Raw genomic sequence first — 224,281 nt, 5'->3', positions numbered from 1 at the left:
AGCTCCGGTGCGGCGCTGTCGGAACGCATCAGGCGGCAAAGCACCCACGCCGTGACGGCCAACCCGAGCCACGTGGACAAGGCGATGACGACGAGCAGCTGCAAGCCATGGCGCGAGACCACGTGCAAGTGAGTGATGACGCCCACGCCGACGGGCACGAACAGGAGCGACAGGTGCGCGAGCAGCACATTGGCCGCCGCGGACACGGGCTCGCGCACCGCAGGCCAGCGCAGGAAGACGAGGAGCAAGAGCAGACCGATCACCGGCCCGGGCACCGACCACGAGAAGGCGCGCCCGACCGCCTCCCCGGCCGCCTGGAACAGCAGCAGCCAGGCCAGCCCGCGCAGGGCATTCACGGGGAGCTCCGGTGCGCCGTCATCACGCCATTGTGCCGCGCAAACGCCGCTGCCTCAGCGCGACCGCCGGGCCCCGGCTCAACCGCGCCGTGCAGCGAGTTCGGGAATGCGTCCGAGCGCGTAGTCAGCGCTCGCCTGTCGGATGGCGTTGCGATCACCATCGAAGCGGCAGGTCTCGCTGAAGACCCGGGGTCCCCCTCCCGCCTGACCGGGCTCGAAGGCCCAGGCGTAGCACTGGGTGCCGGCGGGGATGTCCGGATCCGTGCCATCCGTCACCCCGGTGTTGGCCACGGCGACGTTGGCCGGGCTCAGGCGCAGAGCGCCGAGGGCCATCTCGCGGGCCACTTCTTCACTCGTCAGGTTGCAGCGATCGATGGTGTCCTTGCTCACGCCCAGGCAGCGCTGCTTGGCCTCCGGCGAGTAGGTGACGAAGGCGCAATCGAGCAGTTGGCCGGCGCCCTTGACGTCGGCCAGGGTGGCGGCGATGAGGCCGGCGGTGCAGGACTCCGCGGTGACCAGCGTCAGCCCGTGCTGCCGCATGAACTCGGCCACCTCGTCCACCGTGGGCGTGCCCGCCACGACGACCTCATCGGTAGGCGAGGAGCACGGCGTCGCAGAGGCGTGCGCCGATGGAAGTGAGTTGGAGCGCGCCGCCGTGCCACTGGAGCCAACCCTTGCGCACGAGTTTGGCGACGAGGTTCTCGTCGACCAGGTCGGCACGGCGGCGACTCAGGGCGTCGACGGTATCCAGAAGTTCGGCACAGAGTTCCTGGTCCACAGCGTCCTGGTCGGCAAGTTCAACAGTGGAGAGGGTGGCGTTCATCGGGAGCGTCCTTGTGCGATGGCAGAGGGTGTTGGGGTTGGCATAAGCGTAGGGGCGGCGTGAACCCCCCGGCATCGGCCGCGGGCCTGCGAGGAAGTAGGACGACGCCTGATCGCGATGTCTGCGGCAATGGGGAGCCGTTCAGCGGGTCATGGCGCGAAAATTGCCGCGAATGGCGCGGCTTCAGGCACCATGTGGGGAGGCTGCCGTCACCGCGCTTCCAAGGGGATGCGGGTGGGCCGCCATTGCTCGAGGGCGGCTCGTGGGCAACACGACCTTTGATTTCGGCGAACTATTCACCCTTTGCGCTCGGCCCGTGATCGCCGAAAGCGCCCGCCGTGGGCTTACCTTCTACTTCGACTATCCCGGCCCGCCAAGCCGGATTGCCTGCGACGCCCATGCCGTGCAGCGCTCGCTGCATCGATTGCTCTCGGCGGCGACCCACCTGCTTGAGGAGGGCGTCGTGATCTTCACGGCTGAAGCGGTCCCGACCTCCGACCCGGCTCACGTCGAACTCCGCCTTGACGCGGCCGTCTCGGGAACCCAGCGCGAGGAGGTGCTCATCCGCGCCCTGCTCGCCCAGCTCGATCTGCATCCCCCGGGTGAGGACGGCGCCGTCTTGGATGAGGTGCGCGCGCAGGGCTGCTGCCCGGTGACTGGAGCGGACGTCGTCTACCGGGGCGTCCCAAGCGCCGGTGCCATTTTCTCGATGACCCTGCGCTGCCCCGGCGAAGTCGAGCCCGAACGCCTTCCCGAGGGCCATGGCAGCGAGGCCCTCGTGCTCCAGGACGCCGAGTTCCCCGCGAATGGCTTGGCGCGGCGCCTGCAGCGCCTGGGCTGGGACGTGCATCTCTTCCATGAACCGGAGGCCGTCGAGGCGCACCTCTCGCAAGCCCACTGCCCGTTCACGCTCGTCATCGTGCTGGAGACACTCGACCACACGCGCACCCATCGCAACCTCGACGCCATCACCACCCTGGCCGCGGCCCGGTCCGAGGCGCGCTTCATCCGCGCGGTGCATGCCGGTTCACCCTTGCTGGAGGACGCCTCGGCCGGGCCCTGGGAGGTGAGGGTCGTGCCGTTCCTGCCGTCCGAACTGTGGGACCTGACCCTGGAGGCCTCACGGGACAGCGGTTTCGAGGCGTCGCCCTCCTCCCGACCGACGCCGCTCGACACGTCACATCGCCCGTTCGTGCTGGTGGTGGACGACGACGAGGTCAACTGTGTCATTGCCGCTGGCCTGCTGCGGATGATCGGCTACGACGCGAGCGCGGTGGCTTCAGGCCCCGAGGCGATCGAAGCCTGCCGCCGCCGTTCGCCCGACCTCGTGCTGATGGACATCCACATGCCCGGCATGAACGGCTACGAAGCCGCGGCGGAACTGAAGCGCCTGCAGCAGCTCGGGGCGATCCGGCACTTTCCCATCGTGGCCGCCACCGCGGGCGAGACGCGGCAGAAGTCGATGGACCAGGGGCTCGAAGGCCACCTGACCAAGCCGCTGATGGTCAGTGAGCTGAAGGGCCAACTGAACCGGGTGCTCAAGGGTTTGGCCGTCGGGCTCTGAATCCGGAGCCCGTCCCTCAACGAATGGGCGGCAGCAGGCGATGCAGGTGTTCGGCCCCGACGGGCTTCGTGAGGACGAAATCGATGCCGGCGTCTTCGGCGCGGGTACGGTCGCTCTCTTCCGAGCTGCCGGTGATGGCGATCAGCACCAGCTCCGGGCCGATGTCCTGGCGCAGCCGGCGGGTGACCTCGATGCCGTCGATCCCCGGCAGACCGAAGTCGACCAGCACGCAGGCCGGCCCGAAATCGCGCACCTCGGCCAGGGCCTGCTCGCCCGTGCCGACGGCACGCACGGTGTAGCCGTCGTCCGAAAGCAGTTGTTCGTAGGTTTCACGCGCATCGGCATCGTCCTCGACGATGAGGATTCGGACATCTTCGCCCATGGCAGCCTCCCATCGCGCCGCGCCGGCAGTGCGTCCGCCGGCCTGTCTTGTGTTGTGCAACGGCCGGATTATCGGGCATTCGGCGCAGACCCATCCCCCACGTTCATGCCCCTTGCATTTCCGGGCCGGCCGGCCGACCGGGCAACGGCAGGCGGACCGTGAATTCGGAACCCTTGCCGCGCCCTTCGCTGCGCACTTCCACGCTGCCGTGATGGGCCGCGGCCAGGTCCTTCACCAGTGCGAGGCCCACGCCGTAGCCGCCTTCAGCGTCGTCCGGTGACTCCTGCGTGAACAGGTCGAAGATCACGGGCAGCAGTTCGGGCGGGATGCCGATGCCCGTGTCCTCGACCCGCACGACCACGTCCTGGTCCTCCGTCGTGCACTTGAGCCAGATGGTGCCGCCTTCCGGCGTGTACTTCACGGCGTTGTCGAGCAGGTTGAAGATGATCTGGTGCAGGCGCTCCGGATCGGCGAGGATGGTAAGCGGACCGTCGGGGATGAGCGCCGTCAGCGATTGACGCCGACGCTGGGCATGCGGCCGCACGGCCTCCACGGCCAGGGACAGCACGCTCCCGAGCTCCACCGCACGCTGCCGCAGGTTGAGCTTGCCCGCGTCGATGCGGGCCACGTCTGCGAGGTCGTCGACCAACCGCTGCAGCACACCGCCTTGCCGCTGGATCACCGACACCGCCAGGCGTGCCACGGCCGGGTCGGTCGAGCGCTCGATGACGGTGGCGGCGTTGTCGATCGGCCCCAGCGTATTGCGCATCTCGTGCATGACGCGGGCGAAGATCGCGTCGCGGTCGGCGAGGCGCCGTGACTGTGCCGAAAGCCGGTTTCGCAGCGTGTCGATCTGGCTGCGCAGGTCGGTCCGATCGCGCATCACCTTGGCAAAGCCCAGCAAGGACTCGCCCTCGCGCAGCGGTGTCACGACCCCCGAGACCCACATGCGCAGCCCATCCTTGCGCACGTGCCACCGATCGTCCTCGGATCGCCCGGCGCTGATCGCGACGCGTCGCTCGAACGCAGGCAGATCAGCGGCTCTGTCCTCCTCCGTGAAGAGAAAGGAGATCGGCCGGCCCACCACCTCCGCTTCGGTGTAGCCGAAGAGGGCCTCGGCGGCACCGCGCCAGGCGAGTACCACGCCGTCCGGGTCGAGCAGAACAAAGGCATGGTCGAGGCTCTGCGACACGAGGCGCAGGAACAACGCGTCCACGGCGTTCGCTGCGCTGGTCATCGCGATGGCCCGCTTGCCCTGGCAGACGCACCATGCGCACCGCCGGTCGGGTCGGCCAGCTGGAAGGCGCGGCCCGTCTGCCAGGCATCGGCCGCCGGGTCGGTGGGCGGCGTCGGGATGTCGCTCCGCGAGGTGCGCTTCTGCGCGCTGCTGAGGCCGAAGCGGCGGTCTCTGTCGGCCACCCGGGCCGGGTCAAGCTGTCCGTCCGCAGTGAACCCCATCATCAACTGCGGCACGCCAAGCGGCAGGGGCGCATGCGCGTCCGTGTGCCAGGTGTGCCAGGTCTTGCCGTAGGTGCGCACCAGCTTCTCCATCAGTTCGTGCTCGGCCAGCTCCGGAATGCCGGGGGCAATCAATTGGCCGGACTTCACCTCGTGCACGTGGCTGTGCCACAGGGCCTTCTCGGCCTCGGGCAGGCCCTCGAACAGCTTGGCGGTGATGATGTACTCGACCCCCATCAGCTTGGCCGATGCGGTATTGCCGTCGTAGATGACGCACTGGATGACGTCCTCGTTGACCGTGGCGCAGTAGTGGTGCGCCTCCATCTGCCCGGCCATGTTGCCGCTGTAGAAATGGAAGCCGTCGAGGTAGGCGTTCAGCGCCTCGATCGGCGGGCGATCCTGGAGTGCTGCAGCGCCCGCGTCCAGCGCCCGCGTCTTCACTGACTGCTCCGCCCCCGGAGCGGTGACATTGGACGGCGAGTCGCGATCGCCGCAAGCAGCCAGCAAAGTTGTCACGATGAGAGCGGGCAAGACGGGGCACATTCGATGCATCAAGGGTCTCCATGGCGCGGGACAACCCGTTTGGAGCATTTCGTGTTCCCGCAGGCATGTGCGTTGCCTGCGCGCCGGCATGCGTTTCCACCACCCTTCCTCTCGTCGGGGCGCCCTCCAGGAGCTGGCGCGATGAGCCCGCCGGACGCCACCGCGGCTGTCCTGCAGCAGTTGCTGATGTGGGTCGTGCTGCCCGGTTGGCTCGCCTCCGGGGTGGCCGACTGGTATTGCCACAAGGTCGAACGCATCGAGCACAGCGCCGGCCTTGCGGAATCGCTGCTGCACCTGGCCATGCTGGGCGAGCTCGGTCTCGGCGTGCTGGCCGCTGCGGCGCTCGACATCAATGCCGCGGTGCTGTGGCTGCTGTTCGTGCTGTGCGTGCTGCACGAGGTGACGATGCTGGTCGATCTGGTCTATGCGTCCCGCCGGCGCCGGATCCCGGTGGCCGAGCAATGGGTGCACGGGGTCCAGCAGGCCGCCCCCTGGTTCGCCTGGCTGCTGCTCGCGGCCATCCACCACCCGCAGGCCCTCGCAGCGATCGGCCTGGGTGATGCGACGCCGGACTGGCAGTGGCAGCTCAAGACGCCCCCGCTGCCGGCCGCCACCTGGGCCGTCATCGCGACCGGCGGCATCGTGCTCGTCGGCTGCTTCACCGGCGAGGCGTGGCGGGGATGGCGGGATCGCCGCTCGTCGGCACGTGCCTTGCCGTGAACTTGCATCCTCAACTCACACGAAAGCACGCCATGGAAAGCCGCGTTCGTTTCCTCGGTCACCCGGTCCACCAGATGCTCGTCGTCTTCCCGGCCGGGCTGCTCACGACTTCGGTCGTCTTCGACATCATCCACCTGGCCACCGACAACCCGACCATGGCCGTCGTCGCCTTCTATCTGGTCGTGGCGGGCGTGCTGGCGGGCGCCCTCGCCGCGCCCTTCGGCCTCATCGACTGGATGGCGATTCCACGCAATACCCGGGCCCGCTCCATCGGGGCCATGCATGGGGCCGGGAACGCCGTGGCGCTCGCACTCTTCATCGGCAGCGCCCTCCTGCGCATGGACGCCCCTCAAGCCCCGACGCTGCTGCCGCAACTCCTGGCCTTCGTGGCAGCCGGCATGATGCTGGTCACCGCCTGGCTGGGCGGTGAGCTGGTCGACCGCCTCGGCATCGGCATCTCGGACGAGGTGGGCGTCAATGCCCCGAGCAGCCTGAAGGCTCGCCACCCTGTGGCAGCGCGCGCACGTTGATCCTGCGTTGACCCACAGGACGCCGAGCCGGCTCACACCGGCTTGGCCACCATCAGGTAGAACACCACGACAAGGGCGAAGAAGGCAGGAATGCCCAGCGCCACCCAGACGCCGAAGTACTGCCAGAAGCGTGGCGGCAACGGACGGCCGGCCGCGACGGCCTCGCGGGCCATGTCGCGCATGCGCAGCTGGATCCAGACCACCGGCAACCAGCAGGCGCCGGCCAGCAGGTAGAGGGCGTAGGTGATCATCAGCCAGCGGGATGTGAGCGGAATGCCGGCGAGGTGGGTCAGGTACCAGCCGCTCAGGGGCTGGAAGATGATGGTGCTGGTGGTGAACCACAGGTCCGCCTGCACCACGTGGCCCACCACCATGGCGGCCGCCGGCGCCATCGGCGGCTCGCGCCTTGCGGTCAGGCAGGCGCGCAGCATGTAGAAGGCGGAGCCGATGCCGGTGCCGAACAGGATGGTCGACGACAGGATGTGCAGCGTCTTGACGATCATGTATTCCATCGTGAGTCCTCGAAGGCCCAGAGCAGCAGGATGGCGGCCAGCATGGGCAGGTTTTTCAGGATCGGGCCGAACGGGTGCAGCCAGAACTCGGGCAGCCGCCAGGTGATGAGGACGGTGTAGCCGAGGATGAGGGCGATCTGTGCGGCCCACAGCAGCGGCACGCGGCGCAACGCCAGGACGGCGACGCCCAGCAGCAAGTCGAAGGCGGCGGCGCCGTAGAGCAGCACCAGCGCGAAGTTGCCGTGGACGCCCAGGCGGGCCAGCAGCGCCAGGCTGTCGGCCACCGGGTACACCCCGAAGGACAGCACGCCGGTGACGATCCAGACCGCTGCCACGCTGTAGCGCAGCAAGGGCAGCAGCCATTGCAGGACGACGGCCGGCCCGGCCCGATGGGACTGGGCGCCGAAGAAGGCCTCGACCGGCCGGGGCGCGTGGCCGAGCAGCTCGCGCGTCGGCCCTACGTCGCCGACGTTGCCCCGCTCGAGCATGTCCAAGGTGGGCCGATCGAGGAGTCCCCCGGGCATGTGCCCCGCCACCGAGGCGATGCCACGCATCATCGGCATGGGCACCGGCACCACCAAGGCGCTGCCCAGGCCGAGCGCCGAGCGCAACCGGGCGAGGAACTGCCCGAGGCCCATGGGTTCCGGCCCCACCAGGGGCACGCGCAGGCCGACGTGGCTGGCGCGTTCGACAAGGGCCACGATGGCCGCGACCGCGTCGTCCACGTGGATGGGCTGCACCGGCTGTCCGCCACGTCCCGGCAGCGGCCGGACGGGCGCGCTCGCCCAGGTGCCGAACAACGAGGCGCTGGCGCCACCCGGCCCGAAGACCAGCGAGGGCTGTACCACCGTGGCGGCCAGCGGCAAGGACAGCAGGTGCTCGTCCGCGACCCGCTTGCTCAGGTGATATGCGGAGCGGGCACCTTCGTCGGCGCCCAGGGCGGAGATCTGGATCACGCGGCGCACGCCAGCCTTCACGCAGGCGTCGAACAGCGCACGCGGCGCCTGCTCATGCAGTACGTCGAAGCGCTGGTCGCCGTCCTCACGCAGGATGCCGACCGCATTGATCACGACGTCGATGCCATCCAGCAACGGCGACCAGGCGGCCGGCTCGCGCATGCTGGCGAAGTCTCCGGCGACGAACCGAAGCGGCCCGCGCGGACCGTCTTCCCGCGGCTTGCCGGAACGTGACAGGCAGACGACCTCGTGCCCTGCGGCGAGCAGCGCGGCGCTGAGGTGCCGGCCGATGAACCCGGTGGCGCCGGTCAGCAGGATGCGCATCGCGTGCTCCTCGCTGTGGAACGGCAGGGCACCTGAATTGCCAAGGGGCCCACCAGGACGCGGCGACGTGTTGAGCGATCTGGCTGAGCAGGAAGGGCGTTCAGGGTTGGAGGCGACATGCCGCCGACCGGCAAGCGCCGTGCCGCCCGAACCCTGCAGGCCGTTCGGGCATACCTGCCCCCCTTTTCCAACAGGAAGCATCCATGAAGACTCCCTCTCCCTCTCCCTCTCCGCTGTGGCGCGCAGCCTTGCGGGACGGCGGCCTTGCCGGCCTGACCTCCCTCGTGGCCATGGGTATTTGTGGCCGTCTGCAGACCGGCAGCGCTGCCGCCCCGATCAATGCGCCGAGCCACTGGGTCTGGGGCGAGCGGGCGCTTCATCAGGACGGATGGTCTTTGCGTTACACCGCGACGGGCCTGGCCATCCATCAGGGCTCGGCCGTGTTCTGGGGTCTGCTTCATCAGTGGATGCGACGCAGGGACTCTCGACCCGGCACCGTCGTGCGGGACGCGATCGTGACGAGCGCCGCAGCGGCCTTCACGGACCTTGCCCTGACGCCCCCTCGCCTCACGCCCGGCTTCGAACAGCGACTGACACCGCGAGGTCTTGCCTGGACGTATGCGCTCTTTGCGGTCGGCCTTGCCATCGCCAGCAGCCGGTCCGGCAGCGGCGGGGCGCCAAGGTCTCGTCGGAGGGCGCGCATGGCGGCGCGATGACGGCCCACGGCCTCGTACGAAGCCGTCGGGAACTCCACTTGCCGGTCGATCGCCATCACACACTGGAGGATTTCCATGAAGGCCTTGTGTTGGCACGGCAAGAAGGACATCCGGTACGACACGGTGCCGGACCCGAAGATCGAGCACCCTCGCGACGCGGTCATCAAGGTCAGCAGCTGCGCGATCTGCGGCTCGGACCTGCACCTGTTCGACGGTTTCATGCCCGGCATGCAATCGGGCGACATCATGGGCCACGAGTTCATGGGCGAAGTGGTCGAGGTGGGCAGCGAGAACAAGAAGCTGAAGGTGGGCGATCGCGTGGTCGTGCCGTTCACCATCATCTGCGGCGAGTGCGACCAATGCCGCCGCGGCAACTACTCCGTCTGCGAACGCACGAACCGCAACGCCAAGCTCGCCGACAAGGCGTTCGGCCACACCACGGCCGGCCTGTTCGGCTACACCCACCTCACCGGCGGCTACCCTGGAGGACAGGCCGAGTACGTTCGCGTGCCGTATGCGGACGTCGCACCGGTCAAGGTGCCTGACGGCCTCACCGACGAGCAGGTACTCTTCCTGGGCGACATCTTCCCCACCGGATGGCAGGCCGCCGTGGCGTGCGACATCCAGCCCACGGACACGGTGGCCATCTGGGGCGCCGGGCCGGTGGGCCAGATGGCCGTGCGCAGCGCGTTGTTGCTCGGGGCCAAGCAGGTGGTGGTGATCGACCGCGTGGCCGAGCGGCTCGCCATGGCCCGCGCCGGGGGCGCCATCACGATCAACTTCGACGAGGAAAGCGTCCTCGACCGCTTGGGCGAACTGACCGGGGGCAAGGGCCCGGAGAAGTGCATCGACGCCGTGGGGATGGAGAGCCACGCCACCCGCTCCATCGACTCCCTGTACGACCGCGCGAAGCAGGCTGTGATGCTGGAGTCCGACCGGCCGCATGTGCTGCGCGAGATGATCTATGTCTGCCGGCCAGCAGGCATCCTGTCGATCCCGGGTGTGTATGGCGGCCTGGTCGACAAGCTGCCCTTCGGGGCGCTGATGAACAAGGGGCTGACCGTGCGGACCGGCCAGACTCACGTGAACCGCTGGACCGACGACCTGTTGCGTCGCATCCAGGAAGGCCAGATCGACCCGTCCTTCGTCATCACGCACACCGTGGGCCTGGAAGACGGGCCCGCGATGTACAAGACCTTCCGTGACAAGGAGGACGGCTGCATCAAGGTGGTGATGAAACCTGGAGGAGTTCGAGCATGAAGAGCATCCCTGACACCCGCAAGCACCAACTCGCTCGACAGGCCGCACGCGGCCTGGGCTGGTTCAGCATCGGCCTCGGGCTGGTCGAGTTGATGGCCCCGGCCCGCACGGCCCGCGCGACCGGCCAACGGGGACGTGAATCGCTGGTGCGCTCCTACGGCATGCGCGAGATCGTCACCGGCGTGGGCTTGTTGACCGCCCGCAACCCGACGCCATGGATGTGGGCCCGCGTGGCGGGCGACGCGCTGGACGCCGTCACCCTGGCCAGCCGGGCCGACCGCAGCAGCGCCGGCCGGCGTGCGGCATGGGCTCTTGCCGCCGTCGGCACGGTGGCCGTGGCGGACCTGGCGAGCGCCATGCTGAGCCAGCGCGCGAATGCGGCCGGCAGTGCATCGACGTCGCGCGAGGTGCGCGACTACAGCGATCGATCGGGGCTGCCGGCGCCGCCGGACGCCATGCGCGGCCGCGCGTTGACCGACTTCTTCGCGCCGGAGGACATGCGCACGCCCGCCGCACTGCGGCCGTTCCCGGACTGAAACGCGCGCGAGCGAATCTCGACTGCTCTCGCGCTTCTCCGACCACGAGCCGCGGTGCGTTCCTACGGCGTTCTCGCGGCCGGCACGGATGATGGTCAGGCGAGCGCAAAGGCGCTTGTTCCAACCCAGACACAGGAGCTCCCCATGCCCGCTACCAAGAAAACCGCCTCGTCCTCCACCAAGTCGGCAGCCGCCAAGGACGACGCCATCAAGTTGCTGACGGCGGACCACGCCGAAGTGAAGAAGCTGTTCAAGGAATACGAGAAGCTGGTGAAGGCCGAGGCCGAGCCGGAAGAGAAGCAGGCCCTCGCCCTGCAGATCTGCCAGATGCTGACGGTGCACGCGACGATCGAGGAAGAGATCTTCTACCCGGCCGCACGTGAGGTGCTGGAAGAGCAGGACATCGTCGACGAAGCCGACGTCGAGCACGGCAGCGCCAAGGAACTGATCGCCCAGATCGAGGCCGCCGACCCGAGCGACGATCACTACGACGCCAAGGTAAAGGTGCTGGGCGAGTACATCGAGCACCATGTCAAGGAAGAGGAAGGCGAGCTCTTCAAGGAAGTGAAGAAGGCCAAGCTCGACACCGCCGCCATCGGCGAGGAGCTGGCCACCCGCAAGGAAGAGCTGATGATGCAGGCGGGCGCCGAGAGCGAAGCCTGACGAAGACCGGTGGACGCAATGCGGGCACGGTGTGCCCTTGATGCGTCCACCTCATCGCGGCGCGGGAGGGCGCCGTACGGAGGACACACATGTTCGATATGGCGATGCCCTGGTGGGAGTTCATTGCCCGCGCCGTGATCGTCTACGTCGCGTTGATGTTGATGGTCCGCCTGTCCGGCAAGCGGACGGTCGGCCAGTTCACCCCATTCGATCTGCTGGTGGTCATGCTGCTCAGCGAAGGCGTCAGCAACTCGCTCTCCGGAGAAGACAATTCCGTGATCGGCGGGCTGATCGTGGCCTTCACGCTGGTCTTGCTGAATGTCATCGTGGCGGTGGCTTGCGCCCGCAGCAAGAAGGTCGAGGCGGTGGTGGAAGGGAACCCGATCCTCATCGCCCGCGATGGCCGGATCTTCCATGACGAACTCAAGCGCCAGCACGTGGGCGCAGGCGACATGGACAAGGCCCTGCGAGAGGCCGACTGCGACCTCGACAACGTCAAGTGCGCCTTCCTCGAGACGGACGGCAGCATCAGCGTGTTGAAGCGCAACTAGGCAGGGTCAAACGGTCAGTCGACCTTGCCCGGGCGGCGCGTGTGGCGGCGCCATCTCGGCGCCCGCGGCGCCGTAGACCCTCCCGCTTCCAATCGAGCCATTCACGCGACAACGGACCTTCGCGCTTCGGCGCAGCCTTGAACCGCTGTTGACGAGAGAGGGTTTCGTCCCCTCCTCGCTTCCGTTGGCAGGCAAGCTGGCCAGCAAGCCAGCGGCGATCCATCACCACGCAATGGCTCACCGGGCGGACGGCCGCTGCCAGTGACGGGTCCCCCGTCCGGCGTCGAACTGGCGCCGGAGCGGAGAGCCCACATGGTCCTCAAGCGCCTCGCAGGTCCACGGCTGGAATGCCGTCGGCGCCAGCCAGGCCAGTCTTCTCGGTGTCATCGCCCGCCTGCTCTCCTCGTGCGCGCAAGGGATCAACGTCCTGGCTCATGTTGCCGAGCGTGGTACCCGAGGCGAGCGATCCGCTGCGGCCGGTGTTCAGCCCGCCCGACAGGCCTGCACTGCCGGACTGGCTGCCTGACGGGCTGCCGCCGAAGGAAGAGGCTGTCGAATCGGTCGAGCCGACTTCCATCTCTTGCCCGCCCTCCGATGCGGAGCCCTGCCCGACCGGCATCGCGCTCTGGATGCGCGACAGAAGACCGGATTGCTTCATGCCGCGGTAGAGCATGGTGCCGCCGGCAGCCAGCGCCGCCAGGCGCACCAGTCCGCCCAGGGTGACTCGGCCGGTGCCGAGGGCCACGAGGGCTGCGCCGGCGCCGAGGTTCACCCAGTCGTCCTGGGTCAGGGAATTGATGGACAGGGCATCGCCGGTGGCTTCCTGTCCCTGGTAGTCGTTCGCGCTGGGGTTCATGGCGTCCTCCGTGAATGTGGAGTCCACGAAGGGCAATGGGTGTGCCCCCAGTCAGTCTACCGAGGCGGTCGCGGCTTCTGCTGACGCGCCGACGGCGCTTGTGCCGTCAGGGCCGGTGTGCAGCGTTACCCACGCGACGATGCGCTGCGCAGCATCCCGTCGGCAGGCCGGCGCCCCCTCGCCCAGGAAGCCATGCCCCTCATCGGGATACAGCACCAGTTCGGCCGGGGTGTCGCCCGCCCGCACCAGACTCACGAAGAGTTCTTCCGCCTGGCATTTCGGACACCGCTCGTCCTCCTTGCCCTGCAGGAACAGGGTGGGCGTGTTGGATTGTTCGATGTACTGCAAGGGCGAAAGCTTGCGCGCCAGCGACCGATCGAAACGAGGGGCGGTGGAGAGGTACAGCGGATCGGCGTAGTAGCCGCCGTCGGACGTTCCGTAGTGGGTTTCGATGTTGCCCACCGGGGCCATGACCACGGTGGCCTTGAAAAGGTCGGTGTGGCCCGTTGCCCAGCTGCTGAGGTAGCCGCCGTAGGACTTGCCCACGATCGCCAGACGTTCGTCGCACACGCCCTCGTCCTGAAGCTGCCGGACCGCCGCAAGGTGCTGCGGCAGGTCGAGCTGACCCCAGCGGCCGGCGAGGCGCTGGCAGAAGCGCTGCCCGTAGCTCGACGAGCCGACGGCATTCAAGGCGAGCACCGCCCAACCCTGAGAGCACAACACCTGCCAGTACACGTTGGTATCGAAGTCGAGCAGTGCATGGCTGGCCGGACCGCCGTGCACGTCGTTCAGGAGCGGCATCGGGCCTTGCGCGTCACGCCGGTGCATCAGCCAACCTTCGATCACCTCCTGGCCACCCTCCCCATCGGGCACGACGAACTGGCGAAGCTCGACGTCGATCGACTCCCGAGTTCGCCACCAGGCATTGAGGTCGCTCAACTGGCGCTCATCCCCGCCCCCACGCGGGGCACACCACAGCTCGCACGGCGACGCAGGGTGGTCGACGGTGTACACGAAGCACTCGTCCGTGACGCCGAACACGCCCAGTTGTCGGTCTCCCGCGCGCAGCACGTCCACCGTCACGGCATTTCCGGCCGCTCCAGGGTCGACGGAGAGCGCCGCAACCTGGTGGCGACCGTGGTGTGCACGCACGAACATCAAGCGCGAGCTCGCGGCGTCCCAGTGCATCGACGTCGCGTCGGAAACGTCGATGGCGTCGCCCCCGACCAGCTGCACTTGTGCCGTGGCCACGTCCACCGTCCAGAGCCGGCACTGCGCGTCGCCCTCCAGCACCGCACCGGCGAACGCCAGACGCTTGCCGTCCGGGGACCACACCGGCTGCAGGACCGTCGCATGTCCCGAGGTCAGGCGGCGCGGCGCTTCACCCGCCGCGCCGCAGATCCAACGGTCGGTGCAGTGAGCAAAGCGGCCTTCCCTCGTGCGGGTGAAGGCGATCTGGCGGCCGTCCGGGCTGATGGCGTGAGAGAGCACATCGAACGGGCCGTCCGTCAGCTGCTCGACCTGATCGCCCTCGACCGGGACGCGGAAGAGGTGGATCTCGCGTTGAAGCAGGTACCCGATGCCGTCCGATTTGTACGGCAGCTTCCAGGCAATCTCGGGAGCGCGGGGGCCACGCGGCAAGGCAGAGCGATCGGAACGCGCGCCCCGCAGGGAAGGATCGACCGGCACCGCGGCCGCCACCACGAGGCTGACCCCATCGGGAGCCCAGCGGATGCTGCTGGCCGACCCCGGCAATGTGGCCAAGGCCCGTGGCTCACCGCCATCGACCGGCACGGTGAACACGCGAAGCGGACCCTCCTGCCGGTCGGACACGAAGGCGACCTGCCGACCGTCGGGCGAGATGCGAGGACTCGCGTCATGCTGGCCTGGACCGGTGAGCGCGATGCCCTGGCCCTCGTCCAACCGGTGGAGCCACAACGCCGAGGTGTAGCGATCTCCAGCACGGTCGACGGACCGGACCGTGAAGACGGCCACGCCCGATGCGGCATGGCAATCGAGCTCGCTGACGTGCTGGTGGAGGTCAAGGTCGTCGACCGTGAAGGGCCGTGTCATGCGCTTTCCTTGAAGCTGAGCTACAAGGGATTCGGCAAGGGACGTGCCTCGAATCGGACCTCGGAAACGAAGAAGCCCGCGACAGGCGCGGGCTTCGTTTTGCTGGCGGAGAGGGAGGGATTCGAACCCTCGGTACGTTGCCGTACGCCTGATTTCGAGTCAGGTACAATCGACCACTCTGCCACCTCTCCTGGTGTTCACGTCTGGCGGGTCGGCGCCAAGCCTTGCATTCTAGCTCAGCTTTGGCGTGATTCTCAAGCTTTCAGTGCTTCCAGCCCACCCAGGTACGGCCGCAGTGCCTCCGGCACCGTGACGGAACCGTCGGCGTTCTGGTAGTTCTCCAGCACGGCCACGAGCGTGCGCCCCACCGCCAGGCCGGAGCCGTTCAAGGTGTGCACGAGTTCGTTCTTGCCCTGCGCGTTCTTGAAGCGCGCCTGCATGCGGCGCGCCTGGAAGCCTTCGGTGTTCGAGACCGAGCTGATCTCCCGGAACGTGTCCTGCGCCGGCACCCACACTTCAAGGTCGTAGGTCTTGGTCGAGCCGAAGCCCATGTCGCCGCTGCACAGCAGCACCACCCGGTACGGCAGCCCCAGGCGCTGCAGCACGGCTTCGGCGTGGCCGGTCATCTCCTCGAGCGCGTCGTAGCTGCGCTCCGGGTGCACCACCTGCACCATCTCGACCTTGTCGAACTGGTGCTGGCGGATCATGCCGCGGGTGTCCCGCCCGGCGCTGCCCGCCTCTGACCGGAAGCAGGGGCTGTGCGCAGTGAGCTTGATGGGCAAGGCGTCGGCCGCCAGCACCGTCTCGCGCACGCTGTTGGTGAGCGAGATTTCGGAGGTGGAGATCAGGTACTGCTCGGGCTGCGATTCATCGCCACCGCGGCTCACCCAGAACATGTCTTCCTTGAACTTGGGCAGCTGGCCCGTGCCCTCGAGCACCTCGCGGTTGACGATGTACGGCGTGTAGCACTCCGTGTAGCCATGCTCCTGCGACTGCATGTCGAGCATGAACTGCGCAAGCGCCCGGTGCAGGCGGGCGATCGGCCCCTTGAGGAACGAGAAGCGGGAGCCCGACAGCTTGGCGCCCGTGTCGAAGTCCAGGCCCAGCGGACCGCCCAGGTCGACATGGTCGCGCACGGGAAAGTCGAAGCTGCGCGGGGTTCCCCAGCGACGCACTTCGACGTTGCCCGACTCGTCCATGCCCACCGGCACGCTCTCATGCGGCAGGTTCGGCACGTTCATCAGCATGGCCGACAGCTCCGACTGGATGATTTCGAGCCGCTCGGCAGATTGCTTGAGTTCGTCGCCCAGCCCGCCGACCTCGGCCATCAGTGCGGTGGTGTCCTCGCCCCGCCCCTTCATGCCGCCGATCTGCTTGGACAAGCTGTTGCGGCGCGCCTGCAGCTCCTCGGTGCGGGTCTGGATCCCCTTGCGCTCGGACTCCAGGGATTGGAAGCGCTCGACGTCGAGGTAGGGCTGGGGCGACTTGCGCTTTTCGAGGGCGGCAACGACGCTGGCGAGGTCCTTGCGCAGCAGGGTGATGTCGAGCATGGTGAATTGTTCTTGGTGTGGAAGGTGAGGGGCGATTCAGCGCGGCGCAATGCCGGCCATGGCCTTGTCGCCCAGGCCCATGGGCAGGGGGAAGTGAACGGTCTCCTCGACCCCCGGCATGCGGCGCACCGACACGGCGCCCAGCGCACGCAGGCGTTCGATCACCTGGGTGACGAGGATCTCCGGTGCGGACGCACCGGCGGTGAGCCCCACGCGACGGCGTCCCTCGAACCACTCGGCGCGCAGGTCATCCGCCTGGTCGACCATGTAGGCTTGCGCGCCCAGGCGTTCGCCGAGTTCACGCAGCCGGTTGCTGTTGGAGCTCGTCGGGCTGCCGACCACGATCAGCACGTCGACCTGCGGGGCGAGCACCTTGACCGCATCCTGCCGGTTCTGGGTGGCGTAGCAGATGTCCTGCTGCTTGGGTTCGCGAACGGCAGGGAACCGGCGTTTCACGGCGGCGAGGATCTCCGCCGCGTCGTCCACCGACAAGGTGGTCTGGGTGACGACGGCCAGCGGCTTGCCTTCGGGCACCTGCACGCGCTCGACGTCCGCCACGTCCTCGACGAGGTAGATGCCTTCGGTCAGCTGGCCCATGGTGCCCTCGACCTCCGGATGGCCCTTGTGGCCGATCATGATGAAGTCGTAGCCTTCCTTGTGGAGCTTGGCCACCTCGACGTGCACCTTGGTGACCAGCGGGCAGGTGGCGTCGAACACGCTGAAGCCGCGGCGGGCGGCCTCGCGGCGCACCTCCTGGGAGACGCCGTGGGCACTGAAGACGAGCGTCGCGCCGGGCGGCACGTCGTCCAGGTCCTCGATGAAGATGGCGCCCTTGGCCTTCAGGTCATTGACGACGTAGGTGTTGTGCACGATCTCGTGGCGCACATAGATGGGCGCGCCGAAGCGGCGGATGGCACGCTCGACGATCTCGATCGCCCGATCGACACCGGCGCAGAACCCGCGCGGCTCGGCGAGCAGCACCTCTTCCAGGCCGGCGTTGGCGGCGTCGGTCATCAGAGCACCCCGATCAGTTGCACTTCGAACGTCACCGGCTGGCCAGCGAGCGGGTGGTTGAAGTCGAAGAGCAGCCAGTCGCTGCCGACCTCGCGCACGACGCCTGCGTACGACGCCTGGCCGTCCGGCGTGGGGAACTCGACGACGTCGCCGACGTCGTACCTGGCGTCAGGGTCGCCCAGCTCGTGGAGCAGGGCCACCTTCACGCGTTGCAGCATTTCCGGGTTGCGCTCACCGAAGGCTTCGCCCGCCTCGAGCTGAAAGGTGGTGCGGGTGCCTTCGGCCAGGCCGAGGAGGCGCGCCTCCATGGCGGGCGCCAGTTCACCGGTTCCCAGCGACAGGGTGGCGGGCTTTTCCGCAAAGGTGTTGATGAGGTCGGCGCCGTCTGGGCCCGCCAGGCGGTAGTGCAGGGTCAGGAACGAGCCCTGTTGGACGTGATTCACGGAGCATCCCGGTTGGACAAACTGGACCAATTTTAGGTGCCCGGGCAAGGTCGGTCCGCAAAAGCCGTGAATTAGGATGGCCAGGTGTTGAAAGAACTCCCTCCCGACGCGCGGCCGCGCGAAAAAATGCTCATGCGCGGCCCGGCGGCCCTGGCTGACGCCGAACTGGTGGCGCTCCTGCTGCGCACCGGCGTGCGGGGCGAGTCGGTGCTGCAGTTGTCGCAGCGCCTGCTCGACCACTTCGACGGCCTGCCCGGCCTGCTGAACGCCGGCCCCGACGACCTGCGGCACATCCGCGGCATCGGCCCGGCCAAGCGGGCCGAGATGGGCGCCGTGCTCGAGCTGGCCCGCCGGTCGCTCGCACACCAGATCGCCGAGCGCCCGCTCTTCGACAGTCCGGCCCGGGTCAAGGACCACCTCCGCCTGCACCTGGGCCACCTCCCGCACGAGGTGTTTGCCGTGCTCTTCCTCGACGCGCAAAATCGCCTGATGCGCCTCGAAACCCTGTTCCGCGGCACCCTCACCCAGACCAGCGTGTACCCCCGCGAGGTGGTGCGCCGCGCGCTCGAACTCCACGCCGCCGCCGTCGTGCTGGCCCACAACCACCCGTCGGGTGCGGCGGAACCCTCGCGCGCCGACGAGTACCTGACCCGCACCCTCAAGGCGGCCCTCGACCTGGTGGACGTGCGTGTGCTCGACCACCTGGTAGTCGGCCGCCATGAAGTCACCTCCTTCGCCGAGCGGGGGCTGCTGTGAACCGCGTGCGCGCCCGCAGCCTGCAGGACCTGGGCGACGTTCGCGATGCCCTGCAGCGTGCCGAGCGCGAGGCCGCCGAACGGGCCGCACGCGAGCGGGCCGAGCGGGCGCGGCTGGAGCGCGAACGAAATCTCTTCTCCGCCAGCGTCGGCCGCGTGCAGGCACTGCCGGACCGCGGCCTGGCGGAACACCGCATCGTGCCGCCGCCACCCGAGCCCCTGCAACGGCAGCGCGACGAACGGGCCGTGCTGCGCGAGGCCATCTCCGACGAGTTCGACGTCGAGTCCCTGCTCGACACCGACGAAGCCCTCTCGTACCGCCGGTCCGGCATCGGCATCGAGGTCGTCCGCAAGCTGCGCCGTGGCGGCTGGACCCTTCAAGGCCAGATCGACCTCCACGGCCTTCGCCGCGACGACGCCCGCGAACAACTCGCTGCCTTCCTGCGCGATGCGGTGCGCCGCGGCCTGCGCTGCGTGCGCGTGGTGCACGGCAAGGGCAACGGGTCCCCCGGGCGCGAGCCGGTGCTCAAGGGCAAGGTGCGAAGCTGGCTGGTGCAGAAGCAGGAGGTCATCGCCTTCGTGCAGGCCCGGGCTTCCGAAGGAGGCCATGGCGCCCTGATCGTCCTGCTGCGCCCTACCGCACCGGCCGCACCGGAACCCCTCCCCTCTCCTCTTGCCCCCGCGAAACGCACCCGATGAGCTGGCACGGCCACCTGACGCTCGACTACCGCCACGACGGCCAACGCACCGTCGCTTCCGACCGCCACACCGGCCCGCTGCGCATTCTGAAGAGCCTCTACCCCGAGGGACCCGCCATCTGCCACAACGTGCTGGTGCACCCCCCGGCCGGACTGGCAAGCGGTGACCTGCTGACGATCGACGCGTGCGTCGGCACCGGCGCACACGCCTTCATCACCACCCCAGGCGCCACCCGCTTCTACCGCAGCAGCGGCGAGCCCGCCCGGCAGGTCGCCAACCTGCAGGTCGATGCGGGGGCGCGACTGGAGTACCTGCCCCTGGAAACCCTCTGCTACCCCGACACGCTCGGCGAGAACCACACCGAGGTGACACTGGCCCCCGACGCGGAGGCCATGGGCTGGGACGTGCTCGCTCTCGGCCTGCCGGCGAGCGGCGCACCGTTCAACGCCGGTCGCTTCACGCAGCACATCCGTCTGGCCGGAGCGTGGCTCGAGCGCGGGACCGTGGACGCAACTGACCGTCGGCTGCTGCAGTCACCGCTGGGATGGGCGGGCAACAGCGTCATGGCCACCCTGTGGTTCACCTCCGGCAGCCCGCTGCCGAATGAGCGGCGAGCGAGCCTGCTGGACGCCGCCCGCGACTGTGCAGGTGCCCATGTCCTGGCCCCGACCGCAGGCGCCACCGCCCCGCATTCGCAGGTGGTGGTGCTGCGGGCCCTGGCACCTCGCGTGGAGCCGGCCATGAACCTGCTGATCGATACATGGACGCGCTGGCGTGAGGTGGCGTGGGGCTTGAAGGCTCCCGTGCCGCGGGTCTGGCGCACCTGAAGCCCTTGGGGCGTCGGCCCGTGCGGTCCCTGCGGACGTGCCACTGATCTGGCCGCGACCGCCAGCCCGTGTTCGTTGCCCGCTCCGCAAGCCTCGGGGGCACTCGGGTGGTGCCCGTGCCGTTATCCCCCCGAGGAGCGGGCAAGCGCCAACCTGGCCCACGCCGTCGGCCGCTCCTGGACCACGGCGGACGGGCGGCTCACCGAGACAGGCAGGTCAGGCGAAGCTGTACGGGCCGCCACGTTCGAGCGCCCGCTGGTAGGCCGGCCGGGCATGAATGCGCTCCAGCCAGGCCATCAGCTTGGGACGGCTCGCATCCAACCCCGCCCGCTGGCGCGACGCCTCCAGCGGAAAGCTCATCTGGATGTCCGCTGCGCTGAATTCCCCTCCCGCGAACCACTCGGTGCGGGCGAGTTCGGCTTCCATGTAATCGAGTTGGCGGCGCAGGTTGGGTTCAACCAGGGCGGCCAGCACCTTGTCGGCAATGCCGCGGGCAACGGGCTTGATGAAGAAGGGCATCTTCGTCTGCTTGATCCGTTCGAACACCAGCTTCATCAGCAGGGGCGGCATGGCCGAGCCCTCGGCGAAGTGCAGCCAGTAGCGGTACTTCAGATGCTCGGGGGTGCCGACGGCGGGAGCGAAACGGCCGTGACCGTAGCGCTCGATCAGGTAGTCGATGATGGCGCCGGACTCGGCCACCGTCACCTCGCCGTCGGTGATCACGGGCGACTTGCCGAGCGGGTGCACCTGGCGCAGCTCGGCGGGCGCCAACATGGTCTTGGGGTCGCGCTGGTAGTGCTTGATCTCGTAAGCCAGGCCGAGCTCCTCCAGCAGCCACAACACGCGCTGCGATCGGGAGTCGTTGAGGTGGTGAACAGTGATCATCGTCGTGCCCATGAAAACGAAGGGGGCATTGTGAAGCACCCGGCACGGCGCACTCGCGCTGCAGGCCTTGTCCGACATGAAGGTCAGGACAGACCGACACCGACGGACCGCATCGACCGACAGGCTCGCCCGCACCTCGCCTCTACAGTCCATTGCACTTGCCCGCCGCACCTGGCCGGCATGCATCTCCCCCGACTCGCTCTCATTCACTCACTACAAGAGGTGACACACATGAACAAGATGACCAAGCTCGTGCTGGCGCTCGCACCCGCGTTCCTCATGGCTGCCTGCGGCGGCGGTGACGACAGCCTGGACGACCGACTGGACTTGGCCGACCCGAAGGTCCGCCTGGTCCATGCCGTTCCGCTCGGCCCCAATGTCTCGCTGTTCCGTGACGGCGTCGCACAGTCGGTGACGAACGTGCCGTACAAGGGTGCGTCGAGCTACTTCGACGTGTCCACGAGCTCGGCGACCTGGTCGGTGCGCACGACCGCGGCACCCAACGCCACCATCGGCGAGTCGACGTTCGAAGCCACGCGTGGCGACAAGTTCACCCTGGTCGCGGTGCCGGGGTCGGGCAACCTGACCGAAGTGCTGAACATCCGTGACCCGTACAACAAGGACCTGAACTCGGACAACGGCCGCATCCGCGTGCTGAATGCCGCCTTCAACGCCCCTGACGTCGACGTGTACATCACGCCGCCGAACGCCGACCTGGCGCCGCTCACGCCGAACTTCGCATCGGTGGACTACAAGACGTCCTTCCCGGCATCGGGCGAAGACTCGCTCGACGTGGCCAACGCCACCACCCCGTACTGGATGACGATCACCGCGGCCGGCTCCAAGACCCCGCTGTTCCGCGCGCCGATCACGGTGGTCGAGAACGCCGACTGGTTGGTGACGTTGCTGCCGGACAGCGTTGCGCCGAACGACGTGAAGGTGCTGGTGGTGGCTTCGGACGACCCGAACCCGGCCACCGAAGTGCCCAACACGCTTTGATGCACGGCTGAACCACCGCTCGGTTTCACGGGGCCCGTTCGCGGGCCCCGTGGCGTTTCCGGCACTCGTCCACGCCGCGGTTGAAAGCGATCAGATGGACATGCGCTGCCGGACGCGCTGGGCCTCCATGTCGGCCCCACGCCCGCGCTGGACCACCTCGCCTCGCTCCATCACCAGGTACTGGTCCGCCAGTTCCGCGGCGAAATCGTAGAACTGTTCGACGAGCACGATGGCCATGTCACCCCGGTCTGCCAGCATGCGGATGACGCGGCCGATGTCCTTGATGATGCTGGGCTGGATGCCCTCGGTCGGTTCGTCGAGGATCAGCAGCTTCGGACCCGCGGCAAGTGCGCGCGCAATGGCAAGCTGTTGCTGCTGTCCCCCTGACAGATCACCGCCCCGGCGGTGCAGCATCTGCTTCAGTACCGGAAACAGCTCGAACAGCTCCGCAGAAATCGGCGTGCGACCAGGCTTGTAGGCGAGGCCCATGCGAAGGTTCTCCTCGACCGTCAGACGTCCGAAGATCTCGCGCCCCTGGGGCACGTAGCCGATGCCCTTGCGCACGCGCTCGTAGGGACTGTCGCGGGTGATGTCCTGCCCGTCCAGGCGGACACTGCCTGTCTTGACCGGCACGACGCCCATGAGGCTCTTGAGCAGCGTGGTCTTGCCCACCCCGTTGCGCCCGAGCACCACCGTGACTTCGCCCTGCCGCGCCTCGAATCCCAGATTGCGCAGGATGTGCGAGCCGCCGTAGAACTGGTTGATGCCTTCGACCTGGAGCATGCGATTCCTTTGCGGTTCAGCGGCCGAGGTAGACCTCGACGACCTTGTCGTTGGCCTGCACATCGGCGAGCCGCCCTTCTGCCAGCACGCTGCCTTCATGCAGCACCGTGACCTTCTTGTCGTTGCGGCCGCCCTGCGTCAGCTCGCCGATGAACTTCATGTCGTGCTCGACCACCACCAGCGAGTGGCTTCCCTCGAGCGACAGGAACAGCTCGGCCGTGCGTTCGGTCTCCTCGTCCGTCATGCCGGCGACCGGCTCGTCGAGGAGCAGCAGCTTCGGGTCCTGCATCAGCAGCATGCCGATCTCCAACCACTGCTTCTGGCCGTGCGAGAGCAACCCGGCCAGCCGCTGCGCCGAGGGCTTGAGGTGGATGAGCGCCAGGATCTCGCCAATGCGATCGAGCTGCGCGCTGCCGAGGCGGAAGAACATGGATGAGCGAACGCCGCGGTCGGCCTTGAGCGCGAGCTCGAGGTTCTCGAAGACGGTGAGGTGCTCGAAGACCGTGGGCTTCTGGAACTTGCGGCCGATCCCGGCGGAGGCGATCTCGTTTTCCCGCAGGCGCAGCAGGTCGATCGTGGAGCCGAAGAAGGCGCGCCCGGCATCCGGTCGCGTCTTGCCGGTGATGACGTCCATCATGGTGGTCTTGCCCGCACCGTTGGGCCCGATGATGCAGCGCAGCTCGCCGGCGCTGATGCTGAGGCTCAGCGCGTTGAGTGCCTTGAAGCCGTCGAAGCTCACGGTGATGTCGTCGAGGTACAGGATGGCGCCATGGGCGGTGTCGAGGGCGCCCGGCTGCACGACGCGGCCGTAGCTGGTTTCGCGGCCGCCGGACGTGCTGCTGGCCTGGCGGGCTGCGAGGGCCTGCCGCTTCTCGACGCCGGCCTCCATCAGGTCGGGGGTCATGGGCGAGCCTCCTCGTGGCGCGGTGAACGGGTGAAGCGGCGAACGAATCCGACGATGCCCTGCGGCAGGAAGAGCGTGACTGCAATGAACAGGCCTCCGAGGAAGTACAGCCAGAACTCGGGGAACGCCTGGGTGAACCAGCTCTTGGCGCCGTTCACGAAGAAGGCCCCGACGATCGGGCCGACCAGCGTGCCCCGGCCGCCCACCGCCGCCCAGATCGCGATCTCGATGCTCGCCGCAGGCGCCATCTCGCCCGGGTTGATGATGCCCACCTGCGGTACGTACAGCGCACCGGCGACGCCGCACATCACGGCGGAGATGACCCAGATCGAGAGCTTGTAGCGCAGGGGGTCGTAGCCGGTGAACATGACGCGCGTCTCGGCGTCGCGGATGGCCTGCAGCACGCGGCCGTACTTGCTGCGCACCAGCCAGCGGGCCAGCACGAAGAACGCCACCAGCGTGAGGCCCGTCAGCACGAAGAGCAGCATGCGCATGGAGGGCGTGGCCAGCGGCACGCCAAGGATGCGCTTGAAGTCGGTGAAGCCGTTGTTGCCGCCGAAGCCGGTCTCGTTCCGGAAGAACAGCAGCATGGCCGCGTAGGTCAGCGCCTGGGTGATGATGGAGAAGTACACCCCCTTGATGCGAGAACGGAAGGCGAAGAAGCCGAACACGAAGGCCAGCAGGCCCGGCACCAGCACCACCAGGGCGAGGGTGGCGGCGAAGCTGTCGCTCAAGGCCCAGTGCCACGGCAGCGTCTTCCAGTCCAGGAAGACCATGAAGTCCGGCAGTTCGCTGCCGTAGTTGCCGTCGCGACCGATCTGCCGCATGAGGTACATGCCCATCACATAGCCGCCCAGCGCGAAGAATACGCCATGGCCGAGCGAGAGGATGCCGGTGTAGCCCCAGATGAGGTCCATGGCCAGCGCGCACATGGCGTAGCACATGATCTTGCCGGCCAGTTGCACGGCGTGGTCGCTCAGGTGGAAGGCGCTGTCGGCCGGAACGGCCAGGTTCAGCAGCGGCACGAGCACCAGCACGGCGCCGAGCGCAGCGAAGAGTCCGGTCCATGCGGAGGGCGTCAACAGCCGCGTGCGCGGTCCGGGCGTGGGCATCGGGGTGGGCAGGACGACGCTCATGTCCGGGTCTCCTTGGGCGTATCGATTCGGTGGTTCATGCTTCCGCGCTCCGGCCCTTCATCGCGAAGATGCCCTGCGGCCGCTTCTGGATGAAGATGACGATGAAGACCAACACCATGATCTTGGCGAGCACGGCCCCCTGCCAGCCTTCGAGCAGCTTGATCAACACGCCGAGGCCGAGTGCCGCGTACACCGTGCCTGCGAGTTGGCCGACGCCGCCAAGGACCACCACCATGAAGGCGTCGACGATGTAGCCCTGGCCCAGATCGGGCCCCACATTCCCCACTTGGGACAGCGCGCAACCGGCCAGTCCGGCAATGCCGGAGCCGAGCGCGAAGGCATAGGTGTCGATGCGGGCGGTGTTGACACCCACGCAGGCCGCCATCTTGCGGTTCTGCGTCACGCCGCGCACGAAGAGCCCGAGCCGCGTGCGGGCGATCAGCAGCGAGACGCCGACCAGCACCAGGGCCGCGAAGGCGACGATGGCGATGCGGTTGTAGGGCAGCGTGAGGTTGCTCATCACCTGCACCCCGCCCGACAGCCAGGCCGGGTTCTCGACCGACACGTTCTGTGCACCGAACAGCGAGCGCACGCCCTGCATCAGCACGAGGCTGATGCCCCAGGTGGCCAGCAGCGTCTCGAGGGGTCGGCCATACAGCCAGCGGATCACGCCCCGCTCGAGCACGGCGCCCACGGCCGCCGCAGCGAAGAAGGACACCGGGATGGCCACCAGCACGTAGGCATCGAAGGCGCCCGGCAGGTAGGTGCGGAAGAGGTTCTGAACGAGCCAGGTGGCATAGGCGCCGATCATCATCAGCTCGCCGTGCGCCATGTTGATGACGCCCATGAGCCCGTAGGTGATGGCCAGGCCGAGCGCCACCAGCAACAGGATGCTGCCCAGGCTCACCCCGGTGAACAGCACCCCCAGGCGCTCGCCCCAGGCGAGGTGCGTGTCGATGGCCTTGAGGGCGATCTCGAGCTGGCTGCGCACGGCCGGGTCGTCCTCGCCACCCTCGCCGGCCGGCCGAAGCCGCTCGGCCACCAGGGAGCGCGTGGCGGGCGTCAAGCTGCCGGCGAGCGTCCGCGCGGCGTCGAGCCGGCGCGCCACGTCGGGTGACGCCAAAAGCACGCTCGCGCGGATCTGCTGCAACTGCGCCTTCAGGTCGTCGTCGGTCTCGGAGGCCAGCGCCTTGTCGATGACCGGGAGGCGCGATTCGTCGGCCCCGTCCGTCAAGGCCGTCGCGGCCGCCCGCCGCTCCGCCAGTTCAGGGGAGAAGAGCTGGAGGGCAGCAAGGGCCGATGCGAGTTCGCGTCGCATCTGATTGCTGTTGATGACGTCTTCGGCGGTATCGGGCAACGGAGCGGGCTGGCCGGTGGCCGCGTCGACGGACTGCCCGTCCTTCACCACGAATACGCGATCCGCCGCGACCTTGACGCTGTCGTCGAGCAGCGCCTGCACGAACACCGCCAGGCCCTCTTCGCCCTGTTTGAGCGACTCGGCGAGCGCGGCAATGCGGGTGTCGTTGTCACCGGCGGCCAGCGCGTGCATCCGGCTCGGACTCAGGGCTTGGGCGGCGAAGGGCAGCAGAAGCGCAAGCCACAGCGCTTGCCGGGCGGCCTCGAGCAGGCGGAACAGGAGCATCGTGAGCGATTTCATGGTTCATCCACAGGGCACCGGGGCGCTGGGCCCCGGTGTCTTCTCGGCAACGGACGGTCGGGCGCGACCGTCCTCGCATCACCGCGTCACTTCTTTTCCGGCTCGTCCTTCTTCTTGTCGTTGCCTTCGATGTACGGGCTCCACGGCTTGGCCTTCACCGGCGCAGGGGTCTTCCACACGACGTTGAACTGGCCGTCGGCCTTGACCTCGCCGATGAACACCGGCTTGTGCAAGTGGTGGTTCTTCTCGTCCATCTTGGCCATGAAGCCGCTCGGCGCCTTGAAGGTCTGGCCGGCCATGGCAGCAATCACCTTGTCCGTGTCGGTGCTCTTGGCCTTCTCGACCGCCTGCTTCCACATGTAGATGCCAACGTAGGTGGCCTCCATCGGGTCGTTGGTGAGCGGCTTGTCGGCACCCGGCAGTTTCTTGGCCTTGGCATAGGCTGCCCACTTGGCCTTGAACTCGTCGTTGGTCGGGTTCTTCACGCTCATGAAGTAGTTCCAGGCGGCCAGGTGGCCGACCAGCGGCTTGGTGTCCACGCCACGGAGCTCCTCCTCACCGACCGAGAACGCCACCACCGGCACGTCGGTGGCCTTCAGACCCTGGTTGCCCAGTTCCTTGTAGAACGGCACGTTGGAGTCGCCGTTGATGGTGGAGATCACCGCGGTCTTGCCGCCTGCCGAGAACTTCTTGATGTCGGCGACGATGGTCTGGTAGTCGCTGTGGCCGAAGGGGGTGTACTTCTCGTCGATGTCCTTGTCGGCGACTCCCTTGCTCTTCAAGAAGGCGCGCAGGATCTTGTTGGTCGTGCGCGGGTACACGTAGTCGGTGCCGAGCAGCACGAATCGCTTGGCGCCGCCGCCTGCCTTGCTCATCAGGTACTCGACGGCCGGAATGGCCTGCTGGTTGGGCGCCGCTCCCGTGTAGAAGACGTTCTTGCTCAGCTCCTCACCCTCGTACTGCACCGGATAGAACAGCAACCCGTTGAGTTCCTCGACCACCGGCAGCACCGACTTGCGCGACACGCTGGTCCAGCAGCCGAACATCACGGCCACCTTGTCCTGGCTGATGAGCTGCTTGGCCTTCTCCGCGAACAGGGGCCAGTTGGACGCCGGATCGACCACGACCGGCTCGAGCTTCTTGCCCATCACGCCGCCCTTGGCGTTGATCTCCTCGATGGCCATCAGCGCGACGTCTTTCAGGACGGTCTCGGAAATGGCCATCGTGCCGGACAGCGAGTGCAGCACGCCGACCTTGATGGTGGCCTGGGCCTGGGCGAAGACCGGCAGGGCGAGGGCCGCGACGCCCATGGCGACAGCGGTCAGGGATTGCGCGAAAGCGCGACGGTTGGCTTGCATGGACGACAGCTCCTTGGGTTGAGTCTTGTGCCCCGGGGGACAGACAAGCTCAGGTTAAGGAGCGGGTGCCGTTTGCGGAATACGCCAGAAGGCGTAGCCGCAGCACGGCGGGCCGGTCGGAGCCGTCAGCCCGGGCCGTGCCAGTTGCCGAGCTGGCGGACCTTCGACATGGCCAACGCCGCGGCGGCATTGCGCGTTTCGACGCCGAGCTTCTCGAAGACGTGTTCCAGGTGCTTCTTGACGGTGGCCGGACTGCTGCCGAGGATGTCTCCGATGTCCCGGTTCGTCTTACCCTTGACGGCCCAGTACAGCACCTCCCCTTCCCGCAACGTGAGGCGGAAGGTCTGCTGCAGGGCGGCCACCGCAGCGGCATCCGACACTTCGCGCATCACGACAAGCCAGTCGTCATCGGCGGTCCGCTGCTGAAGCGACAGCACGAGCTGGCGTGCTTCCCGCACGACCGTGAGCGGGCGGGGTTCCGTGCCGTCGCGGGCCAGCTGGCGCAGCCAGACCAGCACCTCGTCGGGTACCGCGCCGGCCGGGGAATCGAAGTAGCGCTGCATGAGCTCCCGGGCGAGTGAGGTCTGCCACACCGCGCGGCCGCTGGCCAGCGCGTCGTCCGCATGGATCGCCATGGTGGCGTGCCCGAAGGCGTCCAGCGCATTGCGCGCCTGGCGCGCCTGCCGCGCGCTCTGCATGTGCACCGTCATCCGCGCCAGCACTTCCTGGGGGCGCAGCGGCTTGGTGACGTAGTCCACCCCGCCGGCGCCGTAGGCGGCCACCACATGCTCGGTCTCGGTCAGGCCGGTCATGAAGATGATGGGAATGTGCGCCGTCTCCGGCCGTGCGCGCAGCTGCCGGGCCACCTCGAACCCGTCCATGCCGGGCATGACGGCGTCGAGCAGGACGATGTCGGGCAGGGCCTGCAACGCCCGCGCGATCGCGCCCTCGCCGTTGGTCGCCACGAGCACCGTGTAGCCGGCCTCGTCCAGGGCGTCGTGCAGCAACGCCAGGTTGTCCGGCACATCGTCCACCACGAGAACGAGGTCGGAGATGTTGCGATCAGGCAGGGTTGCGGTCATGGAGCGCGCGAGACAGGATGGCGGAGATGGCATCGAACTGGAACTGGCGGGCCAAGGCACGCAGGCGGGCCACGAACGCCGCGTGTGCCGGGTCGGCTGCGGCGATCTGGTCCAGCTTGCGGTGGATGCCGCGGAGGTAGCCCAAGGTGACCAGTTCCTGCAACGCCTGCAGGTGCTCGGTGGCGGGAAGCACTCCGTGGTCCTCGGCAAGCGCTTCGCTTCGCGCGCCACCGGCCGGCTCGGCCTCGGGCGCGGCCTCGATCCATTCCAGCGCCAGGCGGCGTCCGAGCCAGTCGAGCAGTTCGTGCAGGCGGACGGGCTTGACGACGAAATCCTCGGGCCGCACGCCGACGTCGTTGTCCAGCTCCCGGTCGAAGGCGTTGCCGGAGACGATGGCGACCGGCGCATCGCTCAGCTGCCGCGCGCGCAGGGCTCGAATCGTCGCCCATCCGTCGATGCCGGGCATGGCGAGGTCCATCAGCACGGCGTGCGGCCGGAACTCCTCGACCACCGCCAGGCACTCGTGGCCGGATGCGGCCAGCTGGGTCTCGAAGCCGAGCGGCTCGAGCATGCTCGCCAGGAGCACCCGGTCCACCTCCTCGTTGTCCACGATGAGCAAGCGCCTGCGCTCGCCACGGTAGCCGACGCGCGTGGCACGCGCCACGTCCGCGCGGGCCGCGGCGCCGCGAGCCGCAGGCAGGAACAGCCGGATGCGGAACAGGGTTCCCTTGCCGACCTCGCTTGCCACCGACATCTCGCCGCCCATGAGGTCCGTCAGCATCTTGCTGATGGTGAGGCCGAGGCCGGTGCCGCTGCCTGTGGTCTCGGTACCGCGCGCAAAGGGCTCGAAGATCTGCTCGACCTGGTCGGACGGTATGCCGGGGCCGGTGTCCTCGATCTCGAACACCGCCATCTCGCGCGCGTAGTCGACGCGGAACGCGACCTGCCCGACGTGCGTGAACTTGACCGCATTGCCGAGCACGTTGATGAGGATCTGCCGCAGGCGCTTCTCGTCGCAGCGAACGTACTCGGGCAGGGTGTCGGTCACGTGGTGCTCGAAGGCAATGCCCTTGTCGGCCGCCTGCAGTTCGAAGAGCCGGACGATCTGCTGCACGCAATCGCGGAACCGCATGGGCCGGGAATCCAGGCGCAGCTTGCCGCCCTCGATGCGGGCGATGTCGAGCGTGCCCTCGATGAGCGAGAGCAGGTGGTCGCCACCCCGGCGGATCACGCTCACCGCCTGCTTGCGATGGGCCGGGATGCCTGGGTCCTGTTCCAGCAACTGGGCATAGCCGAGGATGCTGTTGAGCGGCGTGCGTAGCTCGTGGCTCACCGTGGTGATGTAGCGGCTCTTGGCATGGTTGGCGAGCTCGGCCTGGCGCTTGGCCTGCTGCAGTTGCTCGTCGGTGCGGCGATGGGAATCGATTTCCCGGCGCAGCGCGAGCGTCTGCTCGTGCGCCGCCTGCGTCTGGCGGTTCGACTCCTCCTGGGCCACCTGCCGGCTCTTGTGCGTGAGCACCAGCCACCAGGCCACGATGCCGCTGACGAGCAGCAGCGCTGCGAAGGCCTTCACGAAGCCCATGCGCAACAGCGGTGCGAGCGCTCCTGCGCCGTCGCCCAACCCGCGCAACTCCTGCTGGTAAAGCAACCCGAACAGGCCAGCCAGCACGGGCACGATCACGGCCATCAGCAGCAGGTAGTGCGCAAGACCCGTGTCGAGCGAAGGCCAGGCGCGGCGTGGCATCAACCACCGCAACGCGCGTGACCACTGTGCGGACAGCCGCGCCTCTGGCTTGCACAGGTCGTTGCAGCGGGCGTCGAGGGAGCAGCACAAGGAACAGATCTGTCCCAGGTAGGCCGGGCAGTGCGCCATGTCGTCCACCTCATACTCACGCTCGCAGACGACGCAGGACTGAAGGCCGGTCGCCGCCGCGTCGGGCCCGGGCGTCCGGGCGAGGTAGTAGCGTCCCTTCGTCGCCCAGGCGATCAGCGGGGCCGTGACAAAGGCGGTGACCAGTGCGATCAGCGCCGAGAACGCCTGCGCCATGGGTCCGAAGAACCCCAGGTGGGCCACAACCGAGAGGACTGACGCGACGCCCATGGCGCCCACGCCCACCGGGTTCACGTCGTGAAGGTGGGCGCGCTTGAACTCGATGCCGCGCGGCGACAGCCCGAGCGGCTTGTTCACGACCAGGTCGGCGACGACGGCCATGATCCAGGCGATGGCGACGTTGGCGTACAGGCCGAGCACGCCGCCGATGGCGCGAAAGACATCGAGCTCCATGAGCATCAGGGCAATGAGCGTGTTGAACACCACCCACACCACCCGCCCGGGATGGCTGTGCGTCAACCGGGCGAAGAAGTTCGACCAGGCCAGCGAGCCGGCGTAGGCGTTCGTCACGTTGATCTTGAGCTGCGAGACGACGACGAAGAGTGCCGTGGCAGCGATGGCCCAGCCCGCGTGGGGAAGGACATACTCCCAGGCGACCAGGTACATCTGGTTCGGGTCGACGGCGCGGTCGACGGGCACCATGTGGCTGATGGCCAGATAGGCCAGCAACGCACCACCCAGCATCTTCAGCACGCCGAGCACGACCCAGCCCGGCCCGCCCACCAGCACGCCGGTCCACCAGCGCAAACGGCGTCCCGCGGTGCGCTCGGGCATGAAGCGCAGGTAGTCGGCCTGCTCGCCCATCTGGGTGATCAGGGCGATGCCCACGGTCATTGCTGCGCCGAAGAGCTGCAGATTGAAGCCGGCGGCCTGTTCGCCTGCGCCCGGATATCCCGCGAGACCACTCAACACACCGGGATTGTTGGCGAAGACGTACACGTAGGGCACCACCAGCAACACGAGCCACAGCGGTTGCGTCCAGACCTGCAGGCGGCTGATGGCGGTGACGCCGTGGGTCACGAGCGGGATCACCACCAGCGCGCAGATCAGGTAGCCCCAGACGGGCGGGATGTCGAACGCCAGCTCCAGCGCGTAGGCCATGATCGCCGCCTCGAGCGCGAAGAAGATGAAGGTGAAGCTCGCGTAGATGAGCGAGGTGATGGTGGAGCCGATGTAGCCGAAGCCCGCGCCGCGGGTGAGCAGGTCCATGTCGAGACCGTGGCGAGCCGCGTAGACGCTGATCGGCAGGCCGGCCAGAAAGATGATCAGGCCGGTCGCGAGGATGGCCCAGAAGGCATTGATGAAACCGTACTCGACCAGGAGCGTGGCGCCCACCGCCTCGAGCACGAGGAACGACGCGGCGCCGAATGCCGTGTTGGCAACGCGGAGCTCCGACCACTTCCGGAAGCTGCGCGGCGTGAAGCGCAGCGCGTAGTCTTCCATCGTCTCGCGTGCGACCCAGGCGTTGTAGTCGCGTCGCACCTTCACGACCCGTTGCACCGCGTCGGTTGCGGGCGGCTCACCCGCGACCGGCGCGACGGCAGGACCGAGGGCGGGCGTGGTGGAACGGTTCATGCAGACATTATCCGGCCGGAAGTGGCTCGACCCGGACCCGCCAGATGCCTGGCCTCACCGAATTTCCTTCGCTGCACACCATGGAACTCACTCCCCGCGAAAAGGACAAGCTCCTCATCTTCACGGCCTCGCTGCTCGCAGAACGTCGGCGCGCCCGAGGCCTGAAGCTGAACTACCCGGAGGCCGTGGCGATGATCAGCGCCGCCATCATGGAAGGCGCGCGCGACGGCAAGAGCGTCGCCACATTGATGAGCGAGGGCAAGACGGTGCTCGGCAGGGCTGACGTCATGGAGGGGGTGCCCGAAATGATCCCCGACATCCAGGTCGAAGCGACCTTTCCTGACGGCACCAAACTGGTGACCGTGCACCAACCGATTGCATGACCAAGGCCTCCCCATGACGCAACGCACCGTTTTGACGCAGCACACGCCCGTCCCCTCCGTCCGCCGCTGGGCTCGCCTTGCGTTTCTCTGCACCGCCTCGGTGCCCATGATCGCTGCGGCGCACACCGGCGGCCCCCTTCATGATCACGACGCGCTGTCGGCCTTTGCCGCCGGCCTTGCGCATCCCTTCAGAGGACTCGACCATCTGGTCGCGATGGTGGCCGTGGGACTCTGGAGTGCACTGGCCGCCCGGCGTGCCTGGCTCGCACCCGTGGCCTTCGCTACGGCTTTGCTGGCGGGCGCGCTGATGGGACGGTCGGGGATTGCCGTACCAGCCGTGGAGCCGATGATTGCAGCATCGCTCCTCGCCTTCGGCCTGTTGCTCGCGACGCGCCTTCGCGTGGCGGCCGGCGCGGCGGTGACTGTGGTCACCGGCTTTGCCTTCTTCCACGGCGCCGCGCACGGCACTGAACTGGTCGGCGGCTTCGGCGGAGCCGCGCTGACTGGCATGGTCGTCGCCACGCTGCTGCTGCACGGCACCGGCCTGCTCGGAGGCGCCCTGCTGCGCGACCGTGGCCGCTGGTGGGCGCGGGCCGCCGGCCTGGGCGTCGCCGGCTTCGGGCTCGTGCTGCTGGCGAGGCTCGCATGAGCGCAGCGCCCATGGTGCCGGGCGAACTGCTGACCGACGGCCCCGACCTGCCCATCAACCTCGGCCGGAAGACGCTGACGGTCGTCGTCGAAAACGCCGGAGACCGGCCCGTCCAGGTCGGCTCGCACTACCACTTCGCCGAGAGCAATCCGGCCCTGCGCTTCGATCGCGACGCCGCTCGCGGCATGCGGCTGAACATCGCCTCCGGCACGGCCGTTCGCTTCGAGCCGGGGCAGCAACGCACGGTGGAACTGGTCGACTACGCAGGCGACCGCATCGTCCACGGGTTCCGGGCCCAGGTCCAGGGCCCCCTCTGAGGCAGACGAGACAGCATGGCAACCATCAATCGACGCGCCTATGCCGAGATGTTCGGCCCCACTACGGGCGACCGAGTCCGCCTCGCCGATACCGGACTCCTCGTGGAAGTGGAGCGCGACTTCACGCTGCTCGCCGGAGGCTATGGCGAAGAGGTCAAGTTCGGCGGCGGCAAGACCATTCGTGACGGCATGGGGCAGAGCCAGCGACTCGCCGCAGACGTCGCCGACACCGTCATCACCAACGCACTGATCATCGACCACTGGGGCATCGTCAAGGCCGACATCGGCCTGAAGGGCGGACTCATCAGCGGCATCGGCAAAGCAGGCAATCCGGATGTGCAACCCGGCGTGGACATCGTCATCGGCCCCGGGACCGAGATCATTGCCGGCGAAGGCAACATCGTGACGGCGGGCGGCATCGACTCGCACATCCACTACATCTGCCCGCAGCAGATCGAGGAAGCGCTGATGAGCGGCGTGACGACGATGCTCGGCGGCGGCACCGGCCCGGCGACCGGCACCTTCGCCACCACCTGCACCCCCGGCCCGTGGCACATCCACTCGATGCTGAAGGCGGCCGAGAGCTTTCCGATGAACCTCGGCTTCCAGGGCAAGGGCAACGCCAGTCAGGCCCGTCCGCTCGAGGAGCAGATCGAGGCCGGCGCCTATGGCCTCAAGCTCCACGAGGACTGGGGCACGACGCCATCGGCCATCGACACCTGCCTGTCGGTGGCCGAGGCGCACGACGTGCAGGTCACCATCCACACCGACACCCTGAACGAGTCGGGCTTCCTTGAAAGCACGATCGACGCGTTCAAGGGCCGCACCATCGCGACCTTCCATACCGAGGGCGCGGGAGGTGGCCATGCGCCGGACATCATCCGTGCCGCCGGCCTGCCCAACGTGCTGCCGTCCTCGACCAACCCGACGATGCCGTACACCGTGAACACGGTCGACGAGCACCTGGACATGCTGATGGTGTGCCACCACCTCGACCCGTCCATCGCGGAGGACCTCGCCTTTGCGGAAAGCCGGATCCGCCGCGAGACCATCGCGGCCGAGGACATCCTGCACGACATGGGCGTGTTCTCGATGATGTCGTCCGACAGCCAGGCCATGGGCCGAGTCGGCGAAGTCATCATCCGCACTTGGCAGACCGCGCACAAGATGAAGGCCCAGCGCGGCACGCTGGCCGAGGACAGCGCGCGGCACGACAACTTTCGCGTGAAGCGCTACATCGCCAAGTACACGATCAACCCGGCGGTGACGCAGGGCATCTCGCACATCGTGGGGTCGGTCGAGGTGGGCAAGTTCGCCGACCTCGTGCTGTGGAAACCGGCCCTCTTCGGTGTGAAGCCTTCGCTCATCCTCAAGGGCGGCATGATCGCGGCGGCGGCGATGGGCGACCCCAACGCCTCCATCCCGACGCCCCAGCCGGTGCACTACCGACCCATGTTCGGCGCCTACGGCGCGGCCATGCACCAGACCTGTCTGACCTTCGTCTCGCAAGCGTCGCTCGATGCCGGCGTTCCCGAGCGCCTCGGCTTGCAACGGCGGATGGAAGCGGTGCGCAACACCCGCCGCATCGGCAAGGCGGACATGGTTCACAACCACGCCACCCCGAACATCGAGGTCGACCCGCAGACCTACGAGGTTCGTGCGGACGGCGTGCTGCTGGCCTGCGAACCGGCGACCGAACTTCCGATGGCGCAGCGCTACTTCCTGTTCTGAGCGGGCACGCGGGCCGATGGGCTGGCACACTGTCGGCCGCGTTCACCCTCGAGAGACCCCATGCTGACCGTCAACAAGCTCATTCCACAGGGACGCGGGCTGGCCCGCGCCCTGGTCAACCGCGCACCTACCGTGTCCCTGGACTGGGACACCCGTCAGAAAAGCCGCTTCGACGCGCGGGACTCGCAGGACCGCACGCTCGGCGTGTTCCTCCCCCGCGGAACCGTGGTCCGTGGGGGGGACGTGCTGGTCGCCGAGGACGGCTCGCTGGTGCGCATCGAAGCGACGCCGCAAGCCGTGATGCGGGTGCAGACCTGCGCCGAGCATGGCGCTCCGATCGACCTGCTGCGTGCTGCCTACCACCTGGGAAACCGGCACGTGCAACTTCAGGTGGCCCAGGATCACCTGGCGCTCGAACCTGACCACGTGCTGGCCGACATGTTGCGCCAGATGCACCTCATCGTGACCGAATTCGAAGCCCCGTTCGAGCCCGAGAGCGGTGCGTATGCAGCGGGAGGGCACGGGCATGCGCATGGCCACGCCCATGCCGCGCCCGCCCCCGAACTGGCCGGGTCTCAAGCGGCCACGAGAACGGTGGTGCCGATCGCCGTGAAAGCTGTCCCGCACGTCCACGGACCGGGGTGCAATCATGGTCACGACCATGAGCATGGTCACGGTCACGGTCACGGTCACGGTCACGGTCACGAGGACGGGCACCGCTGATGTTGCAGAAGATCCTCCAACGCCTGCGCGCCCATGGACTTCGCCTGCGCGGCGTGCGCTTCGAGAGCGTCCCGAGCCTGGCAGGCGCGCGCCCTTTCATCGTCAACCACGGCACGCTCTCGCTCGGCAGCGGCGTGGCGCTGCGCAGCTTTCGTTCGCCGATCAGCATCCACGTCGCGCTCGGCGGCAAGCTCCACATCGGCACGGGTGCCTTCGTCAATGACGGCGTGAGCATCTTCTGCGCACAGCAGGTCGACATCGGTCCCCACACCAAGATCGGGAACGGCGTGACCATCTACGACACCGACTTCCACCCGGCCACCCCTGAGGACAAGACCGCACCCCGGCCGGTCACGATCGGCCGGAACGTGTGGATCGGCGCCCGGGCCATGGTGCTGGCGGGCTCGCGCATCGGCGACCATTCCGTGATTGCGGCCGGATCCATCGTGCGTGGTGACGTCCCCGCCCGCAGCATCGCGGCCGGAACGCCTGCGCAGGTCGTTCGCACCTTCGAATGCGCAGACGACTGGGTGCGGCCCTGAGCGCCGTGGAGGCAGCCGCCCCGTCTCATCCCGGAGGCGCTGCAGCGCAATTGCAGCTGATGTGGCTGGCCTCGCCCGCCCTCCCGGTGGGCGGCTTCAGCTACTCCGAGGGGCTCGAAGCCGCCGTGGAAACGGGGCGTCTCACGGGCGAGGCGGACTGCCGCACCTGGCTGATCGATCAGCTCCACCTGTCGCTGTCGCGCAGCGAGCTCGCGGTCGTGGCCGCTGCGTTCCATGCGTGGGCCGCGCGCGACCTGCACCGCATCACCGAGTTGAACGACTGGGTGGCCACGACCCGGGAGGCGGGCGAGATCCGCTTGCAGACCGAACAGATGGGACGCTCCCTGGTGGAGTGGCTTCGAAACCGCCCGAAAGAACCGGTGCCGGACGGCCGTCTGGCGCACCTGACCGGGCTGCGCCCGGCGCCCACATGGCCTGTGGGCTTCGCATTGGCCGGGGTGGAGGCCGGAGCGGACGTCGAAGGCACGCTGCTCAGCTTCGCGTTCGGCTGGGCCGAGAACATGGTTCAGGCGGCGCTCAAGGCGGTGCCGCTTGGACAAGCGGCAGGTCAGCGGGTGCTGTCCGGCCTGGTCGCCGAGATCCCGGCAGCCATCGCGGCGGCCCAGGCCACCACGGACCAGGACCGGCAGGCGTTCTGCCCGATGCTGGCCATCCTGCAATCCCAGCACGAAACACAGTACTCGCGCCTGTTCCGCTCCTGAGGCTGACGGGCTGCCGCGTCGCTCCGCGACCCTGGCCTGACCTTTGCGTGTTGCAAAGCAACAAAGGGCTGGAATCCGGAACAGCATGCCTCTCAGCATGCTGCTGCGGCCGTGCTTTTACCGAAATCGGAAAACTTTACGCGCACATTTTGAACGCGTTTCGGATTCCCTCGGTAAGGCGGTCTTCCGGCCCGTCCTCGACCGATGAGCCCCTTCATGCAAACGACCGCCCCGTCTTTCAAACAGCTGCAAGGCACGCTGCGCCAGCGTGTGCCGTTCCTGTACGGCCTGCTGCGCCAAGGCCGCCACCGCATGCACTGGTGGGCCAAGATGCGCTACTACCTGCACGACATGAAGCACGCCGTGTCGCACATGTTCTGGGACCAGCGCGTCAACACCTACGAAAAGCTCAGCGCCGAGTTGATCTTCCAGTTCCACAAGCTCGAGAAGGGCCTGTGCATGCCGGGCAAGCCGCGCTTCTTCGGTCGCGATCCGGTGATGGCGACCTGCCGCCTGGTCGAGCGCTGGAAAGCGCAGGGCTTTGCCCAGGACGACCCCGTGTTCGTGGGCGCCATCGAGACGCTGCGGGCCTACCGCACACGTCTTGGCGACACGCCGCCTCCCGCCGCGGACGCCGGCCCCATCTTCGAGGCGCTGGAGCGGGCGTTGATGTCCGTGCCGCCGCAACCGGAATTCGCGACGCCCCGCCCCTATCGCCAGACCGACGCCGAGGTCTCGGCCATGTTCGACCAGCTGTGCCAGGACCGCCGCAGCGTCCGGGCGTTCGACAGCCGCGTGGTCCCGCTGCCTGTGCTCGAAGGGGCCATCCAGGCCGCGCAGTTGAGCCCGAGCGCCTGCAATCGACAGCCCTGCCGTGTCCACGTCTATCGTGATCGCGAGCGCATCGATGCGCTGCTCAAGCTCCAGAACGGCAACGCCGGCTTCGGCCACATGCTGACCACCCTGCTGGTGATCGCCGCGGACGGCAACAGCTTCTTCGATGCGTCCGAGCGCAACGAGCCCTATGTCGACGGCGGGCTGTTCTCGATGAGCCTGATCCTGGCCCTCCAGGCTCGGGGCATCGCCACCTGCTGCCTCAACTGGTGCGTCTCGCCGGCCACCGATCTCGAAGCCCATCGTCGCGGAGACATCCCGGCGCACCACAAGATCATCATGTACCTGGCCGTCGGCTATCCCCTCGAAGGCGCGCTGGCGCCCAAGTCGGCTCGCCGGCCCACCGACTCCATCGTGCGGATCCACTGATTCCCTTCCGATGAGCACGCAAGGCATTCCATTGGAGGTGGGTTTGACCACATCGTTGCGGTCCAAGGTCCGGACGGGACTGCTGTGGACGGCCATCCAGAGCTGGGGCGGGCGACTGAGCATCCTCGGCCTGTTCATGATCATGACGCGGGTGCTCGCACCGGCGGACATCGGTCTCTTCGCCATGGCGTCGGTCGTGCTCGCACTGCTGACCATGCTGGCCGACCAGGGCCTCGCCGAGGCGGTGGTCCAGCGCAAGGAAATTTCGCAGGAGCAGATGAACACGGTGTTCTGGCTCAACATGGCGGTGTCGCTCCTCATCACCGCCGTGCTCTGGTTCACCGCGCCGCTGGTGGCACGCCAGCTCGACATGCCGGACCTGGCTCCCATCCTTCGCACCCTGGTGCTCAGCCTGCCGATCACCGCAGCGTCCTTTGGCCAGATGTCGATGCGCAAGCGGGCCTTCGAGTACCGGCACATCGCGATGGTCACCCTCACCGCGACGGTCACCGGCTGCCTGATCGCCGCCGGGCTCGTGCTGGCGGGCTTCGGCGTGTGGAGCCTGGTCGCGCAGACGATCATCACGACCACGCTCCTGACCATCCTGCTCTGGATCAAGCCGAACTGGCGACCGGGCCGCGAGACCGATCTCCGCAACACCTTGCCGCTGATGCGCTACGGCGCAAGCCGCATCAGCACGGCCATCCTCGACTTCGCGAACACGCGGTACATCGAGTTCTTTCTTGCTGCCGCGCTCGGTCCGGCGACGCTGGCCATCTACGCCGTCGGCGTTCGCCTCTACCAGGCCTTGATGCAGGCCCTGGGCTCCACCGTCTACGAGGTCGCGCACAACGGCTTCTCGCGGCTGGCCGACGATCGCCCGGCCCTCATCAACGCCTACTACAAGAGCCAGACCGCCACCGCCGCCGTGGCCGTGCCGGTCTTCTGCCTGCTTGTCGCCGTGGCCTCGCCGCTCACCATCACGCTCTTCGGCGAACGCTGGCACGAGAGCGCCACCGTCACGCGGGTCATGTGCGTGCTCGGGGCCATCCAGCTGCTGCAGTTCTACAACGGCACCATCTACAACGCGATGGGCAAGCCGAACATCGGCCTGAAGTTCATGGTGCTCAAGGTCGTGCTCACCTTCACGGGCTTCTACCTCGCTCGCAACGGCAACCTCAACACCCTGCTGTTCGCATACTTCATGAGCCAGATCATCACCACGCCGCTGAGCTTCTATGTGGTCAAGCGGCTGGTCAATGTGTCGCTGCGCGAACTCGTGCGGCGCCTGTGGCCCTTCCTCTGCGCCTCCATCCTGATGGCCGGCGCGGCCTATGGCGTGCTGTTGCTGCTCGAGGCCCGCCATCTCCCTCCCCTGGCCACGCTGATCGCCTCCTGCGCCGTGGGCGCCGCGGTCTACGTCGGCTCCGTCCAGCTTTTTGCTCCGACCTCCCTCAGATCAGCCTGGGCCATGCTCAAGTCACCCACGAAGTGACCGCGCCGTCAGCCCGCAACCTACCCCCTGACCCATGATCAAGAAGATTCTTCGTCGCATCAAATACGGCACGACGGCCCGTATCGACATGTTCCGCATGCACCGCCAGTGGCGCGCCATCCAGGCCCGTGCATACAGCCCGCGCAAGATCACGAGCATTCGCAAGCTGCTCATCATTCCGAGCGACCCCTGGACGCTCGTCGGTGCCAAGGGTGACGAGGCCATGATGGAAGCGGCGGTCGGACCGCTGCGTGCGCGCGAGCCCGGCCTGGTGGTCGGCGTGGTTGTCGCGACGCAAGTGGCATCCGATGCCGCACGCGGCCTCGGCTTCGTGCCCATCCCCGCCTGGTCCGGAAGCCTGACCGACTCGGTCGCGCAGATCGAACAGTTCCAGCCGGACGGCATGGTGATCCTGGGCGCCGACATCATGGACGGCTACTACGGCCCGTCCGGCCCCATGCGCGTCCTGATGATCGCCGACACGGCGGCTCGCATGGGCGTGCGGGTTTCCATTCTCGGCTTCAGCTTCAACCAGCACCCCAGCCCGCGCCTGAAGCCGGTCTTCGATGCCTTGCACCGCGACGTCGCCGTGAACGTACGAGACCGCATCTCGTACGAGCGCTACGCTCGATTCACCAGCACACCTGCCGCACTTGTCGCCGATGCCGCCTTCATGCTGGCGCCCACGCCGGAGACCCCGGCGCTGGCAGAGGTGCGTGACTGGTGCACCCGTCGGCGCGCCGCGGGCGACATCCTGCTGGGCTTCAACGTCCATCCGATGCTCATCAAGGAGGTGAGTGCCGAACAGATCAAGGCCCTGGCAGACAACGCGCTCCAGGCGCTCCGCGACGTCGCGGGCAAGCACCCGGTCTCCGTCATGCTCATCTCGCACGACTACCGCGTGATCGGCGGCGACGATCCCTGCCTCGCCCCCATCATCGACGGACTGCGGGCCGAACTGGGCGACCGCATCGCCTACCCGACCGACAAGTTCAGCGCCGCCGAACTGAAGGCCATCGCGGGAATGATGGACGGCGTGGTTACGGGCCGCATGCACCTTGCCATTGCGACCCTCGGCATGGGCAAGCCCGTGGTCGGGCTCACCTACCAGGACAAGTTCCAGGGCCTGTTCGCCCATTTCCACTATCCCGAGCGCTTCCTGATGCCCCCGGCCGACGTCATGACGCCCGGCAAGCTGGCCGCCTTGGTGAACGATTTCGTCGGCAGCCTGCCGGCGCTCAAGAAGGTGGTCGACGAACACCTTCCGCAGGTCAAGGCAGCATCGGCACGCAACCTCGAAGGCCTGACGGGCAACCGTCGCGTTGAACCCGCCCCCCAGGGGAGCGCAGGCGCCCTCGTCCAGAACCCGGTATGAGCACATCCGCCACGTCGACCCCCGCGCGCGCCGCTCCGGTCGCGCCGCGGATCCTGTTGCTGACCTACATTTCACCGCGCCAGCAGTGGGGCTCGGCCCAGCGCACGCGTTTCCTGATCGATGCGCTCAAGCGGCACGGTCGCGTGGAGGTGTTCGTCGTCAACTTCGGCCCCGACGCCTTGCCGCCGGAGCAAGAGCTGCAGACGTTCGACCTGGACGGCACGCCAGTGCACGAGCTGCATGTGAAAAACCGCGGTCTGGCCGGGCGGCCCCGCTTCGACATTCGCTCGGACTACGTCACCGACTGCGTCAAGCGCCACATCGACCTGTCGGACTGGGACCTGATCGTCTGCCGGTACATCCGCCCTGCCCTGAAGCTGCGCTTGCCGAGCAGCGTACCGGTGCTCGTGGACTTCGACGACGTGTCGTACGAACCGCCCTGGAAGTCCCTCACGACGCTCAAGATGTGGGTCGGCGTGATGCTGCGGTTGTTCAACGACCGCTGCATCGTACGCGGCACGCTCAAGCTGCCCTCGCGCCAGCACGCCCATTACTTCTTCTGCAACGAGGCGGAGCGCCAGGTGTTCCCGCAGCTCGACAGTTCGCTGCTGCCGAACCTCCCGGCTGCCCCCGCGCGACAAGGGCCGCCCGACTTCACGCCACCGCTGCGGCCTGCACTGATGTTCATCGGCCTGCTCGACTACATGCCGAACCAGGATGCCGTCGACTGGTTCGTGCGCGACATCTGGCCGCGTGTGCGCGCCGCGGTGCCGAACGCTCGCTTCCTCGTGGTGGGCAAGGGTTCGCCAGAGACGCTGGCCCGCTGGTCCGGGGAGCCCGGCGTGGAAGCGCTCGGCTTCGTGGACTCGCTCGCCGACACCTATGCCCAGGTCACTGCGAGCGTCGTGCCGATGCGCTCCGGCGGGGGCACCAACATCAAGGCCTTGGAGGCCTACCTCTACGGTCGACCGGTGGTCGGCACCCACCACGTGCGCAACGGCCACGGCAACCTGTTCCGGGACGGCCCCGACATGCTCGTGGCCGACGACGCCGAGGCCTTCGCCCACCACTGCATCGACTTGCTCAAGCGCCCCGAGCGTGCCGAGACGGTGGCCCGCAACGGTCATGACCGAATCACGTCCACCTTGACGCGCGACCACTTCAACGCCGTCGTGGAGCGTGCCGTGCGTCAGGTGCTGCAGCCGCCCGGCCGGCCGGGCTCGGCGCTGCGCGAAACCCCTGTTGTCCAACCCGAGTGAGCCGCCCGGTGCCCTCCATGTACGCCACCACCTCTGCCGGACCCGCGCATCGCCGCCGTGACGGCGCGGCGCGTGGATGCCGGCGCGGCCTCCGGACGGTGGCCGCCCAAGGCTCGCCCCTGATTGGGCAGTTCACCGCAGTCCCCGTCTTGGCGCCCTGGGCCGAGCGGCGCATTCCGCAGTCTCTGCAGTCTCATCCCCTTTCGCAGTTCCACACCTTCACCTGAGGTTCATCCGGCCATGGCGTTCACGTCACTGACCTTCATCGCCTTCATCACCGCGGTGGTGCTCCTCACCCATGCGATGCCCTCACCCAGGGCACGCGCGCTGGTTCTCCTCGGCGCGAACGCCGTCTTCATCGGCAGCTATGTCAATTCGCCGCTCCAGGTGCTGCCGCTGCTTGCCTTCCTGATCCTCGGTTTCGGGGCCATCGAGGCAGTCCGTCGCACGCGGTCGGTGAAAGTGCTCGGGCTGGCCCTTGTCCTGTTCCTCGCCGTCTTCATCGTGCTGAAGAAGTTCAGCTTTCTCGATGCCGCCTGGTTGCTGCCTTTCCCGTACCTGCTGGTCGGCCTGTCGTACATCCTGTTCAGGGTGCTGCACCTGATGATCGACGCGCAACAAGGCGAACTCGAACGGCCGGTGTCGCCGCTCGGTTTCCTGAACTACGCCTGCAACTTCCTGACCTTCACGGCGGGGCCGATCCAACGGTACCCCGACCATGCCGAGTCGGCCGCTCGCCCGTTGAAGCTTGACGCCGACCAGGTCTTCCAGGCCTTTGCCCGCATCATCAAGGGGTTCGTGAAGGTGGGCGTCGTGTCCGCGATTGCCAACTGGCTGTTCGACAGCATGTCGGGCCGGTTGCTGGACGCGAGCGTCGCTTCGCCGTATTTCGCTTACCTCGCCCTCTACATCGGGACGGCCACCGTCTACACGGTGTACCTGTACGCCAACTTCGCCGGCTACATGGACATCGTCATCGGGCTCGGCAACCTCTTGGGAATGAACCTTCCCGAGAACTTCAACCGTCCCTTCCAGGCGCGCAGCTTCCTCGACTTCTGGTCGCGCTGGCACATGAGCTTGTCGGACTGGTTCAAGACCTACCTCTTCAATCCGCTGCTGCGCGTCCTCGCCGGCCATGTCACGTCGCCCGCGGCGGCACCCTATCTCGGTGTCATCGCGTTCTTCATCACCTTCCTGGTGATGGGCGTCTGGCATGGCACGACGCTGGTCTTCGTCGTCTACGGGCTGCTCATGGGCGCGGGCGCGAGCCTCAACAAGCTGTGGCAGGTGCACATGACGCGTCGCCTCGGCAAGAAGGGCTACAAGGCGGTCGCCGAGCGGCCGCTGTACGCCACGCTGGCGCGCGGCATGACCTTCACCTACTTCGCACTTGCCCTCACCTGCCTGTGGGTAGAGATGCCCCAGTTGCAGTTGCTGGCCGGCCGCCTGGGCGTGGGCGGCCTGCTGCTGTCGTTCGTCGTGCTCTCGGTGCTGGCCGGCGTGATGCTGCAGGCGTGGGACGCCCTGGTCTCGCTGTCGGTTGGTGTGCGCGACCTGGCGCTGCGCACCAGCCACGGCGTGGTGGCCCGCAACCTCGTGCTGGCGGCGCAGATCCTCCTCATCGCCACCGTGGCCTCGTTCTTCCACAAGGCCCCCGAGTTCGTCTACCGCGCATTCTGATGAAGCTGATCCTCCGACAACTTCTCTGGCTGACAAGCGCGCTCGTCGCGCTGTACGGCCTCGTGCTGGCCATCACCTTGGTGCTGATGCCGCCCGGCGACGCCGGTCCGGCGCTTGACACGACCCGCGCCAGTGCGTCGCTTTTCCTGACCGAGCCGAAGTACGTGTTCATGACCCGGTCCCGCCTCAACACGCCGACCGACAAGGTGCTGGTGGTCGGCGCGTCCAACGTGGGCGTCGGCTTCCGGCAGGCCCAGGTGCAGGCGCTGATGCCCCAGGTCGAAGTGCACAACCTGTCCATCGGCGGCTCCAATGCGACGCAGGTGCGGCAGGTCATCGACCTCGTCCGTGAGGTGCAGAGCCCGGAAGCCCGGCGCCACAACACGGTGGTGATCGGGCTCTGGTACGGCCTCTTCGCCGATGACCGGGCGCGCTGGCACACGCCGGATCGGCACGCGGGCGACACCGACATCGACATCGAACGGTACCGATACGGCTTCTACCGGCGCACGGCGGCAGGTGCGGAACCCGTGCTGCCACCCGAGCGCCTGAACCTCGGGGTGACGCTGATCCACCCGTACCTGGTGCTCGACCGCCTGGCGCGCGACACCACCCGCTCGCTGCGTCGGCTGATGAACGACAAGCCCAAAGCCATGACGGACGAGCAGCGCAACGCCGTGGTGCTGGCCGAGGAGGAGCAGCGCAAGTACCTCGCCTTCTGGAACGACTACATGGGCGGCGCCACCACGCTGACCGAAGGCCCTTACCGCCAGATCGAGCAGGCCGTCGACACCGTGCTGGCCGACGGCGGCAAGGTGGTCCTCGTCGACATGCCGATTCCCCCTTGGCACGCCGCCGGGTCGCCTTTGCATGCCGACTACCTGGCCCGCACCGACCAGCTCGTTCGCAAGCTGACCGCCCGCCCGGGCGTGTCGCTCATCCGCATGACCCAGGCCGGTGCCGACGACGACTTCAGCGACGAAGTGCACCCGAAGCCCCGCGTGGCGCCGCTCTGGGCGGCCCGCCTGGCGGCCGGCCTCACCCAGACGCCGACCTTGGCGGCGCAGACAGCGACCGCCCTGAACTCACCCAATTCAAACGACCCGGAGGGAACCACGCCATGAACCAGGACGCCATCTACGAGAAGCTGACCGCCATCTTTCACGACGTGTTCGACGATGACAGCATCGTCGTCACGCCCGAGCTGACGGCCGACGACGTCGACGAGTGGGACAGTCTGAGCCACATCCGGCTCGTCCTCGCCGTCGAGAAGAAGTTCGGCCTGAAGTTCTCTGCCGCCGAAGTGGGCCGGCTGAAGAACGTGGGCGAATTCGTCGCGCTGATCAGCTCGCGCGCCACGGTGGCCTGAGCCATGGCCGCTGCGCTGGCGCCGAGCGCCGAATGCTGGACGATCGCGGACCTGCAGGCAGGCGCGTCGGCACGGGTCGAGTTCACGGTCACACCCGACGACATGGCCGCGTTTGCCGCTCTGTCCGGCGACCATAACCCGCTGCACACCGACGACGCCTTCGCCCGGACCAAGGGTTTCGAGGGCGCCGTGGTGTATGGCGCGCTGATGGTGGCCAAGGTGTCTCAACTCATCGGCATGCGCCTGCCCGGCCGCGACAGCGTCTGGGCAAGTCTCGCCATGGATTTCCGCAAGCCGCTCTTCGTTGGCCAGGCGGCGGAGGTCGAGGGTACCGTCGCGGAGGTCTCCGCCTCCACTGGCATGGTGGTCCTGAAGATCACCGTCCGGGCGGGCGGCAAGACGCTGGCCAAAGGCCAGGCGGAGGTGATCCTTGTCAGCCGCTGAGAACACGCCCGTGGCTCGCCACTTCCTGGTGTCCGGGGGCTCCGGCGGCATTGGTGCAGCGGTCTGCGACGAGCTGGCTTCCAGCGGCTTCGTGCCGGTCGTCGGTTACCACCGGAACGCAGACGCCGCAGCTGCCGTCGCCGAACGCAGTGGCGGCTTGGCCTTGGCGCTGGACCTCACCTCCGATGCGTCGATGGCCGCCGCCATCGAGCGGCTCGAGGCACTGCCGCAGCTGGCCGGGGTCGTGCTGGCCGGCTCGCCGCCCCTTGCCCCCACGCCGTTCGGCAAGGTGACCCCGGACGACATGCACGCGCAATGGCAGGTGAACGTGGCGGGCCCCCAGCGGCTCATCGCAGAACTGGTGAGGCGTTGCTTCAGGCGCCACAAGCAAGGCAGCGTGGTGGGCGTGCTCACGCAGGCGATGGGGGGAGGCGCCAGCGGCATCGAAGGCGCTGGGTCCGGCATGGGCGCCTATGTCATCGCCAAGCACGGTCTGGCGGGCGTGCTGGCCCTGGCAGCGGCCGACTACCCCTGGCTGCGGGTGCGAGCCGTGCGGCCCGGCTACACCGAGACCCGCATGCTGGAAGCTTTCGACGAACGATTCCTTGCCATGCAACGGGAGAAGGCACCGTTCTCCACCCCCGAGGACGTCGCACGGCAGATCACAGAAGAGGCGATTGGAACACCATGAGCAACACGCTTTACTCCGACCTGGCCTGGTTGCCGAAGGCCCCCGATGATTTCACGGCCCAGTGCCGTGCGCTGGCAGATGCCGGCACCGACCTCGGGCGCCAGGCCCAGCGGCTGGCCAACCATGGGCTGGACGAGAACCAGCTCAACAAGCTCTCCCGCGCCATCCAGAAGGCCCAGGCAACGCAACGGTCCCTGGCCCCGCTGACCCCCTTCCGGCTCGGGCTGATCAGCAACGCCACCTCGCACTTCATCGTGCCGGCGCTGGTCGCCACCGCGGCACGCCACGGCATCGCCCTGGAGTGCATCGAAGCCGACTACGACCAGGTGATGCAGACGGCGCTCTCGCCCGACTCGGTGATCAACCGGGCGCAGTGCGATGCGGTGCTGGTGGCCGTGGACCATCGTGGCCTGCCGCTCACCCCTTCGCCGGGTGACCCCGAGGCCGCGCAGCGCACCGTGGACGCCGCCCTGGGCCACCTGAACATGATTCGCAACGGGATCCGCAGCCACGGCAAGGCCCTGGCCATCGTGCAGACCATCCCGCGCCCGGTGGAATCGTCGTTCGGCAGTTTCGACCTGGCGCTGTCGGGCACGACACGCCAGCTGATCGATGAAGTGAACCGGGGCATCGGCCGCAGCATCCCCGGCAGCGAGGACCTGCTGTTCGACGTGGCGCATCTGGCCGAGACCGTCGGCCTCGCCGACTGGCATGACGTCACGCTGTGGAACATGGCGAAACTGCCCTTCGCCAGCCGCTTCCTGCCGCTGTATGCCGACCACGTCTGCCGCCTCATCGCCGCGCTCCGTGGCAAGAGCCGCAAGTGCCTGATCCTCGACCTGGACAACACGGTGTGGGGCGGCGTGATCGGCGACGACGGGCTCGAAGGCATCGTCATCGGCCAGGGTGACGCCACCGGCGAGGCCCACCTGCATGTGCAGCGCACGGCCCTGGCGCTGCGAGACCGCGGCATCGTGCTCGCCGTGTCGAGCAAGAACACCGACGACGTGGCGCGCCGGCCCTTCCGTGAGCATCCCGAGATGCTGCTGCGGGAAGACCACCTCGCCGTGTTCCAGGCCAACTGGAACGACAAGGCGACGAACATCAAGGCGATCGCCGAGGAGTTGTCCCTCGGCCTCGATGCGATGGTGTTCCTCGACGACAACCCGATGGAGCGCGACCTGGTGCGCCGCATGCTGCCCCAGGTCGCGGTGCCCGAACTGCCCGCCGATCCTGCACTGTACGTGCGGACTCTGCTCGCCGCCGGGTACTTCGAGGCCATTGCCTACTCGGGCGAAGACCGCAAGCGCGCGGAGTTCTACCAGGACAACGCCCGCCGCGTGAGCCTGCAGAAGCAGGCCGGCGACGTCGATGCGTACCTCGCCTCGCTGAACATGCGCATGACGCTGCAGCCCTTCGACGAGACCGGCCGGGCACGCATCGCCCAGCTGATCAACAAGTCCAACCAGTTCAACCTGACGACGCGTCGCTACACCGAAGCCGACGTGGCTGCCGCGCAGAACGATCCGGACGCCTTCACGCTGCAGGTGCGCCTCGCCGACACTTTCGGCGACAACGGCATGATCAGCGTGATCCTGTGCCGCCGGGCCGACGACGCCTGGGACATCGACACCTGGCTGATGAGCTGCCGCGTGCTCGGTCGCAAGGTCGAACAGGCCGTGTTGCAGGAACTGCTCGCCCAAGCGCGGCACCGGGGCATCCGTCGCCTGGTCGGCAGCTACCTGCCGACCGAGAAGAACAAGCTCGTCGAGGATCACTACGCCAAGCTGGGATTCGACAAGACCGCCGATCTGCCGGGGGGTGGAACCGTGTGGACCCTGGACGTGGCGTCCGCACCGCAGTTGACGTTCCCCATCACGATCGAGCGCATCGGCTTCAGCGACGCTTCCCTCGTCGAACCGGCCTGATCGAGCCGCCCTCCGCGGCGGCGGGATGCCGGAAGCCCGGCATCCCGCCTGCTGCTGGAGCGGTCGTTCGATTGCGCCGCACCGCCACGGGGATCATGCCGTCGCACCGCCGTGCTCACGTCAAGCCTGCGTGCGGTAGATCATGTGATGGCGCTTCGTTGCGGCGTACCGACCCAAGCGCTCAGGCGCTTGTCAGCGGGACGGCGGTGGACGTTGAGGGCATTCCATCGCCGTGTAGAGGCCACGAACCTGCGCGACGGTTTCTCCGCACCGCGGCCGCCCGACAGCGTTCGGGCCGACGCCAGCAGCGCCTGGCCCGGGACGCAAGCTTCAGCGGATGACGCGCAACCGAACCAGCGCGTTGCGCAGGGCCTGAGGCCGCGCGCCTGGGGCAAAGCGCCACAGGATCAGTTTGCGTGCCGCCGACAAGGGCAGCAGGGCCACCAGCAAGGACCACACGACAAGCGTGATCCGCCCCTTGCCCGAGACGCCCTGGGGTGCCATCGCTGCGGCCGCCACATCGGCCAGCAGCTTGAACCGGTTGTCACCTGGAATGGGATGCTGGCCGGGCACCAGTCGCAGGGATGCCAGGCGGTACGGCAAGTACGACAGGCTGCGATCGAGGGCGCTGTCCTTCATGTCCAGGCCGACGCTGCGCGCAATGCGCTGTGCGTAGGCGAACCGCGCCTGGGTACGGCTGACTTCGCGGGCGAACTTCGCGCCGTCGATCTGCGACATGGCACCGTCGTTCTTGCCGTGCACGCGGTAGGAAACGAGCGGCTCAGGCACCGTGAGCACATCGCCCAGGAAGGGCGCCGCCGCCAGAGGACCGGAATCGGCGATGGTCGTCCCGCCGGATTCATCCTGCGGAAAGATCTTCTCCAGGAAGCTTCGCGCGTAGGCGTTTCCCGAGCCCGGTGGCGTGGGGTAGGCACTGGTGGTCAGCGACCAGCGGGTGATTTCCTCGGGGCTCGGCGTGACGGCCGGGAACTGGGGAAACACCCCCCCCAGCGCGCGCCCCTGGGCATCGACGCTGCGCATCTGGAACTGGACCTTGCTGACGCCGGCGTGCCAGAGCGGTGCGAGACGGCGTACGACACTCGGGTGCAGCATGTCGTCGGAGTCGAGGAAGAACACCACTTCGCCGCGCGCCCGCGCGAAGCCCGCATTGCAGGCCGCAAGCTGGCCAGCGTTGGGCTGCAGCACCGTTTCGATGCGTTCGGCGTAGCGGCCGATGACGATGCGCGAACCGTCGGTGGAGCCGTCGTCGACCACGATGACCTGCACGTTCGGCCAATCCAGCGCGAGCGCGCTTTCGATGGCCGCACCCACGAAGGACTCGTAGTTGTAGTTCGGAATGACGACGGAGACGAGCGCGTTGGAATCGAGCATGGACGTGGGATCAGGCCGGAGACAAGGGGGCGGGGGCGCGCCGGAACCGCTTGAGCACCTCGGCGCGGTTGAAGCGCAGTTGCACCAGGGCTCTGGCCAACGGACGTGGCGCCAAGGCCAATGCCGTCGCCCAGGCCAGTCGAGCCGCGCGAACGGCAGGCTTGAACGGCCGGCCCATCAGCAGGGAGACGGACTTGCGCCACAGCGACCACACGCTGTCGCGCTCCGCTTCTGCGTACTGACCACCCAGCTTGAGCACCATGAGGCGGTAGTTCAGGAAGACGAGTTCACGATCGAGCAGGTTCCCCTCGGGCAGCGCGGCACCCAGCCGGACCGCATGCGCCCGCAACGCATCGAACTCGCTGCGCCGCAAGGCGATCTGGCGGGCGAAGCGCAGGTCCATGCGGTTCGCGTCCGTGCCGTGATAGCTCTGGTTCTGGGTGTGCAGCCGGTAACGCCCGAGCGCCTCCGGCACCACGACCACGTCGCCATAGAGCGGTGCGACGGTATTGAGCAAACCGTCCGGGGCGCTCTTGACCGTGAGCGGCATGACCTGCTCCAGGAATGCACGCCCGTAGGCGTTGCCGGTGCACACCGGCCAGACGTAGGTGCCATGCTCCGAGAACTCCGAGCGCACCATGGCGGCGTCGTAGCCCGCCGGGTAGTTGCAGAACACCCGGCCCGTCCAGTCGCCCGCGCCGTCGATCACCTTCAGTTCGTACTGCAGCTTGGCCGCTCCGGGTTGCCAATGCTGCACGACGGCTTCGATGGCGCCAGGCTCGAGCACATCGTCGGCGTCGAGGAAGAGCACCACCTCGCAGCGGGATTCGCGATAGCCGTGGTTGAACGCGGCAACGTGGCCGGCGTTCTCCTGGCGGATGTAGCGGACGCCAGGGCGAGCCTGGATGACCGCTGCGGAGCCGTCGGTCGAGCCGTCATCGACGACGATGATCTCGGTGGCCGGGACGCGCTGCGCCAGCACGCTGTCGATGGCCAGCCCCACGTATTTCTCGTAGTTGAAGCAGGGGATCACCACGCTGACACTCGGCGGCTTGGAAGCGAGGTTCATCGCATCGCCCCCTTCATGTCATGGCGTTCGTCGAATTGCTGGGTCGTCATGGGCATGGTGCTTCCTGCATAGCGAGGGCGTCGTGTCTCGGGTGCCGGCCACAGTGCAAGCAGCACATAGCACATCAGCACGCTTTCCGGGGTGAGCAGGTGCCCGCCCTGGATGAGCCAGTTGAAGAAGAGCGTGGCGCGGATCTGGACCGGCGCGTGCGAGCGGCTCATGCCGTAGGCAATGAGACTGAGGCAGGCCACGAAACCCAGGACGCCGTACTCGTACATGAGCTTGGCCCAGGTCGGGTCGTGGAATTCGTAGGCCCGCACGGCATGGAAGACCGTGCCCGGTCCGTGGCCGAGGAAAGCCGTCCAGGGATCGGAATCGATGAGTTCGTAGACCAGGCGCATCGGGGCCACGTAGCGGATGTAGCCGCTGCTGCTCTCCGCACTGAACTCGCCGATGCGGCCGAGGGTGAATGAGAGGTTCAGGGCATCGCCGAACAACAGCAGCAGGATGCCGCCCACCACGGCGATCGCGCTCACCCGTACCACCGTCTTGAAGCCGAACGGGAAGAGAAGCCCGAAGCCCAACGCCAGCAAGCCCGTGCCGGAGTACGACAGCATGAGCGCAAACGCATACACCCCGACCCGCATCCAGCGCTTGAACAGTGCCAGCTCGCAGATGAGCGAGAACGCCATCAGGAATGAGAAGGCGGAAGGCTCGCGCAGGAAGAAGCCATTCGACTTGAGGAAGGACCCCGCCTCGATCTCCGAGTTGGCCAGCACGTCGGCGCTGATGGCCTTGGGAATGAGCGGGCTGAAGTCGAAGAGCCAGGTCGGCTTCCACACGAACTGCAGGTAGAACTGGACGATGCCGGCGATCGCAACCAGAAGCGAGATGTTGAGCACCAGCCGCATCGTCCACAGCCACCCTTCGCGAGACATCGGGTAGGTCTTGATGACGAAGACGAACGGCAGGTAGAGCGACGCGAGCAGCATCAGCGACGCCATGGATCCGTCCTGCCGGTAGGGCAGGTTCGCATTCACCATCAGGCTGATGGCGCCCACCGAGATGAAGGCGACGTAGAGCAGCAGGCCCGGCAGGTCGAGGTTGACCTTGTCGTCGGCCAGCCCCTTGAAGATCATCACGTAGAGGATCGGCACCGCGAAGTTCAGGCCATAGGCGCCGGTGTTGAGGCCGAAGCGGGTCAGGAGGATGAGCGAGACGAGCGCGAGTGCGATGCCGATCCGCAACGGGCGTGGCAGGACCTCCACCGGCTCGGGTTGCACCTCCTCGACCCACTCGGGCGCGATGGGCCCGGAGGGCTCCACCCGCTCCTGCCGACTGGCGCCGCCGAAGCGTCGGGGCCCACCCAGCGACAACAGGGAACTCATTTCTGCCAGACCCGGATGTAGTCAACCAGCAGCCGGGCCGGGAAGATGGCCTCGGATTCGGGCGCGCCGGTCCAGTTGCCTCCGACGGCGAGATTCATCAGCACGTGGGCAGGTCCGGCGTCGCGGCCATCGTTGTGACGCCATTCATAGCGTCGGTCGACCACGAGCACGTCATCGACGAAGTGCCGGACACGGTCTTCCGTCCATTCCACCGCGAACGTGTGGAAGTCGTCCGCATAGTCGAGCCCCGGCCGGTAAGCCGCGTGCTTGTCGAGTCGACTGTGTTCGGTCGTCGTCTTGCGTGGCCCCTTGCCGTGCACGAAGTGAAAACTGTTGCGCGTGCTGTCACGGCCGTTGTTGACGATCTCCATGATGTCGATCTCCGGTGGCCAGACCTGGTCTTCCGGGTTCAGCCAGAACGCCGGCCAGAGGCCGCGTCCCTTCGGGACCTTTACCCGGGCCTCGTAGTAGCCGTACTGCCCGACCCACCGCGAGCGCAGCATGCCGCTCTCGATGCCGCCGGGTTTCAGGCCGCTGCGAACATGCGCCGTCAGGGCCAGCCCTTCCGGCGTGAACTGGTGGTTGTCGTTGTCGCGGTAGCGCTGCCATTCGTCCTTCAGGCGATCGAGCTTGCCGTTCTCGTAGATGTAGCGCGTGTGGAATTCGCGGCGCAACGCTTCGCCGTCACGGATGGCGGTGCGGAAGTCCCAGTCCTTGACCAGACGGTAGCCTGCACCATCGATGGCCTTCGGTGCCCGGGGGCCTCGGGGCGCATCGTCCCGGTCCTTGGCGAGCGCGAAACCCGGCAAGGCCAGCAGCGCCACGAGCGAGCGTCGGCTCAGAAGGGAGGACATGTCGTTCATCCCCGCGCGGACGGGCTGAGCCGCTTGGACCGCGCATGCAAGGTGCTCTCGTAGAGCGCCCGCGTCTGGTGGCCGATGGCGGTCCAGCTGTCCGACGCATGGGCGCCGGCGCCCGTTGGCCGTGCCTCGATGGCATGGGCCAGCGCCTCGGTGAGGGCCTCCACGCTGCCGACGGGGATCAGGCGTCCGTCGACGTTCTCCCGCATGTCCTCCGCAAAGATTCCCACCCGGCTGGCGATCATCCACTTGGAGAATGCCTTGGTGAGGAAGTACACGCCGCTGGCGTCGATCTGGTGGTACGGGAACACGAAGCAGTCGGCTTGCGCGAAGAGCAATGCCATTTCTTCCTCGCTCTGGCGACGGGCGCGGAACTCGATCACCGAGCCCAGGCCGAGCTCGGCGATGCGGGCTTCGATGGGAGCCAGGTCCATGCGCGGGCGGCCGGCCACCACGAGTCGCGCCTTCAACCGGGTCGACTCGGGGAGTGCGGCCAGCGCCTCCACCAGCAGGTCGAGTCCCTTGTACGGCTTGATCTCGCCGAAGAGAACGAAGGTCCAGCGCGGATCCCGTTCTGCAATCTCGGCGGGCGTCGGCGGCGTGACATGCAGGCGCAGCGGTCCGTGCGGAATGACGCTCACCTTCTCGGCCGGGATGCCGCGGGCGATCAGGGTCTGCTTGCCGGTGCGGGTGTGGACGATCAGGCGGTCCGCCAAGCGGATGGGCCAGTCGAAGCCGAGGTTCTGGAACCAGGAGATCCGCTCGCCGTTGAAGGCGACGGTGTCGTGCACCGTCAGGACGACAGGGCGGAACAGCCGGATCACCGCGATGGCGATGCCATCCACCGGCGGGACCACCGTCCACTGGAAGTGGACGACGTCCGGCTTGCGGGTGATGACACGGGCGACGAGCACGCAAAGGCCCGCAATGTGCGACAGGCCCTTGGCCACGGCCCGCAGCTTCGACGGAAGCGACAAGGCCTCGTCGACGCGCTTGTAGAAGAAGGGGTCCACGCGTTCGACCGGAATCTCCTGGCGATCATTCTGCCGTTGCGGACGGGTGGCCCACATCGGCTCCACGCCGGACGCCACCAGGCCCTCCGTGAGAGCGGCATCGTAGGGCGCGGTGAACAGCGAGGGATCGACGAGCAGGCTTTCGAGAGTGGTCATGTAAGGCTCAGTCATGCGAGGCTCCGAGAGCCGAGGCGTCCCAGAGGGGCGTGGCGGACTCGCGGTGCCACGGCGGCTCGCGCAGGAACAACATCCCGTCGAAGAAGCCAAGCGCCCACGCGGTGTGCATCACGAAGGCCGCGGGACCCGCGAGCAGGCCGCACACCGAGCGATGGCGCACCGCGAGCGCAAGCGACGTCACGCCCAGGACCGACAGGTAGAGAAGAGGCCACGCCAGCAGCCAGGGCGCCCATGGGGACAGGAGCACCGCGGCGATCGAGAAGGCCACGTGCGCGGGCACCGCAAGCTGCCGGGCGCGCATGGAGCCGGGATGCCGGCGCACGGTGCGCGAGCGGCCGCGGCCGTAGCCCTTGTACTGGCGCCACAGGCCGCGCAGGGTGTCACGCGGGTGGTAGTCGAGGCGAATGTCGGCGTCGAGGTAGACCTTCGCACCCAACGCCCGCTGGCGGCAATCCAGTTCGGCATCCTCGTTGTGCGAGAAGGTTTCGTCGTAGCCGCCCGCTTGTCGGAATGACGCCATCCGGAAAGCTGCATGGTGGCCGTGGTCCACGAAGCCGCTCTGGCGCCCACCACGGTGGGCGGAGCCGCCGGAGCCGACGGGGGTGTCGGACACCCAAGCCGTGGCGCGCTGCACGCAACCGTCGCCGACGGAATCCATCGGCACGACGACGGCGTCGGCGCCGGTGCGGTCGAGCGTTTCCACCAGGCGCCGAATGAACCCCTGCGGGTACACGGCGTGGGCATCGCAGCGCACGAGCACGTCCGCGTCGCGGCCGTATGTGGCTGCTGCAAGGTTCACTGCGGCACTCTGCAAACGCTTCGGATTGCGCAGGAACTGCACGCCGTCATGACGAGCGACGCGGTCCGGCGTGCCGTCCGTACTGCCGCCGTCGGCCACGACGAACGTGGTGCGCACGCCAGCGGGCAGGTCCTGTTGCAAGGCCTCGAGGACGCCGTCGATCGTGCGCGCTTCGTTGAGGGTCGGGATGACGACCAGGATGGATCGGGTCATGCGCAGCGGTCAGTACTCGTTGAACATCACGCCGGCGAGCTTGGTCGGCGTCTTGTTGATGGCACTGATGAGCTTCTGCGTGGGCTTGACACGCGTCTTCCCCGGGCGGGTGAGCACGATGGCTGCACCGCACTTGGCCGCCACCACGCGTGCGTCCGCACCGTGCGTGTCGGCTGGCGTGTCGACCACCACGTGGTCGAACTTGCTCAGCAGCTCCTGCATGAGCAGGCCGAAGCCGGCCCGCTGCACGAGTTCGAGCGGGTTGGGCGGGGTCGTGCCCACCGGCAGGACGTGCAGCGAAGGCAGGTCTCGCACCTGGTGGATGACGTTGGCTTCCGCGCGCCCTGCAAGGATGCCGCTCAATCCGGACTGGTTCGGCACGCCGAACAGCTGGTGCTGGCGCGGGGTGCGCATGTCGGCGTCGACCAGCAGCGTGCGTCCGCCGAGCTGGCTGAAGGTGATGGCCATGTTGCTGGCGAAGAAACTCTTGCCATCGCCACTGTCGGGGCTCATCACCGCGAGCGCGCGGCGCGGCTTGTCGCTGGACATCACGCCCATCATCAACTGGCTGCGGACCTCCCGGAAGGCTTCGGCCTGATCGCAGAACGGGTCGATGGCAGTGACGAGTTCCTCGTGGAACTGGGCGTCCTCGCTTGCTGCGTAGGGATAGTGGAACTGCTGGGACAGCGCCCACAGCACGTCCTCACGAGAGGCCAGCTTCAGCGCAATGGCCGCCTCGCCGAAGCGGAGGTCGTGGTTGCGCTGGTGGTTGAGGATCTCTTCGATCTGGCGGTCGGACAGGTCACGGGCCTCACGGATGTACTCACCGATGTAGCGGTCGAGCACCTGAGGCGCGACGTCGCGGCCATCCGGCCGTGCATCGCGGGGCGAGAAGGAAGACGTCGCGAACGGGGGGGTGGGTATGCGGCGGTTCATGGGGTCCGATCGATTTCGATGGGCTTATTTGGCCAGGCGCGGCACGCCGCCGCCGAACAGACCGGTCTTCGACAAGCCAAGGCGGAGCCGACCGTTGGGTCGGGCTCGATTGTGAACCGGCAGGGCGCCAAGGAGCGGCTGCTTGAGATAGGCAATGACGTCGTCTTCGGTGCGCAGGCGCTGGTCGAGCGTTTCACGCACGATGACCGTGCCGACCGCCAGCAGCACGCCGACCACCAGCGCGATGGCCAGGTTCAGGTTCGTGCGGGGCGAGGACGGCGTAAGCGGCATGGAGGCGTTCTTCAGCACCGACACGTTGGTCTGCGTCGTCTGGCTCTCCATCGCGGTCTGGCTCATGCGGGTGGCGACCGCGTCATAGACGCGCTGGGCATTCTCGACATCACGCATCAGGACGGCGGCCTCGTCACGCAACCCCTTGAGCGTCATCATCTTGGAGCGCTGTTCTTCGATGGACTGGCGCAGGCTCGCCAGACGCTGTTGGTTGATGTTGTTGTTGGCCGTGACGGAGCCGCTCACGCGGCGCGTCTCTGCATCGATCTTCTGGCGCAGCTGCGAGATGCTCGCCCGCGCTTCCAGGACCTGGGGATGCTGGTCGCCGTACTTCGAGCTCATCTCATCGAGGCGCGCCTCCTGGCGCGCAAGGTCTCCCTTGAGGGAAGCGATCAGCCCGTTGTTCAGCACCTCGCTCATCTGGTTGGCATTGCCACCCATCTGGCCCTGGCGGCTGGACGATTCGTTGGCGATGGCCTGCAAGGCAACCATCTGGGTGGTCAGCTCCTGGAGACGCGAGTTCTCGACGTCGAGGCGTTCGTCGGTGGCCATCAGCCCCTTCTGCTGCTGGTAGGCCGACAACTTGGCCTGCGCCGCTTCGAGATCGTCGCGCGCCTGCTTGGCGCGATCGTCGAAGAAGTTGCTGTACTGCTTGGCGGGCTCGACCCGGAGGTCGAGTGTGGTGCCCACGTAGGCGGCAACGAAGGCGTTGGCCACGACAGCCGCCTGCCGCGGGTCCGCCGCGGTGTACGAGACTGCCAGCACATTCGACTCACGACCGGGCCGGACGTCCAGACCGATGAGCAGGCGTTCGGCGAGCCACGACTTGAAGTCGCCGAGGCCTTCGGTCTGCTCACGCCAACGCGCCTGCAGTTCGGGATCCTGGTCGAGGCGCATCTCCCGGATGGCGCGCAAGGCTACGCGTTCGCTCCGGAAGACGTCGGCCTGGGTGGCCATATAGCCCGACGCGTTCGCGCCAGGGAGCACCACACCGGCGATGGGATCCGGCGACTTCACGTCGAGCACCACCATGGCAGTCGCGGTGTACCGTTTTGGAAGCACTGCATTGGCAACGAGCGCCAATGCACCAGCACAGGCCAGCACGATGACGAAGGAAATCCAACGGGCCCGCAGGACGATTAGTAATTGCGTCAGAGACATGTAATTCCTACCTCTTTAATCGGCACATTCTTCCAAACATATTCGGCGAATAAATACATGGGCGGAAACCCTGAGATTCTTCGCAGCTTTTCACGAGTTTCCAAGAAGCGGACGCCCGGCACACCCCCCTGAACGAATGTTGCGGTGCCGCATTGGCACAGGAGTTGCACCCGACGCCGCCATCGAACGTGAAGGAGTCACTGATGGTCCCGTCCGCAGCACACGAGGTTCTACTAGCAATGCGCAGGCCAAAGTCCGGCCTCGCCGCCCTGGTCGCGGAGCAGGTTCACCTGCGCCTGAACCAGCTCGCCGCGGCATTGCTGCTGCTCTTGCTCGGCCCGCTGATGCTTGTCATCGCAGCCATGATCGCGCGCAAGGATGGCGCCCCGGTGCTCTTCGGACACTACCGCGTGGGACACCAGGGCCGGCTGTTCCGCTGCCTCAAGTTCCGCAGCATGTATCGCAACTCGGAGCAGATGCTCGCCGAGATCCTGGCCACCGACGCTGAAGCCCGGGCCGAATGGGAACGGGACCAGAAACTCACCAACGATCCGCGCGTGACGCCGATCGGCGATTTCCTGCGCCGCACGAGCCTCGACGAGCTGCCGCAGCTCATCAACGTGCTCAAGGGCGAGATGAGCCTCGTCGGCCCGCGCCCCATCACCGTTGGCGAACTCACCCGCTACGGCCGCGTGCGCTGGCACTATCTGAGCGTGCGTCCTGGCATGACCGGCCTCTGGCAGGTGAGCGGACGCAACAACACCAGCTACGCCGAGCGCGTGGCGCTGGACGAGTCCTACATCGACAACCGCTCGATGCTGGGCGACCTGACGATTCTGCTGAAGACCGTCAAGGTGGTGCTCGTGCGCGACGGCGCCCGCTGACACGCCGTCCTTCCCGTTTCGATCACGCCACGCTTTCCGGGTCGGCGCGTCGCGCCACCCGTTTCCAAATTCTTCTCACCGCGTTTCCCCCAAGGAGTCATGGATGGACAGGGCCCATGCTGCCATTGTGCAAACCGATGAAATCGTCGTGCACGTGGTCGGCAAATTGACCGAGTCGGCATTCGCGTTCGTGGGCAGCGCGAGCCAGGCGCTGGGAGACAACGGCATTCCGCAGACCGTGATCCTCGCCAACGACGCACCGCACCCCGCACTGCTGGCGAAGTTCCACCCTTCGGTGCGGCTTGAACTCGCCCCTCCTTCGGCCGGCCCGATGAAGCAGTTCCGGCACGCCGTGAAGCTGTTGTGCCACGAGGCCAACACCCGATCCGTGGCGGCCATCCACCTGCATGGCCTGCTCGCGTCGCTGATCGCCATCTACGCCGTCTGGTTCTGCGGTCTTTCGCCTCGGCTGTTCCTGTTGCCGCACGGGTCACGTTGGCTGTGGCTGGTACGCGGCGCGAGTTCGCTGCTCATGCGCCTGCGCCACCCGTTCCGACGCGGCGACAGCGCTGATGGCGCCGTGGCCCACATGCCGACAGGCCGCCCCAAGGCATTGCCGCCGCCGGGCCAGCCCATTCGCCTCATCGAGCACCCGATCGCGGCCCACTTCTTTGCCTGGGACCGCCAGGAGTCCCGCCGCCCCTTGATCGTGGCTGGCACGTCCGCAGACGATCCCCTGGGAGCCGCGCAGTTCGCCCAGATGGCCGTGCTCCTCGGCGAGGAATCCATGGCCCTCAGCTTCAACTGGGTCGGACGGGTCGACGCCGAGTCGCGCGCCCGCCTGAAAGCCGCAAGCGTCGGCATCTTCGATGAAGAAGATGCCCATGGCCGCGCGGCCCGCCTCGCCGGCGCATGGATCTACGTCGCCTACGCCGGCGCCCCGGTGTTTCCGGTGCTGCTGGCCGAGGCCATGGCGCTCGGCATTCCTTGTGTCGCCTGGGACAGCCCGCAGAACCGCAACGTGCTGCGCCACGGCGAAACCGGCCTGCTTTGCAATTCGCAGAGCCAGCTCCTCGCCAGCATCGCCCAGTTGATCGACTCCCCGGAGCTTCGCCGCAACATGGGCCGCAACGCGCAGGAAGAGGCGACACGGCGCTTCCATCCCGCCAAGGTCAGGGACCTGCTCGACGCGGTGGCCTGACGCGAGTGTGCAGGCGCAGGAAGCTGTGTCCGGGCACGCGCCCGACCGCATAATCCGAGCATGAACCGCCTGCACTCCATTCCCGGCCGCACGAAGAAGCTCCCTCCCCTGCGTGTCGGTGTCGGCGGCCCGGTCGGCTCCGGCAAGACCACCCTGGTCGAGATGCTCTGCAAGCAGATGCGTGACCAGTACGACCTGGTCGTCGTCACCAATGACATCTACACGAAGGAAGACCAGCGCCTGCTGACGGTCAGCGGCGCGCTGGAGGCCGAGCGCATCGTGGGGGTGGAAACCGGGGGATGCCCGCACACCGCCATCCGCGAGGACGCCTCGATCAACCTTGAGGCGGTGGACCGCATGTTGGAGAAGTTTCCCGACGCCGACATCGTGTTCATCGAATCGGGCGGTGACAACCTGGCGGCCACCTTCAGTCCGGAGCTGAGCGACCTGACCATCTATGTCATCGACGTGGCAGCCGGCGAGAAGATTCCCCGCAAGGGCGGGCCGGGCATCACCAAGAGCGATCTCTTCGTGATCAACAAGACCGACCTGGCCCCGTACGTCGGGGCGGACCTCGGCGTGATGGCGGCCGACACCACCCGCATGCGCACCACCTCGGCAGCAGGTCTGCGTCCCTTCGTGATGACCAACCTCAAGACCCGGGACGGTCTCGCGGATGTCATCGCCTTCATCGAAACCCGCGGCCTGCTCAAACAGGCCGCCTGACAGGCGTTGCGGGCGCCTTCCCGGCCGCCCGCCTGGGCGTCTCAGCGCAGGTCGCCGACGCTGCGCAGTGCCTTGACGGCACCCGCCCCGATCGAAGCCCCGAAGCGCTTGGCAAGCCGCTCGGCAACGTTCTCCTTGGGGGTGTAGTCGATGATTTCGGCAGCCTGCACCACCTCTCGCGCGACGAAATCAAGGCTGCCAAGGTGGTCCGCCAGGCCCATCTCGACCGCCTGCTCGCCATTCCAGTAGAGGCCCGAGAACACGTCCGGACCGGGCTTCAGGCGCTTGCCGCGCCCTTGCTTGACCACTTCGATGAACTGTTGGTGGATCTGGTCGAGCATCACCTGCGTGTAGGCGCGCTGCTGCTCGGTGAGCGGAGAGAACGGATCGCCGATGCCCTTGTTTTCGCCCGCGGTCAGCAGGCGGCGTTCGATGCCCAGCTTTTCCATTGTCCCGGTGAACCCGAAGCCGTCCATCAGCACGCCGATGGAGCCCACGATGCTGGCCTTGTCGGTGTAGATCTCATCGGCCGCCACGGCAATGTAGTACGCCCCCGAGGCGCACGCTTCCTCGATGACGGCATAGACCTTCTTGCGGTGCAGCGCCTTGAGGCGATGGATCTCGTCATTGATGAGGCCGGCCTGCACCGGGCTGCCGCCCGGCGAATTGAAGCGCAGCACCACCGCCTGCGCACCTTCGTCCTCGAAAGCGGCGCGCAGGGCCGCCACGACGTTCTCGGCACTGGCCTCGGCGTCCGGCGCGATCTCACCCCGCACCTCGACCAGGGCGGTATGCGGGCCGGTCGGAGCCGCGGACTGACTCCGCGCGGCGAACGTTGCCCAGACCGCCAGGGCAAAGAGGGTGAACCACATCAGACGGAAGAAAACGCGCCAACGACGCTCGCTGCGCCGATCCTTCAGATAGTCACGTGCGAACTGCTCGAGCGGAACGCTCCAGGCAGGCACGGGTGCCGCCGGAGGTGCGGGCTTCGGGGTGTCCGGGATCAGGCTCTCGTCTTGCGAATTCATTCAGGTCTTTCAGGGGCTCGGCGGAGGGGACAAGTTGCCGGGCGCGTCAGTGAATGCCGGTAGCGTGTCCCGGCTAGGATACCAATACACCCGGCCTTCGCATTCACGGGTAGCGACACGGGTGAGGCTGCCTCGGCCGCAAGGCCCCCCCGCGCACCGCCCGCTGCGGGGCTCGTAGGTTGCACCGTGGATCGAACAGATGATGAATTCCCGCTCGCTGTCGAGGAACTCGCCGTCCTGCCAGTCCATTTCCGTGGGCACGTGAACGCACCGGTTGAGGTAGGCGACCACCGCGCCATCGAACCGCAGTGCAAAGGCCCGGGCTGGCTGGCGGAAATGGACGACATGGAATCCCACGGCCCGCCCGCGCTCGATCAGGTCCGCGGACTCGCACAGGTAGAGCCCGGTCGCTTCCGCGGCACCGGATTCAGCCATGCTCGGCCAGCCATGCGTGCAGATCCACCACGGAATGGGCGACGTGCAAGGTCGGGTAGGCGTCGAAGGACGCCGGCTCGTGGGCACCGTAGCTGACGCCGATGCACGAGGTTCCGGCGTTGACCGCCATCTGCAGGTCGTGGGTGGTGTCGCCGATCATCAATGTGCGCTCCGGCTCGACGCCGAACTCGCTCATCAGTTCCTTCAGCATCTGCGGGTGGGGCTTGGATGCGGTCTCGTCGGCGGTGCGGCTGCCATTGAAGACGCCGCGCAGTTCCACCGTGTCCAGCGCCTCGTCCAGCCCGCGCCGCGACTTGCCGGTGGCAACCGCCAGCCAGTGATTCCGGTCCTTCAGTGCCTGCAGCATGGCAACCGTTCCCGGAAAGAGGACGATCTCGTGCTGCCGGGCGAAGTAGTGCTTGCGATAGCGCTCGCCCAGCTCGGGGTAGCGCTCACGCGGCAGCCCCGGAGCGGCGTGCTGGAGCGCCTCGACCAATCCCATGCCAATGACATAGCTGGCATCCCGGTCGCTCGGAACGGGCAGTCCCATGTCGGCGCAGGCCGATTGGATGCAGCGGGCAATCAACGCCGTGGAATCGAACAAGGTGCCGTCCCAGTCGAAGGCGATGAGGTCGAAGCGGCGGGTGCGGGTCATGTGGGCAAGGCTTCCAGCAATTTCTGGCATTCGGGCGGCAATGGTGCCGCGAGCTCGATCGTCTCGCCGGTGGCGGGGTGTTCGAAGCGGAGGCGTCGTGCATGAAGGAACATGCGGTCGAATCGATGACCCGGCAAGGCCTCGCCTCGTGCCAGCGCCTTGTTGACCGCGAAGTCGCCATACTTCTCGTCGCCGGCGATCGGGTGCCCCTCATGCGCCAGGTGCACGCGGATCTGATGGGTTCGCCCCGTCTTGATGGTGACATCGAGAAGCGAGAACTCACGGAAGCGGGTCATCACCTTCACCAGCGTGATGGATCGGCGGCCCTCGTCATGGTCGGCGTCGACGGTACGCACGCGGCGCTCGCCTTCGGCGGTCAGGAACTTGCGCAGCGGCACGTCGATCACCTTCTTGCTCACCGGCCAGCCCCCGTTCACCAAAGCCGCATACGTCTTGCCGGTCTCCCGACTGCGGAATTGCTCCTGGAGGGCCACGAGCGCCGAGCGCCGCTTGGCGATCAGCAGCAGGCCGGATGTCTCCTTGTCGAGGCGGTGCACCAGTTCAAGGAACTTCGCCTGCGGACGTGCTCGGCGCAGTTGCTCGATGACGCCGGAGCTGACGCCGCTGCCGCCGTGAACCGCCACGCCCGCCGGCTTGTTCACGGCCATGAGGTGGTCGTCTTCGAAGACGACAGGAAACTCGCGGGCCGGCGCCGCCGGAACGTCGTCGCGATCGGCCACGCGCACCGGCGGCACGCGCACCTGGTCGCCGAGTGCCAGCCGGGTATCGGCGGCGGCACGCCCCTTGTTCACCCGCACCTCGCCCGACCGGATGACCCGGTAGACGTGGGTTTTCGGCACGCCTTTCAGGAGTTTCACCAGGAAATTGTCGAGGCGCTGCCCCTCGGAACCCTCGTCCACCACGACGTTGAGCACCGCGGGTTTGGCGCTTGCGGGGCCAAGCGGTTTGGCCTCTATAATGCGATGCACCACGTTATTGTCGTAAGTGTTTGATTTTTCAGAGTTTAACGTCGCATGAGCGACTTGACGCGGCGGCCGGGATTGAAACCCGGCCACAAGGTGATGCAACGCACCCGGCATGCGACAGGCCCCGTCCCCACGTGACGAGGCGGCGCGAGGCCCGGCGCGGCAGAGAAACAAGAACGAACCCCTGCAAAAAGGTTTTCAGGCGGGAGACATCGGCCCTTTCGAAACGGCACCGCGATCCGGCACCGTATCGGCACAGAGCCAGGTCTTCGGCCCGCGTCCAGTGAATGAAGCGGATGAAGTTCCCGGCCCCCACCCCACCCTGCTCCTCGCGCATTCGGCGTGCGGGCAGCGCCGTGGACGGCCCCGGAGCCGCAGGCTTGCGGCCCGCTTTGCCTTCCACCACGCATGCGCCAACGCTGTCCGAGCGGCCGATCCCCTGATCGGCACCACGTTCAGACAGTCCAGGGCGATTCCTTCCGGTTCAGCAACGTTTCTCGTGCATCGATCCGTCGCCCCTGACTGACGTCGGAGGCGGCATGTTTGATGGACGCCGAGTCCCGCATAGCGGGCCCGGCCAAGGAGAGCACATGAAACGCATGCTGATCAACGCGACGCAGGCAGAAGAACGCCGCCTGGCGATCGTCGACGGCCAGAAGCTGCTGGACTTCGAAACAGAGATCGAAGGCCGCGAGCAACGCAAGGGCAACATCTACAAGGCCGTCGTCACCCGTGTCGAGCCCTCGCTCGAGGCCTGCTTCGTCGACTACGGCGAAGACCGCCACGGCTTCCTGCCGTTCAAGGAAATCTCCCGCAACTACTTCCGCGAAGGCGCGGACGTGCGCAACGCGCGCATCCAGGACGTCATCAAGGAAGGCGACCAGCTGCTCGTGCAGGTCGAGAAGGAAGAGCGCGGCAACAAGGGTGCCGCCCTCACCACCTTCATCTCGCTGGCCGGCCGCTACCTGGTGCTGATGCCGAACAACCCGCGGGGCGGTGGCGTGTCGCGCCGCATCGAGGGGGAGGACCGCGAGGAGCTCAAGGAAAACCTCGACCAGCTCGAGTACCCGAAGGGCATGAGCCTGATTGCCCGCACCGCCGGCATCGGACGCACGGCGAACGAGCTGCAGTGGGACCTGAACTACATGCTCACCCTGTGGAAGGCCATCGACGGCGCTGCACAGGCTGGCAAGGGCGCCTTCCTGATCTACCAGGAATCGTCGCTCGTGATCCGAGCGATCCGCGACTACTTCACCGCCGACGTCGGCGAGATCCTGATCGACACCGACGACATCTACGACCAGGCCCAGCAGTTCATGAGCCACGTGATGCCCGAGTCGGCATCCAAGGTCAAACGCTACCGTGACGACGCGCCGCTCTTCAGCCGCTTCCAGATCGAGCACCAGATCGAGACGGCGTTCTCCCGCACGGTGAACCTGCCCTCGGGCGGCGCGATCGTGATCGACCACACCGAGGCGCTGGTCTCGGTCGACGTCAACTCGGCGCGCTCCACCCGCGGCAGCGACATCGAGGAGACGGCCACCCGCACCAACCTCGAAGCCGCCGACGAGATCGCACGGCAGATGCGCCTGCGCGACCTGGGCGGCCTGATCGTCGTCGACTTCATCGACATGGAAGAGTCGAAGAACCGCCGCGACGTGGAAAACCGCCTGCGCGACGCCCTGCGCCAGGACCGCGCCCGCGTGCAGTTCAGCTCGATCAGCAAGTTCGGCCTGCTCGAACTCAGCCGCCAGCGCCTGCGCCCGGCCCTGTCGGAAGGCAGCCACATCACCTGCCCGCGCTGCAACGGCACCGGCCACATCCGCGATACCGAATCCAGCGCGCTGCAGATCCTGCGCATGGTGCAGGAAGAATCGATGAAGGAGAACACCGCCGCCGTGCACGTGCAGGTCCCGGTGGAAGTTACCTCCTTCCTGCTCAACGAGAAGCGCACCGAGATCGCCAAGATCGAACTCAAGCAGCGCATCACCGTGCTGCTCGTGCCCAACAAGCACCTCGACACGCCGAACTACCGGCTCGAGCGCCTGCGCCACGATGATCCGCGCCTGGAGAACCTCCAGGTCAGCTACTCGATGATCGAGGAGCCGGACGACGAAGTCGGCATCACCCGGCGCGAGAAGTTCAAGGCCAAGCAGGAACCGGTCATCAAGGGCATCCTGCCTGACACCCCGGCGCCCATCGCCGAACCCAAGCCCGAACCGGCTCCTGTGGCGGCCCCGGTCGCCGCAGCACCGGTCGCGGCACCGGCCCCTGCTCCGGCGTCCGGCGGTTTCTTCGGTTGGCTCAAGAACCTGTTCGGCGGTGGCGCGGAACCCGTGGCGGCACCCGCACCAGCAGCCGCTCCGGCGGCACCCGCTGAAACCCGTGAAGGTCGCGAGGGCCGAGGCGACCGCAACGCCCGCGGCAACCGCAACGGCGGGCGCGGTGGACGCGACGGCAAGCGCGATGGTGACCGAGCCGGCCGTGGTGAACGCGGCGAGCGCGCGGACCGCGGCGAAGGCCGCGCAGAAGGCCGGGCCGAGGGCCGAGGCGAGGGCCGCCCGGAAGGTCGGACCGAAGGTCGCAACGAAGGTCGCAACGAAAGTCGAGGCGGTCGCCGCGGTGAGCGCAGCGAGACGCAGGCACTCGAGGCCGGCACCGAGAATGCGCGGCCGCCGCGTGGTGAACGTGCTGAACGTGGCGAGCGAGGCGAGCGGCCTGAACGTGGCGAACGCGGCGACCGCGCTCGCACGCAGGACGTGCGCGTCGACGCCGTGTCGACGGGTTCGGATGAAGTCCGCGCCGAGGGCCGTGCCGAGCGCGCGGAGCGGCCGGAGCGTGGCGAACGTGCAGAGCGCGGCGAACGCGGTGAAGGCCGTCGCGGTCAGCGCAGCGAGCGCGAGCCGCGCGTGGCACCCATGGTTGATGCACCCGCCGACGACGCAGCGGAGGTCCGTGCCTTCGTGGACACCATCCCGGGAGGCGAAACGCCGGAGGTCGCTGCCGAGAACGGTGAGCGCACCGGTCGCCGCCGCAATCGCCGTGGCGGTCGTGGACGCGACCGGGATGAGACGCGCAGCGCTGAAGTGACCGAAGGCGCGGAAGGCGGCGAGCTGGCCGAAGGCGCCGAAGCGCTGTTGCCGGTGGCGGCAGGCACCGATGCCGAACTTGCCCCGGCCTCTCCGGCGGACGCACCGAGCTCAGAGGATGGCAGCACGGAACCCGCCGAACGCGAGGGTCGCCGCCGCAACCGCGGCCGTGGTCGCCAGCGCCGCAACGAAGAGAACGGGTCGGACGTGCTTGCAACGCTGGAATCCACCGGCGACGTGGCCTCCGAGCTGACGCGCCCGGTCGTGGCCGACACGCTGGCCGAAGCCGAGCTGCCTTTGCAGGCCCGTTCGGATGACGCGATCGCCCCGTCCTTCGAGGCACCGTCCGCGCCCACCTCCGTGGTGGCACCGACGTTCGCGCCGGTCGCCGAAGTGGCCCCGCGGATGGAGGCTGCCGAGGCAGCCCCTGCACCGCGAGCAGTGCCGACCGCAGCAACCTTGCCGGTCGCGGCGCCGTCACCCGCCATGGCCCAGGCTCCTGCAGCGGCGAGCTACGTCTTGCCGATTGCCGAGCTGGAAGCCGTGACGCGCGACCTCGGCCTGCAGTGGGTCAACTCCGACGAAGCGAAGATCCGCGCCGCACAGGAAGCAATGGCGAGCGAGCCGAAGCCGGTTCATGTGCCGCGCGAGATCAAGCCCCCGGTCGTGGTGGACGAAGGCCCGCTGGTGCTGGTCGAGACCCGCAAGGACCTGGCGCAGGTCAAGCTGCCGTTCGACACGCCCTGAGGGCTCCTCGGCGGGAAGGCCTGAGAGGGCCTTCCTCCATGAAAAACGGCGCACCTCGGTGCGCCGTTTTTCATGGGGCCGGTGACCGCCAGGCCTGGCGCCGTTCAGCGCCCCATGGCCCGCTTCAGAAACTTGAGCAGGATGGGCGGGGCCACGTTGCGAACCGCCTCGCGCAGCATCTCCTGCCGTTCAATCAACAGGAATACCGTCGATTGCGGTGGCTCGACCGTGGCGACGGCCTCCTCCGGGTTGCTGAAGTAATAGCTCGACAGCGACCGGCGGGTGACACCCTCGGGCATCCGGAGCGGGTGAGGATGACCGTGGAAGCTGGTCGGACCGTGACAGAGCACGACGGTTCGGTTGAAGTCGGGTTCAATGGACAGCACGCATGCCTTCTGATGCTCGTCCCACAGCTCCAGGGCGCCGCCCCAGGCCGGATTCCAGTCCTTGTTCAGGTACGTCATCATGGACAGCTCATTGTTGAGCCGCGTGCGGGGATGGCGATCGAAGTCGCGGTGGATGCCGAAGCGTCCGCCGTTGCGCGACTCGTGCAGACCGCCGCCGTACAACTGGGCGTCCGTGATGAGGTCGGGCACACCCATCACCGTGGACAGGATGTCCGTGAACCAGCCGGAATTCACCAGGCTGAAATAGAGGAAGGTTGCCGGACCGAAGGGCATCTTCTGTGGCGAACGGAAGGTGTGCTGATGCCGTCCCGCCCATTCGGTCCACCCAGCCGTACCGGCATCGGTAAATTCTTCTCTCGCAAGTTCCAAGAGTACCGGGTTGAACCAGCCTTCCTCATTCAGGTATCGGAACGGACGAGCATCAGCGACACGCTGCGTGAGCGCGGCGATGTACCCGGCGTCGAAGAGTTGGGGCGAGACCAGGTCGGCCAGCACGAGGCGGCGCCCCCGAATGGTGACGGCATCGTCCTCCGTGTAATGACGGAAGGGGTTGATGATGGAGGCCGAGCTTGCGGGGATCACGGTGGACATCATCCGGGAAGAGTTCGAAATGGCCCCGGCACCAAGTCCGGGCAGGCGCGCTCTGGCGTGCAAGGATCGAACCATCCGGTCCCACTCACTCCGGGGGGGCTGGCTCAGGGAAGTCGTTCGAGGGCGCGCTGGTACACGCCATGGTGCATCAATTCGTCCCAGGTGAGCGGTGCGGCTTGGGGAAGGAGCGCTTGGCGCCGCACTTCGCTGTCCGGGTCGGTCTGCCAGGCGCCTTCCCGCAACGCCAGATCGAGCCCGTCCAGCAGCTCATCGACCGCACGGCCATCGCCGGTCGACTGGTTGCACAGCAGGACCAAGTCGCAACCTGCGTTCAAGGCCACCGTGGCCGCATCGGTGTACGACACCAGGCTGCCGTCGATGACCCGGGCGCCCTCCATGCTGAGGTCGTCGCTGAAGATCGCCCCGGTAAAGCCGAGTTGCTGGCGCAGGATCTCCTTCAGCCAGCGCGCCGAAAAACCGGCGGGCCGGGCATCGACCTTCGGGTAGATGACGTGGGCCGGCATCACGCTCGTAAGGCTGGTGCTGAGCCATTCGTAGGGCCGGGCGTCGTCGTTCAGGATCGCCCTCAGCGAGCGCCGATCGACGGGCACTTCCGTGTGGCTGTCGGCCTTCACGAACCCGTGCCCGGGGAAATGCTTGCCGCAGTTGGCCATGCCCGCGAGCAGCAGGCCGTGCATCAGGCTCTTGGCCAGCAGGGTCGCCACCCGCGGATCGCGATGGAATGCGCGATCGCCGATGACGCCTGACTCGCCGTGGTCCAGGTCCAGCACCGGCGTGAAGCTGAAGTCGACGCCGCAGGCGCGCAACTCGGCGCCCAGCACGTAGCCCGCCGCCGTGGCGGCATCGGTGGCGTTCATGGCGCCACAGCCCGCGCCGCCGGTACCGTCCTGATGCCAGAGCTCGCCCAGCGCGCGCATCGGCGGGAGGTGGGTGAAGCCATCGGTGCGAAAGCGCTGCACCCGGCCCCCTTCGTGGTCGACGCAGATCAGCACATCAGGCCGCACCGTCTTGATCTCGCTCGTGAGCTCCACGAGCTGGCGACGGTCACTCCAGTTGCGTGCGAAGAGGATGAGGCCGCCGGTGAGCGGATGGGCAAGGCGGCGGCGGTCGTCCGCACTCAGCGTGGTACCGGCGATGTCGAGGACGACGGGGGCATGAGGCGTCATGGTGCGGCTTCGGGGGGAAGAGGTTGGGTTTCGACGACGACGAAGCTGGCGGCATGGTCCGCCTCGTCGGTCACGGTGACGTGGGCCACAAGCCCACGGGCCGAGAACCAGCGCGCCAGCTCGCCATGCAGGCGGATCTCCGGCTTGCCACTCGGCAGGTTGAGGATCTCGCAGGCGCGCCAGGTCATCGGCATGTGCATGCCGAGCCCGATCGCCTTGGAGAACGCTTCCTTCGCGGAAAAGCGGGTGGCCAGGTAGCTGATGCCGCGCGATTCGACACGCGTGCGTCGCGCACGGAACACCTGGATCTCGCTCGGGCCCAGCACCTTCTCGGCGAAGCGGTCGCCCTTGCGGGCCAGCGTCGCGGTGATGCGCCGGATGTCGCAGAGGTCGGTGCCGATGCCGTAGATCACCGGCTGCCCTCGCGCACGCACTGCAGGTACTGCCGAACGGTTTCCGGCAAACCCAGTTCAAGGGCGTCGCCGACCAGCGCATGGCCGATCGACACCTCCTGGACACCCGGCACGGCGCGCAGGAAGTCCGCGAGGTTGTCGCGGTTGAGATCGTGGCCGGCATTCACGCCGAGCCCTTCGCGCAGCGCAGCCTGTGCCGTGGCCGCAAATGCGGGCAGCACCTCGGTGGCCCGCCCATCGGCATGGGCGCGCGCAAAGGTCTCGGTGTACAGCTCCACCCGATCAGCACCGAGGGCACGCACCGCCGCCATCGCCTCGGGCAGCGGGTCCATGAACAGGCTGACTCTCACACCGAGCGCCTTCACCTCCGCCACCAGGGGCGCGAGCCGCTCTGCATCGTCGGGAAAGCGCCAACCGTGATCCGAAGTCGACTGGTCGACGCTGTCAGGCACGAAGGTGCACTGATGCAGCGGAAGACCGCGGGCGATCACCTGCCGGGCCAGGTCGACCAGGTTGTGAAACGGATTGCCCTCGATGTTGAACTCGGCCGCGGGCCATTGCTTCAGCAGCTCGGCCAGTTCGAACACGTCGTGCGGCCGGATGTGGCGTTCGTCGGGACGGGGGTGCACCGTGATGCCGTCGGCGCCCGCCTCCAATGCGAGCGTGGCCGCACGGGTCACGCTCGGGATGCCGAGCGTGCGAGTGTTGCGCAGCAGCGCGACCTTGTTCAGGTTCACGGACAAGGCCGTCGTGGCCTGCCGGGGGTCGGAAGCGCTGGACATCAAGGGGTTCATGGCAGGACTTCAGCCGAGGGATTGCACACCGATCATCACCTGGCGCGTGCGAAGCACGTGCGTGCCCAGATGATAGTGAAGCAGCGCCCGCACCTGTGCACGCAGGGGCGGAAGAATTCGCTGACAGGCCTGCTGCAAGGCCGGAACACTGCCGTGCACCAGCGCCGCCTGCAGGCCGATGAGTGCCTGGCCGCTGAGCGCGGCTTCAAGCCCGCGGGCCTCGGCCAGCCCCGCTTCGGGCAGCAGCGCATAGCTGCCGCTCAGCGAGACCGGCTCCTGCGTGGACGTCACCACGGTGAGGTCCGGCAGCACGCCCAGCCGTTGCAGCAGGGTCAGCTCGAATGCCCTGAGGGCCGACTGCGATACGGCCTCGTCAGCGTCGGCCAAGGCCGGAAGCGTCGCGCCATAGGCGTCGAAGAGATCGGGATGAGGATCCTGGCGCGCCAGCAGCTTCATCAGCAGCTCGTTCAGGTAGAAGCCGCTGAAGAGTGCCGAACCGGTCAGCATGGAGGGGCCCCCGGCCCATTCCGCCGTACGCAGCACCCGGACCTCGCCACCGCCTTCCACCCCCGGACCGTCATCGCCCTTGGGCGGCTTGCCGAGCGTGGCCTGGAGGCGCTGGAAGGGAAGCAGCACCGGGCGCAGCTGGGAGTACGGCCGTTTTGCTCCCTTTGCCACCACGGGGAGGCGTCCGAGTTCGCGGGTGAAGAGGTCGAGCACCAGGCTGGATTCGCTCCAGTCGTAGCGGTGCAGCACGAAGGCCGTGAGGATGGAAGGTGCACGCGTGCTGCGTGCGGTGCGAACGCCGCTCACGCCGGGGCGATGCCTACTCGTAGCCGTAGCTGCGCAGGTGCTCTTCGTTGTCGGCCCAGCCCGAGCGCACCTTGACCCAGAGCTCGAGGAACACCTTGCAGTCCATCAGGCGCTCGAGCTCCTGGCGGGTCTCGGAGCCGATGCGCTTCAGGCGCTCGCCATCATTGCCGATGACCATGCCCTTGTGCGCATCGCGTTCCACCACGATGGTCGCCGCGATGCGGCGCAGGTTGCCCTCTTCCTCGAACTTGTCGATGACGACAGTGGAGGTGTAGGGCAGTTCATCCCCCGTCAACCGGAAGAGCTTCTCGCGGATCAGTTCGCTGGCCAGGAACCGGTCGGTGCGGTCGGTCAGGGCGTCACCTTCGTAGAACCACGGCTGCTGCGGGAGGTAGGGCTTGATGATGCCCAGCAGGCGCTCCACGTCGGCCGGCTTCTTTGCCGACAGTGGCACGAACTCGGCAAAGGCGTGCCGGTCCTGCATGCCCTTCAGCCAGGGCACGAGGTCGGCCCGGCGGTGAACGGTGTCGAGTTTGTTGGCAATCAGCATGACCGGCCGGTCCTTGGGCATGAGCGCCAGGACCTTGGCATCGTCAAGGCCGAAGCGTCCGGCCTCGACCAGGAACAACACGACGTCGACGTCGTTCAGCACACCCTGCACCGTCCGGTTCAGGTTGCGGTTGAGCGGCGCGGTGTGACGTGTCTGGAAACCCGGTGTGTCGACGAAGACGAACTGGGTGTCGTCCACGGTGCGAATGCCGGTGATGCGGTGCCGCGTCGTTTGCGCCTTGCTGGAGGTGATGCTGACCTTTTGCCCGACGAGGGCGTTCAGCAACGTGGACTTGCCCACGTTGGGGCGGCCGACGATGGCCACCAGGCCGCAGCGCGTATCGCTGCCCTCCTCCGCACCGGCTTCGTCGGCGGCCTCCGGGTTGCCGAGGGTGGATTCCTCATCGTGCGCCTCGGCATTTTGCTCGGGCGCGTCGGGTTCTTGCGGATGGTTCATGCTCAGGAGCGCAGGGCGCTACCAGGTTTGTCGCTCGCCTTCAGTGCGCGCAACATGCGGTTGGCGGCTTCCTGTTCGGCAACGCGACGGGACCGGCCTTCGCCGGTTTCGGTGAGTCCCAGCGCCGGCACCGCGCATTCGACCTCGAAGGTCTGCGCGTGGGCCTGGCCACGCGTGCTCAGGATGCGGTAGCCCGGCACCGGAAGCCGGCGGGCCTGCAGCCACTCCTGCAGTTCCGTCTTGGCGTCCTTGGCCCAGCCATCGATGTCCGTCGTGGCGATGATCTCGCCGAACAACAGCTTGACCAAGCGTCGGGCGGCGTCGAAGCCGCCGTCAACGAAGGTGGCGCCGATGATGGCCTCCAGGGCGTCGGCCAGGATCGATGGCCGCTGGGCACCGCCCCCGCGGGCTTCGCCTTCACTCAGGCGCAGTACGTCCGGCAGGCCGATGGCCAGTGCCGCGCGATGAAGGCTGTCTTCGCGTACGAGGTGGGCCCGCACCCGCGTCAGGTCGCCTTCGTCCGAACCGCTGAAGCGCTCGTAGAGCAACGCGCTGATGGCCAGGCTGAGCACCGCGTCGCCGAGGAACTCCAGGCGCTCGTTGTGGTCGGCACCGAAGCTCCGGTGCGTGATGGCGCGGCCGAGCAGCTCCGGCTGGGCAAAGGCATGCCCAAGGCGTTGTTGAAGGGCGGTCAGGCGGTGGTCCACGGTGTCACGGATGAAGCGGAAAGCAACAGCTTACTTCGACTGGCCTTCGTACTTCAGCAAAAGGTAAACCGGGCCCATGAGCTCGATTTCCTTGTCGTAGGCGAAGGCAACGATCAGCTTGTCATTCTGCTTGGTGATTTCAAGGTCCTTGCCCGAAATCGAAGTGATCGAGTAGTCGATCTCCTTCTGCTTGTCGAAGGCTGCGCGAACTTCCGGCACGGTGGTTCCACCCGTGTCAGCCACCTTCTGCACGGTGCGCTTGATGGTGAGGAACTCGTTCACCGTCGGCAGCACCTTGAGCGCCACCAGCGTCACCATGCCGATGAGGATCGCCCAGAACATCAGGCCGAACAGGGTCACACCGCGTTGCCGGCGGGGCATACGGTACGGGACAGTCATGGTCTCGCGCTCCTTGGAGATGGGGCTGGTTTCAACGGAATGGGGCATGGGGAATCAATCGAACGAACCGAAGCGCCTGAAGTTGCTGAAGTTCATCCAGATGAAGAAGGCCCGGCCGACGATGTTCTCGTCAGGCACGAAACCCCAGAATCGGGAGTCTTCCGAATTGTCGCGGTTGTCGCCCATCATGAAGTAGTGACCGGCCGGCACCGTGCAGCGCACACCTTCGGCACTGTAGCGACACTGGTCCTTGTACGGGAAGCTCTCATGCGGCACGACGTAGCTCGGGCGCTTCACGTCGACCAGCACCCGATGCTCCTTGTCACCCAGCTTCTCCGAGAACTGCGGCAGGTAGCGCGCCTGTTCCTCGTCGTAGAACTCAGGCAGCGCCGTGGTCTCGACCGCCTTGCCGTTCAGGAAGAGCCGCTGGTTCAGGTAGGCCACCTCGTCTCCCGGCACCCCGACGACCCGCTTGATGTAGTCGATGCTCGGGTTGGACGGGTAGCGGAACACCATCACGTCGCCGCGCTTGGGGTCGTTCAGCGGGATGATCTTCTTGTTGATCACCGGCAGTCGAACGCCGTAGTGGTACTTGTTGACCAGGATGAGGTCGCCCACCAGCAAGGTGGGCACCATCGAGGCGGACGGGATCTTGAAGGGCTCGAACAGGAACGAGCGCAGCAGGAAGACGACCAGGATCACCGGGAACAGGCCGGCCGTCCAGTCGAGCCACCAGGGCTGGGCGAGCAGCGCTTCCCGCGCCTCCGAGACGTCGCCGTCGACCTTGTTGATGCCCTTGTTCGCCAGCTGCTGGCGGCGGGCCACGTCGGCTGCGTCGAGGCGACGGGCGGCCGCGGCACGCGCCGGCGCGAAGCGAAAGCGCTCGGCCAGCCAGTAGACCAGCGTGACCAGTGTCAGGACGAACAACAGGAAGGAAAAGTTGCCCGTCCACTTCCCAAGGTACCAGCCCCCGAGAAACACGACGAGGCAGCCGTAGAGCACACCAGTCAAAGCACCCATCAGTCGTCCACTTGCAGGATGGCCAGAAACGCTTCCTGCGGCACTTCGACGGAGCCGATCTGCTTCATGCGTTTCTTACCGGCCTTCTGTTTTTCGAGGAGCTTGCGCTTGCGGGAGACGTCACCCCCGTAGCACTTCGCAATCACGTTCTTTCGCAGGGCCTTGATTGTCTCACGCGCAATGATGTTGGCCCCGATGGCCGCCTGGATGGCGACGTCGAACTGCTGGCGCGAGATCAGTTCGCGCATCTTCGCCACGACCGCGCGTGCACGGAACTGGCTCTGGGTGCGGTGGACGATGATGGACAAGGCGTCGACCCGGTCGCCGTTCAGCAGGATGTCGACCTTGACGACGTCGGCCGCGCGGTACTCCTTGAACTCGTAGTCCATGGAGGCGTAGCCCCGGGACACGCTCTTGAGCTTGTCGAAGAAGTCGAGCACGATCTCGGCGAGCGGCATCTCGTAGGTCAGCATCACCTGCCGACCGTGGTACGCCATGTTCAGCTGCACCCCGCGCTTCAGGTTGGCGAGCGTCATGACCGGGCCGACGTAGTCTTGCGGCATGTACAGGTGGACCGTGACGATGGGCTCGCGGATCTCGCTGATGCGGCCGAGGTCCGGCATCTTCGAGGGGTTCTCGACCTGGATCACTTCCTTGCTGCCGAGCTCCACTTCGTACACCACCGACGGTGCAGTGGTGATGAGGTCCTGATCGAACTCGCGCTCCAGGCGCTCCTGCACGATCTCCATGTGCAGCAGCCCGAGGAATCCGCAGCGGAACCCGAAGCCCAGCGCCTGGGACACCTCCGGTTCGTAACGCAGCGACGAGTCGTTGAGCTTGAGCTTTTCCAGGGCGTCGCGCAGCTGGTCGTACTCGCTCGCCTCGGTCGGGTAGAGGCCGGCGAACACCTGGGGCTGGATTTCCTTGAAGCCGGGCAACGCCTCGGTCGCCGGGCCGAGGTTGTTGGGCAGCTTCTTCTCCAGCGTCAGGGTGTCGCCCACCTTGGCGGCCTGTAGCTCCTTGATGCCGGCGATGACGAAGCCCACCTCCCCCGCCCGCAACGCGTCGCGCGACACCGACTTGGGGGTGAACACGCCGAGTTGCTCGGCCGCATAGGCCGAACCGTTGGCCATCATCTTGAAGCGCTCGCCACGCTTGAGTTCGCCGTCGACCACGCGCACGAGCATCACCACGCCAACGTAGTTGTCGAACCACGAGTCGATGATCATGGCGCGCAGCGGCGCCTCCGGCCGGCCCTTGGGCGGCGGCATGCGGGCGATCACCGCCTCGAGGATGTCGTCGATGCCTTCGCCCGTCTTGGCGCTGCACGGAATCGCGTTCTCGGCATCGATGCCGATCACGTCTTCGATTTCTTCCTTGGCTCGGGCCGGATCGGCCTGCGGCAGGTCCATCTTGTTCAGCACCGGCACCACCTCGACGCCGAGGTCGAGTGCGGTATAGCAGTTGGCCACCGTCTGGGCCTCCACGCCCTGGCTCGCGTCCACGACCAGCAGCGCGCCTTCGCACGCGGACAGCGAACGGCTCACTTCATAGGAGAAGTCGACGTGTCCGGGCGTGTCGATGAGGTTGAGCTGGTAGGTCTTGCCATCGCGCGCCTTGTAGGTGAGCGCGGCGGTCTGGGCCTTGATGGTGATGCCGCGCTCCCGCTCGATGTCCATCGAGTCGAGCACTTGCGACTCCATCTCTCGGTCGCTGAGGCCACCGCAGCGGTGGATCAACCGGTCGGCCAGCGTCGACTTGCCGTGGTCGATGTGGGCAATGATGGAGAAATTTCGGATGTGATCCATGACAGCGGCGACCGAGGTTCGTGGCGGGGTTGTCGCGTCAGCAGGACGCTGCGCGAAGGCACTCGAGCTCGGTGCGAAGAGGGGGCGTGACGCCCGTGCGTTGAACAAAAAAAAGGCACGTCGAAACTTTGACGCGCCTTCCAACAAAACGTATGGCAACTGCTTGTTGGGGCTTCATTGTAGCCAAAAGGACCCCGCTGAAAACCGCGCCATTGCTGGATCGCGGGTCGTTGCAGGTGTCCAACAGCTAAATCCATCCACATCTTATCCACAATTGCTTGTGGGTAGCCTGGGGATAGGTGGCCGGGTCCAAAGTCCTTGCAGTCACCGGCAGTAAAAGGCCGGAAGAAGCTGCCCATTGTATCGGAGAGAGTCGTCAATAACGCCGCACGAGGCACCTGTGAGCAGTCGCCCACTCCCACCATGCGGAACGTATGGCCCGACCTGTGGACAGCTTTTTTTGTTCGGCGCATCTGGCGCCTGCTTCGGACAAAAGCCGGGTAATCCAGTCGGGTGCATGTCCCGCCGTGAGGCAAGGACATGCAAGGCAAGCTCATTTGCCAGGTGGCACCTGTACGAACTGGGCCCACTCACCCCGCAGGAAGGTCAGGGACAGGCGCTTGTTCTTGTCGAGCGGTGCAAGTGCATTTTCGAACTGCTTCAAGTCCGTCACATCGGTGCTGCCGACCGCGATGATGATGTCGCCCGGCCGCATGCCCACCGCCTCCGCGCCCGCGGTGACACCCGCAACCTTCACGCCGCCCGCGCCCCGCGTCGCCCGGCGCTCCGCATCGCTGAGCGGCTGCACGGTCAGTCCCCACGCCTTGCCGACCGAGGAGCCCTTGGGCTCGGCCGGCTCGGCACGCTCGGGTGTGGAGGCTGCCGGTGCCTCGGAAGGCATCTCGGCCAGGGTCGCCTTGATTTCCATCGCCTTGCCGCGGCGGTTCACCTGGAGCACCACAGGCGTTCCAGGCTTGATGGCACCGAGCGCCCGCCGGAGTTCGACCGGCCCGTCCACCGGTTTACCGTTGAGCGCCAGCACGATATCACCCGGTTGCAACCCCGCCTTGTCGGCAGGCCCCCCGGCGATGACCTGGCTCACGAACGCGCCGCGATTGCGGCTCTTGGTGAGACCGTATTCCTCGGCCGCCTCACGCGACACCTCGACCGGACGAATGCCGAGATAGCCCCGCACCACGCGACCGCCTGCCTTGAGTTGGTCGGACACCCGGATCGCCTCATCGATCGGGATCGCGAAGGAAATGCCCACATAGCTGCCCACCGGGCTGTAGATCTGCGAGTTGACGCCGACGACCTCGCCGCGCATGTTGATCAGCGGGCCACCCGAATTACCTGGGTTCACGGCGACGTCCGTCTGCAGCAAGGGCAATTCGGAACCCGTCTCGCGTTGCTTGGCGCTCACGATGCCGGCGGTCACGGTGTTGTCGAAGCCGAACGGCGAACCGATGGCCAGCACCCATTCGCCGACCCGAAGGCGGTTCACGTCGCCCACACGCATCCAGGGCAGGCCCGTGGCGTCGATCTTGACAACAGCCACGTCGGTGCGCTCATCAGCGCCGATGATGCGGGCCTTGAACTCGCGCTTGTCCGTCATGGTGACGTAGACCTCGGACGCCCCGGCGATCACGTGCGCGTTCGTCATCACGTAGCCATCCGGGCTCATGATGAAACCGGATCCTTCCCCGCGAGGCACTTCGTCGCTCTGCTGCAGCGAGGGCGCGCGGCGCCGGAACGGCATGCGCGGGCCGTCGGCACTGCGCTCCGTCGTGCGGATGTTGACGACCGCGGGACCGACCATGTCGACGAGGTCCGCCAGTTGGGGCACCTCCTTGCCTTGGGCCTGCGCCTGCAACACCGGCGGGGCCGCGTGAGCAGTGGATGCCGCCAGGAGCAGGCCAGCTGAAAGGGAAGCCAACGCTTGGCGGAAGATTGGCAGGCGGGATGCCGCCCGGCCGGTCAAGGGGCTGGAAGCCATGAAGAATCCTCGTGATGCCAGAAGGCGAGCCGTGCGAACAAAGCCCCGGGCCGGCGCGCAGCCTGCACGCACGGCCGGAGCTTACTTGCTGCGGCGCTCCAGCGCGTCAGCGAAAAGCCGCAGCGTCGGAGCGGGCACGTCACCCATCAAGGTGATCCACCAGTCTGCCTGGCGGCGCATGAGCGTCTGGGTGGCGCCGATCGCGGCGTTCATGGGGCGCGGATGGCGGTCGGCACTGAAGGGCTCGATGAACACCGTCACGTACGTGATGCCGTCGGAGAACACGGCCTGCACGAGCTGACGCGGCTCCGGCCCCACGCCGGACGCCTGTTCCCGCAAGGGGCCGTCCACCGGGCGCTTCACGCAGCTGACGAGCTGAAAGCCCGGCACCTTCGAAACCAGGCTCCAGCCCTCTGCCTCGAGCTGCGTCGGCACCGCCGTCGGCTGGAGCACACGGAAGCCCTCGAGCTTGCGGATCGGTTGCAGCAGGGAATCGACCGCAGGCCGTGCACCGATGGTCACCTCCGAGAATGCGGCCGACTCCAGCACGCTGCCGCGCTCGCCCAGGACCTCGCTGCGCAGGAGGAGGCCGGTGGCCTGGTCGGCCCACAGACGGTACCCGTAGCGGTAGTGGTCCCGCGGCTTGAGCAGCAGCACGTCGGCTTCACGGCCCGCGACCCGCTCCTGCCCGGCGGTCTTGATGTCGTAGAAGTCGGGCGCCCGCTCGGCACCGGCCTGGAGCAGGCCGGGGAAGGAGCTCATCTGGTCACGGCGCTCCACCATCGCCACGCGCCGCTGCGGCCACACGGTGTGAACCTGGTCGTTGTGGCGCACGACGTGGCGAGCCTGTCCGTCGAGCGAGTCGATGCGCTCGAACTGGTCAGGCCCTTCGCAGTAGTGGGCGATGCGGGAACTGGCGACGGCGCCGCCGGTGCTCACGACCACCGTACCCTGGTAGCTGCGCTTGTTGGCGGCGTTCTGGATGCGGTGCAGCCAGGTCTTCGTCTCGCGCCGTTCGACAAGGGGATCGCCCTTGTCCCCCGCACCTTCGGCATGGGCGAACGGAATCGGCAGGGCCGCCGCGCACAGCAGCGTGAGGCAGGACAGACGGGCCCGGGTGGACAACAGCATGGGTCAGCGGCCCGTGGCAGCGGCGTTGCGCAGGAAGCCGGAGGGCGCGCCCGGGCCGGAACTTCCGCCGAACTTCTTGTGGGCGGCAAGGTATTCATCCAGTCGGGCATCGCGGATCAGGTCGCCATCGAGCACGACCTGCGCCTCGTCACGGACCATCGCCTCCGTGGCGCCGGCCGTTGCGGTGCCTGCCGCGACCAGCGTCGGGGCCGCTGCCTGACCGGCCGGTCCGGACGCAAGCACGGTGCCTTCCGGCACATCCACCGCAGGCGAGCCGGGCATGCGCGTCACGACCAGCACGCTGGCCACCACCGCGATACCGGCCACCATGGCGGCCGGGCGACGCCAGGCGCGCCGGCCAGTGGCGCCGTTGGCAACGGCCGGCTCGATGACCGGAGCCGAAGCGGGCTCAGCCGACTGCGGCGCCAGCACCACCGGCTCTGCGGCCAATCGGCCGCGCAGGGCCGTCAGGAAGGCGGCGTCCCGCGCGCCGGCGGCGGCCAGGTCCTCGGACCGAAGAACGTCGCCGATGAGCTGGTACGTGTGCCACGCCTCGCGGGTGGCCTCGTCACTGCGCCATTGGGCGCACACGCGCGCGACGGCTGACTCGTCGAGTTCGCCATCGACAAGCGCGGACACATCATCCATCGGCGCCAGCTTGTTCTCAGACCGTTGCGACATAGCCTTCTCCAACACAAATCAAACCACGATGAGGCAGCATGAAACGAACGTTGCCCATCACCAACGCTCGCCTTCCCGAGTATCCAGCAGGGGGCGCAAGCGCTGGGCAATGGCTTCCCGGGCCCTGAAGATGCGCGACCGGACGGTACCGATCGGGCAGTTCATCAGGTCCGCGATTTCCTCATAGCTCAGGCCTTCGATTTCCCGCAGGGTGATCGCCTGGCGAAGGTCCTCGGACAAGGCACCGATGGCAGCGTTCACCGCTGCCGCGATTTCCTTGCTCGCGAGCACCGCCTCAGGCGTTTCGCCGTCGGTTAGTTCGTTCTCCACGCGGGAAGTTTCATCGTCGTCATCCCGGGACGCGCGCGCGGATTCCGTCACGATCGGATCCCGCTTCATGCCGACCAGGGTCTTCTTGGCCGTGTTCACCGCGATGCGGTAGAGCCAGGTGTAAAAGGCGCTTTCGCCACGAAACTGGGGAATGGCCCGGTAGGCGCGGATGAAGGTTTCCTGGGCGATGTCCGGCACCAGATCGACGTCACGCACCATCCGGCCGATGAGGCGCTCGATCCGGCGCTGGTACTTGACCACCAGCATCTCGAACGCCTTCACATCGCCGCGTTTGACACGTTCGATCAGGGGGGCGTCGGCGTCAGGGGTGGTCATTCAGGCGCATTCAGAGGTCCGCGACCGCGCGGTCAACGGGGGAGCGGGCGCAATATACCGTAGAGCGCAGGCCGTGCCACGCCGGTTCGTGCCCACGGCGCTGGACCGGCAGCCAACGGGCGCGACCGCCCTCCCCGGGGGCAAAACGAAGGAGCATCCAGCCTCCCAGGTCGAATGCCACCTGGAGCGCCCCTGGGACTGCAAGGGCCCCGCCCTGGCCGGGTTCGACGAACCAGTCCTGGGTATCCCAGCGCAGATGAAATGGCACGGGCCGTCGCAAGAGCATCGCGCAACCGGCACTCACTGCCAAAGGCCACACCCAGACCCAGGCCGTGTGGCCCACCATGGCGGCGGCCCACTGCACGGCGGTCAGCACCGCCGCCGCTCCCATGCCCGCGCACATGGCCCGCCACACACCGAAGTGCACGATGGACACCCGGAAGGCAGGCGGCGAATGCATGGGCCGAGGGCCGGTCTCCGCTCAGACGCGCTTGAACACCAGCGTGCCGTTGGTGCCGCCGAAACCGAAGTTGTTCTTGACGGCGTACTCGATCTTCATCTCGCGTGCGGTGTTGGCGCAGTAGTCCAGGTCGCACTCGGGATCCTGGTTGAAGATGTTGATCGTCGGCGGGGCGATCTGGTGGTGCACCGCCAGGCTGGTGAAGACGGATTCGATGCCGCCCGCGCCGCCCAGCAGGTGGCCGGTCATGGACTTCGTCGAACTGATCACCATGTCGCGAGCATGATCACCGAAGGCCAGCTTGATGGCGTTCGTCTCGTTCACGTCGCCAAGCGGCGTGGACGTGCCGTGCGCATTCAGGTACTGGACCTGGTCGGCATTGATGCCGGCGTTGCGCAGCGAGGCCTTCATGGAGCGCTTCGGACCATCCACGTTCGGGGCGGTCATGTGGTACGCATCGGCGCCCATGCCGAAGCCCACCAGCTCGCAGTAGATCTTGGCACCGCGGCGCTTGGCGTGCTCGTATTCCTCGAGCACCAGCACACCGGCACCTTCGCCCAGCACGAAGCCGTCGCGGTCCTTGTCCCACGGACGGGACGCCGTCTTCGGGTCGTCGTTGCGGGTCGACAGCGCGCGCGCTGCGGCAAAGCCGCCCACGCCCAGCGGAGACACCGTGGCTTCGGAGCCACCGGCGATCATCACGTCGGCGTCGCCGTATTCGATCAGGCGGCCGGCCTCGCCAATGCAGTGCAGGCCGGTGGTGCAGGCCGTGACGATGGCGAGGTTCGGGCCCTGGAACCCGAAGCGGATGGACACGTGTCCGGAGATCATGTTGATGATCGACGCCGGCACGAAGAAGGGGGACACGCGGCGGGGGCCGCGTGCGGTCAATTCTGCGTGGGTCTCCTCGATCAGCGGCAGGCCGCCGATCCCGGATCCCACGATGCAGCCGATGCGTTCGGCTGCCTCTTCACTGAGGGCATCGCCCGTGGGCAGACCCGCGTCCTGCACCGCCTGGATGGACGCCGCCAATCCGTAATGGATGAAGGTGTCCATGTGGCGGGCTTCCTTGGCGGGGAAGTAGTCCTCGACATTGAACCCTTTCACCTCGCCCGCGAACCGGCATGCGAAGTTCGACGCATCGAACTTGGTGATGGTGTCAATGCCGGAACGACCAGCGAGGATGTTCGCCCAGCCGTCAGCCACCGTATTGCCTACGGGGCTGATCAGACCGAGGCCGGTGACGACGACGCGACGACGGGTCATGCGCATTACTGCCAGTGAAAAGTGGGACGCGGCCTGTCAGGCCTTCTGGTGCTTCACAGCGTAGTCGATCGCGAGCTGCACGGTCGTGATCTTCTCGGCTTCTTCATCGGGGATCTCGATGCCGAACTCGTCTTCCAGGGCCATCACCAGTTCCACGGTGTCGAGCGAATCAGCGCCCAGATCGGCCACGAAGGCCTTCTCGTTGGTCACATCGGTTTCAGGCACGCCGAGTTGTTCGGCAATGATTTTCTTCACACGTGCTTCGATATCGCTCATGACTCCTCCAGGAGGGTTTACTTGGACAGCCCGAGATTCTACGGCTTGTGGAGTGTCTGCTTGGAGACACCCCCAGGACGTGCCGGTCGGGCTCGACAACCGGATGAAACGGGCGCCGGTATCACACGGCGCCGCACCTCAATTCATGTACATGCCACCGTTGACATGCATCTCGCTGCCGGTGATGTAGCCGGCATGGGGGGAGGCGAGGAAGGCCACTGCATGGGCAATGTCCTGCGCGGAGCCGAGGCGGCCCAGCGGGATCTGCCCGAGCAGGGACGCAGTCTGCGCCTCCGAGAGTTCCTTGGTCATGTCGGTCTCGATGAAACCGGGCGCGACGCAGTTCACCGTGATGCCCCGGCTGCCCAGTTCACGGGCGAGCGAGCGGGTCATGCCGGCCACGCCGGCCTTGGCCGCCGCATAGTTGGCCTGACCGGCGTTGCCGCTTGCGCCCACCACCGAGGTGATGTTGATGATGCGGCCGTAGCGCTGCTTCATCATGGGCTTGATCGCGGCGCGGCTGGCGCGGAAGACGGCCTTCAGGTTGGTGTCGAGCACCGCATCCCAGTCGTCGTCCTTCATGCGCATCGACAGCGTGTCGCGCGTGATGCCGGCGTTGTTGACCAGGACGTGCAAGCCACCGAACTCCTTGACGATGCCGTCGATCGCGGCGTCCAGCCCGGCGGCATCGTTGACGTTCAGCACCAGGCCGCGCGAGCCCTCGTGGGCGGCGAGGCCCTGGGTGATCGCGTCGGCGCCGGCGGACGTGGTGGCCGTGCCGAGGACCTTCATGCCCTGGCGGGCCAGCGTGAGGGCGATCGCCCGGCCGATGCCGCGGGACGCACCCGTGACGAGGGCCACCTGGCCCACCATCGACACTTCACTCATGACAGCATCCCCTTGGCTTCCGCCAGTGTGGCGGGATCGAACACCGGCGCGCCGGTCGCTTCCGGCTCGATGCGCTTGACCATGCCCGCCAGGACCTTGCCCGGACCGCATTCGAGCACATGGCTGATGCCGCGCGCGCGGACGGCCTGGATCGTCTCAACCCAGCGCACGGGACCGAAGGCCTGGCGGTAGAGGGCATCACGGATCGCGGCCGCGTCGGTCTGAACCGCCACGTCGATGTTGTTGATGACCGGAATGGCGGGCGTTGCGAACGCCGTGGCCTCCAGCCGCTCCTTGAGCCGTTCGGCCGCGGGCTTCATGAGGCTCGAATGGAACGGCGCCGAGACAGACAGCAGCAGGGCGCGCTTGGCGCCCTTGGCCTTCAGCACCTCGCAGGCCTTCTCCACCGCGGCGCGCGTGCCGGCGATGACGGTCTGCTTCGGATCGTTGAAGTTCACGGCTTCGACCGCCTCGCCCACCGCTGCCGCGGCCTCGGCGCAACCGTCGCGCACGGCGGCAGCGTCGAGGCCGAGGATGGCCGCCATGCCGCCCGCGCCCACCGGCACGGCTTCCTGCATGGCTTGTGCGCGAAAGCGCACCAGCGGCAAGGCGTCGCCCAGGGTGAGCACGCCCGCCGCCACCAGGGCGGTGTACTCGCCGAGCGAGTGTCCGGCCACCACGGCCGGCTGCAGGCCGGTCTCGGCCAGCCATGCCCTCAGGCACGCCACGCCTGCCGTCAGCATGACCGGCTGGGTGTTGGTGGTGAGGTCCAGCTGTTCCTTGGGGCCCTGGGCGATGAGGGCGCCGATGTCTTCGCCGAGCGCCTGGGAGGCCTCAGCCAGCGTGTCGCGCACGGCGGCGTGATCGCCCCAGGCGTCGAGCATGCCGACGGCCTGGGAGCCCTGACCGGGAAAAACGAATGCAAACGGAGTCATGGCAACACTTTCGGTTGTCGGGCCACGCGGCAATGGAGAGGGATGGGCAAACGGACGCTGCGACGCTCAGAGGTCCAGCAGCACCGCGCCCCAGGTGAAGCCACCGCCCACGCCTTCGAGCATGACGGTGTCGCCGGGCTTGATGGTGCCGGCACGCACGGCGGTGTCCAGCGCCAGCGGGATGGAGGCAGCCGAGGTGTTGCCGTGCTCGTCGACGGTGACGATGAGCTTGTCGAGCGACAGCTTCAGCTTCTTGGCCGTGCCATGCATGATGCGGATGTTCGCCTGGTGCGGCACCAGCCAATCGATGTCGGCCTCGGTGCGTCCGGCCTTTTCCAGCACCGAACGGGCCACGTCCTCGAGCACGCCAACCGCAAGCTTGAAGACGGCCTGGCCATCCATCTTGAGGAAGGGATCGCCCGTCACCAGCCCGCCCGAGACGGTGCCCGGGGTGCAGAGGATGTCGGCATGCTTGCCGTCAGCGTGGAGTTCGGTGGCCAGGATGCCCGGGGTGTCGCTCGCCTCCAGCACCACGGCGCCGGCGCCATCGCCAAAGAGCACGCAGGTGGTCCGGTCCTTGAAGTCGAGGATGCGGGAGAACACCTCGGCGCCAATCACCAGGGCTCGGCGCGCGCCGCCGGTGCGCACCATGGCGTCGGCGATGGTGAGGCCGTAGACGAAGCCGGAGCACACCGCCTGCACGTCGAAGGCCGCCGAGCCGGCAATGCCCAGCTTGCGCTGCACGATGCACGCGGTGGAGGGGAACACCATGTCGGGCGTGGACGTGGCGACGATGATCAGGTCGATGTCGGCGGGCTGCAGGCCGGCGGCCTCGATGGCGCGCCGTGCGGCCGCGACGGCCAGGTCGCTGCAGGGCACATCGGGCTCGGCGAAGTGACGAGCGTGGATGCCGGTGCGGGCGACGATCCACTCATCCGACGTTTCGACGCCGTCGGCGGCGAGTTGTTCGGCGAGCTGGCTGTTGCTCAGGCGCTTCGGGGGCAGATAGCTGCCCGTGCCGGTGATGCGCGAATAGCGGGCGGTAGGTGATGAAGTCATGCAGCGAGGGCGTCGCCCGGACTCACCGGCGGCTCCTGCAACGCCACCACGGTGGGCTGCGTCTGGAGCATCTGGTGGATCTGGTCGTGCACCCGGTCAAGCAAACGATTGCGGGCCGCATCATAAGCCCGATTCAAGGCCTGCTCGAATGCGAAGGCGTCGGCCGAGCCGTGGCTCTTGAACACGAGGCCGCGCAGCCCCAGCAGCGCCGCACCGTTGTAGCGGCGGTGGTCCGCGCGCGCCTTGAAGCTCTTGAGCACCGGCATTGCCACCACCGCCAGCAGCCTGGTGAACCAGGTGCGGGTGAACTCCTGCTTGATCAGGCTGACGATCAGGCTCGCCATGCCCTCGGCGGACTTCAGCGTCACGTTGCCGACGAACCCATCGCAGACCACGACGTCGGTCGTGCCCTTGAAGATGTCGTTGCCTTCGACGTTGCCGTGGAAGTTGATCGCGCCGGACTGGCCGGCGGCGCGGAACAGCTGCCCCGCACGCTTGATCACTTCGCTGCCCTTGATGGCTTCCTCGCCGATGTTGAGCAGGCCCACCGTGGGGTTCGGCTTGCCTTCGACGGCCGACACGAGCGCACTGCCCATCACCGCGAACTGCAACAGGTGCTCAGGCGTGGAGTCGACGTTGGCACCGAGGTCGAGCACGGTGGTGAAGCCGTCGCGCTGGTTCGGCATCACGGTGGCGATGGCCGGACGATCAATGCCGTCGAGCGTCTTGAGCAGGTAGCGCGCCACGGCCATCAGCGCGCCCGTGTTGCCGGCCGACACGCAGACATCGGCCGCGGCCGGCGTGCCATCGGCGCCACCCTTGACCTGGCTCAGCGCCACGCGCAGCGACGAGTCCTTCTTGCGGCGCAAGGCCACCTCCACCGGGTCGTCCATCTCGACGACTTCGGTGGCTGCAACGACGCGGCAGCGCGCCCAGCCCGCAGCGGGCGCCAGCGCCTCCGCGCGGCCCACGAGGATCAACTCAGCCCGCGGATGCGCATCCAGGAATGCGCGGCAGGCCGGCAGCGTGACCGAGGGACCGTGGTCGCCTCCCATGCAATCGATGGACAGGCGAACGGTATCGAGGGCAGGCAACGCAGGCGAAGTCATCGGGGCACGAGCCAGGGCGAGCGGGAGATCATCGGCGCGGAAACACACAAGCCCGGCAACGCACTGCAGCGCAGGCCGGGCAGGTGATGGGTTTCAAGCAGTTGACGCGTCACGCCGGAGAGTGGCAGTGACCCGTGCGAACTGGGACCGTCAGGCGTCTGCCTTGGTCTTGAGCACCTTGCGCCCACGGTAGAAGCCGTTGGGGCTGATGTGGTGACGCAGGTGCGACTCACCCGTCGTCGGCTCGATCGCGGTGCCCGGCGTGGTCAGGGCATTGTGCGAACGGTGCATACCGCGCTTGGACGGCGACTTCTTGTTTTGCTGGACAGCCATGGATAGCTCCTTAGGTCTCCTGATGCTCTTTCACAGGAGCCAGGGTGTAACAGTGAGTCCCCCTGGCAGACGGCCAGAAGCACTTCACGATGTCGAAAAGCCTGAGATTCTAGCACGCGCTGGCGCGCTGCGGACGAATCGCTTGCGCGATCAGTTGGGCAATCCGCCCTTCTTCAAGGCGGCGAGGGCCGCGAAAGGGTGCGGCGCCTCCTCGGCGGGAAGGTCCTCGTCCGGCACCGCCAGCGGCTCGGGGCACACCTCGTGGCGCGGCACGATGGGCAAGGCCAGCAGCAGTTCGTCCTCGATCAACTCGCGCGCGTCGAGCGCACGGCTGATGGCCAGCACGTCGTCCTCGCTTTCGGCATCCAGGGCAGCAGCCGCCTCCTCGCCGTGAACAAAGAGGAAGGAGCGCTCGGCTTCAATCGGCTCGGTGACCGGCTTCAGGCAGCGCTGGCACTCCAGTTCCACCTGCCCCTGGGCCGTGAGGTGCAGCCACACCTCGTGCGTGCCGCCCTTGGCAGCGCGCGACTCGCCGACGAGCCGCCAATTGACGGGCGGGGCATCGGTCACGGAGCCGGGCACCACGGATTCGGCCAGTCGTTCGAGCGATGCAAGCGGCCAGGTGCCTTCGATCGTTGCCTCTTCCTTGGCAAAGGCGGCGATGTCGAGGCGGAGGGGGTCGAATTCACGGGACTTCATGGCGCAAGTGTAAATCCGCATCGGCGGCGCCCCCTTCACCACAGGGGTCGTCACGGCCCGCCGGATGGGACAATCCGCCGATGCATTCCCCCCATCGACTCATCCTCGCGTCGACCTCACCCTACCGGCGTGAGCTGCTCGAACGCCTGCGCCTGCCGTTCGAGGTCGTCGCTCCTGATGTCGACGAGACGCCGCTGCCTGGCGAGCAGCCTGCCACCCTGGCCCGACGCCTGGCCCGCGCCAAGGCAGCGGACGTGGCCGCCCGCCATCCCGGCGCCGTGGTGATCGGCTCCGACCAGGTGGCCGACCTCGACGGCACACCCCTCGGCAAGCCCGGCAACCACGAACGCGCCGTCGAACAATTGCGCGCCATGCGCGGCCGGCGGGTGGTGTTCCACACCGCCGTGGCCGTGCGCTGCATCGCCCGCGCGGTGGAGGCTTCCGAGCTGGCCGAGGTGAGCGTCCTCGTGCGCGACCTGACCGACGAGGACATCGAACACTACCTGCGGGCCGAACAGCCCTACGACTGCGCCGGCAGTGCGAAGGCGGAAGGCCTCGGCATCGCCCTCCTCTCCCGCATCGAATCGGACGACCCCTCCGCCCTCATCGGGCTGCCGCTGATGCGCACCTGCGCCCTGCTTCGCGAGGCGGGCATCGACCCGTTGCGCCCATGAGCCGCGGCCGCCTGATCCTCGTGCCGAACACCCTGGACTTCGGCGTGTCCGACGAGGGCGACCCGCAGGACGTGTTGCCGCTCGGGGCCTTGCGCACGGCCGCGCGCCTGGGCCACTGGGTGGCCGAGAACGCAAAGACCACGCGGGCGCTCCTCAAGCGGGTGGACGTCATCGTGCCGCTGACCCAGCCCCTGCAGGCCCTGTCCATCGTGGAGTTACCGCGCCCGGCCAAGGGCGGCCGCGCCCCGGTTGTCACACCCGACCTCAAGCCCCTGCTGCAGCCGGCGCTCGACGGGCACGACATCGGCCTCATCTCCGAGGCCGGCCTGCCGGCCATCGCCGATCCGGGCGCCGCACTCGTGCAGGCCGCACACGCGCTGTCGATCGAGGTCCTGCCGCTGGCGGGGCCCAGTTCACTGCTGATGGCGCTGGGGGCGAGCGGGCTCAACGGCCAGAGCTTCGCCTTCGTGGGATACCTGCCAGTGGATGCGACACAGCGCGGACAACGCATCCGCGAACTCGAGGCCCTGTCCCACCGGGCGGGCCAAACCCAGATCATGATCGAGACGCCCTACCGCAACGAGGCCCTGCTGGGCGCCCTGCTGGCGCACCTCAAGCCCGACTCCTGGTTGTCGGTGAGCAGCGGCCTGACCCTGCCGGGTGCGTGGACGCGCACGGCGCGCGTCTCCAGCTGGAAGTCGTCGCCACGTCCCGTGGCGAACGATGTGCCGGCCGTGTTCTCGTTGCTGGCGTGCTGACGCAGGCGCTGCGCCCACCCGGCAGGCTGCACCGGCGCGTGGCGCGGTTTCGGCCGCCGCTGGTCGCGGCCCGATTCAGTCGGCCTTCTTGCCGCCGAACAGCGCCGCGACCTTGCGCTTGGGCTTGATGTTGGGTGACACGCGGGCCGAGGGCACGGGCGCCGCCTTGCTTTCCCACGACGCTTCACCCGAGCCGGAAGGCTCGTAGGGACGGTCGAAGAACGGGTCGCGCGGCGCGGCCTTGGGCGGCGCATAGCTGCGCGTTGGCCGGGGCGCCGACTCGCCAGGCCCGGCCGCATCGTCCCAGCTGCGGCGCGGTGCCCGCTCCGGGCGGCCTTCGCGCGCCTCGGGGCGCGGACGGCTGCTGTCGAACTCCAGCGGCTCGAGTTCGAGCTTCTTCTTGATGAGCTTCTCGATGTCGCCCATCAGGCGCGTGTCGTCGCGCGTGACCAGCGTGACCGCCAGTCCCGAGGCGCCGGCGCGGCCCGTGCGGCCAATGCGGTGCACGTAGTCCTCGGCATTGAAGGGCACGTCGAAGTTGATGACGGCCGGCAGGTCGGCGATGTCCAGGCCCCGGGCAGCCACGTCCGTGCACACCAGCACGTCCGTCTCGCCCTTCTTGAAGGCGTCGAGCGCCTTCAGGCGCTCGTCCTGCGACTTGTCGCCGTGCAGCGCATTGGTCTTCAGGCCGTCGCGCTCCAGCGAACGCGCCAGGCGCGCGCAACCCAGCTTCGAATTGACGAAGACAATCGCCTGCTTGATGCCGCGGTCGGCCAGCACCTTCACCACGGCCGCGCGCTTGTCGTCGGTCGTGACGCTGTAGAAGCGCTGCTCCACGTTGGTGGCCGTGGCGTTGGGGCGGGCCACCTCGACGAGGATCGGGTCCTGCAGGTAGCTCTCGGCCAGGCGCTTGATCTCGGTGGAGAAGGTGGCCGAGAACAACAGCGTCTGGCGCTGCTTGGGCAGGTAGCTCAGGATGCGCTGGAGGTCAGGCAGGAAGCCGATGTCGAGCATGCGGTCGGCCTCGTCGAGCACCACGTACTCGACCTGGTTCAGCACGCAGTTCTTGGCCTCGATGTGGTCGAGCAGCCGGCCCGGCGTGGCGATGAGCACCTCGACACCAGCCTTGAGCTCGAGCGTCTGCGGCTTCATGTCGACCCCACCGAACACCACCGCCACGCGCAGCTTGCTGTGCTTGGCGTAGGCCTTGATGTTGTTGGCCACCTGGTCGGCCAACTCACGCGTGGGAGCCAGCACGAGCGCGCGCACGGGATGGCGGGCAGGCGAGACGCTGCTCGTCTCGTGCTTGAGCATCTTCTGCAGCAGCGGCAGCGAGAAGGCGGCCGTCTTGCCGGTGCCGGTCTGGGCGGCGCCCATGACGTCGCGGCCTGCGAGCACCAGCGGAATCGCCTTGGCCTGGATGGGGGTGGCCATCGTGTAGCCGGAGTCGGCAATGGCCCGCTGCAGCATCGGGGCCAGGGGCAAGGTGGAGAATTCCACCGCGGGCGGCGGCGCGGCCGCATCGACGCGGGAGGTATCCTGGGATGTATCGGTCATCCCGGGATTATCCCCTTTACTGGGACGGGCGGGTAAGGCACCCCTTCCGGCGGGCCGGCCACCACTAGAATCGGCGTTTTCGCACAAAGCCGCCCCCCATGATTCTCGTCACCGGCGGCGCCGGTTTCATCGGCGCCAATTTCGTGCTCGACTGGCTCGCCAACTGCGACGAGCCCGTCCTGAACCTGGACGCGCTCACCTACGCCGGCAACCTGGAGAGCCTCGCCTCCCTGCAGGGCGATCCGCGCCACGTCTTCGTGCACGGCGACATCACCGACCGCGCCCTACTCGACCGCCTGCTCGCCGAGCACCAGCCCCGCGCCATCGTGCACTTCGCGGCCGAGAGCCACGTCGATCGCAGCATCCACGGCCCGGGCGACTTCATCCGCACCAACGTCAACGGCACGTTCACGCTGCTCGAGGCCGCGCGCGCCCATTGGATGTCGCTCGAGGGTGAGGCCCGTGCCGCCTTCCGCTTCCACCACGTGAGCACCGATGAGGTGTACGGCTCGCTCTCGGCCGACGCGCCGGCCTTCACCGAGTCCCACCCGTACGAGCCCAACAGCCCCTACTCGGCCAGCAAGGCCGCGAGCGACCACCTCGTGCGCGCCTGGTTCCACACCTACGGCCTGCCTGTCGTCACGACGAACTGCAGCAACAATTACGGGCCGTACCACTTCCCCGAGAAGCTCATCCCGCTGATGATCGTCAACGCCCTGGCCGGCAAGCCCCTGCCGGTCTATGGCGACGGCCAGCAGGTGCGCGACTGGCTCTACGTCAAAGACCACTGCGCCGCCATCCGAGAAGTGCTGGCCCGCGGTCGCCTGGGCGAAACCTACAACGTGGGCGGCTGGAACGAGAAGCCCAACCTCGAGATCGTGCACACCGTGTGCGCCCTGCTCGACGAGCTGCGCCCGAGCGCCGAGGGCAGCTACCAGCGCCTCATCACCTTCGTCACCGACCGCCCCGGCCACGACCGCCGCTACGCCATCGACGCCCGCAAGCTCGAACGCGAACTCGGCTGGAAGCCGGCCGAGACCTTCGAGACCGGCATTCGCAAGACGGTCGAGTGGTACCTCGCCAACGGCGATTGGGTGGCCCACGTGCAAAGCGGCAGCTACCGCGACTGGGTGACGAAGCAGTATGGCGAGGCCCGCGCGTGAGGCGCGTCCTGTGGCGGCGGGCCCGACCATGAAGATTCTCCTGCTCGGCAAGAACGGCCAGGTCGGCTGGGAGCTGCAACGTTCGCTCGCGCCCCTGGGCCAGCTGGTGGCCCTCGACCGCCACAGCGAGCCCACGGCCGACCTGGGCGATCCCGAAGGCCTTGCCGCCCTCGTCCAGGCGGTCAAGCCCGACGTCATCGTCAACGCCGCGGCGCACACCGCAGTCGACCGGGCCGAGAGCGAGCCCGAACTGGCCCGCACGGTGAACACCACCGCGCCCGCCGCTCTGGCACGCGAGGCGGCAGCGCTTGGCGCCTGGCTCGTCCACTACAGCACCGACTACGTCTTCGATGGCAGCGGCACCGCGCCCTGGACCGAGGCCGACCCGGTCGCCCCCCTCAGCGTCTACGGCCAGTCCAAGGCCGATGGCGAAGCGGCCATCCGCCTGAGCGGCTGCCGTCACCTCATCTTCCGCACGAGCTGGGTCTACGCCGCGCGCGGGGGCAACTTCGCCAAGACCATGCTGCGCCTGGCGCGCGAGCGCGAGCGCCTCACGGTGGTCGACGACCAGTTCGGTGCACCCACCGGCGCCGAGCTGCTGGCCGACATCACCGCTCACGCGTTGCGGACGGCTCAGGTCCGGCCCGAGGTCAGCGGCACGTACCACGCCGTGGCCGCAGGTGAAACCACCTGGCACGGCTATGCCCGCCACGTCATCGCCCAGGCCCAGGCCGCCGGCCAGACGCTGCGCGCCGGCCCGGACGCCGTGCACCCCGTGCCCACCAGCGCCTTCCCTACACCGGCCCGCCGGCCCGCGAACTCGCGCCTCGACACCACGCGCCTGTGCCGCACCTTCGACCTCACCCTGCCCGCCTGGCAGCATGGCGTGGACCGCATGCTGGCCGAGACGCTCGCGACCTGACCCCACACCACCCATGACGACCCGCAAAGGCATCATCCTCGCCGGGGGCTCGGGCACCCGGCTGCATCCGGCCACGCTCGCCATCAGCAAGCAGCTGCTGCCCGTGTACGACAAGCCGATGGTGTACTACCCGCTGAGCACCCTCATGCTCGCCGGCATCCGCGACATCCTGCTCATCAGCACGCCTCAGGACACGCCCCGCTTCGAAGCCCTGCTCGGCGACGGCGCGCAGTGGGGCATCAGCATCCGCTATTGCGTGCAACCCAGCCCCGATGGCCTGGCCCAGGCCTTCATCCTCGGCCGCGACTTCATCGACGGGCACCCCAGTGCCCTCGTGCTCGGCGACAACATCTTCTACGGCCACGACCTGCAGGGGCTGCTGCACTCCGCCACGCACCGCGAACGCGGCGCCTCCGTCTTCGCGTACCACGTGACCGACCCCGAGCGCTATGGCGTCGTGCAGTTCGACGCGCATCGTCAGGCCCTCAGCATCGAGGAGAAGCCCCCGGTGCCCAAGAGCAACTATGCGGTCACCGGCCTCTACTTCTACGACGAGCAGGTGTGCGACATCGCGGCCAGCATCCGCCCGTCCGCCCGCGGCGAACTCGAGATCACCGACGTCAACGCCCGGTACCTCGCCCAGCAGCAGCTGCAGGTCGAGATCATGGGGCGAGGCTATGCCTGGCTCGACACCGGCACCCACGACAGCCTGCTGGAGGCGGGGCAGTTCATTGCCACGCTGGAGAAGCGGCAAGGGTTGAAGGTGGCGTGCCCTGAGGAGATTGCGTACCGGTCCGGGTGGATCAACGGGGCGCAGCTTGAGGCGCTGGCCGCGCCCATGATGAAGAACGGGTATGGGCAGTACCTGATGAAGGTCATGCGCGAGCGGGTGTTCTGATGAAGGTCAGCCCAATGTCCCTGCCGGAAGTCCTGCTCCTGGAGCCCAAGTGCTTCGGCGACGAGCGCGGCTTCTTCATGGAGAGCTTCAACCAACGTCAGTTCGACGAGGCGGTCGGCTACCCCGTCACCTTCGTTCAGGACAACCACTCCCGCTCTGCCAAGGGGGTGCTGCGTGGGCTGCACTATCAGTTGCCGCCTCACGCCCAAGGCAAGCTGGTGCGCGTGGTGACGGGTGCCGTGTTCGACGTTGCCGTCGACATGCGACGCGACAGCCCGACGTTCGGTCGCTGGGTGGGAGAAGAACTGAGCGCCACGAACCACAGGATGATGTGGATACCTGCAGGTTTTGCACACGGCTTTCTCGTGCTCAGCGACGTGGCGGACTTCCTCTACAAGACCACGGACTACTACGCCCCACACGCCGAGGCCGCAGTTCGTTGGGACGCGCCTGAAATCGGAGTTGCGTGGCCACCAATTGGCGTGCCGCTGCAGCTTTCGGAAAAGGATCGGCAAGCCCCCGGCTTTGCCGACGCCCGAACCTTCTGAGCAGCGGCCATGTCCAGCGCCTTGCCCGCCCGGTCCTTCTGCATGGGCACACTGCCCCATTTCCCTTTGGGACGCATTCGGCAGCGTCGAGGCATGAACTCATCGCCCTCTCGAGTGGGGGGCCGTCGCGGCTCCTATGCCAACCGTGCCGAGCGTTCGACGATCATGGATCCGGCTGCGCGGTTCATCGACCACCGCGCGTCAGCCTAGAAGTTCACGCACATGTCCCTCAGCGACTGCAAGATCATCGATCTCCCGCGCATCAACGATCCGCGAGGCAACCTGACTTTCGTCGAAGCGGGGCGGCACATCCCGTTCGACATCCGGCGCGTGTACTACCTCTACGACGTCCCGGGCGGTGCGGAGCGCGGAGGCCACGCGCACAAGGACCTGCACCAGCTCATCATCGCGATGTCGGGGTCGTTCGACATTCACCTGGACGACGGCGCCGCCAAGAAGACCTTCCACATGAACCGGAGCTACTTCGGTCTGTATGTGCCCACCATGGTCTGGCGCGAGATCGACAACTTCTCGTCCGGGGCGGTGTGCATGGTGTTGGCCTCCGAGCACTACTCCGAAGCCGACTACTACCGCAACTACGACGAGTTCCTGCAGGCGGCGGCACTCGCCAGGCGCTCACCCACCGGTGACGCCAGCGCCCCTGCCACACCGCCGGCTCCGCCCACCGGCCAGCCCCATCCAAAGGAAGCGCCGTGATCCACCCCACCGCCCTTGTAGCGCCCGAGGCCCGGCTGGGCCGCAACGTGTCCGTAGGCCCGTTCACCATCATCCACCCCAACGTGGAGATCGGCGACGACTCGGAGATCGGCGCCCACTGCGAAATCGGCCACCCCACCGCGCGCGCCGAGGGCCGGCCGCTGGTGATCGGGGCCGGCGCGCTGATCCGCTCCTACAGCCTCTTCTATCAAGGCTCGAGTTTCGGTGAGCGGCTCGTCACGGGCCATCGCGTCACCGTCAGGGAGGGCGTGCGGGCCGGCGAGAACCTGCAGATCGGCACGCTGAGTGACATCCAGGGCACATGCGCCATCGGCAATCACGTTCGCTTCCACAGCAACGTGCACATCGGCCAGCATGCCACCGTGGGCAACTACGTCTGGATCTTCCCCTATGTCGTGCTGACCAACGACCCCCACCCGCCGAGCGACGTCATGCTCGGCGCCACCGTCGAGGACTTCGCGGCCGTCGCCACCATGTCCGTCATCCTGCCCGGCGTCACGGTGGGTCGCGGCGCGCTCGTGGGCGCCCATTCCTCCGTCAACCGCGACGTGGCCGCCGACATGGTCGTGGCCGGCTCACCCGCCAAGGTTGTCTGTCGCACCGAAGAGATCAAGCTTCGCGACGGCAGCGGCCGGCCCGCCTACCCTTGGCGCCGCCACTTCTCCCGCGGCTACCCCGACGCCGCCGTCAAGGCATGGCTCGAAGAGTTCGGTGCCGGCTCCCGCAACCCCACCTCCGAAGGCAAGCAGCCGTGATCCCCTTCCTTGACCTGCGGTCCATCAACCTGCGACAGCGCCAGGAGTTCCACCAGGCACTCGACCGCGTGCTCGACTCCGGCTGGCTCATCCTCGGCCAGGAAACCCAGGCGTTCGAAGCCGAGTTCGCCGCCTACTGCGGTGCCAAGCACGCCGTCGGCGTCGCCAACGGCCTGGAAGCCCTGCACCTCGTGCTGCGCGCCTGGGGCATCGGACCCGGCGACGAGGTCATCGTCCCGTCCAACACCTACATCGCCACCTGGCTGGCCGTGAGCTACACCGGCGCGACACCCGTGCCGGTGGAGCCCATCGAGGCCACCTGCAACATCGACCCGGCGAGGGTGGAAGCCGCCATCACACCCCGCACGCGAGCCATCATTGCCGTCCACCTCTACGGGCAGACCGCCGACATGGCCGCCCTGATGCCGATCGCCGAGCGCCACGGCCTCAAGGTGCTGGAGGACGCCGCCCAGGCCCACGGTGCGCGCCAGCACGGACGCCGTGCCGGCACCTTGGGGCACGCAGCGGGCTTCAGCTTCTACCCGGGCAAGAACCTCGGTGCGCTGGGCGATGCCGGCGCCATCACCACGGACGACGCCGCCTTGGCCGACCAATTGCGCGTGCTGCGCAACTATGGTTCCAAGGTCAAGTACCACAACGACGTGATCGGGTACAACTCGCGGCTGGATGAATTGCAGTCGGCGTTCCTGCGGGCGAAGCTGCCGTTGCTGGACGCGGACAATGCGCGGCGCGGCGAAATCGCGGCGATCTATGACCGCGAGTTGGCAGGCATTCCTGGCTTGACGCTGCCCACCGTGGCCACGGGTTGCGAGCCGGTGTGGCATTTGTATGTGGTTCGGCACGCTCGGCGCGATGACTTGGTCCAGGCGCTTGCAGTCGCCGGAGTCGGCACCGTCATCCACTACCCCGTCCCTCCGCACGAACAGTCTGCCTATGACGGACTCGGCTTGGTTCATGGCTCGCTGCCTATCGCTGAACGGACGCACGCTGAGGTCCTAAGCCTGCCGATCGGGCCGACGATGTTGGACGCCCAAGTCGCACAGGTTGTGGCGGCTGTAAGGCGAGCACTCGCGTGACGGGCAAGGTTGACCATGCGCTTGTGCATAGGCACACGGAATGAGCGACGCTGAATCCGACGGTTGCCAGTAGTCGACACCCTCTGGCCTCGGCTTGGGCGACGTCTTCCACTTATCCGCCGAAACTCAAGGATGAGGTATTGCTCGCGAGCTTCGAGGTTACGCGTGCCGAGCGAGCGAACAGCCCAGAACTTCAATAGAGTGTCCCAAGACCAGCCGGTGTATGGGCTGTGTCCACCCGCTCGCGTGAACGCGCGTTTCACCGAGCATCTCGAAAGAACGCAGCGCAAGTTGCAGGTCGTGCACAGCCTGATCCGATATACGGTGCAGCGGAGCCAATTCACACTAAACCACGGGACGTGAAATGTCGCCGGTGGCAGGGTTTCCGCCAAGGGTATCGCGCTTCAGTACCTCGAGCCTCGTTGGAATGGGTTGTCTACTTGGAGGCGGGAGCTTACGATCAGAAAAAGCTCAACCGAGCTTGCAACGTGCTGATGTTTCACTGCACTGCAGACAAATTCTGACGTCGTCATTGTCCGTGCTGCATCCTCGCCTCACGGGGCGAGATGGTTTCTCATGCGTCCTCTCTCCACTGTCCAATCGTCCTGTTTCGCCGTCTCAATGGCGCTAGCCTGCACGCTGGCCGTGACGGCTTGCGGCGGTGGAGGCGGCGATGGCCCCCCTGACGTGACCCCTCCGGTCGTCAACGTTTCCAGCACGACGACCACGCTTCGCTACGAAGATAGCGCCACGGTGACTGTAGATGTCAGCGATGCCACGCAGGCCCTGACCGCCGAGGATTTCGAGCTGCATGGCGTCTCGGTGGTCAGTTTCAATGTCGAGTCGAAGGAACGCTACCGGATCGAGGTTCGCTCGGACGTGGCCACCGGGCAGGCGAGCATTGCGCTGGCCGCGCGTCGCGTGTCCGACGCCGCCGGAAATGTCAACGCGACGCCCGTGGGCGTTACCTTCGAGATTGATCCGAGCCCGCCCATCGCCTATCCAGCTTCTTACGTGCCGTTAAGCTACGCACCCGAGAGCGGTTACTCGTACTATTCACCGGGCGCGAACACCGTAAACGTTTTCTACAGCGACGACGAACCGATCAAGGCGCGTGCCACCGGGCAACCGTTCCCGAGCGGCATGCTTGTGATGGTGCAGTTCCAGAAGGCCGTGGTGAGCTTCGACGCCGACGCGCAGATTCGCTGGACGTTCCCCAGCGGCGGACGTTTCGTCTCAGCCGACGGCGACCACATCTTCACGAGCGATCTCATCGACCTGAAACTCGTCCACGTGCTCGACGAGGACGGGCACTTGGTGAAGACGCTGCGATTCGACCGTCAGGTCAACTTCGTGAAGGTCGCAGAAAGCCGTCTGGTGGTGGTCTATAACGACGTCGGTCCTGTCGAGGTGTACGCGTGGCAACCCGACCTCGTGCTCGGCGAACGCCTCTTCTCGACCGTCACCGCCACCAACGCGCGCTCCGCGGACCTCGTGGGCGACCGCCTCGCCGTGGCGGACACATTCGGACAGCGCGTCTTCGTGCAGTCGTTGCAGCAGCCGGGTAAGGTGCTGTCGGAGTACTCGGTCACTTATCCGAACGACTTGGTCTGGCGCGGTGATTTCCTGTACGTAGCCGAGGAGCACATCGATCGGATCATCGCCCTGAACACTGCCGATGACAGCAAGCACATCGTGATGGCCCCCCCCACGCTTACTCGCTGGGACCTGTCCATGACGCTCAGCACCACGCCATTGGAGTACTGCGGGTCCACTGGTGAGCACCGCCGATCAATCGCCTCGGACCAGTGCTCGGGTGAGTTCACGCTGTACGCTCCGAACGGTCTGGCACTCGCGGAGAACGGAATGTGGGTGGCCGACACGGACAACTCTCGTGTCATCTACGTGGCGGACGGCGCTACCCAGTCGGTGCTGACCGGCCTGAACGGTCCGGTCAGTGTGGTCCCCTTCCACTGACAAGTCGGGAACCCCGGCGCTCGGCCGTCAGGTCGCGAGGACGCGCTCGAGCGTCGCGATAACGCGGTCCTGTTGCTCCTCGGTCATGTTGGATCCGGACGGCAAACACATGCCGCGCTCGAACAGTTGCTGCGACACCGAAACGTCACCGTGCGCGAAGTAGGCAGCAGACGAGAACACTGGTTGCAGTTGCATCGGTTTCCACACAGGACGTGCCTCAATGCGCTCCGCCGCCAACCGCTGCATCACTTCGGAGGTGGTGAGACGGGTGACTTCCGGCGCCAGGGTGCAAACGGTGAGCCAGCGATTCGACATGCTCCACGACGGCTCGTTCATCCAGCGGATTGCTGACACATGCGCCAATTCCGAGCGGTACCGTTCGAAGATGCGACGCCGGGATGCCACACGGTCACCCAGCACACGCAGTTGACCTCGCCCGACGCCAGCGAGGATGTTGCTCATGCGGTAGTTGAACCCAATGACGGTGTGTTCGTAGTGTGGAAACGGCTCGCGAGCCTGGGTGGAGAGAAAGCGCGCCCGTTTCACGAGTGACTCGTCGTCGGAAACTAGCATCCCGCCGCCCGAAGTGGTGATGATCTTGTTTCCGTTGAAGGAATAGATGCCCATCTGCCCAAAGGTTCCGCTCGCCTTGCCCTTGTAGGTTGCGCCGAGCGACTCCGCCGCATCCTCAATCAACGGCACACCGTACTGGTCGCACAGGGCCATCAAGGGATCCATGTCGGCACTCTGGCCGTACAGGTGCACGACGATCACCGCCTTCGGAAGGCGGCCGGTCGCCCGCGCCGTTGACAATGCCCGCTCGAGCGCCGCGGGGGACATGTTCCAGCTCTCAGGCTCTGAATCAATGAACACCGGCTCCGCACCCTGATACACGATGGGATTCGCCGACGCCGCAAACGTGAGCGCGGAGCAGAACACGGAGTCGCCGCGCCCGACGCCGAGCAGCGCGAGCGAAAGGTGGATGGCAGCGGTCCCGGAACTGACCGCGGCAGCATGGCGGATGCCCACCCATTCCGCGAGCTCTGACTCAAACGCATCGACGTTCGGGCCAAGCGGGGCGATCCAGTTCGTGCGGAAGGCTTCCTCAACGAATTCGCGCTCGTGTTCCCCGAGGTGCGGCGTCGACAGCAAGATTTGCTCGTCGATGTCCTTGCGCAGAAGCAGACGGATGGCCTTCCCGCTCGCATCGACCACCGGCAGGTGGTTGATGCCATGTTCGTTCATCAGCGCGAGTGCATCCTGGCGCGTGTAGGCATGGTCGAGCACCACTGACTGCAGTACGGGGAGAGCCTGGAGCGAGACATCGAGCGAGCCAGCTTCGAGCAGCATGCGTCGCAGGTCGCCATCCGTGACGGTTCGCTCGAAACGATCCGCGGCGTCGACCAGTAGCAGCAAGCCGGTCCCCGCATTGTCCAAACGCTGCAGGGCCTCGCGGACCGAATTGGTCCGCCGGACAAATGTCTTGCTGATTTCGTTCACGTTCATTCCTTCTGTGACGGCCGCGCCGGCACACCATAGAACACTTCACCCGAAGGGACATCCCGAACCACGACGGCCCCGGCCCCAATCGTCGCGCCCGCCCCCACGGACACCGCCGGCAACACCGTAGCCCCGGCTCCAATCATGGCAAGATCACCGATCCGCACCCCACCGCCCAATGTGGCATTGGGCGCGACATGGCAGGCACGTCCGATCACCACGTCATGGTCGACCACCGCGCCGTGGTTGACGATGGTGCCGTCGCCCAAACGAGCACCCGGAGCCACGACAGCCCCGGCGGCGACGAACACCCCTAACCCGACGGCGGCATGGCGGGACACCACCGCAGCCGGATGGATCACAGTCTCGGGCCGCGCTCCGCGGTCAGTGAGTTCGTCGAGCAAGCGTTGCCGAGTCGGGTTGTGCCCGACTGCAACGTGGAAGCGGTCGTCGGCTTTGACGACAGCTCTAGGCGCCCCGATGATGGGCCAGTCCAGCGAGCGCGTGCCAGCACAGGCCGGCAGGTCGTCCGCGAAGCAGAGAGTGCCCTGCGCACCGGCGGCCTGCCATGCATCGGCAACAACTTTGCCGTGGCCTCCCGCCCCCACAATCACGAGCCGCTCGGCAGGCACCGCCACTTCAATACGCATTGCACTTGTCCAGCAGGCTGGCGTCGAGTGCCACCGTGGCCAGCCGATCGACGATACGCGCAGCCGCGCGGCCATCGCCGTATACGTTGGCCGGCGGCTGGCGACCGCCTGCCACTGCCCGGCGAACTGCCTCTTCGATACGCGAAGGGTCGGCAGCCACGTCTATCACGTTGGCGTTGCGTTCCCGCATGTTCTGGCGCGACCCGATGTTCACTACCGGCAGACCGAACGTCGCCGCCTCGATGATGCCACTGCTGGAATTTCCGATCAGGACATCCGCGTGCGCCAGCCACCCCACGAAAGTCTGCCGCGGCATGTGGGTACGAAGCACGATGCGGCTGGCGGAGGCCAGTTCATCGAGCGCATCCCGCACGTTGTCGCTGCCGGCGTCAGCGTTGGGCATCAGCGCAAGGACCTGGCAACCCGCGGCCCGGGCGGCCTCGATCCCGGCACGGGCATCACGAGCCGCAGTGCGGACCTCGTTAAGTACCGGGTGGTAGAGAAAAATCGCTACCGGACGGGCCGAGTCCAACCCCATGTCGGCGCACAGACCGAGCCGACAAGCACTAGCCGCCAGTTCGGGCAGCCCGTCGAGGCCGGGCGCTCCGGTCACCGTGACGAAGCAACCCCGCTCGCCCATGCGCACCAGTCTGTCGCGGGCCTCGTCGGTGGCAACGAGGTGCAGGTGCGACAGTTTCGAAATGGCATGCCGAACCGGCTCGTCTACAGTGCCTGAACGTTCGCCGCCGTGGATGTGCGCAACCGGGATAGCCAGATGGATAGCTGCAAGCGCGCCCGCGAGCATCTCGCCGCGATCACCCAGCAGCAGCAGCAGGTCGGGGCGATCGGCCTCCAGAGCGCTCACGAACGCCTGCAACATGATGCCGACGTTGCGGGCCATCACGGCCTGGGTCGCAACACTCATGTCGACCGGCACCCGCGCGGCGATGCGCAGGCCAGAGCGCTCGATCTCGTCGACGGTGTGACCGTGCCGCGTGGACAGATGCATGCCCGTGACGAGCACCGAGACTTCGAGGCGAGGGTCAGCGTCCATGGCGCGCAGGGTGGCGGCCATCAGGCCGAAGTCGGCCCGTGTACCGCTCAGATAGCAGACCTTTCGCGCACCCGTCATGCCAAGTCGTCCCATCGCAGCGTTTGGCCAGCCTCCACCGGAACCTGGAGGCGACGGCCGGCCACCTCGCCCAGTGCCTTCGGTGCGATGCCATCCCCCGGCCGCAGCAGGCAAAGGTCTGCTGGCTTCAGCACCGAACCTGCCGGTAGCGCCCGCACCGTCGTGACGCTGCGACGGACGAGTGCCCGCACCGGCAGTTCGGCTGGGGTTGGGGCCTTCTCGGGCGTGCCGAGCGCCACTTCCACGGCCCGGATTTGGCCCACCAGCGTAGCCAGTTCGTCGACCGAGAGAGAGGCCTGATGATCGGGTCCGGCCAGGTTCTTGTCGAGCGTGAAGTGCTTCTCGATGACCGTCGCACCGAGCGCCACAGCCGCGGTCGAGACAGCGACACCAAGTGTGTGGTCAGAATAGCCGATCGGCACAGCCGTCGCGGCGCCGATGGTGCCCATTGCGCGCAGATTTACATCGATGTTCGCCGCCGGGTAGTTCGAGGTGCAATGCAGCACCGTCAGCACGTCCGCCAGCGCGCCCTCGAGACCTAGCAGTCGGCGCTCGGCTTCGATCGCACCGACGGCCTCAACGATCTCGTCAAGCGTGGCCATGCCCGTCGATAGGATCAGCGGCAGGCCTTTAGCCGCGAGGTAGCGAAGGAACGGCAGATTCGTGATCTCGCCGGATGGCACCTTGATGCGCCGCATTCCAAGCGCCACGAGGAAATCGGCGGCTTCCTCGTCGAACGGTGTGGACATGAACTCGATGCCCAGCGCTTGGCACCGCGCGAAGAGCCGGTGGTGCAACTCAGGCGACATCTCGAGCTGCTTGAGCATGCTGTACTGGTCACCGTCCCCTGTAGCCTGCTTCTGGTACTCGGCCTTTGCGGCACCTTGCCGCACGAGCTTGTCGGCGGTGAAGGTCTGGAACTTGACGGCGTCCGCACCCACACGCGCGGCGGCATCGACCAGCTGCAGCGCGAGGGCCTCGGAACCATTGTGGTTGACGCCGGCCTCAGCGATAACGAAGGTCTTCTTCATGTGCACTCCCAGATCTACCAAACGGTGAGGCCGCCATCGACCACAATGTTCTGGCCTGTGACATAGCCGGCGGCATCCGACAGCAGATAGACGAGTGCGCCGCACAGGTCGAGCGGAGCCCCCATGCGCGCCATGGGCACGCGTTGGCTGTAGCGGTCCACGAAGGCCTGGTTCTGTCCGCTATATATGCCGCCTGGAGTAAGCGCGTTCACGCGCACGCCTTTCGCGCCCCAGTACGCGCTTAGGTACGCGGTCAGGCCCCACAGGCCCGCCTTGCTGGCACTGTAGACCGCCGGTGTATTGATGGGCCGGCCGAGATACTCGGAACCCTCGTAGATGCGCTGATCAGGCGCAGCAATGCCGTAGATGGACAGCACATTGACAACGCTGCCGGTGCCGGCCGCGGCCATTGCCCCCCCGAACACCTGCGCACAAATCACCGAGCCCGTTAAGTTCACGGACATCACCTGATCCCAGTCGTCAATTGGAAACGTTTCGAACGGTTCAAAGAAGTTGGGGCTCTTTGTGGCGGCGTTGTTAAGCAAGCCTTGAACTGGACCGAGTTGCCGGGTCGCCTCGGCATGAGCGTGTTCGACCTGGGCTCGATCGCGTATGTCAGCGACGACCGGCAACAAACGACCGGTCGGAATGGCCGCAACCAAGCGGTCCAGCGCCTCCGCAGTCGAGTCGAGCGCAAGCACATGCGCGCCCTCCGCGATTAGCTCTCGGCAAAAGTGCTGCCCCAGGATGCCGCCGGCGCCAGTGACAGCGATCACCTTGCCATCCAGAGAGAATCGGCTCATTGCGCTTGTTCCTTAGCGGACTGCATCAGCATCTCGACGATGCGAAAGTCGAGGGGGGAATCGATGTCGATCGAGCGCTCTCGTGGCATCACGTGCAGCTTGAGGCGTCCGTTCCACAGACCCTTCGCCAACGTATGCGCGTGCCACACGTAGATGGAAGCGTTCATTGAGTACACGGCCGGCGCCAGCTGACGGGCCACGACTCCGCCGCCGGGAGAGCTGCACACAAGTCCGATGTTCCCGTCGGGCTTGCGCTCCACCATGTTGAAATAGGGGTTCTTCTCCGCTTCGAACCCGGTGATCACGGCATCGGTCTCACCGTCGAGCAGTGCGAGACAGGCCTCAATGTCACCGATGGTCCGCAATGGCGAAGTGGGATCGAGGTCGACGATCCGGTCGAACGCGCCAACCTCACGCGCCACGTGGTCGCACAGATGCTGGATGACTGGCACCTTCGGTGCAGTGCTGGTGGACAGCTCGCCCGGCCGCAGGAATGGCACGCGTGCACCGTGCGCCTCGGCGACGCGGGCGATCTCGCCATCGTCAGTGGACACGTACACGGCATCGATGCCAGGCACGGCGAGCGCCTGCGCGATCGTGTGCGCGATGAGCGGACGGCCCATCAGCGGCGCAATGTTCTTGCGGGGCACGCCGACAGAACCGCCGCGGGCGCAAATGGTGGCGATGGTTTTCATGGCTAGGGGATGTCGCGCGCTCGCGCACGCAGGACGAGTTCGACGGAGGCGAGGCCTTCCGACAGCGGTTGGCTGGTAGGTCGCCCCTCGCGCACGGCGGCGAGCAGTTCAGCCATCGCCGCCGGATAGGTAGCAGCGACGTTGAACGCACTGTCGGGCAGGGCGAACGGCGAGACGCCGTTAGAGGTGGTTAGTGTGAGCGTGCGGCTCGGCAGATCCCATTCGGCAGTGCCTTCGTCGCCGACGACTCGGTATCGGCGGAATGGTCGTCTATGCACGTAGTCGAGTTGCACGGTGGCGAGGGGACCTCGGCCGCTACGCATTAGCAAGCAGGCCGTGTCCTCGGTCTCGATGTTCAGCGAGGACAGGTGTCCCACTTCGGCGTGCACTTCGGTGAAATCGCCCAGCAGCCAACGCGCCGCGTCGACCTCGTGGATCAGGTCAAGCAACACGCCGCCCCCCAGGGCGCGGCGAGCACTGTATGACTGCCGGTAGTCCTGCGCGGGCCGCCAGTCGGGCAGCCATTGCCCGGCCTCAAACGAGGCCCGCACGACACGCCCGAGGCGGCCGTCCGCCATGAGTTCCGCGAGCAGCTGCAGTGACGGCAGAAACCGCAGATTGCAACCGACGATATTCGGCGGCAGGTCCCGTCCTCTTAAGTGGCGCTGAAGCGCTTCTAGGTCGAACACATCAGATACCACGGGCTTCTCGGCGTAGAACGGCACGCCGTGGTCGATCGCTGCACTCAGGTACTTCAGATGCAGCGAGCTTGGGCTCGCCACGACAACCAAGCGGGGCTGCTTGCCGAACGCCTCGTCCAGGGAGGTGGAAACGGTGGCTCCGTCCAGCGCAGATACGTCGGTCGAACGCCCCGCTTCACGAAGCACATCGAACCGGGCCTCCGGAACCAGAGATCGCAGGCTCGCCATGTGGCGCCGCCCGATCGATCCTGTGCCGATCATCAGGATCCGCATGTCAGTCCCTACCCGGCATCTTGATGCTCAGAGGTCGAGGAACCGGCGCACAAGGCTCAAGCCGATCTCTCCGCTCCGCTCCGGATGAAACTGGGTGGCCATCAGGTTGTCGCGCTGGACCGCCGCACAAATGCGGTGTCCGCCGTACAAGGTGTCAGCCAAGCGATCCGAATCGAGGGCGGGGTCCGCGGCAAATGAATGCACGAAGTACACCGCCGGATCCGCCCCGGACAGCGGCTCAAGCAGCGTGCCCATCCAGTCGCGGCCGCCAGCCGGTTCGACGAGGTGGTTCCACCCAATGTGCGGCACGCGCTGCGGGTCGCCCGTCTGCGTCAATGCGGGCACGGCCCTCACGCGGCCCGGCAGCAGGCCGAGACCCTCATGCTCTCCGAACTCTTCGCTCGCGTCGAAGAGAATCTGCATCCCTACGCAGATCCCGAACATCGGACGGCCGGTGTGCGAAAACTCGCGAATGGCGTCGGCGAGGCCGCGCGACTGCACCTCACGCATGCTGTCGCTGAACGCGCCTACGCCCGGCACGACCAGCCGGTCCGCCTGTCGAGCAACGTCTGGGTCTTCCGTCACCGTCACGTCAGCGCCGCAGTGCTCGAAGGCCCGAGCAACGTTCAGAAGGTTGCACATGCTGTAGTCCAGCAGCGCTATCTTGGGTTTTGCCATGTTCAGAACTTTCGCACCGGCAGACCTGCATCGAGAGCCGCCGCGCGGATGTCGCGCAGATCCATGCGCTTGTAATGCAGCACGTCTGCCATCGAGACGGCGTCAGCCCGGCCGATCGTGGCCACTTCCTTCAAATGCTCGAACGTACCCATGCCACCGCTCGCGATGACCGGCACCGGCACGGTGGCGCTTACTTGGCGCACGAGTTCCAGGTCGAACCCGCTCCGGGTGCCTTCACGGTCGACGGCGGTGAGCAGGATCTCGCCCGCGCCAAGTTCGACCCCTCGACGGACCCACTCAATCACGTCGAGGCCGGTGCGTTCCCGTCCGTTGTCGGTGTACGCCTCCCATCGGCCCGGGGCCACCTGCTTCGCCTCGATCGAGAGAACCATGGCCTGGGAGCCGAAGCGCCGGGCAACATCGCGGATCAGCTCAGGTCGCGCCACCGCCGCGGTGTTGATGGCGATTTTGTCGGCGCCAGAACGCAGGATGAGCCGCGCATCGTCCACGGAGCGAATGCCGCCGCCGACGGTAATCGGGATGAAGACGTTCTCCGCAGTGCGGCGCACGATGTCGCTTAGGTTGTTGCGACCATACAGGCTAGCGACGATGTCCATGTAAATGAGCTCGTCAGCACCCGCCTCGTAGTAGCGGATGGCATGCTCCTGAGGGTCTCCCATGACGCGCAGGCCCTCTAACCGGATCCCCTTGATGAGGTTCGGACCCTTGATGTCTAGGCGCGGAATGATGCGCAGGTTACTCATGGCGCCAGGTCACTTCCCATGCCAGACGGCGTGGCGCAGTTTCCACTGGCCATCCTCCCACTTCCACAAGTGCGGCGATCGGAAGGTGTCGGTGAGGCGATCGAAGTACTCGCGAGTCATGATGGGCTGCTCGAACATCTTGCTCGCCTCCGGGAACTCGTTCGCAGGGATGCTGAGGTACTTGAAGATTTCCTCGGCGAAGCGCTCCGGGAATTCATGGTCGTAGCGCTTTACCAGCGCCACCCCTTCGTCGCGGGTAATGTCCCCCGACCGGATCTCCTGCGCGGCGTCGTACGTCGCGCGACCGATGCCGAACTTCGTGCCCGTGGTGTAGTAGTGGAAGTCGTCGATGCGGTCATCGATGCTGTTGTACTTGCTATACGTGCCCGGCGTACGCTCCGGCGAAGCCTCGAAGCCACCATGCTCGACAGCATAGTAGTAGCAGGCCTGCGGATGCCACTTGAGGTAGTAGCCGAGGTAGTGGACCTCGGTCTTCTTTTCCTCGATCTCGTCCGGGTTGGCAGGCAGATACGGCAGCAGGTCCTGCTGCACCAGGCCATAGTGCTCCTTCAACTCCGGCACGGACACGCCGCCCAGGCTGACCTTCGACTGGTCTGACGCGGTGAAGTACGACCAGTCGCGCTTGGCAGAGTTGGTGTCACCGATCGGGTTGCCATACTCGGCCTCGTTCTCGCCGTAAATGACGAGCGGTACGTTGAACAGCAGCGACATCTTCGGCGCGAGCGACTTCTGCCCGAACATGAACGCCTGAAAGGGGTGAAACAGGTTATCTACGGCCAAGCGCGTCAGCAGGCGGTGCGCTCGACCGTTGGGGGTCATCAGGTAGTTGTCGTGGCCAGCGTGGATCCAGCGCTGGAAGTTGCGCCAACCCCATTCGGTGTAGACATGCGGGGCCCACGTCACGGTGAGCGGGTGCATGCCGTACTTGGTGCGCAGGATGTGCGAGGCGTAGAAGCTATCCTTGCCGCCCGAGCCGGGCACGATGCAGTCATAGCTGCCGTCCTTGCTCCGATGGCGGTCAAGCAGGTCACGCAGTTGACGTTCGCGCTCCTCCCAGTCGATCCCGCCGTGCTTCTTCTCGGCGAACTTGCAGGCGTCGCACACGCCGTCGTTGAAGGCGATGGTTGCCTTCTTGGAGTCCTTCGTGTGCGTGTACTCCACCGCCGAGTTGGGGCGCTGGTTTGAGATTACACAGCGGGAGCAGAAATGCACCTCCGACGGAAGTCCGTACTTCGCCTCCTGCGGCGCGCTGTCAGAACTGAATCGGGCCTTGTCGACCAGCTCGGGAAAAGGGATGCGGTTCATATCAAACTCCGTCGAACAATAGCGTTTCAATCACACCAAGCACCGCGGTGGCGGCGTTGGTTGTGGTCTTGTCAGGAACGGTCACCCCGACACCGGCCTGATTCCGGACTGTGGCAAGTACTCGCTTCAGCGCGAGCGGCAGCTCTGCGGGATCGGCAACTCCCGTAGATACCCCCATTCGAGAGTAAGGGGCATCTTCGGTGAAAACCGAGCAGTCTACTGTGACAACTGGCCGTCCGGCAATCCAAGCTTCCAATCCGACTGTCGAGGCCGTCACCACTGCAACATCGACCGCATGCAGCAGAACGGCCAGCGGCTCGGAAGTCGGACTGAAACACACATGGGGCGCCGGCACGAAAGCCTCTCGCTCGCTCGGGTGATAGCGCACCACGAGGCGCCACGTATCGTCGCCGGCGACCATGCCGCGCAACATGCGCTCCACCTGGCGGGGTAGCGACGGATCGCCCGGGGCCCCGTTGAACGGATGATGCGCCGGTTCGATCTGCGACGCCCACAGGACGGTGATTCGAGAATCATCCCAACCACGCTCCGCGCGCAGGGCGCGTCCGGCAGTCACTGTCTCTGGCGCATTCAACATATCGAAGGCGGGATTCCCCGTTACAACGACCTCGTCCGGAGAGCGCCCATGGGCCAGGAACATCCCTCGCACTGCTTCGTTGAGTACGCAGATCCGGTCTGCGTAGCCTGGTTGACCGATCCATCGGACTTCCTGCAGGGCGAACAAGTCAACTGCACAAACGGCCCGAATGCCGAGGATCCCACTGGCGAGGAGGGCAGCCCGCTCCGCTCGCGGAGAGTTGGTCGCCACGACAACATCTGGACGGAGCGCGTCGAGTACTCGAGTGAAGAATGCTACAGGAAGAAACGCATGCCGACCCTCGCGCGCGTACATCCCCCGCGCCTCTGCCTCGCCGTGTTCGGCCACCAGATCGGCGAACGAAATGCCGAGATAGGCCACGCTTTCTTCATGCGAAACCACGCCGCCTGAGCCTAGATCGGCCGCCAGCGCTTCCCCGTATATGCGGGCGCTTGGCGCCGCATGGTGCCATAGCTCACTGAACCCAATGCAGCTGACCCCCGCCTTCTCGAGGACGGCGCGAGCCGTGGTAAGCCCGAGCACCGAAACGTCGTGACCGCGCGCGATCGCCATTTTGATCACGGGCACGAGCATCGCAACATGCCCTCCCCCGTAAGCGACGAAGAAGAGCCGGCGAGCGGGCGTTGGCGACGGCAAATCAGATGAACTCATGTCAGGGTTGGGGTACGCCGTTTGACCGGGGACCACTGAGTGAGCGTCCCGGTAATGAGCCAGAGGAGCGGGAATAGCAAGGCCACAACTCCCAGTCCTTCCAGGAACACGCCCGGGATGCAGCAGAGAATGATGCGACGCGCCAACACCGCCCTGGGATTGCGTAGCAGGACCATCAACTTGTACAGCAGGTAGCCGGCAACCAGCAGATACGCAACGCTCCGGGCATACTGCCCCTCGACGAGGCTGACTAGCAACGTGCCCCTGCTTAGTACTGCCAGTAGCAGATTGTTCGACTCGATAGAGTGAGCGCCGTAGCCCTCAGCGCCGCTCTGGAACCCGCCGAGCTTGTCGATGATGGACGCGGCCAGCGACAACCCGACCAGAACAAGCGCTAGTAGGCGCGCCCCTTGCCTGCGGCTCACCGCGGGCTGACGAACGAAGATCAACAACGTGGCCACGGCGATCATTGATGCTGAGCTAAGGTTCGCAAACGCAATGCCTAACCACAGGAGCCAACTGCGCGAATCCGACCTCACCAGATAGAGGATCACGTAACCAACCCCGACAGCGACCAGCACGCTTCGACCGCTGAGTGCCAAAGGCAATGCGAGTGGGGCTAGCGTCAACACGCGCCGCCCGGGCGCACCCGAAGCGAGAACTAGCGGCAGCAATGCCAACTCGAGCAACACCATAGAACCGAGGGGACCGACGACAGCGTCAAGGCCGATGAACGGAGCCACCGCGAACAATCGGCCGAGGTGCACCCAGATCAGACTACCCTCGGCCGCGCCTTCGACGACATTGCCTTCCTGCAACAGCGCGAGCACATACAGCATTTGGGATTGGAACCCGTCATCAGCAAGTGATTCGACAGGGGGCAGAAAGCCAACGTGAACGCGCAGCCCGACCAACAGCACTGCCATCACCGCGATGCCACACCAAAGCCGGAGGGAAGGCGGTCGACGGCGCCGTCGGCGAATGACAACTGGAGCGCCTGACTCGTCGACTGTGGCCGTCACCATCCGAGCCCCTTCACGCGGCGTTGCAATGGAGCGTCGAACCAGCGGTCGGCGGCGATTGCCACTAGCGCGGTTGCCAAGAGGAGAAACAGCAGCGTCGGTACTGCCGCATCCAGTCGTTTGCCCACGGCGAAAAAGACGAGCGGGTGGATCAGATAGAGTGGATAGCTCAGCCCGCCAAGCAGAGAACCGGCGCGGGCCGTCGCACCTTCCAGGGACAGGCGCGCGAGTGCCGCCACCAGCGCAATCGATGTCGCCACCAGAAGAACTCGCCGCCAGCCGGTGACAAGTGCCAGTTCGTCCCTAGCCCCCGCACCTACGAAGGCCATCATTGCGACGAGCCCAAGGGCTAAGGCGACGACGTGCGGCCCCGAGCCCAGACGACGTACGTGACCGTCGAAGAGAGAGAGGTACACACCAGCGATGAAGAAGATTGCCTGGTTGGCTGGATGGACGTAGAGAAGCCACCCTTCGGCCAGCGTGGTGTGCATGCGCAGCGAATTGTCCATCCAGGCGGCAAGCACCAAGGTCGCTAGCAGCACCTGGACGGCCGAGCGGCGCAGTAGCACAAGCAGCGGAAATACGATGTAGAACACGACCTCGACGCCGATACTCCAGCCCCCGACGATCGGCGTGGCCGCCGGGTCCACGATACCAAACACTAGCGTTAGGTTAGCAAGAAACACGTATGGATCGACAGGCTTGCCTGTAACGAGCAGCTTGCCGGCCACCGACAACAGCAGCACCACCGCGAATAGCGGTGCCAACCGCCCCAGCCGCCGCTGAAAATAGGCCTTAACCACATCGGCCTGCAGACCGCATCGGAACTGATGTTCGTAAGCGTGGGCGAGACTGTAGCCACTGAGCACGAAGAACACCGACACGCCGTAGGTACCAAACATCGCCAGAATGGTATGGCCAGCCGAACCCACCGGAAGTTCGCTCCACAAACTGAAGTGGTAGGCGGCGACCCCGATCGAACAAAGTCCCCGAAGCAGGTCTAGGGCATGCAGGCGCACGACGCGAACAGGTCGAACCGCCGCGGAGTCATGCATCGCGCATCACCATTGAGCACAAGAATGAGTCTACCTTGGTGCCGTGGAGGTATCGGAAGGGAGCCCCCCGGCCTTCGTCACCGCCATTCCCCACTCGCCCCTTCGCACCTTCGGCCCCCATCTGAGGCGAGGCCGCGCCAAACGTCACGCCCCAGAAGGTGCAGAGGCTTCCGAGGTTTAGGTTGCAGTCCGATCGATCGTCATACTGGTGAGTACAGTGGACGCTCGGCGAGCGAAGCCGGTCGAGGTGATAGCGAATGGTAGCCATCGCTCGGCTCAGCAGCGATCGAGCCAGTGAGACAGAGAGACAAGCGCGCGCAACTCCCGCGTGTGGTTCGTGATCCCATCGCGGTGGCGCTGAAGCAGACCATGCACGGCCGAAGGATTGAACAATGAGGTCTTCGATAGGAGATGCTGGAGCCGCTCATGGCAGTAGCTCGCCTTTTCGCCGCGGAACCAGTCCCCCACCGGAACGGTGAACATCTGCTTGCGGCGATACGCTAGTCGTTCGCCGATCAGCGGTTGAACCGCCTTCTTGTAGAGGTATTTGGTTTCGCCATCACGGAGCTTCAGGTCCCCAGGCATGCGAAAGGCGAACTCCATCATTCGGTAGTCCAAGAACGGCGTGCGAGCCTCGAGCGAAACAGCCATGCCCATGCGATCGGGCTTGACCAGGTTGTTCCCCGAGAGCAGCAACTGCATGTCGAGGTAGAGGGCCTGATTGATGCGGTCTTGGTGGGCGACCTCGTCGAAGTAGGGCGCAGCGACATCGAAGGAATCGATGCCTGCCAGTGCCCGCCCTGTAGAGTTCGAGTAGATCGAGCTTTTGGTGGCAGGCGAGAAGAGCGAGATGCTGTCGAAGTAGGTGCGACGGAATTCCGCATCCGACAGGCCGTCAACGCCGGGACGGGCGAAGAAGTCCTGGTGCTTCTCGTAGCCAGCGAACAGCTCGTCACCGCCGTCGCCCGTCAACACCACAGTGACATGCTTGCGGGCGAGCTCGGCCACCCGGTACGTGGGCAGGAATGAGATGTCGCCGTGCGGCTGGTCGCAGTGGTACGTCGCCAGCGGCCACAGATCGAGCATGTCGGGATCGACACGCTCCATCACGTGGCGCGTGCCGAAGCGCTCCGCCGCTTCTTGCGCGAAACTGGACTCGTCGTAGCGTGGGTCCTGAAAACCGATGCAGAAAGTCTTCACCGGTTCATCGAGATGCCGCGCCATGAGCCCTACGATGGTGCTCGAATCGACGCCGCCGGACAGGAACGCACCGAACGGCACGTCGCTGCGCAACCGCAGTCGCACCGCGTCGTCGAGGATGGCGTTGAACTCCTCGATCCACTCGCCCTCGTCCCGGCCGTGCACAGGCACCATGTCGGCGAGATTCCACCAACGCGACGTGGTGACACCTCCGCGCGTAATCTTCAGCAGGTGACCCGGCATTAGATGCCGCACGCCGCTGTAGATGGTGTGCGGAGCCGGGACGTAATTGAAGGTTAGGTAGTGGTGCAGCGCCGTCTCGTTCAGAACGGGCCGCACCTCGAGTCCTGGCAACATGGCCTTGATCTCAGAGCCGAAGGTGAGCTGCACCCCGTCGTCATGGACGTAGAGCGGCTTGACGCCGATGCGGTCCCGCACGAGGTACATGGCCTGTTCGCCGGCGTCGTAGATCGCGATGGCAAACATGCCGTTCAGCTTTCGTATGAAGCCGATGCCCTCGGATTCGTACAGACGCAGCAGCACTTCAGTGTCTGAATGGGTGCGGCATGCGAACGGGCCGCCAGCCAGCTCCGCCGCCAGTTCGACATGGTTAAAGATTTCGCCGTTCTGCACTACGACGATGCGGCCATCGTCCGAGACGAAGGGCTGGTGCCCGCCCTGGATGTCGATGACTGACAGGCGCTGGTTGCCGAGGGCGGCCCCTTTCGCCGCGAAGACGCCCTGATCGTCGGGGCCGCGATGCACGATGGCATGCCCCATGGCCTGAAGCACGCCGGAGTCCAGCGAGCGGCCCTCACGGTGAAAATACCCAAAGATGCCACACATGGTCAGTTGCCACCGGTTCCGAAAATCTGCTTGAAGGTCAGCTTGATGATGCGCGCATCGAGTCCAATGGAACTCGACCTTGCGTATTCGAGGTCGAGGCGCTTGCGCTCTTCGGGGGTCGCGGTCGAACGTAGCGTCGCCTGCGCGAGACCGGTGATGCCAGGCCGCACACGGTGGCGCAGCGACCATTCCTCTGCAGTATAGAGGGCACGCTGCGCCGGCACGTCCGGCCGGGGACCCACGAGACTCATGTCGCCCGAAAGCACATTGAACACTTGGGGCAGTTCGTCAAGGCTCGTTCGGCGAATGAAGCGCCCCACCGGTGTAATGCGCGGATCGCCTTCCGCGGTGGAGTAGCCTCCGATACGATCCGCGTTCAGCACCATGCTACGGAACTTGAGCATGTGGAAGTGCCGGCCGCCACGGCCCACTCGCACCTGCCGGTAGAAGACCGGACCGCGGTCGAAGCGATACACCGCGAACGCCACTGCGATGAGGGCGGGAGACATGACGGCCAGCGTGAACAACGCCAGCGCAATATCGATCAATCTCTTCATTGGCCGGCAGTATCGTGCGCGACACTGGAGTTCGAAAGCAAACGCAATCCCACCACTGTGATGACTGAAAACGCGGCGACAGCCGCTGCGGTGCGCAGACGCGGGTCCGAAAGACCCAAGACGGTGGCGCCTGCGATGAGCGCAGCCCCGGCCAAGGCGCCGCCCGCGCACGCAGGGTACATTCTACGGTTCATCCAGCCTCCCTCACCGACCCACACAACCCCCGCAGCGCGAGACATCGCGGCGGCAAGTAACACGTAGAACGCGACGACGGCGCCCATGAGGGCAGCCGGTGAAGCGAGCCAGAGTCCTGGCGCCGCGAGCAGCGGCAGCGCCATCAGGCATGCGAAGTTGATACGCAGCACGGTCCCGGTGCGCCGATCTGCGTTGAGGTGGGCCGTTGCAAGCGCGGCTACTCCGATAAACGGCACGGCCAGGACGAGCACGCGGGTCAGTTCGACGATGCGGGCAGTCGCTGCTGCGTCAAGCCGGCCGCGCATGAAAAGCAGTTCGACGACGGCATCAGCGAACCACCACCCCGGAAGGACGACGGCCACCGCGAGAACCGCGCAACGCGCGAGGCTGACGCCGACCGCGCGATTCGCCGCGTCGCGATCCCCCTGCGACAACAACCCGCTCAAATGGGGAAAGGCAACCGTGGCGAGGGTAGTGATCAAGATGCCAACTGGCAGCTCGACGAGCTTCGTGGCGTAGTTGAAGGACGCCAGAGCCCCCGTTCCCGCGACGGATGCGAGCGCGCGCACGATCACAGGCACGAGCAGCATCAGCGATGAGGCTGTCATGGCCGCGAGGAACGCCCTCAGAAGGAGGCCGTCGATGCGCCAGGGGCCCCGCTCGATCCGCCAAGCTGTGCGCGGCAGCGCGACCGCCTGTGCGCCGAAGCGGAGCAATGCACCCACGAACACTCCCCACCCAATCAGCTCGAGCACCCGCAACTCTGTGTAACTCCCTGCGCTCGCGAGCGCCACGATGATGCAGAGGTTGAAGATGAGCGTGCCGCAGCCGGCGACGAAAAAGCGATCGCGCGCGTTGAGCCAGGCGGTGGACACGCCGGCAATCGCGGTTAGCGGCACCGCGAGCGCAACCAGGAGGATCGCTGTGCGCATGGGCGCCGACAGATCGAACCGCCCTCCCGGCGCGAGCAGGCCCAACCACATTGCCGGCCACAACGCCACCCACAGCGCAAGGGCGGAAAAGACAAGCGTCACGACAAGCAGCGCATGCTGAAACACAGCGCGGGAGTGCCCCGTTTCTGACTCCCGGAAGACCGGGATCAGCGCAACGCTCAGCCCGCCGGAAAGCAGTAGGTTGACGAGCAGGTCGGGCAGCGTGAGCAGCAGTACGGCAAAATCGGCTTCTGCCGACGCCCCCAGCGACGATGCGAGAAGCATCTCCCGGATGAAACCCGCGGCTCGTCCGGCGAGCAGGGCCAAGCTGAGGAGCGCTCCCGTGCCGACGGCGAATCGCCCCAGTCGAGCACGCCCCCCCGTCACGCCGAATGACTCGACTTTGCCTCAATCGCGGCGACGATCGTCGCCACCCGGCCCTGGACTTCGGTGTGAAGCGTCGCCAGTTGCCGCGGCGAGGCGCCCTGGTGCAATACGTACGCCTCGCGCAGTCGGCGCACCTCGACCTCGAAATCCATCTGCTCCACGATCTCCTCCACCGTCCGAGCCTGACGATGGAAGGTGCGCGACAGGATGGCCCCGGTCGATCCCAGCCGGACGTGCTCCGCCAACAGCAACTCCGCCGGAAGCAGGCCCTCACCCACGCGGGCCACGCCGCCGATGCCGAACGGAATACCCCGATCGCGCAGCAGGACCGCAAGCGGATCGACCGCGCCATCGGCTAAAGGTTGGAACATGAACCGCTGTTGCAGTTCGAGGTGCAGATCATTGAGCCCCACGTGAACTTCGTCGATGCCCGGGAGCAGCGACCACTGCGGTGCGCTTTCTACGGCCGAGATGGTTTCGATCAGCAGGCAAGTGCGCGCCCGGCCACCCACGGCCGAGACGAAAGCGGCCACTTCAGCAGGCGCTCGGAACATCGGGAGCATCACGATATCGGCCCCGCGCGAAATTGCGTCATCGATCTCCGCTTGGGACCCATCGTGCATGGGGTTGACGCGAACGAGTAGCCGGCCGACCGGGACGACTGGCCGCACGCGCTCGATGTCCTCTGGCGCGTGCCGGCTGATCACGGTGTCGAGATGCCCCTGTCGTGTCTCTTTTCCAAGAAATTCAAGGTCAACGAAGATTCGATCTACCCCCCGGGCCACGGCGAACTGAGCCACGGCGGGATCGTTGGTGATCATCAGGAATTTCATGGCACAGCGTCGAGCGCAGGTCTCGAAGGGAGCAGGTGAAGGGCGCTATAGCAGGCGGAGCGGACGGCGATTGGACCAAGGGCGGGCCGCGACAGTCCCCACGTGTGGGCGCGGGCCGACCGAAATAAACCGCTAGTATGCCGCGTTTCTCCCCTCGCCTACCCGGATTGCACCGAGCATCGACTTCCGAGACCGCACGGCGTAAAACCTCTGTTCCGCATAGCCAGCGACACGAATTGCCGGACTGGTGAGCTGTAGCGTGGCATCATTGAGAGGTATGACAAGTAGGTTCGCCTGAAACCGTTTCCGCAGCATGTCCAGCGAACCGCAGATAGTAACCAGTCCATCCATGCGAAATCACATTGGGCGTCGCCTCTCCGACATGACGTCGACCCGGAAGCTGGCGATCATGATCGGCGGGGATGCCATCTTCCTTCCCCTCTGCATGATCGCGGCAGTAGGTGTCCGGCTCGGATCCCTACAGCAGGCGCTGCAAAACGAGCTTGGCCTCCAGATCCTGATAGGCCTGCTGACCCTCCCGGTGCTCGGCGCCGCCGGGCTTTACCGGACCGTTGTCCGGTACATCGACCTCCGGGTGCTGTTCGCGTCGAGCGCGTCGCTCGCAGTCGTGGTGCTCGCAATGTTCGGGCTCGCAATGGCATTCGACGTGCACCTGCTGCCCCGCTCGTCGCTGCTGATGTACTGGTTCGTCGCATTCACCTACGTGGTCATCTCCCGGTTCATGGCCCGCAGCCTGCTCCTGCAAGGCTTCAAGCGGTCCAATCGCTCGCGCGTGCGGACGGCCATCTACGGTGCAGGCGAGGCCGGCGCCCAGTTGGCGCACACCATGCAGGTCAGTCGCGAGTACCAAGCTGTCTGCTTTCTCGACGACCGCCTCTCGCTGCACAACAAGTCAATTGCAGGCCTGAGGGTCCACGCACCCAGCCAGTTGCACGAGTTGATCGATCGCCTAGATATTTCTCAGGTCGTGGTCGCCATTCCTTCTGCAACCCGTGCGCAGAAGCGAGAGTTGCTGGCGCGGCTGCAACCCACTGGGCTACCCATCAAAATCCTGCCGGGGCTTGTCGATCTTGTGAAGCACGGGCACGTGGCCGAGTCCGACCTCCGCGAAGTCGAGGTGAGCGACCTACTCGGCCGGGACCCGGTTCCGCCGCAGCCGCAACTCTTTTCCCGCAACATCACCGGCAAGGTCGTGCTCGTAACAGGCGCGGGAGGGTCGATCGGGAGCGAATTGTGCCGGCAGATCGCGTCGCAGAATCCACGCCGCCTCGTCCTGTTTGACCACTCCGAGTATGCGTTGTACGCAATCGATCAGGAACTGCGGCGCCATGCGCCGGACCTCTCGATTGAACCGGTGCTTGGTACGGTCCTTGACGAGCAACTGCTCGCGCGGGTGTTCATGGAAAACCGGGTCGGGACGGTCTACCACGCCGCTGCGTACAAGCATGTTCCGATCGTCGAGAGCAACATGCAGCAGGGACTGCGCAACAACGTGCTCGGCAGCCGCGCCGTGGCACGTGCAGCAATCGCGGCCGGCGTCGAGACCTGCGTACTTGTCTCTACCGACAAGGCAGTTCGACCGACGAACGTGATGGGCGCCTCGAAGCGCACCGCCGAACTGGTCTTCCAGGCGGCGGCACAGCGGGCTGGGTCTCGCACGTGCTTCTCTATGGTTCGGTTCGGAAACGTGCTGGGGTCGTCGGGCTCAGTGGTGCCGCTGTTCAAGCAGCAGATCCAGGCCGGTGGCCCGATCACCATCACCCACCCAGACATCATCCGGTACTTCATGCTCATCCCCGAGGCGGCACAATTGGTGATTCAGGCGGGGGCGCTCGCCAAGGGCGGCGAGGTGTTTGTGCTTGATATGGGGGAGCCCGTGCGCATCGTCGACCTCGCCCGCTCGATGATCCGGCTATCCGGCCTCTCGGAGCGCACCGAGGAAGATGGCGACGGTGACATCGAGATCCAATTCGTGGGACTGCGGCCCGGAGAGAAGCTGTACGAGGAACTGCTTATCGGCGACAACGTCCGTCCGAGCGAGCACTCGCGCATCATGTGCGCTCACGAGCGCTACATCGAGCCCGCACTCCTCGACAAGATGATCGACTCGCTACAGGCCGCATGTGATGTCAACGACGTGGACGGGATGCTACGCCAGCTTGAGAATCTGGTGCCGGAGTACGTATCCTCCGTCGAGATCAATGGCAGAGCGGCGAACAATCGCGGGCAACGTTGACCCTTGCTATCGCACTTCGCCAAGAGCGCTCATACGTGTCACGCGCCGCTCCCGTCGCGGCCTACACATCCCGATCGCAGCTGCCCTGAGCTTCGCCTGCGGAGGTGACGCCGACGATGAGCCATTCCCTAGCGGTCCTCGGCCTCCTCAAGACGAGCTCCAGCGACGCGCCGGTAGTGGTGTTTCAGCACGAGGCACGTGCCGGACGGCTCAGGCACGCGCCCATCACTAGCAACGGCTCGTACAACACGATGGCATGTCGGACCCGTCAGGTGGGTCACACCGCCATCGGCGTCTGCAGTTCGTCCTGCCCGGGCACCACCAGCACCGGTAACATCACACTCTTCGCCAGCAACAGCGCCGTGGCGCGGGACTCCCGGGTCGCTCCAGGCATCGCAACGATCACGTGCGTGGCGCCATGACGCAGGCAGGCGGCCCGCACCTCGACTAGCGGTCCCTCGACTGGAATCCCGTTGATACGGGTGCCGATCTTCCCCTCGCTGTCGTCCAGGATTGCCTGTACCGTCCACCCTTCTCGCAGGTGGATGCCCGCCACGAGGCGGCGCGCCGCGTCACCAGCGCCGAGCACGATAGCCCTTTTAGGCGTCTCCGCCTCGCCCCGATGGAGCGACCGCGCATGCTCCCACACCGTGCGGTACACCATGCGAAGCATTGCGAGAGCGATCAGCGTGAACAGCGGGTGCAGCAGCAACACGGCACGGGCCACCCCGACGAGTTGGGCCATCAAAACGCCCACCGCGCTGACCAGCCCCGCCACGGCGCACGCCAACGTGATGCGCTTCAGGTCCTCGAACCCGAAGAAGCGCCAGATGCCGCGACGTGCACCGAACGATGCGAGGCACACAAGGTAGACCGCGACAACGGCCAACGAGACCAGGTCGTCATACCACGGCCGCCCGGGTTGCCACCGCTCGAAGCCGAGGCGAAACAGATATGTGATGTGCCAGCAAGACAGCACGGTCACGCCGTCAACGGCCGTGGCCATCACGGTGCGCCAACGGTGCGGCGAGGACAGCGCTTCGTCGATGACTTGCCAGAATCGGCTGGTGGGCATGGCGAAGAATCTCCCGGTGGAGGGGGGCACGAACACGGTCTTCAGGGTCAGACCGAGCAACCGAAGGTCACTCACGAGAGACGCGTTGTCTACGTAGTCGACCGCATATTGCAGCTTGGAGGGCAGGATGACTTCCAGGTATTCCCGCTCCGGGTCCTCAGCTTGCGCCAACAAGTCGTTCTCGTTCCGGAAACGCACGCTGGCGAGGTCCGTGATGCCAGGACGGACACTCAGCACCCGCGCCTTGAAGTCGGGAGGATAGTGCGCCACGTAGCGGGGCACCTCGGGTCGTGGCCCGACGAGACTCATCGTCCCGCGCAACACGTCCACCAACTGCGGCAGTTCGTCGATCTTGTACTTGCGCAGCAGCGCGCCACTGCGCGTGATGCGCGCGTCCCCGGCCACAGTGAGTTCTGGGCCAGCGGGTGCGGCCACGTGGGTCATCGTCCGGAACTTGAAGATGCGGAAGTGCCGGCCGTGTCGCCCCACCCGCACCTGCCGGAAGAACACTGGCCCGGGAGAATCCAGCTTGATCCACAACGCCACGCCCAGCAGCAGAGGACTGAGCATCAAGAGGCCGATCGCCGCGCAGGCAATGTCAACACCCCGCTTCAGCACGGTAGGCTCACCGCAGTGCTCCGGCCACCGCGTGGATAACCCGGTCCACGTCACCCTCGCTCATGCGGGTGTACAGCGGCAGGCTGACGAGCCGCTCATAGGCAGCTTGGCTATGCGGGAACTGCTCGGCCTTCAGCCGATAACGGTCACGCCAGTACGGCTGCAGGTGCAGCGGTACGTAGTGGACGCTGCATCCGATGCCTGCGTCGAATAGACGCTTGATGAAGGTGTCGCGGTCGGTCGGTGCATCCGCGGCAAGTCGCAGCGAATAGAGATGCCACGCATGCACCTCACCCGCAGGAGCTGCGGCCGGAAGCACCACAGGCAAGTTTGAGAACGCAGCGCTATAGCTCGCGGCAATCTCGCCGCGGCGCACTTGAAAGGCCCGTGCCCGACGCAGCTGGTGCAGTCCGAGGGCCGCTGCAATGTCGGTCAGGTTGTACTTGAAGCCAGGCGCGACCACCTCGTAGTACCAACTCGGAACCTTGGACTGAAACCGGTCGAATGCGTCGCGACTGATTCCGTGTAGTCGCATGACCTGAATCCGCTTGGCGAGCGCCAGATCACGCGTTACAACCATCCCGCCCTCGCCCGTCGTGATCGTCTTGTTCGCGTAGAAACTGAACACGGTCGCGTCAGATCCCAGCGCACCTATCAACTGTCCACCGGCGGTGGCGGGCAGGGCGTGGGCGGCGTCTTCCACTACTTTAAGACCATGTCGGCGCGCGATCGCGAGCAGACGCGACATGTCGACCGCCAGCCCGCCGTAGTGCACCGGGATCACGGCCTTCGTGCGGGGTGTGATGGCCGCCTCGACGGCGGTGATATCCAGATTCAGGGTCACTGGGTCCACGTCGACCAGCACCACGTCGGCGCCCAGGTAGCGCACGACCTCGGCGGTGGCCGTGAAGGTGTGGGTGGTGGTGATGACCTCGTCGCCGGGGCCGATGCCCAGCGCTTCGAGCGCGAGGTGCAGGCCCGCGGTGGCCGAGTTCACCGCCATCGACTGCAGTGACGGGTCGCCCAGGAAGGCGGTGAAGTCGGACTCGAATCGGCGCGTCTTGGGCCCGGTGGTGATCCAGCCGGACTTCAGGGTGTCGACGACCTCGGCGATCTCCTCGTCACCGATGTCGGGCAAGGCGAAGGGCAGGAAGGGTTGGTCGGTGGACATGGTTCAGGGCTTGGCGATCCAGCACAGCACATGGGTGCGCAGTGGCGGAAGCAGGTTGAAGAGAGTGTAGAGGCCGGGGTGCACCCGGGTGACGGCCCGCGCGATGGGCGGCGCGAGCGTCACCCGCTCGGCCGACAGGCGCCCGGCCGGGAACAGCGCACGCACGCGGGACAGCGGCACGCCGCGCACGTCGGGGTTGCGCGGGTTGCCGACCACGAAGTCGTACCACAGCACCACCCCGCCCGGCTTCAGCCACTGCCACATCGCGGCGGCCAGGCGCTGCTGGAAGGCGTCGTCGAGCAGGGAGGAGAAGACGGTCGAGACGAAGACGATGTCGAAGGACGCTGCGGGCAGGTCCAGCGCCAGCGCATCGCCGGCGTGGAGCGTCACCGACTCGGGCAGCACGGCGCGAGCCGCCGCATGGCGCTCGGGCAACAGCTCCACACCGCACAGGTGCTCCGGCCGGAAGCCCGCCCGCAGCAGTTCGAGCAGGTTGCCTCCGGCGCCGCTGCCCACTTCGAGCAGGCGGCAGTGCGCCACATCGACGAAGCCATGCCGCACCAGGCCGCGCAGCATCGCGCGCTGCCGCTCCTGCACGGTGTGCCACACGTCGGGGCGCAGCAGGCTGTAGCGGTCGCCCACCGCGCGTCGGGCGTAGCGTTCGGCCAGCGCTTCGGGTTCGCTCATGCGGGGCTCCTTTGACGGGCACAAGCCACAAGGGGCGTGACCAGCCTCATGCCTGCACCGCCTCGATGAAGCGACGGGCCAGGACCGGGTAGGCATGGTGCGCCAGCACGTGCGCGCGACCCCGCGCGCCCATCGCGGCGCGCTCCGCAGCAGGCACCGCCAGCAGGCGGCGCAGCCCATCCACGACCGCCGGCGCCGAACCCGGTGGCACGGTGATGCCGCATCCGGCCTCGGCCACCGGGTCATTGCCGGCCTCGACCGAATGCAGCACCGGGCGGGCGGCCATCATGTAGTCCATCAGCTTGTTGGGCGCGATGCCGAAGCGGTACAGCGACACCCGCTGCCAGCCGATGTAGGCGATGTCGAAGGCGGCCAGCAACGAGGGGATCTGCGCCTTGGGCACGGGCGGCAGCAGCGCCACATGGTGCAGGCCCTCGGCGGCGACGCGCGCGGCCAGCCGGGCCTTTTCGTGGCCATCGCCCACCAGCACGAAGGCCACCGGCTCCGACGCCATGGCCGCTGCCGCACCGAGCAGCACGTCGAGCGCATTGGGCTCGCCGTGCGAACCGGCGTAGCCGACGATGCTGCGCCCGGCGGCCCGGTGCCGGGCGATGCAGGCCGCCACCTCGGCATCGAGCGGCGCCGGCGTGACGGACCACTCCTCAGGCGAGATGCCGTTCGGCACGATGTGCAGGCGACGCAGGTCCAGGCCGTGCGCCGCCATGTGGTCCGCCACCTTGGGCAGCATCGAGACCACGGCATCGGCATCCCGATAGGCATCGTTCTCGGCCTTCTGGCAGAGCATGATGAAGGGGTGACGGGGTGACATGCCCGAGAGCTCCACGGGCGAGGCCGGCCACAGGTCGTGCACCTCGTACACCAGCCGGGCCCGCGCCAGACGGGCGAGCCGCCGGGCCACCCAGATGTCCATCGGGTAGGTGCTGGAGGCGATCACCACGTCGGGCCGGAAGGCCGCCACCTGCCGGCGCGCATCCCACCACACCTGCCCCAGGAAGCTCGCGATGTTGCGCACGCGGCCGAGCCCGTTGCCGCGGTAGCGAGGCACCGGCCACCAGCGGTACTGGATGCCGTCGATCAGCTCATCCACCGGCCTGTCGCCCACCTCCGGTTGCCGCGCGCGAACATGCGAAAACGAGGCCGCCACGATCTGCACCCGGTGCCCCGCCCGCACCCACTCGCGGGCCAGGTAGTAGGGCCGGAACTCCATGCCATGGCGCGGCGAGCCGGCGTAGTGGTTGAGCAGCAGGATGTTCATGCCGATGACAGCTCTTTCATGCGCGACAGCAACCCGGCCACGGCTGGCGCGAACAAGGCGTTGTCGGCCACCCATTCGCGGTTGACCGCGGCGATGGCGTCGGCGCGCGGCAGCAGGGCCGCCATCGCTGGCATCGGATCAAGGTCCGCGTTGCTCACGATCATTCCATTCTCCCCCTCGCGCACCAGCTCGTGGTTGGCCGGCAGGTCGCTCAGCACCGGCACGCAGCCATGGGCCATCGCTTCGAGGACGGACACGGCCACCGAATCGCTGGCCGGCAGGCTCACGTACCACCGAGCGCGTTGATACCAATCGGCCTGGCTTGGCGCATCCAGGCGGCCGGTGAACGTCACCGCATCCGCCAGGCCGCGCACTGCCGCCTGCCGGACGAGCGCGTCGCGCAACGAGCCGTCGTTGGCCACGACCAGCCGCGCGGCGGGTTGCACCGCCCTCACCCGCGCGAACAAGTCCAGCACGGCGTCCGGACGGTACAAGGGCTCGAGGCCCCGGTTCGCAAAGAAGAGCCAGGGCTCCTTGGCCGGTGGTGCCGGCGGCATGGCATCCAGTCCGAACGGGAAGGTCAGCACTTCCGCCGCGCCGAGTGCGCGCATGCGCTCCGTCATGTGCCGGGAGTCGCTCGTGCACAGCGTGCAGGCCCGCAGCACCCGAGAGGTGAGCGCCCGGTGCAGCACCGACCGCTGCGGCGCCAGCAGGATGTCGCTGCCCCAGGCCGAGCCGACGATGCGGGCACGCAGGCCGAAGGTTCCGCGGGCCAGCCACGCGAGCGTGCCGTGCGAGGTCAGGTAGTGCGGGTTCAGCCAGTCGGCATCGACCTCGCGCAGCCAGCGCCCGAGGCGTGGCAGGGAACGGAGGATGGCGGCATTGCCGCCAGCAGGGTCCGGCCGGGTGTCGAGCGCCAGGCGGTGGGCGGCGGGCAGGAAGGCATCGAACTCCGGCAGGAAGCCGCGGCTGGACGCCACCCGCAGCGAGACGCCTCTGTCTTGTGCATAGGCCCTCGCCCACTTGAGCAGGTGCGGGCTCTGGGCGTCTCCGATCAAGGCGACGCGCATCATGCCGCGGGCCCCTCGCGCCCGGCCCAGGCCTCGTAGTGGGCGCGCCATTCGGGATGTCGCGCCAGCAGTGCGGCATCACCGTCGCGGGTGTCGCCCACGACGACGGCAGGCGCGCCGCCAATGACCGCGAAATCGGGGAACTGCCCCCGCACCCGGCTGTGCGACAGCACGAGGCAGCCACGACCCAGCGTGGTGTTGGCCTCGATGACGCTGTGCGGCCCGATGAAGGAATAGGCGCCGATGTGCACCGGGCCGCTGATGAAGCCCGGCCGCCCGTCGACCGGCACGTCGTAGTACCCCTCGCCCATCAGCCGCAGGCTGCGGTGGGAGCTGTGGGTGAGCACGCTCACGAAGTTGGTGATCTGCACGCCGTCGTCAATGCGCACGCCGTGGCTCGCCTCGATGAAGTTGAAGTGGCCGATGAACACATGGTTGCCCATCGCGAGCCGGTCCTCGTGCTCGATGCAGGTGCTGGGCGACAGCCGGGCGAAGGGCAGCGGTCGCCCATCCAGCGCCTGCTCACCGAACAGCATGCGGAAGAAGAGGCGGTGCCAGAGCCAGCGGCGCCAGCGGTTGAGGCGAACCCTAAGCCACTGCGGCATGCGGGACCTCCTTCCACGTTGCCAGGCACCAGAAGTAGGTGCCGAAGTAGAGCAGCATCGCGGCCGACACGGCCCAGGCGCCGCCCGCCAACCCGCCGAGGTGCAACCCTGCGGCCAGCGCCGCGAGGAACATCGCCTGGCCGACGAGTGAGAACTTCAGCGCCCAGGCCTGCGCCCGCCACGCGAGCGTCACCACGGCCAGGGGCGCGGCGACGAAGTGCGCGCCGATGTACGGCGCAAGCGCACGCGCGAGTTCCCCGGCCGGCCGCCATGGCTCGCCGAACAGCCACGCGAAGAGCGCCGGGCCGGCGGCCATCAGCACCACCACCAGCGGCACGGCCAGGCACGCCAGCCACGTCATCACGCGACGCACCGCCCGCCGGGCCTCTTCGGGCGAGGCCTGCGCCAGCTTGGGGTACAGCGCCTGCGAGACCGCCCCGCCCACCAACGTCGCAGGCGCCTTGAGGTAGCGCAGCGCCAGGCCCCAGAAGCCGGCCGCGGCCTCGCCCGTCCAGGCGACGAGCAGGGCAACGGCCAGTGTGTCCTGCAGCGCACCGGCGAAGGCGTGGGGCGTGTTGAGCAGCGGAAACTCGCGGAAGCGCCGGGCGACCATCGCCAGTGTGGCGCGAGGCACATGCCAGAGCCCCCGCCACCCGCCCGCAGGAGCCGGCCCGGCCAACGACGCGGCCGCCGCAGCCCCGGCCACCACCGGCCCCGCCACCAGCCCGACCGTGCCGGCCTGCGCCAGGCCACCGGCCACCTGCACGAGCGCGGCCCCACCGTACTGGGTGACGCGGCTCACGGACAAGCGCCGGAAGGACTGCGCGCGCGTCGCCCACATCGTCAGGCACTGGACGCCGCCGGCCACCAGGACAGCCAGCGGGACCCAGGCCCATAGCGCCAGGTCGAACCATGCACCGGCCGCCCAGGCCAGCGGCACGCTCAGCAGCGTGACACCGACCAGCACGCGCACACACAGGGCGAGCAGGTCGCGGGCCTGCTCGGCGTCCGTCGCGAGCGGCAACGCGAAGTCGTAGCGCGCGCAGGCCACCACGGCCAGGTTGGCCACCAGGGCGGCGAACAGGGTGTAGTGGCCGAACTCCTCGGGGCGGTAGAGCCGCGTGAGCCACGGGCCGAGCAGCAGCGGCAGCGCCTGGGCGAGCGCACCGCCGGCCAGCAGTGTCAGCGTCGCCTTCAGCAGCCCGTCGGTCCGGCCGCTCATGGGTCAGCCGAGCGCGGCTCGCAGAGCGTCGACCACCTCGTCCTGCTGGGCCTCGGTCAGGTCGGCGCTCATCGGCAGGCTCATCACCCGGTGGCTTGCCGCATCGCTGCAGGGGAACTCGTCAGCGCCGGCAAAGGCCGCATAGGCGGGCTGCCGGTGCAGAGGTTTGGGGTAGTGCACCGCGGTCGGAACGCCCGATGCCTGCAGGCGCGCCTGCACGTCCGCGCGCTGGTCGACGAACACGGTGTACTGGCCCCAGACGCAGTCGCGGTCCGGTCGCACGACGAGGGTGCGCACACGGGTGCCTTCGAGCAATGCGCCATAGCGCGCGCCGATCTCGCGGCGCCGCTGCAGTTCCCATTCGAAGCGCTCCAGCTTGGCCAGCACCACGGCGCATTGCAAGGTGTCCATGCGCCCGCCCACGCCCACGCGGGTATGGGTATAGCGCGCGCTCTGGCCGTGCACGCGGATCTCGCGGCAGGCCTGGGCCAGCGCCTCGTCGCTCGTAAAGATGGCGCCGCCGTCGCCGTAGCAGCCGAGCGGCTTGCTCGGAAAGAAGCTGGTGCAGCCGAGCGTGCTCAAGGCACCGCTGCGGCGGCCCTGGTAGGTGGCGCCGAAGCTCTGGGCCGCATCCTCGATCACCGGCAGGCCGTGGCGCTCGGCGATGGCGTTCAGCGGCGCCATGTCGGCCACCTGCCCATAGAGGCTCACGGGCATCAGGGCGCGGGTGCGCGGCGTGATGCGCGCCTCCACCTGCGACACGTCGAGGTTGCAGGTGTCGGGCTCGATGTCCACGAACACCGGCACCGCACCCAGCAGCACGATGACCTCGGCCGTGGCGGCGAAGGTGAACGGGGTGGTGATGACCTCGTCGCCCGGCTGGAGCCCGAGCGCCATCAGCGAAATGAGCAGGGCCTCGGTGCCGCTCGACACGGTGATGCAGTGCGCCGCGCCGGTGAACGTCGCGAGTCGCCCTTCCAGTTCGGCGACTTCCGGGCCCATGATGTACTGCCCATGGTCGAGCACACGCTGCATGCGCTCGGCGATGCGCGGCTTGAGCGCCTGGTACTGCGAGGCCAGGTCAATGAAGGGCAGGCTCATGCCAGGCACTCCACCGTGCCACCGCTCAGGCGATAGCGCTCGCCGGTCGCGGGGCACACGGCCTCGCCGTCGCCCTCCAACGGCAGGTCAAGCCGCTCGCCGTGCCGGCTCATCCAGCCGATCTGCCGCGCCGGCACGCCCACCACCAGCGCGAAGGCCGGCACGTCACGGCTCACCACCGCACCCGCGCCAATGAAGGCATGAGGCCCCACCGTCGTCCCGCACACGATGGTGCAGTTGGCGCCCAGCGTGGCCCCGTGCCGGATGAGCGTGCGCCGGTATTCGTTCTTGCGGACCACCGCGGCGCGCGGGTTGTGCACGTTGGTGAACACCATGCTCGGGCCGCAGAAGACGTCGTCTTCCAGCGTGACCGCGTCGTACACCGACACGTTGTTCTGGATCTTGACGTTGTGGCCGATGACCACATCGTTGCCCACGTACACGCCCTGCCCCAGCGAGCAGCGCTCGCCGATGCGGGCGCCGGCGCAGACGTGCGCGAAATGCCAGACGCGCGTGCCCGCGCCAAGTTGCGCGCCATCGTCGACGATGGCGGAGGGATGGACGACGGCCGCGGTCATCAGAACACCAGCGGCAAGCCGACGCGCACGCCGTCGCGGGCGGAACGGTAGCCCGCGATCAGCACTTCGAGCGAGCGCAGGCCTTCGTAGCCGTCGACCTCCGCATGCGCCTCGCCCCGCAAGGTGCGGATCACGTTGTCGTAGTAGAGCGGATGGCCCGGCCCGTAGACGCTTTCCACGCCATAGCTGGCCTGCGCCACGCGGGCGTCGTCCTCATGCGGCGTGTCGAACTCCCAGTGCTCAATCTTGTTGACGGCCACGCCGCCCACACGCACCGTGCCCCGTTCGCCGAGCAGCGTGATGCTGCCCTCGAAGTTCTTGCCGTGGGTCAGCATGGTGACGTTGATGGAGGCGAGCGCGCCGCTGCGCAGGCGCAGGCTCATGACGCCGGTGTCCTCCGCCTCGATGTTGCGTGCGAGCGTGGCGGTGTAGGCGTGCACGTTGTCGACCGGCCCCACTAGCCAGTCGACCATGTCGACGTAGTGGCTCGCCTGATTCATGAAGGCGCCGCCGTCCATGTCCCAGCGGCCCCGCCAGGGGGCGGCGTCGTAGTAGGCCTGGGGCCGCGTCCAGAAGACATTGACGGCCACCATCGCGAGGCGCCCGAAACGGCCTTGATCCACCGCGCGCTTGACCAGCTGCAGCGTGGCATTGAGCCGGTTCTGCTTGACGACGAAGAGCTTCACGCCAGCGTCGCGGCAGGCCTGCACCATCGCCACGCCTTCGTCCCACTTGGTGGCCATGGGCTTCTCGCTCAGCACATGCCGCCCGGCGCGGGCCACGCGGATGGCCTGCTGCGGGTGCAGGCCGCTCGGGGTGGCCAGCACCACCAGGTCCGGCGCGCTGCCCTGGAGTAGCTCATCGAGCGAGGCGAAACCGGGGGCTCCGGTATCGGCCACGGCGCGCGCGAGGGCCTCGGGCTGGGTGTCGCAAACGGCCACCCATTCGGCGCGATCGGCGTGCTGGCGCAGCGCATCGATGTGGCTGCGGGCGATGCGGCCGCAGCCCACCAGCGCCAGACGCAGCTTGCGGTCGCGGATCACGGAGGGAATGGGCATGAGGACTTCGCTTGCGGGCAGGGGCCCGGGTAAAGCGCGCAATTTTAGGCCCGGTGGGCGCTCTTGCCCGGGCGCGACGGGCGCTCCCGCATAAAATTGCCGCCGCACCGAGAACCCCTCATGAACCATCCCATCCTCCCCACCGACGAAAACCAGCTGATTGCCGAGCGCCGCGAGAAGCTCGCCGCCATCCGCCAGCAAGGCGTGGCCTTCCCCAACGACTTCAAGCCGGCGCACCGCGCAGCGGCGCTGTCGGGGGAGCATGGCGACAAGGACAACGAGACGCTCGAGCCGCAGAACGTGGCGGTCTCGGTGGCGGGCCGCCTGATGCTCAAGCGGGTGATGGGCAAGGCGAGCTTCGCCACCCTGCAGGACAGCACGGGCCGCATCCAGCTGTACGTCTCGCGCGACGGCATCGGCGAGGAGGCCTACGCCGCCTTCAAGCACTACGACCTGGGCGACATCCTCGGCGCCGAAGGCACCCTCTTCAAGACCAAGACGGGCGAGCTCTCGATCAAGGTCACGACGCTGCGCCTGCTCACCAAGAGCCTGCGCCCGCTGCCGGACAAGTTCCACGGCATGAGCGACCAGGAGCAGAAGTACCGCCAGCGCTATGTCGACCTGATCACCGACGAGGACGCCCGCACGCGCTTCGCCGCGCGCAGCCGCGCCATCAGCTCGATCCGCCAGTTCATGGTCGACAACGGCTTCATGGAAGTCGAGACGCCGATGCTGCACCCGATCCCGGGCGGCGCCAATGCCAAGCCCTTCGTGACGCACCACAACGCGCTCGACCAGGACATGTTCCTGCGCATCGCGCCCGAGCTCTACCTGAAGCGCCTGATCGTCGGCGGCTTCGAGCGCGTGTTCGAGATCAACCGCAGCTTCCGCAACGAAGGCATCTCGGTCCGGCACAACCCGGAATTCACGATGATGGAGTTCTACGCCGCGTACTGGAACCACCACGACCTGATGGACTTCACCGAGAACGTGCTGCGCCACGCCGCCCGCCAGGCGACCGGCTCGGCGACGCTCAGCTACGGTGGCAAGCCCGTGGACCTGGAACCTGCCTTTGCCCGCCTCACGGTGCGCGAGTCGCTGGTGGCGCATGCGGGCCTCACCCTCGACGAAGCCGACGACGCCGCGGTGCTGCGCGCCCACCTGAAGAAGGCCGGCGAAGAAGCACCCGCCCACTGGAAGCTGCCGGAACTGCAGTTCGGCCTCTTCGAGGCGGTGGTCGAGGAGAAGCTGTGGGAGCCCACCTTCATCATCGACTACCCGGTGGAGGTGTCGCCGCTCGCCCGCGCATCCGACAGCAACCCGGCCATCACCGAGCGCTTCGAGCTCTTCATCACCGGCCGTGAGTACGCCAACGGCTTCTCGGAGCTGAACGACGCCGAGGACCAGGCCGCCCGCTTCCAGTCGCAGGCCGCCAACAAGGAAGCCGGCGACGAGGAAGCCATGTACTACGACGCCGACTTCATCCGCGCGCTCGAATACGGCATGCCTCCGACCGGCGGCTGCGGCATTGGCCTCGACCGACTGATGATGCTGGTGACCGACTCGCCCAGCATCCGCGACGTGATCCTCTTTCCTTCCCTGCGCAAGGAAGGCTGAGGCGCCGCTAGGAAGCCCGCTCCCCCGGAAGTTCACCTTTCGGGGAAGCGCCCTCCAAATGCGAACGGTTCTTGTTTAAGATGCGCGGCATCCCGTGCGTCCCTGCGCGGGTTTCACTCCTCCCGCGCACTCCATGAACCGTTCCCCTCTGCTGACGCGGTCAATCCCGCAGCGTCTTTTTCCCCTCTGCGCCCTCGCGTTCGCTGCCCAGGCACTTGCAGAAGCACCGACGCCCGGCACTCAGTCGCCGAGCGAAACCACTCTGCCCCCGGTCCTCGTCAAGGACCGCGATCCATTGCGTCCCCAGGCCGGCGGCCTGACCAGCCGCGGTGTCAATCTCGGGGTGCTCGGCGCCGCCGACGCGCTGGACACGCCGTTCAGCGTCGTCGGGTTCACCGCTCAGACCATGGCCCACCAGCAGTCGGGCACGGCGGCCGACGTGCTGGCCAACGACCCCTCGGTGCGAGTGTCGGTTTCTCCGGGCGGCCTGCTGGACGCGTTCTACATCCGCGGCTTCCCGGTCAACGAAGGCAACCTCGGTGAGTTCGGATTCGACGGGGTCTTCGGCGTGGCACCCAACTACCGCATCCTCAGCGCCTATGTCGAGCGGGTCGAACTGATCAAGGGCCCGACGGCCCTGGTCAACGGCATGGCCCCCAACGGCGCCATCGGCGGGTCGGTCAACATCGTGCCCAAGCGGGCCGGCCATGCGGACCTGACGCGAGCGGGGGTGGGCTACCGTTCGTCCCGACAGCTTGAGTCCAGTCTCGACCTCAGCCGACGCTTCGGCGAGGACCGCTCTCTGGGCGTGCGGCTCAACGCCGGCGTGCAGGGCGGCGAGACCCATCTGGATCATCAAGAGCGCGAGGCCGCCGTCGGCGCCCTGGCGCTGGACTACCGTGCGAGTCACTGGCGCACGACGCTCGACCTGATCGCACAGCGCGAGGACCTCGATGCACCGTCGCGTCCGGTCTTCCTCGGCGCGGGAGTCACCGATGTGCCGGCGGCTCCCGATGCGCGACGCAATCTCAGCCAGGGCTGGGAGTTCTCCCGCGTCGAGGACCAGTCGGCCCTGTGGCGCGTCGAATCCGACCTGACGGAGCGCATCGTCGCCTTCGCCGACATCGGCGCGGCTCGCACGTCGGTCGACCGACTGTTCGGCAACCCGACGCTGACGACTGCGGCCGGGGATGTCACCTGGACGCCCGCCCGGTTCAGCTTCGAGATCGACCGACAGACCGCCAACGTCGGCGCCCGCATCAAGGCCGTCACCGGTCCCTTGCAACATGCGATCTCCGTACAGGCGTCCACCTACCGTGACCGCCTTGCCCGCGGCTCGCGCAACGGGACCCCGGTAACGTCCAACCTGTACACCGCTCCGACACTCGCTGCGCAGAGCGTGGCGCCGCCCGATGTGGTGGCCAAGGTGTCTGCGTCGCGCCTCGACGGCCTGGCGCTTGCGGACACCCTGTCGTGGGCGGCCGCAAGCGTGCAAGCAACCCTCGGTGCACGCCTGCAGCAGGTGCGCTCCGACAACTACGGGCCCAACGGCGCGGTGGCGCAGTCCTATGACGAAGACGCCATCTCGCCCTTCGTCGGCCTCGTGTTCCGGCCGAGTGAGACGAGCGCCGTCTATGCAAACTACACCGAGGGCCTCAGCCGGGGAGACATCGCCCCCACCACGGCGGGCAACGCGGGGACGGCGCTCGCCCCCTACCGGGCCAAGCAGGTGGAAGCCGGTGGGAAATGGCAGGCTGGCGGACTCCTGACGACGCTGGCGGTCTTCCAGATCACCAAACCCAACGGACAGGCAAGCGGGCCGAACAACATCTTTGCCGCTGACGGCGAGCAGCGCCATCGAGGCATTGAACTCGGCACGACCGGCGCTGCCATGCCTTCGCTGCGCGTGATGGCGGCGGTGACGGTGCTGAACGCCAAGGTGACGCAGTCGTCCAACGCCGCCGTCGCGGGCAAGCATCCCATCGGCGTGCCGGCTCTGCAAGCCAACGCCACCGCGGACTGGGACGTGCCCGGCGTTCAAGGCGTGGCCATCAACGGCACCGTGGCCTATGCCGGCAAGCAGTACGCCGACGCCGGCAACGTTCGACGGTTGGACGCCTGGACGCGGCTCGATGCCGGCGTGCGCTGGGAAGGCCGGCTGGACGGCCGCGCCGCCGCGCTGCGCCTCGGGGTGCGCAACCTGCTGGACTCCAACGACTGGGTCGGCGCATCGAGCTTCGGTGGATTGGCGCAGGCCGCACCGCGATCCCTGCACCTGTCGGGCACGATGGACTTCTGACCCTGCGCAGGGGCACGCCGGTATCGCCCCTCCGCGTCACCGTCAGCCGCCGAGCTCCGGCGGCTTGGTGATCATCAGGTCCACGAAGGTCTCCGGGTCCTGGTGGATGCGCAGCCGGATGGGCAGGTGGCGGTACTGCGGGGCGATCCACATCTCCACCGACAGGTCGCCACCGGCGCGGGGCGCCTCGCGCGGCTTGAGGCGCATCACCGGCACTTCGCCGAAGGGCGTCCAGAGCATCTCGGGCTCCGACACGTCGTAGCGCATCACGCTCACCGCACGCGGCAGCGCGAGCGGCACGTCGATGACCGTGCCGGGCTTCAACGAGCCGGGCTGGGTGCTGAACTGCCAGGCCAGCTGGATGAACTGGCTGGCCGTGTCCTGAAGGCCCGGCAGGCTCGCGCGCCGCTGGCCGTTGGCCAGCACGACGTGGTCGGGTGCAAGGCGCACCACCGCGCGGTAGGGCGAACTGAACGCCATCTTCGTCACCTGGTCGTAACGCTCCGGCTTCAAGCCTTCGGGCGTGATGCGGCCCTCGCTCGTCATGCGGCGCGACATGAGCGGCGCCACCTGGAGGCCGACGAACACATCCAGGTGGACCTGGTAGCGGTCGTCCTCGCGCACCCATTCCACCTGGGCAGTGCCATGCACCTCGCCGCGGTAGTAGCCGGTCAGCACATAGGTGACGCGGGTGGCGAGCGGCCACTCGAAGGGCGGTGCGCTCGCGGCCGTGTCGGCCGGCGCAACCACCGGCGCAGACGCCGCCTCCGCGACCGGCGTGGAGGCCGCAGCGGCCGGCTCAGCGGGCAGCTCCAAGGGTTCCGATGCGGCCGACGCCGGAGCCTCCGGTCCCGGCGCGGTGTCCACCGGGGCCACCGGCGCCCGCTGCCGCCGCGGTGCGGGTGCAGTGGGCGCGACGGCGACCGGCTCGGCCGCCTCCATGCTGCGCACGTACACCGCCTTCATCCGTTCCGGCATGGGCTCGCCCGACGTCAAGGCCGAGAAGTAGCCGCCCGCCCGGTCGACCACGCAGCCATGTGCCACCGCCACGGCCACGACGAGCGCGGCCCAGGCCGCCGCCCTGCGCGGCCTCAACCGTGCAACCACGCGCGCCGCAAGCCGAGGGCGCCCTTGCTGGCTTCGCCGTCGAGGGCAAGCGACACCGCGCCCGCCTCGGGCGCCGCGGGCACGGTGGCCTGCAGGCGGCGCAGCCGGCCGTCACGCACCGCGAGCACCTCGATGCGCCCGGCCGCCGGCAGCACCCGCAGGGCCTCGTCGAGCCGGCGGATGCGCCAGTCGTTGATGGCCAGCACCTCATCACCCGCGGAGAAGCCGGCCGCTTCGGCGGCGCCCCCACGGAACACCGAATTCACCTTGATGCCCGACAGCGGGCCCTCGGACACCCGCAGGCCCAGCCGCTGAGCGAGGGACGGCGCCTGGGCCGTCCAGGTGATGCCGAACTTCTCGAGCAGCCGGCGCAGCGGCAAATCGTCGGTGCCGTGCACCCAGGCCTCCAGTTCGCGCGCCATCGAGCGGCCCGCCACCTCCTTCAGCACGGCGGCGATGTCAGCCTCGCTGATAGGGCCACCCTCGCTGCGCGCCCACAGGCCGCACATGACGTCGTCCAGCGTGCCGCGGCCTTCGGCCCGCAAGGTGAGGTCGAGCGCCAGGCCCACGAGCGAGCCCTTGGTGTAGTAGCTGATCGTCGCGTTCGGGGTGTTCTCGTCACCACGGTAGTACTTCACCCAGGCATCGAAGCTCGCCTGCGCCACGCTCTGCACCTTCCGTCCCGGCATGCCGAGCACGCCCGTGACGGTCTTGGCCAGCAGGCGCAGGTAGCGCGATGCGTCGATCAGCCCGGCACGCAACAGGAACACGTCGTCGTAGTAGGAGGTAAAGCCCTCGAAGAACCACAGCAGCTGCGTGTAGTTCTCCTGGGTGTAGTCATAGCGGATGAACTCGGCCGGACGCAGGCGCTTGACGTTCCAGGTGTGGAAGTACTCGTGGCTCACCAGGCCGAGCAGGGTGACGTAGCCGTCGCCGAACTCCGCGCGGCCTTGCTGCGGAAGGTCACGCCGGGCCGCGATGAGGGCCGTGCTGGCGCGATGCTCCAGGCCGCCATAGCCATCGTCCACCGCGTTGAGCAGGAACACATAGCGCTTGAAGTGCGGCTTCTTGCGGCCGTGCCAGAAGCTGATCTGCGCCTCGCAGATGCGCCGGGTGTCGGCGAGCAGCCGTTCGCCGTCGAAGTCGGGCAAGGCACCCGCCACGACGAACTCGTGCGGCACGCCGCCCGCCTTGAACTCACCGCGCCAGAAGCGGCCGAGTTCCACCGGGTGGTCGACCAGTTCGTCATAGTCGGCGGCCTCATAGCCACCCCCGGACGCCTCGGGCATCGAGGTGGCGACGTCCCAGCCGCGCGGCAGGCGGGCCAGCTCGAGCCGGTGGGTGTCGGTCTCGCGACCGTGAACGCGCAGGCACAAGCCGGTGCCATTGAAGAAGCCGCGATCGGCGTCCAGGAAGGCGGCGCGCACGGAGTTGTCGAAGGCATACACCGTATAGCGCACGACGAGCGCGCCGCGTCCGGAGCAGCTCACCGCCCAGCTCGCCTTGTCGCGCTGGTGCACCGGCACATCGCGGCTGCCCTGCCGGGCGGTCACGCCCGACAGGTGGCGGGCGAACTCGCGGATGAGGTAGCTGCCCGGAATCCACGCCGGCAGGCTCAGCACCTGCTCCTCTGCGGGGTCGGGCACGGTGAGCGTCACCTCGTAGAGGTGGGCATGAAGGTCGGCGAGCGAGACGCGGTAGGAGATCATCGGCGGCGGGTTCCGTGAACGAACTGCAGCCATTGTCGCCCGCAGCGGCGGTGGCCGCCGATGCGGCGCCGCGCCGCCCAACTCGCCGTCAGGACTTGTGAGCCGCGGAGAGACGCTTCTCGATTTCCTCGGCTTCGATGGCGCCCGGCACACGGGTGTCGTCCGCGAAGAAGAGCGCCGGCGTGCCGTTCACCCGGTGTTTGCGGCTGAAGGCCATGTTGCGTTCCAGCGGCGTCTCGCATGCCGTCATGTGGCGGGCCGGCAGCCGGGCCTCCAGCATCCAGCCCAGCCACGCGCGCGCCTGGTCCTTGGCGCACCAGATGTTCTTGGACTTCTCGGCCGAGTCCGGCCCCAGCATCGGCACGAGGAAGGTGTAGACGGTGACGTTCTTGAGCTTCTGCAGGTCGACCTCGAGCTTCTTGCAGTAGCCGCAGTTCGGGTCGGAGAACACCGCCAGCTTGCGAGCGCCCGTGCCGTTCTTCCAGACGATCGCGTCCTTGAGCGGCAGCTTGTCGAAGTCGACCGCGCTGAGCTTGTTGAGCCGGGCTTCGGTGAGGTTGGTGCGGGTGCGGGCGTCGATCAGGCTGCCCTCGATGACGTGGTTGGCCGTCTCGTCCGCGTACAGGATGGAACTGCCGATGCGCACTTCATAGAGGCCGGGGATCGGGCTCTTGATCACTTCGTCGATCGGCGGCAGGTTGGGCACGCGCTCGGGGAGGTTCTTGCGGATGGCCGCCTCGTCGGCCAGCGCGGCGCCGGCCAGCAGCAGCGCGGCGGCCGCCGCCATGAACAAGTGGGCCGCCAGCACCAGCGGGGGGTGCGTCAGGGACGAGGAGGTCTTCGGCATGGCGCGTCTTTCAGAAGTCGAGCGCTCGCGCGGTGAGCCAGCGCTTGAGCGGGGGGAGCCGGTTGACGAGACCCATGCCGCGGTTGCGGAGTTCCCGCAGGGGCGGCTGCTGGCCGGCAAAAAGATGCAACAAGCCGTCGGTGAGCTGGCCCATGGCGCGCGTGGGGAGGTGGCGGGCCCGCTCGTAGCGGCGCAGCAGCCGGGCGTCGCCCAGCGGCCGCCAGGCTTCACGCTCGGCCAGCACGCGCGTGAGCGCCACCACGTCGGCCAAGCCGAGGTTCAGGCCCTGCCCTGCCAGCGGGTGCACGACGTGCGCCGCGTCGCCCAGCAGCACCCAGCCAGGCCCCGACCAGGCCTGCGCACGCGCGATCATCAGCGGCCACGCTGCGCGTTCACCGGCCACGGACAGCACGCCGGCGTCGCCCCGCGTCGCCTCGTGAAGCTCGGCCTCGAATGCAGCCGCATCGAGCGCGAGCAGTTCGTCGGCCCGCGCCGTGGGGACCGACCACACCAGGGCGTAGGAGTTGCCCGCCGACGGCGTGTCGAAGGGCAGCAGGGCCAGCACGTCCGGCGAACGAAACCACTGACGTGCCACGTGCCGGTGCGGCACCGAGGCGGTGAGCCGGGCCGCGATGGCGCGATGGCCGTAGTCATGGCGTTCGAAAACCACGCCGAGGTCACTGCGGCCCGCCGAGAACTTGCCCTCGCAGACCGCGGTGAGCGCCGCGTCCACCGGCGCATCCACCACGGTGACATGAGGCGCGTAGCGCACCGCCGAGGCCAGCGCCTGTTCCAGCTGCGCCGCATCGGTGATCCACGCGAGCTCGGAGACGTGTTGCTCCCACGCGGAGAACTCCAGCACGCCGGACGTATCGCCCTCGACATGCATCTCGTGAACGGCGGTTGCGGCATGCGGCGGCAGACCGTCCCAGACCTTCAAGTCGCGCAGCAGGGACACCGCGCCTGCATTCAACGCATAGGCACGGATGTCTTCGCGTGCCGGCGAGGCGGGATCGGCCACCAGTGCCACCCGAAGGCCGCTGCGGGCGAGAGACAGGGCCAGCGCGCGGCCCACGATGCCGGCCCCTCGCACACACACGTCAAAACGTTTCATCCGGCCCATTGTAGAGAGGCTTGCAAGGCCGCCCTTGCTGGGCACAATGGCCGGGTTTCCACTCACTCCGGCCCGCCGGCGCCCCGATGAAGACCTCCTGGGTTCGCAAGCTGTTGATTGCCTTGGGCGTGCTGCTGGTGGTGGGCATCGCCGCCGTCGCCTGGCTCGTGGCCACCTTCGATGCCAACGCTTACAAGGGCCTGGCCATCGACTGGATGAAGACCGAGCGCCAGCGCACGCTGGTGATCGACGGCCCGGTGGAACTGACCGTGCTGCCGCGCCTGGGCGTGAAGCTCTCCGGCGTGACCTTGAGCGAACGGCAGCAGACCGCCGAGTTCGCACACGTCGACGAGGTGTCCCTGTCCGCGGCCCTGCTGCCGCTGCTTCGCGGCCGACTCGAGGTCGACCGCGTCGCCGCGCGCGGCGTGCGCGCGGTGTACCGACGCGACGCGGAGGGCCGCTCCAACATCGACGACCTGCTGGCCAAGGACGAAAAGCCGGAGCCTGCCGCCGAGGAAGGCCCGCAAGGCGAGGCGCTGGCCTTCGACGTGCAAGGCCTCGACTTCGAGAACCTTGCGCTCACCGTCGACGACGCGCTGGCTGGCCTGAAGGGCAAGGTCGGTGTCGCCCGCTTCACCACCGGCCGGCTCACCGACCGCACCGAGTCCCCCGTGGCGCTCGACCTGCAGCTCGCCCTCACCCAGCCCGCGCTCGCCGGCCAGCTCAAGGGCAAGACCGCGTTGACGCTCGACCTGCAGGCCCGCTCGGTATCCTTGCGCGACATGGACCTTGCATGGACGGGCGACGCCTTCGGCGCGCGCGCGCTCGATGTGCGCTTCAAGGGCGCCCTCGCCTACGACGGCGCAGCGGGCACCGTGGCCGCCAACGACCTGGACCTGCGCTTCGGGGCGACGCTCGGCGACCTCAAACTGGCCGACTCCACATTGGCCATCAAGCGCTTCGGCTACGACCCGGCCAAGCGGCAGCTGTCGCTGGAACGCCTGGCGCTCAAGCTGGCAGGCACGAACGCCGGCCAGTCGCTCGCCTTGAACCTGGACTGGCCGCAACTCAGCGTGGACGGCGAAACGCTGAAGGGCGGCCCGCTCAGCGGCTCGGCGTCCGTCAAGGGCGACACCAGCCTCGAGGCCACCTTCAAGTCGGCGGCTCCCCAGGGCACCTTCGAACAGATCCGGCTGCCGGGAGTCGAGACGACGCTCAAGGGCCGCAGCGGCCCGCGGCAGGTCAGCGGCACGCTGCGCTCCAATCTCGTCGTCGACGCGGCCACCAAGGCGGGCACCCTCGACGCCCTGCAGGCCCGCCTGCGCATCGAGGAACCCTCCCTGCAGCCACTCGCACTCGACTTCGATGGGCGGGCCTCCGCCTCCCCGGAGACGGCGCAATGGGCACTCAAGGGAAGCGTGAACGCCAACCCGTTCGAGACCCAGGGGACCGTACGCCTGAAGGACAAGCCGATGGCCATCACCGCATCGGCGCGCTTCGAGGCCCTTGACCTGAACCGGCTGCTGCCGCCGGCCACGACGGCGAAACCGGCGACCGCCGGCTCTGCACCCGCCGGGGCTCCAGGCGCCGACGCCCCCCTCGACCTGTCGGCCCTCAAGTCCATCCATGGCCGCTTCGACTTGCGCGCCGGCAGCCTGGCCTACCGCCAGTACCGGGCCACCAACTTCGTCGCCTCCGCCCGCATCGCGAACGGCGCCCTGCAGCTGAGCCCGTTCGAGGCCGGCGTCTGGGGCGGCCGCCTCGACATGACGGCCAGCGCCGACGCCAACGGCAACCGCGTCGCCGCGCGTGGCGCCGCCCAGGGCATCGACATCCTGGCGCTGCTCAAGGACGTGGCCGACAAGGACCTGCTCGAAGGCCGTGGCCGGGTGGCCTTCGACCTGCGCAGCCAGGGTGCCACCACGGCCGAGCTGAAGCGCCGGCTCGACGGCTCGGCGTCCCTTCAGTTGCGCGACGGCGCCATCAAGGGCATCAACCTCGCTCGACAGCTGCGTCAGGTGCGTGCGGCCATCTCCTCCAAGGCCGACGCCTCGGCCCGCGCCGTCACCACCGAGAAGACGGACTTCTCCGAACTGAACGCCAGCTTCGCCATCCAGGACGGCGTCGCGCGCAGCAACGACCTGGACATGAAGAGCCCGTTCCTGCGGCTGGGGGGAGACGGCGCGGTCGACATCGGCCAGGGACGCATCGACTACACCGTGCGCGCCACCGTGGCCGACACATCGAAGGGCCAGGGCGGCGCCGAACTGGCCGAGCTTCGCGGCGTGACGGTGCCCGTGCGCCTGACCGGCCCGCTCGAGGCAATCGATTGGCAGATCCGCTGGTCGGCCGTCGCGGCGGACCTGCTCAAGAGCAAGGTGGGCCAGCAGGTCGAAGACCAGCTGCGCGACAAGCTGAAGGACAAGCTCGGTCTGCCGCCTCGCGCCGCCAGCGCACCGGCCGGCGCGGCCTCACGGCCGGAAGACCTGATCAAGCAGCGGCTGCGCGGCATCTTCAAGTGAGACCGGCTCCATTCGGGAACTAATGCGCAATCCGAAGCGCGGGTTCGCGCATTCCGTCACGAAGCCCGGCACCCGGAGCGGACGAACGGACTGGGGTTTTCCCGCAGTACGCCGGAAAATCGTCCCCCTATGGAAACTGCGCAACTGCCGCTCGACCCATCGCGCCCGGACGCTCGCGAGGCGGGCCCTCGCCTGACGCTCCTCGCGGCGCGCACGGCGGTGTGGCTGCTGCCGGCACTCGCAGGCTGCCTGGCGGTGCTGTGGCTCGCGGAATGGCGCGGTGGCGTGCTCGCCGACTCCGATCGCCTGGCCTACCCCGCCATGATGACGTGGCTGCTGGGCCTGGCCCTGCTGGTGTGGCGCCGGCCGGGGCAGCTCACGCTGGTCCAGGGCCTGCTGACGCTCGGCGTGAGCGTGTATTTCGTCGGCTCGATCGCTTTCGCGCTGCTGGTGCAAGGCCAGATCAGCTTCTACTCCGCGGCCTCGCTGTCGTACTGGATGATGAGCGCGCACCTGTTGCTGTTCCTGACCTGGCCGCCCGCCATGGCGCTGGCGCTCAGCACCAGCGTGACGCTGCTGTCGATCCTTCCCCCCTTCATCGTTCAATGGCGCGGAACACCGATGCGGGACTGGGAGGCCGTGCTGTGGCCGCTCTACCTGAACGGCTTCTTTGCCCAGGCCATGCTGGGCCTGGTGCTGTTCGGCATCGCACGCCAACTGCGAGCCGTTCTGCAGTTGTCGACTCGGGCCGCCGGCGAACCGACCGACAACGCCATTTCGGTCAACGAGTTCATCGCCCACCGCATGCGCGACCTGGAACTGGCACGCGATGCCGCCGAACAGGCGTCGCAGGCGAAGTCGCGCTTTCTTGCCACGATGAGCCACGAGCTCCGCACCCCGCTGCACGGCGTGCTGGGAGCGGCCGATCTGCTGCGCGACCAGTCCACCCTGCCCGCGCAGCGCGCCGAACTCATCGAGACGGTGCGTCGCGGCGGCACCCACCTGCTGCACCTCATCAACGACGTGCTGGACCTGTCGCGCATCGAGGCCGGCCGTGTGGAGATCTTCAACGAGGGCTTCGACCTCTATGCCTGCCTCAGCCACGTGCGCGACACCATGCAGCCACAGGCGCTCGGCAAGGCCCTCAAGCTGGTGTACCGGTCCGCGCCCGGTGTGCCCCCGTTCGTGCACGGCGACGAGTTCCGCCTGAAGCAGGTGCTCATGAACCTGCTCGGCAACGCCATCAAGTTCACCGATCGCGGCCAGGTGAGCCTGGAAGTGGACTACGACCGGGCCCGCAGCGAGTTGCTGATGCGCATCCAGGACACCGGCATCGGCATCGCCCCCCGCGAACTGGTGCGGGTCTTCGATGCCTTCCACCAGGCCGACAACGGCAGCACGCGCCGCTTTGCCGGCACCGGGCTGGGGCTGGCAATCACACGCCAGCTCGTGACCCTGATGGGCGGACGCATCGTGCTCGACAGCGAGCCGGGCGTTGGCACCCGCGTGCAGCTGCAACTGCCCTTGCCGGTGTGCGACGCCCCGGGGCAGGACCAGCAATCGAGCACCGCCGCGTTCGACGCCGACCTGGGCGGCGTGCGGGCATTGCTGGTCGACGACGACCCGATCAACACGATGATCGCCGAGCAGATGCTGCGCAGCGCCGGCGTGCACGTGAAGATCGTGCACTCGGGGCAGGAGGCGCTGGAGCTGCTCGCGGCGGGCGGCATCGACGTGGTGCTGATGGACTGGCTGATGCCGGGCATGGACGGGCTGGAAACCACGAGCCGCATCCGGGCCGGTGCGGCCGGGGAACGGGCGAGCACGCTGCCGGTGGTCGGGATGACGGCGCACGCTTTCGCCGAGGACCGGGCGGCGTGCCTCGCGGCGGGGATGGACGACGTGCTGGTCAAGCCGGTGTCCCGTCATCAGCTGCTGCGCTCGGTTCGCCGCGCGGTGGATGCCCGCGTGGCCCACTAAAATACCGGTCTGCACCGCACGCCGCGGCTGCCCCACTCACCCCGCGCCTCTCGCGCCAACACACCATGAGCCTCAAATGCGGCATCGTGGGCCTGCCCAACGTCGGCAAGTCCACCCTCTTCAACGCCCTCACCAAGGCTGGCATCGCGGCCGAGAACTACCCGTTCTGCACCATCGAGCCGAACGTCGGCATCGTGGAACTGCCCGACCCGCGCCTGCAACAGCTGTCGGAGATCGTGAAGCCCGAGCGCGTCGTGCCCGCGATCGTCGAGTTCGTGGACATCGCCGGCCTGGTGGCTGGCGCCTCCAAGGGCGAGGGCCTGGGCAACCAGTTCCTGGCCCATATCCGCGAGACCGACGCCATCGTCAACGTGGTGCGCTGCTTCGAGGACGAGAACGTCATCCACGTGGCCGGCAAGGTCGACCCCATCGCCGACATCGAGGTCATCCAGACCGAGCTCTGTCTTGCCGACCTCGGCACGGTCGAGAAGGCGGTGCACCGCGCCCAGAAGCTCGGGCGCGCCGGTGACAAGGAAGCCCTGAAGCTGGTCGACGTGCTGGTCAAGGTGCAGGCCGCGCTCGATGAAGCCCGCCCCGTGCGTTCGCTCGGCCTCACCAAGGAGGAGTCGGCGCTCGTCAAGCCGCTGTGCCTGATCACTGCCAAGCCGGCCATGTTCGTCGGCAACGTCGATGAGGGCGGCTTCGAGAACAACCCCTTCCTCGACCGCCTGCGCGAATACGCCGACCGCCAGAAGGCCCCGGTGGTCGCCATCTGCGCCAAGACCGAGGCCGAGCTCTCCGAGATGGAGGACGAGGACCGCCTCCTCTTCCTGCAGGAGATGGGCCAGAGCGAACCCGGGCTGAACCGCCTGATCCGCGCCGCCTTCAAGCTGCTCGGCCTGCAGACCTACTTCACCGCCGGCGTGAAGGAAGTCCGCGCCTGGACCATCCACATCGGCGACACCGCCCCCCAGGCTGCGGGCGTCATCCACACCGACTTCGAACGCGGCTTCATCCGCGCCCAGACCATCGCCTTCGACGACTTCATCGCCTTCAAGGGCGAGCAAGGTGCGAAGGACGCCGGCAAGATGCGCGCCGAAGGCAAGGAGTACGTCGTCAAGGACGGCGACGTGCTGAACTTCCTGTTCAACGTCTGAAGCGACGGCAGCCGGCCGTCGTGAGACGCCCGGCTGTTCACACCCGACGCACGTCCAGCGCAAGACCGGAAACCCGGTTCGCAGCCGGTCCAGCTGAACGACCGGCCATCCGATGACCGGAGGCCCGGCGCACGAACGTTCGGCGCACCCCGCCCGTCGCGACGGCATCCCGTTGCCTGCCCGTCGCCCCGGTCACGTGGCATTGCCCAACCCTGCAGTGCGCGGGATTCGCGCGGCAGGGCCGAGGTGGTAGTCTCTGATCGCCGCTCCTCGCACACCCATCTGCCTCTACACCCGATGACGACTGCGCCTTCCCGTCCCCGGCCGCACTGGGCTCTCGCTCTCGCGGGGACGGCGTTGGCGTATGCGCTGGTGGGATGGGCGGCGCTGTCGCTGGCGATTCCGCCGGGGTACGCGTCGCCGCTGTTTCCGTCCAGTGGCATCGCGCTGGCCTGCGTGCTGACATATGGGTGGGGGGCCGTGGCCGGAGTCGGTATCGGCGCTTTCGCGGTGAACTACCTGGTGGCTCCTAGCCCCAACCTGTCGCCCGTCGTGGCCATCGCCTTGCCAACGCTGATCGGGTCGGGGGCGGCGGCCCAGGCTTGGCTGGGCGCCTGGGTGGCGCGGCGCGTCACGAGTCAACCGCTGACGCTCAGCGAACCGCGCGATGTCGCGGCGTTCTTCGGCTTTGGCGCCATCGTGGCCGCGCTGGTCAGTTCGTCCGTCGGCACGTTTGCGCTGTGGTGGTTCGTCGGACACACCGGCCCGGGGTTGGCCGTCACCTGGTGGAGCTGGGCCACGGGCGACGTGCTGGGCATGCTCACGGCCACGCCCATCGTGCTCAGCTGGATCGGCCGGCCGGCGGCCGAATGGCAGGGCCGCCGGTGGACGGTGGGCGTGACGATGCTCATCGCGACGGTGCTCGTCGCGATCAGCATCAAGCAGGTGGACCGCTGGGAAGAGGCGCGAGTGCAGACGACCTTCGAACGGGACGCCTTGCATGCCACGTCGAACCTGGCTTCCCGCCTCGAATACCCGATGCATGCGCTGGAAGCCTTGCGCGGGGTGTTTGCGGCGTCCGATGCGGTCAGCCGGGAAGAGATGCGGCGCGCGACGTCGTCGTGGGTGGCGCCCGGTGGGCACCTGCAGGCGGCCGGATGGAGCGAGGTGGTGCAACGCGGCGCCCTGCCGGAGTACCAGTCGGCCGTCCGCCTCAACGACCTGCCGGGCTTCACGGTCTACGACCGGGACGACGCCGCGCCTGCGGCCGGTTCGAACGACCGCATGGTGGTGATGCGCTACGTGGAGCCGATGGAACCCAACCGGCGTGCACTCGGGGTGAACGTGCGCTCCGTGGCAGTGGCGCGCGCCGCGATCGACCATGCGATTCGCACCGACACGCGGGCGGCCACCGCCGGCTTCCGATCGACGCAGGAAACCGGCGACCAGGCCTCCGTGGTGATCTACCAGGCCGTGTACCGGGGCGCGCCGAAAACCGCGGACGAACGCGAGGCCGCCGCCATCGGCGTGGTGTTTGTCACCCTGCGCATGGAGGATGCGCTCGCCGGCTTCACCAAGACCCTCCCGCCCTACCTGACGCTGTGCATCGTCGACAACGACCCGGCGGCGAAGCGCCGGCTGCTGGCGGGGCCCGCCGACTGCGCCACCGGCCGCACCGACATGTCGTTCACGCGGCCACTGTCCTTCGCCGATCGGCAGTGGAGCCTGATCGTCGCCGCAAAGCGCGACGCGGTTCCGGACGTCCGCGCGCGCAATGCGTTGCTCTTCTCGGTGATCGGCCTGCTGGCCACCGCGATGCTCGGCACGCTGCTGCTGACCGTCACCGGCCGGGCGCGCCGCATCGAGGCGATCGTGCAGGACCGCACCGTCGCGCTGCAGCGTGAGATCGCCGAGCGTGAGCGCACGGAGGCCGAGCTGCGAGAAAGCGAGCAGCGCTTCAGGAACATCCTCAACAACGTGCCCATCGGCGTGGTCTATACCGACCTGCACGGCCGCATCAAGCAGGTGAACCCGCGCTTCTGCGAGCTGACGGGGCACCCGGCCGAGGAGCTGGCGCAGCGGGACGTGGCCCTGATGACGCATCCGGAAGACCGGATGGAGAACGAAGCCCTCGTCCGGCAACTCGTCGTCGGCGACATCCCGATGTTCCGCCGCCAATCGCGATATGTGACGCGTGACGGCCGAACGGTGTGGGTGCAGTCGGTCGTGTCCCTGCTGCGCTCGCCGTCGGGCGAGCCGGCACGCATCGTGGCGGTGGTGGAGGACATCACCGAGCACCTCCGGCTGGCCGACGCCGAACGCGCCCGCTCGCTCGCCGAGGCGGCCAACCTGGCAAAGAGCGAGTTCCTGTCGCGCATGAGCCATGAACTCCGCACGCCGCTGAACGCCATGCTCGGCTTCGCCCAGCTCATGGAACTCGACCAGCGCAACCCGCTGCCGGAATCGCACCGGCCGTGGGTGGCACAGATCCAGAGCGCCGGATGGCACTTGCTGGAGATGATCAACGACGTGCTCGACCTCTCGCGCATCGAGGCGGGCACCCTCAGCCTGCAGATGCAGACGCTCGACCTGCGCCAGGTGCTCGCCACGACGCTGTCGCTGGTGGAGCGCGACGCCGAGCGCCGGGACATCGCCATCACACAGGACCTGCCTGGCGCCGCCATGCGCGTGCGCGGCGACGCGACCCGGGTGAAGCAGATCCTGACGAACCTGCTCAGCAACGCGGTGAAATACAACGCCGACAGCGGTCGCATCCACATCGCGGCCCGAGTGCCTCAGCGGGACACGGTGGAGATCGCCATCACCGACACCGGCCTCGGCATGACGGACTCCCAACTGGGCCAGCTGTTCCAGCCGTTCAACCGCCTCGGGCGCGAACGCTCCGGTCAGGAAGGCACCGGCATCGGGCTCGTCATCAGCCAGCGCCTGGCCGAGCTGATGGGTGGCAGCCTGAGGGCGCTGAGCACCGCCGGCGAGGGGTCCTCGTTCATCCTGTCCTTGCCGCGCGCCAGCGAGGACGATCCCCGGGCCGCGGGCGTCGCCCCGTCCCTGCCGCAGCCCGTCGACTACCACCAGCGTGTGGTGCACTACGTCGAGGACAACGAGACCAACGTCGAGGTGATGCGGGGTGTGCTGTCGCGGCGTCCGCAGGTGCGCCTCGATGTGTCGATCACCGGGCTGGACGGCCTGGCCGCCATTCGGGCGCACCGACCCGACCTCATCCTGCTCGACATGCACCTGCCGGACATCGACGGCCTCGAGCTGCTGCGCCACCTCAAGGCGGACCCCTCCACGGCGGACATCCCGGTGGTGGCGGTGTCGGCCGACGCCCTGGCGTCGCAGATCGAGACGGCGCTGCAGGCCGGGGCCCAGCAGTACCTGACGAAGCCGATCAGCGTGGCCGAGCTGCTGGCCGTCGTGGACGCCGTGCTGGACAGCGCGGAAACGCGCTTCGGCTGAGCGCCTGCGGGGTCGCGCACCGATCGGCGTGACACTGCGTTGGTGTGGCGCCCGGCGCAGCCCGCCCACCCGGGCGAGATCAGCCGCCGACCCGCTTGACCTTGCGTCCCTGGGCCTGGAGCAGCTCGGTGAGGCGGACCAGGTGGTCGCCCTGGATTTCCACCACACCATCCCGTGCGGTGCCGCCGGTACCGCAGGCCGCCTTCGCGGCTTTGGCCCACTGCGACAGCTCGGGCTCAGCGAGGCCCAGGCCGCGCACCACGGTGACGGCCTTGCCGTTGCGGCCCTTGGTTTCGCGCTGCAGCCGAACCGCCCCATCCGGGAAGACGGGAGCCGCGGGGGCAGCGCGACATGTGCAGCGATCGGCGGGCTGGCGACAGCCGGGGCACATGCGACCGGCATCGGTGGAATAGACGAGGGCCATGCCCGATTGTCGCGCGGCCCCTGTCGGAACTGGCCGACGTCGATTGCCGGAGACGAGGGGCTGCGCAGACCCGCTGACGGGGGCACCATGTACCCAAGCCGTACTGCCTCGCACTCCGGGAGCCGGACATGCACAGCCTCCAACCTCGCCCCCCTGCCCCCGTCGGCCGGAATCGCCACCGCCGAGGGCGTTCACTCACTTCCCGACGGAACTTCGGAGCCGTTCAGCACTCAGATGACGCGAGTGCTAATATGCTTCCCGAAAGGAGTTCCCGGATGTCATCTGCTTCCATGAACCTGCCCCTGTCTCCCGTCGCCGGCGCCCTCGCCGTTCGCGACCCCTGGGCCCTCGTGCCTTCGCTGGGCAACCTGGACGCGTACATCTCCGCCGTCAACCGCCTGCCGCTGCTGACCCAGGAAGAGGAAGTCCAGGCCGCCCGCCGTCTGCGTGCCGACGGCGACGTCGAAGCCGCCGGCAAGCTGGTGCTGTCGCACCTGCGCCTCGTCGTGTCGATCTCCCGCCAGTACCTCGGCTACGGTCTGCCCCATGGCGACCTGATCCAGGAAGGCAACGTCGGCCTGATGAAGGCGGTCAAGCGCTTCGACCCCGACCAGGGCGTGCGCCTGGTGAGCTACGCCATGCACTGGATCAAGGCCGAGATCCACGAGTACATCCTCAAGAACTGGCGCATGGTCAAGGTCGCCACGACCAAGGCCCAGCGCAAGCTGTTCTTCAACCTGCGCTCCATGAAGCAGCGCATGAAGGAAGACGGCCAGGAAGGGCACACCCACCGCAGCACGCTCACGCAGGGCGAGGTGGATGCCGTCGCACGCGACCTGAACGTCAAGCGCGAGGAAGTGCTCGAGATGGAGACCCGGTTGTCCGGCGGCGACGTCGCGCTGGAGCCCCAGGGTGACGACGGCGACGACACGCCGTACGCCCCGATCGCCTACCTGGCCGACGACAGCAGCGAGCCCACCCGTGTCATCGAGGCCCAGCGCCGTGACTGGCTCGCCGGTGACGGCATCAACCAGGCCCTGGACGCGCTTGATCCGCGCAGCCGCCGCATCGTCGAAGAGCGCTGGCTGAAGGTCAATGACGACAGCTCCGGCGGCCTCACGCTCCACGAACTGGCGGGCGAGTACGGCGTGAGCGCTGAGCGCATCCGCCAGATCGAGGTGGCCGCCATGAAGAAGATGCGCAAGGCGCTCGTCGCCGCCTGACGCAGCCGCGGGGCGCCGCATGGCGCCCCGTGTTTCCGGTGCGGTGCCCTGGCGTACTGCATCAGCCTCCGCGCCGCAGGCCCGCCGTCTACCGGCGCGCCCTCTCGGCCTCGTCCGTCTGCGCATCCTCCTGGCGAAGTGCGCCGCCTGGCCTGTCGTCCGGCCCGCCCGCACGGCGAGACGCCCGTGTCGCCACCGAAACGCCATGCGCTCCGCCTCCCGAGAAGACGGTCCGAACGTGCATGCCGGCCTCGGCATCCCCCTTGCCGACATCCAGCCATGGACGCCGCGCGGCGCGGCGCTGAAAGGCCTTGTGATGCGGCTCATCCACTTGAATTGCGTGTCCTCCTGCCCGTTGGGCGGCCGCCTGATGGATGGGCGGTCAGGCTCCATCTTCGAGCGGGGTCGGCTGTGTTGCCACTGTCTGCTGGTGGAGTCCAACGACGGGCTGGTGCTCGTGGACACGGGCTTCGGCCTGCGTGACGTGGCCAACCCGGCCAGCCGCCTCAGCAGCTTCTTCCTCTCCCTCCTGAGCCCGGACTTCCGCGAGGAGATGACGGCGGCGCGGCAGATCGAAGCCGCCGGGCACCGTGTGTCCGACGTCAGGCACATCGTGCTCACCCACCTCGACTTCGACCATGCCGGCGGGCTCGACGATTTCCCGTTGGCCCAGATCCACCTGATGCGCCGCGAGCGCGATGAGGCGGCCCGGCAGACCACGTGGCTCGACCGGCAGCGCTATCGCCCGCAGCAATGGTCCAGCCGGGCGCGCTGGCAGCTGCACGGGCACTCGGGCGGTGAAACATGGTTCGGCTTCCAGGGCGTGTGCACCGGGCAAGGCTTGCCGCAAGACGTGGCGCTGGTTCCCTTGCCCGGTCATACCCACGGCCATGCTGGCGTGGCGATTCGCACGGCGTCGGGCTGGGCGCTGCAGGCGGGCGATGCCTACTTCCACCATGGCGAGATGAATTTCGAACGGCCTTCCTGCACGCCAGGCCTGCGCTTGTACCAGACCCTGATGGAAAAGAACCGCAGGCTGCGCCTGCGCAACCAGGAGCGCTTGCGCCATCTGGCCCACGGTCACCCGGATGTGAAGGTGTTCTGTTCACACGACCCCGATGAGTTCGAACGCCTGAGCCGACGCGCACTGGACGACCAGGCCAGCGCCCTGCAGCGCGGGTTCGCCCGCCCGCTGCGAGAGGCCTCGCGTCGGTAGCACCTTGAGCTGGGAGCGAAGGCGCTGCCCTTCCGATGCGTCGACCGGCATTGGTGAATGCGGGTGCATGTCCATGGCCGCGTCCAGCCCGCCTGCACCGTTGTAGAAGACGGCCGGTCAAGGCATCTCCCTTGCCGAGTTCAACGCACCATCACGACCCAAGGAATCGCCATGAATGCCAAGACGGACCCGAGCGGCATCTCCAAGGACAGCGACCGCCAAGCCCAGGCAGAAGCTGAACGGGCCAAGGCTGCGCTCGACAACGTGCGTGAGGGCTATGACAAGTCACCGCTGAGCTCGGGTGGAGCAGCCCCCGACCCGACGCCGCACGGCCAGGTGCCCGAAAGCCAACGATCCCGGGGCGGCTCCCCGACGAGCGACTGAACAGCTCCGCCCGGGCGGCCGGTCAAGGATGCCGACCGGCGTCGTGGGCGCGGTGCTGGAGCGTCGGCGTCAACCGCTCGCCAGGGCCCAGCGCTGGCATGGCCAGCACGCCTTCGACACCGGTCGGGCGCGCGGCCACGACCAGCGCGCGGCGGAGTTCGCGCGCCAAGCGGCTCCGCCTTCCGGCCGGAAGGTGACGTCCGACGCGAACACACTGCCCGGCTTGCCAGAGTTCGACCAGCCCGGTGGGGCGGTTCGGTGCGACGACACGCAGCCATGCGATCTGCAGTTCGGTGCGAAGCACCTGCCCGCCGCAGCGCTGCTCCACCACCAGCCGTTCGCCGTTCAACATCAAGGTTTCAGCGTCGCAGGCGTGACGCGTGTACACGGCCAACGCCACGGCAAAGGCGGAGACTTCCAGCACGCCGAACACCGCGACCCATGCGTATCCCAGTGCCGTGAATGCGGCCGACACGGCAGCCACCGAGCCCATCACCCCCAGCGCGGCGCCTGCCAACTGCCGAGGGGTGAGCGAACAATTCCGCGGCATGTGCCACCGCGATGCCGGGCCGTCTCGGGCCTGGAGGGCAGCGCCGGCGTCCGGGTGCAACGCAACAACAGGATCGACGTCCATGCGAGGGCCTCATGCGTCCAAGAACCGGGCCTTTGGCATCGAGCTTCAGCGGTGCTCGAAGGTGTGGAACGGTGCCAGAGGGTCGGCCAGGCCGCTACCGGGAACGGGTTCGGGAGCGCCCGCGAACCGGCGCTCAGCCGGCCTTCAGCAGCTGCCGGACGTCGGCAACGAGCGCCTCCTGGCCCCCAGGCGCGCCGTAGCGGGTGAACAGGCGCACCTCGCCGCTCTCGTCGAAGACGTAGGAGCCGGCGGTGTGGTCGAAGGAGTAACCGTCGCCCGTCTTGCTCGGCACCTTGGCGAAGTAGACCTTGAACTCCTTGGCGGCGGCGGCGGTCTGCTCCGGCGTGCCACGCAGGGCCACGAAGCCGGGATCGAAGCTCTTCACGTAGCCCTTGAGCACCTCGGGCGTGTCGCGCTCCGGGTCGATGGTGACGAAGATGCCTTGAACGCGATCGCCATCCGGACCGAGCGCCTTCTTCAACTGCGCCAGTTCAGCCAGCGTGCCGGGGCAGACGTCGGGGCACTGGGTGAAGCCGAAGAACAGCACGACGACCTTGCCCTTGAACTCGGCCAGCGTGCGCAGCCGGCCGTCGACATCGGGCAGCGCCAGGTTCTTGCCGTAGCCCGCGCCGGTGATGTCGACCGCGTTGAAACTCGCTGGCTTGGACGGCAGCAGCTTGTCACACCCGGCCAGGACGGCAGAACCCGCCAGGCCGAGCCCGAGCAGGGCGCGACGGGAAAACGCGAAGGGCAGTGTGTTCACAGCAGCAACAGGTAGTGATCGATGAGCAAGGCGCCGAACAGCAGCGAGAGGTGCCACAGCGAGAAGCGGAAGGTCTTGCGCGCCAGCGCGTCGGAATAGCTGCGCCACAGCTTCCAGGCGTGGCCGATGAAGCCGGCCCCCAGCGCCACGGCGGCTGCGAGGTACAGGTAGCCACTCATGCCGAAGATGAAGGGCAGCAGCGTGGCAGCGAACAGCACCAGGGTGTAGAGCAGCACGTGAAGCCGGGTGAACTCGTTGCCGTGGGTGACGGGCAGCATCGGCAGCCCGGCCTTGCGGTAGTCCTCCGCGCGGTACAGCGCCAGCGCCCAGAAGTGCGGCGGCGTCCACAGGAAGATGATCAGGCACAGCATCAGCGCCTCCGGCCCGACCTCGCCGCGCATCGCAGCCCAGCCGAGCACCGGCGGCATGGCGCCCGAGGCGCCGCCGATGACGATGTTCTGCGGCGTCATGGGCTTGAGCACCACGGTGTAGATCACGGCATAACCCACGAACGTGGCAAAGGTCAGCCACATCGTGAGGGGGTTCACGAGCAGGTAGAGGATGGCGCTCCCCACCAGGCCGAGCACGGCGGAGAACAGCAGGGTCTGGGTGTTGGTGAGTTCGCCCTTCGCCGTGGGTCGCCACGCGGTGCGGGCCATCTTGGCGTCGATGCGTTGCTCGACCACGCAGTTGAAGGCGGCAGCGGCGGCTGCAACGAGCCAGATGCCTGCGGCGGCCGGGACGGCCAAGCGCCAGTCGGGCAGGCCGGGCTCGGCGAGCAGCATCCCGATCACGGCGCAGAACACGATGAGCTGGACGACCCGCGGCTTGGTCAGCGCGTTGAACTGGCGCACGCGCGACATGCGGGGCGCGGCCAGGGGAGTGGACAGGGTATTGGACATGGGTGCAACGGTGGCCCGCAATTTTACGGGTTGGGGGTATCTGCCTGCCGGGCGCGCGTGATCATCACGGCCAGCAGCGTGAGCAGGGCCGCGGCCCCGCCGGTGTGCGCCAGTGCCGCCAGCAGGGGCCAACCGAGCACGACGTTGCCCAGGCCGGTGGCGACCTGCCACGTCACCGCCACGCCGAGCGCCAGCGCCCAGCGGGGCCCGGCCGGGTCCGTGCTGTGGTGCAGCGCCCAGATCAGGCTGGTCATCGCGACGAGCAGCACGGCGGCGCCGATGCGGTGCACCACGTGGATGGCGGTGAGCGCCGCGAATGACAGGGCTTCGCCGTCGCGCCCCACGCCCAGCTCACGCAGCACGGCGAAGCCGTGGTGGAAGTCCATCGGCGGCCACCACTGGCCCTGGCAGGTCGGGAAGTCGGTGCACACCAGCACCGCATAGTTGGTGCTGACCCAGCCACCCAGGGTGACTTGCAGCACCGTGAGCCCGGCGACGACCCAGGCCAGGCGCCGAACGCCAGGCGCCAGCTGAAGAGGCCGGCGCAGATGCGCCTGCGTCTGCGCCGCCAGCAGCACGAGGAGGCCGAGACCGCCGAGCAGGTGCAGGGTCACGATCGCCGGGTAGAGCTTCATCGTGACGGTGAGCGCGCCGAACGCCCCCTGCAGGCAGACCCAGACGAAGGTGAAGGTGGGCCACCAGGGAGAGACGGCTTGCGGCTCACGCCGCCGGTGCGAGCGCCACGCCGCGATCATCAACACCGTGATGAGCACGCCGACGCCGGTTGCCAGGTAGCGGTGGATCATCTCGATCCAGGCTTTGCCGCGCGTCACCGGGCCGTCCGGCATCGCCGCTTCGGCCGAACGGATGTCGGCATGCGCGCCGATCGGGCTCGCGCTGCCATAGCAACCGGGCCAGTCGGGACAGCCGAGACCCGAGTCGCTCAGGCGGGTGAAGGCGCCGAAGAGCACCAGGTCGAAGGTGAGGAAGAGCGTCAGCACCGTCAGCGCCTTGCAGCGCGCACCCGCGCCCGCGCCGCGGTGCCGCCAGGACACCCAGGCCAGCGGCACCAGCGCGAGCAGCACACCCACGAGCGCGAGCAGCGCCAGCGGGGCGAAGTCATAGGCAGGGGGAGCGTTGGGCGGCATGTCTCAGCGCCCCGCGTTGTCCCACGATGCCGACGCCCGCAGCAGCTTCTCCAGGTCGCGCTTGACCTTGGCGGGCTGCGGGTCAGCCGGGAATCGCATCATCCAGTTGCCCATGGGATCGACGACATAGAAGTGATCCGCCAGGGCATGGCCTGCCGCCGGCTTGAGCCAGTCGGCCAGGGCCTCGGCCGGTACGCGCAGCACCGTGGCTTCGGCGCCCTTCGGGTTGATCGCCGCGAGCACCTCCGGCCGCGGCGCCGCGCCATCGGGAATCAGCCACACCTTGTCCACTCGATCTTTCTCGCGGCCCAGGGTCTCGCGCAGCTGGCGCTGCAGGTAGAGCGTCTTCTCGCAGGCGGCATCGCAGGCGCCGCCCGCGACCGCCACGAGCAGCCACTGGCCCTTCAGCGAACTGGCCGGCACCGGCTCGCCGGTGAGGCTCTGCAGCGGCAGGGACGGCAAGCTGCGCTGCGGATCGATCAGCTCGCCATAGTTCGTGCGACCACCCGGCCGCACCACGTAGTAGGTGAAGTACGACGCGATGACCGGCGCGGCACACACCGCCAGCACCATCAGCATCTGCAGGCGGCCCGACAGCCGGCGCCGCTCCGGCGCCAGGTTCGGCAGCGTGTGCACCGTCAGGCTCAGGCCCTCAGCGGGCTCGGGACGGGAGTCGGGGACGGATGAGTTGGAACCAGACATACAGACCTGTCATCAGCGCGCAAAGCGCAAACCATTGAAATGCGTAACCGTGGTGCTTCTGGATGTCCACGGCCGGAGCCGGCCAGTCGCGCCGCAGGCCATCGCCTGCAGCGGCGGGCGAGCCCTCGACCTGGACCACCGAAAGCGGGCGCAGCGCCAGGCCGGTTTCCAGGGCGAACTGCGCCACATCGAGATTCTGTCGGATCGGCCCGCTGGCCGCGGTGCCGTCGAATTCGTAGAGCCGGCCCGGGGGCGGCGCCACCTGCCCCAGCACCTCCACGGGGCCCTCGGGGGTCGGCACCTCCGGCACGATCTGGCGGTCCCGGATGTCGCGCGGGGCCCATCCCCGCTGCACCAGCACCGCGCCGGCGTCGCCCGGCAGCCGAAGCGGCGTGACGACGAAAAAGCCGGGCTGGCCCTTCATCTGGCGGTTCTCGAGGAACAGCGTGTGGCTGGGCACCCACTCACCGCGCAGGCGAACCCGGCGGTAGTGCTGGCCGACGGCCTCCTCGGCCGATGCCGCCAGTGCCGAAGGCGCCAGCGCCGGCTCCCCGGCCCGCGCATCGAGCGCGGCCTGCAGCGCGGCTTTCTGCCCTGCGCGATCGAGTTGCCACAGCCCGAGGCGGGCCGTGACGGCGACGCCCACCAGCGTGGCCAGCAGCACGACGGCTTGGCGCCAGCGCGGTCCGCGCGGTGCCATGGGCGCCCTCATGGCCGCACCGGCGCGCCCGGCCCCGCAGTGGAATAATCAGCCGCCATGAAATACCTCGTCGGCATTGCCTTTGTCTTGATCATCGGCGCGCTCGTGGCCGCCGGCTTCTTCATGATGCGAGGCGGCAAGGGCGATGCGCCCAAGTCGCGCAACATGGCCCGTGCGCTCGCCGTGCGGGTGGGCCTGTCGATCCTCGTCTTCGTGCTCATCCTCATCAGCTACCAGCTGGGCTGGATCGAACCCACCGGCGTGCCGGTGCGGCGCTGAATCCGGCAGCGCACCGCGACGCACCACCCCGCCAAGCAAAAAGGAGCGCCCTTCGGCGCTCCTTTTCGTTGGCGGACGCCGCCTGCGTCAGAGCCAGTAGACGATGACGTACAGGCCGAGCCAGACCACGTCGACGAAGTGCCAGTACCAGGCCGCGCCTTCGAAGCCGAAGTGACGTTGCGGGGTGAAGTGGCCCTTCTGCAGGCGCAGGGTGATGAACAGCAGCATCAGCATGCCGACGAACACGTGGAAACCGTGGAAGCCGGTCAGCATGTAGAACGTGGAGCCGTAAACGCCGGAGGTGAGCTTCAGGTTCAGGTCGTTGTAGGCATGGAAATACTCGTAGCCTTGCAGCCCCAGGAACAGGATGCCGAGGATCACCGTGGCCCACATCCAGCCAATGGTCTTGGCGCGGTGGCCGGCGATCAGTGCGTGGTGGGCGATCGTGAGCGTCACGCCCGAGGTCAGCAGCAGCGCGGTGTTGATGGTCGGGATGGGCCACGGGCCCATGGTGGTGAAGGCTTCGACGTTGCCGGCCGGTGCAGCGGTGTAGCCCGGGACCGAGCTCGGCCAGAAGGCCTTGAAGTCCGGCCACAGGATGGCGTTCTCGAGGCTGCCGAGGCTGGGCACCGAGTAGACGCGCGCCCAGTACAGGGCGCCGAAGAAGGCGCCGAAGAACATCACCTCGGAGAAGATGAACCAGGCCATGCTCCAGCGGTAGGAGACATCGATGCGGTCGCTGTAGAGGCCGCTTTCGCTCTCGCGGATCGAGTCACCGAACCACTGCTTCAGGACGAAGGCCCACCACAGCAGGCCGAAGGCCAGCGAGTAGGCGCCCCACTGGTGGCCGTTGACCCACTGGCCGGCACCCAGGATCACGAAGAAGAGGCCGACGGCTGCCATGACCGGATGGCGCGACGGCCCCGGAACGAAGTAGTAAGGCGCTTGGCCGTGATGTGTCGCTGCCGACATGTTTTTCTCCTGCGATTCTGACTTTGCTTGGAACCTGTGTGCGTCGACGGCGATTCCCCTGCCGTCGGCGCGCATTCTTCATTTCACTGGCTTGTGTCCCGCTGGCGCCCTCAAGCCGCCACCCCGCTTGCAATGACCCACTGAACGAGCAGCACCAGCACGACCACGAACAACACGGCGGCCATCAGCCCGGCGATGATCAGGTGGACGGGGTTCAACTGACCCACGTCCTTCTCCCATTCGGCCGACTTGCGCACGCCGAAGAAGGACCACCCGACCGCGCGCAAGGTCTGCCAGAACGACAGCTTGCGCCGCACCGCCGACTTGAGGCCGTCGCTCACGACTGCGGCTCCTTCGAGGCCGTGACCGCCACGCGGTCGGTGGCCTTGCCCGCAGGCGCGGCCGGCACCTTGCCGCCCACCTCGAAGAAGGTGTACGACAGGGTGATGGTGCGAACGTCCTTGGGCAACTTCGGGTCGACGACGAACACGACCGGCCACTGCTTCGACTCACCCGCCTTCAGCGTGTACTCGTTGAAGCAGAAGCACTCGACCTTGTTGAAGTGCGCCATCGCCTGCTTGGGCGCGTAGCTCGGGATCGCCTGCGCCGCCATCGTGCGGTCCTGGATGTTCCGGAACTCGTACATGACCGTGGCCATCTCGCCCGGGTGCACGTCGATCGAGCGCACGGCCGGCTTGAAGTCCCACGGGCCGCGGGCGTTGGCGTCGAACTCGACCGTGATGGTGCGCGAGGTGTCGACCTGGGTGTTCAGCTTCTGGCCGGTGTGGCCGGACGTGATGAGCTCGGAGCGCGCCAGGTTGTTGATGCCCAGCGCGTTGCAGATGGCGTCGTACATCGGCACCAGCGCATAGCCGAAGCCGAACATCAACCCGACGATGACGGCCAGCTTGCCGAACATGCGCCGGTTGTCGCGCCCGAGCAGGGCGGTCTTGGAGTCGGGGGACGTCGCCATGGCCTGCGCTTCAGCGACCGAAGAACACCATCCGGGCCAGGAAGCCCAGGAAGAAGATCAGCGCGATCGACGCGAGGATTAACCCCAGTCGCCGGTTGTTCTTCTTCTGTTCGGTGCTCATGACCATGACGACGCTCCGTCCGCTCAGGCGACGATCTTGTTGGCCGCGGCGTTCAGCTTGGGCGGGTTCTCGAAGGTGTGGAACGGCGCCGGCGACGGCACTTCCCACTCCAGGCCTTCGGCACCGTCCCAGGGCTTCTGCGGTGCAGGCTCACCCTTGCCGCGCATGCAAGGCAGCACGACGGCGAGGAAGAAGTACACCTGCATCAGGCCGAAGCCGAAGGCACCCACGGTGGCCAGGGCGTTGAAGTCGGCGAACTGCATCGGGTAGTCGGCGTAGCGACGCGGCATGCCGGCCAGACCCAGGAAGTGCATCGGGAAGAAGGTCACGTTGAAGGTGATCAGCGAGCCCCAGAAGTGGAACTTGCCGCGCGCCTCGGAGTACATGACACCCGTCCACTTGGGCAGCCAGAAGTAGGCGCCGGCGAACATGGCGTACAGCGAGCCGGCCACGAGCACGTAGTGGAAGTGGGCCACGACGTAGTAGGTGTCCTGCAGCTGGATGTCGATCGGGGCCATCGACAGGATCAGGCCGGTGAAGCCGCCGATCGAGAACACGAAGATGAAGCCCACGGCGAACAGCATCGGGGTCTCGAAGGTCATCGAGCCGCGCCACATGGTGGCGACCCAGTTGAAGATCTTCACGCCCGTGGGCACCGAGATCAGCATGGTGGCGTACATGAAGAACAGCTGGCCGGTGACGGGCATGCCGGTGGCATACATGTGGTGGGCCCACACGATGAACGACAGGATGGCGATCGACGCGGTGGCGTACACCATCGAGGTGTAGCCGAACAGGCGCTTGCGGGCGAAGGCCGGCACGACGTGGCTGACGATGCCGAACGCCGGCAGGATCATGATGTACACCTCGGGGTGGCCGAAGAACCAGAAGATGTGCTGGTACATGATCGGGTCACCGCCGCCGGCGGGGTTGAAGAAGCTGGTGCCGAAGTGGCGGTCGGTCAGCGTCATCGTGATCGCGCCGGCCAACACCGGCATCACGGCGATCAGCAGGTAGGCGGTGATGAGCCAGGTCCAGCAGAACATCGGCATCTTCATCAGCGTCATGCCAGGGGCGCGCATGTTGAGGATGGTCACGATGATGTTGATCGAGCCCATGATGGAGCTGGCGCCGAGGATGTGCATCGCGAAGATGCCGGCGTCCATCGAGGGGCCCATCTGCAGCGTGAGCGGCGCGTAGAGCGTCCAGCCCGCGGCGGGCGCGCCACCGGGCATGAAGAACGACGCCACCAGCATGATGGCCGCGGGAATCATCAGCCAGAAGCTGAAGTTGTTCATCCGCGCGAATGCCATGTCGCTGGCACCGATCTGCAGCGGGATCATCCAGTTCGCAAAGCCCACGAAAGCCGGCATGATCGCGCCGAACACCATGATCAGGCCGTGCATGGTGGTCAGCTGGTTGAACAGCTGCGGGTTCACGACCTGCAGGCCGGGCTGGAACAGCTCGGCACGGATCAGCAGCGCGAGCACGCCGCCGATCATCAGCATCGTGAACGAGAACAGCAGGTACAGCGTCCCGATGTCCTTGTGGTTGGTCGCGAACACCCAGCGACGCCATCCGTGGGGATGGTCATGGGCGTGGTCGTGGCCGTGGTCACCGGCAACGTGGCCGTGGGGGTTGAGTACTGCACTCATGGGGTCTTCCTTTTAGGCGCGGTTCGGTGACGGATTACTTGCGGAGCGCCGCAACATCCTTCGGCTGCACCAGTTGCCCGGTCTTGTTGGACCAGCTGTTCTTCGTGTAGGTGATGACGGCCGCGATCTCGGTGTCGCTCAGCTGCTTCCACGAGGGCATGCCGGGCGGAATGCCGTTGAGCACCACGTTGATTTCCTTGGTGATGTCGGCGTCGAGCACGATCGGCGAACCGTCGAGCGCCTTGATCGGGCCGGCGCCCTTGCCGTTGGCCTGGTGGCAGGCCGCGCAGTTGGCGTACACCTTCTCGCCGCGGGCCATCAGGTCGGGCAGGGTCCAGACCTTGTTCGGATCGTCGGCCTTGGCGGCGAGTTCCTTCTTCTTGGCTTCGGTCCAGGCGGTGTAGTCGGCGGCCGACAGCACCTTCACGTGGATCGGCATGTAGGCGTGTTCCTTGCCGCACAGCTCGGCGCACTGGCCGTAGAAGTCGCCGGTCAGGGTGGCGCGGAACCAGGTGTCGCGCACGAAGCCCGGGATGGCATCCTGCTTGATGCCGAAGGCCGGCACCATGAAGGCGTGGATCACGTCGTTGGCGGTGGTGATGATGCGGATCTTCTTGTCGACCGGCACCACGAGCGGGTTGTCGACCTTCAGGAGGTAGTCGTCACCGACCGGCTTGCCGGCGTCGGAGGCCTCGCGCTGCGTGGCGTCCAGGGTGGACAGGAAGCCGATGCCCTCGCCTTCACCCTTGAGGTAGTCGTAACCCCACTTCCACTGGTAGCCGGTCGCCTTGATGGTGAGGTCGGCGGCGCTGGTGTCCTTCATGGCCACGACGACCTTGGTCGCCGGCAGGGCCATGCCGATCACGATGAGGAAGGGGATGACCGTCCAGATGATCTCGACGGTGGTGCTTTCGTGGAAGTTCGCGGACTTGGCGCCCTTGGACTTGCGGTGCTTGATGATCGAATAGAACATCACGCCGAACACGCCGACGAAGATCACCGTGCAGATGATCAGCATGAAGTTGTGCAGCCACTGCTGCTCGGAGGCGATCTGGGTGACCGGGGGGTGCAGATCGATCTGGTTCACCGCCGGCCCGCCCCGCAGGTCGTTCACGGCCATGGCCGCGGTGCTGCCCAGCGTGATGCACGCTGCCAGGCAGAGCTGACTGGCCTTGTGCCAAACGGGCCGCAGTGAGTTCGTCATCTTCATCATGGTCGTTCTAGTTTCCAAATTCACATCGATGCCGGCTTCGGCCCACCCTGGTGCCAGCGGCGAAGTGCCAAGCGCAACTCCTCGGCCAGCTGGCGGCGCTGCTCCGGGGCGACGAATCGCCCCACCGCAATGCGCCGACCCTGGCCCGACAGCTCGATCAGGGAGCGGTCGTCATGCTCGGGTTCGACCCGCACCCACGCCGGCTGGAACTCGACCCGCTCCACGTGCGACCCGCTCGCACGCTCGACGGTCAAGCGATCTCCGCGCAACACGATGCATTCGCGGTCGCTGGCATGGCGGGCGACCGCCCAGCCGATACCACCGATCAGCATCAGTTGCGCCCAGGCCACCGGCATCACCACCCGGGCACCTTCGGCCCAGAACGAGGACGCCACGGCCAGCGACGCGGCGCACAGGACGGCATAGGCGATCAACGCCCCGATCCGACCTGCACGACGATTGGCGGCTGCCCGCTCGAGGACCCAGTCCACGGACCAGTCGGACCCTTCAGCCGCACGACCGGGCGACGACGTCTCGCGGCCGAAGCGGAATCCGGAACGGATGCCTCCCGTGGGCCAGGCGATGGACGAAGTGGTAGCGGACATGCAGAGGTCGGGGCCGGCGATTCACCGCCAGACCGGCGGCCGGGCGACCGGCGAGCGCATTCTGGGGGCGAACGTGTGTCGTTCAAGCCCGCCAGTTTAACGCAGGCGCAAGCCCGACACTCAAGTTCAAGTGTCGCGCTTGCGCACAAGCGTGCGCATTTGCTCCAGCGAGACCGTGGTCTCGCTGCTTCTCGCAGGGCGAGGAGGCGCTTTGAAGGCATGCCCGTAGGCCACCTCGAAACGCATGTGCAAGCGGCCATCGGGGCCGCGCAACGCGTTCAGTTCATCGACCAGGCGCTGACGCCAGCGCGGCGTTCGCAGCCCGGCGAAGCGGCTCGGTGACGCGTTGCCCCCGAGCCCGCGGAGTTCCGCGAGCAAAGCCTCGGCGTCGGGCCAGCTGAGCCGGAGCGTCTCCTGGTCCATGACGGGGTCGGCAAACCCCGCGTGGACCAGCATGTCGCCCAGGTCATGCATGTCGATGAACTCCGCCATGGCGGGCGGCCAGCCCAGCCGCGCGTACAGGTCGCGAAGTTCCCGCAACGTGTCGGGCCCGAGGCACGAGAACATCACGAAGCCATCGACGGCCAGCGCACGGTGCCAGCGGTCAAGCACGGCCGTAGGATCCCACACCCCGTGCAGCATCATGTTGGCCCAGATCAACTGAGCGCCATTCGGCGACAAGTCATCCGCTGAAACCACCTCGACGCCGGTCCCGCGCTGCCATGGCCAACGCCCCGCCCGGGCCGCCTTGCGGCTGCGCTCACGCAGGCCTTCGGTCGGTTCGACGACGATTCGGCGCGCCCGTGGATAGGTATCGGCCAGTGCCTGCCCGCCTGCGCCGGCAAAGCCCCACCAGTCGACGACGACCTCGGGCTTCAAGCGGATGATGCCAAGCCGCTCGGCCATGCGGCGGGCCACCTCTCCATGCAGCCAGGGCGGCCCGTCGGCCCGCACCAGGCGGTTGAGCACCGTGAGCACGCGCCGCAGGTCGAGGGGCCGTCGAGGCGTGGTGGTTTCGGGCGGGGTGTTGGCGGCTTCGGTCATCGGGCGGCCAGTATATTGACCGGGTGCCCTTCCCCCGCTTGCGCTTCGACATCCCGAGTTGCCTTCCGAGTCTCTGCGCGGTGTGCCACGGCTGGGGACGGACGCGCCTCTGCGACGCCTGCATCCGGCGTTTCGCCGAGACCTCCCCCCGCTGCGGCCATTGCGCCCTTCGCGTGCCGGCCGCCCACCTCACCTGCGGGCACTGCCTTGCCGCGCCGCCCGCCTTCGACCGCGCCGTCGCCGCCGTCGACTACGCCCACCCTTGGGGCGGCCTGCTGGTCGACTTCAAGTTCCATGGCGCACTCGACCTCGCCGGGGCCCTGGCCGCCCGGCTGCGCCACGCCGTGGCCCAGGCGGCGGGGCCGCCGCCCGAGTTGCTGCTGCCGGTGCCCCTCAGTGCCGCGCGCCTGCGCGAACGCGGCTTCAACCAGGCCTGGGAGCTGGCGCGCCGCCTCGGGTTTCCCGCCCGCCCGGACATCGTGCTGCGCACGCGCGAGACGCCGCGCCAGGCCGACCTGCCGCTGGCGGATCGCGCCGCCAACCTGAGAGGCGCGTTCGCCGTGAGGCCCGGACGGCGGGCATGGGTCGCGGGTCGCCGCATCGGCATCGTCGACGACGTGCTGACGAGTGGCGCCACCGCGGCGGCACTCGCCACCACGCTGCGCCAGGCCGGTGCCGCCGAAGTGCAGGTGTGGGCCGTGGCACGCACGCCGATGCCGGGCGACTGAACCCCGGATCGCACGCGTGCCGGTGCAGCAGGCCGCGGCACAATCGCCGGATGTTCAACATCGTCCTCGTCCACCCGGAGATCCCGCCCAACACGGGCAACGTCATCCGGCTCGCCGCCAACACCGGCTGCAGACTGCACCTCATCGAACCGCTCGGATTCTCGATGGACGACCGCCAGCTGCGCCGCGCCGGCCTTGACTACCACGAGTACGCGCCGGTGCAGGCGCATGCCTCCTGGGAGGCGTTCCTGGCCGAGGCGCAGCCCGCGCCCGACCGGCTCTTCGCCTTCACCACGCGAGGCAGTCACCTCATCGCCGAACAGCGCTGGCAAGCGGGGGACTGGTTCATCTTCGGCGCCGAGACGGCCGGCCTGCCCGCCGCGCTGCGCGAGCAGCTGCCAGAGGCGCAGCGCGTGCGCCTGCCGATGCGGCCGGGCCAGCGCAGCCTGAACCTGAGCAACGCGGTGGCGGTGGTGGTGTTCGACGCCTGGCGGCAGCAAGGGTACGCAGGCGGCGCCTGACACAGCGTCAACCGCTGCGTCGCCCGATCAAGGGTCGGGTAAACGCCTGCACCATGCCCCGGGTTGCCCGCTAGGCCGCAGCGTCAATGGGCCGCAATCCCTGCCCGTGGCCGCGAGGTCCCTACTCCGCCTCCACGCCCGCCAGCTTGATGACGCGGCCCCAGCGCTCCCGTTCGGTGGCCATCAACTGGCGCAACGCCTCGGGGGTCGTGCCGGCCGCGGTGAAGTAGTGGGCCAGCAGCCGCGTGCGGAACTCATCGCCCTTGATGATGCGGATGAGTGCCTGGGACATGCGCTCGATCACGGGTGCGGGCGTGCCGGCCGGGGCCAGCACCGCCTGCCACGAGATGGCTTCGAAGCCGGCGTGCCCCTGTTCGGCCAATGTCGGCATCTCGGGCAGCGCGGCCACGCGGCCCAGGCTCGTGACCCCCAATGCACGGAGCTTGCCCGCGCGCACCTGGGCCATGGCCAGACCGGGCACCATGAAGCTCGCCTGCACATCGCCCGCGAGCAGGGCGTTCAGCACCTGCGGGAATCCGGCATACGGCACATGCACCAGGTCCAGGCCGGCACGGCGACGGAACCACTCCATGGCCAGGTGGGATGCGCTTCCGTTGCCCACGCTGCCATAGTTGAGCGCGCCGCGACGCTCGCGTGCCAGTTGCACGAACGCCGCCAGGGACTGCGTGCCGAGCCGCGGATCGACGACCAGCACGTTCGGCGAGGTCGCCACCAGGGAGACGGGGGCCAGGTCGCGCACCGGGTCATACGGCAGGTGCCGGGCCAACAGGGGGGCAGTGACCAGCGGGCCCTGGATCGTGAACAGCCAGGTCGAGCCGTCGGCGCGAGCCTTGGCCGCCGCGCCGGTGCCGATGTTGCCGCCGGCGCCAGGGCGGTTGTCGATGACGATCGGCTGGCCCAGTGAACGCGCGAGCGGCTCGGTGAGCAGTCGCGCCACGATGTCGGGTGAGCTGCCGGGCGGGAACGGCACGATGAAGCGGAGCGGCTGGTCAGGCCAGGTGCGCGCCACCGCGTTCAGGCCGAGGGGCGCAAGGCCCGCACCGATCAACCACTGGCGCCTTTTCATGGGCTGCATCCTTCTTCCGTTGGCGTGAACGCCCGCTCCGCGGGCCTCAGACTTCGCGAGCCGCCTCGCGGCCCATCAGCGACTGGATGGCCTGCTGCGGCGTGAGCCGGCCTTCGAGTACCTCGACCACCGCTTCGGTGATCGGCATCGTCACCTGGCAGGCGCGCGCCCGCTGGAGCACCGTCGCCGCGCAGGCCACGCCTTCGGCCACATGGCCGAGCTCCTGCAGGATGCGCGCGAGCGGCAGCCCCTGGGCAAGCAGCAGCCCGACCTTGCGGTTGCGCGACAGGTCACCGGTGGCGGTGAGCACCAGATCCCCGAGGCCGCTCAGGCCCATGAAGGTCTCGGCGCGCGCACCGAGGGCAAGGCCCAGGCGCGTGATCTCGGCCAGGCCGCGCGTGATGAGTGCAGCCCGGGCATTGAGGCCGAGCTGCAGGCCGTCGGCAATGCCGGTGGCGATGGCCAGCACGTTCTTCACGGCACCGCCCACCTCCACCCCGACGGGATCGCTCGACGCGTAGATGCGAAGCCGGTCACTGTGCAGCACGTCGATGGCCAGGCGGGCGAGGCTTTCGTCCGCGCTGGCGGCCACGAGGGCGGCCGGCTGCCCGCGCGCCACTTCGAGCGCGAAGCTCGGCCCCGACAGGATGCCCACGCGCGTCAGCTCGGGCCGCACGGCCTGGGCCACTTCATGCCCCAGGCGACCGGTGCCTCCCTGGAAGCCCTTGCACAGCCACAGCACGCCGAGCGCATCGGCCGGCAGGCGTTCGAGCATGCCCTGCAGGCCGGCCATGGGTGTGCCGATGATGATGAGCCCCTGGCGCGCATGCGCCACCGCCGCATCGAAGTCATCGGTGACCTGCAAGGCGTCGGGCAACGCCACGCCGGGCAGGTAGCGGGTGTTTTCGCAAACCGCGGCGATGGCCGCGGCCTGCGCCGGATCACGGGCCCACAAGCGCGTGGCGTGGCGGGGCGCCACGCTCACGGCCAGGGCCGTGCCCCAGGCACCGGCCCCGAGAACGGAAACGTTCATCGTCCGATCAGTTGGGGGCGCCGGCCGCTGCCTGCTGCTGTTGCTGCGCCTCGTACATGGCCTGGAAGTTGACTTCAGACAGCAGCACCGGCGGGAAGCCAGCGCGGGTGCAGATGTCGGACACGACGGCGCGCAGGTACGGGTACACGATCTGCGGGCAGGCGATGCCGAGGATGGGCTGCAGCTGGTCTTGCGGAATGTTGCGGATCTCGAAGATGCCGGCCTGCTTGGCTTCCACCAGGAACAGCGTCTTGTCGTTGACGGTGGTCGTGACCGTGGCGGTGACGCTCACCTCGTACATGCCCTCGCCCACCGGGTCGACAGCCAGGCCGAGGTTGATGTCGACGTGCGGCTGGCTCTGCTCGAGGAAGATCATCGGCGAGTTCGGCTGCTCGAGCGACAGGTCCTTCAGGTACAGGCGCTGGATCTGGAACACGGGGGTCTGGTCGTTGTCTGCCATGGGGTCGTCCTCAGTCACAAAAAAAGGCCCGCAACCGGAGGCTGCGGGCGGTGTGCGGGGCATTATCCATGAGCCCCGCGTCGCGTCGATCGGCATGCCCCCCGACCGGCCGGGGCTGCGGCCGCAGGTCGGGGGCCGAGCGCGCGTCAGCCGTTCAGCAGGGGCAGCAGGCCACCGCGCTGGTCAAGCGCGAACAGGTCGTCGCAGCCACCGACGTGGGTGTCGCCGATGAAGATCTGCGGCACCGTGCGACGGCCGGTCAGTTCCATCATGGTGGCGCGCTGCGAGGGGTCTTCGTCGATGCGGATCTCATCGATGGTCTCGACGCCGCGCGCCTTGAGCAGGCTCTTCGCACGGATGCAGAAGGGACAGACCTGCGTCGTGTACATCTTCACTGCTTGCATGTTGCTCGTCTCGCTGAAGGAATCAGGCCGACTTCTCGACCGGGAGGTTCGCCTCGCGCCAGGCCATCAGGCCGCCCGTCAGGGTGCGCGCGTTCTCGTAACCGAGTTTCTTCAGCATAACGACGGCCCGCGAGGCCTGCGCCCCGCGGTTGCACACCACCACCAGCGGCAAGGCCTTGTTCTTCGGCAGCAGCGTGCTCGACTCGAGCGTGGCAAGCGGAATGTTCTTCGCGTTCATCACGTGACCGGCGGCGTACTCGGCCGGGTCGCGCACGTCGATCAGCACGGCCTTCTCGCGGTTGATGAGCAGCACCGCCTCGGCCGTGCTCACACCGCCCGCTGGCGCGCCGCGGCGGATCGTCGGCCACAGGAGCAGGCCGCCCGAGACCAGGGCGATGGCAAAGAGGTACCAGGTTTCAGCAAGGAAGTTCACGGGAGCGCCCAGGGGTTGAAGGTCAAACGCGAATTATAGAATTCGCCTTCCTTCGTCCAACCGATGCCCCCTGCCATGTACAAACTCGTGCTCATTCGCCACGGCGAATCGACCTGGAACCTGGAAAACCGATTCACCGGCTGGACCGACGTCGAGCTCACTCCGACCGGCGTCGAACAGGCCAAGCAGGCCGGCCGCCTGCTGAAGGCCGAGGGCTACGATTTCGACGTGGCCTACACCTCCGTGCTCAAGCGCGCCATCTGGACGCTCTGGCACACGCTGGACCAGATGGACCGCACGTGGCTGCCGGTCGTCAACAGCTGGCGCCTCAACGAGCGTCACTACGGCGGCCTGCAAGGCCTCAACAAGGCCGAGACGGCCAAGCAGTACGGCGACGAGCAGGTGCTGATCTGGCGCCGCAGCTACGACACGCCGCCGCCGGCGCTCGAGGCGAACGACACGCGCGGCCAACGCCAGGACATCCGCTACGCCAAGCTGAACCCGAACGACATTCCGCTGACCGAATGCCTGAAGGACACGGTGGCGCGCGTGCTGCCGTTCTGGAACGAGAGCATCGCCCCCGCCATCAAGTCGGGCCAGCGCATCGTCATCGCCGCGCACGGCAACAGCATCCGCGCGCTGGTGAAGTACCTCGACAACATCGCGGACGACGACATCGTCGGCGTCAACATCCCCAACGGCATCCCGCTCGTCTACGAGCTCGACGCGGACCTCAAGCCCATCAAGAGCTACTACCTGGGCGACGAGGAAGCCGCCAAGAAGGCAGCGGCCGCGGTCGCGAGCCAAGGCAAGGCCTGAGTCGGGCCGCGGGGCGGCGAGCCCCCGCCCTTCTCCGCGCCAACGGGGCGAGCCCGGCCTCGAGCCGCCCGAACGGTCAGATGCCGTACAGCCGCTCCGGCGGCACCCGCTCAACCAGCGTCTTGTCGGCCACCAGGCCAACGATGGCGAACTCCGGGCGGGCGGTGTCGCGGCGCACCGTGTGGATGGTCGGCACGCCCGCCCGGTCGGTGATGGCCGAGGCGAGCGGGGCCGCCGCCTGTACCCCACGCCGCACGACGACCGCGTACTCGCCGTTGCGCAGGGTGACGAACTCACCCGGCGGATAGATCCCGAACTCCTTGATGATCGCCATGGCCATGGGCGAGCCTTCCGTGCCGCGGAAGAGCTGGCGCTGCGCCTCCTGCACCCCCAGCGCGGCGCGCATGGCGCGCGGGCTGATCTTCGCGAGGAACACGTCGGCCAGGCGAAGGGCCTGTGCCGGCGGCACGATCTCGGTCAGGCCTGCGGGGTAACCGGTGCCGTCCGGCTGCTCGTGGTGTTGCCGCACCGCTGCGAGCCATTCGGCATCGGAGACGCCCGCCGCCTGCAGCATCGCGGCGCCTGCGACCGGATGAGCCCGCACGATGACATGCTGCTCCGGCGTGATGCCCACGCCCTGGGCTGCCATGCGCCCTTGCAGCGGCAAGGTGGCGATGTTCATGGTCAGGGCCGCCTTCACCAGGGTGAGGACCTGCGCGGCCGGCCAGCCCATGCGCCGCGCCATCAGCAGGACGACGACCGCGGTGTGCGTCGCATGGGTCAGCGGGTACACCGAGAAGCGCCGCGGGTTCTGTCGCACGGCCAGGAAGATGGCGATGTCCGGGTCGCGATCGACCAGCGCCACGAGGTGGGTGGCCACCGCCTCCACCCGGGCCACGAATCCCTCGGGCTCGGACGCCGACTTGAGGACGCGCTCCAGCTCCCAGAGCAGCTTCTCCCACAGCGCGAACAAGGTGGCAGGGTGATTCGAGGCCGACTGCTGCGCCGCACGTGCGGCCGCGGCAGCCGCCGCCGCTGCACGCACTTCACTGGCGTCGACCGTGGCGCCACGTGCCAGCAGCGCGTCCAGTTGCGCACTGTCGTGCAGCACCTGTCCACGGGCCAGCAGCAGCTGGCCGCTCGCGTCACGCACACCCCAGGGCAACGCGACGCCCAATTGAACCTGCGACTGGACGAGCCTGAGCAATTGCATGCCACCTCCCTCGCGGCCGTCGCGGGCAGAGCCCGAGCAAGACGTCCGTAAAGGACTTATCGGCCCAAGCGGCGAAAGCTGTAACGGAAGGTGTCTCAGTGAAGTCCCTTGCCAAGGCGTCACGCTGGAGACAGGTAGTCCACCCGATGCCTTTGTTGCACACTCGTGCATAAAGTGGGCGAACAACATCACGACACGGAGACTCCCCATGCGCGCAGCCCACCCGCCCCGGCCCACCCTCACCAGCCGGTTGATCGGCGCCTTGCTGGCCAGCGCCAGCCTGTCGGCCGCCTGCGGTGGCGGGGGCGATGACGCGCCCGCACCCGTCTCGGGCGAACTGGCCATCGAAACGGTCTCCGTGGCCAGTGCGGCCCGGCCGGCCGGCACGCCGGGGTCCGAGGGCGTCGTCGTCGCCGCGGACAGCAAGCTGGCCGTCCAGTTCGGTCGCACCGACGTGAACCTGAACAACGTGCGCTACACCCGCTACGCTTTGAAGGCGAATGCGGGCCGGCCGGTCGATGCCGTGCTGGTGGCCGTGCCGGGCACCCTGGCTGCGTCGCACAGCTACATCGTGTTGGCCGAGAACCTGGTCGCCCGCATGTGGAAGGACCACGGCAAGGTCGTCGAGCTCTGGGGCGTGGACCGTCGCTCCGTGCAGCTGCAGGACATGGTCGGCCTGCAGATCGCCGAACAGGCCCGCAGCCCTCTGACCGCGCTCAACTTCCTGTACGGCGACGCGCTCGGCCTGCCGCTCGACCCGAAGCTCACCCGGCGCGCGGTGTTCTACGAGGGCACCGACGTGCCCTTCATGGCCAACTGGACGCCCCAGGTCCATTCGTTCGACATCGATGCGGTCGTCGAGCGTGCCCGCGCGGGGGCACGCAACGGCACGGTGTTCCTCGGCGGGCACTCGGCCGGCACGGGCTTCGTCGCCCGCTACGCCGCCACCGATTTCAACCTCACCGGCACCGGACCGGCTCAGCCCGGCTATGCCAAGCTTGCCGGCCTTGTGCTGTTCGAGGGTCCCGGCGGCTCGCTGGCCGCCACGCCCCCCACCGCAGCGCAGCTCGATGCGGTCATCGCGGCGGCCGAGGGTGGCCTCTACGCCGCGGTAGCCGCCGGCACGGAGCCGGCCTTCGTCTCGCGCCCCGGGCTCACGCCGCGCGTGAACGCCTCCACCGAGGTCTCGGGCATGCAGATCGAGTTCGAAGGCACGATCAACGGCAGCCAGGCGCTGCTGCAGGCCGACCAGGGCGGCGTGGCGGGCAACAACGTCTACGCCCGCGTGAGCGACTTCAATCCGCGTGCCTTCCCCGTCACGGCCGGAGCGGCGCTCGGCAGCTTCATGGACGACGACAACGTCGAGCGCACGGTGTTCTATTCGATCTCGCTCGGCTATCTCGGCGATGCGCGGGCCGACGGCACGCGCATCTGGCTCGACAACACCGACCCGCTGCCGGCCGCGGCATTCCGCGACTTCGGCCCGATGCCGGCGACCGTGAGCCTGGCCACCCCGGCCTGGGGCAAGGAGGTCGAGCCCACGAGCCTCAAGCGCTTCGCCCGCGCCTTCTTCCTCGGCGACACGACCTACAGCGACTGGTACTACCCGAGCACCGGCCTGCTGATCGGCAACTCACCCACGGGTGGAGCCAACCTGGGACTCGATACCAGCGCGCTGTCCCTGCCCGTCGCCCAGGGTGGGCGTGGCCGCGCAGACATCGTCAACCAGACGCAGGCGCGCAAGATCGACATTCCGGTCATCGCGTTCGGCGGCACCAACGGCCTGACGCCGGTGGCCGGCATCTGGCGCGGGTTTGCCGAGGCCATCGCGCCGTGCGCCGCACCGAGCTGCACCGCCGGCACGCCGCGCACGCCGGCCGGCCAGGCACCGTTGGCCGCCGCGCGCACCTACGGCGATGTGGCGGGCGGCTTCGAAGTGCACTTGAGCGAGGGCTACACCCACGTCGACGTGCTGACCGCCAACGACGACGCCAGCAACAACGTCGTGCGGCCGCTGGCGGCCTTCATGCAGCGCAACCAGCGCTGAACATGGCGCGCCGACGGACCTGCGTGGGCATGGCCCGCGCACGGTTCAGCGGTGGGCGGGGGCGGACGGGTCGATGCCGAGCGCCGCGGCGATGTCGCCGCGCAGCCGCTCGCCGAGCGCACGCCGCTCCCAGCCTTCTGTCGGCACGGCGGGCAGGCGCTGCACCTGCACTTCCAGCCCGCGGGCGCGCACGATGAGCCACAGGGATTCGAGCAGGGTCATCTCGCCGACGAAGGCGGCCGCCCGGCTCACCGGCTCGCCGGCGTCGCGGTAGCGCAGCGCGACGGCCTGCACCGGCGTGTGCGTCGCGATCGCGGCCTGCAACAGGTTGGCGTGGAAAGGCAGCAACCCGTGGCCATCGCTCGTGGTGCCTTCGGGGAACATGGCGACGATGTCGCCGTCCTGCAGGGAGGCGGCCACCTGGTGCACCACCCGCATCGCATCGCGCTTGCGTTCACGCTCGATGAAGAGGGTGCCGCCGCAGGCCACCATCCAGCCGATGACGGGCCACTTGCGGATGTCCGCCTTCGACACGAAGCGCGCCGGCAGGGCCGCGTCCATGGCGAGGATATCGAGCCACGACACATGGTTGGCCGCCAGCAGCACCGGGCCCGGGTGCGCCGCGCCTTCGGTGACGACGCGGATGCCCATGGCGCCGAGCGTCAGGTCGCAGAAGCGGCCCACATGCGCCATCCGACGGGCCGGACTGCAGAAGGGAAAGATGAAGAGGCAGGTCAGCAGCCCGCGCACGAGCATGGCGAGGCAGGCGGCCAGCCGCCAGGCCGAGCGCGCGAGGCTCACCTGGGCGGGCGGGGAAGCGTCTGCCGCCACCAGGCTCGTCATGCCGCCTCGTAGGCGACGTGTCCGGCCACGAGCGTGGTACGCACCCGTCCGGGCAGCTCCATGCCGGCGAACGGCGAGTGCTTGCCCTGGCTGCGCAAGGCGCGCGGCTCCACCGTCCAGCGGGCGCCGGCATCGAACAGGCAGAGGTCGGCCATGCCGCCCTCCACGAGGCGGCCCGCGCTCGACGACAGCGAGCCCAGTGCATCGCCGAGCACGCGCACCGGCGCGCAGGTGACGGTGCCGAGCGCCTTCGACAGGCCCGCGCCGCTCTCCTCGCCCCACTTGAGCGCCAGGCTCAGCAGCAGCTCGAGGCCGGTGGCGCCCGGCTCCGCCTCGGCGAACGGCAGGTTCTTGGCGTCCTCGTCGACCGGCGTGTGGTCGCTCACGAGCGCGTCGATGGTCCCGTCGGCCAGGGCCGCTCGGATGGCATCGCGGTCGCGCTGCTGGCGCAGCGGCGGGGTGAGGCGCATGGCGGCGTTGAAGTAGCCGATGTCCATGTCGATCAGGTGCAGGTGGTTCACGCTCACGTCGCAGGTGACCGGGAGGCCCTCGGCCTTGGCCCGGCGCACGAGTTCGATGCCGGCGGCGCTGCTCAGGCGGCACAGGTGCACCCGCGCGCCGGTCACCCGCATCAGTTCGAAGATCGTGTGCAGGGCGATGGTCTCGGCCACGACCGGCACCCCGGACAGGCCGAGCCGGGTCGCCAGCGCACCGCTTGCGGCCACACCCTTGCCCAGGTGCGCATCCTGCGGGCGCAGCCAGACGGTGTAGCCGAAGGTGGAGGCGTACTGCAGCGCCCGCTGCAGCACCATGGTGTCGGCCAGCGGCACCTCGGCCTGCGAGAAGCCGACGCAGCCGGCTTCGGTGAGCTCGGCCATCTCGGTCAGCACCTCGCCGGCCAGGCCCCGGGTGAGCGTGCCCAGGGGATAGAGGTGGGCCTGGTTCAGGTTGCGGGCGCGGAACTTGAGCATCTCGACCAGCCCGGGCTCGTCGAGCGGCGGGTCGGTGTCGGGCGGGCACACGAGGCTCGTGACGCCGCCGGCCACCGCCGCAGCCATCTCGGACTCGAGCATGCCCTCGTGCTCGTAGCCGGGCTCGCGCAGGCGCGCGGCCAGGTCGACGAGGCCCGGGGCCACGACCAGGCCGGTGGCGTCAAGCGTGCGGGTGGGATGGAAATCGGGACTGACCTTGCCGAGCGCCACGACACGGCCGGCGGCGATCGCCACGTCGCCCGGCTCGTCGCGGCCGGTGGCCGGGTCGACGAGGCGGCCGTTCTGGATGAGGATCTTCATGGGCAGGGTTCCGTCAGGCGTTGTTGCCGGCAATCGTGGACATCACGGCCATGCGCACCGCGATGCCGAAGGTGACCTGGGGCAGGATCACGCTCTGGCCGCCGTCGGCGACGGCGGAGTCGATCTCGACGCCGCGGTTGATCGGGCCGGGGTGCATCACGATGGCATCGGGCTTGGCGAGTGCGAGCTTCTCCGGGGTGAGGCCGTAGTTCTTGAAGAACTCGCCCGCGCTCGGCAGCATGGCGCCGCTCATGCGCTCGTTCTGCAGCCGCAGCATGATGATCACGTCCGCCCCGCGGATGCCCTCGCTCATGTCGTGGCACACGCGAACGCCCATTTCCCGCAGGTCGCCGGGCACCAGGGTCTTCGGGCCGACGGCGCGGATCTCGGGCACGCCGAGCGTCGTGAGGGCGTGGATGTCGGAGCGGGCCACCCGCGAGTGCACGATGTCGCCGACGATGGCCACGGTGAGCTGGCTGAAGTCGTGCTTGTAGTGCCGGATGGTGTACATGTCGAGCAGGCCCTGCGTCGGGTGCGCATGGCGCCCGTCACCGGCGTTGACGACGTGCACGTGGGGCGCGCAGTGCTTGGCGATGAGGTACGGCGCCCCGCTCTCGCCGTGCCGCACCACGAACATGTCGGCGTGCATCGCACTCAGGTTGGCGATGGTGTCGAGCAGGCTCTCGCCCTTGGCGGCCGAGGAGCGGGCGATGTCGAGGTTGAGCACGTCCGCGCTCAGGCGCTTGGCAGCGATCTCGAAGGTGGTGCGCGTGCGGGTGCTGTTCTCGAAGAACAGGTTGAACACGCTCTTGCCGCGCAGCAGCGGCACCTTCTTGACCTCGCGGTCGTTGACGCTCAGGAAGGTGCCGGCCGTGTCCAGGATGTGGTGGATCACGTCGCGCGGCAGGCCCTCGATCGACAGCAGGTGCACCAGCTCGCCATGCTGGTTCAGTTGGGGGTTGCGTCGTTGCAACATCGTCAGTCGCTTTCCTTGATGTCGAAGCTGAACCGGCCGGCGTCGTCGCGGGCCAGGCGCAGGCGGGCGCCCGCGCCGAGCGCGATGCGGGTGGCACAGAAGGCGGCCTCGATTGGCAGCTCGCGGCCGCCGCGGTCGACCAGCACCGCGAGCGTGACGCTGGCCGGGCGGCCGAAGTCGAACAGTTCGTTGATGACGGCGCGCGTGGTGCGGCCGGTGTAGAGCACGTCGTCGATGAGCAGGATGTGCCGACCATCGACCTCGAAGGGCAGGCGCGTGGGCTCGGCGCTGCTCATGCCGCGGCGCGAGAAGTCGTCGCGGTGCAGCGCGCTGGAGATGACACCGTGCTCGCCGTCGAGGCCGAGGTCGCGCTGCAGCCGTTCGGCCAGCCAGGCGCCACCGGACCACACGCCTACGAGGGCGGTGCCAGGCTGCACCAGCGGCTTCACGCCTGCGAGGAGGTCGGTGTAGAGGGCTTCGGCATCGAGCTGGTTGACGGTCATGGGGTGTCTCTCAGGAATTGCTCGAGAATGATGGCGGCCGATGCGGCGTCCACGTCGGCCGCCCCGGCGGCATGCGCCTCGGTGGTGGTGTAGCGTTCGTCGACCTCGTGCACCGGCAACCCGAAGCGGCCGTGCAGCTGGCGTCCGAAGCGGCGGGCGCGGACGGTGTTCTCGTGCGGCGCGCCATCGGGATGCAGCGGCACGCCGATCACCAGCGCCGTCGGCCGCCACTCGGCGATCAAGCGGGCGATGGCCTCGAAGCGCGCGTCCCCAACGGCTGCGATGGTGCGCAACGGCGTGGCGCTGCGGGTCAGGGTGTTGCCGCTGGCCACGCCGACGCGCTGGGTGCCGTAGTCGAACGCGAGGAAGTCGCGCGCCGCCGAAGCGGCCGCTCCGGACGGGGTCATGCGCGGCAACCCGGGCTCATGGCCTTCATGCGTGCCCGGCTTCCTGGCTGAGCATGCGCGGGTCGATACCCAGCAGCGACAGCGCCTTGTCGTAGCGCTGCTCGACCGGGGTGTCGAAGATGATGCCGGGCTCGGCGTTGACGTTGATCCAGCCGTTGCGCCCGAGCTCTTCCTCGAGCTGGCCGGCGCTCCAGCCGCTGTAGCCCAGCGTCACCAGGATGCGCTTGGGGCCCGCCCCGTTGGACAGGGCCTCGAGCACGTCCTTGCTCGTGGTCATCTCGAGGCCGCCCGGAATGACGAGCGAGGAGTTGTAGTGCCCCCCCTCGCCGTCCTCGCCATCCAGGCGCTCGTGCAGCACGAAGCCGCGCTCCGTCTGCACCGGCCCGCCGTAGTAGACCGGCGACTCGGCCAGGTCTTCCCGGTCGAGCGTGAGCTCGACCTTCTCGAAGAGGTTCTTGAGCTTGATGTCGATCGGCTTGTTGATGACCAGGCCGAGCGCGCCCTTCTCGGTGTGCTCGCACAGGTAGACCACGGCACCGGCGAAGGTCTCGTCCGCCATCCCGGGCATCGCGATGAGGAACTGGTTGGTCAGGTTGATGGCGGGCATTCCCGGATTTTATGCCTGAGGCAAACTGCCCCCATGGAAAAGCCTCTCCCTTCGGCACTTGTCTGGTTCCGACGCGACCTGCGCGTCGAGGACAACGCCGCGCTGTACCACGCCCTGAAGGCGGCGCGGCGGGTGTGGTGCGTCTTCGTGCTCGACCGTGAGATCCTCGATCCGCTGCCGCGCGCCGACCGGCGGGTGGAGTTCATCGTCGACAGCCTGCAGGCGCTGGACGCCGACCTGCGGGCCCTCCACCCGGACGCCCGGCTGATCGTGCGCCATGCCCATGCCACCGCCGCCATCCCGAGGCTGGCCGACGAACTGCACGTTCAAGCGGTGTACGCCAACCACGACGACGAACCGGCCGCCCTGGCGCGTGACCACCAGGTGCGCGGCGCGCTGGCCGAGCGCGGCATCGCGCTGCACACCAGCAAGGACCATGTGGTGTTCGAGCGCAACGAGGTGCTGACCGCCACCGGCAAGCCCTACAGCGTGTTCACCCCGTACCGCAACGCCTGGCTGAGAAAGCTGGAGCCGTTCTACCTGAAGCCGTATCCGGTGGCCTCCTACGCGGACGCGCTCGCACCGCTGCCGGAGGATGTGCTGCCCCACATGCATTCGCTGGCCGAGGCGGGCTTCGAGCCGACGAACCTGCACGAGCTGCGCCTGGGCGCCGGAGCAGCGGGCGCCGAAGCGTTGCTGGCCGACTTCCTGCCCCGGATGGACCGCTACGGCGAAGCGCGCGACTTCCCCGCCGTGAAGGGACCGAGCTACCTGTCGATGCACCTGCGCTTCGGCACGGTGTCGGTGCGGCGGCTGGCGCGGGAGGCTTGGCACCAGGTGCAGGTCCACTCCCCGGGGGCCCGGGTGTGGCTGTCGGAGCTCGTCTGGCGCGACTTCTACCACCAGGTGCTCTTCCACCACCCGCACGTGGTGGGCGCCGCCTTCAAGCCCGCGTACGACGCCATCCGCTGGGAGCACGGCAAGCACGCCGAGGTGCTGTTCGCCGCCTGGTGCCATGGGCGCACCGGCTACCCGCTCGTCGATGCGGCGATGGCGCAGCTCAACCAGTCGGGCTACATGCACAACCGGTTGCGCATGGTGACGGCGAGCTTCCTGGTGAAGGACCTGGGCATCGATTGGCGATGGGGCGAACGCTACTTCGCCGAGCGGCTCAACGACTACGACCTGGCCGCCAACAACGGCGGCTGGCAGTGGGCGGCTTCGACGGGCTGCGACGCCCAACCCTACTTCCGCATCTTCAACCCCGTCACGCAGAGCGAGCGCTTCGACCCGGAGGGGAAGTTCATCCGCCGCTACCTGCCGGAGCTCGCCGGCCTGTCGGACAAGGCCATCCATGCCCCCTGGCTGGCGCGACCGATCGAACTGGCCGAGGGCGGCGTGCAGCTCGGCAGCACCTATCCGCAACCCATCGTGCAGCACGACGAGGCGCGACAGAAGACGCTGGCACGCTATGCGGTGGTGAAGGGGCCGGAAGACGCGGCCTGAGGGTGCCGGGGCAAGAGGCCGGGCGGCCGGCAGCTCAGAAGAGCTCGACGTCGCCCGTCTTGGAGTCGTCCACCAATTCGCCGCGCGCGACGAGTTCGGCGTGGCTTTGCACCTGGTTGCGGCCGTGGCCCTTGGCGTAGTACACCGCCCGGTCGGCGCGCTCGAAGGCCGCGCTCGGGGTGTCGCCCGGCTTCACTTCCGTGAAACCGATGCTGATGGTGATGGTGCCCACCTGCGGAAACGGGTAGGCCACCGTGTTGGCGCGCATGCGGTCGAGGGCCATGCGCGCATCGTCTTCGGAAGCACAGCGCATCAGCACGACGAACTCCTCCCCGCCGAAGCGGTAGAGGCGGTCGTGGAACCGGAAGCTGCTGCGCATCAGCCGCGACAGCAACAGCAGCACCTCGTCGCCGATCAGGTGGCCGTAGGTGTCGTTGACGCTCTTGAAATGATCGATGTCGATCACGCCGAGCCAATGCCGGTGGGACGATGCCGCATGGCGTCGACCATCCGGCGTGGCAGCCTGCGACATCGCGGCGGACATCGGCGGGGCGCTGGTGGCCTTGAGGAAGCTCTCGTCGAAGGTCTTGCGGTTGAGCAGGCCGGTGAGGGTGTCCCGCTCGCTGTAGTCGAGCAGCCCCTGGAAGTTGCGATAGATGCGCAGGATGCTGGTCACCATGCGCACGTCTTCGTCGCGCAGGGGCACCCGGCTCTCCACCTCCATCACGCCCACGACCTCGCGGTCGGTTCGCACCGGAAAGATGCTCCGGCTGAGCGCGCCGGGCATCGTGACGATGCTGGTCTCCCCCGCCATGGCTTGCATGCGGGCCGGGTACTGGTCGAGCCGGGGCAGCGTCTCGGGGTCGGCCCAGGCCGGATCGGCCGTGGCGACGGCGTCGTTCTCGCCGAGCCGGGCCCGGGTGATCCAGCGCTCGTCCCCGCCCTCCCCCACCACCCGGTAGATGGCGACGGAGATGGGGTTGAGCAGGTCATGCAGCGCGCTGACCAGCGTCACATCGACGATGTCCCGGTCGCGGAACCCGGTGAGTTCGGCGAGGTGGTCGACCAGTTGGGACATCGTGACGGCCTTGCGACGAGCGGAATCAGGCCGGAGCCGACACCGCTTGCGTATACCGGCCGATCAGGGCCAGCAGGTCTTCTTCGGAGTACGGCTTGCCGAGGTAATGATCGACGCCCAGTTCGGCGGCGTAGTCGCGGTGCTTCTGGGCGATCCGTGACGTGATCATGATGATCGGCAGGTCGGACAGGCGGGCGTCGCCACGGATGTTGCGCGCCAGGTCGAAGCCGTCCATGCGCGGCATCTCGATGTCGCTCAGCACCACGTGCGGGCGCTCCTCGGCCAGGCGCTCGAGCGCTTCGATGCCGTCCTTGGCCAGGATGACGCGGAAGCCTTCGCGGGTCAGCAGGCGCTGGGTCACGCGGCGCACGGTGAGGGAATCGTCCACCACCAGCACGACCGGTGCGGCCTGCTGGCCCGAGGTCTCGGCCTGGGTCGGCTTCAGGTCCTGCTGGTGCGGCGCCAGGCGGGCGGCCTGGGTGGCCGCGCGTGCGGCGTCGCCGTACAGCGTGGCCAGAGCCACCGGGTTGTAGATCAGCGCGACGGCGCCCGAGGCGAGCAGCGTCATGCCGGCCAGACCCGGCAGGCGCGACAACTGCGGCCCGAGGTTCTTCACCACCACTTCCTGGGTACCCAGCACTTCGTCGACGTGCAGGGCGACGCGCTGCTGGGCGCTTCGCACCACCACGACCGGACGGGTGCGGCCGGTTTCCTGGCTGAGCGGCGCCTGCTGGAGCAGTGCACCGAACCAGAAGAACAGCATGGAACGATCGGCCAGGGTGTAGCTGCCGCTGCGGTACGCCTGCTCGATCTCGTCGGCCGACAGGCGGCGCACGATTTCGATCAGCGTGGCCGGCACGGCCACCACACTGTGGCCACAACGCAGCATCACGACCTGCGTCACCGCGGTGGTCAGGGGCAGCACGAGCGTGAAGCTGGTGCCCTGTCCCGGCGCGGTAGCCGTCTCGATGCGGCCGCCCATGGCGTTCACTTCGGAGCGGACCACGTCCATGCCCACGCCCCGGCCGGCCAGCTCGGTCACCGTTTCGGCGGTCGAGAAGCCCGGCATGAAGATCAGGTTGGCGAGTTCACCATCGGTGTGCTCGCTGCCTGTGGCGATGAGCCCCGTCTTCTCGGCCTTGTCGCGGATGCGCTGCAGGTTGAGGCCGGCGCCGTCGTCGCGGAACTCCACGCCGACTTCGTTGCCTTCCTGGCGCAGCACCACGACGATGTTGCCCGCCGCATCCTTGCCAGCCGCCGTGCGGACGTCCGGGCTTTCGATGCCGTGCGTCACGCAGTTGCGCAGCAGGTGTTCGAAGGCCGGGGTCATCCGGTCGAGCACGCCGCGGTCGATTTCGATCGAGCCGCCGATGATGTCCAGGCGCACCTGCTTGCCGGTTTCCTTGGCGGCCTGGCGCACGACCCGGTAGAGGCGGTCGGACTGGCTTTCGAACTCGACCATCCGGGTGCGGAGCAGGTCGTCCTGCAGGTCGCGCGTGAGCCGGGCCTGGGCGGCGAGTTCGTCCTCGGTGGTCTCGAGCGTGCGCTGCAAGGTGCGCTGCACGGTGGCCACGTCGTTCACCGACTCGGCCATCATGCGGGTGAGTTCCTGGAAGCGCGTGAAGCGGTCGGACTCGAGCGGGTCGAACACCTCGTGTGCCGCCTTTGCGGCTTCCTGACGCGAGATCATCTGCGTCTCGGCCTGGAACTCGATGTCGCGCAGTTGCTGGCGCAGGCGCTCCAGGTTGTCCGTCAGGTCGCCCAGCGAACCGCGGATGTTGCCGACCTCGGCCTCGATCCGCGAACGCGTGATGCTGACCTCACCGGCCTGGTTCACCATGCGCTCGAGCAGCGGCCCGCGCACGCGGATGGCCGCATTGGCTGCGGCCACCGGCTGGTGAGCCGCGGCGTCGGTGTCTTCGCTGCGATCGGCGAAGCGCGACCAGTCGATCTCGCTGGACGCCGGAGCCAGCTCGGGCGCTTCGGGCACGGCGGCAGCGGCTGCCATCGGCGTCTCGGGAACCGCCGTGAGCACCGGCGGCACGACGGCCGTGGGCGCGATGACGGGCAAGGACGGCGGCAGTTCCACCGGGAGCTCGGGCGCCACCGGCGCGGCGGCGGCCATCGGCGATGCGACAGGCGTCGGCACAGCCGCGGCGGCAGCCGGTGCCGAGGCGAGCGCGTCGGCCGCGTCGGCGTAGGCCTGGGCGTCGCGGGACTTGAGGGCGTCGAAGGTGGCGGCCAGGGCATCGGCGCGCGACTGCAGCCGCTCGACGTCTGCCGTGGTGGCGTGCTCGGCGGCGAGCAGGTGCTCGATGCCGGTCTCCAGGCGGTGGGCCATTTCGCCCAGGCGCATGGCGCCGGCCAGGCGGGCGCCACCCTTGAAGGTGTGCAGCGTGCGCATGCACGATGCGGCATGCGACGTCACCTCGGGCTGACGGGCCCAATCGCGCAAGGCGGAGGCGAGCTGGGGCAGCAGTTCCTCGGCCTCTTCCTCGAAGATCGGGAACAGCTCGGCGTCCACCGCGTCGACGGCATCGATGTCGTCGTCGTCATCGGTGCGATCGGCGCGGAACGGCGTCGCGGCGGCAGCCGACGCCGCAGCGGTCGGCAGCGGAGCGAACGCCTTGAACTCGGCCTGACCGAGTTCGTTCAGCTCGGGCAGCGCGCCGAAGGCGGATTCGCGGGCCGCAGCGGACGGCACGGCCGCCTGCTCGACGGGTGCCTGGGCAGCGGGTGCTTCGGCCACGGGCTGCGCGAGCGGTGCCACTTCGGCCATCGGCTCGACGTATTGCGCAACTTCAGCGGCGGACAGGGCGCCAGGACGGGTGTCCTCGACCGGCACGTCAGCGGCCGGGGCGGGCTCGATGGAGAGCTCCGGCTCGGGCGCCACGATGGGCAGCGCATCATCCAGTTGCGGCTGGGCATCGACGGCGGCGTTGACCTCTTCCAGGCGACGGGCGGAACTGACTTCATGCGCGGCCAGGCGCTCCAGCAGTTCGGGCGGCGGCGTCTTCAGGAAACCGGCGGCGAACTGGTGCAGCAGGCGCCGGATTTCCTCGGCGGCCTCGACAAACAAGCGACCCTCTTCGGGCGTGCCGCTGCCGATGGCCTGCGAGCGCATGAGCGCATGCTCGAGCGTGCGGGCCAGCTGCGACAGGTCGGCGAAACCCACGGTGGCCGAACTGCCGGCCAGCGAATGGGCCAGGGCGATCGGCACCTCGCCTACCGGGCGGTGAAGTTCCATCGCCCACTCGGCCACTTCGGTGGTGAGCTTGCGTGAAAGTTCGTCTGCCTCGTTGAGGTAGATGTTGAAGAGCGGGATGCTGATGCGCAGCGGACCGACGATGCGGACCTGGTCGTCATCCGCCGGGGCCGCGGCCTCGACGGGAGCTTCCTGCGCGGCGGCTTCGGCCGGTGCGGCCTCGGAGAAATCGAGGTCGAGTGCAGCGTCCGGCGCGTCCGGCGCGGGAGTCGACTCGACCGCCGGCTCGTCGAAGTCGAAATCGACCTCGGTGGCTTCGACGGCAACCTGCGGGACGGCGGCTTCAGCCGGTGCGGCCGGAGCCGGCATGACGTCGGCGAACAAACTCTCGTCGAGCTCGAGCTCGATCATCTCGACCGACTCGGCGGCCGGCAGCGCCAGCTCGTCGACCGGTGCGGAGGCTTCGGTGCTCGGCGCGCTGGCGGCGGGCGCCTCGTCGAACGAACCCAGGTCGAGGTCGAACGACAGCTCGGGCAAGGCCGCAGGCGCGGGAGCCTCGAAGCCAGCGCCCGTCGGGACCGGCTCGGCATTGAGGACGACCTGCGGGCTCGGCTCGACCGGCTCGGCGACCGGCGCGACGGGTGCAGCGACGGGGAGCTCGGCTTCGGCAGCCGGCGCCTCGAAGGACAGCGACACGGGGGCCAGCGACGCGGCTTCAACCGACGGCTGGGCGATCTCGCGCACCGGTTCGCCGCGGCCGAAGGCCTCGGCGGCCTGCACGAGCGGGCCCGAGCGCCATCCGCCTGCACGCATGTCGGCGATGGCTTCGATCCAGGCGGACAGGTGATCCAGGGCCTTGTGGGAGAAGTCGAGCAGGGCCGGCGTGGCGGCGTCCTGGCGGGCGAGCCAGGTGTTGTAGAGCTGCTCGCAGGCCCAGGCCGCGTCACCGAACTCCTTGAGTCCGACCATCCGCGAGCTGCCCTTGAAGGTGTGGAAGGCGCGGCGCACGGCCGTCAGCTGTTCCACATCGCCCGGGGCGGCGGCGAGTTGCTTGAGGGAATCGTGGGCTTCGCCGACCTTCTCGCGCGCTTCCTCGAGGAAGATCTCGCGCATTTCGGGGTCGTCGGCCAGGTCGCCACCGGCCTCGACCGGGGCTGCAGCCACAGGCGCGGGTGCCGCCTTGGCGACCGGTGCCGCCACAGGTGCGGCCACGGGCGTGGGCAGGGGCAGCGGGTCGAGCGCGACGGCATCGCCGGCCGTGATGACGAAATCGTTCAGGGCTTCGGAGAGCTGCTCACGAGCCTCGGTCACCTCGGCCAGGCCGTGGGCCTGTTCGATCTTCTGCTGGGCTTCCTCGATGGTGGCGAGGAGCTTGGGCTGGTCGGCCGCCTGCGCTTCATGCTGCAGGCGCTCGAGGTCGCTCGACAGCGCGTCGAGCGGCATGCGCTCGCTGACGGCCGCTTCGGCCAGCGCCTGGGCCTGCTCGATCACGCGCGGCTCGACGACCGGCGAGACCTTCGGCACGGCAAGGTTGGTGGCATTGCGGGCGGAGGCACTGCGGCCCATCAGCGGGCTGAGCGCACCGGTGGCCGCGTCGAACACGAACAGCGACTTGGCGACCTGCGGCTGGGCGCCCAGCATGTCGATCAGGAAGCCGAGGGCGCCGAGGTTGCCGGCCAGGCGGTCGAAGGTGGCCGCATGCGCGGGCCCTTCCGCATCGGCCGGTGCGTTGATGAGGGACTCGACGTCCTCGCGCATGCGCAGCAGGGCTTGCGTGGCCTGGTCCATGCCGAGCACGGACATCACGCCGCGCATGGACGAGAGCTGGCCCGGCACGGGCATCAGCGGCTCGCGCTCGGCGGGCTTGCGGAAGAACTGGTCGATGTGCTTCTCGACCTCGGCGAGTGATGCGCGCAGCTCCTGGACGACGCTGCCCATGGTCTGGCGATCGGATACGCGACGGTACAGCTCTTCCATCCACGCTTCGAGCGGATCCGGCGTCTGGCCGCCGCGAACGTTCGCGATGCGCTGCGCCAGGCGACGCACGCGCTGCGCCTGCTCGGGATGATCGAAATCGGTGTCCTCGAGCGACGACTCGAGGTACAGCACGCTGGTGGCGACTTCCATCGCGAGCGGCGTCTGGGGTGCCGCGCCGCTCTGCTGCGTCTGCACCACGGCCTGCTGCAGTTCCTCGGCCAGCACCTCACCGCTCGGGTACAGGCGGCGCAGGGAATCGCCGACCAGGGAGAACTGTTCGGACAGCCCGCCAAGCCGGTGCATCTCGCCACCGGCGACGCCGGACCAGGCGTCCTTGGCGCTGGAGACCCGCTTCTTGGCTTGGGCGATCCAGGCCGGGTCGAAGCGGCCGAGGCGGCTCACTTCGTAGTCGACCGGCGTGAAGTCGGCGAGTTCATAGGCCTCGCGCACCGCGGCGACGCGGGGTGCGGCCGGACCTTGCGGGGAAACGGCGCTCTGGGCGCAGAAGAACAGCAGGTCCTGCGCCAGGCGCTCGGAGACTTCGGTCTCGCCGCGCTCGAAGATGCGCAGCTGCGCCAACAGGCGCGAGGCGACGCGCTTGCTGAAGACGTCGGCGTTCAGCAGACCCAGCGCCTGGCTCTGGAAGAAGCCGGCAGCGAGGCGCCACAGCGTGGCGGCGGCCAGGTCATGGGCGCCAGCGCCGAGGCCCGCGCACAGGTCACTCATGCGCGAGGCGGCAGTGGTCTGCTGGCCGCGCATGAGCAGCAGCATCTGCTGCTCCATCTCGGTACGGGCCGAGGCATCGGCCGCACGCGGCGCGACACCGGGCTCGCCCGGCACTTCACGCCAGCGCCAGTCGTAGGTCCACAGGTCAGCCGGGTGGACGCGATCGGCGCCCGCCACGGTCTGCACGTCGCGGTAGCGCGGGAACAGCGCGAGCGCGGAAATCTGCTTGCCTGCCAGCAGGCGCTGCAGGTAGTCGAGCAAGGCGAACGAGGTCTGCTCGATGACGTCGACGTCGGCCGAGGTCATCTTCTGGGGTTTGAGCACGAAGCGCTTGACGGCGGCCTCGCTCGCGCGCAGCACGCTCGCCACGGCCGGCAGGCCGACGAGTTCGAGCGCGCCCACACCCTGGTGGATCTGCTGGTGGGCCGTGCGCAACACGGCCGGGTCGACGGCATCGACGTCGGAGCCGCTCACGGCCTCGGCGTCCTTGATGAACCGCCGAAGCGCCTTGTGAGCGGACTCCAGCGAGCGGCGGAGTTCTTCCTGAACCCACGCCAGTGCGCTGAGGTCGTCGGTGGTTTCGCTGTGGTGGTCGCTCATCGGGGCCTGCGTGCAGTGGCGTTCGATTCGGTGACGGATGTCGTCGAGTCAGGACCGCGGCCCGTGGGCCGCGGCGGTGTGCCAGATCAAATCAAATCAGTCGATCTTGAACCGGGCGACCGATTGCTTCAGTTCTTCAGCGGTACGGGACAGTTCGCGCACCATCTGGGCGGTCGAACGCGTACCCTCACCGGTCTGCTCGGTCACGGCAAAGATGTGCTGGATGTTCGCAGCCACCACGTTCGCCGATTCGGCTTCGCGGAGGGCCTGCGTGGAAATCTGTCCGATCAGGTCAGCGAGCTGGCGCGACACGCGGTCGATGTCGCCGAGCGCGCTACCTGCCGCGTCAGACAGTCGGGTTCCCTCGACCACACCCTGCGTGGAACGCTCCATGGCGCCCACCGCGTCCTGGGTATCGGTCTGAATGGTCTTCACCAGGGCCGCGATCTGACGCGTTGCATCGCCGGAACGTTCAGCCAGACGCTGCACTTCTTCCGCAACCACCGAGAAGCCTCGGCCGGCTTCACCGGCGGATGCGGCCTGGATGGCGGCGTTCAGGGCCAGCACGTTCGTCTGTTCCGTAATGTCCGAGATCAGCTCGGTGATTTCACCGATCTCCTGCGAGGATTCACCCAGACGCTTGATGCGCTTGGAGGTTTCCTGAATGTGGTCGCGGATGGAGTTCATACCGCCGATGGTGTTTTGCACCGCGGTCAGACCGGATTCAGCGGCCTGCAGCGATTGACGGGCCACCTGGGCGGTCTGCTGGGCTTGGGCGGACACCTCGTTGATTCGACCGGCCATCTGGAGCACCGACTCGCCGGTTTCGCGAATCTCGCGCAGCTGCTCGTCGGAGGCGGCCAGCAGTTCGGTCGAGGTGGCTTCCACCTGCTGGGTGGTTTCGGTCACCCGACCCACCGTGCCCTGCACCTGGGACACCAGGGTGCGCAGCTCTTCCACCGTGTAGTTCACCGAGTCGGCGATGGCGCCCGTGATGTCTTCCGTCACGGTGGCTTGCTGGGTCAGGTCACCTTCAGCAACCGTCTGCAGTTCGTTCATCAATCGCAAAATGGCGGCCTGGTTGGCGTCGTTGACGCGCTTGGCTTCCTGCTCCTGGCGTTCGGCTTCGAGTCGCTGGCTTTCGGCGAGGGCGGCACGCTGGGCCTGGTCACGCACGTAGAGCTGCAGGAAACCGAAACCACCGGCGGCCAGCATCAAGGCCGACAGCAGCAGCAGCGCCAGGGCGCCGGTGTTGAAGCCGGTGGCGTCGCCAAGGCCTTCCTGGACCTTCTCGAGGCCGATACGCAGCGGCTCGCTGTCCTTGATGATGGCGGCCTGTGCTTCACGGGCCGACACCAGACCCTGCAGGTTGCCCAGAATGGAGCCGGCCTGGGTGCGGGTCTCTTCGTACAGGGCGAGCAGGGCTTCGAGGCGTTCCTTGGTCTGCGGCTCCTTGGTGCCGGGCAGGCGCAGTTCCTGGTTGCCGACCAGCAGGCCGTCGGCGATTTCCTTGAAGGAGTTCAGGTCCTTGCCCAGCAGGAACACGGCCTCGGGGCTCACGCCTTCCATCGTCAGGAATTCGTTCGCGCTCTTGCCGATCCGCTGGGTCAGCATCACCAACTGGCCGACGGCAGAGATCTCGGCGGGCGACGCGTCCTGCTGCAGCTTGAGCGAGGAAACGGTTTCGGCGATTTCCAGCAGGTCGGACGACTGGCGGTTGATGGCGCGGAGCGCCTGGCCCACCTGGGTCAGGATCTGCTGCTGGCCGAGCACGGTCTTGGCGTTCTTCTCGGCGGCGTCGACGAGCGGAATGAGCGGCGTCAGTTCGACCTGGACCGAGCCCGGGGCTGCAGCCAGTTCGCCTTCACCGGTGGCGAGGCCGCGCACGTTGCGGGCCAGAACCTCGGTACTTTCCTTCACCTCGGGGAAGGCGGAGGCGCTGCCGATCAGGGCCTGCGACACCGACTTGGCGAGACGCTGCGACTGCATCAGTGCCTGACCGCTCGCACCCACCTGGGCGGCGCCCTTGGTGGCGGAGTTGATCGAGTACACCGCGGTGGCCGTCAAGCCGACGAGACCGATCGCCACCATGGCGAACAGGATCTTCTGCTGCGTGCCGACCGGCTTCTCGCCGATGAGGGGCAGGCCGGTGCCGGAGCCGAGGCCCTCGCCAGGCGGCATGCGGGTGTCGGAGAAGTCGGCAACCTCGGAGGGCGCGGCTTCGGTGATGATCGAGGAATCCATGTGGGCCGTGGCCGCGTTGGCGCGACGGTCGGCAGCCGCCGGCGTCGTCTCGTCGTGCATGGGGGCGTCGAGCGCCATCACGCCGTCCAGGGAAAGGTCAGCCCCATCTGCCTTGCCCTTGCCTTTGATTTTGTCCAGGAAGCTCATATGTTCCTCGTTCCGTCTTAACTCGATACCACTGTCAGATGGTCTGGGTGCCCGATGGCGCCTCAGCCCGCGATTCTCAGAAATGCCGCCTCATTGGCGAGGGCCGCGAGGTTCAGCTCGCGCCACAGGCGATTGCTTTCGTCCCGGTAGTGCCCGCCGACGAACGGCGGTCGCACCTGCCCGTCGTCGGGCTGCAGCGTCAGCTGCTCGGTGCTGCGCAGGCCGGCGAGCCGGTCCACCAGCACCGCTGCATTGATGTTCAAGGTGGCGTTGAAGGCCACGAACCATGATTGGTCGCGGCCGGTCTCGGTGTGCCGCAGGCCCAGGAAGCCGGCCAGGTCGACCACGCCGTGCAGCCGTCCCCGCAGGTTGGCCACGCCCATGAACCAGCGGCTCGTGTAGGGCACGGGCACGGTCGGGCCGAACGGGAAGATTTCGCCCGATTCCTGGAGCGGAAACAAGAAGCCGTGGCCACCGCTTTCAACGGCGAGCCACGACTTGCCACGCTCTTGCGTCTGAGCCACCCGCAGCCGGTCGGCCAGGCGGGTCTGGAGCTCGCGCAATGCATCCTTATTGGCCATTCACACCTGCCTCTGGAACGAGAAGGAGACTGTCACCGGAGACCGGGTCAGTCGAAGGCCTTGATCTTGGAGATCAGTTCGTCGGCGTCGACGGGCTTGACGATGTAGTCGCGCGCGCCCTGGCGCATGCCCCAGACGCGGTCGGTTTCCTGGTTCTTGCTCGTGCACATGATCACGGGCACGTCGGCGAACCGGGTGTCGCGCGTGATGGCGCGGGTCAGCTGGAAGCCGTTCTGGCCGGGCATCACGACGTCCATGAGGATCAGGTCGGGCTTGTCCTCCTCGAGGCGGCGCATCGCGTCCTCGCCATCCTCGGCCGTGCGCACGGCGTAGCCCCGCTTCGTGAGCAGGTCGGACAGGAAGTGCAACTCCGTCTTCGAGTCGTCCACCAACAGGATCTTCTTGATCGGCATATCGTTCTCCATCGGGCGGGCGAACGAGTCGCCCGTTTTTGGGCGAACCAGTCGCCCGTTTTTCAGCGCGCCGGCCTTCCGGCAGCGCTTTCGTTTCGCATCAGGCCTTCAAGCGGTATTGCTCGACGGCCTGCAACAACTGGTCTTTCGTGAAGGGCTTGGTCAGGTAGGCCTCGGCCCCCACCATGCGCCCTCGCGCCTTGTCGAACAGCCCGTCCTTCGACGACAGCATGATCACCGGCACACCCGAGAAGGTCGGGTTGCGCTTGATGATCGCGCAGGTCTGGTACCCATCGAGCCGGGGCATCAGGATGTCGCAGAAGATCAGGTCCGGGTGAAGGTCATTGACCTTCGCCAGCGCGTCGAAGCCGTCCTCGGCCAGGAGCACCTGGTATCCGCCCTGCTTCAGAAAAATGTCGGCACTGCGTCGGATGGTGTTGCTGTCGTCGATCACCAGCACCTTGACGCCTGCTGCGGCTTCATTGGTCAACGGATATCTCCTCTGTGCCTCGGGTCCCGGCCAAGGCCGGGGGCAACGCTCGGGTGCAGGATCAGATCTGCACCATCTCGAAATCTTCCTTGCGGGCGCCGCACTCCGGGCAGGTCCAGTTCATCGGGACCGCCTCCCAGGGCGTGCCCGGAGCGATGTCATGCTCGGGATCGCCCGCGGCTTCGTCGTAGATCCAGCCGCAGATCAGGCACATCCAAGTCCGCATGGTTCTCGCGTCTTTACTCACGTTATTCTTTACGATGATCACTACAATGAGGAAAGATTGTAGCCACGCAAAATGCCGAAAATGCGATGGTTTTTAGGTACATACACCACATTCCTCACGTTTATCTAGAAGTTCCCGGCGAACCCGGTCACTCCTTCGCTCCATCAGACGGATGCCCCCCATGACCGTTGACGCTATCCCCCAAGATCACGCCGCAGACCCTTCCCAGGAAGGGGTGGGTCCGGCCTGCGTGATGACTTTCAATGCCACCGACCCCACCGGCGCCGGTGGTCTGGCAGGCGACATCGCCACGATCGCCGCCATGGGCGCCCATGCGTTGCCGGTGGTCACATCGATCGTTCTTCGCGACACCGCTGAAGTGTTCGATCACACCACGATCGAGGCCGACGTGGTGGTCGAACAGGCCCGCAGCATCCTGGAAGATGTCACGATTTCCGCCTGGAAGGTGGGTTTCCTGGGCTCGGCCGAGGGCGTGAGCGCCGTGGCCGAGGTCCTGTCCGACTATCCGGACGTGCCGCTCGTGGCCTACATGCCCAACCTGTCGTGGGTCGAGGAAGACGACCAGCAGGCCTACCTCGATGCCTACCGCGAGCTGGTGCTGCCGCAGGCCGAGGTGCTGGTGGGCAGCCACCAGACCCTGACCGACTTCCTGCTCCCCGAGTGGAACAACGAACGTCCGGCCTCGCCGCGCGAGCTGGCAGTGGCCGCGGCCGAGCACGGTACCCGTTTCGTGCTGGTGAGCAGCGTGCCCCTGCCCGACCAGTACCTCGACAACGTGCTCGCCTCGCCGCAGGGCGCCATCACCGGCGAGAAGTTCGAACGCTTCGAGGTGAGCTTCGTCGGGGCGGGCGACACGCTGTCGTCGTCACTGGCCGCCTTGCTGGCCTCCGGCGCGGAACTGCATGCCGCGGTGGGCGAGTCGCTCGCCTTCCTCGACCAGGCGCTCGACGCGGGCTTCCGGCCCGGCATGGGCAACGTGATTCCGGACCGCTTCTTCTGGGCCTTGCCTCCGGGCGAGGAGGAAGAAGGCCAGGGCGAGGCCTCGCTCGACTCCCCCACCACCGACGACGACAACCTGCCCAAGGACCCGCGGCATGTCCATTGAATCCCAAGCCAGCGGCGCCAACGAAGCCCTGTTCGAGCGCGCCCGCCGCGTCATTCCGGGCGGTGTGAATTCGCCGGTGCGCGCCTTCCGCGCCGTGGGCGGCACGCCGCGCTTCATCGCGCGCGCCGAAGGCGCCTACATGATCGACGCCGAAGGCAAACGCTACATCGACTACATCGGCTCCTGGGGACCGATGATCCTCGGCCACGGCCATCCCGCCGTCGTCGAGGCGGTGCAGAAGGCCGTGCTCGAGGGCTTCTCGTACGGCGCGCCGACCGAGCGCGAGATCGAACTCGCCGAGGAAATCCTCAAGCTCGTGCCGACGATGGACCAGGTTCGCCTGGTGAGCTCGGGCACCGAAGCCGCGATGAGCGCCTTGCGCCTGGCGCGCGGTGCCACGGGCCGCCCCAAGATCGTGAAGTTCGAGGGCTGCTACCACGGCCATGCCGACGCGCTGCTGGTGAAGGCCGGCTCCGGGCTCGCCACCTTCGGTCACCCGACCAGCGCCGGCGTGCCGCCCGAGGTGGTGCAGCACACGCTCGTGCTCGAGTACAACCACATCGGCCAGCTCGAAGAGGCCTTCGCGCGCGACGGCGAGCAGATCGCCTGCGTCGTCATCGAGCCCATCGCCGGCAACATGAACTTCGTGCGCGCCAGCGTGCCCTTCATGAAGCGCCTGCGCGAACTGTGCGACCAGCACGGCGCCCTGCTCATGTTCGACGAGGTCATGACCGGCTTCCGCGTGGCGCTCGGCAGTGCGCAGAGCCTCTATGCCCGCGCCCTGCCCGGCTTCGCGCCCGACATCAGCGTGTTCGGCAAGGTCATCGGCGGCGGCATGCCGCTGGCAGCCTTCGGCGCACGTCGCAAGATCATGGAGCAGCTCGCGCCGCTCGGTCCGGTCTACCAGGCGGGCACCCTCTCCGGCAACCCCGTGGCCACGGCCTGCGGCCTGGCGACGCTGAAGGAAATCCAGCGCCCCGGCTTCTACGAGAACCTGGGCGCGCGCACCCGCGCGCTGCTCGACGGCCTGCTGGGCGCGGCCAAGGACGCCGGCGTGCCGATGGTCGGCGACTGCGAAGGCGGCATGTTCGGCTTCTTCTTCACCCAGCCGGGCGAAGGGCTGCCGCAGAACTACGCCACCGTCATGAAGACCGACAAGGACCGCTTCAACAGCTTCTTCCACGGCCTGCTCGATCAGGGGGTGTACCTTGCCCCTGCCCTGTACGAAGCAGGCTTCGTGAGCGCCGCCCATACCGCCCGGGACATCGAGGACACCGTGGCTGCGGCCCGGAACGTGCTTCGCTGACGGGCCCGCGCCGCGCCCTGGCGCGCGGCGCCTGCTGACATTCACCCATGCACATCCACATCCTCGGCATCTGCGGCACCTTCATGGGCGGCCTGGCCGCCCTGGCGCGCGAGGCCGGCCACCGCGTGACCGGCTGCGACGCGGGCGTCTATCCCCCGATGAGCGACCAGCTGCGCGCGCTCGGCATCGACCTCATCGAAGGCTTCGACGCCGACCAGCTGGCCATCGCTCCCGACCTCTTCGTCATCGGCAACGTCGTCTCGCGCGGCAACCCGCTGATGGAGGCCATCCTCGACGCCAACGAGCCGTACACCAGCGGCCCGCAATGGCTGGCCGACAACGTGCTGCGGGGCCGCCACGTGCTGGCCGTCGCCGGCACGCACGGCAAGACCACCACCACCTCCATGTTGGCCTGGATCCTCGACCAGGCCGGCCTCGGCAACGGCTTCCTGGTCGGTGGCGTGCCGCAGAACTTCGGCGTGTCCGCCCGCCTTGGCGGCGGCAGTCCCTTCGTGATCGAAGCCGACGAGTACGACACCGCCTTCTTCGACAAGCGCAGCAAGTTCGTTCACTACCGGCCGCGCACCGCGATCCTCAACAACCTCGAGTACGACCACGCCGACATCTTCCCCGACCTGGCCGCCATCGAGACGCAGTTCCACCACCTGGTGCGCACCGTGCCCGCGGCCGGCCGGCTGGTCGTCAACGCGCGCGAGGAATCGCTGCAGCGGGTGATCGAGCGCGGCTGCTGGAGCGAGGTCGTGCGCTTCGGCGCCCGCAAGGAAACCCCCGGGGCGCTGCGCGCCCGCGGCGAGCCGCATGCCTTCGACGTGCTGCGCGGCAGCCTGAAGGTGGCGCGGGTGGAATGGTCGCTGCTCGGCGAGCACAACCAACTCAACGCGCTGGCCGCCATTGCCGCCGCGGAACATGTGGGCGTCGACCCCGAGCACGCCGCCCGAGCGCTCGCCAGTTTCGAGAACGTGCGGCGCCGCATGGAGCTGAGCGGCGAGGCTGGCGGCATCAAGGTCTACGACGATTTCGCCCACCACCCGAGCGCCATCCGCACCACCGTCAACGGGCTGCGCCGCAAGGTGGGCCCCGACCAGCGCATCCTTGCCGTCTTCGAGCCCCGCTCCAACACCATGAAGCTCGGCACCATGAAGGCGCAGCTGCCCTGGGCCCTAGAAGAAGCCGACCTCTCCTTCTGCCACCAGGGCAACCTCGGCTGGGACGCCCGCGAGGCACTCGCACCCATGGGCGACAAGGCGATCGTCGGCGACTCCATCGACGCGCTCGTCCAGGCGGTGCGGCAAGCCGCCCGCCCCGGCGACCACGTGCTGTGCATGAGCAATGGCGGCTTCGGCGGCATCCACGCCAAGCTGCTGCAGGCGTTCGGCGGCTGAGTGCGGCCGTCGTCAATGGCGATGGCGATGGCGATGGAGGCCATGACCTTCGCTTGAGGGTTCGGGCAAGTCGCGCCCGCTCACATCCATTGTTCGCGGCAACGCCCTACGGACAACAGCCCGACGCGTCGGGCGAAGCGGTACGTGCGGACATGGACAGGTCCTCGAGGATGGTGCGTCGACCGCGGGGCCGCCCACACACGCGGCGTCGCATCCACAGACGAACGCCGCAAGGCTTGTTTCCAGGGCCTTCAGTTCGTCGAGTTTGCGGCGCACGTCCTCCAGGCGAGATGCCGCGAGGGCGCGTGCCTCCGCGCAGGGTCGCTCGGGGTCGTCGACGAGGGCGACGAGCTCGCGAACCTGCTCCAACGGAAACCCGAAGTCGCGGCAGCGCCGGATGAAGGCCAGGCGCCGGACCGTCGCCTCGCCATAGTGTCGCTGGCCCGACTCGGTGCGGGACGCCGGTGGCAGCAGCCCGATCTCCTCGTAGTAGCGCACCGTGGGCACGGTGACGCCGGTCCGCCGTGCCACCAGTCCGATGGAGAGTTTCGCGTTCATGGGCCGATGGTATCGGGCTGGGCCGGGCCGCCCGCCGTTCCCATCTCAGCCGACGCAGTCAACGGAGATCCACCTGGCAGCTGCCCTGGCACCCGGTCGAGGAAGCGGCGCGATGTCGGGCTCTGCGCCGCCACCAGGCGCCGCCCACGATCGCCGCCGACGCCACGGCGAGAACCGCAGCGAGCGCCACCACCTCATCCCTGCACGCCCACAGCGCGGCCCCCACCGCCGTGAAGACGGACGCGCCCAAGGTGAGCACCGCGGCCCCGCCGAGCAAGGGCACCGCACAGCAGGCGGCACATGCCGCGGTGAGGGCCAACACAGGCTTCCAAGGTTTCATCGGGTCGTCTCCCTGCGCGGGCACGACGCCCACACCGACACGGTAAGACCTCAAGTGGCTTGAGGGTCAAGCCCGAGTTGCCGGCCGGTGCCGAATCGCCGCTCCCGCTCAGCCTCCCTTTGCCGTGCAAGGGACTGCGGGGCGCGGTGCAGCCGTCGGAAGCAGAAGGCCGATCGATGGAAAGCGGTTCCTGCGCCGGCAAGGCAGGCGCCGCGGCACTTGAACGAACGGGCAGGACCGCCCACGCGCCTGCACGCGTGGGCGCCCGCTGAAGCGCGACCGCTCAGCTGCGGACCATCGAGGCGCGCAGGGCTTCGGTCAGCGTGGCCAAGCTGTCGCTCAGGTGAGCGCGTGTCTCGACGGAGAGGCCGCCCGCGCTCGAGGCGCGCCGCAGCCGGGCCTGCAGCTCGGTGGCATGGAAGCGCACCAGGCTCAGCGCATCGGGCGGCAGGGTGCTGCTGCCGCGGACGAGCAGGGACTGCACCCGCTTCAGGTGTTCGCGCTGCAGGTTGCGGCGCAGGGTGTCGACCTCGCGTGCAGCGCGCAGTTCGCTCCACACCGCGTCCTGCAGGCTGCCGTAGACCTCGGCCAGCGAGATGATGCCGCGCCGCCGATCGGCTTGCACATAGAACGGCAGTTCGAGGAGGCGGGAGGCGGTGCCCGCGCTCATGAGCCGATCAAGCGCCACGGTCTGCACCGAAAGCACCGCGGCCGGGATGCTCACCGGGCCGCCGCGCTCCCACTCGTTGTAGTCGGGCGAGAGGCTGGCGAGGAACCGGGGGTCGAAACGGAAGCTGTCGGCACTGAACAGGCCTTGCGTCAGGAAGCGCAAGGCCTCGCGCTGCTTGTCCGGATCGACCGGGGTGTAGGCCGCCCGGCTGCCTTCGCCCGGCAGGTCGCGCTGGGTGTGCATGCCGCCGACGTACTTGCCCACCAGCGTGGCGCTGGCCTGCAGCTGGCGGAAGCCGTTGAGCAGCACCCGACGGGCGCGCACGGGATCGTCGCCCGGCTGCGGGGTTCGCGCCTGCACCCGATCCCACAGTTCGCGGGACAGGGCCAGGCGGCGTTTGTAGTAGGCGAGCGGGTCGTCGCCCAGGTCGAAGCGGTTGACGAGCGGGTCCAGGCCGTCGGTCGTGGCGTCGGCGTCGTCCGCATAGGCCAGCAACGGGTCGGTGCTGCGGGCGGCGATGCGCCCGAGTTCCTCGACTTCCTGCGCGGGATCGATCGGCTTGTAGGCGTATTCGATGGCCCAGTAGTCGTAGGGTCCGAGCGCGGCATTGCTGAGCGTGCTGGGGCGCTCGCCGGCCAACGGCAGGTTGTACGGGTTGTAGTCCATCACCGAACCGGACAGGCCACGCTCGGCGGTGAACTCGCGGTCGCGCAGCTGCTCGCGGCTGATCACGGTGGAGGCCTTGAAGTTGTGCTTGAGGCCGAGCGTGTGGCCGACCTCGTGCATGATCGTGTCCTTGATGACGGCGCGCACCAGCGCGTCGGCCTCCGGGCTGTCGGGGGCCAGTTCGCCGCGGGCCTCCAGCAGGTCGAGGGCGAAGTCCATCTCGTGCCGCGCCTCGAAGGCGTAGTTGCAGGCGGCTTCGGCCGCGCCGCCCGGATGCGTGGCGTGCTCGTGGCGGTGGACGGCAGCACCCAGGTCCTCGACCAGCAGGCGTCGCGCGCTGCGGCCGAACACGTCGCTCATGGCGATGTCGGCATCGATGATCTCGCCGGTGCGCGGATCCGACTGGTGCGGCCCGACCGCCATGCCGGCATCGCGCCCGACGAACCAGCGGATGGACGCGTGGCGCGCGTCCAGCGTGTCCCATTCATCTCCATCGGCCTGCTGGCGCACGACCACGGCATTGCGGAACCCGATGCGCTCGAAGGCCTTGTTCCACTCCAGCACACCGGCCTCCACCGCCGGGCGGTACTTGAGGGGAATGTTCTTGTCCAGCCAGAAGACGATCGGTGCCTTGGGCTCGGAGAGCGGCGCCTGCGGATCGGCCTTCTCCAGCCGCCAGCGGGAGATGTGATGGACGCGCGGGTTGTAGGTCAGGTCGTCGCTCAGGTCGGTCACCGGGTCGGAGAAGTGGCCGATGCGGGGATCCGCGCGACGCGGCGCCATGGGCTGCTCGGGCAGGCGGGTGAAGCTGTAGACGAAGCCCACGAACAGGCTGCGCGCGTCGGGCAGCGTGGCGGGGCGCGGCGTGGCCACCGGCGGTGGCACGAGCGGTGCCGCCGGCAGCCGCGCCATGCCGAAGTGCACGCGCGCGTTCACCGAGGTGATGCCATCGGTGACGTGGGTGCGTTCGAAGTAGGAGTTGCCGCGGTCAAGCCCGAAGGGCATGCGGTAGGCGCTCTCGATGCGCGTGCCGTAGCCCGGGATGTCGGTCAGCAGGAAGCCCGCGTCGATCAGCACCGACCGACGCTCGGGATGCTGCGCACTGGCGATCGTGGCCGAGGCCAGCAGGCTGTTGGAGAAGCCCTGCTGCACCGTGAGGTTCATCTGCGGGTTGGTGGCGATGAATTCGGTGTTGTGGGCGACGAGCTGGATCTGATTGCCGCCGACGCGGCGCAGGCTGGCAAGCCACGACGGGCCCATCTGGCCGGCATACAGGCCGCGCTCGCCCACGGAGTGCGAGACGTTGGCCGAGAAGAGGAAGGGCTTGTCGAGCTGGTCGAGGGGCACTTCGAGCCAGAGCTTCTCGTCCTTGCGCCACAAGGGCAGGAAACCGGGCTGGCGCGTCGCGCCCTTGATGACTTCGTCGAACGGGCGCGGCGCGCCCGGCTCGGGACGGGCCGTGGCCTGCGCACCGGCTGCGGGCGCGGAAGCAGCCTGCGGCGCCGCCGGTGCCCCTGGCGCGGCACCGCCGTTGCCGAAGCGGGGGGCCACGGCCTGCCCCTTCGCGGCTGTGCCGTTGCCGGTGGCAGCGGGCGGTGTCGGGCCGGCCTGCCCCACGGTGGCACAACCGGTCAGCAGCGACAGGGCGACCACAAGGGGGGATACGGCGACTCGCGCACCCCGGGGGGCGGCGGGCGGGCGGAGCGGGAGCGGGGGGCGCGTGTGCAGGGGCTTCACGGAGTCCTGGTTCCTCGGGTGGCGAGCGGCAGACGAGTGTAGAGGCGGTGCGGGGCCCGAAGTTCAACCCACGGCCGGCAGGATGGCAGGCGCGCCCCTAAACTCCGTGGCATCCCGCACGGCTCGCCCCATGACCACCCACCTGCTCTACCTGCACGGCTTCCGGTCCTCGCCGCATTCCTTCAAGGCGCGGAAGATGGGGGCCTGGGTGAAGCAGCATGCGCCGGGGGTGACCTGGTGGTGCCCGCAGCTGCCGCCCTCGCCCCGCGAGGCGATCGACCTGCTGCAAGCGGGCATGCAGCACTGGCCGCTGGAAACCACCCGGATCGTCGGCAGTTCGCTCGGGGGCTTCTATGCCACCGTGCTGGCCGAGCGCACCGGTTGCCAGGCCGTGCTGCTGAACCCGGCCGTCCACCCGGCGCGCGACCTGGCACGCCACATCGGCCAGATGCGGCAGTGGCACAGCGACGAGGTCTTTTTCTTCCGGCCCGAGTTCGTGACGGAGTTGCAAACGATGGCACCGGGCGAACTGCGGGACCCGTCCCGCTATTTCGCCGTCATCGCGACCGGTGACGAGGTGCTCGACTGGCGCGAGATGAGCGAGCGCTACCGGGGCGCGCACCTGCGCATCGTCGAAGGCAGCGACCACGGCCTGACGGACTTCGACGTGCACTTGCCCCACGTGCTCCACTTCCTGGATCTTGCGCCGCGGCCCTAGGCGTGTGGGCGGCCCGCCGGTTCAGGCGACAATCCGCAAATGTATGCACTGTTCGATGACGCCGGAAAATTCCTCGCCGGCCGCCTGATGTCCGAGACGGACACCTCCGCCCAGGTGGAACTGGACTCCGGCAAGCGGGTGAAGGTCAAGTCCGCCAACCTGCTGCTCCGCTTCGAGAAGCCGGCCCCGGCGGAACTCATGGCGGAGGGACAGCGCCTGGCCGCCGAGATCGACCTCGACCTGGCCTGGGAGTTCGCCCCCGAAGAGGAATTCGGATTCGCCGACCTGGCCCGCGACTACTTCGACGCGAGCGCCGGCCCGGTCCAGCAGGCGGCGGCGCTGTTTCGCCTGTTCGACGCGCCCCACTACTTCCGCCGTGCCGGCAAGGGGCAGTTCCGCAAGGCCCCCGAAGACATCGTGAAGGCAGCGCTGCTCGGCATCGAGCGCAAGAAGCAGATTGCCGCGCAGATCGACGCCTGGGCGGAGGAACTTATCGGTGGCCAGTGCCCGGCACCGGTGCGCGAGCAGCTGTACAAGATCCTCTTCAAGCCCGACAAGAACGCGGCCGAGTACAAGGCGGTGGTGGAGGCCTCGCGCCGCGCACAGCGGGCGCCGCTGGACCTGCTCACCGCCGCGGGCGCCATCGATTCCCCCTACCAGTTCCACTGGCGCCGCTTCCTGTTCGAGAACTTCCCGAAGGGCACCGGCTTCCCGAGCCTGCAGGCGCCGGCCATCAAGGACGACCTCCCGCTCGCACCCGTGCAGGCCTTCTCGATCGACGACTCGGCCACGACCGAGATCGACGACGCGCTGTCCGTGCAGGGGCTGGGTTCGGGCACGGTGGTGTTCGGCGTGCACATCGCGGCACCCGGCCTCGCCATGGCGCCCGACAGCCCGATCGACAAGGTGGCCCGCGACCGCCTGTCCACGGTGTACATGCCCGGCTACAAGCTGACCATGCTGCCCGACGACGTGGTGCAGGCGTACACGCTCCTCGAAGGCCGCGACTGCCCGGCCGTCTCGCTGTACGTCACCTTCGACGAGGCGAGCTTCGCCGTGAAGGCGACCGAGACGCGCATCGAACGGGTGCCCATCGCCGCCAACCTGCGGCACGACCAGCTGGACCAGGTCATCACCGAGGCGACCCTGACCGGCGCGGCTCCGGCCGAGTACGGCTTCGCGCCGGAGCTGGCCTTCGCCTTCCGCCTGGCCCGTCACCTCAAGGCGGCGCGCGAGGTGGTGCGCGGCAAGCCCGAGAGCTTCAACCGGCCGGACTACAACTTCCGCCTGGACGGCAACGAGGGCGCCGAGCCCCGTGGGGACGAACAGGTGACGATCACCACGCGCACCCGCGGATCACCCCTGGATCTGATCGTGGCGGAGGCCATGATCCTTGCCAACAGCACCTGGGGCGGCTGGCTCAACGAGCTGGGTGTGCCCGGCATCTACCGCAGCCAGGCCAGCATGGCGCCCGGCGTGAAGGTGCGAATGAGCACCAAGGCGGCGCCGCACGCCGGCATGGGGGTGGCGCAGTACACCTGGGCCACGTCCCCGCTGCGTCGCTATGTCGACCTCGTCAACCAGTGGCAGATCATCGCCTGCGCCCGCCACGGCCGTACCGCCCTGCTGGCCGCGCCCTTCAAACCCAAGGACGCCGCGCTCTTTTCCATCATCTCGGGCTTCGACGAGGCGTACACCGCGTACAACGGCTTCCAGTCCGGCATCGAACGCTACTGGACGCTCAAGTACCTGGCCCAGAACGACCTGCACGAGCTCGACGCCGCCGTGATGAAGGACGGCCTCGTCCGCGCCGACACGCTGCCCCTCGTGTTCAAGGCCATCGGTGCCGAGCGGCTGCCGCGCGGTGCCCGCGTGCGCGTGCGCATCACCGGCACCGACCTGCTCACCCTCGACGTGCAGGCCAGCGTTGCAGCGCGGCTGGACGATCCGACCACCGAAGCGGACGACGCCCCGGTGGACGACACCGAGATCGAGGAAGCCTCCGCAGGCCCGCTCACCCTCGCCATCGATGTGCAGGGCGAGGGCAACGCAGAAGAAACCGCGGCGGCTGCCGCCCCCACGTCGTGAACATCTTCAAGAACAACCCGGCCCTCTCGATCGCGCTCGGCATCTCCCTGGCGGTGCATGCCGTGCTCCTGACCGTCCGGCTCGTGGACCCGGAGGGGTTCAACCGCTTCTTCGAGGACACCCCGCTCGAAGTGATCCTGGTGAATGCCCGCTCGAACGAGGCGCCGACGAAGGCCCAGGCCATTGCGCAGGCGAACCTGGCCGGCGGCGGCGAGATGGCGATGGGGCGGGCGACGTCTCCGTTGCCGTCTGCCGCCATCACCGAGCTGGGCGACGCGGCCGAGGACGCGCGCAAGCAGATCGACCAGCTGATGGAGACCCAGCAGCAGATGCTGGCCCAGGTGCGACGCGACCTCGCCGCCTTGCCCCAGCCCGACCCCCGTCGTGACAAAGGCGACCCCAAGGCCCGCGCCCAGGAAGACCGGCGCCGCCAGCTGCTGCAGATGCTCGCCGAGATCGAGAAGCGCATCAACGAGGAGAATGCCCGGCCGAAGAAGCGCTTCATCAGCCCGGCGACGCGCGAGGAGGTGTATGCCCTCTACTACGACACCCTGCGTCGCAAGATCGAGGAGCGCGGCACGCGCAACTTCCCCGAGGCCAACGGCCGGCCGCTCTATGGTGAGCTCACGCTGATCATCACGGTGGACTCGCGTGGCCAGGTGGTCGACACCGAGGTGGTGCGCCCGTCCAAGTCGCCGCTGCTCGACAAGCGGGCGATCGCCATCGTCCAGGCCGCCGCCCCCTTCGGGCCGTTCACCAGCGCCATGCGCCGTGGTGCGGACCAGCTCGTCATCACCTCGCGCTTCAGGTTCAGTCGCACCGAGGGTCTCGAGACCACGCTGAGCGCGCCGCAGTAACTTCCTCTCTCCGGTTTTCCATGGACCGCTACGTCATCGCCGGCAACCCGGTGCACCACAGCCAGTCTCCGTTCATCCACGCCCGCTTCGCCGAGCAGACCGGGCAGCCCATCGCCTATGACCGGCTGCTGTGCCCGCTCGACGCCTTCGCCCCCACCCTTCGGGAGTTCGCCGAAGGCGGCGGCGCGGGCTGCAACATCACCGTGCCCTTCAAGTTCGAGGCATTCGCCCTCGCGCCGCGTGCCAGCGGGCGGGCGCAGCTCGCCGAGGCGGCCAACGTGCTGCGCTTCGACGCCGAGGGCTGGTTCGCCGACAACACCGACGGCATCGGCCTCGTGCGTGACATCGAGCGCAATGCCGGCGTCACGCTCGGCGGGCGCCGGGTGCTGCTGATCGGGGCGGGCGGCGCGTCGTCCGGCGCGCTCGGCCCGTTGCTCACCGCCCGGCCGGCCGAACTGGTGGTCGCCAACCGCACGGTTGCCCGCGCCCAGACCCTGGTGGACCGCCACGCGAGCCTGGCCGCGGCCGGCGGCACCCAACTGCGCGCGACCTCGCTGGACGCTTGCGGCAACGCCTTCGACGTCGTCATCAACGCCAGCGCCAGCAGCCTGCAGGGAGATGCGATCCCCGTGGCCCCGACCGTCCTGCGGCCGGGCACGCTGGCCCTCGACATGATGTACGGCCCGGCGGCGCGCGGCTTCCTGGAATGGGCGCGCTCCCATGGTGCCGTGGCACGCGATGGCCTCGGGATGCTGGTGGAACAGGCCGGCGAGGCCTTCTTCGTCTGGCGCGGCGTCCGACCCGATACGGCGCCCGTGCTGGCCGAGCTGCGGGCCCGGCTCGACGGGGCCTCGGCGTGAAGCTCGTGGGCCGGATGCTGGCCCTGCTGGTGATCTCGCTGCTGGCCCTCGAGATCTTCTTCGCGGGCCGCATCGCATTGATGGCCGTGGTGGCGCCGCAGTCCACCACCTTCCAGCGTTCCGAGATCTGGCGCCTGGTGACCGAGCGCGGGGAACTCGCGTGGCGCCAGGAATGGGTCGACAACGAGCGGATCTCCAACAACCTCAAGCGGGCCGTGATCGCCTCCGAGGATGCCGCCTTCACGGAGCATGGCGGCGTCGACTGGGATGCGCTCGAGAAGGCCTGGGAGAAGAACCAGCGCGCCGAGGCCCGTGCCGAGAAGCAGGCCCAGCGCGACGAGAAGCGCCGCGCCAACCGGCCGGCGGCCGTGGCCACCACGCCGAAGCGGCCCGAGCCGCGCATCGTCGGTGGCTCCACCATCACGCAGCAACTGGCCAAGAACCTGTTCCTGGCCGGTGAGCGCAACCTCGCGCGCAAGGGCCAGGAGATCGTGGTGACCTTCATGCTCGAGGCGCTCCTGAGCAAGCAGCGCATCCTCGAGATCTACCTCAACAATGTCGAATGGGGCGAAGGCGTCTTCGGCGCCGAAGCCGCCGCGCAACACTACTTCCGCACGTCCGCCACCAATCTCGGCACGTACCCCTCGGCGCGGCTGGCCGTCATGCTGCCGGCGCCCAAGCGCTTCGAGAAGCGCCCGGGCTCCGGTTACGTGCTGAGCCGGGCGGCCACGATCCAGGCCCGCATGGGCTCGGTGGACCTGCCCTGACGCGTGGTGCCCGCCTGCCGACGCGCCGGCCTAGAATCAGCCATGGCTTCCTCCCTCACTGCCGAACTGGCGAGCGCCGCAGCGCGGCTCATCGTCGAAGAAGGCATGGAATACGGCCCGGCCAAGCGCCGTGCGGCCCGCGTGCTCGGCCGTGCCAGCGTGCGACCGGCCGAACTGCCCGACAACGACCTCGTCGAGGAGGAGGTGAGGTCGTACCTCGCCCTCTTCTGCGCCGAGACGCAGCCGGCCGAGTTGCGCGCCTTGCGCGAGGTGGCCGCGGTGTGGATGGAGCGGCTCCAGGCCTTCCGGCCGCACCTGACAGGCGCCGTCTGGCGCGGCACTGCCACCCGGCTCAACAGCATCCACCTGCAGCTCTTCTGCGATGACGCCAAGGAAGCCGAGATCGAGCTGCTGAACCGCCGCATCGATTTCGACGTCGGCAGCCTCAACGGCCCGCGCAACCAGCCCATCGACGTGCTGAGCTTCAGCACGGCGTGTGCGGAACTCGGTGAACCGGTCACCCTGCACCTGAGCATCCTCGACTTCGATGACCTGCGTGGCGCCCTCAAGGCCGACACCCGGGGGCGCACCGAACGGGGCGACCTCGCGGCACTTCGACGGCTCCTCGACGCGGAGGCGCCGTGAACGGGCGGCGCATGCTGCTCGCCGGCGCCGGTGCAAGCGCCCTTGCCGCCGGGGCGGGATGGGCCTGGTGGCAACGCCGCGGCACGCCGGGACCCGCAAGCTCGGCCGCCCCACGGGCCGCGTCCGCGCCGACCGCCGGTGCGGCCGAGGGCGACATCTGGAACAGCGCCTTCGACACGCCCACCGGCGGCACGCTCGCCCTGACCAGCCTGCGCGGCCGTCCGCTCCTGTTGAATTTCTGGGCCACCTGGTGTCCGCCCTGCGTGAAGGAGATGCCCATGCTGGACGTCTTTCATCGCGGGCAGCCGGCGACCGGCCTCCAGGTGCTCGGGCTGGCCGTCGACGGCCCGACGCCGGTCCGCGAGTTCCTGGCGAAGCAACCGGTGGCCTTCCCCATCGGCCTCGCCGGACTCGATGGCATCGCGCTGTCCAAGTCGTTGGGCAACAGCAACGGCGCCCTGCCCTTCACCGTCGTGTTCGATGCCCGCGGCCAGGTGATCACGCGCAAGCTGGGCGCCCTCACCGAGGCCGACCTGGCCACCTGGGCACGCGCGCTCGGCGCCTGAATCAAGCTGACACAAGAATTTGCGGAAGTGCGTCCAACGGCGCCCAAAAGGCGTAAAGTTCAGCCTTTGCAAAAATGACACGCCACCCGTTCGGGTGATGGTCCGTTTCCCACATGGCAGTTCTCGTCGTCCACGGCCCCAACCTCAACCTGCTCGGCACGCGCGAGCCCGGGGTCTATGGGTCGCTGACTTTGGCGCAGATCAACGATGATCTGACGAAGTTCGGGGCGGATGCCGGCGTCGAAGTGAGAACCTTCCAGAGCAACCACGAAGGCGCCCTCGTCGACCGCGTGCAGGCCGCGCGCACCGACGGCACCACCTTCATCGTCATCAATCCGGCGGCCTACACGCACACCAGCGTGGCGCTGCGCGACGCCATCGCGGCCGTCGCCATTCCCTTCATCGAAGTGCACCTGTCGAACGTGCACCGCCGCGAGCCTTTCCGGCACCACTCCTATTTCTCTGATCAGGCCGAGGGCGTCATCCTCGGTTTGGGCGCGCAGGGGTATCGCCTCGCGCTCACCGTTGCCATCGAGCGTGAGCTCGCCGGCCGCAAGGCCTGACCGATCCACCGAATCACCAGAACCGGGCGTGACCACCACCGCGTGTCACGGCCCACACGACAACGACAGCAGTTGGAGAACCCATGGACCTGCGCAAACTGAAGACCCTGATCGACCTCGTCTCGGAGTCGAACATCTCCGAACTCGAGATCACCGAAGCGGACGGGAAGGTGCGCATCGTGAAGACGGACCCCAATGCGGCCGTCATGACGGCAGCGCCCGCCTTCCAGCAGGCAGCGCCTCAGCAGCAGGCTGTCGCGGCACCCGCCGCACCGGTCGCCGCTCCGGTGGTCGCGGCAGCGCCCGCCGAGCCGACCGGCCACACGATCAAGTCGCCCATGGTCGGCACCTACTACGGCGCGGCCAGCCCGGGCGCGAAGCCCTTCGTCGAGGTAGGCACGGTGGTCAAGGAAGGCCAGCCGGTCTGCATCATCGAAGCCATGAAGATCATGAATGAGATCGAGGCCGACAAGTCGGGCACCGTCACCAAGGTGATGTGCGAGAACGGCCAGGCCGTCGAGTTCGGACAGCCCTTGTTCATCATCGAGTAAGGCGCTTCATGTTCAAGAAGATCCTCATCGCCAACCGGGGCGAGATCGCGCTGCGCATTCAACGCGCCTGCCGCGAGATGGGCGTGAAGTCGGTGGTGGTGTACTCCGAGGCCGACCGCGACGCCAAGTACGTCAAGCTGGCCGATGAAGCCGTCTGCATCGGCCCGGCCGCCTCCGCGCAGAGCTACCTCAACATGCCGGCGATCATCTCGACCGCCGAGGTGACCGACGCCGAAGCCATTCACCCGGGCTACGGCTTCCTGTCCGAGAACGCCGACTTCGCCGAGCGCGTGGAGCAGAGCGGCTTCACCTTCATCGGCCCGACGCCCGAGTCGATTCGCCTGATGGGCGACAAGGTGTCGGCCAAGCAGACCATGATCAAGGCCGGCGTGCCCTGCGTGCCCGGCTCGGAAGGCGCCCTGCCCGACGATCCGAAGGAGATCATCCGCCAGGGCCGCGCAATCGGCTACCCGGTGATCATCAAGGCGGCCGGTGGTGGCGGTGGACGGGGCATGCGCGTCGTGCACACCGAGGCCGCCCTGATCCACGCCGTGCAGACCACGCGCAGCGAGGCGGGTGCCGCCTTCGGCAACGCCGCGGTCTACATGGAGAAGTTCCTCGAGAACCCGCGCCACATCGAGATCCAGGTGATGGCCGACCAGCACAAGAATGCGGTCTGGCTGGGCGAACGCGACTGCTCCATGCAGCGCCGCCACCAGAAGATCATCGAGGAAGCGCCTGCGCCCGGCATTCCCCGCCGCGTGATCGAAAAGATCGGCGACCGGTGTGCGGCCGCCTGCAAGCGCATCGGCTACCGTGGCGCCGGCACCTTCGAGTTCCTGTACGAGAACGGCGAGTTCTACTTCATCGAGATGAACACCCGCGTGCAGGTGGAGCATCCGGTGACGGAACTCGTGACCGGCATTGACATCGTGCAGATGCAGATCCGCGTGGCCGCCGGCGAGAAGCTGCCGTTCACGCAGCGCCAGATCCAGATGCACGGCCACGCCATCGAGTGCCGCATCAACGCGGAGGACGCATACAAGTTCACGCCCTCGCCCGGCCGCATCACCGCCTGGCACGCACCGGGCGGCCCTGGCGTTCGGGTCGACTCGCATGCGTACACGAACTACTTCGTGCCGCCGAACTACGACTCGATGATCGGCAAGATCATCACCCACGGAGACACCCGTGACCAGGCCGTGGCACGCATGCGCATCGCGCTGTCCGAGACGGTCGTCGAGGGCATCCAGACCAACATCCCGCTGCACCGCGAGCTCATGGTTGATGCCAAGTTCGTCGAAGGCGGCACGAGCATCCACTACCTCGAAGGCTGGATGAGCCAGCACAAGCGGTGAGCCGATGATCGAACTGCTGCTGGTCGTTCCCGAGGAGTTGGTCGAACCCGTGTCCGACGGGCTGATGGACGAACTCGGCGCGCTCTCCGTGTCGGTGGAAGACGCCGACGCGGGCAGCGACGCCGAGCGGGCCCTGTTCGGCGAACCCGGCATGCCGCCACCGAGCGCGGGCTGGCAGCGTTCGATCGTCAAGGCGCTCTTCGACACCGAAGAGCAGGCCACCGAGGCCGCCACCTTGCTGCTCGCCCAGGAATGGGCGGGCGACCAGATCAAGCTGCAGGCGATGCAACCCGTCGTCGAGCAGGACTGGGTTCGCCTCACCCAGTCACAGTTCGCGCCGGTGGAGATCACGCCCGCGTTCTGGATCGTGCCGACCTGGCACGAGCCGCCGGCGGCGGCCCGCCAGGTGATGCGCCTGGACCCAGGCCTCGCCTTCGGCACCGGCACGCACCCCACCACGCGCATGTGCCTGCGCTGGATCGCCCGGCATGCGCCCCAGGCGCCGGACGCGTGGGAGCGCGTGCTCGACTATGGCTGCGGCTCCGGCATCCTCGCCATCGGCGCAGCGCTGCATGGCGCACGCGGCATCGATGCGGTCGACATCGACGAATCCGCCGTGCAGTCCACCCGTGACAACGCCGCGGCCAACGGCGTGAGCCTCAATGCCGGTCTTCCGGATGCGGCGCAGGGGCAGTACCCGCTGGTGCTGGCCAACATCCTGGCCACGCCGCTGAAGCTGCTGGCGCCACTGCTCTGCGGTCATGTGGCCCCAGGCGGCCACCTCGTGCTGGCCGGCATCCTGGAGCGTCAGGCCGACGAGCTGAAACAGGCCTACGCGCCCTGGTGCGCGCTCGAGGTGAGCGACGCCGAGGACGGGTGGATCCTGATGACGGCCAGGCTGAACGCGTGATTCGGCGTGGCATGATTTCGGCATGAGCCTGGCCACCCGTTGCACCGCCTGCGGTACCGTCTTCCGAGTCGTCCAGGACCAGCTCAAGGTTTCCGAAGGGTGGGTGCGCTGCGGCCGCTGTGACCAGGTCTTCAACGCCATCGAGGGCTTGTTCGACCTCGAGCGTGATGCGCCGCCCGACTGGACGCCTCCGCCTGCACCGCCCCAGCCGCCGGCCGCGACCATCGCCTCGGCCTACCAGGCCCCGGTCGAGCCGCCCGCCGAGGAAGACGACGTCTTCCAGCTGAGCGACGAGGACCGCATCCACTCGCGCTTCTTCCAGCCCGAGCAGGACGACGTCGAACAGACGCCGGCGCAGACCGTGGCCGAGCGGGACCGCGTGGACTTCGCCGACGCGAGCTTCAACGAATCCCTGCTGGCCGAAGTGGAGCCGCCCTCCATCGAGCGCCCTCCCCTCGAACTCGAGACACCGGCCCCACCTCGCCGGCGCACGGGCCAACCCGGCCAGCAGCCGCCCGAGTTCCTGCGCGAGGCACGGCGAAAGGCGCGCTGGCGGAGTCCGCGCGTGCGGCTCGCGCTGTCCTTCGTGTCGCTGCTGCTCCTGGCTTCGTTGCTGGGGCAGCTCGCCCTGCACTTCCGCGATGTCGTCGCCACCCGTTGGCCGGGTAGCCGCCCCTGGCTGATCGCCGCCTGCGAACCGCTCGGCTGCAGCGTCGGACTGCCACGCGACATCGACGCGGTGGCCGTCGAAAGCAGCTCGCTGTCGCCGGCCAATGGCGGCGCGGCCTACCGGCTCACCGTGGTGCTGCGCAACCGCAGCGGCCTGCCGCTCGCGCTGCCGTCCGTCGAACTGAACCTCACCGATCCTGACGGTCAGCTGGTCTCGCGGCGGGTGCTGTCACCCCTCGACTTCCGCGCCGACCCGCAGATCGCGGCGGGCGCCGAGTCGACGCTGCAGCTCGTCTTCACGGTCGACGGGCCCCGCGTGACCGGCTATACCGTCGAGATCTTCTACCCCTGACCCTGCGCATCGCTCCGCTGCGCGCCATCACCGAGGACACCCCCATGCCAGCCCTGATCTGCGGATCGCTCGCCTACGACACGATCACCACCTTCCCGGGCCGCTTCGCCCAGCAGATCCTGCCGGAGCAGCTGCATATCCTCAACGTGTCCTTCCTGGTGCCGACGCTGCGCCGCGAGTTCGGGGGCTGCGCGGGCAACATCGCCTACACGCTCAAGCAGCTGGGCGGCGAGCCCCTCGTGATGGCCGCGGTGGGCCCCGACGCCCAGGACTACCTGGCTCGCTTTCGCGCCTGGGGCGCCAGCACCGACCTGATCCGCGTCGAGGCCGACAGCTACACGGCCCAGGCGATCATCATCACCGACACCGACAACAACCAGATCACCGCCTTCCACCCCGGCGCGATGCAGCAGGCCCACCTGACGGCCGTGCCCACGCGCGACGACATCCGGGTGGCGATCATCGCGCCGGACGGCCGCGACGCCATGATCCAGCACGCCGCGCAGCTGGCCGAGGCGGGCATCCCCTTCGTCTTCGATCCGGGCCAGGGCCTCCCGATGTTCAACGGCGATGAACTCAAGGCCTTCGTGAAGCAGGCGACCTGGGTGGCCGTGAACGACTACGAGGCCAAGATGCTCTGCGACCGCACCGGCCACACGCTGGAATCGCTGTCGCGCTCGCACCTCGCGGGCGTCATCGTGACGCTGGGCGCCGAAGGGTGCGAACTGTGGGAACAGGGCGTGCGCACGCACATCCCCGGCGTGAAGGCTGCCGAAGTGGTCGACCCCACGGGCTGTGGCGATGCCTTCCGCGGCGCGCTGCTGTTCGGCCTGGAACGGGGCTGGCCGCTGGCCGACTGCGTGGCGCTGGGCAACCGTGTCGGCGCGGCAAAGATCGCCCACCGGGGCGGCCAGAACCACCCCGTCGAGAAAGCCTGACGGGCCGCCGGGCGCTCAGTCCGGCACGACGCGCGCGAGCCACTGGGCCACCTGCTCGGCGGGCAGCGCCAGGCTCACCTGCTTGAGCCGGGAGCTGTCACCGCGGACCAGGCCCACCGCCTGGCGTGCGACGCCCAGCTGATCCGCCAGCCAGCGTTGCAAGGCCTCGTTGGCCGCGCCGTCGACCGGCGGCGCCGCCAGGCGAATGCGCAAGGCCGCGCCGTGCAGCCCCATGCACTGCGTGCGCTTGGCATTGGGCGCCACATGGAGGTCGAGCACCGTCCCGCTGCGCGTGACGTGCAGGCAGGGCCAGTCGCGAGACGATGGAGCGGACGGGGTCACCATGAAAAAACCCGGCCGGAGCCGGGTTCAGTACGCAAGATGCGTTCGATCCTCAGGGCTTGGCGCCGGTGGGGAACGGCCAGGCGGCAGCCGGGCTCAGCGCAGTCTTGGCAGCAGGCGCAGGGGCCGGCTTGGCAGCAGCCGGAGCGGCGGCAGCAGCGGCAGGCTTGGCAGCAGCCTTCTTCGGGGCGGCCTTCTTGGGAGCGGCCTTCTTCGCAGCCGGCTTGGCAGCAGGCTTCGCGGCAGCCTTCTTGGCGGGCGCAGCCTTCTTGGCAGGGGCAGCCTTCTTCGCAGGGGCCTTCTTGGCAGCGGCCTTCTTGGCCGGTGCTGCCTTCTTCGCAGGAGCGGCCTTCTTGGCAGCCGTCTTGCGTGCCGGTGCTGCCTTCTTCGCAGCAGCCTTCTTGGCCGGTGCCGCCTTCTTGGCGACGACCTTCTTCGCAGCCGCCTTCTTGGCCGGTGCTGCCTTCTTCGCGGCGACCTTCTTGGCCGGCGCTGCCTTCTTGGCGGCGACCTTCTTGGCCGGTGCAGCCTTCTTCGCCGGCGCCTTCTTGGCCGCAGCCTTCTTCGCCGGAGCGGCCTTCTTGGCCGCGACCTTCTTCGCCGGTGCAGCCTTCTTCGCCGCGACTTTCTTGGCCGGAGCCTTCTTTGCAGTTGCCATTACATTTCTCCTTGATCAAGTTGAAAAAACACTGTCTTGTGCCCACGGAGATGTGGAGACAAGCCAGTTATTCATCACCCGATGGTCTGCCCAGGAGGGGCGCCCCGGTGCGATGAATGGGGTTGCGGAACGGGCCGCCGCTTCTGCGTCGGTCAGCCCTTCATCCGCGAATCTTGATCTGTTGCATGACCTGCTGCTTGCTCCAGCCAGCGGGCGTCAGTCCCAGGAGAGCGCGCCACCCGATTGATACTCGATGACACGCGTCTCGAAGAAATTGCGCTCCTTTTTCAGGTCGATCATTTCGCTCATCCACGGGAACGGGTTTTCCTCGTTCGGGAAGAGCTCTTCCAAACCGATTTGCTGTGCACGCCGGTTGGCGATGTACCGCAGATATCCCTTGAACATGGATGCGTTCAGACCCAGCACGCCGCGCGGCATGGTGTCTTCGGCATACCGGTATTCCAGTTCGACGGCGTGCAGGAACAGCGCCTTGATCTCGGCCTTGAACTCGGGCGTCCACAGGTGCGGATTCTCGAGCTTCAACTGGTTGATGAGGTCGATGCCGAAATTGCAGTGCATCGACTCGTCGCGCAGGATGTACTGGTACTGCTCGGCAGCACCCGTCATCTTGTTCTGGCGACCCAACGCGAGGATCTGGGTGAACCCGACGTAGAAGAACAGGCCTTCCATCAGGCAGGCAAAGACGATCAGCGACTTGAGCAGCGTCTGGTCGTTGGCCTGCGTGCCGGTGTTGAAGTTCGGATCCATGATCGCGTTGATGAACGGGATCAGGAACTCGTCCTTGTCACGGATGGACTTGACCTCGTTGTACGCGTTGAAGATCTCGCTCTCGTCGAGACCGAGGGACTCGACGATGTACTGGTAGGCGTGCGTGTGGATCGCTTCCTCGAACGCCTGGCGCAGCAGGAACTGGCGGCACTCGGGCGCCGTGATGTGGCGGTAGGTGCCCAGCACGATGTTGTTCGCCGCGAGAGAGTCGGCGGTGACGAAGAAGCCGAGGTTGCGCTTGATGATGCGGCGCTCGTCTTCGGTCAGGCCGTTCGGGTCTTTCCACAGCGCGATGTCGCGCGACATGTTGACCTCTTGCGGCATCCAGTGGTTCGCACAGGTGGCGAGGTACTTCTCCCAGGCCCACTTGTACTTGAACGGCACCAGCTGGTTGACGTCGGTCTTGCCGTTGATGATGCGCTTGTCGGCGGCATTGACGCGCGCCGTGGCGACCGGTGCGACGCTTGAAGTGACAGGCGATGCGGAGGCGGACGCGGAGGACGGCGCGGCGCCGAACTCGGTCGACGACTCGTCGCGCGCTGGAGCCGAGTTGCTCGGCGCGAGGTGGCCCTGCGGAGTCATCGAGGGTTTAAGGTCGTCTTCCCAAACCAGCATATTGAAAATTCCCGTACGTTTGAATTATGAGAGTGTTGCGTTCGAACACCAAGCACTTATTGACATCGCAGCCACTTCGCTGTTGCTGAGTCGCATCGAAAAACGATGCGACTCACGCGTGTGATTTCGATGTCGTGCGAGATGCCGAATCACGCTTGAAGCAGCCGAGTGTGCGCATGGCGATTCACCGGCTGCGACGCGCGTGATTCACACGCACGAGATCATTGGCAGGCTTCGCAACCCGGGTCGTCGATCGCGCAGAACTTGATGTCCGTCGCGGCCTCGATCTGCGGTGCGACCGCGACGGCGGCAGCCACCACCGGCACGGCTTGCGCGGCCGGCGCCACCATCGACACGCCGCCGTCCATGCCGCTCGACACCGAGTTCATCTGGCCGGCCTTCACCGTCGACTTCTCGGCATGCGTGGCGCCCACCGTGCGGAGGTAGTACGTGGTCTTGAGGCCGCGCAGCCAGGCGAGCTTGTAGGTCTCGTCGAGCTTCTTGCCCGAGGCGCCGGCCATGTAGATGTTCAGCGACTGGCCCTGGTCGATCCACTTCTGCCGACGGGCCGCAGCCTCGACGAGCCACTGCGTCTCGATCTCGAAGGCGGTGGCGTACAGCGCCTTCAGGTCGTCAGGCACGCGGTCGATGCGGCGCAGCGAACCGTCGAAGTGCTTGAGGTCCATGACCATCACGTCGTCCCAGAGGCCGAGCTTCTTCAGGTCGCGCACCAGGTACTCGTTCACCACCGTGAACTCGCCGGACAGGTTGGACTTCACCGACAGGTTGCCGAACGACGGCTCGATGGAGGCGCTGACGCCGATGATGTTCGAGATGGTCGCCGTCGGGGCGATGGCCACCGAGTTGGAGTTGCGCATGCCGTGCTGGCCGATGCGGGCACGGAGCGCATCCCAGTCGAGCGAGACGCTGCGGTCGACTTCCACATAGCCGCCGCGCGCTTCGGCGAGCAGCTTCAGGGAGTCGATCGGCAGGATGCCACGGTCCCAGAGGGAGCCGCGGTAGCTGGAGTAGCGGCCGCGCTCTTCGGCGAGTTCGGTCGACGCCCAGTAGGCGTAGTAGCAGACAGCTTCCATGGACCGGTCGGCGAACTCCACCGCCGCGTCGGAGGCGTACGGCACGCGCAGTTCATGCAGCGCATCCTGGAAGCCCATGATGCCGAGGCCGACCGGACGGTGGCGCAGGTTGGAGTCGCGGGCCTTCTTGACGGCGTAGTAGTTGATGTCGATGACGTTGTCGAGCATCCGCATGGCGGTGGCGACGGTCTTCTTGAGCTTGGCGTGATCGATCTGGCCATCCTTGACGTGGTGAACCAGGTTCACCGAGCCGAGGTTGCAGACGGCGATCTCCGACTCACTGGTGTTGAGCGTGATCTCGGTGCAGAGGTTGCTCGAGTGCACCACGCCGACGTGCTGCTGCGGCGAGCGCACGTTGCAGGCGTCCTTGAAGGTGATCCAGGGGTGGCCGGTCTCGAACAGCATCGAGAGCATCTTGCGCCACAGGTCGGTGGCGCGCATCTTCTTGAAGAGCTTGATCTCGCCGCGGGCGACCTTCTCCTCGTAGGCGACGTAGGCCTCCTCGAACTCGCGACCGAACTTGTCGTGCAGGTCGGGGCAGGTGCTCGGCGAGAAGAGCGTCCACTCGCCGTTTTCCATCACGCGGCGCATGAACAGGTCGGGAATCCAGTTCGCCGTGTTCATGTCGTGGGTGCGGCGGCGGTCGTCGCCGGTGTTCTTGCGCAGCTCCAGGAACTCCTCGATGTCGAGGTGCCAGCTTTCCAGGTAGGCGCAGACGGCGCCCTTGCGCTTGCCGCCCTGGTTCACCGCGACGGCGGTGTCGTTCACCACCTTCAGGAACGGCACCACGCCCTGGCTCTTGCCGTTCGTGCCCTTGATGTGCGAGCCCAGGGCTCGCACGTTGGTCCAGTCGTTGCCCAGGCCGCCGGCGAACTTCGAGAGCAGCGCGTTCTCCTTCAGCGCCTCGTAGATGCCGTCCAGGTCGTCCGAGACGGTCGTGAGGTAGCAGCTCGACAGCTGCGAGCGACGGGTGCCCGAGTTGAACAGCGTCGGGGTGGAGCTCATGAAGTCGAAGGTCGACAGCACTTCATAGAACTCGATGGCGCGGGCTTCCCGGTCGATCTCGTTCAGCGCCAGGCCCATGGCGACGCGCATGTAGAACGCCTGGGGCAGCTCGATGCGCTCGTCCTCGATGTGCAGGAAGTAGCGGTCGTACAGGGTCTGCAGGCCGAGGTAGTCGAACTGCAGGTCCCGGTCGGCCTTGAGGGCGGCGCCCAGCTTGGCCAGGTCGTACTGGGCGAGCTTCTCGTCGAGCAGTTCGGCCTTGATGCCCTTCTTGATGAAGGTGGGGAAGTACTCGGCGTAGCGGGTGTGCATCTCCGAGTGCAGCAGCTCCTCGCCGAGGATTTCCTTGCGGATGGTGTGCAGCAGCAGGCGGGCGGTGGCGCGGGTGTAGCCGGGATCCTTCTCGATCAGCGTGCGGGCGGCCAGGATGGCGGCCTTGTGCACTTCCTCGATCGGCACGCCGTCGTACAGGTTGCGCTTGGTCTCGGCCAGGATGGGGTCGGGCTTCACGTCGGCGCCGAGGTTCGCGCAGGCGGACTCGATGACGGTCTGCAGGCGGCCCAGGTCGAGCGGCACGCGCACGCCGCGGTCCGTGACCATCAACGCCGGCTCCGGGGCCTTGTCGGGAATGCCCTGCTTGGCACGTTCCTGGGCACGGCGCTCGCGATACAGCACGTAGGCGCGCGCGACCTCATGGTGGCCGCCGCGCATCAGGCCGAGCTCGACGTGGTCCTGCACGTCCTCGATGTGGAACGTGCCGCCGCTCGGCCGCGAGCGCAGCAGCGCGCGCACCACGGCTTCCGTCAGGCCGTCGACCGTCTCCCGCACGCTGGCCGACGCCGCGCCCTGCGTGCCATGCACCGCCAGGAAGGCTTTCATCAGCGCAACCGCGATCTTGCTGGGCTCGAACGAGACCACCGCGCCATTGCGGCGAATGATCTGGTAGCCCTGGTAGGCCGAAGCGGCCGACGCCGAGGACTCGGCGGGACGCACTGCGGCTGCGGCGGATGGAGCAGTGGAGGATGTGACGGTTTGCATGGATTTACCTCTTGTCAATGTCAACGCGGACAGGCGACGTGCCGGCGTGCGGCGCGAGCGCCTTCAGGGTCACGCCCGATGCGGGCAAAAGCGCGGCACGGCCGATGCCGGGGCAGCGGCCGATGGGACGTGGCGGACGGAGCGGGACTCGTCGGAGTGCGAAGAAGGGGTTGGAACGGAACGGAAATCTGACGAGGACGAAATGAACGTGGAGCGAACGTGGAGCGATAAGACGTGGAGCGAGAAGGGGCGGCTTGGAGGCCCGCACTTGGAGACACGAATGGCAGCGTTGCTGCCCGGGAAAACGACCGTGGCCTGCGCCGGATCACTTGAACCGGGCCACGGAATTCCATGGCGAACCTGAACTGCGGGTGGGTGCATGGAGCGGCGTTTTCCAGGGAGCGAAGGATAACACGAGGACACTATATCTGGGGGCTCGACTGGGTTCAAGCCACTACCGCTAGCGTACCGCTGTGCGGAAGACAAACAGGCGACGAGGGACTTTCGTGATGCCTGACCGATGCTGCAAAGCCGCATCGCCGCACATCGCCGATGTGCACGGTGTCGGCATTCGGCAAGCCGCGCGCCTGCTGGCTTCGCGGGCGATTCGGGCCGCGAGGCCGCATGCCCGCGCGCTTCGGCGCACGCGGGTCGGCACGCCGCCGCCTCGTGCGGCTCAGGCGGGCGGACGCACCTGATCGGGAAAATACCGATCGGGCCAACCGAGCCGCGCCATCAGCCGAGGCCAGTCGAAACCGGGGCCCGGATCGATCTTGCGTCCGGGCGCCACATGCTCGTGGCCCGCGATCCAGCGCAGGGGCAACCGGGGCGCCAGCGCGATCAGCAGGTCAGACAGGGCGTCGTACTGGGCCGGCTCGAACGTGTCGCCTTCCAGGCCCTCGAGTTCGATGCCCACCGAGTCGTCGTTGCAGTTCTCGCGCCCCCGCCAGCAGGACCGTCCGGCGTGCCAGGCGCGATCGCGGGTCGAGACGAACTGCACGATCTCGCCGGTGCGCCGAATGACGAAATGGGCAGACACCTCCATGCCGCGGATCTCGCCGTAGTACGGGTGGGCGTCCCAGTCGAGCCGGTTGGTGAAGAGCCGCTCGATGCCGTCGCCACCGTACTGGCCGGGGGGCAGGCTGATGGAGTGGATGACGGCCAGGTCGACCACCGCCTGCGCTGGCCGCGGCCCGAAGTTCGGCGACACGCAGTGCCGCGCGCCCTCGAGCCAGCCGGAATCATCGAGGCGCAGGCGGGTCATGGTGCGGCCGCGACAAGCGGCTCAGCCTTCGTCGCTGCGCTCGGGTTCGCCCGGATCCTGCTCACCGCCCACGTGCACGCCCAGGCGTGCCATGCGGTACCGCATCTGGCGCAGCGACAGGCCGAGGCTCGCGCCGGCCGCAGTGCGGTTGTAGCGGTAGCGCTCCAGCGCGCGGTCGAGCACATCGCGCTCGACCTCGTCGAGGTAGGCGGCCAGGTTGGTGGGCAACGGGGGCGGGGCCGGCGGCGGTGCGAGCGGCGCGATGGGCGCGCGCGCCTCGTGCAGCGGCTCCGGATGCGGTGCCGCACGCGCATCGGCTTCGTTCTTGCCGAGCGCCAGTTCGGGCACGCCCAGGTCGGCGACGCCGATGGTCTCGGCACCCGTCAACGCGACGGCGCGGTGAAGGAGGTTCTCGAGTTCACGCACGTTGCCCGGAAAACTGTAGCGGCTGAGGTGCAGCAGGCCTTCGCGGGACACGCGCGGCGCGGGCGACACGCCGGCATCGCGAGCGATGCGGTCGAGCACCCGTTCGCAGATCGCCGGCAGGTCCTCGAGCCGTTCGCGCAGCGCGGGCACCCGGATCTGGATCACGTTGAGCCGGTAGTACAAGTCCTGGCGGAAGTTGCCCGCGTTGACCTCCGCATTGAGGTCCTTGTGCGTGGCGCTCACGAGGCGCACGTTCACCGGCAGCTCGGTGACGGCACCGACCGGTCGCACCGAACGCTCCTGGATGGCGCGCAGCAGCTTGCTCTGCATGGCCAGGGGCAGCTCGCCGATCTCGTCGAGGAACAGGGTGCCACCATCGGCGGCCTGGAAGAAGCCCTCGCGGTCGTCGGCGGCGCCGGTGAAGGCGCCCTTGCGGTACCCGAAGAACTCGGCTTCGAGGAGGTGCTCGGGAATGGCGCTGCAGTTGACGGCGATGAAGGCCTGCTCGGCCCGTGGACTGACCTCGTGGATGGCACGCGCGACGAGTTCCTTGCCGGTGCCCGACTCGCCCTGGATCAGCACCGGTGCCATGCTGCGGGCGACCTTCTCGACCAGTTGCCGGACCTGATCGATGGCCGATGACTGCCCGGCCATGCGCGACAGCGCGCGACTGACCGGCGCCGAGGCCGGCGCGGCCGCCAGCTGGGCGGTGATGGTCGGCTCGGGCCGTTCCACCGGTGCCACGCCAGCGCCGCGTTCCGACGGCAGGTTGGCCGGCACGACGGTCGGCGCGCCGGCGCCGCGCCCGAGGGCCGAAGCCACCACGGCGCGGAACTGCTTCAGGTCGACCGGCTTGGTGAGGTAGTCGTACGCGCCCGCCTTCAGCGCCTCGACGGCGTTCTCGGCCGACCCGTAGGCGGTGATGACGATCGCCTTTTCGCGGCGGCCCGATTCCTCGAGGCGGCGCAGCAGGTCGAGACCGGTGCCGTCGGGCAAGCGCATGTCGGTGATGACCGCGCTGTAGGTGCGATCCTTCAGGTGCAGCCAGGCGTCTTCGACGGTGCCGGCGGTCTCCACGTCGTAGCCTTCGCGCAGCAGGGTGAGCTCGTAGAGCGTGCGCAGGTCGGGTTCGTCGTCGACGACCAGGAGGCTGAAGTGCGATGGGGAGCTCATTCGGTCAGTCCTTGGAAGGCGACTCGGGGCGGTCGGCACCGGTGGCGTTGCAGGCGACGTCCATCAGGGGTTCGGCACGGGTCATGAAGTCAGGTGCAAGCGGGTCTCGACGGCACCGTTCGCGGGCAGGGGCACCCTTCGCATGGCCACGAAGAACTCATTGCGATTCGGCTCGGCGGGCGGACGGATGCGGTAATCGATGCGGGCGCCATAGCGCTCGCACAGTTCGCGGCAAATATACAGGCCCAGGCCCGTGCCGCGGCTGCGGGTGGAAAAGAAGGGCTCGAACAGGTAACGCTCCACATCTGGCGGGATGGGCGGACCGTCGCTGAGCACGCTGATCACCGCCCGCTCGTCGTCGCGCACCCCCAGCCGCACCTGCACGGCGCCCGGCACGCTGCTGGCATGCCGGCGGGCGTTGTCGAGCAGGTTGATGAGCACGCGGCGCAGGTGCTCCGGGTCGAATGACACGCCGACCGGCTCGTGCGGCAGCTCCACGCGCAGCACGCTCTGGTCGCCCAGGGGCAGCTCCACGGTGCGCGCCCATTCACTGCAGACCGACGCCAGGAAGGCCGTCACGTCGATGACCGCGGCCTCGCGCGCGGCGCCCGGGGCGACCTCCATGACATCGTCGACGATGCGCTTGAGGCGCTCGACGTTGTCGCTCACCATGCGGGTGAGCTGGCGCTGGCTGGCCGTGGTGGCGTCCTCGGCCATGAGGCCGTTGGCCTGCGAGATGGCGGCCAGGGGATTGCGGATCTCATGGGCGATGCCGGCCGACACGCGGCCCATCGCGGCCAGCTTCTCCTGGCGGGTGCGGGCCTGCACGGCGCGCACGTCCTCGATGAAGAGCACGCACAGCTCCTCGGTGGCGTTGGTGTCGCGGCGACGGGTGAAGCGCACGCGCAGGCGCAGCGTGCGGGTGGCGCCGCTGTCGAAGGTGAGCACCACGTCGCGGCCGCCCTCGGGCCAGCGGCCGTCGGCGAAGGCCCGCTCCACCGACTTCACCAGCGCCGACCACGCGTCCACGCCCCACAGCCGGAACGGCGCCTCGCTCGACAGCCCTTCGGTGACGAGCAGCCCGCGCGCTGCCGGGTTGGCGGCGCGCACGCGGCCGCGGCGGTCGACCACCAACACGCCTTCGGTCATCTCCTCGATGACCAGGCGGTTGAGCAGCGCCTGCTGGCGGGCAAGCTCCAGGCTGCCGCGGGCGGTGAGCTCCTCGCGCGCCAGGCGCCCGGCCATCTCGCCGGCGAGGATGGCGATGACGAAGAAGCCGGCGCCCGCGAGACCGGCCTGCGTCACGAGCAACGTCATGTCGCCGCCCTTGATGGTGCCGAGGCCGGCCAGCGCCAGCAAGGCCAGGGTGATCGCCGACGCGGTGGCCATGGCCATCAGGCGCGGCGTGAGCACGCCGGCCATCAGCACCGGCAGCACCAGCAATGCCGCGTAGTTCAGATTGGCGACGGGCGACATCGCATGCAGGCCGACGAAGCACACGATGTCGGTGCCGATCGTGGCCACCCACTGCGGGCTGCGCAGCTTGGCCAGGGTGCTCGGCTTGACGTCCGGCCGCACCCGGGGGAACAGCCACATGCTGAACGCCAGGGCCGCATACCCGATGCTGATCACCGAGACCTCGAGCGGCGGACGGGTACCGAAGGCCGTGCTCAGCAGCAGCGACACCACCAGCGCGACGCCGAGCGTGGCCCGTGCGCTGATGAACGCCATGTAGATGCGCTGGAAGGCCGACTGCCCGGTGCCGACGATGCGGCGCGCCTGCCGCGTGAGGAAGCGCGACTCGGTCTCGGCCGCTCCCACGGCCTGCCAGTCGCCGTCGTGACGGGACTCGGCGGCGTCGGTCCAGCTGTCTTCCGGAATGCTGGTGTCGCCGGTGACGCCCAGGGCGCCGAACCAGGACTCCACCTTGGCCTTGGGACGCCGCGGCGTCTTGCGCCGCTCGACGCGCGGGGGACGCTCGCCGGAGTTCGGTGTGCCGTCGCTCATCGGTCAGTCGCCCGATCCGTCGGCGGGCACCTTGGCGCCAGCCGCGCGATGCGCTTCGCAACAGAAGGCGCCCCCCGGCCCCGGAAGCGACTCGGTGCGCGGCAGGTGAATGCCGCAGTGGGCGCATTCGACCATCACCGGCGCGTCGCTGCCGCGTGGCGGTTTGGCGGCGGACGAGCCGGGACCCGCGCCGCCGGAGCGTCGGCCGGCCCGGGCCCACCAGATCAGCGCCGCGATCAGCAGCACGAGGACGAGGTACTTCACCATGGTGTCGCTGCGCCTTCAGGTGACCACGGAGGTGCGCTGCAGCACCACTTCGAGCATGAAGCGCGAGCCGACGTAGGACAGCAGCAGCAACGCCGCCCCGGCATAGAGCCAGCGCAGCGCGCGGCGCCCGCGCCAGCCGAGCTTCTGCCGACCGATGAGCAGCCCCGCGAAGACCAGCCATCCGAGCACGGACAGCACGGCCTTGTGGTCCCAACGCCAAGGGTTGGCATGCCACCAGCCGAGGATCAGGGTGGCCGACAGCAGCGCGAAGCCGGCGCCGACGAACTGGAAGGTGAGGCGCTCGAGCCGCAGCAGCGGCATGCCGATCGGTGAATCCATGGCCGCCTGCAGCTTGAGCCGCATGCGGCGTTCGGCCATGTCGAGCATCACGCCGTGCAGCACGGCTGCGCCGAACAGGCCGTAGGAGGCGATGCCCAGGGCCCAGTGCACCGGCGCCCAGGGGGAACCGAGCTGCGGGCGGAATTCGCCGGGAAAGACGGCGGCCAGCGCCACCGCGATGGCGCCCAGCAGGGCCAGGGTGCGACGTACGCCGGCCAGCGGCGTCCAGCGGCTTTCCAGCACATAGACTGCCAGCACGAGCCAGAGCGTGGCCGACAGCGCCGGCGCGAAACCGAAGCGTGCACCGGGGATGCCGGTGCCGATGCCGGCCATGTCCGCGACGATGGCGACGAAGTGGCAGGCCCATCCCAGCAGCAGGGCGCGACGGGGCCCATCGGTGCCGCGGTCGGGCAGGAAGGCGGCGCCCGCATAGGCCAGCAGCGCGACCAGGCTCGGTACCCACAGGGCCAGCGTGGCAGGGTGCGAAAGTGACGGTGTCATGCCCGACGATAAAATCATGGCCACAGTGTACTTTCGCGTGCCCGCATTCCGGGTCTCGCCCAGCCGATGGCCTCCACCCTCACCGACCGACTGAGCCGCCTCGTCAAGACGATGCGCGGCCAGGCCCGCATCACCGAAGACAACGTCCAGGACATGCTGCGCGAGGTGCGCATGGCGCTGCTCGAAGCCGACGTTGCGCTACCCGTGGTGCGCGACTTCATTGCCCGCGTGAAGGAGAAGGCGCTCGGCGCCGAGGTGGCCGGCTCGCTGTCGCCCGGCCAGGCGCTGGTGGGCATCGTCAACCGCGAGCTCGTGGCGACCATGGGAGAGGGCGTGTCCGACCTGAACCTTGCCGCCCAGCCGCCGGCCGTGATCCTGATGGCCGGCCTGCAGGGTGCCGGCAAGACCACGACCACCGCCAAGCTGGCCCGGCACCTCATCGAGCGCCGCAAGAAGAAGGTGCTGACCGTCTCCGCCGACGTCTACCGCCCGGCCGCCATCGAGCAGCTCAAGACCGTCACCCGCCAGGCCGGCGCCGAGTGGTTCCCGTCCACCGCCACCGACAAGCCGGTCGACATCGCCCGCGCCGCGCTCGACCACGCGCGCCGCCACTACTTCGACGTGCTGCTGGTCGACACCGCCGGCCGGCTGGCGATCGACGAGGCGCTGATGAAGGAGATCGCCGAGCTGCATGCGACGCTGAACCCCATCGAGACGCTGTTCGTCGTGGACGCGATGCAGGGCCAGGACGCCATCAACACCGCGCGCGCCTTCAAGGAGGCCCTGCCCCTCACCGGCATCGTGCTCACCAAGACGGACGGCGACTCCCGCGGTGGCGCTGCGCTGTCGGTGCGGCAGGTCACCGGCGTGCCGATCAAGTTCGCCGGTGTCAGCGAGAAGATCGACGGCCTTGAGGTGTTCGACGCCGCGCGGCACGCCGGACGGGTGCTCGGCATGGGCGACATCGTCGCCCTGGTGGAGGAAGTGCAGAAGGGCGTGGACGTCGCTGCCGCCCAGAAGCTGGCCGACAAGCTGAAGTCGGGGAGCAACTTCGACCTGAACGACTTCCTCGCCCAGATCAGCCAGATGAAGAAGATGGGCGGGCTGGCCGGCCTGATGGACAAGTTGCCCACCGAGATGACCGCCAAGGCGGGCGCTGCCGACATGGACCGCGCAGAGCGTGATGTGCGCCGCATGGAAGGCATCATCAACTCGATGACGCCCCTCGAGCGCCGCAAGCCGGAACTGCTCAAGGCCACCCGCAAGCGCCGCATCGCCGCCGGTGCCGGCGTGCAGGTCCAGGACGTCAACCGCCTGCTCAACCAGTTCGAGCAGATGCAGGGGATGATGAAGAAGATGAAGGGCGGCGGCCTGATGAAGATGATGAAGCGCATGGGCGGCCTCAAGGGCATGGGCGGCCCGGCCGGACTGCGCTGAAGCGGCAACAGCCGTAGCTTCCGCCATTGACCCGCCCTCGGCGGACCGCTAAGGTCCGCGAACTTTCTCCAGAAATCGTCGCAGATGGAACTCCTGATCATTGCAGCCCTTGTCGTCCTGGCTGCCTCCCTCGTGCTGGTGCAGCGCTCCCGCAAGAAGGGCGGCGCCGCGCCGTCCCGCAAGGGCAAGCCGCGCGCGGCTATGGAGGCACTCGACACCGTGGCCGCCTGGCCGCCGCAGTCCACCCGCGTGATGACGGCGGGCGAGCGCAAGGCCTACTTCGTCCTGCGCACCGCCCTGCCCGACCACATGGTGCTGGCCCAGGTGCCGCTGTCGCGCTTCATGAAGGTGCCGACCCGCAACAGCTATTCCGAATGGCTGCGCCGCGTGGGGCTGATGTCGGTCGACATCGTGGTGTGCGATGCCACCTCGCAGGTGGTGGCCGTGGTCGACGTGCGCGCGGACGATGGCAAGGAGAGCCCCCGGGCACGCCAGCGCCATGCCCGCATGGACCGCGTGATCGCGGCCGCGCAGATTCCCATCCACGTCTGGGACGAGAACGCCATTCCCACCCCTGCCGCGGCGCGCGACCTGATCCTGAGCCAGCCGAAGGGCACGAGCGAGGGCCCGCGCGACCTGCCGCGACTGAGCGAGCCGGTCGAGGCCGATGCCATGCTCGATGCCGAACTGGAGCAGCGCGACCCGCCGCCGTCCACCTGGTTCGACAACCTCGATTCCGCGGCCGTGCCCCTGGGCAACGTGCCGAAGCCGACTGCGACGCCGCGGCCGACACCCCGGCGGCCCTGAGGCGGCGGCGGGGCGCCCGCCCCACCCGCTTCAGCTCAGCACGGCCTGTGCGAACTCCCGTGCGTTGAAGGTCTCGAGGTCCTCGAGCTTCTCTCCCACCCCGACGAAGTAGACCGGCACCGGCCGCTCGCGCGCAATGGCGGCCAGCACGCCGCCCTTGGCCGTGCCGTCGAGCTTGGTGATGACGAGGCCGGTGAGCCCCAGCGCATCGTCGAAAGCCTTCACCTGGGACAAGGCGTTCTGCCCCGTGTTGCCGTCCACCACCAGCAGCACCTCGTGGGGCGCGCCGTCCTGCGCCTTGCCGATCACGCGCTTGATCTTCTTGAGCTCCTCCATCAGGTGAAGCTGGGTGGGAAGCCGCCCCGCGGTGTCGGCGATCACGACATCGCAGCCGCGTGACTTGCCCGCCACCACCGCATCGAAGCTGACCGAGGACGGGTCGCCGCTTTCCTGCGACACGATCTCCACCTCCACCCCTGCCACACCCGGCTTGTCGGCCCGCTCGGCCCAGACGGCAAGCTGCTCGCGCGCTGCGGCGCGGAAGGTGTCGGCGGCGGCCAGCAGCACCTTCTGGCCGCTGTCGGCCAGGTGGCGGGTGAGCTTGCCGATGCTCGTCGTCTTGCCCGCGCCGTTCACGCCCACCACCATGACGACGGTCGGCGTGAACTCGCCGATCTCGAGCGGCTTCTCCAGCGGCTTCAACAGGTCGGCGATGGCATCGGCCAGCAGGCCCTTGACCGCAGCGGGGTCGGTCGCCTTGGCTTCCTTGACGCGCCACTTCAGGTCCTTGAGCAGGTACTCGGTCGCCGTGACGCCGGTGTCGGCCATCAGCAGCGCCGACTCCAGGTCTTCATAGAGCGCATCGTCGATCTGCGTGCCGGTGAACACCTGCGCGATGCCCGTGCCCGTCTTGCGCAGGCCGGTGCGCAGCTTGTCGAGCCAGCCCTTGCGCTCGGGAGGAACCGCTGCCACGACAGGCGGCACCGCAGGCGCCTGGGCAACTGCAGGGACGGCCGCAGCAGGCGGCACCGCGGGCGCGGGAGCCGGAGCTTTCGGGGCCGGGCTCGGTGACGGTGTCGCGGCCGCCGGTGCGGAGACGGGCGGCAAGGCCACGGGTGGCGCGGGCGTGACCGGCGCCTCCGGGGCCGGCGCCTCGCCGAGCCCGATGCCGCTGCGCAGGCGATCGACCCAGCTGCGCCGCTCCTCTGCAGGCG

211 protein-coding genes, 1 tRNA gene and 1 pseudogene (2 of these 213 cut by a window edge) are annotated in these 224,281 nt (G+C 67.8%); 77 read left to right on the top strand and 136 right to left on the bottom strand.

The features are described 5' to 3' along the window. The 3 genes from ACSQ2F_RS02375 to ACSQ2F_RS02365 form a co-directional block, all read right to left on the bottom strand. Positions 1 to 356 carry the 5' portion of a CidA/LrgA family protein gene (locus ACSQ2F_RS02375; protein ID WP_436019385.1) on the bottom strand. The gene continues 13 nt to the left of window position 1, outside the view, so only the first 356 of its 369 coding nucleotides appear in the window; the start codon lies at positions 354 to 356; its stop codon lies off the left edge, out of view. Positions 357 to 434: 78 nt separating this feature from the next. After that, positions 435 to 935 (bottom strand): CinA family protein, encoded by a 501-nt coding sequence (locus ACSQ2F_RS02370; RefSeq protein ID WP_436019383.1) that lies wholly within the window; start codon positions 933 to 935, stop codon positions 435 to 437. Between the two features lie 7 nt (positions 936 to 942). Further along, complete coding sequence (locus tag ACSQ2F_RS02365) at positions 943 to 1,179, bottom strand: hypothetical protein (protein ID WP_436019381.1); 237 nt, start codon at positions 1,177 to 1,179, stop codon at positions 943 to 945. 316 nt (positions 1,180 to 1,495) lie between these two features. Between ACSQ2F_RS02365 and ACSQ2F_RS02360 the strand changes: the two genes are divergently transcribed. Beyond that, on the top strand, positions 1,496 to 2,743 hold the full coding sequence (locus ACSQ2F_RS02360) for a response regulator (protein WP_436019379.1): 1,248 nt from the start codon (positions 1,496 to 1,498) through the stop codon (positions 2,741 to 2,743). 16 nt (positions 2,744 to 2,759) lie between these two features. On the opposite strand, the gene ACSQ2F_RS02355 is transcribed toward ACSQ2F_RS02360, so the two are convergent. From ACSQ2F_RS02355 to ACSQ2F_RS02345, 3 genes are all read right to left on the bottom strand, one after another. After that, the gene (locus tag ACSQ2F_RS02355) at positions 2,760 to 3,125 is read right to left on the bottom strand and encodes a response regulator (RefSeq protein WP_436019377.1); all 366 of its coding nucleotides are present in this window, start codon (positions 3,123 to 3,125) and stop codon (positions 2,760 to 2,762) included. 103 nt (positions 3,126 to 3,228) lie between these two features. After that, positions 3,229 to 4,362: a PAS domain-containing sensor histidine kinase gene (locus ACSQ2F_RS02350; protein WP_436019375.1), complete on the bottom strand. Its 1,134-nt coding sequence runs from the start codon at positions 4,360 to 4,362 to the stop codon at positions 3,229 to 3,231. Beyond that, on the bottom strand, positions 4,359 to 5,099 hold the full coding sequence (locus tag ACSQ2F_RS02345; protein ID WP_436019373.1) for an OBAP family protein: 741 nt from the start codon (positions 5,097 to 5,099) through the stop codon (positions 4,359 to 4,361). Before ACSQ2F_RS02345 ends, ACSQ2F_RS02350 begins: the two co-directional genes overlap by 4 nt. 168 nt (positions 5,100 to 5,267) lie before the next feature. Here ACSQ2F_RS02345 and ACSQ2F_RS02340 point away from each other — a divergent pair, with 168 nt between their 5' ends. Continuing rightward, on the top strand, positions 5,268 to 5,846 hold the full coding sequence (locus ACSQ2F_RS02340) for a diguanylate cyclase (protein ID WP_436019371.1): 579 nt from the start codon (positions 5,268 to 5,270) through the stop codon (positions 5,844 to 5,846). 32 nt (positions 5,847 to 5,878) lie between these two features. After that, positions 5,879 to 6,376 (top strand): DUF2231 domain-containing protein, encoded by a 498-nt coding sequence (locus ACSQ2F_RS02335; protein ID WP_436019369.1) that lies wholly within the window; start codon positions 5,879 to 5,881, stop codon positions 6,374 to 6,376. A gap of 32 nt (positions 6,377 to 6,408) precedes the next feature. Here ACSQ2F_RS02335 and ACSQ2F_RS02330 read toward each other — a convergent pair whose 3' ends face one another. Continuing rightward, positions 6,409 to 6,888 (bottom strand): DUF2269 family protein, encoded by a 480-nt coding sequence (locus tag ACSQ2F_RS02330; protein WP_436019367.1) that lies wholly within the window; start codon positions 6,886 to 6,888, stop codon positions 6,409 to 6,411. Next, complete coding sequence (locus ACSQ2F_RS02325) at positions 6,876 to 8,168, bottom strand: NAD(P)H-binding protein (protein WP_436019365.1); 1,293 nt, start codon at positions 8,166 to 8,168, stop codon at positions 6,876 to 6,878. Before ACSQ2F_RS02325 ends, ACSQ2F_RS02330 begins: the two co-directional genes overlap by 13 nt. A 203-nt stretch (positions 8,169 to 8,371) precedes the next feature. On the opposite strand from ACSQ2F_RS02325, the gene ACSQ2F_RS02320 reads away from it, so the two are divergent. The 5 genes from ACSQ2F_RS02320 to ACSQ2F_RS02300 all read left to right on the top strand — a co-directional run bounded on the left by ACSQ2F_RS02320 (position 8,372) and on the right by ACSQ2F_RS02300 (position 11,894). Further along, the gene (locus ACSQ2F_RS02320; RefSeq protein WP_436019363.1) at positions 8,372 to 8,884 is read left to right on the top strand and encodes a hypothetical protein; all 513 of its coding nucleotides are present in this window, start codon (positions 8,372 to 8,374) and stop codon (positions 8,882 to 8,884) included. Positions 8,885 to 8,959: 75 nt separating this feature from the next. After that, positions 8,960 to 10,144, top strand: a complete 1,185-nt coding sequence (locus ACSQ2F_RS02315) for a zinc-dependent alcohol dehydrogenase (protein ID WP_436019361.1) — start codon at positions 8,960 to 8,962, stop codon at positions 10,142 to 10,144. Next, positions 10,141 to 10,680, top strand: coding sequence for a hypothetical protein (locus ACSQ2F_RS02310; protein ID WP_436019359.1), 540 nt, complete (start codon positions 10,141 to 10,143; stop codon positions 10,678 to 10,680). Before ACSQ2F_RS02315 ends, ACSQ2F_RS02310 begins: the two co-directional genes overlap by 4 nt. Positions 10,681 to 10,824: 144 nt before the next feature. Continuing rightward, positions 10,825 to 11,343 (top strand): hemerythrin domain-containing protein, encoded by a 519-nt coding sequence (locus tag ACSQ2F_RS02305; RefSeq protein ID WP_436019357.1) that lies wholly within the window; start codon positions 10,825 to 10,827, stop codon positions 11,341 to 11,343. An 89-nt stretch (positions 11,344 to 11,432) separates the two neighbouring features. After that, a complete protein-coding gene (locus ACSQ2F_RS02300; protein WP_436019355.1) occupies positions 11,433 to 11,894 on the top strand; it encodes a DUF421 domain-containing protein in 462 nt (153 codons plus the stop codon). Between the two features lie 319 nt (positions 11,895 to 12,213). Here ACSQ2F_RS02300 and ACSQ2F_RS02295 read toward each other — a convergent pair whose 3' ends face one another. From ACSQ2F_RS02295 to ACSQ2F_RS02270, 6 genes are all read right to left on the bottom strand, one after another. After that, positions 12,214 to 12,750: a hypothetical protein gene (locus tag ACSQ2F_RS02295; RefSeq protein WP_436019354.1), complete on the bottom strand. Its 537-nt coding sequence runs from the start codon at positions 12,748 to 12,750 to the stop codon at positions 12,214 to 12,216. A gap of 51 nt (positions 12,751 to 12,801) precedes the next feature. Further along, positions 12,802 to 14,823, bottom strand: coding sequence for a S9 family peptidase (locus tag ACSQ2F_RS02290; protein ID WP_436019352.1), 2,022 nt, complete (start codon positions 14,821 to 14,823; stop codon positions 12,802 to 12,804). A gap of 103 nt (positions 14,824 to 14,926) precedes the next feature. Then, a tRNA-Ser gene (locus tag ACSQ2F_RS02285) sits at positions 14,927 to 15,014 on the bottom strand. A gap of 63 nt (positions 15,015 to 15,077) precedes the next feature. Next, positions 15,078 to 16,373: a serine--tRNA ligase gene (serS, locus tag ACSQ2F_RS02280; protein WP_436019350.1), complete on the bottom strand. Its 1,296-nt coding sequence runs from the start codon at positions 16,371 to 16,373 to the stop codon at positions 15,078 to 15,080. A 36-nt stretch (positions 16,374 to 16,409) separates the two neighbouring features. Continuing rightward, positions 16,410 to 17,387, bottom strand: coding sequence for a 4-hydroxy-3-methylbut-2-enyl diphosphate reductase (gene ispH / locus ACSQ2F_RS02275; RefSeq protein WP_436019348.1), 978 nt, complete (start codon positions 17,385 to 17,387; stop codon positions 16,410 to 16,412). Continuing rightward, the gene (locus ACSQ2F_RS02270; RefSeq protein WP_436019346.1) at positions 17,387 to 17,830 is read right to left on the bottom strand and encodes an FKBP-type peptidyl-prolyl cis-trans isomerase; all 444 of its coding nucleotides are present in this window, start codon (positions 17,828 to 17,830) and stop codon (positions 17,387 to 17,389) included. The genes ispH and ACSQ2F_RS02270 overlap by 1 nt, the downstream gene beginning before the upstream one ends. Positions 17,831 to 17,917: 87 nt before the next feature. Between ACSQ2F_RS02270 and radC the strand changes: the two genes are divergently transcribed. The 3 genes from radC to ACSQ2F_RS02255 are packed head-to-tail and all read left to right on the top strand — an operon-like array spanning position 17,918 to position 20,111. After that, entirely contained in the window at positions 17,918 to 18,586 is a 669-nt protein-coding gene (gene radC / locus ACSQ2F_RS02265; RefSeq protein WP_436019344.1) for a RadC family protein, read from the top strand. A gap of 5 nt (positions 18,587 to 18,591) precedes the next feature. Then, the gene (locus tag ACSQ2F_RS02260) at positions 18,592 to 19,284 is read left to right on the top strand and encodes a Smr/MutS family protein (protein WP_436026712.1); all 693 of its coding nucleotides are present in this window, start codon (positions 18,592 to 18,594) and stop codon (positions 19,282 to 19,284) included. Next, complete coding sequence (locus tag ACSQ2F_RS02255; protein WP_436019342.1) at positions 19,281 to 20,111, top strand: urease accessory protein UreD; 831 nt, start codon at positions 19,281 to 19,283, stop codon at positions 20,109 to 20,111. The genes ACSQ2F_RS02260 and ACSQ2F_RS02255 overlap by 4 nt, the downstream gene beginning before the upstream one ends. A gap of 216 nt (positions 20,112 to 20,327) precedes the next feature. Here the strand turns inward: ACSQ2F_RS02255 and ACSQ2F_RS02250 are convergent, their stop codons facing one another. Beyond that, positions 20,328 to 20,996: a glutathione S-transferase family protein gene (locus ACSQ2F_RS02250; RefSeq protein ID WP_436026710.1), complete on the bottom strand. Its 669-nt coding sequence runs from the start codon at positions 20,994 to 20,996 to the stop codon at positions 20,328 to 20,330. Between the two features lie 231 nt (positions 20,997 to 21,227). On the opposite strand from ACSQ2F_RS02250, the gene ACSQ2F_RS02245 reads away from it, so the two are divergent. Beyond that, the gene (locus ACSQ2F_RS02245; RefSeq protein WP_436019340.1) at positions 21,228 to 21,995 is read left to right on the top strand and encodes a DUF4397 domain-containing protein; all 768 of its coding nucleotides are present in this window, start codon (positions 21,228 to 21,230) and stop codon (positions 21,993 to 21,995) included. A 90-nt stretch (positions 21,996 to 22,085) separates the two neighbouring features. Here ACSQ2F_RS02245 and urtE read toward each other — a convergent pair whose 3' ends face one another. From urtE to ACSQ2F_RS02210, 7 genes are all read right to left on the bottom strand, one after another. Then, positions 22,086 to 22,778, bottom strand: coding sequence for an urea ABC transporter ATP-binding subunit UrtE (gene urtE / locus ACSQ2F_RS02240; RefSeq protein ID WP_436019338.1), 693 nt, complete (start codon positions 22,776 to 22,778; stop codon positions 22,086 to 22,088). 16 nt (positions 22,779 to 22,794) lie between these two features. After that, positions 22,795 to 23,682: an urea ABC transporter ATP-binding protein UrtD gene (urtD, locus tag ACSQ2F_RS02235; RefSeq protein WP_436019336.1), complete on the bottom strand. Its 888-nt coding sequence runs from the start codon at positions 23,680 to 23,682 to the stop codon at positions 22,795 to 22,797. Beyond that, a complete protein-coding gene (gene urtC, locus ACSQ2F_RS02230; RefSeq protein ID WP_436019334.1) occupies positions 23,679 to 24,818 on the bottom strand; it encodes an urea ABC transporter permease subunit UrtC in 1,140 nt (379 codons plus the stop codon). Before urtC ends, urtD begins: the two co-directional genes overlap by 4 nt. A 34-nt stretch (positions 24,819 to 24,852) precedes the next feature. Beyond that, the gene (gene urtB, locus ACSQ2F_RS02225) at positions 24,853 to 26,460 is read right to left on the bottom strand and encodes an urea ABC transporter permease subunit UrtB (protein WP_436026708.1); all 1,608 of its coding nucleotides are present in this window, start codon (positions 26,458 to 26,460) and stop codon (positions 24,853 to 24,855) included. 101 nt (positions 26,461 to 26,561) lie between these two features. Beyond that, positions 26,562 to 27,833: an urea ABC transporter substrate-binding protein gene (gene urtA / locus ACSQ2F_RS02220; RefSeq protein WP_436019332.1), complete on the bottom strand. Its 1,272-nt coding sequence runs from the start codon at positions 27,831 to 27,833 to the stop codon at positions 26,562 to 26,564. 125 nt (positions 27,834 to 27,958) lie between these two features. After that, positions 27,959 to 28,915 (bottom strand): response regulator, encoded by a 957-nt coding sequence (locus tag ACSQ2F_RS02215; RefSeq protein ID WP_436019330.1) that lies wholly within the window; start codon positions 28,913 to 28,915, stop codon positions 27,959 to 27,961. Further along, positions 28,896 to 32,381, bottom strand: a complete 3,486-nt coding sequence (locus ACSQ2F_RS02210) for an ATP-binding protein (protein ID WP_436019328.1) — start codon at positions 32,379 to 32,381, stop codon at positions 28,896 to 28,898. The genes ACSQ2F_RS02215 and ACSQ2F_RS02210 overlap by 20 nt, the downstream gene beginning before the upstream one ends. A gap of 80 nt (positions 32,382 to 32,461) precedes the next feature. Here ACSQ2F_RS02210 and ACSQ2F_RS02205 point away from each other — a divergent pair, with 80 nt between their 5' ends. The 17 genes from ACSQ2F_RS02205 to ACSQ2F_RS02125 all read left to right on the top strand — a co-directional run bounded on the left by ACSQ2F_RS02205 (position 32,462) and on the right by ACSQ2F_RS02125 (position 48,952). Beyond that, positions 32,462 to 32,764, top strand: a complete 303-nt coding sequence (locus tag ACSQ2F_RS02205) for an urease subunit gamma (protein WP_436026706.1) — start codon at positions 32,462 to 32,464, stop codon at positions 32,762 to 32,764. Positions 32,765 to 32,777: 13 nt separating this feature from the next. Then, entirely contained in the window at positions 32,778 to 33,413 is a 636-nt protein-coding gene (locus ACSQ2F_RS02200; protein WP_436019326.1) for a HupE/UreJ family protein, read from the top strand. Between the two features lie 11 nt (positions 33,414 to 33,424). After that, complete coding sequence (locus ACSQ2F_RS02195) at positions 33,425 to 33,730, top strand: urease subunit beta (protein WP_436026704.1); 306 nt, start codon at positions 33,425 to 33,427, stop codon at positions 33,728 to 33,730. Positions 33,731 to 33,745: 15 nt separating this feature from the next. Beyond that, positions 33,746 to 35,461, top strand: coding sequence for an urease subunit alpha (gene ureC / locus ACSQ2F_RS02190; protein WP_436019324.1), 1,716 nt, complete (start codon positions 33,746 to 33,748; stop codon positions 35,459 to 35,461). A 60-nt stretch (positions 35,462 to 35,521) separates the two neighbouring features. Next, positions 35,522 to 36,184, top strand: a complete 663-nt coding sequence (gene ureE, locus ACSQ2F_RS02185; RefSeq protein WP_436019322.1) for an urease accessory protein UreE — start codon at positions 35,522 to 35,524, stop codon at positions 36,182 to 36,184. Then, positions 36,184 to 36,726: an acyltransferase gene (locus ACSQ2F_RS02180; protein ID WP_436019320.1), complete on the top strand. Its 543-nt coding sequence runs from the start codon at positions 36,184 to 36,186 to the stop codon at positions 36,724 to 36,726. Before ureE ends, ACSQ2F_RS02180 begins: the two co-directional genes overlap by 1 nt. Next, on the top strand, positions 36,699 to 37,448 hold the full coding sequence (locus ACSQ2F_RS02175) for an urease accessory protein UreF (RefSeq protein WP_436019318.1): 750 nt from the start codon (positions 36,699 to 36,701) through the stop codon (positions 37,446 to 37,448). Before ACSQ2F_RS02180 ends, ACSQ2F_RS02175 begins: the two co-directional genes overlap by 28 nt. Positions 37,449 to 37,664: 216 nt before the next feature. Continuing rightward, positions 37,665 to 38,711: a nitroreductase family protein gene (locus ACSQ2F_RS02170; RefSeq protein WP_436019316.1), complete on the top strand. Its 1,047-nt coding sequence runs from the start codon at positions 37,665 to 37,667 to the stop codon at positions 38,709 to 38,711. A 43-nt stretch (positions 38,712 to 38,754) separates the two neighbouring features. Then, positions 38,755 to 40,206, top strand: a complete 1,452-nt coding sequence (locus ACSQ2F_RS02165) for a lipopolysaccharide biosynthesis protein (protein ID WP_436019314.1) — start codon at positions 38,755 to 38,757, stop codon at positions 40,204 to 40,206. Between the two features lie 34 nt (positions 40,207 to 40,240). Continuing rightward, positions 40,241 to 41,581: a polysaccharide pyruvyl transferase family protein gene (locus ACSQ2F_RS02160; protein WP_436019312.1), complete on the top strand. Its 1,341-nt coding sequence runs from the start codon at positions 40,241 to 40,243 to the stop codon at positions 41,579 to 41,581. Continuing rightward, on the top strand, positions 41,578 to 42,840 hold the full coding sequence (locus ACSQ2F_RS02155; RefSeq protein WP_436019310.1) for a glycosyltransferase: 1,263 nt from the start codon (positions 41,578 to 41,580) through the stop codon (positions 42,838 to 42,840). The genes ACSQ2F_RS02160 and ACSQ2F_RS02155 overlap by 4 nt, the downstream gene beginning before the upstream one ends. 240 nt (positions 42,841 to 43,080) lie before the next feature. Beyond that, positions 43,081 to 44,520, top strand: coding sequence for an MBOAT family O-acyltransferase (locus tag ACSQ2F_RS02150; RefSeq protein WP_436019308.1), 1,440 nt, complete (start codon positions 43,081 to 43,083; stop codon positions 44,518 to 44,520). Then, entirely contained in the window at positions 44,520 to 45,644 is a 1,125-nt protein-coding gene (locus ACSQ2F_RS02145) for a hypothetical protein (RefSeq protein ID WP_436019306.1), read from the top strand. The genes ACSQ2F_RS02150 and ACSQ2F_RS02145 overlap by 1 nt, the downstream gene beginning before the upstream one ends. After that, positions 45,641 to 45,889 (top strand): acyl carrier protein, encoded by a 249-nt coding sequence (locus ACSQ2F_RS02140; RefSeq protein ID WP_436019304.1) that lies wholly within the window; start codon positions 45,641 to 45,643, stop codon positions 45,887 to 45,889. The genes ACSQ2F_RS02145 and ACSQ2F_RS02140 overlap by 4 nt, the downstream gene beginning before the upstream one ends. A gap of 3 nt (positions 45,890 to 45,892) precedes the next feature. Then, complete coding sequence (locus tag ACSQ2F_RS02135; RefSeq protein ID WP_436019302.1) at positions 45,893 to 46,333, top strand: MaoC/PaaZ C-terminal domain-containing protein; 441 nt, start codon at positions 45,893 to 45,895, stop codon at positions 46,331 to 46,333. Then, positions 46,320 to 47,024 carry an SDR family NAD(P)-dependent oxidoreductase gene (locus ACSQ2F_RS02130; RefSeq protein ID WP_436019300.1) on the top strand — a complete coding sequence of 235 codons (705 nt, stop codon included), beginning with the start codon at positions 46,320 to 46,322 and terminating at the stop codon, positions 47,022 to 47,024. The genes ACSQ2F_RS02135 and ACSQ2F_RS02130 overlap by 14 nt, the downstream gene beginning before the upstream one ends. Continuing rightward, positions 47,021 to 48,952 (top strand): HAD-IIIC family phosphatase, encoded by a 1,932-nt coding sequence (locus tag ACSQ2F_RS02125; RefSeq protein ID WP_436019298.1) that lies wholly within the window; start codon positions 47,021 to 47,023, stop codon positions 48,950 to 48,952. Before ACSQ2F_RS02130 ends, ACSQ2F_RS02125 begins: the two co-directional genes overlap by 4 nt. A gap of 330 nt (positions 48,953 to 49,282) precedes the next feature. On the opposite strand, the gene ACSQ2F_RS02120 is transcribed toward ACSQ2F_RS02125, so the two are convergent. The 8 genes from ACSQ2F_RS02120 to epsF are packed head-to-tail and all read right to left on the bottom strand — an operon-like array spanning position 49,283 to position 58,251. After that, positions 49,283 to 50,344: a glycosyltransferase family 2 protein gene (locus ACSQ2F_RS02120; protein WP_436019296.1), complete on the bottom strand. Its 1,062-nt coding sequence runs from the start codon at positions 50,342 to 50,344 to the stop codon at positions 49,283 to 49,285. A gap of 10 nt (positions 50,345 to 50,354) precedes the next feature. Next, a complete protein-coding gene (locus ACSQ2F_RS02115) occupies positions 50,355 to 51,413 on the bottom strand; it encodes a glycosyltransferase family 2 protein (RefSeq protein ID WP_436019294.1) in 1,059 nt (352 codons plus the stop codon). Further along, entirely contained in the window at positions 51,410 to 52,801 is a 1,392-nt protein-coding gene (locus tag ACSQ2F_RS02110) for a hypothetical protein (protein WP_436019292.1), read from the bottom strand. Before ACSQ2F_RS02110 ends, ACSQ2F_RS02115 begins: the two co-directional genes overlap by 4 nt. Continuing rightward, a complete protein-coding gene (locus ACSQ2F_RS02105; protein ID WP_436019290.1) occupies positions 52,798 to 53,655 on the bottom strand; it encodes a glycoside hydrolase family 16 protein in 858 nt (285 codons plus the stop codon). Before ACSQ2F_RS02105 ends, ACSQ2F_RS02110 begins: the two co-directional genes overlap by 4 nt. 5 nt (positions 53,656 to 53,660) lie before the next feature. Next, on the bottom strand, positions 53,661 to 54,830 hold the full coding sequence (locus ACSQ2F_RS02100) for a glycosyltransferase (RefSeq protein ID WP_436019288.1): 1,170 nt from the start codon (positions 54,828 to 54,830) through the stop codon (positions 53,661 to 53,663). Between the two features lie 7 nt (positions 54,831 to 54,837). Then, entirely contained in the window at positions 54,838 to 55,863 is a 1,026-nt protein-coding gene (locus ACSQ2F_RS02095) for a glycosyltransferase family 2 protein (protein ID WP_436019286.1), read from the bottom strand. Positions 55,864 to 55,872: 9 nt separating this feature from the next. Beyond that, the gene (locus ACSQ2F_RS02090; RefSeq protein WP_436019284.1) at positions 55,873 to 56,799 is read right to left on the bottom strand and encodes a polysaccharide biosynthesis tyrosine autokinase; all 927 of its coding nucleotides are present in this window, start codon (positions 56,797 to 56,799) and stop codon (positions 55,873 to 55,875) included. Positions 56,800 to 56,823: 24 nt separating this feature from the next. After that, on the bottom strand, positions 56,824 to 58,251 hold the full coding sequence (gene epsF, locus ACSQ2F_RS02085) for a chain length determinant protein EpsF (RefSeq protein ID WP_436019282.1): 1,428 nt from the start codon (positions 58,249 to 58,251) through the stop codon (positions 56,824 to 56,826). Between the two features lie 308 nt (positions 58,252 to 58,559). Between epsF and ACSQ2F_RS02080 the strand changes: the two are divergent. The 3 genes and pseudogenes from ACSQ2F_RS02080 to ureG form a co-directional block, all read left to right on the top strand. After that, positions 58,560 to 59,135: pseudogene (locus ACSQ2F_RS02080) on the top strand (sugar transferase); the annotation flags it as partial. A gap of 103 nt (positions 59,136 to 59,238) precedes the next feature. Further along, positions 59,239 to 60,336: a glycosyltransferase gene (locus ACSQ2F_RS02075; RefSeq protein WP_436019280.1), complete on the top strand. Its 1,098-nt coding sequence runs from the start codon at positions 59,239 to 59,241 to the stop codon at positions 60,334 to 60,336. A gap of 60 nt (positions 60,337 to 60,396) precedes the next feature. Then, positions 60,397 to 61,062, top strand: coding sequence for an urease accessory protein UreG (gene ureG, locus ACSQ2F_RS02070; RefSeq protein WP_436019278.1), 666 nt, complete (start codon positions 60,397 to 60,399; stop codon positions 61,060 to 61,062). A 41-nt stretch (positions 61,063 to 61,103) separates the two neighbouring features. On the opposite strand, the gene ACSQ2F_RS02065 is transcribed toward ureG, so the two are convergent. From ACSQ2F_RS02065 to ACSQ2F_RS02050, 4 genes are read right to left on the bottom strand one after another with little or no spacing between them, the layout of a single operon-like run. After that, the gene (locus ACSQ2F_RS02065; protein WP_436019276.1) at positions 61,104 to 62,090 is read right to left on the bottom strand and encodes a S49 family peptidase; all 987 of its coding nucleotides are present in this window, start codon (positions 62,088 to 62,090) and stop codon (positions 61,104 to 61,106) included. Between the two features lie 9 nt (positions 62,091 to 62,099). Beyond that, on the bottom strand, positions 62,100 to 62,525 hold the full coding sequence (locus tag ACSQ2F_RS02060; RefSeq protein WP_436019274.1) for a Rieske (2Fe-2S) protein: 426 nt from the start codon (positions 62,523 to 62,525) through the stop codon (positions 62,100 to 62,102). Then, positions 62,518 to 63,180 carry an HAD family hydrolase gene (locus ACSQ2F_RS02055; RefSeq protein WP_436019272.1) on the bottom strand — a complete coding sequence of 221 codons (663 nt, stop codon included), beginning with the start codon at positions 63,178 to 63,180 and terminating at the stop codon, positions 62,518 to 62,520. Before ACSQ2F_RS02055 ends, ACSQ2F_RS02060 begins: the two co-directional genes overlap by 8 nt. Continuing rightward, positions 63,177 to 64,169, bottom strand: coding sequence for an RluA family pseudouridine synthase (locus ACSQ2F_RS02050; protein WP_436026703.1), 993 nt, complete (start codon positions 64,167 to 64,169; stop codon positions 63,177 to 63,179). The genes ACSQ2F_RS02055 and ACSQ2F_RS02050 overlap by 4 nt, the downstream gene beginning before the upstream one ends. A gap of 587 nt (positions 64,170 to 64,756) precedes the next feature. Here ACSQ2F_RS02050 and ACSQ2F_RS02045 point away from each other — a divergent pair. Beyond that, positions 64,757 to 68,002, top strand: a complete 3,246-nt coding sequence (locus tag ACSQ2F_RS02045; protein WP_436019270.1) for an Rne/Rng family ribonuclease — start codon at positions 64,757 to 64,759, stop codon at positions 68,000 to 68,002. Between the two features lie 104 nt (positions 68,003 to 68,106). Here ACSQ2F_RS02045 and ACSQ2F_RS02040 read toward each other — a convergent pair whose 3' ends face one another. The 23 genes from ACSQ2F_RS02040 to ACSQ2F_RS01930 all read right to left on the bottom strand — a co-directional run bounded on the left by ACSQ2F_RS02040 (position 68,107) and on the right by ACSQ2F_RS01930 (position 88,646). Next, positions 68,107 to 69,003, bottom strand: a complete 897-nt coding sequence (locus ACSQ2F_RS02040) for a 2OG-Fe(II) oxygenase (protein ID WP_436019268.1) — start codon at positions 69,001 to 69,003, stop codon at positions 68,107 to 68,109. Between the two features lie 101 nt (positions 69,004 to 69,104). Then, entirely contained in the window at positions 69,105 to 70,187 is a 1,083-nt protein-coding gene (gene nagZ, locus ACSQ2F_RS02035; RefSeq protein WP_436019266.1) for a beta-N-acetylhexosaminidase, read from the bottom strand. Then, positions 70,184 to 70,600: a holo-ACP synthase gene (acpS, locus tag ACSQ2F_RS02030; protein WP_436019264.1), complete on the bottom strand. Its 417-nt coding sequence runs from the start codon at positions 70,598 to 70,600 to the stop codon at positions 70,184 to 70,186. Before acpS ends, nagZ begins: the two co-directional genes overlap by 4 nt. After that, entirely contained in the window at positions 70,597 to 71,394 is a 798-nt protein-coding gene (locus ACSQ2F_RS02025; protein ID WP_436019262.1) for a pyridoxine 5'-phosphate synthase, read from the bottom strand. The genes acpS and ACSQ2F_RS02025 overlap by 4 nt, the downstream gene beginning before the upstream one ends. 9 nt (positions 71,395 to 71,403) lie before the next feature. Then, positions 71,404 to 72,207, bottom strand: a complete 804-nt coding sequence (gene recO / locus ACSQ2F_RS02020) for a DNA repair protein RecO (RefSeq protein ID WP_436019260.1) — start codon at positions 72,205 to 72,207, stop codon at positions 71,404 to 71,406. Positions 72,208 to 72,220: 13 nt separating this feature from the next. Then, entirely contained in the window at positions 72,221 to 73,213 is a 993-nt protein-coding gene (era, locus tag ACSQ2F_RS02015; protein ID WP_436019258.1) for a GTPase Era, read from the bottom strand. A gap of 2 nt (positions 73,214 to 73,215) precedes the next feature. After that, the gene (gene rnc / locus ACSQ2F_RS02010) at positions 73,216 to 73,920 is read right to left on the bottom strand and encodes a ribonuclease III (RefSeq protein ID WP_436019256.1); all 705 of its coding nucleotides are present in this window, start codon (positions 73,918 to 73,920) and stop codon (positions 73,216 to 73,218) included. A gap of 30 nt (positions 73,921 to 73,950) precedes the next feature. After that, positions 73,951 to 74,319, bottom strand: a complete 369-nt coding sequence (locus tag ACSQ2F_RS02005) for a DUF4845 domain-containing protein (protein ID WP_436026701.1) — start codon at positions 74,317 to 74,319, stop codon at positions 73,951 to 73,953. Positions 74,320 to 74,373: 54 nt separating this feature from the next. Continuing rightward, entirely contained in the window at positions 74,374 to 75,339 is a 966-nt protein-coding gene (lepB, locus tag ACSQ2F_RS02000) for a signal peptidase I (protein ID WP_436019254.1), read from the bottom strand. Continuing rightward, complete coding sequence (gene lepA, locus ACSQ2F_RS01995) at positions 75,339 to 77,147, bottom strand: translation elongation factor 4 (protein WP_436019252.1); 1,809 nt, start codon at positions 77,145 to 77,147, stop codon at positions 75,339 to 75,341. Before lepA ends, lepB begins: the two co-directional genes overlap by 1 nt. Positions 77,148 to 77,700: 553 nt before the next feature. Then, positions 77,701 to 79,143, bottom strand: coding sequence for a Do family serine endopeptidase (locus ACSQ2F_RS01990; RefSeq protein WP_436019250.1), 1,443 nt, complete (start codon positions 79,141 to 79,143; stop codon positions 77,701 to 77,703). Positions 79,144 to 79,224: 81 nt separating this feature from the next. Further along, positions 79,225 to 80,274: a MucB/RseB C-terminal domain-containing protein gene (locus ACSQ2F_RS01985; RefSeq protein ID WP_436019248.1), complete on the bottom strand. Its 1,050-nt coding sequence runs from the start codon at positions 80,272 to 80,274 to the stop codon at positions 79,225 to 79,227. 3 nt (positions 80,275 to 80,277) lie between these two features. Further along, positions 80,278 to 80,955, bottom strand: a complete 678-nt coding sequence (locus tag ACSQ2F_RS01980) for a sigma-E factor negative regulatory protein (protein WP_436019246.1) — start codon at positions 80,953 to 80,955, stop codon at positions 80,278 to 80,280. 57 nt (positions 80,956 to 81,012) lie between these two features. Further along, a complete protein-coding gene (rpoE, locus tag ACSQ2F_RS01975; protein ID WP_436019244.1) occupies positions 81,013 to 81,621 on the bottom strand; it encodes an RNA polymerase sigma factor RpoE in 609 nt (202 codons plus the stop codon). Between the two features lie 10 nt (positions 81,622 to 81,631). Then, positions 81,632 to 82,081 carry a hypothetical protein gene (locus ACSQ2F_RS01970; protein WP_436019242.1) on the bottom strand — a complete coding sequence of 150 codons (450 nt, stop codon included), beginning with the start codon at positions 82,079 to 82,081 and terminating at the stop codon, positions 81,632 to 81,634. A gap of 21 nt (positions 82,082 to 82,102) precedes the next feature. Continuing rightward, positions 82,103 to 83,347, bottom strand: a complete 1,245-nt coding sequence (gene fabF / locus ACSQ2F_RS01965) for a beta-ketoacyl-ACP synthase II (protein ID WP_436019240.1) — start codon at positions 83,345 to 83,347, stop codon at positions 82,103 to 82,105. Between the two features lie 36 nt (positions 83,348 to 83,383). Next, complete coding sequence (gene acpP, locus ACSQ2F_RS01960) at positions 83,384 to 83,623, bottom strand: acyl carrier protein (RefSeq protein WP_436019238.1); 240 nt, start codon at positions 83,621 to 83,623, stop codon at positions 83,384 to 83,386. Between the two features lie 138 nt (positions 83,624 to 83,761). After that, positions 83,762 to 84,511, bottom strand: coding sequence for a 3-oxoacyl-ACP reductase FabG (gene fabG / locus ACSQ2F_RS01955; protein ID WP_436019236.1), 750 nt, complete (start codon positions 84,509 to 84,511; stop codon positions 83,762 to 83,764). Then, the gene (fabD, locus tag ACSQ2F_RS01950; RefSeq protein WP_436019234.1) at positions 84,508 to 85,446 is read right to left on the bottom strand and encodes an ACP S-malonyltransferase; all 939 of its coding nucleotides are present in this window, start codon (positions 85,444 to 85,446) and stop codon (positions 84,508 to 84,510) included. The genes fabG and fabD overlap by 4 nt, the downstream gene beginning before the upstream one ends. A gap of 66 nt (positions 85,447 to 85,512) precedes the next feature. After that, on the bottom strand, positions 85,513 to 86,505 hold the full coding sequence (locus tag ACSQ2F_RS01945; protein ID WP_436019232.1) for a beta-ketoacyl-ACP synthase III: 993 nt from the start codon (positions 86,503 to 86,505) through the stop codon (positions 85,513 to 85,515). After that, positions 86,502 to 87,614 carry a phosphate acyltransferase PlsX gene (plsX, locus tag ACSQ2F_RS01940; protein WP_436019230.1) on the bottom strand — a complete coding sequence of 371 codons (1,113 nt, stop codon included), beginning with the start codon at positions 87,612 to 87,614 and terminating at the stop codon, positions 86,502 to 86,504. The genes ACSQ2F_RS01945 and plsX overlap by 4 nt, the downstream gene beginning before the upstream one ends. A 150-nt stretch (positions 87,615 to 87,764) precedes the next feature. Further along, positions 87,765 to 87,947, bottom strand: coding sequence for a 50S ribosomal protein L32 (gene rpmF / locus ACSQ2F_RS01935; RefSeq protein ID WP_436019228.1), 183 nt, complete (start codon positions 87,945 to 87,947; stop codon positions 87,765 to 87,767). A gap of 150 nt (positions 87,948 to 88,097) precedes the next feature. After that, entirely contained in the window at positions 88,098 to 88,646 is a 549-nt protein-coding gene (locus ACSQ2F_RS01930) for a YceD family protein (protein WP_436019226.1), read from the bottom strand. 80 nt (positions 88,647 to 88,726) lie between these two features. Between ACSQ2F_RS01930 and ACSQ2F_RS01925 the strand changes: the two genes are divergently transcribed. Then, positions 88,727 to 89,320 carry a Maf family nucleotide pyrophosphatase gene (locus ACSQ2F_RS01925; protein WP_436019224.1) on the top strand — a complete coding sequence of 198 codons (594 nt, stop codon included), beginning with the start codon at positions 88,727 to 88,729 and terminating at the stop codon, positions 89,318 to 89,320. Further along, positions 89,317 to 90,078, top strand: a complete 762-nt coding sequence (locus tag ACSQ2F_RS01920) for an SAM-dependent methyltransferase (protein WP_436019222.1) — start codon at positions 89,317 to 89,319, stop codon at positions 90,076 to 90,078. The genes ACSQ2F_RS01925 and ACSQ2F_RS01920 overlap by 4 nt, the downstream gene beginning before the upstream one ends. 75 nt (positions 90,079 to 90,153) lie before the next feature. On the opposite strand, the gene ACSQ2F_RS01915 is transcribed toward ACSQ2F_RS01920, so the two are convergent. Continuing rightward, the gene (locus ACSQ2F_RS01915; protein WP_436019220.1) at positions 90,154 to 91,635 is read right to left on the bottom strand and encodes a DEAD/DEAH box helicase; all 1,482 of its coding nucleotides are present in this window, start codon (positions 91,633 to 91,635) and stop codon (positions 90,154 to 90,156) included. A gap of 98 nt (positions 91,636 to 91,733) precedes the next feature. Between ACSQ2F_RS01915 and rfbB the strand changes: the two genes are divergently transcribed. From rfbB to ACSQ2F_RS01875, 8 genes are all read left to right on the top strand, one after another. Next, positions 91,734 to 92,798 carry a dTDP-glucose 4,6-dehydratase gene (gene rfbB / locus ACSQ2F_RS01910; protein WP_436019218.1) on the top strand — a complete coding sequence of 355 codons (1,065 nt, stop codon included), beginning with the start codon at positions 91,734 to 91,736 and terminating at the stop codon, positions 92,796 to 92,798. Positions 92,799 to 92,826: 28 nt separating this feature from the next. Then, complete coding sequence (gene rfbD, locus ACSQ2F_RS01905) at positions 92,827 to 93,720, top strand: dTDP-4-dehydrorhamnose reductase (RefSeq protein WP_436019216.1); 894 nt, start codon at positions 92,827 to 92,829, stop codon at positions 93,718 to 93,720. 13 nt (positions 93,721 to 93,733) lie between these two features. Next, the gene (gene rfbA, locus ACSQ2F_RS01900) at positions 93,734 to 94,618 is read left to right on the top strand and encodes a glucose-1-phosphate thymidylyltransferase RfbA (RefSeq protein WP_436019214.1); all 885 of its coding nucleotides are present in this window, start codon (positions 93,734 to 93,736) and stop codon (positions 94,616 to 94,618) included. Then, positions 94,618 to 95,166, top strand: a complete 549-nt coding sequence (gene rfbC / locus ACSQ2F_RS01895; RefSeq protein WP_436019212.1) for a dTDP-4-dehydrorhamnose 3,5-epimerase — start codon at positions 94,618 to 94,620, stop codon at positions 95,164 to 95,166. Before rfbA ends, rfbC begins: the two co-directional genes overlap by 1 nt. Positions 95,167 to 95,388: 222 nt before the next feature. After that, positions 95,389 to 95,883 (top strand): sugar 3,4-ketoisomerase, encoded by a 495-nt coding sequence (locus tag ACSQ2F_RS01890; protein ID WP_436019210.1) that lies wholly within the window; start codon positions 95,389 to 95,391, stop codon positions 95,881 to 95,883. After that, entirely contained in the window at positions 95,880 to 96,659 is a 780-nt protein-coding gene (locus ACSQ2F_RS01885; protein WP_436019208.1) for an acyltransferase, read from the top strand. Before ACSQ2F_RS01890 ends, ACSQ2F_RS01885 begins: the two co-directional genes overlap by 4 nt. After that, complete coding sequence (locus ACSQ2F_RS01880) at positions 96,656 to 97,756, top strand: DegT/DnrJ/EryC1/StrS family aminotransferase (protein ID WP_436019206.1); 1,101 nt, start codon at positions 96,656 to 96,658, stop codon at positions 97,754 to 97,756. The genes ACSQ2F_RS01885 and ACSQ2F_RS01880 overlap by 4 nt, the downstream gene beginning before the upstream one ends. A gap of 687 nt (positions 97,757 to 98,443) precedes the next feature. Beyond that, positions 98,444 to 99,733: an Ig-like domain-containing protein gene (locus ACSQ2F_RS01875; protein WP_436019204.1), complete on the top strand. Its 1,290-nt coding sequence runs from the start codon at positions 98,444 to 98,446 to the stop codon at positions 99,731 to 99,733. A 27-nt stretch (positions 99,734 to 99,760) separates the two neighbouring features. Here the strand turns inward: ACSQ2F_RS01875 and ACSQ2F_RS01870 are convergent, their stop codons facing one another. From ACSQ2F_RS01870 to ACSQ2F_RS01790, 17 genes are all read right to left on the bottom strand, one after another. Then, positions 99,761 to 101,239 (bottom strand): aminotransferase class I/II-fold pyridoxal phosphate-dependent enzyme, encoded by a 1,479-nt coding sequence (locus tag ACSQ2F_RS01870; protein WP_436019202.1) that lies wholly within the window; start codon positions 101,237 to 101,239, stop codon positions 99,761 to 99,763. Further along, entirely contained in the window at positions 101,236 to 101,883 is a 648-nt protein-coding gene (locus ACSQ2F_RS01865; RefSeq protein WP_436019200.1) for a NeuD/PglB/VioB family sugar acetyltransferase, read from the bottom strand. Before ACSQ2F_RS01865 ends, ACSQ2F_RS01870 begins: the two co-directional genes overlap by 4 nt. Next, a complete protein-coding gene (gene neuC / locus ACSQ2F_RS01860; protein WP_436019198.1) occupies positions 101,873 to 103,015 on the bottom strand; it encodes a UDP-N-acetylglucosamine 2-epimerase in 1,143 nt (380 codons plus the stop codon). Before neuC ends, ACSQ2F_RS01865 begins: the two co-directional genes overlap by 11 nt. Then, a complete protein-coding gene (neuB, locus tag ACSQ2F_RS01855) occupies positions 103,012 to 104,046 on the bottom strand; it encodes an N-acetylneuraminate synthase (RefSeq protein WP_436019196.1) in 1,035 nt (344 codons plus the stop codon). The genes neuC and neuB overlap by 4 nt, the downstream gene beginning before the upstream one ends. A gap of 14 nt (positions 104,047 to 104,060) precedes the next feature. Further along, complete coding sequence (locus ACSQ2F_RS01850) at positions 104,061 to 104,849, bottom strand: SDR family oxidoreductase (protein ID WP_436019194.1); 789 nt, start codon at positions 104,847 to 104,849, stop codon at positions 104,061 to 104,063. Then, complete coding sequence (locus ACSQ2F_RS01845; protein ID WP_436019192.1) at positions 104,846 to 105,544, bottom strand: cytidylyltransferase domain-containing protein; 699 nt, start codon at positions 105,542 to 105,544, stop codon at positions 104,846 to 104,848. Before ACSQ2F_RS01845 ends, ACSQ2F_RS01850 begins: the two co-directional genes overlap by 4 nt. A 2-nt stretch (positions 105,545 to 105,546) precedes the next feature. Further along, the gene (locus ACSQ2F_RS01840) at positions 105,547 to 106,518 is read right to left on the bottom strand and encodes a Gfo/Idh/MocA family protein (protein WP_436019190.1); all 972 of its coding nucleotides are present in this window, start codon (positions 106,516 to 106,518) and stop codon (positions 105,547 to 105,549) included. 27 nt (positions 106,519 to 106,545) lie between these two features. Beyond that, positions 106,546 to 107,196, bottom strand: coding sequence for an imidazole glycerol phosphate synthase subunit HisH (gene hisH / locus ACSQ2F_RS01835; RefSeq protein WP_436019188.1), 651 nt, complete (start codon positions 107,194 to 107,196; stop codon positions 106,546 to 106,548). A 2-nt stretch (positions 107,197 to 107,198) separates the two neighbouring features. Beyond that, entirely contained in the window at positions 107,199 to 107,960 is a 762-nt protein-coding gene (hisF, locus tag ACSQ2F_RS01830) for an imidazole glycerol phosphate synthase subunit HisF (RefSeq protein ID WP_436019186.1), read from the bottom strand. 9 nt (positions 107,961 to 107,969) lie between these two features. Beyond that, entirely contained in the window at positions 107,970 to 109,286 is a 1,317-nt protein-coding gene (locus ACSQ2F_RS01825; RefSeq protein WP_436019184.1) for an N-acetyl sugar amidotransferase, read from the bottom strand. A gap of 1 nt (position 109,287) precedes the next feature. Beyond that, the gene (locus ACSQ2F_RS01820) at positions 109,288 to 110,556 is read right to left on the bottom strand and encodes a UDP-glycosyltransferase (RefSeq protein WP_436019182.1); all 1,269 of its coding nucleotides are present in this window, start codon (positions 110,554 to 110,556) and stop codon (positions 109,288 to 109,290) included. Continuing rightward, the gene (locus ACSQ2F_RS01815) at positions 110,553 to 111,482 is read right to left on the bottom strand and encodes a hypothetical protein (RefSeq protein WP_436019180.1); all 930 of its coding nucleotides are present in this window, start codon (positions 111,480 to 111,482) and stop codon (positions 110,553 to 110,555) included. Before ACSQ2F_RS01815 ends, ACSQ2F_RS01820 begins: the two co-directional genes overlap by 4 nt. 92 nt (positions 111,483 to 111,574) lie before the next feature. Further along, positions 111,575 to 112,633: an acyltransferase family protein gene (locus ACSQ2F_RS01810; RefSeq protein WP_436019178.1), complete on the bottom strand. Its 1,059-nt coding sequence runs from the start codon at positions 112,631 to 112,633 to the stop codon at positions 111,575 to 111,577. Between the two features lie 276 nt (positions 112,634 to 112,909). Further along, positions 112,910 to 114,679 carry an asparagine synthase (glutamine-hydrolyzing) gene (asnB, locus tag ACSQ2F_RS01805; RefSeq protein WP_436019176.1) on the bottom strand — a complete coding sequence of 590 codons (1,770 nt, stop codon included), beginning with the start codon at positions 114,677 to 114,679 and terminating at the stop codon, positions 112,910 to 112,912. A gap of 2 nt (positions 114,680 to 114,681) precedes the next feature. After that, entirely contained in the window at positions 114,682 to 115,236 is a 555-nt protein-coding gene (locus tag ACSQ2F_RS01800; protein WP_436019174.1) for a sugar transferase, read from the bottom strand. Then, positions 115,233 to 116,690 carry a lipid II flippase MurJ gene (locus tag ACSQ2F_RS01795; RefSeq protein ID WP_436019172.1) on the bottom strand — a complete coding sequence of 486 codons (1,458 nt, stop codon included), beginning with the start codon at positions 116,688 to 116,690 and terminating at the stop codon, positions 115,233 to 115,235. Before ACSQ2F_RS01795 ends, ACSQ2F_RS01800 begins: the two co-directional genes overlap by 4 nt. A 56-nt stretch (positions 116,691 to 116,746) precedes the next feature. Then, the gene (locus tag ACSQ2F_RS01790) at positions 116,747 to 117,583 is read right to left on the bottom strand and encodes an aldolase/citrate lyase family protein (protein WP_436019170.1); all 837 of its coding nucleotides are present in this window, start codon (positions 117,581 to 117,583) and stop codon (positions 116,747 to 116,749) included. A gap of 382 nt (positions 117,584 to 117,965) precedes the next feature. Between ACSQ2F_RS01790 and ACSQ2F_RS01785 the strand changes: the two genes are divergently transcribed. Next, complete coding sequence (locus ACSQ2F_RS01785; protein WP_436019168.1) at positions 117,966 to 119,840, top strand: polysaccharide biosynthesis protein; 1,875 nt, start codon at positions 117,966 to 117,968, stop codon at positions 119,838 to 119,840. A 277-nt stretch (positions 119,841 to 120,117) separates the two neighbouring features. Here ACSQ2F_RS01785 and ACSQ2F_RS01780 read toward each other — a convergent pair whose 3' ends face one another. The 10 genes from ACSQ2F_RS01780 to ACSQ2F_RS01735 are packed head-to-tail and all read right to left on the bottom strand — an operon-like array spanning position 120,118 to position 130,301. Then, positions 120,118 to 121,533, bottom strand: coding sequence for a sugar transferase (locus ACSQ2F_RS01780; RefSeq protein ID WP_436019166.1), 1,416 nt, complete (start codon positions 121,531 to 121,533; stop codon positions 120,118 to 120,120). Positions 121,534 to 121,540: 7 nt separating this feature from the next. Next, positions 121,541 to 122,704: a DegT/DnrJ/EryC1/StrS family aminotransferase gene (locus ACSQ2F_RS01775; protein ID WP_436019164.1), complete on the bottom strand. Its 1,164-nt coding sequence runs from the start codon at positions 122,702 to 122,704 to the stop codon at positions 121,541 to 121,543. Positions 122,705 to 122,707: 3 nt separating this feature from the next. Beyond that, positions 122,708 to 123,391, bottom strand: coding sequence for a class I SAM-dependent methyltransferase (locus ACSQ2F_RS01770; RefSeq protein WP_436019162.1), 684 nt, complete (start codon positions 123,389 to 123,391; stop codon positions 122,708 to 122,710). 46 nt (positions 123,392 to 123,437) lie between these two features. Then, positions 123,438 to 124,667, bottom strand: a complete 1,230-nt coding sequence (locus tag ACSQ2F_RS01765; RefSeq protein ID WP_436019160.1) for a glycosyltransferase family 4 protein — start codon at positions 124,665 to 124,667, stop codon at positions 123,438 to 123,440. Further along, positions 124,664 to 125,740, bottom strand: coding sequence for a glycosyltransferase (locus tag ACSQ2F_RS01760; RefSeq protein ID WP_436019158.1), 1,077 nt, complete (start codon positions 125,738 to 125,740; stop codon positions 124,664 to 124,666). Before ACSQ2F_RS01760 ends, ACSQ2F_RS01765 begins: the two co-directional genes overlap by 4 nt. Further along, the gene (locus ACSQ2F_RS01755) at positions 125,737 to 126,342 is read right to left on the bottom strand and encodes an acyltransferase (RefSeq protein WP_436019156.1); all 606 of its coding nucleotides are present in this window, start codon (positions 126,340 to 126,342) and stop codon (positions 125,737 to 125,739) included. Before ACSQ2F_RS01755 ends, ACSQ2F_RS01760 begins: the two co-directional genes overlap by 4 nt. Further along, entirely contained in the window at positions 126,326 to 127,564 is a 1,239-nt protein-coding gene (locus tag ACSQ2F_RS01750) for a lipopolysaccharide biosynthesis protein (protein ID WP_436019154.1), read from the bottom strand. The genes ACSQ2F_RS01755 and ACSQ2F_RS01750 overlap by 17 nt, the downstream gene beginning before the upstream one ends. Before the next feature lie 3 nt (positions 127,565 to 127,567). Continuing rightward, complete coding sequence (locus ACSQ2F_RS01745) at positions 127,568 to 128,659, bottom strand: DegT/DnrJ/EryC1/StrS family aminotransferase (RefSeq protein WP_436026699.1); 1,092 nt, start codon at positions 128,657 to 128,659, stop codon at positions 127,568 to 127,570. A 2-nt stretch (positions 128,660 to 128,661) separates the two neighbouring features. Beyond that, positions 128,662 to 129,243 carry an acyltransferase gene (locus ACSQ2F_RS01740; RefSeq protein WP_436019152.1) on the bottom strand — a complete coding sequence of 194 codons (582 nt, stop codon included), beginning with the start codon at positions 129,241 to 129,243 and terminating at the stop codon, positions 128,662 to 128,664. Continuing rightward, positions 129,243 to 130,301 (bottom strand): Gfo/Idh/MocA family protein, encoded by a 1,059-nt coding sequence (locus ACSQ2F_RS01735; protein ID WP_436019150.1) that lies wholly within the window; start codon positions 130,299 to 130,301, stop codon positions 129,243 to 129,245. Before ACSQ2F_RS01735 ends, ACSQ2F_RS01740 begins: the two co-directional genes overlap by 1 nt. 120 nt (positions 130,302 to 130,421) lie before the next feature. Here ACSQ2F_RS01735 and lysS point away from each other — a divergent pair, with 120 nt between their 5' ends. Both lysS and ACSQ2F_RS01725 read left to right on the top strand, forming a co-directional pair. Beyond that, on the top strand, positions 130,422 to 131,918 hold the full coding sequence (gene lysS / locus ACSQ2F_RS01730) for a lysine--tRNA ligase (RefSeq protein WP_436019148.1): 1,497 nt from the start codon (positions 130,422 to 130,424) through the stop codon (positions 131,916 to 131,918). A gap of 133 nt (positions 131,919 to 132,051) precedes the next feature. Beyond that, positions 132,052 to 134,217, top strand: coding sequence for a TonB-dependent receptor (locus ACSQ2F_RS01725; RefSeq protein ID WP_436019146.1), 2,166 nt, complete (start codon positions 132,052 to 132,054; stop codon positions 134,215 to 134,217). A 42-nt stretch (positions 134,218 to 134,259) separates the two neighbouring features. On the opposite strand, the gene ACSQ2F_RS01720 is transcribed toward ACSQ2F_RS01725, so the two are convergent. From ACSQ2F_RS01720 to ACSQ2F_RS01705, 4 genes are all read right to left on the bottom strand, one after another. Then, positions 134,260 to 135,312 (bottom strand): DUF3108 domain-containing protein, encoded by a 1,053-nt coding sequence (locus tag ACSQ2F_RS01720; protein WP_436019144.1) that lies wholly within the window; start codon positions 135,310 to 135,312, stop codon positions 134,260 to 134,262. Continuing rightward, positions 135,309 to 137,033, bottom strand: coding sequence for a M61 family metallopeptidase (locus tag ACSQ2F_RS01715; protein ID WP_436019142.1), 1,725 nt, complete (start codon positions 137,031 to 137,033; stop codon positions 135,309 to 135,311). The genes ACSQ2F_RS01720 and ACSQ2F_RS01715 overlap by 4 nt, the downstream gene beginning before the upstream one ends. A gap of 88 nt (positions 137,034 to 137,121) precedes the next feature. Continuing rightward, positions 137,122 to 137,880, bottom strand: a complete 759-nt coding sequence (locus ACSQ2F_RS01710; protein ID WP_436019140.1) for a DsbC family protein — start codon at positions 137,878 to 137,880, stop codon at positions 137,122 to 137,124. A gap of 10 nt (positions 137,881 to 137,890) precedes the next feature. Continuing rightward, entirely contained in the window at positions 137,891 to 138,994 is a 1,104-nt protein-coding gene (locus tag ACSQ2F_RS01705; protein ID WP_436019138.1) for an FAD-dependent monooxygenase, read from the bottom strand. Positions 138,995 to 139,080: 86 nt separating this feature from the next. Here ACSQ2F_RS01705 and ACSQ2F_RS01700 point away from each other — a divergent pair, with 86 nt between their 5' ends. From ACSQ2F_RS01700 to ACSQ2F_RS01685, 4 genes are all read left to right on the top strand, one after another. After that, entirely contained in the window at positions 139,081 to 141,516 is a 2,436-nt protein-coding gene (locus ACSQ2F_RS01700; RefSeq protein ID WP_436019136.1) for an AsmA family protein, read from the top strand. 129 nt (positions 141,517 to 141,645) lie between these two features. After that, on the top strand, positions 141,646 to 143,496 hold the full coding sequence (locus ACSQ2F_RS01695; RefSeq protein WP_436019134.1) for an ATP-binding protein: 1,851 nt from the start codon (positions 141,646 to 141,648) through the stop codon (positions 143,494 to 143,496). 65 nt (positions 143,497 to 143,561) lie between these two features. Next, on the top strand, positions 143,562 to 144,653 hold the full coding sequence (ychF, locus tag ACSQ2F_RS01690) for a redox-regulated ATPase YchF (protein WP_436019132.1): 1,092 nt from the start codon (positions 143,562 to 143,564) through the stop codon (positions 144,651 to 144,653). 297 nt (positions 144,654 to 144,950) lie between these two features. Then, positions 144,951 to 148,133, top strand: a complete 3,183-nt coding sequence (locus tag ACSQ2F_RS01685; RefSeq protein WP_436019130.1) for a CHASE domain-containing protein — start codon at positions 144,951 to 144,953, stop codon at positions 148,131 to 148,133. A gap of 79 nt (positions 148,134 to 148,212) precedes the next feature. Here ACSQ2F_RS01685 and ACSQ2F_RS01680 read toward each other — a convergent pair whose 3' ends face one another. After that, positions 148,213 to 148,557 (bottom strand): stress response translation initiation inhibitor YciH, encoded by a 345-nt coding sequence (locus ACSQ2F_RS01680; protein ID WP_436019128.1) that lies wholly within the window; start codon positions 148,555 to 148,557, stop codon positions 148,213 to 148,215. Between the two features lie 275 nt (positions 148,558 to 148,832). On the opposite strand from ACSQ2F_RS01680, the gene rpoH reads away from it, so the two are divergent. From rpoH to ACSQ2F_RS01665, 3 genes are all read left to right on the top strand, one after another. Next, positions 148,833 to 149,780 carry an RNA polymerase sigma factor RpoH gene (rpoH, locus tag ACSQ2F_RS01675; protein WP_436019126.1) on the top strand — a complete coding sequence of 316 codons (948 nt, stop codon included), beginning with the start codon at positions 148,833 to 148,835 and terminating at the stop codon, positions 149,778 to 149,780. 316 nt (positions 149,781 to 150,096) lie between these two features. Then, positions 150,097 to 150,996 carry an MBL fold metallo-hydrolase gene (locus ACSQ2F_RS01670; protein WP_436026697.1) on the top strand — a complete coding sequence of 300 codons (900 nt, stop codon included), beginning with the start codon at positions 150,097 to 150,099 and terminating at the stop codon, positions 150,994 to 150,996. Positions 150,997 to 151,167: 171 nt separating this feature from the next. Next, complete coding sequence (locus ACSQ2F_RS01665; protein ID WP_436019124.1) at positions 151,168 to 151,380, top strand: hypothetical protein; 213 nt, start codon at positions 151,168 to 151,170, stop codon at positions 151,378 to 151,380. 22 nt (positions 151,381 to 151,402) lie between these two features. Here ACSQ2F_RS01665 and ACSQ2F_RS01660 read toward each other — a convergent pair whose 3' ends face one another. The 6 genes from ACSQ2F_RS01660 to ACSQ2F_RS01635 form a co-directional block, all read right to left on the bottom strand. Further along, positions 151,403 to 152,014, bottom strand: a complete 612-nt coding sequence (locus tag ACSQ2F_RS01660; RefSeq protein ID WP_436019122.1) for a DUF2244 domain-containing protein — start codon at positions 152,012 to 152,014, stop codon at positions 151,403 to 151,405. Positions 152,015 to 152,147: 133 nt separating this feature from the next. Beyond that, positions 152,148 to 152,777, bottom strand: a complete 630-nt coding sequence (locus ACSQ2F_RS01655) for an SCO family protein (RefSeq protein ID WP_436019120.1) — start codon at positions 152,775 to 152,777, stop codon at positions 152,148 to 152,150. Continuing rightward, positions 152,774 to 153,679, bottom strand: a complete 906-nt coding sequence (gene cyoE, locus ACSQ2F_RS01650) for a heme o synthase (RefSeq protein WP_436019118.1) — start codon at positions 153,677 to 153,679, stop codon at positions 152,774 to 152,776. The genes ACSQ2F_RS01655 and cyoE overlap by 4 nt, the downstream gene beginning before the upstream one ends. A gap of 23 nt (positions 153,680 to 153,702) precedes the next feature. Next, positions 153,703 to 154,827 (bottom strand): COX15/CtaA family protein, encoded by a 1,125-nt coding sequence (locus tag ACSQ2F_RS01645; RefSeq protein WP_436019116.1) that lies wholly within the window; start codon positions 154,825 to 154,827, stop codon positions 153,703 to 153,705. A 3-nt stretch (positions 154,828 to 154,830) separates the two neighbouring features. Beyond that, positions 154,831 to 155,529, bottom strand: a complete 699-nt coding sequence (locus tag ACSQ2F_RS01640) for an SCO family protein (RefSeq protein WP_436019114.1) — start codon at positions 155,527 to 155,529, stop codon at positions 154,831 to 154,833. Next, the gene (locus tag ACSQ2F_RS01635; protein ID WP_436019112.1) at positions 155,480 to 156,229 is read right to left on the bottom strand and encodes an SURF1 family protein; all 750 of its coding nucleotides are present in this window, start codon (positions 156,227 to 156,229) and stop codon (positions 155,480 to 155,482) included. The genes ACSQ2F_RS01640 and ACSQ2F_RS01635 overlap by 50 nt, the downstream gene beginning before the upstream one ends. A gap of 57 nt (positions 156,230 to 156,286) precedes the next feature. On the opposite strand from ACSQ2F_RS01635, the gene ACSQ2F_RS01630 reads away from it, so the two are divergent. Further along, a complete protein-coding gene (locus tag ACSQ2F_RS01630) occupies positions 156,287 to 156,508 on the top strand; it encodes a twin transmembrane helix small protein (RefSeq protein ID WP_436019110.1) in 222 nt (73 codons plus the stop codon). A gap of 87 nt (positions 156,509 to 156,595) precedes the next feature. On the opposite strand, the gene ACSQ2F_RS01625 is transcribed toward ACSQ2F_RS01630, so the two are convergent. The 8 genes from ACSQ2F_RS01625 to ACSQ2F_RS01590 form a co-directional block, all read right to left on the bottom strand. Further along, complete coding sequence (locus tag ACSQ2F_RS01625; RefSeq protein ID WP_436019108.1) at positions 156,596 to 157,480, bottom strand: cytochrome c oxidase subunit 3; 885 nt, start codon at positions 157,478 to 157,480, stop codon at positions 156,596 to 156,598. A 110-nt stretch (positions 157,481 to 157,590) separates the two neighbouring features. Next, positions 157,591 to 157,821: a DUF2970 domain-containing protein gene (locus ACSQ2F_RS01620; RefSeq protein ID WP_436019106.1), complete on the bottom strand. Its 231-nt coding sequence runs from the start codon at positions 157,819 to 157,821 to the stop codon at positions 157,591 to 157,593. Further along, positions 157,818 to 158,453 carry a cytochrome c oxidase assembly protein gene (locus ACSQ2F_RS01615; protein ID WP_436019104.1) on the bottom strand — a complete coding sequence of 212 codons (636 nt, stop codon included), beginning with the start codon at positions 158,451 to 158,453 and terminating at the stop codon, positions 157,818 to 157,820. Before ACSQ2F_RS01615 ends, ACSQ2F_RS01620 begins: the two co-directional genes overlap by 4 nt. Positions 158,454 to 158,463: 10 nt before the next feature. Then, positions 158,464 to 158,574, bottom strand: a complete 111-nt coding sequence (locus ACSQ2F_RS01610) for a cytochrome oxidase small assembly protein (protein WP_436026695.1) — start codon at positions 158,572 to 158,574, stop codon at positions 158,464 to 158,466. A gap of 23 nt (positions 158,575 to 158,597) precedes the next feature. Then, on the bottom strand, positions 158,598 to 160,229 hold the full coding sequence (gene ctaD, locus ACSQ2F_RS01605) for a cytochrome c oxidase subunit I (RefSeq protein WP_436019102.1): 1,632 nt from the start codon (positions 160,227 to 160,229) through the stop codon (positions 158,598 to 158,600). A 34-nt stretch (positions 160,230 to 160,263) separates the two neighbouring features. Next, positions 160,264 to 161,433 (bottom strand): cytochrome c oxidase subunit II, encoded by a 1,170-nt coding sequence (gene coxB / locus ACSQ2F_RS01600; RefSeq protein WP_436019100.1) that lies wholly within the window; start codon positions 161,431 to 161,433, stop codon positions 160,264 to 160,266. Between the two features lie 29 nt (positions 161,434 to 161,462). After that, the gene (locus ACSQ2F_RS01595; protein WP_436019098.1) at positions 161,463 to 162,047 is read right to left on the bottom strand and encodes a DUF2244 domain-containing protein; all 585 of its coding nucleotides are present in this window, start codon (positions 162,045 to 162,047) and stop codon (positions 161,463 to 161,465) included. Between the two features lie 126 nt (positions 162,048 to 162,173). Next, positions 162,174 to 163,091: a class I SAM-dependent methyltransferase gene (locus ACSQ2F_RS01590; protein WP_436019096.1), complete on the bottom strand. Its 918-nt coding sequence runs from the start codon at positions 163,089 to 163,091 to the stop codon at positions 162,174 to 162,176. 23 nt (positions 163,092 to 163,114) lie between these two features. Here ACSQ2F_RS01590 and ACSQ2F_RS01585 point away from each other — a divergent pair, with 23 nt between their 5' ends. Beyond that, on the top strand, positions 163,115 to 163,819 hold the full coding sequence (locus ACSQ2F_RS01585) for a ComF family protein (protein WP_436019094.1): 705 nt from the start codon (positions 163,115 to 163,117) through the stop codon (positions 163,817 to 163,819). A gap of 50 nt (positions 163,820 to 163,869) precedes the next feature. Continuing rightward, positions 163,870 to 164,340: a tRNA (uridine(34)/cytosine(34)/5-carboxymethylaminomethyluridine(34)-2'-O)-methyltransferase TrmL gene (gene trmL, locus ACSQ2F_RS01580; RefSeq protein WP_436019092.1), complete on the top strand. Its 471-nt coding sequence runs from the start codon at positions 163,870 to 163,872 to the stop codon at positions 164,338 to 164,340. A 121-nt stretch (positions 164,341 to 164,461) separates the two neighbouring features. Here the strand turns inward: trmL and ACSQ2F_RS01575 are convergent, their stop codons facing one another. From ACSQ2F_RS01575 to ACSQ2F_RS01555, 5 genes are all read right to left on the bottom strand, one after another. Further along, the gene (locus tag ACSQ2F_RS01575; protein ID WP_436019090.1) at positions 164,462 to 165,427 is read right to left on the bottom strand and encodes a Bug family tripartite tricarboxylate transporter substrate binding protein; all 966 of its coding nucleotides are present in this window, start codon (positions 165,425 to 165,427) and stop codon (positions 164,462 to 164,464) included. Between the two features lie 46 nt (positions 165,428 to 165,473). Next, positions 165,474 to 166,460, bottom strand: coding sequence for an NAD(P)H-dependent glycerol-3-phosphate dehydrogenase (locus ACSQ2F_RS01570; protein WP_436019088.1), 987 nt, complete (start codon positions 166,458 to 166,460; stop codon positions 165,474 to 165,476). A gap of 7 nt (positions 166,461 to 166,467) precedes the next feature. Beyond that, positions 166,468 to 166,920 carry a protein-export chaperone SecB gene (gene secB, locus ACSQ2F_RS01565; RefSeq protein ID WP_436019086.1) on the bottom strand — a complete coding sequence of 151 codons (453 nt, stop codon included), beginning with the start codon at positions 166,918 to 166,920 and terminating at the stop codon, positions 166,468 to 166,470. Between the two features lie 146 nt (positions 166,921 to 167,066). Further along, positions 167,067 to 167,324, bottom strand: coding sequence for a glutaredoxin 3 (gene grxC / locus ACSQ2F_RS01560; protein WP_436019084.1), 258 nt, complete (start codon positions 167,322 to 167,324; stop codon positions 167,067 to 167,069). Between the two features lie 22 nt (positions 167,325 to 167,346). Beyond that, a complete protein-coding gene (locus ACSQ2F_RS01555) occupies positions 167,347 to 167,757 on the bottom strand; it encodes a rhodanese-like domain-containing protein (protein WP_436019082.1) in 411 nt (136 codons plus the stop codon). A gap of 75 nt (positions 167,758 to 167,832) precedes the next feature. Between ACSQ2F_RS01555 and gpmA the strand changes: the two genes are divergently transcribed. After that, positions 167,833 to 168,576 (top strand): 2,3-diphosphoglycerate-dependent phosphoglycerate mutase, encoded by a 744-nt coding sequence (gene gpmA / locus ACSQ2F_RS01550; protein WP_436019080.1) that lies wholly within the window; start codon positions 167,833 to 167,835, stop codon positions 168,574 to 168,576. A gap of 76 nt (positions 168,577 to 168,652) precedes the next feature. On the opposite strand, the gene ACSQ2F_RS01545 is transcribed toward gpmA, so the two are convergent. Then, positions 168,653 to 169,789: an HD-GYP domain-containing protein gene (locus ACSQ2F_RS01545; protein WP_436019078.1), complete on the bottom strand. Its 1,137-nt coding sequence runs from the start codon at positions 169,787 to 169,789 to the stop codon at positions 168,653 to 168,655. Between the two features lie 208 nt (positions 169,790 to 169,997). Between ACSQ2F_RS01545 and ACSQ2F_RS01540 the strand changes: the two genes are divergently transcribed. Then, positions 169,998 to 171,836 (top strand): hypothetical protein, encoded by a 1,839-nt coding sequence (locus ACSQ2F_RS01540; RefSeq protein ID WP_436019076.1) that lies wholly within the window; start codon positions 169,998 to 170,000, stop codon positions 171,834 to 171,836. 45 nt (positions 171,837 to 171,881) lie between these two features. Here the strand turns inward: ACSQ2F_RS01540 and ACSQ2F_RS01535 are convergent, their stop codons facing one another. The 6 genes from ACSQ2F_RS01535 to ACSQ2F_RS01510 are packed head-to-tail and all read right to left on the bottom strand — an operon-like array spanning position 171,882 to position 176,464. Continuing rightward, positions 171,882 to 172,679, bottom strand: coding sequence for a lysophospholipid acyltransferase family protein (locus ACSQ2F_RS01535; protein WP_436019074.1), 798 nt, complete (start codon positions 172,677 to 172,679; stop codon positions 171,882 to 171,884). Next, positions 172,676 to 173,971 (bottom strand): dihydroorotase, encoded by a 1,296-nt coding sequence (locus ACSQ2F_RS01530; RefSeq protein ID WP_436019072.1) that lies wholly within the window; start codon positions 173,969 to 173,971, stop codon positions 172,676 to 172,678. The genes ACSQ2F_RS01535 and ACSQ2F_RS01530 overlap by 4 nt, the downstream gene beginning before the upstream one ends. Before the next feature lie 13 nt (positions 173,972 to 173,984). Further along, a complete protein-coding gene (locus ACSQ2F_RS01525; RefSeq protein WP_436019070.1) occupies positions 173,985 to 174,947 on the bottom strand; it encodes an aspartate carbamoyltransferase catalytic subunit in 963 nt (320 codons plus the stop codon). A gap of 2 nt (positions 174,948 to 174,949) precedes the next feature. After that, a complete protein-coding gene (pyrR, locus tag ACSQ2F_RS01520) occupies positions 174,950 to 175,450 on the bottom strand; it encodes a bifunctional pyr operon transcriptional regulator/uracil phosphoribosyltransferase PyrR (protein ID WP_436019068.1) in 501 nt (166 codons plus the stop codon). Further along, positions 175,447 to 175,857: a Holliday junction resolvase RuvX gene (gene ruvX, locus ACSQ2F_RS01515; protein WP_436019066.1), complete on the bottom strand. Its 411-nt coding sequence runs from the start codon at positions 175,855 to 175,857 to the stop codon at positions 175,447 to 175,449. Before ruvX ends, pyrR begins: the two co-directional genes overlap by 4 nt. Positions 175,858 to 175,882: 25 nt before the next feature. Then, on the bottom strand, positions 175,883 to 176,464 hold the full coding sequence (locus tag ACSQ2F_RS01510; protein ID WP_436019064.1) for a YqgE/AlgH family protein: 582 nt from the start codon (positions 176,462 to 176,464) through the stop codon (positions 175,883 to 175,885). Positions 176,465 to 176,497: 33 nt separating this feature from the next. Between ACSQ2F_RS01510 and ACSQ2F_RS01505 the strand changes: the two genes are divergently transcribed. Continuing rightward, positions 176,498 to 177,970 carry a cryptochrome/photolyase family protein gene (locus tag ACSQ2F_RS01505; protein ID WP_436019062.1) on the top strand — a complete coding sequence of 491 codons (1,473 nt, stop codon included), beginning with the start codon at positions 176,498 to 176,500 and terminating at the stop codon, positions 177,968 to 177,970. Between the two features lie 34 nt (positions 177,971 to 178,004). On the opposite strand, the gene ACSQ2F_RS01500 is transcribed toward ACSQ2F_RS01505, so the two are convergent. From ACSQ2F_RS01500 to ACSQ2F_RS01470, 7 genes are all read right to left on the bottom strand, one after another. Beyond that, positions 178,005 to 179,048, bottom strand: a complete 1,044-nt coding sequence (locus ACSQ2F_RS01500) for a GGDEF domain-containing protein (RefSeq protein WP_436019060.1) — start codon at positions 179,046 to 179,048, stop codon at positions 178,005 to 178,007. A 25-nt stretch (positions 179,049 to 179,073) separates the two neighbouring features. Beyond that, positions 179,074 to 185,556 (bottom strand): Hpt domain-containing protein, encoded by a 6,483-nt coding sequence (locus ACSQ2F_RS01495; protein WP_436019058.1) that lies wholly within the window; start codon positions 185,554 to 185,556, stop codon positions 179,074 to 179,076. A 96-nt stretch (positions 185,557 to 185,652) separates the two neighbouring features. Next, on the bottom strand, positions 185,653 to 187,947 hold the full coding sequence (locus tag ACSQ2F_RS01490) for a methyl-accepting chemotaxis protein (protein WP_436019056.1): 2,295 nt from the start codon (positions 187,945 to 187,947) through the stop codon (positions 185,653 to 185,655). A gap of 62 nt (positions 187,948 to 188,009) precedes the next feature. Continuing rightward, on the bottom strand, positions 188,010 to 188,528 hold the full coding sequence (locus tag ACSQ2F_RS01485; protein ID WP_436019054.1) for a chemotaxis protein CheW: 519 nt from the start codon (positions 188,526 to 188,528) through the stop codon (positions 188,010 to 188,012). Between the two features lie 47 nt (positions 188,529 to 188,575). Continuing rightward, positions 188,576 to 188,941: a response regulator gene (locus ACSQ2F_RS01480; protein WP_436019052.1), complete on the bottom strand. Its 366-nt coding sequence runs from the start codon at positions 188,939 to 188,941 to the stop codon at positions 188,576 to 188,578. Positions 188,942 to 189,041: 100 nt separating this feature from the next. After that, entirely contained in the window at positions 189,042 to 189,431 is a 390-nt protein-coding gene (locus tag ACSQ2F_RS01475; protein ID WP_436019050.1) for a response regulator, read from the bottom strand. A gap of 61 nt (positions 189,432 to 189,492) precedes the next feature. Next, entirely contained in the window at positions 189,493 to 189,657 is a 165-nt protein-coding gene (locus ACSQ2F_RS01470) for a rubredoxin (protein WP_436019048.1), read from the bottom strand. A 181-nt stretch (positions 189,658 to 189,838) separates the two neighbouring features. On the opposite strand from ACSQ2F_RS01470, the gene thiD reads away from it, so the two are divergent. The 3 genes from thiD to mpl are packed head-to-tail and all read left to right on the top strand — an operon-like array spanning position 189,839 to position 193,492. Continuing rightward, entirely contained in the window at positions 189,839 to 190,783 is a 945-nt protein-coding gene (gene thiD, locus ACSQ2F_RS01465; protein ID WP_436019046.1) for a bifunctional hydroxymethylpyrimidine kinase/phosphomethylpyrimidine kinase, read from the top strand. Beyond that, positions 190,773 to 192,089 carry a glutamate-1-semialdehyde 2,1-aminomutase gene (gene hemL / locus ACSQ2F_RS01460; protein WP_436019044.1) on the top strand — a complete coding sequence of 439 codons (1,317 nt, stop codon included), beginning with the start codon at positions 190,773 to 190,775 and terminating at the stop codon, positions 192,087 to 192,089. The genes thiD and hemL overlap by 11 nt, the downstream gene beginning before the upstream one ends. Positions 192,090 to 192,136: 47 nt before the next feature. Next, complete coding sequence (mpl, locus tag ACSQ2F_RS01455; protein WP_436019042.1) at positions 192,137 to 193,492, top strand: UDP-N-acetylmuramate:L-alanyl-gamma-D-glutamyl-meso-diaminopimelate ligase; 1,356 nt, start codon at positions 192,137 to 192,139, stop codon at positions 193,490 to 193,492. A 12-nt stretch (positions 193,493 to 193,504) separates the two neighbouring features. Here mpl and ACSQ2F_RS01450 read toward each other — a convergent pair whose 3' ends face one another. From ACSQ2F_RS01450 to ACSQ2F_RS01440, 3 genes are all read right to left on the bottom strand, one after another. Then, a complete protein-coding gene (locus ACSQ2F_RS01450; protein ID WP_436019040.1) occupies positions 193,505 to 194,050 on the bottom strand; it encodes a MerR family transcriptional regulator in 546 nt (181 codons plus the stop codon). A 58-nt stretch (positions 194,051 to 194,108) separates the two neighbouring features. Then, entirely contained in the window at positions 194,109 to 194,390 is a 282-nt protein-coding gene (locus tag ACSQ2F_RS01445) for a hypothetical protein (protein ID WP_436019038.1), read from the bottom strand. 283 nt (positions 194,391 to 194,673) lie between these two features. Continuing rightward, a complete protein-coding gene (locus ACSQ2F_RS01440; protein WP_436019036.1) occupies positions 194,674 to 197,277 on the bottom strand; it encodes a zinc-dependent metalloprotease in 2,604 nt (867 codons plus the stop codon). Positions 197,278 to 197,593: 316 nt separating this feature from the next. Here ACSQ2F_RS01440 and ACSQ2F_RS01435 point away from each other — a divergent pair, with 316 nt between their 5' ends. The 13 genes from ACSQ2F_RS01435 (at position 197,594) to ACSQ2F_RS01375 (ending at position 209,305) form a co-directional block, all read left to right on the top strand. Then, positions 197,594 to 198,181, top strand: a complete 588-nt coding sequence (locus tag ACSQ2F_RS01435) for a YqiA/YcfP family alpha/beta fold hydrolase (RefSeq protein ID WP_436019034.1) — start codon at positions 197,594 to 197,596, stop codon at positions 198,179 to 198,181. 39 nt (positions 198,182 to 198,220) lie between these two features. After that, the gene (locus ACSQ2F_RS01430; protein WP_436019032.1) at positions 198,221 to 200,269 is read left to right on the top strand and encodes a ribonuclease catalytic domain-containing protein; all 2,049 of its coding nucleotides are present in this window, start codon (positions 198,221 to 198,223) and stop codon (positions 200,267 to 200,269) included. After that, positions 200,266 to 201,126: a TonB family protein gene (locus ACSQ2F_RS01425; RefSeq protein WP_436019030.1), complete on the top strand. Its 861-nt coding sequence runs from the start codon at positions 200,266 to 200,268 to the stop codon at positions 201,124 to 201,126. Before ACSQ2F_RS01430 ends, ACSQ2F_RS01425 begins: the two co-directional genes overlap by 4 nt. Positions 201,127 to 201,146: 20 nt before the next feature. Further along, a complete protein-coding gene (aroE, locus tag ACSQ2F_RS01420) occupies positions 201,147 to 201,986 on the top strand; it encodes a shikimate dehydrogenase (protein WP_436019028.1) in 840 nt (279 codons plus the stop codon). Next, positions 201,983 to 202,753: a transglycosylase domain-containing protein gene (locus tag ACSQ2F_RS01415; RefSeq protein WP_436019026.1), complete on the top strand. Its 771-nt coding sequence runs from the start codon at positions 201,983 to 201,985 to the stop codon at positions 202,751 to 202,753. The genes aroE and ACSQ2F_RS01415 overlap by 4 nt, the downstream gene beginning before the upstream one ends. Before the next feature lie 42 nt (positions 202,754 to 202,795). Further along, positions 202,796 to 203,398, top strand: coding sequence for a hypothetical protein (locus ACSQ2F_RS01410; protein ID WP_436019024.1), 603 nt, complete (start codon positions 202,796 to 202,798; stop codon positions 203,396 to 203,398). Then, positions 203,395 to 203,964: a TlpA family protein disulfide reductase gene (locus ACSQ2F_RS01405; RefSeq protein WP_436019022.1), complete on the top strand. Its 570-nt coding sequence runs from the start codon at positions 203,395 to 203,397 to the stop codon at positions 203,962 to 203,964. The genes ACSQ2F_RS01410 and ACSQ2F_RS01405 overlap by 4 nt, the downstream gene beginning before the upstream one ends. 113 nt (positions 203,965 to 204,077) lie before the next feature. After that, a complete protein-coding gene (aroQ, locus tag ACSQ2F_RS01400; RefSeq protein WP_436019020.1) occupies positions 204,078 to 204,527 on the top strand; it encodes a type II 3-dehydroquinate dehydratase in 450 nt (149 codons plus the stop codon). 83 nt (positions 204,528 to 204,610) lie between these two features. After that, positions 204,611 to 205,078, top strand: coding sequence for an acetyl-CoA carboxylase biotin carboxyl carrier protein (gene accB / locus ACSQ2F_RS01395; protein WP_436019018.1), 468 nt, complete (start codon positions 204,611 to 204,613; stop codon positions 205,076 to 205,078). An 8-nt stretch (positions 205,079 to 205,086) separates the two neighbouring features. Further along, the gene (gene accC / locus ACSQ2F_RS01390; RefSeq protein WP_436019016.1) at positions 205,087 to 206,436 is read left to right on the top strand and encodes an acetyl-CoA carboxylase biotin carboxylase subunit; all 1,350 of its coding nucleotides are present in this window, start codon (positions 205,087 to 205,089) and stop codon (positions 206,434 to 206,436) included. A 4-nt stretch (positions 206,437 to 206,440) separates the two neighbouring features. Then, the gene (prmA, locus tag ACSQ2F_RS01385) at positions 206,441 to 207,346 is read left to right on the top strand and encodes a 50S ribosomal protein L11 methyltransferase (protein WP_436019014.1); all 906 of its coding nucleotides are present in this window, start codon (positions 206,441 to 206,443) and stop codon (positions 207,344 to 207,346) included. 22 nt (positions 207,347 to 207,368) lie between these two features. After that, entirely contained in the window at positions 207,369 to 208,367 is a 999-nt protein-coding gene (locus ACSQ2F_RS01380; RefSeq protein ID WP_436019012.1) for a zinc-ribbon and DUF3426 domain-containing protein, read from the top strand. A 44-nt stretch (positions 208,368 to 208,411) separates the two neighbouring features. Next, positions 208,412 to 209,305, top strand: coding sequence for a carbohydrate kinase family protein (locus ACSQ2F_RS01375; protein ID WP_436019010.1), 894 nt, complete (start codon positions 208,412 to 208,414; stop codon positions 209,303 to 209,305). 15 nt (positions 209,306 to 209,320) lie between these two features. Here the strand turns inward: ACSQ2F_RS01375 and ACSQ2F_RS01370 are convergent, their stop codons facing one another. The 9 genes from ACSQ2F_RS01370 to ACSQ2F_RS01330 all read right to left on the bottom strand — a co-directional run bounded on the left by ACSQ2F_RS01370 (position 209,321) and on the right by ACSQ2F_RS01330 (position 220,823). Then, on the bottom strand, positions 209,321 to 209,650 hold the full coding sequence (locus ACSQ2F_RS01370; RefSeq protein ID WP_436019008.1) for a DUF167 domain-containing protein: 330 nt from the start codon (positions 209,648 to 209,650) through the stop codon (positions 209,321 to 209,323). A 49-nt stretch (positions 209,651 to 209,699) separates the two neighbouring features. Beyond that, on the bottom strand, positions 209,700 to 210,305 hold the full coding sequence (locus tag ACSQ2F_RS01365; protein WP_436019006.1) for a histone H1-like DNA-binding protein: 606 nt from the start codon (positions 210,303 to 210,305) through the stop codon (positions 209,700 to 209,702). A 216-nt stretch (positions 210,306 to 210,521) separates the two neighbouring features. After that, positions 210,522 to 211,709 (bottom strand): ribonucleotide-diphosphate reductase subunit beta, encoded by a 1,188-nt coding sequence (locus ACSQ2F_RS01360; protein ID WP_436019004.1) that lies wholly within the window; start codon positions 211,707 to 211,709, stop codon positions 210,522 to 210,524. A gap of 221 nt (positions 211,710 to 211,930) precedes the next feature. Beyond that, positions 211,931 to 214,846 (bottom strand): ribonucleoside-diphosphate reductase subunit alpha, encoded by a 2,916-nt coding sequence (locus tag ACSQ2F_RS01355; protein WP_436019002.1) that lies wholly within the window; start codon positions 214,844 to 214,846, stop codon positions 211,931 to 211,933. Between the two features lie 676 nt (positions 214,847 to 215,522). Next, positions 215,523 to 216,110: a 1,6-anhydro-N-acetylmuramyl-L-alanine amidase AmpD gene (gene ampD / locus ACSQ2F_RS01350; protein WP_436019000.1), complete on the bottom strand. Its 588-nt coding sequence runs from the start codon at positions 216,108 to 216,110 to the stop codon at positions 215,523 to 215,525. A gap of 21 nt (positions 216,111 to 216,131) precedes the next feature. Beyond that, the gene (locus tag ACSQ2F_RS01345; protein ID WP_436018998.1) at positions 216,132 to 217,709 is read right to left on the bottom strand and encodes a sigma-54-dependent transcriptional regulator; all 1,578 of its coding nucleotides are present in this window, start codon (positions 217,707 to 217,709) and stop codon (positions 216,132 to 216,134) included. 81 nt (positions 217,710 to 217,790) lie between these two features. Beyond that, positions 217,791 to 219,716 (bottom strand): sensor histidine kinase, encoded by a 1,926-nt coding sequence (locus tag ACSQ2F_RS01340; protein WP_436018996.1) that lies wholly within the window; start codon positions 219,714 to 219,716, stop codon positions 217,791 to 217,793. Between the two features lie 3 nt (positions 219,717 to 219,719). Then, on the bottom strand, positions 219,720 to 219,983 hold the full coding sequence (locus ACSQ2F_RS01335; protein WP_436018994.1) for a PP0621 family protein: 264 nt from the start codon (positions 219,981 to 219,983) through the stop codon (positions 219,720 to 219,722). A 15-nt stretch (positions 219,984 to 219,998) separates the two neighbouring features. Next, positions 219,999 to 220,823, bottom strand: a complete 825-nt coding sequence (locus tag ACSQ2F_RS01330) for a cytochrome C assembly family protein (protein ID WP_436018992.1) — start codon at positions 220,821 to 220,823, stop codon at positions 219,999 to 220,001. A 66-nt stretch (positions 220,824 to 220,889) separates the two neighbouring features. Here ACSQ2F_RS01330 and ffh point away from each other — a divergent pair, with 66 nt between their 5' ends. Together ffh and ACSQ2F_RS01320 are read left to right on the top strand one after the other, a co-directional pair. After that, positions 220,890 to 222,260, top strand: a complete 1,371-nt coding sequence (ffh, locus tag ACSQ2F_RS01325; protein ID WP_436018990.1) for a signal recognition particle protein — start codon at positions 220,890 to 220,892, stop codon at positions 222,258 to 222,260. Positions 222,261 to 222,344: 84 nt separating this feature from the next. Next, positions 222,345 to 223,067, top strand: coding sequence for a DUF2726 domain-containing protein (locus tag ACSQ2F_RS01320; protein ID WP_436018988.1), 723 nt, complete (start codon positions 222,345 to 222,347; stop codon positions 223,065 to 223,067). Between the two features lie 30 nt (positions 223,068 to 223,097). Here the strand turns inward: ACSQ2F_RS01320 and ftsY are convergent, their stop codons facing one another. Further along, positions 223,098 to 224,281, bottom strand: the 3' portion of a protein-coding gene (ftsY, locus tag ACSQ2F_RS01315; RefSeq protein ID WP_436018986.1) for a signal recognition particle-docking protein FtsY. 85 nt of this gene lie beyond the right edge of the window; 1,184 of the gene's 1,269 nt are visible here — the last part of the coding sequence; the start codon falls outside the window, past its right edge — the gene reads right to left on this strand; it ends in the stop codon at positions 223,098 to 223,100.

The organism is Rhizobacter sp. LjRoot28 (assembly GCF_964253025.1).
Taxonomy (GTDB): domain Bacteria; phylum Pseudomonadota; class Gammaproteobacteria; order Burkholderiales; family Burkholderiaceae_C; genus Rhizobacter.
This window is presented reverse-complemented; position numbering and strand designations above follow the sequence as displayed.

Coding starts and splice junctions, on each gene's coding strand:
- ACSQ2F_RS02365 (WP_436019381.1), bottom strand. CDS start 1,179: ATGAACGCCACCCTCTCCACTGTTGAACTTGCCGACCAGGACGCTGTG.
- ACSQ2F_RS02355 (WP_436019377.1), bottom strand. CDS start 3,125: ATGGGCGAAGATGTCCGAATCCTCATCGTCGAGGACGATGCCGATGCG.
- ACSQ2F_RS02350 (WP_436019375.1), bottom strand. CDS start 4,362: ATGACCAGCGCAGCGAACGCCGTGGACGCGTTGTTCCTGCGCCTCGTG.
- ACSQ2F_RS02340 (WP_436019371.1), top strand. CDS start 5,268: ATGAGCCCGCCGGACGCCACCGCGGCTGTCCTGCAGCAGTTGCTGATG.
- ACSQ2F_RS02335 (WP_436019369.1), top strand. CDS start 5,879: ATGGAAAGCCGCGTTCGTTTCCTCGGTCACCCGGTCCACCAGATGCTC.
- ACSQ2F_RS02330 (WP_436019367.1), bottom strand. CDS start 6,888: ATGGAATACATGATCGTCAAGACGCTGCACATCCTGTCGTCGACCATC.
- ACSQ2F_RS02325 (WP_436019365.1), bottom strand. CDS start 8,168: ATGCGCATCCTGCTGACCGGCGCCACCGGGTTCATCGGCCGGCACCTC.
- ACSQ2F_RS02320 (WP_436019363.1), top strand. CDS start 8,372: ATGAAGACTCCCTCTCCCTCTCCCTCTCCGCTGTGGCGCGCAGCCTTG.
- ACSQ2F_RS02315 (WP_436019361.1), top strand. CDS start 8,960: ATGAAGGCCTTGTGTTGGCACGGCAAGAAGGACATCCGGTACGACACG.
- ACSQ2F_RS02310 (WP_436019359.1), top strand. CDS start 10,141: ATGAAGAGCATCCCTGACACCCGCAAGCACCAACTCGCTCGACAGGCC.
- ACSQ2F_RS02305 (WP_436019357.1), top strand. CDS start 10,825: ATGCCCGCTACCAAGAAAACCGCCTCGTCCTCCACCAAGTCGGCAGCC.
- ACSQ2F_RS02300 (WP_436019355.1), top strand. CDS start 11,433: ATGTTCGATATGGCGATGCCCTGGTGGGAGTTCATTGCCCGCGCCGTG.
- ACSQ2F_RS02295 (WP_436019354.1), bottom strand. CDS start 12,750: ATGAACCCCAGCGCGAACGACTACCAGGGACAGGAAGCCACCGGCGAT.
- ACSQ2F_RS02290 (WP_436019352.1), bottom strand. CDS start 14,823: ATGACACGGCCCTTCACGGTCGACGACCTTGACCTCCACCAGCACGTC.
- serS (WP_436019350.1), bottom strand. CDS start 16,373: ATGCTCGACATCACCCTGCTGCGCAAGGACCTCGCCAGCGTCGTTGCC.
- ispH (WP_436019348.1), bottom strand. CDS start 17,387: ATGACCGACGCCGCCAACGCCGGCCTGGAAGAGGTGCTGCTCGCCGAG.
- ACSQ2F_RS02255 (WP_436019342.1), top strand. CDS start 19,281: ATGAGCTGGCACGGCCACCTGACGCTCGACTACCGCCACGACGGCCAA.
- ACSQ2F_RS02250 (WP_436026710.1), bottom strand. CDS start 20,996: ATGATCACTGTTCACCACCTCAACGACTCCCGATCGCAGCGCGTGTTG.
- ACSQ2F_RS02245 (WP_436019340.1), top strand. CDS start 21,228: ATGAACAAGATGACCAAGCTCGTGCTGGCGCTCGCACCCGCGTTCCTC.
- urtE (WP_436019338.1), bottom strand. CDS start 22,778: ATGCTCCAGGTCGAAGGCATCAACCAGTTCTACGGCGGCTCGCACATC.
- urtD (WP_436019336.1), bottom strand. CDS start 23,682: ATGACCCCCGACCTGATGGAGGCCGGCGTCGAGAAGCGGCAGGCCCTC.
- urtC (WP_436019334.1), bottom strand. CDS start 24,818: ATGAGCGTCGTCCTGCCCACCCCGATGCCCACGCCCGGACCGCGCACG.
- urtB (WP_436026708.1), bottom strand. CDS start 26,460: ATGCTCCTGTTCCGCCTGCTCGAGGCCGCCCGGCAAGCGCTGTGGCTT.
- urtA (WP_436019332.1), bottom strand. CDS start 27,833: ATGCAAGCCAACCGTCGCGCTTTCGCGCAATCCCTGACCGCTGTCGCC.
- ACSQ2F_RS02215 (WP_436019330.1), bottom strand. CDS start 28,915: ATGACCGCAACCCTGCCTGATCGCAACATCTCCGACCTCGTTCTCGTG.
- ACSQ2F_RS02210 (WP_436019328.1), bottom strand. CDS start 32,381: ATGAACCGTTCCACCACGCCCGCCCTCGGTCCTGCCGTCGCGCCGGTC.
- ACSQ2F_RS02205 (WP_436026706.1), top strand. CDS start 32,462: ATGGAACTCACTCCCCGCGAAAAGGACAAGCTCCTCATCTTCACGGCC.
- ACSQ2F_RS02200 (WP_436019326.1), top strand. CDS start 32,778: ATGACGCAACGCACCGTTTTGACGCAGCACACGCCCGTCCCCTCCGTC.
- ACSQ2F_RS02195 (WP_436026704.1), top strand. CDS start 33,425: ATGGTGCCGGGCGAACTGCTGACCGACGGCCCCGACCTGCCCATCAAC.
- ureC (WP_436019324.1), top strand. CDS start 33,746: ATGGCAACCATCAATCGACGCGCCTATGCCGAGATGTTCGGCCCCACT.
- ureE (WP_436019322.1), top strand. CDS start 35,522: ATGCTGACCGTCAACAAGCTCATTCCACAGGGACGCGGGCTGGCCCGC.
- ACSQ2F_RS02180 (WP_436019320.1), top strand. CDS start 36,184: ATGTTGCAGAAGATCCTCCAACGCCTGCGCGCCCATGGACTTCGCCTG.
- ACSQ2F_RS02175 (WP_436019318.1), top strand. CDS start 36,699: ATGCGCAGACGACTGGGTGCGGCCCTGAGCGCCGTGGAGGCAGCCGCC.
- ACSQ2F_RS02170 (WP_436019316.1), top strand. CDS start 37,665: ATGCAAACGACCGCCCCGTCTTTCAAACAGCTGCAAGGCACGCTGCGC.
- ACSQ2F_RS02160 (WP_436019312.1), top strand. CDS start 40,241: ATGATCAAGAAGATTCTTCGTCGCATCAAATACGGCACGACGGCCCGT.
- ACSQ2F_RS02155 (WP_436019310.1), top strand. CDS start 41,578: ATGAGCACATCCGCCACGTCGACCCCCGCGCGCGCCGCTCCGGTCGCG.
- ACSQ2F_RS02150 (WP_436019308.1), top strand. CDS start 43,081: ATGGCGTTCACGTCACTGACCTTCATCGCCTTCATCACCGCGGTGGTG.
- ACSQ2F_RS02145 (WP_436019306.1), top strand. CDS start 44,520: ATGAAGCTGATCCTCCGACAACTTCTCTGGCTGACAAGCGCGCTCGTC.
- ACSQ2F_RS02140 (WP_436019304.1), top strand. CDS start 45,641: ATGAACCAGGACGCCATCTACGAGAAGCTGACCGCCATCTTTCACGAC.
- ACSQ2F_RS02135 (WP_436019302.1), top strand. CDS start 45,893: ATGGCCGCTGCGCTGGCGCCGAGCGCCGAATGCTGGACGATCGCGGAC.
- ACSQ2F_RS02125 (WP_436019298.1), top strand. CDS start 47,021: ATGAGCAACACGCTTTACTCCGACCTGGCCTGGTTGCCGAAGGCCCCC.
- ACSQ2F_RS02120 (WP_436019296.1), bottom strand. CDS start 50,344: ATGCTCGATTCCAACGCGCTCGTCTCCGTCGTCATTCCGAACTACAAC.
- ACSQ2F_RS02115 (WP_436019294.1), bottom strand. CDS start 51,413: ATGAACCTCGCTTCCAAGCCGCCGAGTGTCAGCGTGGTGATCCCCTGC.
- ACSQ2F_RS02110 (WP_436019292.1), bottom strand. CDS start 52,801: ATGAGTTCCCTGTTGTCGCTGGGTGGGCCCCGACGCTTCGGCGGCGCC.
- ACSQ2F_RS02105 (WP_436019290.1), bottom strand. CDS start 53,655: ATGTCCTCCCTTCTGAGCCGACGCTCGCTCGTGGCGCTGCTGGCCTTG.
- ACSQ2F_RS02100 (WP_436019288.1), bottom strand. CDS start 54,830: ATGACCACTCTCGAAAGCCTGCTCGTCGATCCCTCGCTGTTCACCGCG.
- ACSQ2F_RS02095 (WP_436019286.1), bottom strand. CDS start 55,863: ATGACCCGATCCATCCTGGTCGTCATCCCGACCCTCAACGAAGCGCGC.
- ACSQ2F_RS02090 (WP_436019284.1), bottom strand. CDS start 56,799: ATGAACCGCCGCATACCCACCCCCCCGTTCGCGACGTCTTCCTTCTCG.
- epsF (WP_436019282.1), bottom strand. CDS start 58,251: ATGTCTCTGACGCAATTACTAATCGTCCTGCGGGCCCGTTGGATTTCC.
- ACSQ2F_RS02075 (WP_436019280.1), top strand. CDS start 59,239: ATGGACAGGGCCCATGCTGCCATTGTGCAAACCGATGAAATCGTCGTG.
- ureG (WP_436019278.1), top strand. CDS start 60,397: ATGAACCGCCTGCACTCCATTCCCGGCCGCACGAAGAAGCTCCCTCCC.
- ACSQ2F_RS02065 (WP_436019276.1), bottom strand. CDS start 62,090: ATGAATTCGCAAGACGAGAGCCTGATCCCGGACACCCCGAAGCCCGCA.
- ACSQ2F_RS02060 (WP_436019274.1), bottom strand. CDS start 62,525: ATGGCTGAATCCGGTGCCGCGGAAGCGACCGGGCTCTACCTGTGCGAG.
- ACSQ2F_RS02055 (WP_436019272.1), bottom strand. CDS start 63,180: ATGACCCGCACCCGCCGCTTCGACCTCATCGCCTTCGACTGGGACGGC.
- ACSQ2F_RS02045 (WP_436019270.1), top strand. CDS start 64,757: ATGAAACGCATGCTGATCAACGCGACGCAGGCAGAAGAACGCCGCCTG.
- ACSQ2F_RS02040 (WP_436019268.1), bottom strand. CDS start 69,003: ATGATGTCCACCGTGATCCCCGCAAGCTCGGCCTCCATCATCAACCCC.
- nagZ (WP_436019266.1), bottom strand. CDS start 70,187: ATGACGCCTCATGCCCCCGTCGTCCTCGACATCGCCGGTACCACGCTG.
- ACSQ2F_RS02025 (WP_436019262.1), bottom strand. CDS start 71,394: ATGAACCCCTTGATGTCCAGCGCTTCCGACCCCCGGCAGGCCACGACG.
- era (WP_436019258.1), bottom strand. CDS start 73,213: ATGAACCATCCGCAAGAACCCGACGCGCCCGAGCAAAATGCCGAGGCG.
- ACSQ2F_RS02005 (WP_436026701.1), bottom strand. CDS start 74,319: ATGACTGTCCCGTACCGTATGCCCCGCCGGCAACGCGGTGTGACCCTG.
- lepB (WP_436019254.1), bottom strand. CDS start 75,339: ATGGGTGCTTTGACTGGTGTGCTCTACGGCTGCCTCGTCGTGTTTCTC.
- lepA (WP_436019252.1), bottom strand. CDS start 77,147: ATGGATCACATCCGAAATTTCTCCATCATTGCCCACATCGACCACGGC.
- ACSQ2F_RS01990 (WP_436019250.1), bottom strand. CDS start 79,143: ATGGCTTCCAGCCCCTTGACCGGCCGGGCGGCATCCCGCCTGCCAATC.
- ACSQ2F_RS01985 (WP_436019248.1), bottom strand. CDS start 80,274: ATGCTGTTGTCCACCCGGGCCCGTCTGTCCTGCCTCACGCTGCTGTGC.
- ACSQ2F_RS01980 (WP_436019246.1), bottom strand. CDS start 80,955: ATGTCGCAACGGTCTGAGAACAAGCTGGCGCCGATGGATGATGTGTCC.
- rpoE (WP_436019244.1), bottom strand. CDS start 81,621: ATGACCACCCCTGACGCCGACGCCCCCCTGATCGAACGTGTCAAACGC.
- ACSQ2F_RS01970 (WP_436019242.1), bottom strand. CDS start 82,081: ATGCATTCGCCGCCTGCCTTCCGGGTGTCCATCGTGCACTTCGGTGTG.
- fabF (WP_436019240.1), bottom strand. CDS start 83,347: ATGACCCGTCGTCGCGTCGTCGTCACCGGCCTCGGTCTGATCAGCCCC.
- acpP (WP_436019238.1), bottom strand. CDS start 83,623: ATGAGCGATATCGAAGCACGTGTGAAGAAAATCATTGCCGAACAACTC.
- fabG (WP_436019236.1), bottom strand. CDS start 84,511: ATGAGTGAAGTGTCGATGGTGGGCCAGGTGGCCCTCGTCACGGGTGCG.
- fabD (WP_436019234.1), bottom strand. CDS start 85,446: ATGACTCCGTTTGCATTCGTTTTTCCCGGTCAGGGCTCCCAGGCCGTC.
- ACSQ2F_RS01945 (WP_436019232.1), bottom strand. CDS start 86,505: ATGACTTCATCACCTACCGCCCGCTATTCGCGCATCACCGGCACGGGC.
- plsX (WP_436019230.1), bottom strand. CDS start 87,614: ATGACTTCGCCTGCGTTGCCTGCCCTCGATACCGTTCGCCTGTCCATC.
- rpmF (WP_436019228.1), bottom strand. CDS start 87,947: ATGGCTGTCCAGCAAAACAAGAAGTCGCCGTCCAAGCGCGGTATGCAC.
- ACSQ2F_RS01930 (WP_436019226.1), bottom strand. CDS start 88,646: ATGAAGTCCCGTGAATTCGACCCCCTCCGCCTCGACATCGCCGCCTTT.
- ACSQ2F_RS01925 (WP_436019224.1), top strand. CDS start 88,727: ATGCATTCCCCCCATCGACTCATCCTCGCGTCGACCTCACCCTACCGG.
- ACSQ2F_RS01920 (WP_436019222.1), top strand. CDS start 89,317: ATGAGCCGCGGCCGCCTGATCCTCGTGCCGAACACCCTGGACTTCGGC.
- ACSQ2F_RS01915 (WP_436019220.1), bottom strand. CDS start 91,635: ATGACCGATACATCCCAGGATACCTCCCGCGTCGATGCGGCCGCGCCG.
- rfbB (WP_436019218.1), top strand. CDS start 91,734: ATGATTCTCGTCACCGGCGGCGCCGGTTTCATCGGCGCCAATTTCGTG.
- rfbD (WP_436019216.1), top strand. CDS start 92,827: ATGAAGATTCTCCTGCTCGGCAAGAACGGCCAGGTCGGCTGGGAGCTG.
- rfbA (WP_436019214.1), top strand. CDS start 93,734: ATGACGACCCGCAAAGGCATCATCCTCGCCGGGGGCTCGGGCACCCGG.
- rfbC (WP_436019212.1), top strand. CDS start 94,618: ATGAAGGTCAGCCCAATGTCCCTGCCGGAAGTCCTGCTCCTGGAGCCC.
- ACSQ2F_RS01890 (WP_436019210.1), top strand. CDS start 95,389: ATGTCCCTCAGCGACTGCAAGATCATCGATCTCCCGCGCATCAACGAT.
- ACSQ2F_RS01870 (WP_436019202.1), bottom strand. CDS start 101,239: ATGAACGTGAACGAAATCAGCAAGACATTTGTCCGGCGGACCAATTCG.
- ACSQ2F_RS01865 (WP_436019200.1), bottom strand. CDS start 101,883: ATGCGTATTGAAGTGGCGGTGCCTGCCGAGCGGCTCGTGATTGTGGGG.
- neuC (WP_436019198.1), bottom strand. CDS start 103,015: ATGACGGGTGCGCGAAAGGTCTGCTATCTGAGCGGTACACGGGCCGAC.
- neuB (WP_436019196.1), bottom strand. CDS start 104,046: ATGAAGAAGACCTTCGTTATCGCTGAGGCCGGCGTCAACCACAATGGT.
- ACSQ2F_RS01850 (WP_436019194.1), bottom strand. CDS start 104,849: ATGAGCCGATTCTCTCTGGATGGCAAGGTGATCGCTGTCACTGGCGCC.
- ACSQ2F_RS01845 (WP_436019192.1), bottom strand. CDS start 105,544: ATGAAAACCATCGCCACCATTTGCGCCCGCGGCGGTTCTGTCGGCGTG.
- ACSQ2F_RS01840 (WP_436019190.1), bottom strand. CDS start 106,518: ATGCGGATCCTGATGATCGGCACAGGATCGATCGGGCGGCGCCACATG.
- hisH (WP_436019188.1), bottom strand. CDS start 107,196: ATGGCAAAACCCAAGATAGCGCTGCTGGACTACAGCATGTGCAACCTT.
- hisF (WP_436019186.1), bottom strand. CDS start 107,960: ATGAGTAACCTGCGCATCATTCCGCGCCTAGACATCAAGGGTCCGAAC.
- ACSQ2F_RS01825 (WP_436019184.1), bottom strand. CDS start 109,286: ATGAACCGCATCCCTTTTCCCGAGCTGGTCGACAAGGCCCGATTCAGT.
- ACSQ2F_RS01820 (WP_436019182.1), bottom strand. CDS start 110,556: ATGAGTTCATCTGATTTGCCGTCGCCAACGCCCGCTCGCCGGCTCTTC.
- ACSQ2F_RS01815 (WP_436019180.1), bottom strand. CDS start 111,482: ATGGCAGTGCTGTTGGTCGGGCTGCGCGTTCACGTTGGCTTTCTGCCC.
- ACSQ2F_RS01810 (WP_436019178.1), bottom strand. CDS start 112,633: ATGCATGACTCCGCGGCGGTTCGACCTGTTCGCGTCGTGCGCCTGCAT.
- asnB (WP_436019176.1), bottom strand. CDS start 114,679: ATGTGTGGCATCTTTGGGTATTTTCACCGTGAGGGCCGCTCGCTGGAC.
- ACSQ2F_RS01800 (WP_436019174.1), bottom strand. CDS start 115,236: ATGAAGAGATTGATCGATATTGCGCTGGCGTTGTTCACGCTGGCCGTC.
- ACSQ2F_RS01790 (WP_436019170.1), bottom strand. CDS start 117,583: ATGAAATTCCTGATGATCACCAACGATCCCGCCGTGGCTCAGTTCGCC.
- ACSQ2F_RS01785 (WP_436019168.1), top strand. CDS start 117,966: ATGACGTCGACCCGGAAGCTGGCGATCATGATCGGCGGGGATGCCATC.
- ACSQ2F_RS01775 (WP_436019164.1), bottom strand. CDS start 122,704: ATGTCCACCGACCAACCCTTCCTGCCCTTCGCCTTGCCCGACATCGGT.
- ACSQ2F_RS01770 (WP_436019162.1), bottom strand. CDS start 123,391: ATGAGCGAACCCGAAGCGCTGGCCGAACGCTACGCCCGACGCGCGGTG.
- ACSQ2F_RS01765 (WP_436019160.1), bottom strand. CDS start 124,667: ATGAACATCCTGCTGCTCAACCACTACGCCGGCTCGCCGCGCCATGGC.
- ACSQ2F_RS01760 (WP_436019158.1), bottom strand. CDS start 125,740: ATGATGCGCGTCGCCTTGATCGGAGACGCCCAGAGCCCGCACCTGCTC.
- ACSQ2F_RS01755 (WP_436019156.1), bottom strand. CDS start 126,342: ATGCCGCAGTGGCTTAGGGTTCGCCTCAACCGCTGGCGCCGCTGGCTC.
- ACSQ2F_RS01750 (WP_436019154.1), bottom strand. CDS start 127,564: ATGAGCGGCCGGACCGACGGGCTGCTGAAGGCGACGCTGACACTGCTG.
- ACSQ2F_RS01740 (WP_436019152.1), bottom strand. CDS start 129,243: ATGACCGCGGCCGTCGTCCATCCCTCCGCCATCGTCGACGATGGCGCG.
- ACSQ2F_RS01735 (WP_436019150.1), bottom strand. CDS start 130,301: ATGCCCATTCCCTCCGTGATCCGCGACCGCAAGCTGCGTCTGGCGCTG.
- lysS (WP_436019148.1), top strand. CDS start 130,422: ATGAACCATCCCATCCTCCCCACCGACGAAAACCAGCTGATTGCCGAG.
- ACSQ2F_RS01725 (WP_436019146.1), top strand. CDS start 132,052: ATGAACCGTTCCCCTCTGCTGACGCGGTCAATCCCGCAGCGTCTTTTT.
- ACSQ2F_RS01715 (WP_436019142.1), bottom strand. CDS start 137,033: ATGATCTCCTACCGCGTCTCGCTCGCCGACCTTCATGCCCACCTCTAC.
- ACSQ2F_RS01710 (WP_436019140.1), bottom strand. CDS start 137,880: ATGCCGAAGACCTCCTCGTCCCTGACGCACCCCCCGCTGGTGCTGGCG.
- ACSQ2F_RS01705 (WP_436019138.1), bottom strand. CDS start 138,994: ATGAAACGTTTTGACGTGTGTGTGCGAGGGGCCGGCATCGTGGGCCGC.
- ACSQ2F_RS01700 (WP_436019136.1), top strand. CDS start 139,081: ATGAAGACCTCCTGGGTTCGCAAGCTGTTGATTGCCTTGGGCGTGCTG.
- ACSQ2F_RS01695 (WP_436019134.1), top strand. CDS start 141,646: ATGGAAACTGCGCAACTGCCGCTCGACCCATCGCGCCCGGACGCTCGC.
- ychF (WP_436019132.1), top strand. CDS start 143,562: ATGAGCCTCAAATGCGGCATCGTGGGCCTGCCCAACGTCGGCAAGTCC.
- ACSQ2F_RS01685 (WP_436019130.1), top strand. CDS start 144,951: ATGACGACTGCGCCTTCCCGTCCCCGGCCGCACTGGGCTCTCGCTCTC.
- ACSQ2F_RS01680 (WP_436019128.1), bottom strand. CDS start 148,557: ATGGCCCTCGTCTATTCCACCGATGCCGGTCGCATGTGCCCCGGCTGT.
- rpoH (WP_436019126.1), top strand. CDS start 148,833: ATGTCATCTGCTTCCATGAACCTGCCCCTGTCTCCCGTCGCCGGCGCC.
- ACSQ2F_RS01670 (WP_436026697.1), top strand. CDS start 150,097: ATGCGGCTCATCCACTTGAATTGCGTGTCCTCCTGCCCGTTGGGCGGC.
- ACSQ2F_RS01665 (WP_436019124.1), top strand. CDS start 151,168: ATGAATGCCAAGACGGACCCGAGCGGCATCTCCAAGGACAGCGACCGC.
- ACSQ2F_RS01660 (WP_436019122.1), bottom strand. CDS start 152,014: ATGGACGTCGATCCTGTTGTTGCGTTGCACCCGGACGCCGGCGCTGCC.
- cyoE (WP_436019118.1), bottom strand. CDS start 153,679: ATGTCCAATACCCTGTCCACTCCCCTGGCCGCGCCCCGCATGTCGCGC.
- ACSQ2F_RS01645 (WP_436019116.1), bottom strand. CDS start 154,827: ATGCCGCCCAACGCTCCCCCTGCCTATGACTTCGCCCCGCTGGCGCTG.
- ACSQ2F_RS01640 (WP_436019114.1), bottom strand. CDS start 155,529: ATGTCTGGTTCCAACTCATCCGTCCCCGACTCCCGTCCCGAGCCCGCT.
- ACSQ2F_RS01635 (WP_436019112.1), bottom strand. CDS start 156,229: ATGGCACCGCGCGGACCGCGCTGGCGCCAAGCCGTCGTGCTGCTGGCC.
- ACSQ2F_RS01630 (WP_436019110.1), top strand. CDS start 156,287: ATGAAATACCTCGTCGGCATTGCCTTTGTCTTGATCATCGGCGCGCTC.
- ACSQ2F_RS01625 (WP_436019108.1), bottom strand. CDS start 157,480: ATGTCGGCAGCGACACATCACGGCCAAGCGCCTTACTACTTCGTTCCG.
- ACSQ2F_RS01615 (WP_436019104.1), bottom strand. CDS start 158,453: ATGGCGACGTCCCCCGACTCCAAGACCGCCCTGCTCGGGCGCGACAAC.
- ACSQ2F_RS01610 (WP_436026695.1), bottom strand. CDS start 158,574: ATGAGCACCGAACAGAAGAAGAACAACCGGCGACTGGGGTTAATCCTC.
- ctaD (WP_436019102.1), bottom strand. CDS start 160,229: ATGAGTGCAGTACTCAACCCCCACGGCCACGTTGCCGGTGACCACGGC.
- coxB (WP_436019100.1), bottom strand. CDS start 161,433: ATGACGAACTCACTGCGGCCCGTTTGGCACAAGGCCAGTCAGCTCTGC.
- ACSQ2F_RS01595 (WP_436019098.1), bottom strand. CDS start 162,047: ATGTCCGCTACCACTTCGTCCATCGCCTGGCCCACGGGAGGCATCCGT.
- ACSQ2F_RS01590 (WP_436019096.1), bottom strand. CDS start 163,091: ATGACCGAAGCCGCCAACACCCCGCCCGAAACCACCACGCCTCGACGG.
- trmL (WP_436019092.1), top strand. CDS start 163,870: ATGTTCAACATCGTCCTCGTCCACCCGGAGATCCCGCCCAACACGGGC.
- ACSQ2F_RS01575 (WP_436019090.1), bottom strand. CDS start 165,427: ATGAAAAGGCGCCAGTGGTTGATCGGTGCGGGCCTTGCGCCCCTCGGC.
- ACSQ2F_RS01570 (WP_436019088.1), bottom strand. CDS start 166,460: ATGAACGTTTCCGTTCTCGGGGCCGGTGCCTGGGGCACGGCCCTGGCC.
- secB (WP_436019086.1), bottom strand. CDS start 166,920: ATGGCAGACAACGACCAGACCCCCGTGTTCCAGATCCAGCGCCTGTAC.
- grxC (WP_436019084.1), bottom strand. CDS start 167,324: ATGCAAGCAGTGAAGATGTACACGACGCAGGTCTGTCCCTTCTGCATC.
- gpmA (WP_436019080.1), top strand. CDS start 167,833: ATGTACAAACTCGTGCTCATTCGCCACGGCGAATCGACCTGGAACCTG.
- ACSQ2F_RS01545 (WP_436019078.1), bottom strand. CDS start 169,789: ATGCAATTGCTCAGGCTCGTCCAGTCGCAGGTTCAATTGGGCGTCGCG.
- ACSQ2F_RS01540 (WP_436019076.1), top strand. CDS start 169,998: ATGCGCGCAGCCCACCCGCCCCGGCCCACCCTCACCAGCCGGTTGATC.
- ACSQ2F_RS01535 (WP_436019074.1), bottom strand. CDS start 172,679: ATGACGAGCCTGGTGGCGGCAGACGCTTCCCCGCCCGCCCAGGTGAGC.
- ACSQ2F_RS01530 (WP_436019072.1), bottom strand. CDS start 173,971: ATGAAGATCCTCATCCAGAACGGCCGCCTCGTCGACCCGGCCACCGGC.
- ACSQ2F_RS01525 (WP_436019070.1), bottom strand. CDS start 174,947: ATGTTGCAACGACGCAACCCCCAACTGAACCAGCATGGCGAGCTGGTG.
- pyrR (WP_436019068.1), bottom strand. CDS start 175,450: ATGACCGTCAACCAGCTCGATGCCGAAGCCCTCTACACCGACCTCCTC.
- ruvX (WP_436019066.1), bottom strand. CDS start 175,857: ATGACCCCGTCCGGAGCGGCCGCTTCGGCGGCGCGCGACTTCCTCGCG.
- ACSQ2F_RS01510 (WP_436019064.1), bottom strand. CDS start 176,464: ATGCCCGCCATCAACCTGACCAACCAGTTCCTCATCGCGATGCCCGGG.
- ACSQ2F_RS01505 (WP_436019062.1), top strand. CDS start 176,498: ATGGAAAAGCCTCTCCCTTCGGCACTTGTCTGGTTCCGACGCGACCTG.
- ACSQ2F_RS01500 (WP_436019060.1), bottom strand. CDS start 179,048: ATGTCCCAACTGGTCGACCACCTCGCCGAACTCACCGGGTTCCGCGAC.
- ACSQ2F_RS01495 (WP_436019058.1), bottom strand. CDS start 185,556: ATGAGCGACCACCACAGCGAAACCACCGACGACCTCAGCGCACTGGCG.
- ACSQ2F_RS01490 (WP_436019056.1), bottom strand. CDS start 187,947: ATGAGCTTCCTGGACAAAATCAAAGGCAAGGGCAAGGCAGATGGGGCT.
- ACSQ2F_RS01485 (WP_436019054.1), bottom strand. CDS start 188,528: ATGGCCAATAAGGATGCATTGCGCGAGCTCCAGACCCGCCTGGCCGAC.
- ACSQ2F_RS01480 (WP_436019052.1), bottom strand. CDS start 188,941: ATGCCGATCAAGAAGATCCTGTTGGTGGACGACTCGAAGACGGAGTTG.
- ACSQ2F_RS01470 (WP_436019048.1), bottom strand. CDS start 189,657: ATGCGGACTTGGATGTGCCTGATCTGCGGCTGGATCTACGACGAAGCC.
- thiD (WP_436019046.1), top strand. CDS start 189,839: ATGACCGTTGACGCTATCCCCCAAGATCACGCCGCAGACCCTTCCCAG.
- hemL (WP_436019044.1), top strand. CDS start 190,773: ATGTCCATTGAATCCCAAGCCAGCGGCGCCAACGAAGCCCTGTTCGAG.
- mpl (WP_436019042.1), top strand. CDS start 192,137: ATGCACATCCACATCCTCGGCATCTGCGGCACCTTCATGGGCGGCCTG.
- ACSQ2F_RS01450 (WP_436019040.1), bottom strand. CDS start 194,050: ATGAACGCGAAACTCTCCATCGGACTGGTGGCACGGCGGACCGGCGTC.
- ACSQ2F_RS01445 (WP_436019038.1), bottom strand. CDS start 194,390: ATGAAACCTTGGAAGCCTGTGTTGGCCCTCACCGCGGCATGTGCCGCC.
- ACSQ2F_RS01435 (WP_436019034.1), top strand. CDS start 197,594: ATGACCACCCACCTGCTCTACCTGCACGGCTTCCGGTCCTCGCCGCAT.
- ACSQ2F_RS01430 (WP_436019032.1), top strand. CDS start 198,221: ATGTATGCACTGTTCGATGACGCCGGAAAATTCCTCGCCGGCCGCCTG.
- aroE (WP_436019028.1), top strand. CDS start 201,147: ATGGACCGCTACGTCATCGCCGGCAACCCGGTGCACCACAGCCAGTCT.
- ACSQ2F_RS01410 (WP_436019024.1), top strand. CDS start 202,796: ATGGCTTCCTCCCTCACTGCCGAACTGGCGAGCGCCGCAGCGCGGCTC.
- aroQ (WP_436019020.1), top strand. CDS start 204,078: ATGGCAGTTCTCGTCGTCCACGGCCCCAACCTCAACCTGCTCGGCACG.
- accB (WP_436019018.1), top strand. CDS start 204,611: ATGGACCTGCGCAAACTGAAGACCCTGATCGACCTCGTCTCGGAGTCG.
- accC (WP_436019016.1), top strand. CDS start 205,087: ATGTTCAAGAAGATCCTCATCGCCAACCGGGGCGAGATCGCGCTGCGC.
- prmA (WP_436019014.1), top strand. CDS start 206,441: ATGATCGAACTGCTGCTGGTCGTTCCCGAGGAGTTGGTCGAACCCGTG.
- ACSQ2F_RS01380 (WP_436019012.1), top strand. CDS start 207,369: ATGAGCCTGGCCACCCGTTGCACCGCCTGCGGTACCGTCTTCCGAGTC.
- ACSQ2F_RS01375 (WP_436019010.1), top strand. CDS start 208,412: ATGCCAGCCCTGATCTGCGGATCGCTCGCCTACGACACGATCACCACC.
- ACSQ2F_RS01370 (WP_436019008.1), bottom strand. CDS start 209,650: ATGGTGACCCCGTCCGCTCCATCGTCTCGCGACTGGCCCTGCCTGCAC.
- ACSQ2F_RS01365 (WP_436019006.1), bottom strand. CDS start 210,305: ATGGCAACTGCAAAGAAGGCTCCGGCCAAGAAAGTCGCGGCGAAGAAG.
- ACSQ2F_RS01360 (WP_436019004.1), bottom strand. CDS start 211,709: ATGCTGGTTTGGGAAGACGACCTTAAACCCTCGATGACTCCGCAGGGC.
- ACSQ2F_RS01355 (WP_436019002.1), bottom strand. CDS start 214,846: ATGCAAACCGTCACATCCTCCACTGCTCCATCCGCCGCAGCCGCAGTG.
- ampD (WP_436019000.1), bottom strand. CDS start 216,110: ATGACCCGCCTGCGCCTCGATGATTCCGGCTGGCTCGAGGGCGCGCGG.
- ACSQ2F_RS01345 (WP_436018998.1), bottom strand. CDS start 217,709: ATGAGCTCCCCATCGCACTTCAGCCTCCTGGTCGTCGACGACGAACCC.
- ACSQ2F_RS01340 (WP_436018996.1), bottom strand. CDS start 219,716: ATGAGCGACGGCACACCGAACTCCGGCGAGCGTCCCCCGCGCGTCGAG.
- ACSQ2F_RS01335 (WP_436018994.1), bottom strand. CDS start 219,983: ATGGTGAAGTACCTCGTCCTCGTGCTGCTGATCGCGGCGCTGATCTGG.
- ACSQ2F_RS01330 (WP_436018992.1), bottom strand. CDS start 220,823: ATGACACCGTCACTTTCGCACCCTGCCACGCTGGCCCTGTGGGTACCG.
- ffh (WP_436018990.1), top strand. CDS start 220,890: ATGGCCTCCACCCTCACCGACCGACTGAGCCGCCTCGTCAAGACGATG.
- ACSQ2F_RS01320 (WP_436018988.1), top strand. CDS start 222,345: ATGGAACTCCTGATCATTGCAGCCCTTGTCGTCCTGGCTGCCTCCCTC.